The sequence below is a fragment of the Amycolatopsis endophytica genome, assembly GCF_013410405.1.
GTDB classification, from domain to species: Bacteria; Actinomycetota; Actinomycetes; order Mycobacteriales; family Pseudonocardiaceae; genus Amycolatopsis_E; species Amycolatopsis_E endophytica.
In genome coordinates, this window is record NZ_JACCFK010000001.1 from 5,028,881 (window position 1) to 5,195,615 (window position 166,735).

The following is a 166,735-nucleotide window of genomic DNA, read 5'->3' on the forward strand; positions in this document are numbered from 1 at the left end:
CCTGTCGGCTCGTGCTGTCCCTGGAGCAGACGTTCCAGACGATGCGGCGTGCCGGCTGCCGGATCACCGCGCGCACCGGCTTCACCGACGAGGGCGAGATCACCTTCCACCACGTCGGCGCCGACTTCCAGATCGGCGCCTACGCCGACGTCGCGCCCCGTGTGATGTCCAAGGGCTCGTTCGTGTCCGCCGGCCCGTACCGGATTCCCGCGCTGCGGGTGAACGGGCGCGCGGTGCTGACCAACACCACGCCCAGTACGGCCTTCCGTGGCTTCGGCAGCCCGCAGGTCACCTGGGCGACCGAGAACCAGCTCGACGCGGCGGCCCGCCGCCTCGGCCTGGATGGGCTGGAGATCCGTCGCCGGAACCTGGTCGCTCGCGGTGAGGAGTTCATCCGCGGTGACTCGCCCGCCGCGGCCGACGGTGACTGGGCGCAGAGCCTGGAGAAGGCGGCGCAGCTCATCGGCTGGGATCGTCCGCCGGCGCCCAACCGCGGGCGCGGGATCGCAGTCGGCATCAAACCCGGGGCGACGTCCGGGCTTTCGCAGAGCCTGGTGCGGCTGCTCTCCGATGGCAGTGCGATCGTCTACGCGGGAACCTCGGACATGGGCCAGGGCGCGCGGACGCTGTGGCAGCAGATCCTCAGCGACGAGCTGGGGATCCCGCTGGATCGCGTCACGGTCGTCAGCGGCGACACCAACGCGGTCCCCTTCGATCTGCAGACCTCGGCGAGCCGGTCGACGGTGTTCATGGGCTCGGCCGTGGTGGAAGCCTGTCGCGACGTTCGCGGCAAGGTGCTCGAACTGTTCGCCGAGGCGACCGGCGTGACCGAGGGGGAGCTCGGACACGCTCCGGGAGTGCTGATCACACCGGACGGCGATCTTCCGCTGGTCCGGGCGGCACGGCAAGCCCTCGGTTCCCTGCACGGGGAGTTCATCGGACAGGGAACGCGGCGCCTGCGCGGCGAACGAGGGCACCCGCTCGGCGGTGACGCCGCCTTCTACGAGTTCAACGCCACGGCCATCGAGGTCGAAGTCGATGTGGAAACCGGCGAGCTGCTGCTGACCAAGCACGTCACCGTCAGCGACGTCGGCACCGAACTCAACCCGCTGCAAGTCGTCTCCCAGGACGAAGGAGCGGCCATCATGGGTCTGGGGCACAGTCAGATGGAACAGCTGCTGCTCGACGATCACGGCCGCATCCGCAACCTCGGCGCGCTCGACTACCGGATCCCGACGTTCAACGACGTGCCGGTGGAGTTCGTCAGCGCGGCGATCGAGAACCACGACGGTCCCGGTCCCTACGGATCGAAGGGCATCAGCGAAGGCGCACTTCTGTGCACCGCTGGTGCACTCGGCGCCGCGGTCGCGCACGCGACCGGCGTCGTCATTCCGGACCTGCCCCTCACCCCGGAACGCGTGTGGACAGCACTGCAGACCCGGGGCACGAAACCCCTGACCGGAAACGCAAGAACGGCGAACGAAGGCAACGCCGAACAGTGTTGAGCGCCCCATGGCTGCCGCAGTAACAAAGGAGTTACGCCATGCCCCGGAAACCAGTTGTCTGCCTGGCCGGAACCCTGGACACGAAAGGGACCGAGTACGCCTACGTCCGCGACGCGCTCGTCGCCGCGGGGGTCGACGTGCTGGTCGTCGATTGCGGAGTGCTCGGCGACCCCTACTTCACACCGGACATCTCCGCATCGGAAGTCGCCGCCCGCGCCGGCATCGACCTCGACGACTTCACCGCGAGCATCGAAGGCGCGGGTGGCCGCGCGCTGGCGGTCGCCAAGATGAGCGAAGGACTTCGCGGCCTGCTCACCGGACTCACCGCCGAGGGACGCATCGACGCGGTCGTCGGACTGGGCGGCACAGGGGGCACCGACCTGCTCAGCGGCGCGCTCAAGAACCTCGACATCGGTGTTCCCAAGCTCATCGTGTCCACCATGGCCTCCAACAACACCCGCCCTTACATCGGCCATTCCGACATGATGATGATGAACGCGGTCACCGACATCGCCGGTCTCAACCGCATCTCCAAGCAGATACTGATCAACGCCGCCCATGCCGCGGCCGGCATGGCCAACGGCTACCAGGTCACCAAATCCCACGCCGCGGCCAGCAAACCCCTGATCGCGATCTCGATGTTCGGCGTGACCACACCGGGCGTCATGCGCATCCGGGAGCAGTTGGAGCGCACCGGTTTCGAGGTCGTCACCTTCCACGCGGTCGGGGAAGGCGCGGGCATGGAGCACCTCATCGAGAAGGGCGTCATCGACGGCCTGATCGACTTCACCCTGCCCGAGATCCTCAACCATTGGCACAAGGGCATCTTCGACCCCGGCTGCGAGCGCATGAAAGCCGCCACACGGGCCAGGATTCCGCAGGTCGTGGCCCCCGGTGCGGCCGAGTGCTTCAACTTCGGCGCGCGGGACACCGTTCCCGCCGAGTTCGACACCGAGGACCGCGACATCATCATCCACAACCCGAACGTCACCTCGCTGCTGGCCACCCCCGACGAGATGCGCCGCCTCGGTGAGTACATCGCCGACCACGTCAACCGTTCCGCGGGACCGGCCGCGGTCGGGATCCCTCTGGACGGCCTGGACAACTACTTCAAACCCGGCAGCCAGTGGCACGGCGTGGACGTCACGCCGTTGCTCGATTCGCTGCGCGCCGGGCTGGACCCCTCGATCGAGGTGATCGAGAAGAACGCCAACATCAACGATCCCGAGTTCGCCGACGCCGTGTTCGAGCTGTTCCGGAAGCAGTGGGCACGGCACCGCGAACCGGCGCCGGCCGCTCCCGCGGTGAGCGCCTGACCACGCGGCTCCGACCGCGACCCGCGACTCCCGACCGACCAGAAGGGATACCCATGCCACGCCTGCTGCTCCTGCGCCACAGCGAAGTCGAATCCCACCGGGGAGACGTCCCCATCACCGACAAGGGGGTTCGGATCGCCACCGACGTGGGCCGCCACCTCGGGGCCCGAAAGGGCGGCCGGCTGCGGGTCATCAGCGGTGAGACCCGCCGTGCGAAGGAGACGGCCGCCGCCATTGCCGCCGGGGCCGGTGAGGCCGGTGCCGACGTGGTCGACAGCGGTGTCGCGTTCGCGCTGCGCAATCCCGACCTGTACCTGGCCGGCGTGCGGGTGGACATGGTCAGCAGCGCCGAGAAGTTCGCGGCTCAAGTCCCCGGTCTCGACGCCGACGACGTCCTGCGGGTCTCGTTCTTCAAGGAGTGGCTGACCGTGCCGGACAGGGTCGGCTGGTGGGTGGCGCACCCGGATCCGCCGGGGGACACGGCCGTCGCGGTGGCCACACGCATCCGCGCCTTCGTGCGCAGCGTGATCGACCGCCCCGATGACGCGGACCTGATCGTGGCGATCACGCACTCTCCCGTGCTGCGTGCCTGTGCCCTGGATATCACCGGCACCGACCCCGGCGAGCCGAACTGGGTCTCCGGGATCGAGGCGGAGATCCATCACGACAGGTCGACGACGATGCGTGTCCTGTCCGAAGCGCCCTGATCCGGAACATCCCCGCGGACGCCTGTCCCGGGCTCAGAAAAGGAAGCATTCGATGACCGCATCTGTCGTGACGATCCGCGGTCGAACGCCCCGGGTCTGTCCGACCGCGTGGATCGCTCCCTCGGCCACGGTCGTCGGCGACGTGGCGGTCGGGCCGGGTACGGGCGTCTTCTATGGAGCGGTCCTGCGGGCGGATTGGGAAACGATCACCGTCGGCGCCGGGAGCAACATCCAGGACTGCGCCGTCGTCCACGCCGACCCCGGTTTCCCGGCGCGGGTCGGGAACCGGGTCAGCGTCGGTCACGGAGCGGTCCTGCACGGTTGCCGCATCGAGGACGGCTGCCTGATCGGTATGAACGCCACCGTGCTCAACGGCGCGGTCGTCGGCGCGCAGTCGCTGGTCGCGGCCAATGTGCTCGTCCCGCAAGGAGCAGTCATCCCGCCGCGCTCGCTGGTGGTCGGCGTCCCCGGCCGGGTACGCAGGCAGCTCACCGAAGCCGAGATCGAAGACTGCGCCACCACTGCGGCGAGGTATCAGGAACTGCTCGCCTCCTACCTCGCGTTGTGACCGCCCTGACGCGGTGACGAGCGCACCGCCCGGCGCGGGGTGTCCGGCCCACGACGGTGGTTCGGGCCGCAACCCGCAGCGAGTGTCACGACCGACAGCTGCCCGGCCGGAACCGCGGCGACCTGACGCGCGGTGGAGTCGGTCAGGTGCACCGGGACCACCGTCGTCCGCACGTTCGGCGGTGTCGGCGCTCACGCGGCCGCCAAGGGGCAACGGGGTCGTGTGGCCGACGGAAGCCGGCGAGCGATTCGCCGGATTTCGGGCGGTGGGCCGCCCCCGTTGTCCAACGCCTGCGACTCCGCCACCCGGAAGCGCGCGGTGCCCGTCGTGGTCGTCTCCGGACTGTCCACTGCACGGTCGCACGCCGTGGTCGGTGACCCCTACGACCCGGCGGCCTGCTTCGCCACGTTCGCGGGCAGCCGGTCGCGTTCGCGCAACTGGTGTTGCTCGGCGGACCCGTCGCGGGCCGCCTGCCCGATCGTGATGATCCACGGAGGAGGGCTGACGGGTCTGCGCTGGGAGTCCACCCCGGACGGATGCCCCGGCCGGGCGGACTTCTTCGCTCAGCGCGGGTTCCCCACCCATGTTCGCCAGGTTCGGCCGCCGCCGGGCAGGGGTTGCCCGGACGTGAGTTCCTCGGAAGCGCGGGAGTCGATACTGACCACATCCGGCTTGAGGAGGCCGGAGTGACGCCGTTGCCGCCCGGACCGATGACGGGATGGGACCCGAGAGCTGACCGGCCGAGGCGATTCGAGCCACCCGCGTGGTCCGGTCAGACGTCCGCGGCCCGCCGGGGGTGCGCACCCATCGGTCCGAGTCGTTTCCCGGTCGAGGGGGCGATACGGTGGCGTGGTGCGGCCGGCCCCGGAACACCCCCGACCATCCGCCCCGGAGCCGCGCAGGCGACCTCGTTACAGCGTGCCCTCCGCGGCGGCTTGGTGAACGCTGCGAATGACGGGCCGGAAGCCGAGCTCCCGCGCGAGAGTTCCGTCGACGTGCCCCTTCCACGGGTTCTGCAACGGCTCGGCGGACTCCTGGTATCCGGCGCCGACGATGCGGGCGATTTCGTAGACCGTCGTGGGGGCGTCGTCGGAGAGGTTGACGACGCGGCCGTCCATCGCGCCGGTCAGCGCGAGCAGTATCGCGGTTGCGATGTCGCGGTGGTGGATGAGACTCATCGTCGCCGCGGGGTGCCAGCCCCATGAGCCCAGCAGCTGTGGCGCGGACTGCAGGTGGCCGTCCGCGTCGCCGTAGACGAAGGCGAATCGCAGGACGCTCCACGCCAATCCGCTTTCGCGCAGGAGGCGCTCCGCGACGATCTTGCTCGCCGGGTAGGGCTGTCGGGCGTTCGCCGGATCGTCCTCGCGGGCCGGCCGTGACAGGTCCTCGTCGTAGACGAGGTTGGTGCTGGCCATGATGACGCGCGCTCGGGGAGCGTGGATCAGCGCGGCCTCGATGAGGTTCCTCGTGCCCGCGACGTTCACCTGCTCGATCAGCTCGGGTTCGGGAGTGCGCAGGACCGCGGCGAGGTGGATGATCGCGGAGACGCCCTCGACCGCTTCGGGTAGCGTCGCCGGTTCGAGCAGATCGCCCTCGACGGGCGTCACGCCCGCCGGGAGTTCCTTGCCCGCGCGGACGAGCGCGCGGCACTCGATGCCCGCGTCGACGAGGCGGCGGAGCAGGCGGGTGCCCACCAGGCCGGTTCCGCCGGTGATGAGGACCGTCATGATTCGTTTCCCTTCGGAAAGAGGCTGGTGAGCCTGCCGGTCGCCACGCGCAGTACGCGGGTGGTCGTCTCGATGTCGCGTTGCGGGACGCCGTCGAACGCCGTCTGGAGGATCAGAGCGATCGGATCGGGTAACTGACGCCAGAGGGCGGCGCCGGCAGGGGTGGCGGTCAGCACCTTCTGGCGCTGATCGGCGGCATCGGGCGTCTGCGTGACCAGGCCCTTGCGGACAAGGGCGGCCACGACGCCCGTGAGCGTCGCCCGCTCGATCCGGAGCATGCGCCCGAGGTCGCGTTGCGAGGTCGGCCCCACGGTCATGAGCTGGTGCATGACGTACCACTGCGTCGGGCCGAGGTCGAACGGGCGAAGAACCGACTCCATCACGACCCGGGTCGCGAGGTAGTACTTCTTCGCCCACGCGCCCGCGGACTGGTGCTCGGGATCCGCCTGGTTGTTAGCCACCTAGCAAATATAGCTAGGCGCCTAACGAAATGTCAAGCCCGTGCTTCTCGGTCCGGACCCGCGGGGTGAGCAGCCGGGCTGCCGCGTCGAGCGGGGAACGGGAGACGATCGGGCAACGATCGAGAACACGCGGGATGGCGTGCTCGCAGCCAGGCGCGGGTTGGAGAAGCGGTTCACGTTCCACTACCGGATCACCGACGACGAGGACGCCGTCGCCGGGACGCACGACATCCGCCTGCCGCCGGCCGGGTCGCGGGCGAGCGGTCGGCCTGGCCGTCGACGGGTGAGCGCCGTCGTCCGAGAACGACCGGCTACTGCCGGGCGGCCGGTCATCAGGCGTTCGCCGCGGTGGCGAAGCTGACCCGGACCGGGCCGAGGGGATCGCCCAGACAGTCGCGGCCGGTGCCCCGCGAGACGAGTTCGGTGCCGCGGTGGAGCTGCATCTCGACGTCGGCCGGTTCGACGTCGCCGAGTGCCTCACGGGTGTCGCCGAGGACGAACAGGCCGGAGGAGGCGTTGTCGGCGACGGTGTCGACGACGGTGATGTCCCAGCCGGCGATCCGGCTGTCGACGATCTCCAGGGCCGGGGCGAGGAAGGCGGTGGCCGCCCGGACGTCGGCGACCGAACAGGCGGGGCCGGGCAGGTCGGCCCCGAGGATCCGCGCGATTTCCGCCTCCACCTTGGGCTGCGCCCGGCCAGGCGGTGCCCGGCCGCGAGCTGCCGCTCGGTGTGCAGGCGCTGGACTTCGTAGGCGGCGTCGATGTCGCCCACGGCGAACAGGTCACGGACCGGCGGGCAGGGGATGCCGGTGCGGGCAGCGGTGGCCAGCGCCTCCGCCGCCTTGAGGAGGTGGGCAGTCAAGGGATCTACCTCCGGAGGGGGCGGACGCGGACCGGTTCGCCCGGCTACGCCGCGGTGACGGCCTCGCCGGTGCACACGGAGTGCACCGCGGTGTCGAGCGCGTGGCGATGCAGGGCGTCGAGCCGCTCCAGGACCGTCGCCGAACCGGTGGCCAAGGCGAGCTGGACCGTGCACGGGACGCGCGAGCCACGCACCTCCTGCGTGGCCTTGAGCTGACCGAGCAGCTCCGTGGTCAGCCGGTCAAGCCGCGTGCGGATCTGTCCCAGGTCGGGGCGGGTGGTGGGAGCTTCGTCCGGGCGGGCCGTCCACCGCGCGAACAGTCCGCTCTGCACCACCTTGCTCGCCGTGATCTGGTCCCGGAAGAAGGCCGCCGCCGACTCCGGGTCCAGGCCGAGCGTGCCGGCCTGCTGCCGTACCTGGTCGAGCACTTGCTGTTCACGGGCGGGGTCGTCGATCGGCGAGTTCGTGCCGAACTTGGACGCCGCCACGTCGTCGCTCACCCGAAGGCGTTCGACGACGAGGTCGGTCAACGTGCCGAGCCTGCCGAGCGCCTTGTGGGAGGTGGGAGCACCGTCGACGGGCGTGTTCGCGGCCGCGGCCGGGGCAACGGTCACCGACATCGCACCGGCCACCGTCAGGGCGGTGACCGCGACGCCACGAGCGACTCTGCCGTGCTTGCTCACTTGCTTGCCTCGCTTTTCCGGATGGGATCGGACAGGTAGGCGACCTTGGTCAGCCGCTCGGATGCTTCCCACAACCGCCGCTGCAAGTCGGCGTCGTGGGCCAGTTCGCTCGTGGTGACCGGCTCGGGATGGCCGGTGCGCCCGCGCGGGCCGTAGTAGTCGCCACCCCGCGCCCGCGGGTCCGTGGCGGCCCGCAGTGGCCCCAGCGCTCCCTTCGCCGCGCTCTGGGACAGCGTGAGCGCGAGCGGGTTCACGCTGGGTTTGAGCGCGGCCCGGACCACCCAGTGCATGTCACGCCCGCCGTCGGTCCGCGCGAGCCCGGGATGCCCGGCCACCGAGATGGTGCGCGCGCCGGCGGCTCGAAGGCGACGGTCCAGCTCGTGGCTGAAGAGCAGGTTGGCCAGCTTCGCGCGGTTGTAGGCCGGCATGAACCGGTAGGCGGCGCCGGGCTCGGGATCGAGGTCGGCGGGGTCGATCGTGCCCTGCCGGTGCCCGTTGCTGCTGACGGTCACCACCCTGGATCCGGGCGTTCCGGTCAGCAGGTCCAGGACCAGACCGGTGAACGCGAACGGGCCGAGGTGGTTGACGGCGATGGTCGACTCGAAGCCGTCCTCGCTGACCGAGTACCGCACGCGGAAGCCACCGGCGTTGTTCACGAGCAGGTCGAAGCCGTCGTACTCGTCGTGCAGCCGCCGGGCGGCGGCGCGAACCGACTTGAGCGAGGCGAGGTCCAGCGCAAGGGTGCGGACCGTGGCGCCGGGTGCGCCGGCCCTGATCCGGTCGGCCGCGGCGGCCGCCTTGCCCGGGTCGCGGCAGGCGAGCACGACGGAGGCGCCGCGCCGGGCGAGCCCGGCGGCGATCGCGAAGCCCAGCCCGGTGTTGGCGCCCGTGACCACCGCTGTCCGGCCTTGCTGCCCGGGGATGTCGTCGGCGGACCAGCGTTTCCGTGTCACGAGTACGCCTTCCGTGCGACGCGGCCGCGGTTCGTGCCCGCCCGCTCGGCGAACGGCACCCGTTGATCGAGTGGCCTGCTCCCGGTCGGATCCGGTGTCAGGCGCCTCGACCCGGCCGGCGGCGGCAGAGGCCGTGCGGAGCGAAATCCCGGTCGCGGGGGCAGGAGGCTGGCGGTCCCGATGCTGTTCACAGATCTCCCCTCGATCTCAGTGTTGTATGTAGTGATCACTCTAGCCCAGACGCGAACGGAAGGGTAGAACGTTCGGTCTTGACATGTGTCGGTGCACTGGTCATAGTGGAACTGGATAGAACGTTCGGTATCGCGGCCTCGGCCGCGCGTGAGGAAGGACCTCTGCCATGACAAAGCCCGTATACGTCGGCGCCGCCACCTCCACCGGCGACGGCCGGGCGGGGGGACGGGTGAGGACCGACGACGGTCTGCTCGAGGTCTCCCTGGCGATCCCCAAGGAGATGGGCGGCCCCGGCGGTGCGACCAACCCGGAGCAGCTGTTCGCGGCGGGATGGGCCGCGTGCTTCCACTCGGCGCTCAAGGCCGTCGCGGCGCGGCGAAAGGTCGGGATCACCGACTCCGCCGTCGTCGCGGAGGTTCAGGTGCATTCGACGCCCGAAGGCGGATTCACCCTCGGTGCGGCGCTGCACGTCGAACTGTCCGGTGTGGACCAGGCCACGGCGGACCGGCTCGTCGAAGGTGCCCACGCGATGTGCCCGTATTCGAACGCGACCCGCGGCAACATTGCCGTGACCGTCGACGCGACCGTCGGCTGAGGCGGTGACCGGGCGGGCCCGGCCGGCCACGGCGGGATCGGAACGGACGGCCGGCCCGCCGACGGGTGCGTCGAGGGAAACCCGGCCACGCGCCCGGTGGAGCAGTGACGCCCTCGCGGACCTATCATGGCCGAATGGCGAGGGATTCCAGCTCCGCTCCGACGGCTGCCGGGTTGAGCAGTCGCGCGGTCATTCTTGACGCGGCTCGTGCCCTCGTCAGGGAAAAGGGGTACGACGGCATGGCGATCTCGGACCTGAGCGCGCAGTCCGGTCTTCCGCCGAGCTCGATCTACTACCACTTCGGCAGCAAGCTTGGCGTGCTGGCGGCGTTGCTGGACCGGACCTTCGACGAGCTGCACGCCCTGTACCCCGATCCGTCTTCGTTCGACGACCTGGCGCCGTTGGAGCGCCTGGAAGCCTGGTTCTCCGCCGCGTGCGCGTCACTCGACCGGCGGCCGGATTACCTCGAGTTGCTGGTCGCCATCAGCATCGGGCCGCAGAAGAACGCCGAGGCGGTTCAGGCGACCGTCCGGCGCATCCGCGACTACGCCCACGCTTCCTGGGTTCAAGCACTCACCCCGATCTTCGCGCCCCATGGTGGCAAGAACAACCAAGCCCTGGTGCAGCAGCTGGCCGTTCTCGGGCGCGCCCTGACCGACGGCTTGTCGGTGACCAACAGTTTCGACGGCGTGAGCTACAGCTCGCAGGTCGCCCCCTTCGTCGCACTGGTCCGCGGCTTGGCCGAACGGCAGGCCGCGGCGAAGCGGAAGCGCTGACGCCGGCCGTCGCCGCGGTTTCGATCACGATCCGCTCGATCTTGATAATGCTGCCGTCCCTTGTATAGTGAGCGCTACATGCAAGGAATGGGGCGGCACAGTGACGAGTACTCTGGACGTCGGTGACGCGCACCTGGCCTACACCGAAGACGGTTCGGGCAGACCGGTCGTGTGGCTGCACGGATCGGGGCCGGGTGCCACCGGGATGAGCAACTTCGGCGGGAACCTCCCCGCCTTCCGCGACTACCGCAACGTCGTGGTCGATCTGCCGGGTTGGGGAGAATCCCCGCGGCCGGAGACGGACGAGCCGTTGATCTTCCACGCCGCCGACCGCGTATGCCGCGCGATGACGGCGCTCGGGATCGAGCGGGCTCACCTGGTCGGCAACTCCTACGGTGGCGCCGTGGCCATGCGAATCGCGATGCGCTACCCGGATCGCGTGGACCGGCTCGTCCTCATGGCGCCGGGCGGGGTCCTCCCGCCGGACGCGCCGCCCTGGCCCGCCGGGCTCGCGCGCCTTTTCGGGTACATGGCCGCGGACAAGCCGTCGCGCGAGGCCATGGCCGGGTTCGTGCGGCTCATGGTCCACGACCAGTCACTGGCGACCGAGGCGCTCATCGACGAGCGCTACGAAGCCAGCCTCCGGGCCCACCCCGAGTTGCCGATTCCCCCGAACTTCGGGGACCTGACGCCCGACCTGGGTCTGATCGCCGCGCCCACGCTGCTGGTGTGGGGGCGGGAAGACCAGACCGTGCCACTGGCCTGGGCGCGCAAGATCCTCGATGGTATCCCGGACGCGGAGCTGCGGGTGCTGCCGAACTGCCGGCACTGGGTCCAGTACGAGCGCGCACCCGAGTTCAACCACATCGTCCGCGAGTTTCTGCAGGGTGGCGCGGCCGCCGCGCGGGAGGGATGACACGCGGTGGGAATCAGGAAACTGGGCTACGTCGGTCTCGACGTGGCCGACCTCGACGGGTGGACCGACCTGCTCGGGCGCACGCTGGGCGTCGGTGTCACCCATGAGAAGTACGGCACGGACGAACTCGCCCTTGCCGAAATCGACGAGTTCAAGTACCGCCTCGCGCTCTACCGGTCCACTGAGGACCGTCCCCGAGAGCTGGGCTGGATCGTGGACTCGCCGTGGGAGCTCGACCGGCTCACCCAACGGTTGACCGGCGCCGGGTTCGCCGTCGCGGACGGGTCGTCGGAAGAGAAGGAACTGCGTGGTGCCACGCAGCTGCGCTGGTTCACCGACCCGGTCGGCTATCGGGTGGAACTGGCGGTCGGGGAAGCCAAGGTGCGCCTGGGCGTCGACCGCCCCGCACGCGGGCCCGGCGTCACGGGGCTGGGACACTTCGTGCTGGCCAGCCCCAAACTGCGCGAACTGCGCGAGCTCTACGAGTCGGTGCTCGAGTTCAAGCTGACCGACTACCGCGCGCCCGGCCTGTTCTTCTTCCGCTGCAACCGGACGCATCACAGCATCGCTCTCGCGCACGCGGACACCACCTCGATCCACCACCTCGAGTTCGAGCACGGCTCCATCGACGACGTCGGGCGGGCCTACGATCGGGCCAAGGCCAACGACGTACCGATCTCGATCAACTTGGGCAGGCACATGAACGACAAGGCAATCTCGTTCTACATCCGGAACCCGAGCGGGTTCCACCTGGAGATCGGCTGCGGTGGCATCGAAGTCGGCGACGACTGGATCCCGCACGATTTCGGCCGTTCGGACGAGTGGGGGCACCACCACGCCGCCGCGAATCCCTTCGCTTCACCGAGGTCGTGACGATGCCTGATGAATCCGGAACCGACCTGTCCGGCCGGCGCGCGGTGGTCACCGGCGCGGCGAGCGGAATCGGCGCGGCGGTGGCGACCCGGCTCGCCGGGCTCGGCGTCCACGTCGTCGTCTGCGACATCGATGGCGAAGGAGCGGCGCGGACGGCCAGGCGGATCGGTGGCGAGGCGCTGACGATCGATCTGAGCCGGACCGAGGAACTGGCCGCTGTGGAGTTCGACGCCGACATCCTGGTGAACAACGCCGGGATCCAGCACGTCGCGCCCGTCGAACAGTTCGAACCCGACCGGTTCGCGTTCATGTTACGGCTGATGCTCGAGGCTCCGTTCCTGCTGACACGTGCCGTCCTGCCGGGAATGTACGAGCGCGGCTGGGGACGGATCATCCACGTGTCGAGCATTCACGGCCTGCGGGCGAGCGCCTACAAGTCGGCTTACGTCAGCGCCAAGCACGGTTTGCTGGGCCTGTCCAAGGTCATCGCGCTGGAAGGTGCGGCGAAGGGAGTCACCAGCAACTGCGTCTGCCCTGGCTACGTGCGCACGCCGCTGGTCGAGCACCAGTTGGCGGACCAGGCGGCGGCACACGGACTGGGCACTGACGAGGTGCTGTCGGAGGTCCTGCTGGCGAAGTCGGCGGTGAAGCGGCTGATCGAGCCCGGCGAGGTCGCCGGGGCGGTCGCGTACCTGTGTTCACCCGAGGCATCGGCCGTGACCGGCACCGAACTGGTCCTCGACGGGGGCTGGAGCGCGGCCTGACCCGTCTGCGGAGGGGGTGTGGCCCGCGGGCCGCCGGGGGACGGGGTCCGCGGGCCGGCTCGGTCAGGCCGGTCCGGCCATCGGCAACGGCGTGGCGGAGAAGACGCCGTCCGGGTCCACCGCTGCCTTGATCCGCTGCAGGCGGGGCAGGTTGTCCCCGTGCACGCGGGGGATCTGGCTTGCGGCTTCCGGCCCGAGCAGGTTGGCGTAGCCACCCGGGAAGGCATGCTCGGCCAGCCCCGCGGATGCCGCGTCGGCCCAGCGAACGACGTGCTCACCGCTGTCCCGCGCCGGGTGGATGCCGATGATCTCGGCCATGAGGTGCGGCCGGCGCGGCGCGAAGGCGGTGTCTGCGTCGGCGACCCTGGCCGCGGCGCCGTGGAAGTGGTGCAAGGTCAGCCCGGACATCGGATTCGGCAGCCTGCCGCCGAATCGCTCGACGACGCCGATGACGTCGTCACTGAGCCCGGGCACGGAGCGGGTGCGGATGGTGACGTACCTGCCGTCGGGGAACATCGCGTCGCGTGCGGCGATCGCGGCCGCGTAGGGAGCGGTCTCCAGTTGGGTGAGCAGGGGATCGCCGAGCCGGGTCAGCGCCATCACCGGACCAGCGGGGTCTTCGCGCGCCGCGGCGTCCCCCGCCCAGGTCGGCAGCACCAGCAGGGCGGGCGAGCCGTCCGGTGCGGCGATCGCACCCACTTGGATCGTCAGGTCGTCGGGCGCGTCGTGATGTGCCTCGCGAACCCGCTCCAGCACGCGCGTGGCCTGGTGCCAGGGATAGAGCACCAGGCCGGTCATCACGGAGGGCACGGCGTGCAGCCGGACGGTCATCGACGTGACGACCCCGAAATTGCCGCCTCCGCCGCGCAGTGCCCACAGCAGGTCGGGATGTTGCTGGTGGTCCGTGCGCACGACCGAGCCGTCGGCCGTGACCACCTCGGCGGCCAGGAGGTTGTCCGCGGCGAGGCCGATCCGCCCGGCCAGCGGACCGTAACCCCCGCCGAGGGTCAGGCCGGCCACCCCGACCGTCCCGATCGTGCCGGTCGCGGCCACCAGGCCGTGCGCGCCGGCCGCGGCCAGCAGGTCGTTGGCCGACGCGCCGCCACCGACTTCGGCGGTCCGGGCGCCGGGGTTCACCCGGACGTCGCGCAGTGGCCGCAGATCCAGCGTCAAGCCGCCGTCGGACAGGGCACGGCCCGCCCAGTCGTGGCCGCGTCCACGGACCGTGAGCGGGAGCCCGAATTCGCGTGCGGTGCGCACACCGGTCACCACGTCGGCGGTGGAGTTGCAGGTCAGCACGATGGCGGGCCGGTGCCTCACCGCGGCGTTCCACACGGTGATGCCCTCGGTGTAGCCCTTGCCGGAAACGTGGATCTGCTGAGCGGGCAGGAGAGCGCGCAACGCACGCTGTGCCGCGGCGACGGATGGGCGGTCGTCAGTGTGACCGGGCATGGGTTTCCTTCAGTGCGAGAGAGGTGCATTATTGGCAATACCGAAGGTTCTGTCTTCCGTATGTAGTGTTCACTCTAGCACCGAAGCTGGTCCCGAGATCGGCGGATGTCGAGGAGTTGCCGTGGGTCGAGAGGTTGCGCCGGGGAGGGTGCTCATCGGGAGTGCTCCCGGCCGTTCACGTCGCGATGCCAAGCGAATCTGCTGTGGGCAGCCGAGGAGTGAGCACTGGTCAACCCCTCCTCGAGCTTGTAGAGTGAGCGCTACATACAGCGCGTCGAGTGGCTCTTGCCAGCCGCGTTCCACTGCCGCCCATGGCTCTACCGGGCCTGACCGACCGTCGCGACGAAGCGGGGTTTCCCTTGAACGTTCTCGAAGAGGTCAAGAACTCACCGATGAGCCGGGCCCAGGTCGGGGCGGTCGCCCTGTGCCTGGTGATCAACCTGATCGACGGGTTCGACCTCCTGGTCACGTCCTTCGTCGGGCCGGCGATCACCCGCGAGTGGGGTTTGTCCCCCTCGGCAGTGGGAGTACTGCTCAGCGGAGGGCTGGCCGGGATGGCCTTCGGCGGGCTCTTCCTCGCGCCCCTCGCCGACCGCATCGGGCGACGGCGTCTCACTCTCGGCTGTCTCGCCTTGGCCGCACTGGGGATGCTCGCCGCCTCCGCGTCGCAGGACCTCGGCCAGCTCCTCGTCTGCCGGCTCGTCACGGGCGCGGCGGTGGGCGCGATGGCGGCCAGTTTGCCGGTACTCACCTCCGAGTACGCGAACCACCGGCGCCGGGGGCTGGTCGTAGCGCTGATCACCACCGGGTACGGTCTGGGTTCGTTCGTCGCCGGGATCGCCTCGGGCCTGCTGCTGGGTCCGTTCGGCTGGCGGGCGGTCTTCGTGTTCGGCAGCGCCGCCACCGCCGTCCTCTTCGTGGCCGGGCTGCGGTACCTGCCCGAGTCGATGGACTACCTCGTCGCACGCCGGCCGCACCACGCCCTGGACAAGCTGAACCGGATCCTCGCTTCGATGGGCCGCGCCTCCGTCGAGGACCTGCCCGCGGCACCCCCGGCCTCGGCGTCGCGCAAAGTGGCGCTCGATTCGTTGTTCCGCGGAGGCAACGCCCTTCGGACGGCACTGGTCTGGGTGGCCTTCATCGCGGCGCAGATGACGTTCTACTTCGCGAGTTCGTGGACTCCCAGCCTGCTGTTGAAGGCCGGCATGTCCAACCAGCAGGGCATCAGCGGCGGCGTTCTGTTCAGCATCGGCGGGGTCACCGGCGCCGTCCTGCTGGGATTGCTGGTGTCCCGGGTCGGACCGCGGCGGCTCACCGCGGCCTACTTCGGCATCGGCGCCCTCTTCCTCATCCTGTTCTCCGTGTCGTTGTCGACGCTGGCCACCGCTCTGGTCGTGGCCGTGCTCGTCGGACTGTTCCTCAACGGCGCGATCTCGGGGATGAACGTCATCATCCCGAACCTCTACCCGGCCGAAGCCCGCGCGACGGCGCTCGGCCTGGCCGTCGCCGTGAGCAGGCTCGGTGCCGTCCTGGCACCCTTGATCGCCGGTTTCCTGCTGCAGGCCGGCTGGGCCCCCGGTTCGATGTTCCGGATCTTCGCGATCCCCGGCGTGATCGGGGCCTTCGCGGTGCTCCTCCTCGTCCGGTTCAGACGCACTCCCGCCAGTTCTTCCTCGTCCCGCTCCGGAACTGTCGAAAGCGCGGTGGCCGACGCATGAGCAGCCAGGTGATCGACGTGGCCCGCACCGCGGTGCTCGTCATCGACATGCAGAACGACTTCGTGGAGGAAGGTGCGCCGCTGGAGTTCCCGGAAGGGCGGCGCGTCATCCCTGCCATCCAGAAAGTGCTCGCCGCGGCGCGCGGCCGCGGGATGGCCGTCCTGCACGCCACGCACGTCCACCGTCCGGGTGGGGCGGACATGGGAATCCACCGCGACCTGTACCCGCCGGTCGCGGCCGGACAGGCGCTCGTCGACGGCGAACGCGGTGCGGAGATCCATCCCGGGCTCGCCCCGCGGCCGGGGGAGCCGGTGATCAAGAAGCACCGCTACAACTCCTTCTACGCGACCGACCTGGAGATCATCCTGCGCGGACTGGGCGTGGACACGGTGGTCCTGACCGGGATGACGACCGAATGCTGCGTCCTGGGAACGGCCCGGGGTGCCCTGGAGCGCGGGTTCCGCTCCGTGGTGGTTTCGGACGCGTGCGCGTCGTGTGACTACCCGGATCTCGGGGCAGGTCCCATGTCCGCCGGGGAGATGCACGTGGCCGCGTTGCGGGTGATGGCACTGACCTCCTCGCAGCTGACCGGCGCCGACGAGTTCCTCGCCCGGCTGCCGTGAAGCCCGGACCGACGTACGATCCACAAAGGAGGCGCTAGGTGCCGGCCACATCAGATCTCGTGCTGCTCCACGGCGGTGGACCCGGCGTCGACGCGGCGAGCAACTGGTCGAGCGTGCGGTCCCGGTTCGAGGGCGAGTTCCGCTGCCTGGCGCCCGATCTCCTCGGGTTCGGCACGCGGATCGCCGGAACGAGCGGGCTCACCGGGCCGCGGGCCTGGGCGCTGGCCCGCGCCCGGCAGGTACGAGATCTCCTCGACCAGCACGGCCTGGAGCGCGTCCACGTGGTCGGCAACTCGGCCGCGGGCGGGGCCGCGGCATTGGCGTTGCTGTCCATGGCGCCCGAGCGGGTCGACCGGGCGGTCGTCATGGGAGGAGCCGGGACGGGGCCGCTGCCGCCCGCGATTCCGTTCTACGACAACCCCACCAGGACCGCCATGCGAGCCACCCTCGCCCGGCTGGTCGCCGACGAGCGCGTCCACGAAGAACTGCTCGACGAGCTCACCGAGCTCCGGCTGAGGCAGGCACGGCGCCCCGGCGCCGAATCCGCGTTCCGGTCGATGTTCGCCGACGTCGCGGACGGCCCGCCGCCGGTCGACCTCGCGAAGATCACGACCCCGGTGCTCGCACTGCACGGGGAGTGCGACCGGGTCTCGCCGGCCGAGGTCTCCGAGCGCCTGGCGGCGTCCCTGCCCGATGCCCGCCTCGACGTGGTGGCCGGGGCGGGGCACTGGATCCACGTCGACCGGCCCGACGAGTTCTGCACGCTGGTAGGGGAGTTCCTGAGCGCATGACACAGCACAGCGAAGACCGGGCCGGTGTCCTGGTCGTGGGCGCCGGGCCCGCCGGCCTGACTCTCGCCATCGACCTCGCGCAGCGCGGCGTCCCCTGCCACGTCGTGGAAATGACCGAGGAGCGGGGGGTGAACCCCCGGTGCAACACCACCTCCGCGCGGTCGATGGAGATCTTCCGGCGGCTCGGGCTGGCCGGCGAGATCCGCCGGGCCGGCCTGCCGGTGGACCATCCGACCTCGATCCACTACCGGACGACCCTGGGCGGCGAGGAGATCTACCGGATCGATCTGCCGTCCGCGCGTGAGGTACTGGCGGGCGAAGGCAAGGACGGCTGGCCGACGCCGGAGCCGCAGCACCGGATCTCCCAGCTCTACCTCGAGCCCATCCTGGAGCGGCACGCGGGCGCGCTCACCGGGCTGACCCTCGAGCGCGGCACCAGGCTGGTCTCCCTCCGGCAGTGCGACGATCACGTCGAGGCGGTGCTGGAGACCGCGGGTGAGCGCCGCACGCTGCGGTACGCGTACGTGGTCGGCTGCGACGGCGCCCACAGCACCGTCCGCAGGCAACTGGGCATCCGGTACGAAGGCGTCGACGCGATCCAGCGGTTCGTGTCGACCTTCGTCCGCTCGCCCGAGCTGGGCCGGCTCGCCGCCCGCGACCGGGCCTGGACGTACTGGACCTACGGCCACCGGATCGCGTCGCTGATCGCGATCGATGGCGCGTCATTGTGGCTCAACCACGTGGCCTTCGCCCCTGACCACGACACCGAGGCCGAGGACCCGGCACAGCTGCTGCGGGACTCCGTGGGCAAGCCCGTGGAGCACGAAGTGCTCGGCGTGGTCCGCTGGACCGGACGGCGGCTCGTCGCCCGGCGGTACCGCGCGGACCGGGTGTTCCTGGCCGGCGACGCCGCCCACATCTGGATCCCCGTCGGGGGGTTCGGGATGAACGCGGGCATCCAGGACGCGGCGACCCTCGGGTGGATGCTGGCGGCCGTCCACCACGGATGGGCGCCACCGGAGCTGCTGGACGCCTACGAAGCGGAGCGCAAGCCGGTCGGCGAGCAGTTCGCCACCGCGGTCGGTGCCCAGGCACGCACGTCGTTCGCGGACGTCCCGCCGGAGATCCACCTGCCCGGCCCGGACGGCGAGCGGGCCCGCGCGGAGTTCGCCGAGCGGCTCGCCGTCACCGAGCCGCGCCGGTATTCACCCGACGGGTTCAGCTTCGGCTACCACTACGCGGGCTCGCCACTGGTGGTCGGCGGTGGCCACGCCGAGATCACCATGGGGGACTTCCAGGACCGGGCGCGGCCGGGGTTCCGGCTGCCGCACGCGTGGCTCGACGACGACAGGTCGGTGCTCGACGTGCTCGGCCACGGCTTCACCCTGCTGCGCGTGAACCCGCGGACCGCGACGACGTCCTGGACCAGGGCCGCCCGCGAACTCGGCATCCCCCTCGCCGTCGTGGACCTGCCCGGGCGATGGCCCGACCGCTACCCCGCCGAGTTGCTGCTCGTCCGCCCGGACCAGCACGTCGCCTGGATGGGTGGTGCGGAGGGCCGCCCCGAGAAGCTCCTGCCCACAGTCACCGGGCGCGTCCCCGCCCCCCAGCGGTAGAGAACACCAGGAGAAACGCAATGCCATACGCACTGGGCATCGACGTCGGCGGCACGTTCACCGACGCCGTCGCCTCCGACGGCGCCGGCCGGATCGTGTCGGCCAAGACACCGACGACCCCGCCCCACCGCGAGGCCGGGGTCATGCGCGTGATCGAGGACCTCGCCGCCGAGCTGGGCATCGACGTCGGCGAACTGCTCTCGCAGACCGACTACATCGCGCACGGCACGACCGCCTCGATCAACGCCCTGGTCCAGGGTCAGGTCGCCGATGTCGGGCTGATCGCCACCAAGGGCCACCGGGACGCGATCTACATCATGAACGCCGAGGGCCGCACGCTCGGCCGGTCGGCCCACGAGATCCAGGACACTCTCCGGCAGCGCAAGCCCGCGCCGCTGATCCCGAAGTACCGGGCCATGGAGGTCACCGAGCGGATCGACCACGCGGGGCGGATCCTGGTACCGCTGGACGAGGACGAGGTCCGCCGAGTGGCACAGGCCCTCGTGGACCAGGGGGTGGAGGCGATCGCGGTCTCCCTGCTGTGGTCGTTCAAGAACGGCGTCCACGAGCAGCGTGTGCGGGAGCTGGTCCACGAGATCGCCCCGGACACCTACGTCACGCTGTCCTCGGAGGTCAGCCCCCGCATCCGCGAGTTCGCGCGGACCTCCACCACGATCATGAACGCCCAGGTCGGCCCACGGTTGCGCACCTACCTGCTGCCGCTGCGGAAACGGCTCGAGGAAGGCGGGCTCAAGGGACCGCTGCTGGTCATGCAGAGCGAGGGCGGCACCATCACCGCCGACCGGGCCCCCGAGCACGCCATCACGACGGTCGGGTCCGTGCTCTCCGGCGGCGTCGTCGGCGGGATGCGCCTGGCCGGTCAGCTGGGCCACCGCAACGTGATCACCACCGACGTCGGGGGCACGACGTTCCTCGCGGGACTGATCGTCGACGGCGAGCCGGTCATGGCGCCGGGTTCCATCGTCAACCAGTTCCCGATCAACGCGGCGACCATCCGCGTGCACACCATCGGCTCCGGCGGCGGGGCCCTCGCGTCCGTGGACGAGGGCGGAAACCTGCGGCTCGGCCCGCAGAGCGCCGAAGCCGTGCCCGGCCCCGCGTGCTACGGCAACGGCGGGACGCGCCCCACGAACACCGACGCCAACCTGGTGCTCGGCATCCTGAGCGAGCGGGGCCTGCTCGGCGGCCGCAAGCCGCTGCGGATGGACCTCGCGCGGGAGGCGATCCGCGTGCACGTCGCGGAGCCGCTCGGCCTCACCGTCGAAGAAGCCGCCATCGCCATCCACGAGGTGCAGAACGCGCAGGCGGGCGACCTGCTGCGGCGGGCCGTGGTGCAGGCCGGCTACGACCCCCGCGACTTCGTCGCCTACGCCTTCGGCGGCGCCGGACCGGCTCACTGCGCCGGTTACTGCCAGGACCTGGGCGTCAGCGAGGTCGTCGTGCCGCTCGGACCGGTCGCGTCCGCCTTCTCGGCGTACGGGCTCGCGGCCTCGGACGTCGCGTTGAGCGCGGAACTGTCCGATCCGTCGTCCTTCCCGGTCGACCACACCGTGCTCGAGTCCCACTTCGCGCGGCTCGAAGCCGACCTGCAGCGCGCGCTGGACCGGCAGAAGGTGAAGTTCCACGACGTGTCGTTGCACCGCGAGATCGACCTGCGGTACTCGATGCAGGTCACCGAGCTCTCGACCGCCGTCCCGGAAGCGAAGTTCACCGAGCGCACCGGCGAGGAGATCCTCGCGCGCTTCGAGGAGCAGTACGAGCGGGTCAACGGCAGCGGCGCCGGTTACCGGGAGGCCGGGGTGCAGGCGATCACCTACCGCATGCGCGCCAAGGCCGGCCTCGGCTTCCCGGTCGCGCTGCCCGCCGTCCCCGAGGCGGACGGGCCCGACCCGCGAGAGGCCCTGATCGGGGAACGTTCGGTCTGCCTCGATTCGCGGACCGGTTACGTGATGACCCCCGTCTACGACTACGCGCGGCTGCGCGCCGGCCACGAACTCGCCGGACCGGCGATCGTCGACGTCCCGGCCACGGTGGTCGTGGTCCCCGCCGGGGTCACCGGACGAGTCGACCACCTCGGCAACCTCGTGCTGCGCTACCAGTGAGGACAGTTCCCATGACATCCAGGATCCCCGGCGCGGACCAGTTCACCAGCCGGCCCATGCCACGGGACGAGCTGCTGCGGCAGATCTCGTCCACCCTGCCCCTGCACCAGGCCGGCGACGCCGAGGTCGACGCCCTGACCTACGAGGTCGTCCGGCACCGACTCTGGGCGATCACCCAGGAGATGGGGGAGACGCTGCGCCGCATGTCGGGCTCCCACGTCGTCACCGAGTCCAACGATTTCAACTTCTCCATCTGCGATGAACTCGGTGAGCAGGTCCAGGTCGGCACCTACAACATCGGCCTGATCGGCTCGATGGACCTGGCGATCACCTGGACGCTCCGGCACCGCGGCGACAACCCCGGTATCGCCGAGGGTGACATGTTCCTGTGCAACGACCCGTGGATCGGCGGCGGCCTGCACCAGAACGACGCCGCGATCCTCGCGCCGATCTTCCACGAGGGCAAGCTGTTCGGCTGGACGACGGCCATCGCCCACCAGGTCGACCTGGGCGGGCCGCGGCCGGGTTCGTTCAGCCCCTCCGCGCGGGACGTCTTCGGCGAGGCCGTCCCCACGCCGCCGATGAAGGTGGTGCGCGGCGGCGTGCTCCAGCGTGACGTCGCCGACGCCTGGGTCCGCCGCTCGCGGCTCCCGCACCTGGTGGGCCTCGACCTGCGGGCCAAGATCGCCGCCAACAAGAACGCGGCCGAGCAGATCCTGCGGCTCATCGCCAGGTACGGCGCCGACACGGTCAAGTCGGTGATGCGCCGGATGATGGACGACGCCGAGCGCCGGCTGCGGGCCAAGCTCGAGACGCTGCCCGACGGCACCTGGTCCGCGGTCGGCTATCAGGAGCAGTCGCAGACCGGCGACCGCGGTCTGCACGCCATCAAGGTGGCCATGACCAAGGAAGCGGGCACGCTCGTCTTCGACTTCCGCGGCACCGCCGGGCAGACCGGGATCATCAACTGCCCCTACCCGGGGCTGCGGGCCGGGATCGTCTTCACGATGCTGCCGCTGCTGGCCGGGGACATCCCATGGGCGGCCGGGGGACTGATGCGCTGCTTCGAGATCATCACCGACGAGGACACCATCACCAACGCGTCCTTCCCGGCGGCGGTCGGCAAGGGACCCTTCGGTCCGGCCTGGGGATCGGGCAACCTCGTCGCCGAGGTGCTGGCCAAGATGCTGGACGCGGAACCGGACCACCGCACCGACGTGCAGTCCATCTGCAACGGCACCACCGACCTCTGCGTCGTGTCCGGTGTGGACACCCGCGACGGCGCGGGGAAGGGTTTCGTGTCACCGGTCTTCGACGTCATGGCGGGTGGCTACGGCGCCCAGGTGTACCACGACGGCGTCGACACCGGCGGCCGGTTGATCATCCCGTCGGCGCGGGCACCCGACGTCGAGATGACCGAGTACCTCTACCCGCTCGTCGCCCTGTGGCGCCGCGAGGAGACCGACTCCGGCGGGCCCGGCCGCCAGCGCGGGGGGATGAGCGGCTCGGTCTGCTACGTCCAGCATCCGGACCAGAACGGGACGATGTCACTGGTGGTTTCCGGCACCGGCAAGGTCGCGAACCAGAACGTCGGCCTGGCCGGTGGTTACCCCGGCAACTCCCAGCTCGACCTGGTCGTGCGCGGGGTGAACGATCCCCAGCTCGCCCAGGCGTCGCTCATTCCCGCCGGTCTCGACGAGTTGGGCGGGGAGATCGAGGTACTGCCCTGCGAAGGGGAGTCCCACCTGGGACCCGGCGACGCGCTCTTCCTCCATTGGCAGGCCGGTGGCGGGTACGGCGATCCGTTGCTCCGGTCGCCGGAGAGCGTCCGCGACGACGTGCGGCAGGTTCGCGTGACGGCAGACGCGGCCGGGGACGTCTACGGGGTCCTGCTCCGCGAGGACGGTGAAGTGGACGCGGCCGCGACCGAAGAACGACGCGCGCAGCTGCGGCGGCGCCGCGCTTCCGGTGCCGGACTGGCCGGTCAGGTCCGGCTCGCGCCTGCCGGCGAACCGGAGCTGACCGGCCTGCGCCGTCTCGACGACAACCTCGCCGTCCGGGAGGCGCCGGACGGCGGCACGGTGCTGTGCGTCCACTGTGGAACCAGGATCGGGCCACTGGCCGGAGGTGCGTTCGTCGCGTCGCTGGCCCGCCGGGACGCGCCACCGACCGAGGCGGGGCCCCACATCTGGCACGACCCGCTGGACTACGTCGATGCGGAGGTCGTCTTCCGGCAGTTGTTCTGCCCCGGCTGCCTGACCGCGGTGCATTCCCGGATCGTCCCGGTGGATCATCCGCTGCCCGCCGACGAGTACCGCAGCTGGGGTGAACCGGCAGGACGATCGGACGGCCGGCACGGATCGAGTCGCGCCGGGTGACCGCCCTCCGGCGGAAGGCACGGTCGGCGGCTGCCGTGCGAGGCAGCCGCCGCCGCGAACTGGCTGTGCTACGGCGAGATTCCCGGTCGACGCCGGCTGCGGGAATCCCGTTGGCTCGCGGGAGATCAGCCGCTGCGCCGAGGAGGTGTGACCAGGCTGCGGACCGAACGGTTCTCCGAAAGCTAGAACGTTCGGTCTTGACATGGGGCCGCCACCGGTTCACGCTAGGCGGAGATAGAACGTTCGGTCTTCCGAGGGCCGGGCTCTCGTGCTGAAGGGATCATGGTGACTACTGTCGACTCGCCCGCCGTAGCCGGGTTCGCACCGGCTCTTCGCCGGCTGTATTTCGTGCGCTTCGCCTTCGCCATCGTGTGGGCGGTGCTGGTGTTCCTGACGACCAAGTCGGGCCTGGGGGCGGCCGGTGTCGTCCTGGTCGTCATCTACCCGCTGTTCGACGTCGGCGCGGCCATGGTGGACGCCCGGTCGGCGAAGGGCTCCGGGTCGGTTCGCGGGCTGTATGTGAACATGGCGATCAGTGTGCTTGCCACCATCGGCGTGGGTGTGGCGGCGGCGTCGGGTGTTCCGGCGGTGCTGCGGGTGTGGGGTGCCTGGGCGATCGTGGCCGGGCTGGTCCAGCTGATCGTGGCGGTCGTGCGCCGGAGGATGGGTGGCCAGTGGCCGATGATCCTCAGTGGCGGCATCTCGGTGCTGGCCGGCGGCAACTTCGTCATCAGCGCCTCCGGTGCGGATCCGTCGCTGTCCGCGGTGGCCGGTTACGCCGTGCTGGGCGGCATCTTCTTCCTGGTGTCGGCGATCCGCCTCGGTGTCAAGGCGAACTGACATTGACCACCTACGACCTCGGCCTGGAGTCGGCGGCCGCACACCGGTCGCCTGGCTCTACGCCGTGGGCGACGACAACCGGCGGGTTCTGCTCACGCACCAGGGTAAGTACCAGGCAGGTGCGCGACCGGCGTCTCGTGCACCCACCCGGAACCAAGGTCCGCGAAATCAGGCCGGCGCCTCGGGCGCCTTTGCGGTGAGCGGGGCCCGGCCGCCGTCGGAGTTGATGACGACGCCGGTGACGACGCGTGCAGCGGCCGGGTCGGCGAGGTAGAGGAACGCGCCGACGTGGTCTTCCGGCGCAGCCGCGGTCCCGAGCAGCGTGGTGGCGGCGATACGCGCCGGGCGGCCACCATCGGCGTCCACGGAGGACTGCGCGCCGCCGAGCGCGTTCAGGCCGGAGAACCGGGTGCCCGTAGTGCCACCGGGTGCGACGCCGTTGACCCGGACGGTCGGCGCGAGGTCCACGGCGAGATGCTGGACGACGCCGCGCAGGGCCCATTTCGAGCTGCCGTAGAGCACGCCGCCACCGACGGGATGGAACGCGGATTCCGACAGCGTCAACGTCACCGATCCGTGGGCTCGGTGCAGCTCCGGCCACGCCGTGCGCACCGCTACCAGCGCACCGACCACGTTGATCCGCAAGATTTCCTGCGCCGCGGCGACCAGGTCGGCCACCGGCATCGTCCGGATCGAGGCGTAGTGGTCGAACACACCGACGCAGCACGTCAGCTGGTCGACCCGCCCGGCCACCGCGACCGCTTCGGCAAGCACCGCCGGCGAGGTCGCGTCTCCCTCGACAACCGTCAACGGCAGTGAGCCGGCGTCGGCCCGCACGGTCTCGGCGTGGGCGGCCGAGCGCTCCACGACCGTCACCCTCGCGCCTTCGCGCAGGTAGGCCAGGGTGGCGGCCCGGCCGATGCCGGAGCCGCCACCGGTGACGAGGATGCTGAGCCCGGTCAAGCTCATGGCGCGGGCCGCCGTTGGAGCAGCGCTGAGATCAGCTCCGGTTCCTGAAAGCTGAGGCAGTCGAGCGCCACCGCGTCGAGCAGCACCCTCGAGCCCCGACGCGGTGACCAGATGTCCAGGCGCATCCCGTTGCGCGTCTGCACTTTGCGGACCACGACGTCGACGAACTCGTTCGCGATCACGATCGGCCCGTCACCCGGTTCGGCGTCGAGCTCGACGACGTCACCGATCGGCGGGCGTTCGATCCCCGGCTCGTCCACGGGTACCTCCCAATCGAACTGTCAGACGAAGATGGACAGGTTGTGAGCGTTGATCAGCGACTGGTCGAACACCGCCCACCGCCGTGCGAGCCGCCAGCCGTCCGCCGTGCGGCGGACGACGTCCTTGCGCGCCACCGAGTAGAAACTCGGCGTCGGGTCGTCGCCCCGGCTGCGGTAGATGAAGCAGTTGGATGAGACCCGGAACTCGTCCGGGCCCTCGCCCGGATCGGCCAGCACGTTGGTCACGAAATGCCGGGTACGCGACGGCGGTTGCTCGGCCCACGAGAAGTCCGTCTCCAGGCGCTGGATCCGGACCTCGAGGGTGTCGCGGTCGTCGTCGAAGATCCGCGACGTCGGGGACAGCTCCCAGTCGGCGAGGCTTTCCCGCGTGACGCGCACCGGCACTTCGTACCGGATGTCGTCGGTCAGCAGCGCCAGCCAGTCACGAAACCGGCGTTCATCGAGCGCCAGCGCCTCCCGGTAGAGGAACTCCGTCACCGCGGCGACGGTGTCGCAATCCACCGCGCCCATCACGCCTCACCCGCCAGGTAGTCGCCCCACCGGCTCCACATGTTCCGGAAGTTGGTGTCGTTGACGTACGGGCGCACGACGTGCCCGGGCCCGGGGAACTCCGGGACCGGCTCGCTCTCCATCCCCATGATGTAGGGGAAGTCGAGGTCGCGCACCAGACCCGAACCGGCCGAGGCGGTGACCTTGGTCCAGTTCTCGAAGTCGTCCTGCTCGAACGTGCCCGCTTGCCCGAACGCGAGCGTGTACGCACGGTATGCCTCGGCCTTGTAGTCCTCCGGGGCGTCCTTCGGCACGAGGCACCACGAGTACATTTCCATCCGCCCCGGACCGGCCGGGTGGTAGAGCCGCATCGTCACGAACCGCACTCCTGGATCCCCCGGCACGAGGCTGAAGGGCTGCATCAGGAACGACAGGTTCGGGAACACCGTGCCCACGGCGGTCCGGATCTGCGAGAACACCGCCACCTGCTCCGGGCTCATGGCCTCCTTCATCCCCGCCACGACCTGGTCGGGGAACCCGGAGAAGGCCGGGTAGCCAGGGCCGTGACCCAGGCCGATGCCGTGGCCTTTGCCCGGGATGCTCGCGGCCCAGCCCTGGCTGTGCGTGGTGCCCGACGACGGAAAGTACCCGAGGTGGAACCCCCATTGGTGGGCCACCGGGGTGTGGTAGCCGTCGCCGGCGAAGTTCTCGGCGCAGATCTTCCAGTCCGTGTCGGCCACCCAGTGGTCGGGTGGCCCGTGCACCTCGACCCCGCCCAGCCCGTGCTTGAGGTAGAGGTCGAGGTAGAACTGGAACCCGCCGAGGTACTCCGCCAGTGACGGCCCCTCCGGGTCGAGACAGCCGAAAACGAGTCCCTCGTAGGTGTCCACGCGCACCGCGACCAGACCCCAGTCCTTCCGCTTGAGACGGCCTTCGTAACCCTCCTTCATGTAGGGCACGCCGACGAGCTCACCGGAGTTCTTGTACGTCCAGCCGTGGTACGAGCAGCGGAAGTGGCTCGCGTTGCCCATCTCCGACTTGCACATGACGTTGCCGCGGTGACGGCACATGTTGAGGTTCGCATGGATCACGCCGTGCTCGTCCCGTGCGACGATCAGGTTGTTGTTCCCTATCTTGCGTGTCACGTAGTCACCGGGCGACGGGATTTCGCTTTCGTGGGCCAGGAAACACCACGCCTTCGCGAACAGCCGTTCCTGTTCCAGCGCGTGGACGTCCACGTCGTTGAACGCCCGTGCCGGAAACCGGCCCTCGGTGAGCCCCGCGCGGGTGCGGCTCACCCAATCGGCGAGCCCGGTCGCATCGTTGAAGGCGGTCATGCGGTCACCGGCCGGTCGACTGCCGCACGCCGAAGCGTTTCTCGATCTCAGCGCCGATCTGCTTGTAGCGTGCCACGTGCTCCTCGGTCGTGGTGACGTGCTCGGCCGGCACGAGGTCCTCGGTGTAGGGCACGCGGCTCTTGCCGACGTCGAGGTAGCCCGCGCCGTTGACCCGGATCTTTTCCAGCGGCACGTTGTACTTGGCGAACTCGGTGAAGTCCTGGCCCACCAGGAACGGCTCGTGCGCCCATCGCAGGCGCTCGGTGAGCCAGCGCGCATCGTCGAAGCGGCCCTGCCGCAGAGCGTCGCGCAGCTCCAGCACCGGTCCGGGGCCCATCGCGGTCGTCGAGGACCAGGCCATCCCGACGAGCTCCTCGCCGTACATCTCCCACGCGGGGAACCAGTCGGTCTCGATCGGCATGAGCGGGAACCTCGTACCGGTGTGAGCCATGTCGTTGTGGTAGCGGAAGCCGACCGACGCGCCACCCGCGTACTTCACCGCGACGACCTGAGGCAGCTCCACCAATGTCCGGTACACGCGCCGCGGAATGATGCCGCGGAACGCCGCTGTGTTGTCGTAGACAACGATGGCCAGCTCGGGCACGGCCTCGGCGACGTCGCGGTAGAAGCGCTCCATCACCGGCGCCACCATCTCCCCCCACATCGGACGGCCGAGCAGCGTGCCCGTAACGCCCAGATCGGCGAGGAACCGCATGCGCGAGACGGTGTCGCGGGTGTTGAGGGTGGTGGCGCCGATGAAGACCGGGAAGTCCGGGTTGACGGCGCGGACCGTTTCGGCCACGCAGCCGGCGTAGGCCTGCCACTCGTCGAGGGTGAGGGTGGCCATCTCACCGAGGGTGCCGTTGAGGGCGATCGCGTCGACGCCATCGCCGATGAACGCGCGGATCATGCGCTCGGTCTCGGCGAGGTCGACCGTGTTCGCGGCGTCCACGCGCTCGGCGCCCGGCAGCGCCGGGGTCGGGGGATAGGCCATCACGCCACGCATGTCGCGTCCGGTGACCTTCGGCTGCTTGCTCATGTCAGTGTCCTTCTCTTCGGGGTGGGCGTTGCGAGGGGACAGTCAGATTCGGGCGGCGGCGACCGACGTCCCGGTCAACCAGGCGGACACCGGTTCGTAGGCGAGGACGTCGAAACCGGTCGCGGCCGCGCCGGCGGCGACGAGCCAGGTGCGGATCTCGTGCGCCCCGTTGCCGGCGGCGTCGATCTCCTCGCGGGTGAATGCGGTGAGCCTGGCCGGGTCACCGGATTCCAGGCGGGCGAGGAAATCGCGGTCGAACTTCTCGTTGATGTCGCCCGACTCCGGCAGCCCGACCCAATGCGACAGGCCGCCGGTGGCGAGCACGACCACCCGCTGCGCCGCCGTCTGCCGGGCGACGGCGCCACGCAGCATGCGACCGAAGTCGTAGCAGCGCTTGGCGGTCGGCCAGGGCGGGTTGACGCCGTTGACGATCACCGGCACCAGCGGGTAGCGCGAGTCCGGGTCGAGGTGCTTGAGCGGCACGCAGAAGTTCTCGTCGAACTCCAGTCCACCTTGGACCAGCGCGGGGTCGAACTCGGCGTCGAGCGCACTGCTGTAGAGGTGCTCGCCGAGCGCTGCGTCGCCAGGGTAGCGATGCTGGGGCACATTGAGGAACTTCGCCATCTCCGGAGTCGCCGGGCCGAGGTAGTCCTCACCGGTCGCGATGGCGAAAGCAGGCAGGTTGCCGAGGCTGAAGTTGGTGAAGTGCTCCACCGACACCGCGATCACGGCGTCGGGCTCCAGCTCGGCGATCCGCCGGCGCACTTCGGCATAGGCTCCTTCGACAGCCTTGCGGGCGTCCTCCGCCGCTCGTTCCGGCCAGCCGGTGATGCCCGGCGAATGCGAAGCGGCGAACGCCCCGACGATCTTGCCTCCGGTGCGCGGTGTGCTCATCGGGCCTTCACCCCTCGGATACGCGCGTAATAGTCGGCACGGTCGACCTCCAGCTGGATCGCGCAGAAGTACAGAAGGTAGGGGTTGACGTCGTGCTCGTAGAGGGACTTGAAGTCGAGATCCTTCATCCAGGTGCGGAAATCGCCTTCGACGCCGTACTCGTCGAGCACCGCGTCCGGGTCGGACCGGTATCGCTCGGTCACGTCGCGCACCCGGCGGACGTCCCAGAGCAGCTTGTGGACTTCGTACAGGGACATGGCCGTCACCCGAGCCTGTGGACGAACCAGTCGGCGAGCCGAGCCGTTGCGACGGAGAAGTAGTCGTAGCTGCAGTGCAGCGATCCGGCCCCGTCGTAGATGTCGGCCGTGACGTCGTTGCTGGCCAGCGCGTCGATGAAGCGCCGGGCGCCCTTGATGTCCATGATGAGGTCGTCGGTCCCGTGCATCACGTACACGGGGATGGTCAGCTTCTGCGCGACGCCGTCAAGCGTGAACTCGGCGAGTTTGTGCCGGGCCTGCGCGTCGTCGGCAGAACCGGTGAGCCACTGCAGCTGCTTCTGCAGCGGCGGGTAGAACTCGTAGAAGTCGGTGAGGATGCTCCATGTGCCGCACCACGCCGCGACCGCTTTCACCCGCGGTTCGAATGCCGCCGCGCGCGGGGCGTAGTAGCCCCCGAAGCTGACGCCGGCAAGGCCGATGCGATCGGTGTCCACATCGGGCCGCTGCGTGATGAAGTCGAGCACGGCCGCCACCGGAACTTCGTAGTCCGGGCGGCTGTAGAGCTTCTTGAACCGCAGCGAGCTACCGCGCCCGGGGGTGTCGACGAGTACGACGTTGAGGCCGCGCGAGGGGAACTCCGTGCCACCCATGAAGTACAGCTCTTCGGCCCATGAATCGGCGCCACCGAGGAACAGCACGGTCGGGCGCGGGGTGCCGCTCGCGTCGGGCTTGACGAAGTAGCCGTCCATCGTGACGCCCTCGAACGGCACTTCGATCCGCTCGATCAGTCCGCCAGACAGTTCCGCGGCCTTCTGGAAGTTCCGCGTGCCGTTGCGGTAGGCCTGCTCACGGCGGGGGTCGGCGGTGTCGAGAAAGAACTCCGAGTGGCGCCAGTAGCTGCCGGACCGCTGGAAGGCCCGTCGCGCGGTGGTGAGATTACCCTCGGCCAGAGCGGTTTCGGCCGCGGCGGTGATCTCCTCGGCCGTGCGGCTCCACTCGCGCTGCCAGACTTCGCCGTCGGTGCTCGTGTTGCCGATGCGCGCGGCCGTGCGAGCACACTCGAACAGGTCCGCACCCCCGACCGCGACCTGCGCGAGCAACCGCATGGTCTGCAGCGACCAGTCCTCGTCCTGCGGGAAGAGTTCGATGATGGACAACGCGTCACGGTTGGCGGTGACGGAAGAGTTCGTCATCTCGGTCCTTTCTTGTTGGCCGGGTGGGGGATTCACGAGCGCACGAGGCCGGCGTCGAACGAGGTCCGTTCGGCGATGGCCTGGCGCAGAGAGGCAAGCTTTCGCGGCGCGTTCACGCACACGGCGCCGCGCAGTAGTCCCTCGCGGCCGTAAACGACCACGAGCTTGGTCGCGGTGTCGACGAGCACCTCCGTCTCGTCGCCGGGCAGCGGCCGGCCGACACAGCGGAGCTTCGCCTCGAACTGGTCGCTCCAGAAATAGGGCACGGACTCGAACGGCCGCGCGTCGCCGAGGAGTGTGCCGGCGGCGTGGATGCCCTGCTCCACGGCGTTCGTCCAGTGCTCGACGCGCATGGTCTCGCCGAACAGCGCGTTGTGCCACCGCGCCACATCGCCGGCCGCGACCACGCCGGGCACGCCGGCGGCCAGTGTCGGCTCGCACACCACGCCGTCGGCCACGGGCACCTCGGAGCCGCCGAGCCAGGCGGTCGCGGGCCGCGCGCCGGTCGCGACGAGCACGACATCGACGGTCAGCACTTCCCCTGTCGAAAGCTCGGCGCGAGTCCGTGATCCGGCCGGCGACAGACCGGTGATGCCGGTGGAACACAGGACACGCACGCCGCGTTCCTCGTGGCGGGCTTGCAACCATGCGCCCACCCCGTGACCGAGGACGCGGCTCATGGGCGTTTGCGCGACATCGACCACCGTCACGTCGAGACCGAGGCCACGCGCGGTGGCGGCGGTTTCCAGGCCGACGAACCCGGCGCCGACGACCAGCAGCGAGCGCGCGCCGGAGAGCAGCCGGATCAGCCGTTGCGCGTCGTCCAGATCCCGCAGTTCGACGGAACCGGGCAGTACCGCGCGGGCCACGGCCGATCCGGTGGCGATCACGAGCCCGTCGTACTGCTCAGTGGTGCCGTCCTCGAACGCGACGAGGCGGGCGCGGGTGTCGAGCCCGGTGGCGGCGCACCCGAGCTTCAGCGTGATGTCGCGTTCGGCGTACCACCGCGGGTCGCGCAGGAACACGTCCTCGGCCAGGCCGTCGGCGAGCGCTGCTTTCGACAGCGGCGGACGCGTGTAAGGCAGGTGCCGTTCGGCACCGGCGAGCACGAGCTCACCCTCGAAACCCCGGGCGCGCAGTTCGTCGGCCGCGTTGACCCCGGCCAGCGAGCCACCCACCACGACGACCCGGTTCACCCTGCACGCTCCTCGAGCGTGATCGCCTTCGCCGGACAACACCGGGCAGCGGCTTCCGCCTTGCCGCGCAGGACATCCGGCGGGTCGGCCTGGAGCAACACGGCGGAGTTCGCGTCCTCGTCGAAGTCCCAGACCTCCGGGGCTTCGATCAGGCAGTTGGCGTAGCCCTGACACTTGCCGGGCTCGAAGACGACGTGAAGGGACATCGTTGCTCCCCTGTGGTTAGGAACGGGTAGGTCAGTGACCGGCGGCGGCCAGGTGCGGCATCGCCGGCCGCACCTCCGCCAGGCGTGCCGCGCGGGGCGTGTTGCGGCTGGTCAGCGCTCGGACTTCGCCGCTGGTGACGACGGCGGCCACGCCGGGGATGTCGCCGATGGCCAGCGCCCCGAGCGCGTCCGATGCGGTGGAGCCCCACGGCGCGTCGATCACCACGAGGTCGGCAGCCGCGCCGGGCCGGATGAAACCGGCGGGCAGCTCCCAGGTGCGGGCGTTGTTCCCCGTGGCAGCGGCCCACACCACCGCCGGATCGACCGAGGTGAGCGACGACAGTTCGGCGACGGTCTTGAGCACACCCAGGGGCATCACACCGGTGCCGGTCGGGGTGTCGGAGCCGATCACAACGCGGTCGAGGCGGCCCTCGTCGTGACATTTCTCGAGGATCCGCACGGCGGAGCGCAGGTTGCCCGCCTGTACCAGCTGCAGCGCCATGCCGGTCCGCTCGATGATCGTGTCCACGCCGTCCGCCGACAGCGAGGTGGGGCCGCCATTGATGTGGCCGCAGACATCGGGAGCGAGGTGCAACAGATGATCCGGGGTGATCGGTTTGCTGCCCGGGATGCTGGCGCCGCCGGAGTGGCACATGACCGTGATGCCGTGGCGTTGCGCCGAGCGGACCTGTTCGTAGCCGTCCGCGGGGTCCTCGTAGAGGCCGAAGCCGAACTTGGCGAGACGCACGCCGGCCTTCTGCAGGTCGGCGAAGTCCTCGTCGGTGAGCACCGGTTCGAGTACGACGGCACCCGCGTGCACGGTCATCCCGCCGGGGCGGAAGTTGGCGAAGCAGGACTTCGCGGCGATCGCCAGTGCCTTGACCCCGATCGCGTCGTGCGGGCGGCCCTGGGCGTGGATCTCTCCGGGCGACACGACGCTGGTAATGCCACCGTGCACGTAACTGGCGAGGAAGTCCACGGTCTTCTGCCGTGGCGTGTAGTCGCCGAGCACCACGTGGCAATGGGAGTCGATGAGACCGGGAGCGACGGTGGCGCCGTTCGCGTCGAGCACCGCCTCGCTCGCCCCGACCTCCGCGGCCAGGTCCGCGCGGCGGCCCACGCCGGTGATCAGCCCGTCGACACTCACGATCGTGTCGGCGTCGGCGATGATCGGCTGCCGGTGGTCGCCGGAGAGGATGGTTCCGGCGCCGGTCACTGCGAGCCGGCTCATTTCGCCGCCTCTTCGGTCGTCATTCCGCCGACACGCGCGTTGATGCGGCCCCGGTTCGCGACGGCGGCGATGATCACCAGGTCGTCGGGGCGTGGGCTGTCGGGCACCGTGACGGTGAACGCGTCGTAGTGGCTGCGGACCCAGATCTCGTCCTTGTACGCCAGTGGAACGTCGATCATCGCGTCGGGACCCGCCACTTTGGTCACCGAGGTGATCCACGCCTTGCCACCGCCGATGGCGTCGCGAAACGCGTTGCCGAACACCGAGGTGAGGGCGGCGTTCACATGCTCCTGCTCGCCGCTGGTGCCGACGAGCCCGCCTTTTCCGTAGCTTTCCGGTGGTTCACCCAGCAGCGCCAGCGCGCGCTCGCCGAGCGACGTGCCGATCTCCCGCGACGCCTCGACGATCTCAGTGAGGTCCTCGACGTAGCCGCTGCCGGCGAACGGGTTCGCGACCACCGCGCACACCGCGACCTTGCGCAGCGGGCCGCGCTCGTCCGTGCGGCCGGCCACCTCCCGCGTCTCCTCGACCTGTGCATGTGTCTTGCGCACAATCAGACGGCTCACGGGTCTTCCTCCGTAACGGTATCTCCACCACCGTCGTGGTGATGGGAATGACGCTAGGGAGAATTTTCGCCCGGCACCGTCCCCGTTCGGGTGTAATCAGACGCCGCCGGATGGCACTTTCAGTCTACTGTGGACGTTGCGCGGGTGCCGGGCGCGGCCATCTCGATGGCCTCCTCGAGGTCCGTCTCGGCCATCAGATCGGGGTAGGGCAGCACCTGGCCGCGGGCCGGGTCGTTGACGTACTCGAGTGCTTCGTCAACAGGTACCGGGTCCTGTTCGGACACGAAGGAAGTCCTCTCCGGCGGGACCGGGGCCGGCGGTGGATGCTTCCTCGGCAAAGATCCTCGGCAAGGCGGCAAAGCCGGCTTGGGCCACATGGCGGCTTCCGGCGAGCCGAGCACCTTCGGCATCGCCGGCCACGATGGCCTCGCACATCGCTTCGAGTTCCCGAATGCTCTGTTCGGTCCGGCCCGGCACTGCCAGCGAGTGCCGGCGCAGGAGCTGGATGCGGGCATGCAGCCGGCGCAGCGACGAGGTGAGTTCGGGGTTTCCGGCACCGTCGAGGAGTGCGCCGTAGAACCGGTCCTTCGCGGCGAGGGTCTCGTCGATCCCACCCGCGCGCATGGTCGCCGCGGTGAGATGAAGGCTTTCGACGAGCGCGCGCTTCTGTTCCGGTGTGCCGCGACGCGCGAACAGACTGCACGCCAACGCTTCCAGTGCGCCGCGCAATTCGAACAGCGCCTCAGCGTCCTGGTAGGTGATCCGCGCGACGAACGCGCCGCGGTTCGGTTCGACCGCCACCAGGCCCTCGCCCTCCAGCTTGCGGAGCGTCTCACGCAAAGCCGTGCGCGAGACGCCGTGGCGCTCGCACAGTTCGCGTTCGTTGAGCCGCGCGCCGGGCTGCAGCCGGCCGCCGGTGATGGCCGCACGCACCTCGTCGGTCAGCCGCTCACGGGTCGAGCGCTGTCCGGTCACCGTTTCACCGTCCTGTGGAGCATTCAGCGTGATCCTCACCGGGCACGCGGCCACGAGCCTCGCGGGAACTTCCGCCGCAAATTGTATGACGATGATGTCCATGACGGCAACACGCCGGCGCCATCGACTCCGATGATGCTGCGTAGTGCCAGTGTTACGCAGGTGAAATCGTCCGACAAAACTAGGCATTTCACGTCCGCTGGCCTGACTTCCGCGGCCTCTTCGGGTAGCCTTCACGAGGCGTGAGCCACTTCACCAGGCCACCGTCGGCCTGCCGAGAGGAGATGAGGCCGATGGCGCCGGTATCCCCGAAGAACGCGCCGTCGGCTGACGGCGGACATCGATTCGCCGTCGCCTTGCAGTCGGCGCTCACGATCGGTGATGTCGAAGACGCCTTCTTCAACGTCGCGAGCACGGTCATCGCGGCACCCGGCCTCGGCCTGTACCAGATCGACGCCACCTCCGGCGACATGATCGACTTCAAAGCCCAGGTGGACAGCGATTTTCTCGCCGACTACGAGACCTACGGCCGTCAGGATGACCCCGTGCTCGAGTTCGTGCTGCGGCAGAACCGGCCGGTCGACTCCTCACGCGTCGTCTCGCGCCAGGTATGGGAGGGCTGCGGCGCTCGGACGGCCCTCGACGTCGGCGGCTACTACCACTCGCTCGAGGCGCCGGTGATCGTGTCGGGTGCCCTCTACGGCACCATGAACTTCGCGCGGCCGCAGGGTCAGCCGGCGTTCAGTGAAGCCGACATCACAGCCGCCTGGCTGGCCGGCGAGCACCTCGGCCTCGCCCTCGAACGGGCGCTGCGTTACGAGCAAACGGACCGGCGAGCCACCCGGCTCGAGCATGTCCTCGACCACGTGCCACAGGCGCTGGTCGTGACAGACCTCGACGCGCACGTGCTGTTCCGCAACCGGACAGCCCGATCCGCCGCGCACAATGCGTCGACCACCGCGCTCATCGAGGACAGCATCGTGACCGCCATGGAACAGTTCCGCGTCACGAGCAAGCGCGTCTGCACCCGCACGGCCGTCGAGCACCAGACGAGGCGCCGGGTGGTCGTCAAGTCGTTCCGCCTGCCCGGCCGCGACGACGCGGCCCTGACCATGCTGCTCGACCAGACATCGGGGGAGGCCGCCCGGCTTCCGGCCTGGGATGTGCTGTCCAAGCGAGAGCAGGAGATCGCAGAGCTGGTGAGCCAGGGGCTGACGAACAAGCAGATCGCCGAGCGCGCCTTTGTCAGCGAGAACACCGTGAAGCAGCACTTGAAGCGCGTGTTCGCCAAGACGGACGTGCGCAATCGAGCCGAACTCATGCAGCGCATCTGGGCCGCGGGTGGATCGGGCGCCACCGGCAGTTGACCGCACGATCCGGACGGGCCGCTCCTACGTGAGCACGGAACGGCCGCCCTGCACCGTCTTGGTCACAGCACGCTGCTCAGCCAAGCATCGATGCGCTCAGCCAGCTGCGGCCACCCGGGATCCAGGGTGACACCGTGGCCCACGCCGGGGAGCAGGATGTGTTCCGCGCCGAGACCTTCAGCCAACGCGAGCACGTACTCCGCAGGCGTCAGCACGTCGTTCTCGGCGGCCACCACCAACACCGGCGCTCGCACGGTGGCGACGTTTACTTCGGCTGTCCACCTTGTCGCCTGCCACACCGCGGCCGGCGATTCCGCCTGCAGTTTCGGGTACAGCGCCGCCGCTGTCTCGTCGTCGACGCCTGAGTAGAACAGCATCCGGGCGGTTTCCGGATCCGGGGGGTTCCACGGCCGCTCCGGATCCACTTCGATCTCGATCGGATTCAGGGCGTATTGCCGAGGGACCACCGGGGCCAGGAGCACCACCGCCGCGAGGTCGCGCTGGGTCGTCGCCGCGTAGTTCAGCGAGGCCAGCCCGCCCATGCTGTGCCCCATCAGGACGGGCCTCGCGCCGGCCTCGTCACACGCGATGTCGATTTCTTCCCGCACCGAGATGATCTCGCGCCGCACCCACTCGTGGGGCGGCAGCGTCCGCGACTTCCCGTGCGAGAACCAGTCGAACGCGACCGAGTCCCAGCCCCGTCCGGCGAACCAGCCCTGCAGGTTCGCCCACTGCCATGCACCGTGGCAGCCACCGTGCACCATCACCATCGGACTCGGCTTCCGCTCGGTCCCGGGCGCCGTGAACTGCGTCAGTGCCACTCCGCGAACCACGCGTTCGGCCGGAGCGGTATCGATGCTCGTGCTCTCGATGCTCATTTCTGGACATTAGTCAGCGCGACGGCGCGATCGCGTTACCCGAGGGGGTACTTTCGGGGCCGTCACCTACCGCGTGAGCGGGCACGCAGTGCCGTCTGCGTCGTCGTCCGGCCCGAGGTGGCGACCGCCGGACAGGCCGTGCGCCTGGCAGACCTGGAGCCACCGACTTTCCCGGCGACCGGCGGATTCGGTCTGCCGCGTTGGGGCGAACCCCGATCTGGTGCGGGCATTCTCGTCGGGCAGAGCTTCGGTGTGGGCCAGGCGGCAGTAGCCGACACGCAGCCGGAGCGGTACGGCCTTCCCGTTGGACACCCGCCGAGCCCGACGATCGGTCAGGAGGGAGATTCTGTTCCGGCCACCAGACCGGTCTGGTAGGCGATGACAACGAGTTGCGCGCGATCGCGTGCGTCCAGTTTGGACATGGCGCGCTGCACGTGGGCGCGGACGGTGAACGGGCTGAGGTACATCCGGTCGGCGATCTCTACATTGGAAAGGCCGGTCGCGACGAGAGCGACCATCTCGCGTTCGCGCGGGGTGAGTGCGGCGAGTCGTTCGGGATGGCGTGGTGGCGAGTCGGCCGGGGTGGCGAGGAAACGTGCCACCAGGGACCGGGTCGCCGCCGGGGACAGGAGGGTGTCACCGTTGGCGATCGTGCGCACGGCGTCGAGCAGTCCTTGCGCCTCGATCCCCTTGCCGATGAAGCCGCTGGCCCCGGCGCGCAGGGCTTGGGCGATGTACTCGTCGGTCTCGTAGGTGGTAAGGATCAGGACACGGGTGGCACGCAGATCCGGATCGGCGCAGATTTCCGCGGTGGCGGCGAGGCCGTCGGTGCCGGGCATCCGGATGTCCGTGATCACCACGTCCGGGCGCAGCTTGCGGGCCAGGGCCACCGCCTCCCTGCCGTCGCCCGCCTCGCCGACCACGGCGATGTCCTCGGCGCTGTCGAGGAGAGTGCGGAAAGCGCCGCGCAGCAACGCCTGATCGTCGGCGAGGAGGACCCGGAGCGGCGCAGCGTCACCCCTGGCCGCTTCGCCGGTGTTCGGTCCGTCGCCTGGTGTGTCGTGGATCATCGGCCCTCGCGATCGGTCGCTCCGTCAGTTCTGCGCGCCGTCCTGCCCGCGGTGGGAACAGGCAGGCGGGCGGAGACGCGGAAACCCCCTTCGGGACGCGCACCGGCGACGAGGGTCCCGCCGGCCGCGGCCGCCCGTTCACTCATCCCGATCAGACCGTAGCCGGGCGGGCGCTCTTGAGCCTTGCGGGCGCCGCCGCCGTTGTCGGTGACCGTGATGGTCACGTGGTCGCGATCCCAGACCAGGCGTACCTCGGCGCCACCGGTGGCGGCGTGCTTGGTCACGTTGGTCAGGGCCTCTTGGATGATGCGGTAGGCGGTGAGGCCGATCCCCGGCGGCAATGGTCTGGCCGTGCCATCCTCGTGCATCGACACCGCAAGGCCGGCGCGGTGGAAGGTGCTCAGCAGCTCGGGGACCTGCGACAGCCCGGGCGCCGGCTCGGTGAGTGCGGAGGTGTCGGGGGTGTCTTCGGGCTGGCGCAGCAGGCCGACCGTGGCCCGCAGTTCGTCGAGGGCGTGGCGGGTGGTCCCGACCAGTTCGTCCAGGCTCGTGCGAGCCTGCTCCGGGCGGGTCGCGAACAGGTGGGCGGCGACGGTGGCCTGCGCGTTGGCCAGGGTGATCTGGTGTGCCACCAGGTCGTGCAGCTCCCGGGCGATGCGAAGCCGTTCCCCGGCCACTCTCCGGCGTGCCTCCTCGTCCCGGCTTTCCTCGGCCCGGCGTGCCCGCTCCTCCATGACCGTCAGGTAGGCCTGCCGGTGCCGCGTCGAGCGACCGAACACGGCAGCCACGAGTGGTGTCGCGGCCACGGTCGCCAGCCTGCTGGTGTCCGCCCACGAGAAGTCCGTTTCGAAGAACGGGGGGACGGCGACCAGCAGCGCCGCCGCTGGAAGCAGGGCCGCGAGCGCTCGTCGTTCGGCGCGAACGGCCAGCGAGTAGGCGCTGATGGCGGTGGGGGCCACCATGAGCGGGGTCGACAGCAGGCCCATCGGCGCGACGAGCATGCCGCACACGGTGGTGGCGATCACGGTGGCCACGGGCGCGCGGTGCCGCGCCGGGAGCAACCCGGACGACACCGCTGCGAGGAAGTAGGCCGTCAACGGCGGCGGTGTCACCGTGTCGTCCACCCGCAGCGCACCACCGAGTAGGCAGAGCGCGAACGCCACCGCGACGACCGTTCCGTCCCGCCACCACGACTCGATCGGCGGCGTGGGTGACCTACGTCCGTCCGTCATCGATGTCCCTCGACCGCAGCACAAGATCAGCCTAGATGGTTTGTGCAGTGGACGGCCGGCCGCGCGTGTAGTGCGTTCGCACCAGAAACGGGCCGAGCCGGTTCGTACGCACCAGGCGGAGACGGTCTCGGCACACGATGTGTGGCACCGCGGTGCGGGACAGGGTTGGTGGCGGAATCGTCCGGCACCGGCTCGGACGGCACAGCGGCAGGAAGAAGTTCGATGAACCCCGGAAACAGCAGCGACGCGATTCGGCTGACGGCCGTTCGCAAGCTCTATGGGCGGCGCGACAACCAGGTGGTGGCGCTGGAGGAGGTGACGACGCGGTTCGGCCGTGGAACGTTCACGGCGATCATGGGGCCATCGGGTTCCGGCAAGAGCACCCTGTTGCAGTGCGCGGCCGGACTCGATCAGCCGACATCCGGTTCGGTACTGCTCGAGGGGCACGAGCTCAGCGAGATGACCGAGACCGAGTTGACCACGCTGCGGCGGGACCGGATCGGGTTCGTCTTCCAGGCGTTCAACCTGCTTCCGGTCCTGACCGTGCGGCAGAACGTGACGCTGCCGCTGCGGCTCGCCGGCCGCAAACCCGACCGGGACCGGGTTGCGCGGATCCTCGACCAGGTCGGCCTCGCCCGGCGGAGCAACCACCGTCCGGCGGAGCTGTCCGGTGGGCAGCAGCAACGGGTCGCCATCGCCAGGGCCTTGATCAGCGACCCCGCCGTCATCTTCGCCGACGAGCCGACCGGCGCACTGGACACCAGAACCGCGCGGGACGTTCTCACCTTGCTGCGGCACTCGTCGCGCGCGGACGGTCAGACGATCGTGATGGTGACCCACGACCCGGTCGCGGCTTCGTACGCCGATCGTGTCCTGTTCCTCGCCGACGGGCGGCTGGCCGGTGAGCTGCACTCGCCGACCGCCGAATCCGTGGCCGACCGGATGACCCGCCTGGGCGCCTTCGCCGACGAAGGTCCCCGCCCGCAGCCGGTGGCGAACCGGGGAGGGCAGCGCTGATGCTGCAGCTCGCACTGCGCACCCTGCGGTTCCGCGCGGGTCTGTTCGCGGCGGCTTTTCTCGCCGTGTTCTTCGCGGCGGCCATCATGATGGCCTGTGGCGGCCTGATCGAGACCGGCATCCGCACGGCTGTGCCGCCGCAGCGGCTGGCCTCGGCCGACGTGGTCGTCACCGGCGACCAGGAGTACCACGACTCCGGCGGCGACCCCGACGAACCGCCGATCCTGCCCGAGCGGGTCCACATCGACGCGGGGCTGGCGGACACGATCGCGGCGCTGCCCGGGGTGCGGGAGACCGAGAGCTTCGTCTTCGAAGGAGCCCCGCCGCCGGGGACCGTCGATGCGATCGGTGTGGTGGCCGAGCCGGGAGTGGCCGTCAGCGAGCTCCGGCAGCGAATCGACGCCGAGTTGGCCGGCGGAACCGTCACCCTGGTCGGTGACGAGCGGGGACAGGCCGAACTGCGTGAGGCGAAGGCGAGCGGCGTCACCGTGATGGCCCTGGCCGGCGTCTTCACCGCTTTCGCGATCCTGGTGTCCGTCTTCGGCGTGGCCTCCATGCTCGGCCTTTCGGTCGCCCAGCGCCGCCGGGACCTGGCGTTGCTGCGAGCCGTGGGGGCGACACCTCGTCACCTGCGTCGGCTGATCTCCCGTGAGACGCTGCTCCTGGCCGTCGTCGCCACCGCACTGGCCTACTTCCCGGGGCGGTTCCTGGGCGAGTTCGTGTTCGACCGGCTGACCGAGCGCGGGATCGCCGCGGCCGGCCTGGCGTTCCGGCAAGGCTGGATCCCGGCTGTGGCCGCCATGGCGATGGCGATCCTCGCGGCCCTGGCCGGTGCCGTGGGCGCCGGCCGGAGGGCGTCACGCGTCAAGCCGGCCCAGGCGCTCGCGGAGGTCTCGGCCGAGGCCGGGCCGATCGGCCGCGGGCGCCTGCTGCCGGCGGTGCTTTCCCTGGCGGGCGGCATCGCCATGACCATCGTGACCATCGCCGTGGTGAGCGGACCGCTCACGCCGGCCACCGCCGCGCCCGCGGTGATCCTGCTCGCCATCGGGTTCGCCGTGCTCGCACCCGTGCTGACGAAGGTCACGACCTTCGCCGTGCAGTGGCCCGTGCGCGCGCTGGGTGGCGTGACCGGCCAGCTCGCCGTGCTCAACGCGCGTGGCCACGGCGGCCGGACGGCAGCCGTACTGGGACCGGTGATCCTGCTGACCGCGGTCTCGACCGGCATGCTGTACCTGCAGACGACCAACGACGCGGCCGATCGGCGGGCATTCGCCGGCAACCTCGTCGCCGACGCCGTGGTGACCACTCAGGACCGTTTCCCGCCGGGTCTGGTGGACCTGATCAACGACCTGCCGGACGTCGCCGGAGCCTCGGAGTACGTCGACAGCGTCGGCTTCATCGAGGAGCCGGCTGACCGCTCGCCGGGGAACGAGGGCTGGACCCTCCAGGGCGTCACCGCCGAGGGCGCCGACGCCACCACACCGGTCCAGGTCACCGCGGGCCGGCTGGCCGACCTGCGCGACGACACGATCGCGATCGCGGACGAGCACGCCAAGGCGCTGGGGGTCGACGTCGGCGGCACCATCACGCTGCGGATGGGCGACAACACCCCCCTCGACGTGCGGGTGGCGGCCCTGTTCGCCGCCCCGGACGGGTACGACACCCTGTTGCTTCCCGCCGACACCCTGGCCGCGCACACCACCGAGGCGCACGCGACGCGGATCCTGGTCAAAGCCGGCGAGGGCACCGACCCCGGACGGTTGGCGGCGGAGCTGACCACGGCGACCTCCGCCGAGGACGGTCTGACGGTGACCGGCCGCGACGTCCTGCTCCGGGAGTTCGACGACCAGAAGACGACCGCCAACTTCGCGATCTACCTCATGGTGGTCATGATCGCGGGGTACGCGGCGATCACCATGATCAACACGCTGGTGTCGAGCATGACGGCGAGGCGGCGGGAGTTCGGGCTGCAGCGGCTCGCGGGCTCGACTCGGGGCCAGGTGCTGCGGATGGCCGCCGTGGAGGCAGCGATCCTGGCCTTCGGCGGCATCGCGCTGGGCACCGTCGCCGTGCTCGGGATCCTGGTACCGGTCAGCCTCAAGCGCCTCGGGTCGGTGCTGCCCGCCGGGTCCCCGTGGATCTCCGTGTCGATCGCCGCGCTGACCGTTCTGCTGACGCTCGCAGCCACGCTCCTGCCCACCTGGCGGGCCACCCGCGGCCGACCGGCCGAGGCGGCGCTCGCCGTCGAGTAGCCCGGTGGATTCCCCACTCACCTTCTGCCACGGAAAGGATTCCCATGACCACAACCCTGGCTCCTCCGGTGCGGGCCGGGAAGGCTGCGGTCGGGGCTCTCGGCGTGCTGGCCCTCGCCAGCGGTGCCCTGGAGTCGGTCGTGCAGCCAACGCTCCCGCTCCTGCAGCGCGAACTGGACATGGGGCCGGCCGCGGGGGCACTGCTCAGCATTCTGCTCCCGATCACCGGCGCGCTCGTGACGCCGTTGGCGGGCCGGTTCGGCGACCGCTACGGCGGGAAACGAGTCCTGGTCCGGCTGATGATCGTGGTGTGCGTCGGCGGCATGGTGTCCGCACTGGCGCCGGGCCTGCCCGTGCTGCTGGCCGGTCAGGTACTGCAGGGCGCGATGGTGGGCGCGCTGCCCCTGTCGTTCATCGTCGTGCGCAAACAACTGCCCGCGGGAGAGGCGAAGGTGGCCATCGGGGTGGTCAGCGGACTGTTCGTGGGCGGCGGGATGGCGGGCACGCTGCTGGCCGGGCCCGTGGCGGAGCAGCTGTCCCGGCACTGGATGTTCGCGCTCCCGACGATCGCCGTCACCGTGGCCACCCTCCTCGTGAGCCGGCTGGTGCGGGCGGACCCACCGGAGGAGTCGGACGACGCCAGGGTCGACTGGCCAGGACTGGTCCTGCTGAGCGGGGTGTTGATCACGCTCATGCTCGTGCTCGACCTCGCCCCCGACCTCGCTTCGCAACCGCTCCTGCTGTGCGGCCTCGTCGTCCTTCTGGCCGTGCTCGTGGCCGGCTGGATCGCCGTCGAGCGTCGCGCGGCCTCGCCGATGATCGATCTGCGCCTGCTGGCCCGGCCCATGGTGTGGAAGTCGAGCGTGCTGACGTTCACCATCTGCGTCGGTACCTCGATGGCGATCTTCCTCGTCACCCAGCTGTGGAGCGCGTCCGGTGACGGGTACGGCTTCGGGGCCGATGCCACCGAGATCGGCCTCTTCCTGTTGCCCAGCACCGTGGTCGCGACGCTGGCCGGACCGCTGGGCGGGAACTGGGAGCGGCGATCCGGCTCACGTTCCGTGGCCACCGCCGGGGTGGTCGTCATGGCGGTCGCCCTGATCGCCATGTCGGTCGTGCACTCCGAGGCGTGGTACCTCGTCGTCGGCAAGGCACTGGTCGCACTGGCCAACGGCCTGGTCGTCACCGCGATGACGACCAGCATCGCCACCTCCTTCGCGGCGACCGAGACCGGCGTCGCCACCAGCCTGATCCTCGTGACCCGCGTGCTCGGCATGGCCTCGGGCGGGATGCTCGGTGGCGTGCTGCTCGCCGCCGGGACCCCGTCTGGGTCGGACGTCGCGGCCGAATCGTCGTACACCACCGGATTCGTCCTCGCCGGCGTCGTCACGGCGCTGGCCCTGTTCGTCACCCGCACCATGCACCAGGGAGTCAAGGCATGACCAGCACCGCGCCCAAGAGCCGGGTCCTGATTTCCGGGGCCGGCATCGCCGGTCCCACGCTCGCGTATTGGCTGACCCGCCACGGATACGCGGTCACGGTGGTGGAGCGGGCGCCCGCGGTGCGCAGCGGTGGCTATCCCATCGACGTGCGCGGCACCGCGCTGGAGGTCGTCCGGAGGATGGGAATCCTGCCACGACTGCGGGACGCGCACCTCGACCTGCGACGGCTGACCTTTCTCGACCGGAACGGCGCTGAGGTGGCCTCGGTTCACCCGCACGCGGTCACCGGCGGTGTCGAGGGACGGGACCTGGAGGTGCGGCGCGGGGATCTGACCGACGCGCTCTACTCCGCGGTCCGCGACGACGTGGAGGTCCGGTTCGACGACTCCATCGACACCCTGGTCCAGTCCGGCGACGGGGTCGACGTGACCTTTCGCGGCGGCGGCCAACGCACCTTCGACCTGGTGTTCGGCGCGGACGGTACGCACTCACGGACCAGGGAGCTCGTGTTCGGCTCCGAAACGCAGTTCCACCGGTACCTCGGCTACTGCTTCGCCGTGTTCCCCATGCGCAACACCTTCGGGCTCTCCCACGAGACCGTCATGTGGAACACGCCGGGCAGGGCCGCGGCGCTCTACGCGGTGGGGGAGGACGAGGAGGTGCACGCCTTCCTGAACTTCGACCAGCCGGAACCGCCGTTCGACGTGTTCGCGAACCGGGAGGCCCAGCGGGAACTCGTCGCCTCGGTCTTCGCCGACGCGGGATGGGAGGTCCCCGCGATGCTGACCGCCATGCACGAGGCGGACGACGTGTTCTTCGACGGTGTCAGCCAGATCCGCATGCCCCGCTGGCACAGCGGCAGGGTCGCGCTGGCGGGCGACGCCGCGTACGCGCCCTCGTTCCTCACCGGACAGGGTTCCAGCCTCGCGCTCGTCGGCGCGTACATGCTCGCCGGTTCCTTGGCGGGCCGAGACCACACCGCCGGGTTCGCCGCCTACGAAGACGGCACGCGTGAGTTCGTGGCCGTGAACCAGGGGCTGGTCGGCGAAGGCGGCGCCACGCTCTTCCCGACCACCGCCCAGGCTTTGGACCAGCGCAACGACAGGCTGCGCAAGCTCGTGGCCATGCCCGCCGCCGAGCCGCGACCGGCCCATTCGGCCCTCACCCTGCCCGACTTCATGCCCAGGAGGCCCGTGGCGGGCAGGAGGTGCTGATCGACAGCTCGTCGAGGCCCGCTCAGTAGGCCGCGAGCGCGGTCGGCGGGATCACCGTTTCGGTTGCCCGGCCGGCGCCGTCCAGCAGCCAGCCCATGCGTTTGGGCGTGCGGAGGTTGATCGCGTTGTCCCGGGTCCGCAGCCACGGCAGGTGCTCGCCCAGCTTCCGCTCGATGCGGAGCATGTCGTGCGGCGATCGCGTCCAGAAGGTCATGGCGAGGTTGGCGTCGCCGGTGGTCGACACGCACATCCGCAATTCCGGGAAGGTGGCGAGCGCTGCCACGGTCCTGCGGTGGTCGGCGGGCTCGACGTGCGCCGTCCAGGTGCTGCTCACCGTCCAGCTCGAGACTTCCGAGGCGAGTTCGCAGCGGAACGACAGCAGGTCCGAGGCGAGCAGCCGGCCGAGTTGCCTGCGCACGGTGGCGGGGTTCCGGTCCGTCGAACGGGCCAGGTCCGCCGCCGTGCTGCGCCCGTCGACGGCGAGCGCCTCGATCAACGGCCACGCGTCCCGTGGCGGTGCCGCCGGGACGCGCGCCGGTTCGCGGGCCGCAGCCCGGAAAGCGGACTCCTCTACCGGGCTGAGCGCATCGAGGCGCCAGTGGCTGCCGTGCCGGTGCACCGCCGTCGCGACGAAGGTCCGCTGGCGGGCCACTCCGGGAAGCCTCTCGAGATCGTCGAGCACGTACCGGGTGAGCGCGGCGAGGTCCTCGGTGATGACGGTCAGGAGGAGGTCCCGTCCGCGTGTCGACTCTTCGACGGTGACGGCGCGCGGGTCCGCGCACGCGGCGTCGACGACGGCCCGCCGGGCGCCGGGCAGGCAGTCCACCTCGACCAGTGCGAGCGTGACCCGCCGGTAGCTGCCGCCGGGGTGGGCGGTGATCCACGCGAGTCCGCGCTCCCGCAGCCTGGCCCACCTGGCCGCTTCGCCGGCCGCGGTGGTGCCCAGGATGCGTGCGGCCTCGGCCCACGGGATCCGCGGCGCGACCTGGAGGCCGTGGAGCAGCCGCAGCTCCTTCTCGTCAAGGATCGGATGCACGGAAATCACCGAATCAGTCTCTCTGTTGCACGAATCCATCGGAATCACGTGATCGTATCGCGGCAGATCGCATACTCGCTCCTCTCAGACGTTCGGAGGACGAAATGAGTCTGCTCGACGACGCGCACGCCATGCGTGACGAAGTCGTCCGGCTTCGGCGGTTGCTGCACTCCCAGCCGGAGCTCGGCCTGCAGCTGCCGCGAACGCGGGACGCGGTGCTCAACGCCCTCGACGGCCTGCCGCTGGAGATCTCGACGGGCCGGGCGACCACATCGGTCACGGCCGTGCTGCGCGCGAGCGGTGCGCTGTCCGGCCGGCCCCCGGTCCTGCTGCGAGGGGACATGGACGCGGTGCCGGTCCAGGAGGAGACCGGGCTGGCGTTCGCCTCCACCGTGCCGGGTGCGGCCCACGCGTGCGGGCACGACCTGCACACCGCCATGCTGGTGGGCGCGGCCCGCCTGCTGGCCACTCGCCGGGCGGAGCTGGCGAACGACGTCGTCCTGATGTTCCAGCCGGGGGAGGAGGGCTGGGAAGGCGCCAGGGCGATGATCGAGGAGGGGGTGCTCGACGCCGCGGGGGAGCGCGTCGGCGCCGCCTACGCCCTGCACGTCTTCTCGACCCTGCCCCAGGGTTTTCACCTCCGGCCGGGCGTGGTGCTGGCCTCCTCCTCGCGTCTCGACGTCACCGTGTCGGGCTGCGGCGGCCATGCCGCCACACCGCACCTGGCCCGGGACCCGGTGCCGGCCACCGCCGAGATGATCACGGCGTTGCAGGCGCTGGTGACCCGCCGGGTGGACGTGTTCGACCCGGTCGTCCTCACGGTCGGCGTCGTCGAGGCGGGAACGCGGCGCAATGTCATCCCGCCGACGGCACGGTTCGAGGCGACGCTGCGCACGTTCTCCGACGCGGCCGCGGTCCGGGTCGGCGCCGAAGCCCGGCGGCTGGTCGAGGGCATCGCCGCGGCGCACGGGCTCGAGGTCGACGTCCGATTCGAACGTGAGCGTCCGGCCACGGTCAACGACCCCGGTGAGGCCGCGTTCGCCGGGCAGACGATCTCCGAGGTCTTCGGGGGGAGCCTGCTGAGCCGGCTGAAGCATCCGTTCACCGGATCAGAGGACTTCTCGCGGGTCCTGGGCGAGGTGCCCGGTGCGTTCATCGCAGTGGGCGCGTTGCCCGCCGGGACCGATCCGGACACGGCACCGTTCAACCACAGCGGACGGGCGATGTTCGACGAAGCGGTGCTTCCCCTCGGCGCGACCCTTCTCGCGGAGCTTGCGTTGCGCCGTCCCCGTTCCGCCGCGACCACCGAGATTCCGGAGCGTTCACGATGACCACGAACCCGCACGAAGGTGGCCGGCGGCGTGCCGGCCGGACCATGCTCGGCATCTGCCTCGGCCACGCGATCGAGTGGTACGACTGGGGCATCTACACGATCTTCGTCCCCTTTTTCGCCGAGCAGTTCTTTCCCGGTGACACGGCGGGATCGGCGCTACTGGCCGGACTCGCGGTCTTCGCGGTGGGTTTCGTGGCGCGGCCGCTCGGCGGCCTGCTCGTGGGCAGGCTGTCCGACCGGGTCGGCCGGCGTCCGATGATGAGTCTCACGGTCGGCGGCATGGCCGCCGCGAGCCTGATCATCGGCTTCGCTCCCACTTACGCCACAGCCGGCGTAGGAGCGTCGCTGATTCTGCTGGCTTGCCGGGTGCTTCAGGGACTGGCGGCGGGTGGCGAACTCCCCTCGGCGCAGACGTACCTGGCGGAACAGGCTCCCACCCGTCGCCGGGGTCTGTGGTCGAGCCTCATCTACATCGCGAGCGTAGGGGGCAACTCGGTCGGCGTGCTGCTCGGGCTGGCCCTGTCGTTGACCTTGACGCATGAGGAGATGGTCGCTTACGGCTGGCGGATCCCGTTCGTCGTCGGCGGCGTGCTCGGCGTGATCGCGTTGTGGGTCCGGCGTTCCCTCGCCGAGTCCGCGGTTTTCGTCAAGGAGCAGGGAGGTGCGGCGCGGAAGCAGCCGTTCTGGCCCGACCTGCTCCGCCACCGCCGCGCGGCGCTGCAGGTGATCGGCATGTCGGTCGGACCGACCGTCGTCTACTACGCCTGGGTCATCGCGGCACCCGCCTACGCCATCACGACACGGCACCTCGACTCGAGTTCCGCCCTGCTGACGGGGGTGCTGTCCAGCCTCGTGCTCATCGCGGTGCTGCCGTTCTGGGGTGCGCTCTCGGACCGGATCGGGCGGCGGCCCGTGATGCTGATCAGTCACCTGGGTACCGCCGCGACGTTGTTCCCGCTCCAGGCGCTCGATCTCGGGGACGCCGTCCAGCTGGGGATCGCGATGTCGATCGCGATGGTCTTCATCGGAGCCGGGGTGTCGATCCTGCCGGCGGCCTACGCGGAGCTGTTCCCGACGCGCATTCGCACCGCCGGGCTGGCCGTGCCGTATTCGGTGGCGGTGGCTGTCTTCGGGGGCACGGCGCCCTACCTGCAGACGTGGGCCGGACAGACGTTCGGGCCTGCGTTCTTCACCGGTTACGTCGTCCTGCTCCTGCTGGTGTCGGCAGCGACCGTGCTGACGCTCCCCGAAGGACGCGGGGCGGACCTGGCCACCCTTCGCCGGGCGGCTCCCCAGAGCATGAGGAAAGCTGAAGATCATGACACCGCTCGACATGCTGGCTGACGGCGTCACGGTCGTCGACCTCGCTCAACCGCTCGAGGTCGGGATGCCCGCATCGCCCACCCACCCGCCCTTCGAGTTCGCGCTGCGCCACCGTCACGGTGACTTTCCCCATCCGGGCGGGTTCACTGGCTCGCACGAGATCATGGTGCTGGGCGGACACGTCGGTACCCACATGGACGCGGTGAGCCATGTGGCCGTGGACGGCAAGCTCCACGGCGGTGTGCCGGTCGCGGAAGCGATGCACGCGGGTCGCTATCGCGGTCACGGTATCGACCAAGTGCGGCCCCTCGTCTGCCGTGGGGTGCTGTACGACGTGCCGCGGAGCCGGAAAGTCACGCGGCTGGACCCGGGCACGGCCGTGGGGGTGGCCGACCTCGCGGCCGGGCCCGAGCCGAAGCCCGGTGACGTGGCGCTGATCCGGACGGGGTGGGCACAGCTCTGGCACGACTCGCGGTCCTACGTCGGTGACGATTCCGGGGTACCCGGCATCGACCTCGGTGCCGCGGAATGGCTTGCCGGACACGGCGTCGCCGCCGTCGGTGCCGACACCATCGCCCTTGAACACCGCCCACCCGGCCCTGGACCCGCTCCGCTGCCGGTCCACCGGCTTCTCCTGCACGAACACGGCATCAATCTGATCGAGGTGATGGCTTTGGAAACCCTGTCCGAGACGCTGTCGTCCGCCGGCACCGCGGAATTCCTCTTCATCGGCGCACCGCTCAACGTGGTGGGTGCCACCGGAGCGCCGATTCGCCCGCTGGCGGTGGTCGGGGCATGAGCGGCGACACGATCCGGCTGGGAGACGTGACGGTGACCCGCGTGGTGGAGTGGAGCGGGTCGATCAGGACGGTGAGCGCCTTCGTTCCCGACAGCACCCCGGAAGGCCGCGCGGCACTGACCCCGGAGTTCCGCAACCCGGACAACGACGCGTATCACTGCGCCATCCAGAGCTGGGTGTTGCGCAGCGAAGGGCGCACCATCGTCGTCGACACCGGTGCGGGAAACGACCGTGAACGTCCGCAGATCCCGCAGTTCGACCACCTCCAGACCCCGTTCCTGGAAAACCTCCGCCGTGCCGGTGTCGAGCCCGAGGACGTCGACCTGGTGGTGAACACCCATGTCCACTACGACCACGTCGGCTGGAACACCCGGTTGGACAACGACGAGTGGGCACCGACGTTCCCCAACGCCCGCTACCTCATTCCGCGCGTCGACCGCGACTACTTCGACCCCGGGAACGAACACCGCCGTCCCCCGGTGCACACCGACGCCGACCGCCTGCGCCGCCGGGGCAGTCACCTCGTCTTCGCCGACAGCGTCGCGCCGATCCTCGAGCAGGGGCTCGCCACGTTGTGGGAGGACGGTTACGCCGTCGACGGGAACCTGACGCTGGCACCGGCGCCCGGGCACACGCCCGGATCGTCGGTGCTCAAGCTGAATTCCGGCACGGACCGGGCGTTCTTCGTCGGGGATCTCCTGCACAGTCCGGTCCAGGTGGCCGAGCCGGCGGCCAACAGCTGCTTCTGTGAAAACCAGGCGGAAGCGCGGGCAACGCGTTCCCGCTTGCTCGGCGAGGCCGCCGAAACCGGTGCATTGGTCGTACCGGCGCATTTCCCCGGGCGGGGTGCCGCCGAGGTGCGCAGATCGGGGGAAGGCTATGAGCTGCACAACTGGGCCGCCTTCGAGCCGCCTCCCATGGCGGGCTAGCAGGTCGATCAGCTCCGTGTGGCTTCCTGCGCGAGTGCCGGATCCGAGGGCCTTGCTCACCGGCCCGGTCGCGTAGCGGACGCCCGCACGCCGCGACCGTACCGCGCGGACGTAGGTCTTGAGCAGGCTGGCGGTGATGAACGCGGCCAGGAACCCGGCGAAGATCGGCGTGGTGGCCGGGTTCCCGCGCCGCGGCCTGGAAGAGATGGCGGCGCGTTGGCGACCTATCGAGCCCGGACCCGGCAGAAGGAGCAGATGCTCGCGCTCGTCGCCGAACTGCGACGAAAGGGCCGCGGTCGTCACGGCCCTCGCCCTGAACGACTACCTGACCGGCCTCACCTGTGCCGCGCCTGGCCGGCCGGAGTCGAGTACGTGAGGTGTGGCGAAGCCGTCAGAGCCGCTCGAGGGCGGCGGCGCTCGAGCTGCCCGGCTCGGCCGTGTACATCACCAGGGTGTGTCCCGCGCCGGGGAACAGCAGAGTGGCCCGATCCAGTTCCAGTTCTCCCAGAACCGGGTGGTTCACCCGCTTGCGGACGGCGGGGATGGGGCGCACGTCATGGTCACGCCAGCCGGCGGCGAAATCGGCGTCGTGGGCGGCGAATTCGTTGATCAGCTCGGCCAGCGCACGGTCGGCGGGGTGTTTCACGATGGCCGTCCGCAGTTGCGCGGCGAATTGCCGCGCGAAAGTCGCGTCCGCTGCCGGCGCGGCGTTGCACAGGGTGCCGGCCAGCCGCAGAGCGAGCCGGACGGCGTTGCGCTCGCCGGGCGCCACCAGGCCGAAATCCGTGATCAGGGCCACCGCTGCGCGGTTCCAGGCGACGATGTCCTGCCTGCTGTTGACGATGTAAGCCGGAATGGTGCCGAGCCGGTCGAGGATCGCTTGTGCTTCCACGGGGATTCGCTCGTGCTCGCGGTGCGCGTCGGGCAGGATCTGGCCGGCCAGCCCGGCCAGGTGCTCGCGCTCCGCCCCGGTGAGCTGGAGGGCTTTCGCGAGCGCGTCGAGCACCTGCGGAGACGGGCGGGAGGCGCGTGCCTGCTCCAGCCGCTCGTAGTAGCTGACCGAGACCTGCGCGCGGGCCGCGACCTCCTCGCGGCGCAGGCCGGGCGTCCGCCGGGCGCGCTGTCCCGGTCCCTGCGCGCCCCCGGCAGCCTCCGGTCGCAGGCTTTCCCGGCGGCGGCGGAGGAAATCGGCGAGCTCTTGTCCGGACACACCGAGATCATCCCATGCGGCGTCCGGCTTGACCTCGCACTGGCAGTCCGGGGCTAACGCGTGGGTTCCCCGGGTGCATGGCGGCTGGGCACGCTGGTCCGGCAAGCGGAATTTCCCGAGGAGGATGACGTGCCCAGTGCACCGGAGAAAGTGTTTCGGCGGCTGCTCGACCTGATGCTGAACAAGGAGATGAACGCTGTCGCGGATCTTTGGGCCGAGGATGGCACCGCGGAATTCCCCTTCGCCGACGGTGATGCCCCACGGCGACTGACCGGGCGCGAAGAAGTCCGCGGTTACCTGGCCGGATACCCGGAACTGCTGGATGTGCGGGAAGTCGCCGCGCTCACCGTGTGGCCGACCGGGGACACGGACACCGCGGTGGTCGAGTGGACGGCCGAGGGGCGCGCGGTTCGCACCGGCGAGCGCTACCGGCTGGATTACGTCGTCGTGCTGACCGTGCGGGATGATCTGATCACGGTGTATCGCGACTATTGGAGCCCGCTGGCGACGGCTCGCGCGGCCGGGCGGTTGCCCGAGCTGATCGCTTCGCTCGACCGGGGCGATGTCTCGTGACCGGGGTGCTCGTGACCGGAGGCACCGGGAAGACCGGTGCGGCACTGGTCGAACAGCTTCGCGGTGCCGGAGTACCGGTGCGGATCGCGAGCCGGCGCCCCTCCGCCGTCGATCCCGACGCGATCCGATTCGATTGGGAGGACCCGAGTACACACGAAGCCGCGCTGCGCGGCGTGAATCGCGTCTTCCTGGTTCCCCCGGTGGACAGCGTCGACCCCTTGCCCCTGGCCGGGCCTTTCCTGCGCCGGGCGCGGCGGGCCGGCGTGCGCCGGGTCGTGCTGCTCGGTTCCGCCATCGTCCTGCCGAACGCGCCCAGCGCGCTGGAGCTGGCGGCGCAGGTGCGGGCCGAGCCGGGTTGGGTGGTGCTGCGCGCCTCGGGGTTCATGCAGAACTTCTTGCGTCCGCATCCGCTGGGGGAACGCATCAACCGGCTCGGCGAGATCCGCACCGCGGCCGGCGACGGCAAGGTGGGGTGGATCGACGTCCGGGACATCGCGGCTGCCGCGGCGGCTTTGCTGGGGGAGCCCGCGGTCCGCGTCGCACGCGACGACTACCTGCTCACCGGGCCCGAAAGTCTGAGCTACGGCGATGCCGCGGCAGCCATCACCGCCCAGGCGGGCCGCCGGATCCGGGTACGGCGGATCGAGTCGGACGAGCAGGCCGCGGCTTACCGGGCCGCCGGGCTGCCCGCCGAGTTCGCCGCTGCCCTCGCGACCGTCGAGGACGGGATCCGGCGCGGGCGGGAAGACCGCGTCAGCACGGCCGTGCTCGACTTGACCGGCCGACCGCCCCGCACCTTCGCGCGATTCGTTGCTGAGCACGCGAACGAGTGGCGCGCGAAGTGACACGGGGCCGGGTGCCCGTTGGCTCAGGCCGGCAAGGGAAGCCGCTCGGTCAGCGTCGTGACCTGGTTGCGCGGGCCCGCGACGATCACGCCGGCGAGCCCCGGGTCCCAGCGGGAGCCCCGGCCGGGTGCCGATGCCCCGGCCCCGAGGACGGCCGCCGCGTTGACCGACACGGTGATGTCGGCATACCACCCCCGCCACGAGCGGACCTGGTAGTGATCCAGTCCGGTTTCGTTCTCGGCCTGCTGGAAGCATTCCTCGATGCGGCAGCGGGTCCGGCGGTCCAGGCCACGTGCAGCAGGCTCGAGCGGAGTGGTGCGTGGCAGGCCTAGCGGCGGCGAAGCACGGCACGGTGGCCGCGGGTGCGAGCAGGAACCGGGCCGATCACCTGCGGCGGTTCGGCGAGACGTGGTGGACGGCAGCCGCGGCCCTCGCCTCGGCCACTTGCGGCAGGCGGGACCGGTGGAGGCGGACGAGCTGGCCGGGCCAGCCTGGAGCGCGTCGGCCGTCGTGCCTCCCCGGCCGGCCTGGCGCTGCACTACGGCCGCAGGACGAGCTTCCCGGCGGCGTGACCGCTCGCGCTCAGCTCCTGAGCCTTCGCGGCGTCCTCCAGCGGAAGGTTCTCGTGAGCTTGCCCTCGCCCGCGAGGCGGGTGTACTCGCCGAGGCGGGAACCGAACGGGGCGCGGTCAACTCGCTCTGCCACCTGATCGGTGACCGGCTCCGGCTGGCTGTCGGTCGCGGAGGACACAGCAGTTCCGCGGTGCTGGTGGCGTCGGCTCTGGCGTGTCTGTTCCAGGTGGTGGGGATCGGTTTCTACGCGCGCCTTTCCGATCGTTACGGGCGGCGCTCCGTCATCATCGGCGGATCCGTGCTGGGCATCATCACCGCGTACCCCGTCCCGTGGGCCCTCGTGAACGGATCCACGGCGCTCCTGTACGCGGGCATGGTGCTCGGCATGGGCGTGGTCCAGTCCGCTGTGTACGGGCCGGCGGCGGCGTTCATCGGCGAGGTGTTCGAGACCCGCTACCGCTACACGGCGTCCTCGTTGAGCTACCAGCTCGCCTCCACGGTCGGCGGGGTGTCACCGCTGATCGCGGCGAGCCTGGCCATCGGGGGCAGCTTCGTGCCGGTCGCCGGATACATCATGGCCGCGTACGTGGTGGGTGCGATCGCGGCGGCCTTCGCGCGAGAGGGACGGACCTTGAACCTGCGCCAAGGAGCTGTCGACGCGAGCGAGGACCTCCCCGAAACGAGCCTCGGCACCGGGACCGAGCCGGTCGTAGAGCCCGATGAACAGTGCGTAGGCCGAGGGACGGGCCCACTGCTCGGGAAGAAGCTCCTCCGGCAGCTCCGGGTCGCGATCGCGGAAGGCGAGCCATTCGCTCATCAGCTGCGTGCGGTAGACGAGCGGGTTGCCGGTCGGCGCGCGTGTGGCCGCCGGGCGATGCGCGCCGAGGAAGTCCCGGTACGCCTGGTCGAGGGAGTCGAGGTCGTAGATCGAACGCAGCGGCGTCTCGCCGGTGCCGCGCGGGACGTGGGTCGCCCGCAGAACGTGTCCATCAGGCGCCTCGAGTTCGTCGGGCAGCGCCGCCGCCGGCTGCGACAGATCACGCGGGGAGATCCGGATGCCGTCGTGGAGCAGGGCGAAGCCGAGCGCGCGAAGCTTGTTCCGCAGCGCGCCACGGGCCGCGTTCGGCCAGTCCGGCAGCGAAAACGTGAGGACCGTCCAGGTCGACTGTGGGCACTTCCACCTCGGTCGGGTATCACGGCCGGTCCGCTTGCTCAACACATTGAACTGCCCGTGTTCGGTGAAATGGCTGTCGAGGGGGAGGGGTCCGCGGCGATGGACCCGGGACTCGAGGACCGGATCGTGCTGGTGTCCGGCGGAGGGGCGGCATCGGCGCGGGCATCCGGCCTCCCCACCGGCCTAGGGGGTTTCCCAAGCGGGCCTCGTCCAGCTGACGGCGCTCTGTCGCCCGCACCGGCTGACCGGGCAACAGACGGTGTCGCCCGGCGTCGGTGCGTCGCCGGGCGGGGTGGCGGCCGGTCCCGCGCGGAGGCAGCCAAGGATCGCTTGACAGCCGCACCGCACCCTTGCCAATATCAGGAACCCTGATATGCAACATCGGCGTTGGAAAGGATCGGGTATGCCTGAGGACACCCGTCCGAGGCGTCGGAGGACGCTGCTCGTCACCGCTGTCACGCTGGCCCTGCTGGCCGGGGTCCTCGTCGCCGCCGTGACGACGCGCAGCGAGGAAGCGACCGCTGCCTCGTCGCTCGGCGCGTACCGGCCGGCGTCGCAGTACCACGAACGGGTCACCGAGTCGTTCTACCTGCCGATGCGCGACGGCACCCGGCTCGCGGTGGCGCTCGACCGTCCCGCTGTCGGCGGCAAGGCGGCCCCGGGGCGCTTTCCGGTGCTGTGGCAGCACAGTCTGTCGATCGACCGCAAGCCCGAGGACGGCGCGGGCCCGAAGACGGGCGGCATCCAGACGATGCCCACGCTCACCGACAACGGGTACGTCGTCGCGCAGGTCGCGCGGCGCGGGAACGGTCAGTCCTTCGGCGTCCGCCGCGGTTACAACGACCGGATCGAAGCGCTCGACGCCTATGAGGTCACCGAGTGGCTCGCGGCGCAGCCCTGGTCCGACGGCAACGTCGGCATCTACGGCTGCTCGAACACCGGCGACGCGGCCATGCACGCCCTCACCACACGCCCGCCGCACCTCAAGGCCGTCCTCGCCGGATGTTTCTCCTGGGACAAATATGACGCCTGGCGGGCCGGCGGGATCTCCGCGCAATGGGGCTTCGGTCCCTCCCGCACGATCGAGCAGGACATGGCCAACAACCCGGTCGACGGTGACGCGGACAAAACCCTGCTGCACGAGGCCGCCGTGGAGCACCAGCAGTCCACTGTGCTCGCCGACCTGTGGCGCTCGATGCCCTACCGCGACAGTTTCTCCCCGCTCGTCGCGTCCCGCTTCTGGTCCGAAGGCAGCGTCGGCACCTACGCCGACCAGATCCGCCGTTCCGGCGTCCCGGTCTACGTGATCGGCGGCTGGCGCGACGAGTTGCGCGGGCAGGGCATTGCGACGCTGCTGAACGTGCCGGGTTCCCGGCTGCTCATCGGCCCGTGGAAGCACTGCGAGAACGCGGGTTTCGCCCTCGTCGAGGAGGCACACCGGTTCTTCGACCAGCATCTCAAGGGCATCGACACCGGCATCGACGCCGAACCGCGGATCCATTACGCGACCCCGGACTCCGATGTCCCGGACGCGACCGGCCTGGCGTGGAAGTCGGCCGGTACCTGGCCACCCGCGGGCTCCGTGGCCCAGCCGGCCCAGCTCGGCGGCGACGGCGTGCTCGGCTCGGCGTCGTCGGGCACGCGCGCGTTCACCGTCGACACAACGGTCCGCTGCCCGGTCGACGTCGGCAGCGGACCGGCCGCTCAACCGTGTCCCGTCGGCGGAATCGCGTGGACCGGCCCGGCACTGGAGCGTGACACCGAGCTGACCGGGACACCCGTCGCGGACCTGAGCGTGCGGCTCGACCGCGGCGATGCGCACGTCTTCGCCTACCTCGAGGACATCGCGCCGGACGGCACCAGGACGGTGATCACCGACGGGCGTCAGCAGGTGTCACTGCGTGCCGAGCAGCCCGCGCCGTACGCCTTGCCCGCCGGCGTCCCGTGGCAGCGCGCCTATGCCCAGGACGCCGCACCGGTGAGGGCGGGCGAGGTCGTGCGCCTGCACTTCGCGATGTTGCCGACCTCGTACCAGGTGCGCGCGGGCCATCGGGTGCAGGTGACCGTGAGCGGCTACGACACCCGCGAGACCGGCGTCCTGCCCGACGCGAACGGAACCCGGATCGAGGTGCTCTCGGAGCCCGGTGCGCCGTCCTCGATATCGCTGCCCACCACCTGAGGGTCTGCGCAGGCCGTCCGCACAGCGCGGGAGCCAGCGGTGCCACCGCGCACGCGGAACGCTTGCGGATCAGCGGCGAGGACCTGGACGCACACGGGGTCCGTGCCCGCGGCGAAGTGCCCGTCGACGCGGCGCTTGAGGGACCTGATCGACGTTCTCGGGGAAAAACCTGGGCGCAGCACGTTGTTCGCGTAGCCGGGAGCGAGCTCACGTGCGCTGCTTGGCGTGGCGGGAGAGCAGGAGCACCGGGACGATCAGGACCGTCGTCCTGCCGAAGGCGGCCCGGAACGCGAAACCGGACGACTCGGCCGGGACCGGGCCCACGGTCGCCTTGGCCGACGGCGGCATCGAGGTGATCTGGTTCGCGCCGGTGCCGGGATGTCGCGGGCCGCGAGCTCTCCGGTGAGGTGCTGGGTCAACGCGGTCACGAGCAGCGCGCTGATCCGCGATGCCTCCACCGATGAGCTGAAGTGGACCGTCACCCCGGTGGACCGTCACCCCGGTGGACCCTCATCTTCGGTACCAACTCGCAGCGGCGTGCCCTGGCCTGGGCCCGCCCCTTTTCCGCCCACCGCGCGGCACGGGAGGTCGTGCTTGACAGCGCGGCCACCTCGTTGCAAGTATCAGGAAACCTGATACACAACAGCGTCGTTGGAAGGGGATCGGGTATGGGAACCGGACGGGACCGGCGGGCCGTGGTGGGTGCGGCATGACCGCTCCGGCGCCGGAGCGACTGTCCTTCCGGCTCGCCGAAACGCTCACCTCCCTCAAACCCGGCGACCTTCCGGCGGACGTCCTCGACGCCGCCGCGGTGTCCCTGGTGGACCAGGTCGGCGTCGCGCTGGGCGGGGCCGGTCTCGGTGAGGGGTGCGGCGCCTTCGCCGATCTCGCACGGTGCGAGGGCGGCACTCCGCAGTCCACGCTGCTCGGCTTCGGTGGGCGGGTTCCGGCCGCTGCCGCGGCTTCGGTGAACGGCGCGCTCGCCCACGCCCTCGACTACGAGGACTCCGTCGACGGGCTTCCGGTGCATCCGCACGCCCAGGTCGTTCCCGCCGCACTCGCCCTGGCGGAGGCGCACGACCTCGACGGCGCCGCGTTGCTGGCCTCGATCGCGGTGGGCTGCGACCTCACGTGCCGACTCGCCGCCGCGACCGGGACCGAGCTGGCCGGCCACGGCTGGTACCCGCCCCCGCTCGCCGGTGCGCTGGGCGCCACCGTCGCCAGTGCGCACCTGCTCGCCCTGGGGCCAGGGCACACCGTCGACGCGCTGTCGCTGGTACTGATGCAGATGGGCGCCCCGGGGGAGATCAAGTACAGCCCCCGGTCACTGGTCCGCGGCATCCGGGACGGCTTCGGCGCGAACGCGGCCGTACGCGCCGTCCAGCTCGCGGCCGCGGGCATCCGCGGTTTCGACGCGCCGCTGGAGGGCCGGGCGGGATTCTTCGCGACGCACGTGTCCGGGCAGTACCGGCCGGAGGCGCTCCTCGACGGACTGGGGGAGACCTTCGCCGGGCCGCGGGTCAGCTACAAGCCGTGGCCCAGCTGCCGGGGCACGCACTCCTTCCTCGAGGCCGCGCTGGACCTGCGCGACGAGGCGGTTCCGGCCGGGATCGAGGCGATCGACCTCGCGGGAGCCCCGGTGAACGTGATGCTGGCCGAGCCACCGGAAGCCAAGCGCGCCCCGGCTTCGGCGATCGATGCCAAGTTCAGCCTGCCCTTCACGGTGGCCACCGCGTTCGTCGACGGACGGGTCGACCTCGGCTCGTTCACCTCCTTGGAACGGTCCGAGGTGCTCGAACTCGCGCGGCGCGTGACCTTCACCGCCGATCCCGCCTGGGACGTGCCGGACCGCATGACCTCGGCCCGCATGACGGTGCGACTGCGCGACGGGCGCGTGCTGCACCGCCGGATCGACGTCCCCCTGGGCAATCCCAGCCGCCCGCTGAGCGACGACGCGCTGCGGGCGAAGTTCGCCGCCTGCGCTCGCCACGCTCCCCAGCCGCCGCCCGACCCCGCACAGCTGGCCGCCGACCTGCGCGGCATCGCCCGCGAACCCAGCGTCCGTGCCGTCCTGGGCCGCCACTTGCCCGAGGAGACCCGATGCCCGTCGAACTGAACTTCGTCGGTGACCTGATGCTGTCCGCGCCCGGCCCCGCCCGGTACTTCGACAGCGCCCGCACCCGGCTGCGCGAGGCCGACATCGCGATCGGTCACCTCGAATGGCCGCACACCGACCGCGGCCAGGTGTGCGTGGTGGACATCCCGGCCCCGGCGAACCCGCCCTCGGCCATCGACGTCCTCGCCGAGGCCGGGTTCGACGTGCTGACGATGGCGGGCAACCACATGTTCGACCAGGGCCCGTACGGGATCGAGGACGCGGTCACCGCGTTGCGGCGCAACGGTCTGGCGCACACCGGTGCCGGAATGACGCTCGACGAGGCGCGGACACCGGCCGTGGTCGAACGGGACGGAGTGTCGGTCGGTTTCCTGAGCTACAACGCGGTCGGCCCGCGCGAGTCCTGGGCGACGCCGGTCAAGGCCGGGGTCGCGCCGGTCCGGGTGCTGAACCACTACGAGCTGGACGTCGCCTCGCCCGGCAGCGCGCCGGCCGAGTTCACCTCGCTCGATCCCGAGACGCTCGACGCGATGCGCGAGGACATCGCGGCACTGAGGTCCGAAGTGGACGTCGTATGCGTGTCGCTGCACAAGGGGATGGGGTTCGTGCACGCGAAGCTGGCGCAGTACGAGCGCCCGCTCGCGCACGCGGCGGTCGACGCCGGGGCGGACGTCGTCATCGGGCACCACGCGCACATCCTCCGCGGTGTCGAGGTCTACCGCGGGCGGCCGGTGTTCCACGGCATCAACCACTTCGTCGCCGCCTACACGCCGGAGACGGATCCGCTGGGACGCCACGGGAACCGGCCGCGGCCACGCAACGCGCCGAGCCTGGACTTCTTCACGCCCGACCCCGGTGAGGCCCCGTTCCCGTTCCCGCGCGACTCCCGGCACACCATCATCGCGAAGGTCGTGGTGGATGCCGGGGGAGTGGCCGAGGCCGGTTTCGTTCCGTGCCACATCGGTGGCGACGCCCGCCCCGTCCTTCATGGCGACGACGACCAGGGCCGTCGGACGATCGGCTACATGCGGCAGATCACGGCGGACGCCGGCCTGTCGGCGACCATCGTCGAGCGGAACGGGGAGGCGACGTTTTTCACCCGCTCCTGACGAGCACCACGGCGTAGTTCCGCCCCGTCGAAACCGCTCAGCGGCGAGCGGTTCCTCCAGGAAGGTCGCGGGTATGGGCAAGCTCGTTCTCCGGCGCCTCGCGTTCGGGATACCACTCCTCTTCGTCGTCACCGTCGTGACGTTCCTGCTGGTGGCGATCTCACCCGGCGACGCGGCGCGGATACTGGCCGGTCCCGAGGCCGGCCCGGCCGAATACGAAGCCCTGCGGCAGCAACTGGGGCTGGACGATCCGCTGCCGGTGCAGTACTGGCACTGGTTGCAGGACGCACTGCACGGTGACCTGGGCACGTCGATCGTGAACGGCTCGCACGTCGTCCAGTCGCTCAACGACCGCCTCGGCGTCACGCTGTCGCTGGTCGTGCTGGCCACGGTGCTCTCCACGGTGATCGGCATCCTCCTGGGGTGCCTGAGCGCCCACCGGGGCGGGGTGCTCGGCCGGCTGGTCGACTTCGGTGCGGTCATCGGCTCGGCGTTGCCGCAGTTCTGGCTGGGCCTGGTCATCGTCACGATCTTCTCCACCCGCCTGCATCTGTTCCCCGCCGTCGGATACGTGGACCCCGGCGAAAGTCCGGTGCAGTGGTTGCGTTTCCTCGCCCTGCCGGTGCTCACGCTGGTCGTCGGCGGACTGGCCGGGATCGCGAAACAGACCCGGGACGCGATGCTGACCGGCCTGTCCGCCGAGTACGCCGTCGCGCACCGCGCCGACGGTGTGCCGGAACGGGTCATCGTCTACCGGCACGTGCTGCGCAACTCGGCACCGCCGGTCATCGCCGTGGTCGGTATCCACTTCGTGGGCGCGCTGAGCGGCAGCGTGCTCGTCGAGCAGATCTTCGGCTTGCCCGGGCTCGGCAGCCTCGCCGTGACCGCGACGACCCAGAGCGACATCCCGGTGATCCAGGGCATCGCGCTCTACTTCGGAATCATGGTCGTCCTGGTCAACCTCGGACTCGACCTCGTGTACCGGAAGATCAACCCGAAGGTGGACGTGTCATGACCAAGGCCCTCGTAGCCGAACCGCAGGTCCGGGCGCAGGCGCCGGTGACCCGTCGTCCCGGCCTGTTCCGCCGGTTCGCACGCAAACCCCTGCCCGTCGTCTCGGCTCTGTTCCTCCTGCTGGTGATCGTGGCGTGCGTGTGCGCGCCGCTGCTCGCGCCCTACCCGTTCGACGACACCGACTACGTCAACGCCTCCAGCGGCCCGTCCGGCGTGCACCTGCTCGGCACCGACACCCTCGGCCGCGACGTGCTGTCCCGTCTGCTCTTCGGCGGCGTGCACACCCTGTTGTCGGCGGCACTGACCGTGGCGTTCGCCTTCGTCGCCGGGTTTCCGCTGGGGATGCTGGCCGGGTACCGGGGCGGGCGCTGGGACCGGGCGATCGGCTGGTGCACCGACGGTCTCCTGGCGCTGCCGCCGACCATCTTCCTGCTCGCGGTGCTCGCCGTGTTCCCGCACGATCTCAACATCGCCATGGCCGTGTTCGGGTTGCTGATCTCGCCGGCGCTGGCGAAGGTCGTGCGGGCCGTCGCGCTGGGTGTGCGGCAGGAGCAGTACATCGACGTCGCGCGGGTGTCGGGTCTGGGTGACCTGCACATCGTGCGCGCCCACGTCGTCAGCAAGCTCGCCGGTGCCGTCGTGGTGCAGCTGTCGCTGATCGGCGGTGTCGCGATCCTCATCGGCAGCGGGCTCGACTTCCTCGGCCTCGGCCCGCAACCACCCACGCCCACCTGGGGCACCATGGTCTCCGACGCGGCCGAGAGCCTGCACCAGCATCCCTGGCTGCTCGTGCCGACCGGAGGCGTGCTGGCGCTGGTCGTCCTCGCGCTGTGGTTCGCCGGTGACGGCCTGCGGGACTCGCTGGCCGAGCGGTGGATGGGACCGCCGCCCTCGGCCGCGCGACGCCGAATGCCCGCCCCGCCCGCCGGGCCGCCCACTGTCCCGAGTGGACCGGAGGTCTTCCGGCTGGCCGGGCTCACGGTCGGTTTCGAGCGGGCGGGTGGCGTGCAGCCGGTCGTCGAGGACGTGGCGCTGGCGATCGCGGCGGGGGAGATCGTCGCGGTGCTCGGCGAGTCCGGTTGCGGCAAGAGCATCACCGCCCGCGCCGCCGCGGGAGTGCTGCCGCCCGCGGCCCACGTCCTCTCCGGTACGGTCACGCTCGACGGGACGGTGCACGACGCCCGCCGCGGCGGCAGGGGAATGCCCCGCGGCAACGGGGTATCGGTCATCTTGCAGGAACCCGTGGCAGCGCTGGATCCCTCGCTGCCGGTGGGGAAGATTCTGGCCGGCTCGATCCGGCGGCACACCGGCGCGGGCCGGGCGGAGGCGCGCGCCCTGGCGGCCGAGGTGCTCGACAAGGTCGGCATGCCCGATCCGGAGTCGGTCCTGCGCCGTTACCCGCACGAGCTGTCCGGTGGGATGGCGCAACGCGTGTGCATCGCCCGCGCACTGGCCGGACGCCCGAAGGTGCTGATCGCCGACGAACCGACCACCGCGCTCGACGTGACGGTGCAGGCGGGGATCCTCTCGCTGCTGCGGGACCGGCAGGCCGAAGACGACCTCGCCATCCTGTTCGTCACCCACGACTGGGGCGTCGTCGCCGACGTCGCCACCCGATGCGTGGTCATGTACGCGGGCCAGGTCGTCGAAACCGCGTCGGTCGACGAGCTGTTCACCTCGCCACGGCACCCCTACACCCGGGCACTGCTCGCGGCGAACCCTACCGGCGGCGCGCCCGGTGAGCGGCTCGCGACCCTGCCGGGCCGGGTGCCCCGCCCCGAGGAATGGCCCGGCGGCTGCCGGTTCAGCGCCCGCTGTCCACTCGCGACACCGGACTGCGACGCCGCGCCGGTCCCGCTCGTGGACCTGGGCGGTGACCGTGCGGTGCGCTGCATCCGAGGAGAGGCCAATGTCTGACACCACGGCCCTCGACGCGCGCGGCGTGTCGATCGACTACCTCCGGCGCCGGGTGCGGACCCGCGCGGTCGACGACGTCAGCCTCACCGTGCGCAGCGGGGAGACGGTCGGGCTCGTCGGCGAATCGGGATCGGGCAAGAGTTCGCTGGCGATGGCCGCGCTCGGACTGACGAAGCCCTCCGCCGGGACGATCTCGGTCAACGGGCACCGGATCGGCACCCTCGGCCGGCGCGGGGTCGCCGCGGCGGGCGCGCAGGCGGTGTTCCAGAGCCCGTACAGCTCGCTGGACCCGGCGATGACGGTGCGGGCGATCCTGGCCGAACCGGTGGTCCCGTTGCGGATGCGCAAGGCGGAGGTGCGCAGCCGCGTCGAGGAGACCCTCGCCTCCGTCGGCCTCGACGAATCCGTCGCCGAGCGCTACCCGCGCGAGTTCTCCGGCGGGCAGCGGCAGCGCATCGCGATCGCCCGCGCCATGATGGTGCGCCCGCGCCTGCTGATCTGCGACGAACCGACCAGCGCGCTGGACCTCTCGGTGCAGGCGCAGGTGGTGAACCTGCTGATGGACCTGCAGCGGGACAACGGCATCAGCTACCTGGTCATCGGCCACGACCTGGCGCTGATGAACCACCTCGCCGACCGCCTGTACGTGATGTATCGCGGGCGCATCGTCGAGTCCGGGCCGACGTCGGTGGTCCACGGCTCCCCGGCGCACCCGTACACGCGGGCGCTGGTGGAGGCCGCGCCGTCGCCGGACCCGCGCCGTCAGCGTGAGCGCCGCGCCCGCGTCGTCCCTCCACCCGCGGCCCTCGGCACGCCGGGATGTGCCTTCGCGCCGCGCTGCCCGTTCGTGCTGGACCGCTGCACCACCGAGGTGCCGCGGCTGCGGCAGGTGGGGGCGGTCGAGGTCGCCTGCCACAACGACGCCGCACTGGAGGTGGTGACCGCATGATCCGGCGGAGTCTGCTCGCCCTGCTCGGTGTCGTCGCACTCGCCGTGGCCGGATGCGCCGGCGGTTCCTCGGCGAACGAGCCGGGCACCCTGACCGTCCAGTTCTCCGGGCCGCCGATCTCGGGCCTGGACCCGGCGAAGTCCTCGGGCGGCCAGTCGATGATCTATTCGACGCTGGCCTACGACTCGCTGATCTTCGCCAAGCCCGACGGCACGCTGGCCCCGGACCTCGCGACATCGTGGGAGTGGCTCGACGACGCCTACCGGGTGTTCCAGCTGACGCTGCGCGAGGGTGTCGTGTTCAGCGACGGCGCGCCGATGACCGCCGAGGGCGTCGCGCGGTGGCTGCACTACTACCGCGACGCGAAGTCGACGCTGAGCTCCAACCTGCAGATGATGACCTCCGCGACGGCCGTGGACGCCCACACCGTCCGGATCGAGCTGAACGAGCCGCACCCCGATCTGCCGTGGGTGCTGAGCCAGCTCTACGGCGGCGGGATGGTGGCCAACCCCAGCGCGATGACCAGACCGGGGTCGCTGGACATGGCCACCAACGGGACCGGCCCCTACGTCCTCGATCCGGGGCAGTCGGTGTCCGGTGACCACTACACCTACGTCCGCAACGCGCGGTATTGGAACCCGTCGGTCGTGTACTACGACAAGGTGGTGATCAAGGCGATCAGCGATCCGAACACGGTGGTGTCCGCGGTGGCCTCCGGGCAGATCGACGTCGCGTCCGGGAAACCGCTCACGGCACCGACCGCGGAAGACTCGGGAGCCACGGTGACCTCGGCCCCGGGCGCGGTCTGGGCGCTCTACCTCCTCGACCGGGCCGGGACACTCGCGCCGCCGCTGGCGAAAACCGAGGTGCGGCAGGCGATCAACCTCGCGATCGACCGCGGCCCGATCACCAAGGCGCTCAACCCCAACGGCTACGCGGTGCCCACGGCGCAGATGGGCCTGCCCCAGCAGGAGGGGTTCCGGCCCGAGCTGGACACCTACTACCCCTACGACCCGGCCCGGGCGCGGGACCTGCTCGCGCGCGCCGGGTACCCGGACGGGTTCCGCTTCACCGTCCTGTGTTCCAACACGCTCAGCACCTGCCCGCTGGCGCAGGCCGTGGCGAGTTCGCTGGGCGACATCGGGATCACCGTCGACATCGACGCGGAGAACGAGATTTCGTCCTTCAACCAGAAGTTCCGGGGAGGCAAGGCACCCGCCGTGATTTTCTCCAACCAGACCACGGCCTTCATGGCCGCACGGGCGCTGTCCCACCGGGACGTGCTCGCCAACCCCTTCAACAGCTCCGATCCCCGCGTGTCGGCGGACTACGACCGGGTCGCGGCCTCCTCCGGTGACCAGCAGGGCGCGGCCTACGCCGACCTGGTGCGGGACTTCGCGGACCTGGGCTGGTTCGCGCCGGTGTACCGCACGGAGACGATCCTGTTCTCCTCCGGCGTGGACAACGTCGCGCTGAAACCCAAGGCGCCGACCTACTACACGGCGGTCGATCCGACCGGCACGGCGTCGTGGCGGCCGGCGTCATGACCGCGCGCGGGGTGGCGGCCACGACCGCCGGGACGGTCGAGGGACTGGACGTCGACGGGGTCCTGAGTTTCCTCGGAATTCCCTACGGCGACGACGTTTCCGGGACACACCGCTTCCGGGCACCACGCCCGCCGCGGCCGTGGACCGGGGTCCGGCCCGCCTTCGACCTCGGGCCGATCGCACCACAGCCGGTGCGGCCGGGAGGCGCCGCCCGCCACGGCGGGGCTCCGATGCGTGAGGACTGCCTGGTGCTCAACGTGTGGACCCGCTCCCGGCAGGGCAAGCGGCCGGTGCTGGTCTGGCTGCACGGCGGCGGGTTCTTCCAGGGCAGCGGTTTCTCGCCCTGGACCGACGGCACCGCGCTGGCCGCCGGCCGCGACGTGGTGGTCGTGTCGGTGAACCACCGGCTGTCGATGCTGGGGTTCCTGCACCTGGACGAGCTGGGCGGTGCGGAATGGGGTGCCGCACCCAACCCCGGCCTGCTCGATCTCGTCGCCGCACTGGAGTGGGTCCGCGACAACGCCGCGGCCTTCGGCGGGGATCCCGGCAACGTCACCGTCTTCGGTCATTCCGGCGGCGGGGGCAAGGTCTCGGCCCTGCTGGCCTCACCGTCGGCGCGCGGGCTGTTCCACCGGGCCGGAATCCACGGCGGGCCGCCGTTCGGGCTCAAGGACTCCGGTCGCGCGACGCTGATCGCGCAGGAGGTGCTGCACCACCTCGGCGTGCGCAAGGCGGACCCGGACGTCCTCGGGTCGGTGCCGCTCGAACGGCTGATGGAGGTGCAGAGCCTGCTCGGGGTGGGGTCGGTGCCCACCGAGCACGGGATGCGGTTCGCCCCCGTCGCCGGGACGGCGTCGCTGCCCGCGTTCCCGGAGGAGGCCTTCGCCGCCGGCGCCGTGTCGGTGCCCCTGCTGACCGGGACCGCGCTCGACGAGCTGCGCTACATCCTGCTGCTCGACCCACCGTGGGCCCGGCCGGGCCACGACCTCGACGAGGCCACGCTGACCCGGCTGGTCGCCGCGGGTGTCGACGATCCCGGTGACGCGCCGCAGCTGCTGGAACGCTACCGGGCGCTGGGCGATCCCGGCCGCAACGCCGACCTGCTCCTGACCGTGCTGAGCGACCAGTTCCGGATCCGCACGAAACGCCTGGCGCACCTCGCGACGGGGCCGGTGTTCAGTTATCTGTGCGACGCCAACCAGGATTCGCCGCTGGGCGCCTTCCACGGGATCGAGATGCCGCTGTTCTTCGGCAACGTGGGGCGCGGGGCGCACCCGCTCACGGGCGAGGGGTACGACCGGGCGGCCGACGTCGCCACGCGGGCCCTGGTGTCTTTCGCCCGTACCGGGAATCCGGGGTGGCCCGCCTCCACGCCGGAGCGGCCGGTCCAGTTCCGCTTCGGGGACACCGGGTTCGAGGCGGGGCCGGAGACACGGCCGGAACGACTCGCGGTCTGGCAGGGCATCACCACGAGCACGCGCGTGGACCCGTGGGGACGCGCGTTCGGGTCGCTCGCATGACCCTGGACGAGCTTGCCGGCTCCGGGGAGGCCTTCGGCGCGGACGATCCGTGGACCGGCGGGCTCGCCGAACACGGCTACCGCACGCGTGAGTTCCTGCTGCGCGGCGACGGCTTCGCGACCCGGCTGCTGGTGCGCGAGCCTGCTGGTGACGCGAGCGGTGTCGTTGTACTGGAGCCGATGCACTACTCGGGCGGGCGGCCGGTGTGGCGCTCGTGCCACGAGTACCTGCTGCGCTGCCGCCACACCTGGGCCGAGGTCGCCTGCCAGACGACACCCGCGCACGCCATGGTGCGGCGGTCGCCGGACCGCTACCGGGCCGTGCACCTGCCGGGCCGTCCGTCGGCGCTGACCCCGTTCGACGGTGCGGGACTCGGCCTGCGGGAACGTTCCGACCGGTTCTCGCAGGTCTGGTGGGACACCAGCCCGCGCCTGACGGACATCCTGTCCGCGGCGATCCGGGCGGTGCGTGACCTGGGTTGCGGCACCGTCGTGCTCGCCGGGAGCTCGCAGAGCGGGGGAGTGGTGCGCCGCTACGCCACCGCGCTCGGCCCGTACGACGAGGCGCCCGACGGGTTCCTGCCCCTGCACAGCGGAGGCGCGGCGCTGACCACACTGCGCCGGCCCACGGTGGAGGTCCTCGCCGAGGCCGACCTGGAGTCCGTCCGGAGCGCGGCCGGGCTCCCCGGACAGGGCCGCGACCTCGCCCACCGCGGCGGGGACCCACGCCACTACGTCGTCTACGAGGTGCCCGGGATGGCGCACGTCGACAGCCGGTACGCCCCGCCCGAGGCCGCGCCGCCGCCGGGGTCGCGCTGGAGCACCTTCCCCCACACCCACGTCACGCACGCGGCGCTGGACGCACTCGTCGCCTGGGCCCGCGACGGTGTGGCGCCGCCGCGGTCCTGCCACCTCGACGTCTCCTGCCGTGACGCGGCCGGGCACCCGGACGGTGGCTGGCGCACACCGGCGGTGGACCTGCCGAGGGCCCGCTTGGAGGTGATCTCGCCGGGGGAGCACTGGAGCCGCGGCCACGAGTACCCCCTGCCGGCGCCGCGCGGCTACCCCGCCGCGGCCGAGTCGGTGCTCACCCGGCTCGTCGACCAGCGCCGGTACCTGCCCGAGGACGCGGCGACCTGGCTGCGCGAAACCCTGAAAGGATGAGGAGAACCATGACGCAGGCCGGAGTGCACCGTGACATCCCGGAGGACTTCGATCCCTCCAGCAGCGACGATCCGGACGAGGTCCACGCCCTCTACCGTGACCTCCGCGGACGCTGCCCGGTCGCCTTCAGCTCCCGCTACGGCGGCTTCTGGGCACTGACCCGGTACGCGGACGTCAAAGCCGCGGCGCTGGACGACACCACGTTCCGGTCGTCGGTCAAGGCCGTCGTGCCGAGCGATCCGCGGGGACTGCGCCGTCCACCGCTGAACTTCGACGCGCCCGAGCACAAACCCTTCCGCCGCGCGCTGGACGCCACCCTGTCCCGGCAGCGGCTGGATGCCCTGGAACCGGTGCTGCGCCGGCACGCGGTCGAGCAGCTCGCGCCGTTGCTGGAGCGCGGTTCGGGCGACATCGCGCAGGAGTTCGGCGCCCGGTTCCCGGCGTGGGTCACCACGGAATGGCTCAACCTCGACCCCGATCTGGCTCCGGTGCTCGCCGCCACCGCCGCGCGGTGGGTGCAGGCCTGGCGGCTGCAGGACCGCGAGGTCGTCAACGAGATGAGCCAGCGCATGTACCGGATGGCGCGGGACCTGGTGGCCGACCGCAGGCGCACCCCGCGACCGGTCGAGGAGGACCCGGCCAGCTCGTTGCTGGCCGAACGCGCCGACGGCGTCCCGCTGGAGGAGGAACACGTCGTCGGGGCGTTGCGGCAGTCCCTGGTGGTGGGCATGGTCGCGCCGCCGATCGTCATCGGGTCGATCGCGCTGCACCTCGGCGAAGACCAGGCGCTGCAAGCGAAGCTGCGCAACGAGCCCTCGCTGATCCCCGCGGCGCTCGAGGAGTTCCTGCGGCTGTACGCGCCCTACCGCGGATTTGCCCGCACCGCCGCCGAGCCGGTCGAGATCGGCGGGCGCGAGATCCTGCCCGGTGAACCGATCACCCTCACCTACGCCTCCGCCAACCGCGACGCCGCGGTCTTCGACGACCCCGACGTGTTCGTCCTCGGGCGGCCCAACGTCGCCGACCACCTCGCCTTCGGCCGCGGACGGCACCGCTGCCCCGGCGCGTCGATGGCACGGCTCATGCTGCGGATCGCCCTGGAGGAACTGCTCGACCGGACCACGTCGTTCACCGCGACCGGCCGCCGTGAGGGTGCCCGGATGCCCGAGCTGGGCGCGGTGTCCGTCGAACTGGAGCTGGTGCCCGCGCGCCGGGGCTGAGCGGTGCCCGTTGACCGACCTCTCGCGGTGGCGCGACCCGGCGGCGGATCGCGCGGAGTTCCTCGCCCAGCTGCGCCGCGCGGCGCACGTCCCCGGCGGGCGGGATGCGGCCGCGATACCTGGCAACCGAAACGCACGAGGCCGCGCACTTCGTACCCGACTTGGTGCGCGACGGCGGTGGGACCGTGACGATCGACGACTCGCCGGCTCGACCGAACGCGGGCTCCTGGTGGCGCGCCTGTCCTGCATCCGCCGCGTGAATCCCCGAAGCCTGCTCCTCACCGGCCTCACCCGCGACGGCGTCTACCTGATCGAGGACGGCACGATCCCAGGTGCCGCCAACACTCTCCGGTTCAACGAATCGCCCGTCGACCTGCTCGGCCGGATCACCGAAACCGGGGCACCGTTGGATACGTTGTCTCGTGAGGACGTGGAAGACATCCTGCGAGAACGGATGCCTCGCGTTCGCGTGCCGACTTCACCATGACCTCGGTCAGTGAAGCGTCCTGGCTGGATGTCGCGGGTGCCATTCGAACCCGGTGTGGCGCGGCGGTGTAGGTGTGCCGCGACTTCATTCGAGCAGGCTCCCCACGGGCACTACCACGCCGGGGCGGGGCTGCCGGTGTCGCGGGTGTGGGTGACCGCGTCGCCGCACCTGTGGGACCTGGTGGCGGAGGTGCGCGAGACGGTGAACCTCCTGGTGCTGGCCGGCGCGGGAGCACGGTTCGTGAAACTGTCGAACGCGGCCAGGTGCTGCGTGTCGGCACTCGGGCCGGGCTGGTCCTGCCTGCGCACCCGGGCTTCCGGCGGGAAGGTCCTGCTGGCCGCCGGGTCCCCGCCGGTGGCGTCGCGCTCTCAACCGGTGATGCCCACGGCCCGCGTCGACCGCGCCCGGCCGCGGCCTGGGGGGCGGCGTTGTCGGGCGGTGGCCCGCGAGCCGGGGGAGGAGTGGACGACCGGTTCGGTGCAGGACGGCTTCCCGGCCAAACCCGGGCTCGCCTCGAGCGGGGCAGGTGCGTGCTCAGCCGGACGTGTGAACCTGTTCATGCCACCGAGACGGAGTACCCGAACGCGGATCGGGTGCGGGTGCAACCGGCCGGACAGCTGCTCGCTCCGGGTGACCCGGTGGGAGGCGCCGTGCTTGGTGACGACGTCGCTCGCGTCGGCGGGGGACCGGCTCGGCGCTACGCTGGACGCCATGGCCCGCACGCTTTCCTCGATGAGCGATGGGGAATTCGCTCGCCGGCGGATCTTGGATGCCGCACACGCCGTCTTCGCCGCGCGCGGATTTCGCGCCGCGACGGTCGACGCGATCGCGCGACGTTCGGAGCTGTCACGCGCCGGCGTGCTGCACCATTTCGCCAACAAGCAAGCGATCCTCACCGCTCTGCTGGACGAACGCGACGTCGAGTTGGCGCTGGACGAGGACGCCGCGGCCGACTCGGTGGTGTCCTTGATCGCCGGGGTGCGGGCGAGGTTGCGTCGGATCCTGCAGGACCGCGATCTGATTCTGCTCGCTCATGCTCTCCGGGCTGAGGCCGTGGATCCGGAACACCCCGCTCACGAGTGGCTGGTGCGCCGTTCGCGTCGCCTGCGGGCTGCGATGACGACGGCTCTCGAGGCGTCCTCGGCTCGTGGCGAGCTCCGGTCGCACGTCGATCCGCGGCTGCTGTCCGCGCTGCTGCTGGCGGTCATCGAGGGCCTGGAGATGCAGTGGCTCGAGGACCCCGGCGAGATCGACGTCGAGGCCGGCATCGCGTTGTTCGACGAGCTGCTTCGAGGAAGTATCCCGGCTCAGCTGTAGCTGTGATGCCGGTCCCGGAGGGCGCCCTGCGTCGCCGGTAACAGACCTACCAACCTGTCGGTCGGATCTGGTAGCGTGCCGCAACAGCTACGGTGCCGCTGGCCGGACCCGCTGGGTGGATCGGCGACTGCTGAGCTGCAGGTTGAGTCTGACTTCATTGACGAGGAGTCAGCGAAGTGTTGTCTCGTCGGCTCTGCATCCCTTGAAAACTGGAAACCACGATTCAGGGCAATGGTTTGAATCGTTTCATGACACTGGATTCAGTGACACCTGATCTCACTGCACCTTGACCGAGGAGGAGACGGCGTGAGCGCAATGCCCAACCCGACGGCACCGGCAGATCGGGGCGGTCTGAGCGCGGACTACCTCCGCGCGCTGCCGAAGGCCGAGGTCCACTGCCACCTGGAGGGGTGTGTCCCGCCGAGGACGGCGGTCCGTCTCGCCGAGCGACACGGCGTCGCACTTCCCGCCGGAGCCCGGGACGGGGGCGACCGCTACCGCTTCCGGGACTTCGACGAGGGCCTGAAGATCTACCTCGCCGTGTGCAGGTCGATGCAGACTGCCGAGGACTTCGAAGCGGTTACGTACGAGAGCCTCGTGACCGCGGCCGAGGGCGGGCTTCGCTACCGTGAGATGGCTTTCAACCCGCAGAACCATCCCGAGCTGACCTACGACGAGATGGTGGGCGGGATCCTCGCCGGGGCGCGCGCAGCCCGGGAAGAGACCGGCGTCATTTCCCGGATCGTGGTCGCGATCAACCGTCAGTTCGGCGGGGAGGCCGCGCTGAACCTCGTCCGCGAGGTACTCGCGCACCCCCACCCCGAGGTCGTCGCGATCGGGCTGGACGGCGACGAGAAGGCCGGACGGCCGGCGGAGTTCGTCGCGGCCTACGACCTCGCGCGTGCCGCGGGCCTCAAACTCACCGCGCACGCCGGCGAGCACGGCGACCCCACCGAGATGGTCGAGTGCCTGGATCTGCTCGGGGTGGATCGCATCGACCACGGGTACGCGGCCCTGCTCGACTCCGCGCTGCTCGCCCGCACCGCGGCCTCGCGGATCCCGTATTCGGCGTGCTGGTTCATCGATTACCCCGAGCTCGAGGTCGAAGGCAGGCGGCGCGATGTCGCGGCCATGGCGGCCGCCGGGCTGAACCTGTGCCTCAACTCCGACGACCCGGCCCTCATCGGCCCGGAGCTGCACGAGGACTTCATCGATGCGGCCGCGCAGCTCGGCTGGACCGTCGCGGACGCCGAACAGTACGCGCTGGCGGGTCTCGACGCCAGCTTCGCCGACGACACCACCGTTGAACACCTTCGCGCCGAGTTCACCGCCGAGCTCGAGCGTCTCCGCCCGACCGCCTACGGCGCCAACCACCAGTAGGGACCAAGGCCATGACCGTTCAGCTCGACCTTCCCCGGGGCGCGATGTCACGTCGCGGGCTGCTGTGGCTCGGCCTCGCCACGACCGCCGGAGTCGCGCTCGCCGACTGCGGCACGTCGACCAGTCCGGGTTCGGGCGGCGGCCTCGGAGAGCTTACATACGGCTTTTCCTGGCTGTACGACGTCACGCAGGCAGGTTCGTACGTCGCTGACACCAAGGGGTTACTACCAGAAGGTCGGCTTCTCTTCCGTCAGGTTCGTCCCCGGCGGCCCGTCGGCGGTCTCCGTGCTGACCCAGCGGGTCAACGGGGCCGTGCAGTTCGGGGTGTCGTCGCCGACCGAGATCGCCGGGGACAACCGGAACGGTGCCTCGTTCCGGGGCATCGGCGCGATGTACCAGAAGGACCCGCGCCGCATCGTCTCGCTGGCGGGCAAGCCGCGTCAACGACGTCCAACACCGACCACGGAAACACGAGGAGACCCGATGGCCGCGACCGTGGGGATTCAGCTCGACAACGTGACCGAGACCTTCACGCGAGGCGCCGGCGAGTCGACACGCTCGGCGGTGTCAGCTTGACGGTGGACGAGAACCAGTTCGTGAGCTTGATCGGGCGCTCCGGGTGCGGGAAGTCGACCATCCTGCGGCTGCTCGTGCGGTGGCCGATGGGCGGCCCCGCTTCGGCCGGATTCCCGGCGCCGTACCGGGAATCCTCAACGCTGCGCGGATCAGCATCCCGCTCGCGCTCTTCGGCGCGCTGGTGGCCGAATCGCTGGTCACCAGGACCGGGATCTCCCACGCAATGACGATCGCCACCACCACCTTCGACTACACCCGCCTCTGGGCCGATGTGGTCGCCGTGACCGTGACCGTGATCGTGCTCTACGAAATCGTCGCGCTGCTCCATGAACGTGCGCGACGCCGGTTCTCGGCCTGACGACCGGCGCGTACCGCCAGCCCTTCGCCGTTCCCCTCGGCACCCGTGCCGACTCATTCAAAGGAGACAGCAGAACGTGGTTCGCTTCATCGGCCCCGACAACGACGCGTATGTCGCCACCCTCGCCCGGCACGTGAACGAGTACGAAGAGCTCACGGGGGAGTCCGTGGCGCTCGAGATCATTCCCGAGACGGATTACGTCACCAACACGCTCGACGCGCTGCGCAGCCGGCTTCGCGGGGAGTCCGCGCCGGATGTGTTCATGTCGGGACCCGTCTCGATGTGGAAGCTCGCCGGCGAGGGCATCGTCGAACCGCTCGACGCATACCTCGATTCGTGCGGCGACGACTACCGGCCGGGCGACTTCCTGCCGTCCCTCGTGGCCGCCAACCGCTGGACCGGACGGCGTGGCGACGCACTCGGATCCGGTCCCTTGCTCGAAATCCCGGTCAACTGGGAGACCTACAACCTGGCCTACCTGCCGGACGTGCTGGAGCAGGCGGGTCTCGGCGAGCCGCCATCGACGTGGGCGGAGTACTTCGCCGCTGCCGCGCGGATCGCGGAAAAGTTGCCCGGCGTCCGCGGATTCGCGCAGCGCGGCACTGCGACCTGGCACACGATGTACACCGGCTACGCGACCCAGGTGTGGTCCTACGGCGGGACGGACTTCGACGACGCGGGCCGCAGCGCGCTGGCCAGTCCGGAAGTGCTCGCCGCGACCCGGGACTTCGTCGCGGCGGCCAGGGCGTCCGGCCCGGTGCGGTTCCCCGACGGGCACTGGCTCGATGTCGCCCGCGACTTCGCGGCCGGTCAGTACGGCATGATCGTCGACTCCGACCACTACGTCGCCATTGTCGAGGGAGCCGACTCGAAGGTTCGCGGGCGGGTGGCGTACACCAGGCCGCCACTGGGGCCCGGCGGTGAGCGGGCGGCGAACATGTGGACCTGGTCGCTGGTGATGAACAGCGCCTCACACGACAAAGCCCGTGCGTGGAGGTTCATCGAATGGGCCAGCTCCCCGGCCTTTCTCGCGCGGGCGGCGCTGGAGGGCAACATGAACCCGACGCGGCAGAGCACTTGGGACGATGACGCGTACCGCGCCGCCGCCGCCCGGTGGAACGGTTTCGGGGACAACAGCCTCGAGATCCTCCGCGCGACTGCCCGGGTGCTGCCCACTCCCATGCCGGAGTACCTCGACGTCGCGAGCCTGTGGTCGGCGGCCATCGTGCGGGCGTACCAGCAGCCCGATGTCCTGGAACAGATCTTCGGCGAGACCGCGAGCCGCATCGATCGGCTCCTGCACGGCGATCGGACCGGCGCGTCGTGAGGGTCGGTGTGGTGGGCGCGGGCCGGCACGCGAACAACGCCCTGTACCCGTCGATCATCGAGGCCGGGTTCGATCTCGTCGCGGTCCGCGCCCGGACGCTGGGGCGCCGGCAGACACCACACCTCGGTCGAGAAGATGCTCGCGGCGGGCGGACCCGACGGCGTGGTGGTGGCCGTCGCGCCAGCCGCCTACCAGCCGATCCTCACCCGCGAGCTCCGGGATCTGGCTCTCCTTCCCTGGCGCACTTCACTTGCTGCTCCGCAGCGCTGCCGGTGCGCGGATCGGGCGGATCACGGACCGACGACGAAAGCCAGCCAGCGGCGGAAGGCGACGACCGCCGGGGACTGCGGCCGGTCCGCCCGCCACACGAAATAGTAGGTGTAGCGCCCTCGATCGAGGACGAAGTCGAACGGGGTCACGAGCGATCCGTCGGCCAGTTCCTTCTCGACGAGGGCCTGCTGGGCGATGGCGACGCCGTGGCCTTCGAGCGCGGCTTGGTAGGCCAGCAGCGAAGTCTCGTACTTCATTCCACTGTAGGCGTTCGCGGTGTCCATCCCGGCCGCCTCGAACCACACCGCCCAGTCGTCGAGCCGCGCCAGTGAGTGGAGCAGGGTGGCGTCGCCCGCCTTGGCGGCGGTCCGCAGCCGGGGGGCGGCCACGGGCACCAGCTCGTTCCGGATGAGCCGCTGGCTGAACAGCCTGGGCCAGTCGCCGTCGCCGAGCTGGACGCCCGCGTCGATGTCCTCGCGGTCGAGATCGATCGGGGCCGGGGAGGTGGTCAGCCGGACGTCGATGTCGGGGTGGGCGCGGTGGAAACTCGCGAACCGGGGAATCAGCCAGCGCACCGCGAAGGTGGCGGGAGACCGGATCTTCAGCGTGGCGCCCGGAACGCCGGCGCGGACCGCTTCGGTCGCCTTCTCCAACGCGGTGAACAGCGGGGTGATGTCGGCCAGGTAGCGCGAACCCGCCGCGGTCAGCTCCAACCCGCCGTGCACGCGGTGGAACAGGGGCACCCCCAGGTAGTGCTCGAGCGCACGCACCTGGCGGCTGACCGCGGCGGGCGTCACCGAGAGCTCGGCCGCCGCCTTCGAGATGCTCAGCAGCCGCCCCGTCGTCGCGAACACCCGCGTGGGGTTCAACGGCGGCAGGGGATCGCGGCGGACGGTCACGCTCATCAGCGTAATACGCCACCGGAGGTTTCCGTGCTCGCCGAGGTCACCGGCGACGCACCCGGCCGGGTGGTCCGCGCCCGCTCCGAACGGACCCCCCAGAACAGCGTGACGGCCAGGCAGGGGAGCAGGGAGACGATCGAGTAGCCGACTCCCGCCAGCTGGTTCCCCGTCCACGAGACCAGGGACAGGCTGATCAACGGCAGGAAGCCGCCGAAGAGGATGTTCCCGAGCTGCTGGGCGAAGCCGAACCCGGTCGTGCGGCTCTGGGGCGGGAACTGCTCGGTGATGAACGCCGGCAGCGGGGCCATCACCATGGCGGTCAGGATCGCCAGCACGGTGATGATCGCCGTGACGGCCGTCCAGGACGAACCGTGGACCGCCGCCCGGATCCCGGCGAACGCCGGGTAGGCCGCGACCATCCACAGGACAATGCCGAGCAGCATCACCCGGGAGCGGCCGACACGGTCGGACATCGCGCCGAAGAGCGGGTAGCACGGCGCCGCGATCAGGATGGCGATCGCCAGGCAGACGTTGGTCCGGGTCTCGTCCACCTTGAGCACGGTCTGCAGGAAGTAGAGCATGTAGATGACCGAGGTGTAGAGCGTCACCGAGGTACCGCCCTGCGCGCCGAACGTGGCCAGCAGGATGGCTTTCCACGACTTCCACGTGCGCACGGTGTCCAGCAGCGGCGACTTCGCCAGCTGCCCGGAGTTCCGCAGTTCGGTGAAGACCGGCGTTTCGCTCATCCGCAACCGGACCAGGGTCGCGACGAGCACGATCGGCGCGGACAGCAGGAACGGCACCCGCCAGCCCCAGCCGAGGAAGGTCTCGGCGTCGAGGGTCACCTTGAGCAGGGAGACGAGGACCAGCGCGACGAGCAGGCCGACGGTCGCGGTGCTCTGCAGCACGCTGGTGTACCGCCCGCGCCGTCCGGCGGGAGCGTGCTCGGTGACGTAGACGACCGCTGACCCGTATTCACCGCCGAGCCCGACGCCTTGGACGACGCGCAGGAACAACAGGGCGGCCGGGGCGAAGATCCCGGCTGCCGCGTACGTGGGCAGGCAGCCGATGGCGACGGTCGCGACCCCCATCACGCCGAGGGTGACCACGAACGTCTTCTTCCGCCCGATGCGGTCGGCCATGGGGCTGAAGATGACCGTGCCCAGCGGGCGGGCCAGGTAGGACACGCCGAAGGTGGCGGAGGCGAGCAGGGTGGCCACGACCGGGTCGCTCGCCGGCAGGAACAGCTTGGTGAGCGTGCCGGTGAGGGCGACGTAGACGAAGAAGTCGTAGTACTCGAGCATCGTGCCGATGCTCGAGGCCCCGACGATCCTCGTCATCCCGGATGGGGACGTGGTGGTGCGGTTCTTCATGGCATCTCCTCGTCGAGATGGTCAGCGCCGGTTCTCCAGGAACTGCTTGACGGTGGTGCGGTGCTCGTCGCCGGACAGGAGGATGGCCTGCAGCGCGGCCGCCAGCTCCAGCGCGGCGGGCAGGGTGGTCTCCGCCGACTCCCGGACCAGCCGCTTGGCCATGCGCAGCGCGCGCGGTGGCTGGGCGGCGATCGTGCGAGCGAGGTCGGCGGCTTCGTCCCCCAGCCGGGCGTCGTCGACGACCCGCGAGACGATGCGCAGCCCGGCCGCCGCCTCGGCGGAGATGAACTCGCTGGTCAGGGTCAGTTCCATGGCCTTGGCCACGCCGACGGCCCTGGCCAGGAACCACGCACCGCCGATACCGGACACGAGGCCCAGCCGGAGGAAGCTCTCGGCGAACCGGGCGGACCGGGCCGCGACGCGCACGTCGCACATCAGGGCGAGGTCGAACCCGGCTCCGACGGCGGCGCCGTTGATCGCGGCGACCGAAGGGACTTCGAGGTCGCGCAGCGCGCGCGTGATCCGGTGCAGGCCGAGGCGCAGCCGGTCCTGGATGTCGGTGGTCGTCCCGGCCATCAGGTCGGCGCCGCGGGCCATGTCCTTGACGTTGCCGCCGGTGCAGAAGTGCGGTCCCGAGGACCGCAGCAGCACGCAGTGCGCGTCGGGTGTGTTCGGGACGTCCTCGAGCGCTCCGGCGACCGCCTCCGTCATCGCGATGTCGAGGGCGTTGCCGGTGTCCGGGGCGTCGAGGGTGATCGTGAGGACACCGTCCGCGAGGCCGGTCGTCACGAGGGGATGTTCGTCGTTCATCGGCTGTCCGTTCATTCGTCGGCGAAGGCGGGGTCTTCCGCGGCGCGGATCGGCGCGGCGGTCGGGCACATCTGCATCACCAGCGACTTGCCGGCCGCGCGGGGGAGCCGCTGCGTCCCGCCGGCCCCGGGGACGAGGCCGAGGACGACCTCCGGCTGGCCGAACCGCGCGTCTTCGGCGGCGACGACGACGTCGCACATCATCGCGAGCTCGCAGCCGCCGCCCAGGGCGCGGAACGCGGTGGCGTAGTGCAGTGGCGCCATGGCCTCGACGTCCGCGCCCGTGGCGAAGGCCTTCGAGGATCCGGTGAGGACGGTGGCCCGGATCGCGGGATCCGCGTCGATGCGGAGCAGTTCGACCACGAGGTCGTCGGCCAGCGGGTTCAGCGGGTTCGCCGAGGCCAGGGTGACCACCGCGACCCGGTCGTCGTGCGCGGTCCGGACGGGTGGGTGTCGGTCGTTCACGAAACGCTCCTCAGCTCGCGGCGGCATCGGGCCGCCGGTGGTGGTCGCCGATCACGCCGCGGTCGTCCAGGCGGGCCACCTCGGCTTCGGACAGCCCGTACTCGGCGAGGACGGCCGCCGAGTGCTGGCCCGGCCGGGGCGCTGGCCGGTCCGGCGGCCCGGCCGGCTGGGACGGACCGAGCACGAACCCCGGCATCCGGACCCCGCCCGCGGTCGTCTCGACGCCGCTCGAGCGGTATTCCTCGGATTCGACGACCTCCCGGTACCCGGCGACGGGCGCGCACAGGATGTCCCGGGCGGGCAGGATCTCCAGCCACGACGCGGTGGTGCGCCGGGAGAACAGGCGGTTCAGCTCGGTACGCAGTGCCGTCCGGTGGGCGACGCGGTCGGCGTTGGTGGCGAACCGGGGATCCGACGGCAGGCCGGGGGCGTCGAGCGCCCGGCACAGCGCGGCCCAGCGCTTGGGGTCGTAGGCGGCGACCATGATCCAGCCGTCGGCCGTGCGCAGCGCCTCGTTCGGCGCGGCGTAGGGCGCGGCGCTGCCGAGCGGCTTCGGTTCGGTCGCGGAGGTCAGGAACGAAGCGAAGCTGACCTGCTGGAGCATGATCGTCGCGTTGTACAGGCTGACGTCGAGGTGCTGGCCGCGCTTCCCGTCGCGGACTTCGCGCAGGGCCGCGAGGACCGCGATCGCCGCGAGGTAGCCGGTCACCATGTCGGCCACCGGGACCTGCACCTTCGCCGGTCCGGAATCCGGGTGGCCCAGCGTGCTCATCAGCCCGGTGACGGCCTGCATCACCCCGTCGACGCCGGGGCGGTCGCGGGCCGGGCTCTCCTGGCCGAACGCGGAGATCGAGCAGTAGACGAGCGCGGGGTTGATGGCGGAGAGGGAGGCGTGGCCGAGTCCGAGCGCGCGCATGACGCCGGGCCGGAAACTTTCGACCAGTACGTCCGCTCGTGAAATCATCCGCCGTAGGGCACGCTTTCCGTCAAGTGATTTCAGATCGATGGCGAGACTGCGTTTGTTCCGGTTGACGCTCAGGGAGATGACGCTCTGGTCGTCGAGCCACGGCGGGCCCACCCGCCGCCCGATCTCCCCGGTCAGCGGCTCGACCTTCACGACGTCCGCGCCGAGGTCGGCCAGCGTCATCGTGCAGACGGGGCCGGCCACGATGTGGGTGAAGTCGAGCACGCGAATCCCTCGCAGGCTTTCTCGGAACATGTCCCCGCATTTCTTCTTCGGCGTTCGTCCGGCTGAAACCCGAATGGGTGTGCTCAGGTTAAGGAGGTGCTCAGCCGAAGACAAACGACACTTTGTGCGGTCACCTTTGACTATTTGTTCACGCTTTGCTTCCGGTGGGGCGCGGCCGCGATGGGGGCGTCCCGGCGGGCAGGGCATGCGACAGTCGACACACTGTAGAGTTTTCTCTACGTGGTGTAGAGTCGGGGACATGACGAAGCGAACCTTTCTGATCACCGGGGCCAGCAGCGGCCTGGGCCGCGCGTTCGCGCAGGGCGCGCTGGCGGCCGGGCACACCGTTGTCGGCACTGTCCGCAAGCCCGAAGACCTGGAGAAGTTCGAGGCTTTGGGGCCCGGGCGTGCTCATGGTCGACAGCTCGACGTAACCGATGACGATGCGGTCGCCTCCGTGGTTGCCGAGGTCGAGCGCACCGTCGGCCCGATCGATGTCCTGATCGCCAACGCCGGCTACGGCCACGAGGGCGTGTTCGAGGAGTCCCCGATGGCCGAGCTGCGCGCGCAGTTCGAGGTCAACGTCTTCGGCGTCGCGGCCACCGTCCACGCCGTCCTGCCGGGCATGCGCAAGCGGCGCTCGGGGCACATCTTCGCCGTCAGCTCGATGGGCGGGTTGATGACCGTGCCCGGGCTGGCGTACTACTGCGGCAGCAAGTACGCGGTGGAGGGCATGCTGGAGACACTGTCCAAAGAGGTCGCCGGGTTCGGGGTGCGGGTGACGATCATCGAGCCCGGCTCGTTCCGGACGGACTGGGCTGGCCGCTCGATGGTCCGCAGCGACCGGTCGATCGCGGACTACGACGAACTGTTCGAGCCGATCCGCGCGGCCCGTCAGGCCGCCAGCGGCAACCAGCTGGGCAACCCCGTCAAGGCCGCCGAGGCCGTGCTCGCGGTGATCGAGGCGGAGAAGCCGCCGGTGCACCTCGTGCTCGGGTCGGACGCGCTGCGGCTCGTCGCGAGCGGCCGGGCCGCGGTGGCCGCGGACATCGAGGCGTGGGAGGAGCTGTCGCGGTCCACGGACTTCCCGGACGGGCACCAGATCGCGGCGAACTGACCCCCAGTGGCATCGTGAGCGGTACCGGCGGAAGGGGAGAGGCGATGCCCGGCAAGGCGGTCCGGCGGCGGTCCGGTGCGCCGTCCAAAGGGGACCTGCGCGAGCAGAAGATCCTCGAGGTGCTCGAAGACCTGCTGGCGGTCAAGAGCTTCGACGCGCTCACGACCAACGACATCGCCGAGCGCGCCGGGCTCTCCCGCGCGTCGATGTACTTCTACTTCAGCTCCAAGCAGGAAGCCCTGGTCGCGCTTTTCGCCAGGACGGTCGAGGCCCTGCGTGAGAAGTCCCGCGCGGCGGCCGACGACCCCGCGGCACCGCGCGACGCGATCGCGACGGCCCTGCGCCGCACCCGCGACCGCTGGCGCGAGCACGGCCTGATCATGCGCGTCGCGATCGACCAGGCTTCGACCATCCCCGAGCTCGGGGCACTGTGGACGGAGACGGCGGAGATCTTCATCGACGCGATCGCGGCGATCCTGGTCCGTGCCGGCGTGGCCGCCCACGACGCGCCCGACGGCGCCCGGGCCCTCGCGGGCGCGGTGTGCTGGATGGTCGAGCGGACGTTCTACCACGCGTCGGCGGTGTCCATCGAGGCGCTCGACCAGGCCGCCGCGACCTGCGAGGTGGTCTGGCTGCGGATCGCGGCGATCGAACCCTGACCCGCCGGGGCCGGCTTCCAGGTGGCTGCTCAACGAAGCCATGGCCAAGCGCCCGCCCACCCCCCGCGGCGTTGACCACGTACCACGGCCGTGCTCGTCACCCGCGGAGGCGGCCCGACGTGGACAGGCGCCGTCGGCCGGCTGCGCACGCGGGCCGGCCAGATCTCACTCCTCGGGCGGCAGGCCGTGGATCGACGGCGGTGTCGCCGTCAGTGCGGGATGCGCGTGGCCCGCGGCCGCACCGCAGGTCATGGTCGAGGGGCACAAGGTGCACCTGGCGATGGAGTTCAACGGGTTCGCGAGGTACGTGGCCGGCTATCGTGCGTAGCCGGGTGGATGGCGGAACCGGTCCGGGTGAGCGGGCGGGCTGACCGGTCATGACGGCGGGCGGCTGCCGGGACCGTGCGGGTCTGGCTCAGCTGGCGGCCGCCCCGACGATGGCTGGTGCTCGCGTCGGCCAGGCGCCGGGTGCAGCGCACGGCCCGGACCTCCCTATGCCGTAGACGCCGCCGGCATCAGGGCCCGGTTCGCCCGGCGCGGTTCACGCGCCGGAGGTCCTCCCGTGGGCAACCCAACACGCCGTCCACACCCTCACAAGTCACGACAGCCAGGGCAGCCAGGGGCCTGGCCCTGGCAGCCCTCCGCCGTCAGAGCTGGACGAAGCGGGCGCCGCCGTCGACCTCGACGATCGTCCCGGTTATCGAGGGGTTGGTCGCCAGCAGGGCCACCGCATCGGCGATCTCGTCCGCGGTCGACACGTGGCCGACCGGCAGGCCCGCCTCCGCGGCGGTGAACCAGTCGAGGCGGTCCTGTTCGGGCATCTCGTTCCACCAGGGCGTGTCGACCAGTCCGGGGGAGACCGCGTTCACCCGCCGCGGGGCGAGTTCGACGGCCAGCGGTCGCACCAGTGCTTCCACGGCCGCGTTGAGTGCGCCGATGCCCGGCGGTGCCGGGCATCGCGGCATGCGCGCTGATCGCGCCGACGAGTGTGATGGACGCTTGCTTGGCCAGGTGCGGCAGGGCCGCCTGCAGCACCGTCATCGTGGGCCAGAACTTCGCGTCGAAAGCCCGCCGCAGTACGGCGAGGTCGAGGTCGGCGAGCGTGCCGGCACCCTCGGAGCCGGCGAGTGTGACCACCAGAGCGTCGATGGGCGCGAGGCCGGCGGCCAGCTCGGCGACAGCCGCCGGGTCGTTGCCGTCCACGCGGTGGGCGACGAGTTCCGGCGCGGCGTCGGCCACCGCGGCGACCCTGGCGGCGTTGCGACTCGCGACGTGCACGGTGTCGCCGCCGGCCGCGAGCCGCCGCGCGGCGGCCAGGCCGATGCCCGAAGTGCCACCGACGACGAGTGTGGTCCGGGGTGTGTCCAAGGCAGATGCTCCTACGAATCGGAACGGTTCGGTTCGATTTTGAGGCTAGCAGGGCGTTGAGTTAAATCGCTACGGCCCGTCTCGAATCCGTTAGCATGTGCGGTCATGGACGCAGCCGAAGACACCGAGCCGGAGCGGCGCAGGCCGGGCCGCCGACGCAGTGAGGACAGCCGGGACGCCATCCTTCAGGCCGCCACCGAACTCGTCGTCGAACGGGGATACGCCGCGGTCTCGATCGAGAAGATCGCCCAGCGGGCCGGGACCGGCAAGCAGACGATCTACCGCTGGTGGCCGTCCAAGGGCGACGTGCTGATGGAGGCCCTCGCGCGCAAGGCCGAGTTGCACATTCCACTACCGGACGAAGGTAGCTGGACCGCCGACCTGCAGTGCATGCTGGAGGACAGCTTCGCCCTGGCCCGGGCGCCGCAGATCGGCGAGTTGCTGCGCGCCCTCATGGTCGAAGCGCAGCTCGACTCCGCCTTCGGCACACGCTTTCGCATCGAGTTCCTGGAGCGCCGCCGCGCCGCTCTCGCCACACTCGTCGAACGGGCCCGCCGACGGGGCGATCTGCCCGCCACCGTCACGGCGGGCTTCGCGGCCGACGTGGTCTTCGGGGTGCTCTGGTACCGGCTGCTGGCGGTGCCGCAGCCCTTCGACCGCCGCCTGACCGACCGGCTCGTGGTGCTCCTGGCTGACGCTGCGTAGCGCTGCCCCAAGAGGCTTCGAGAAGGACGAGCGGGATCTCACGCGCCGTGCGGACCTGGTAGCCGGCGTATGGGGAAACGCCTCGGCCGCGCGAGGCCACCACGGTTCCCGGCCTGCCCCGAAAGGAGCCTGCCGGCATGGAACTTTCCTCCGGCGCCGTCCTGGAGTTGCACCAGTGGTGAGTCCCTGATGTTGTGGTACCAACTCGGTTCGTCGGTGCGCCGCCGGGGAGGCCACCGCCGGATATCGGCCGTCGTGCTCCACTCGCATTACGGGAATTCCCTGAGCTCGCCCGGGAGCTTGCCGACCGTGGTGCGGAGGACGACGGGCAGACCTCGCACTGTGTTGCCTTCGGCCCGTTGCCGCGGCCCCAGTGGCTGAGGCACCGTGGTGCTCCCGCCGGCGCGGGATCGACCGATCGCATGGTCAGGCGGCTCGGCGAGTAGATCCGTGTAGTTGGCCCCAGCAGGTCGGCCGGGTCGATGGTGCTCTGCCGGTGTCCGTTGCTGCCGATCGTCACCACCCGCGACGCGGGGATGCCGGTCAGCAGGTCCAGCACCCGGCCGATGAACGCGAAAGGTCCGAGGTGGTTCACGGCGATGGTCGACCCGAAGCCGTCTCCGGTGACCTCGTATCGCACGCGAAAGCCGCCGACGTTGTTCACGAGTAGATCGAGGTGGTCGTACTCGTCGTGCAGCCGGCGAGCGGCGGCGCGGACCGATGCGAGCGACGCGAAGTCGACCAGCAGCGTGCGCACGACGGCGCCGGGGGAGCCGCCCCAGATGCGATCGGCCGCCGCGGCTGCCCGTCCGGCGTCGCGGCAGGCCAACACCAGGTGGGCGCCGCGGCGCGCGAGCGCGTCGGCGATCGCGAAGCCCAGCCCGGTGCTGGCACCGGTGACGAGGACGGTCCGGCCGTGCTGGGCGGGGATGTCCTCGAAGGACCAACGTTGCCGTGTCACGGATACACCTTCGACGCTGTATGTAGCGATCGCTATAGCAGGCAAAGACAGAACGTTTGGTATTGCGGTTCACTTGCGACCGAGCACCCGCACTTCACAGTGGATGGACGGTTGCCCCTCAGCGCCGTGCTGCACCTCGGCGTGTCCTGGGGCGGCCAGGTGGCAACGGAAGAGCTGGTGTTGGCGGCCCATGTCACATGCCCCTGCTCCGTTGCGACCCGCGGCGGGGTCCCGGTGTCGGTCACGGTCCGGGCCGGTCAAAGGCTTCGAGGACTACTGTCCGGTTCAAGCGGTCGCCCCGCGCGGCGGCGCCACGCCCACCAGGCGGTGAGGTGCACCTGTAGCCGCCGCCTGAGGTGCCCCGCGTCGCCCATGGAAACATCGTCCTGAAGGCGCTTCCGGTCGTGATGATCGTGGCGTCGCTGAGCTCGCCGGCCTTCTTGCTGCACCGGCCCCGCTCGGCCGGTCGATGACGCTGTCGGCGTCGGCCGGCACGACTCGTACGCAGGAGATGCTGGACTTCCGCGCGGCACGCGGCATCCTCGCCGATGACCTTCCACGGTTGTTTCGCCGAGCGGCAACTCAGGTGTACATGCGTGGTGCGGCCCACTCTGTCCAGTCGTCCGGGTCGTGGCAGATCCACACCCGGGCCGACTCGCGAGTCGCGATGCGTTTGAGAGCCCCGATCGCCTGCACGGCCGCGGTGTGGTCGGTGTCGATCGGCATCGGTAGTTCGGCTTCGTACGCGCAGCGCAGGTGCGTGGTGTCGGCCGTCAGCAGGATGGTCTGCGACGGCAACCGCACGAGGAGCGCGAAGTTTCCCGGAGTGTGGCCCGGCAGGGACACCAAGGTGACAGCGCCATCGCCGAACACATCGTGATCCCCGGCGAGCAGGTGCCAGTCGGCATCGGCCGTCGCGTCGAAGTCCGCTTTACGGACCGCGGGCCCCGGATCGGTGTGCGCGTACCGCCATTCCGCCTCGTGGATGAGAAGCTTCGCGTGCGGGAACAGCCTCAGCCCGCCGGTGTGGTCGAAATGGCAGTGGGAGACCACGACGTGGGTGACGTCCGCCGGAGACTTCCCGATCGAGGCGAGTTGCGCGTCCACTCCCCGCTCCGGGCCGAACCGGGCAAGGACCAACGGCTTGAGGTCGCCGTAGACCTCGTCCTCGCGCCCGGCCGCGGCCGGGTCGAGTCCGGTGTCGAGCAACACCAGCCCTTGCCCGTGCTCGATGAGGAATGTCGGGGCCGGGATCTCCTGCACGCCCTCGCCGCCGGTCACCAGGTCGGCGGTGGCGAGGTAAAGCCGGGCGCCGTCGAGCGCCCACATACGTCTGGCCGTCATGAATCCTCCTGGCGTCGGAACGCCATTCCCTGGTTGGTACGGGACACCGTCCTCGCGGGACTGTTCGGTCATGCACATTTGCGGTTCAGCCGGGGAGCCGTGCGCCGTCGGTGGATCGGCTCGGCTCGGTCCGTTCCCCGATGTCCCGGTCGAAGGCCGCACGGCCGTTCCGCGACGAGGTGCGTCGGAGCCGGGGAGAAGATGAGCGGGAGGGTCCGGCACCTTGATGATCTTCAGGATGGGTGCGGGGCGTCGAACGCCTCGGTGTCGGCCGGTGTGCGAACGGTGCCGACGACGGTGTGGCCGGCGTCGAGGGCCTTGACGGCGAATGCCCGGTCGAGGCCGGAGCTGACGCCGGTGATCAGAAAGGTCTTCGTCTGCGTCATGCCACGAGTCTACACTACGTCGAAAATAATCTGCACACCGTAGAGCCGAGTCGACGTCGAGTATGGCGGAGGGGACGGGTGAGGTGACGGAGGTTCGCAGGCGGCGGCCCAGGGTGTGCCGAACACGGGCGATCTGCGTGACCGCGCGACTCTCGACGCTGCCGAACAGCAGCTGGTATCACCCGAAGGGCCTTCCACATCTACCTCGGGGTCGAGCACGACATCCTCGGGCCGGACCCGCCGCGCGGCCTCGACCTCCAGCGCCCGCCGATGATGGCACGCGGATGCGCGCCGCCGTCGAATTGTCTCCGGCGGTCCCGGCCGTCGACGAGGCTTGGCGTTCCGTTGTGGTCGCGCTCGCCGACCCCGCTCGCGGCATCGCCGAGCGAGCCGGAGTTCGCGCCGATCCGGCCCGCACGACGCCGCGGCGGTGGTGACCGCGCTGGTGTGGATGACCGAGCGCGCCTTCTACCAGGCCACAGTGACCCGCAGCTCGCTGGACGATGCGGCTGCCACGGTGGTTCGCGTGTGGCCCACGACTCTCGGGATCGAGGCGTAGTGACCGTGCTCGTCCACTCGGGGCCGGACCGGGCCGGGCGCGTGGCCGCCGGCCTGGTTCGTGGCAGCCGCCTCAGCTGTCGGCGAATCGCGGGGTGCGCTGTCGAGGACTGCGGTCATTCCCTCCTGCTGGTCGTGGGTGCCGAAGCGGCTGAAGAAGAGTTCGCGTTCGTAGCGGATCCCGTCGGAGAGGGCGGTTTCGAACACGTCGTTCACCGCCTGCTTCACTGCCCGGCTCACCGGGCCGGCCCGTTTCGCTGCGTCGGCGGTCAGGTTCCGGCCGGTCGAGCACAGGTCCATGGCCTTGGCCTTCCCGATCGCCCGGGTGAGGCGCTGGGTGCCGCCGAGCCCAGGGAGGATGCCGAGCTTGATCTCCGGCTGGCCGAACACCGCGGTGTCGGAGGCGATCACGATGTCGCAGAGCATCGCGAGCTCACAGCCTCCGCCGAGCGCGTACTCGCCTCCTCGTGGGTGAGGGTGACCATTTCCGCGATGTCGGCGCCCGCCGCGAACGCCCGTTCCGAGCCGGTGACCACAATGGCGCCGATGTCGGTGTCGGCGTCGAATTCCCGCGCGGCACTGAGCACTTCGGTCTCGACCGTGTGGTTCAGGGCGTTGGGCCGGTCGAGCGGGATCACGCCGACGCCGGGCGCCGGCCGGGTCGTCTCGATCGTCGTGTAGGTGGTCATGCCGCGCCCGCGGTGAGGACCATCTTGCCGGTGGTGTCGCCGGCCTCCATCGCCTGGATCGCGGCCGCCGCGTCGCGCATCGGCAGCTCCAGCCCGATCTGGGGCCGGATGCCGGATCGGGCGACGAATGCCAGCAGATCGGCGAGTTCCTGCCGGGTGCCCATCGTGGATCCTTCCACTCGAAGCTGCAGGAAGAACACCCGCTGCAGGTCCGCGGCGGGGTTCGGCCCGCTCGTCGAACCGCAGACGATCACCGCGCCGCCGGGGCGCAGTGACCGAAGCGAATGCCCCCAGGTCGCTTCACCGACGGACTCGAACACCGCGTCGACCCGGCTGGGCAGCTTCGTGCCGGTGGGGAACACCCGGTGCGCGCCCAGGTTCTCCGCCAGCGCTCGTTTTTCCTCGGTACGGCCCGTGACGAACACCGTCATCCCGGCGGCCCGGCCGAGCTGGACGAGGGCGGTGGACACGCCGCCGGAGGCACCCTGCACGAGCATCGTCTGGCCGGGCCGGAGCCCGGATTTGGTGAACAGCATCCGGTACGCGGTCAGCCAGGCGGTGCCCATCACCGCGCCGTGCGTGGCCGGGACCCCGTCCGGCAGCGGGACCGCATTGCGCGCGGGCACGATCACGTAGTCGGCGAAGGTGCCCTGGTGCAGCTCGGTGAGCAGGGTACGTCGCGGGTCGAGCGTCTCGTCTCCGGTCCACGCCGGGTCGCCGACGACCGGGTGGACGACGACCTGAGTGCCGTCGTCGAGCGTGCCCACGCCGTCCATGCCCAGGATCATCGGGAACCGTTCGGCCTTGATCCCGACTCCGCGCAGGGTCCACAGATCGTGCATGTTCAGGCTGGCCGCGGTGACGCGCACCTTGACCCAGCCTTCGGGGGCTGCCGGTTCGGGCCGGTCACCGACCCGGAGCGCGTCCAGTGGGGCTTCCGGGTTCGGTGCGGCGGCGTATACGGCGAACATGTTCTTCCTTTACTCCTCGGGGCTGGGTTCACAAGCGGAGGAGCCGCTCGCACGACACTCGCTGGACGCGTTCGAGCAGCGTTCCGGTGGCGATGCCCCCGGCACAGCACATCGTGACGAAGCCGGGTTCGGCGTCGGAGTCTTCGAGTTCGTGGATCAGGGTGGTGATCAGCCGGGCACCGGACGCCCCCGGCGGGTGGCCGAGGGCGATCGCGCCCCCGCGGGGGTTGACGCGGTCCTCGTCGGGGCGCAGCTCGGCGAGCCACACCTTGACCATCGGGACGGCGGCCTCGTTGATCTCCACGACGTCGAGCTCCCCGATCTTCATGCCGTTGCGGTCGAGCATCCGGCGCGTCAGCGGGATCGGAGCCGTGAGCATCATCAACGGATCGTCGTCCTGCAGGAGGTGATCCCGGACGCGTCCTCGCGGCCGCAGGCCCGGTTCCGCCGCCTGCGCGGCCAGCCGATGCGACCGAACGGCCCACGCTTCGAGATCGGCACGGGAAACGTGCCAAGCCGGGGCGATCCGCTCCGCCGACGGGCCCCGTCCCACGAGGTTCCGCGCCCTGACCAGACCGAAGTCCTCGATCATCAGTGGCGTGATCGCGTCACCGTACTCCTCCTGGATGCGGACACCGGTGGCGGACGGCACCCGTCCCGCGTGCTCGACGCCGGCGGCTACGACGATGTCGCGCGCGCCGGACGCGATCAGTGCCGCCGCCAGGTTGCCCGCCCGTTGCGAGGCTCCGCACCGCGTGTCGACGGTGCCGGCCGGCACCTCGACCGGCAGACCCGCGTGCAACCACGCGTTGCGAGCGATGTTGACGCCCTGCTCGCCGATCTGCTGGACGCATCCGGTGATGACTTCGTGGACCTCGCCGGCATCGAGCCCGGCGCGGCCGAGCACGGCTTGGTGGATCGCACCCGGCAGGTCGCGCGGAGTCAGGTCCCGGAAGATGCCCTTGACCGCATGGCCGCGCCCGATCGGGGTGCGCACGGCCTCGACGTTCACGACGTCATGGGAGTTGAGCATGCACTGTCCCCTCGAGTCCGCTTCGCGTAGGTGACGATCGCGTCGAGCGCGGCCGGATCGGCCGGGCACGTGGTGTGGCGAGCAGCCGGTCCGGATCGCGGTGCGGATCCGCCGTCGCAGCTCGTCATCGAGATGACCCCCGCCGGCGAGTGCGACCAGCAGGATCAACCTGCCCGGCGCACCCGGCCGCGACAGGTCGACGGCGACGGCGTCGTCCACTTCGGACACCGCGAGCAGCGCCGGGTAGATCTCGGCCGTCCCGGTGCGAACCCCGCCGCGGTTGATCGTCGCGTCGCTGCGCCCGGTGATGACGCCGGTCCCGCGCGCGGTGAGCTCGAGCCGGTCGCCATGGGTCCACACGCCGGGGAACCGGCTGAAGTAGGAGTCACGCAGGCGCTGCCCGTCGTCGTCACCCCAGAAGCGGAGCGGCATCGATGGGATGGGCTGCCCGATGACCAGTTCGCCGACGGTTCCCGTCCACGCTCGCCCGTCGTCGGTGTAGGAACGCAGGTCGACACCCAGCGCGGCCGGGCCCAGTTCCCCCGGTACACCGGCACGGTCGGCACGGCCCCCAGGAAAGGCCCGACGACGTCGGTGCCGCCGCTGATCGACACCAGCCAGGTGCGCTCGGGAAAGGTCCGGCAGGCCCAGTCGTAGCATTCCGCCGCCAGTGGCGACCCGGTCGAACCGATCGCGCGGAGCGCCGTGAGATCGTGCTGTTCGGGCGGCTTCACCTCGTCGTGCAGGCACGAGTCGAGGAAGGCGGCGCTGGTGCCGAGGAACGTGGTGCCGGTTCGCGCTGCCAGCCGCCACAGTGCGTCGCCGCCCGGATTGCCGTCGTACGGGACGATGGCGGCGTCGGGGAGCAGGGCGCCGACCACGATGTTCCACATCACCCAACCTGTCGTGGTGAACCAGAAGAACCGGTCGTGCGGCTGGAGATCCAGTTGCAGGACAGTCGTTTTCAGCAGTTCGAGGAGCATGCCGCCGTGGCTGTGCACGATCGCCTTCGGCGGTCCCGTGGTGCCCGAGCCGTACAGCACCCACAACGGGTGATCGAAGTCCACGGCTGCCGTGCGCGGCCACGGTTTCCGGGGCGTTCGGCAGACAGGCCGCGACCCGGTCTCCCGGGACGATCCCGTGCGCGGCGAGCCCTGCTTGGATGCGCGCGGTTTCGCGGCGTAGTTCGCCCCAGGTCCAGGTACCGTCCCGGTGCGCTTCGTTCGCGAAGCAGATCGCGACCTTCTCCGGGTTCCGCCCCGCGAAGATGTGCTCGGTGAAGGACAACCGGCCGCCGGGAAACCACTCGGTACCCGGCATGGCACCGCGGCCGAGTGCGCGTTCGGGCCGGGTCGACCAGCGCACGCCGAGGAACTCGGCCGCGGCCGCCCAGAACCGTCCGATGTCCGCGATGGACCCTCGCCACAGACTCCGGTAGTCCTCGCTCTGCCCGGCGAATCGAGCGAACCGGCTGACCGCGGCGTCGCGGCACAGGTCTTCGGACGGCTGCCAGAGCGGGACAGCGTCCCTGGCCTTCATGTCATGCCTCTCTCGGACGTTCCTGGTCAGTGCTGTGGAATCGGCATGTCGCGGCACTGATCCTCATCCCGTCTCGACGTTGTGGGAAGCCGGTGAGGCCGCGCCGCGACCCCACCGGCGGAACCGGGTCAGGCGGTGATGTTGCCCTTCGCCTGCTTCTCACGCTCCTCGAACTTGCTCCCGCCCACGGGCGGCGGGAGCACGGGGAATTCCTTGTGCACCTTGCGCAGCACCTCGTCGGCGGAAGCGTTGGACCGGGCGAACAACTCCGGCAGGTCGACGCCGACCAGCTTCCCGTCCTTCTTGACGTGGCGGCCGTCGATGAAGACGTCGAGGATGTCCTGCGGAGTCGACTGGAAGATCAGGCTGCCGACCGGATTGATCGCCGGCTGGCCGGTGAACGTGTCGCTGTTGCCCACGATCACCACATCGGCTTTCTTGCCCACCGTGAGCGAGCCGGTGACCTCGCCCAGTCCGCAGGCCTCCGCGCCGTTGACGGTCACCCACTCCAGGACGTCCATCACGCTCGTCTGGAGCGACTCCGGCATCGCACCGCTCTTGTTGATCGGCTCGTTGCGCGCATGCCGCTCCGCGGCGAGCGCCAGGCGCATCTGCGGCACCAGCGAGCCCGAGTTCAGCGAAATGATGTCACAGCTCAGCGTCGGCTTGATGTCGTGGCGCCGGCAGTTCTCCATCTGCGGCCAGCCCATGCCCATGTTCATCTCGGTCTCGGCGGCGATGGACACTTTCGCGCCCGCCTCGCCCAGGTACCGCCACTCGAGGTCATCCAGCGCGACGCAGTGGATGTGCACCTGGTCCGGGCCGAGCAACCCGGCCTGGTGCAGATCCTTGATCCCGTTGGACAGTGGCGTGCCGAAGAAGCACGCGGTGTGGAAGGCGATGATGCCGCCGGTGTCCCGCGCGGCGGCGATTTCGGCTTCGGTCTGCGAAAACGGAACGAAGCCGAGTTCGTTGACCGAGACCCCGAGGCGGATCCGGGACTGCCCGGAGTGCTTCTCGACGAGCCGCTTGTAGTCCGACACCCGGTCGGGATGGCTCGCGAAACCCTTGACCGGCGGGTCCGAGTCGAAGAAGCCATAGGCGAAAACGGCGCGGATTCCGCTGTCCAGGAGCCCCCCGATCGCGCCGTCGGCGTGGCCGGGGCTGTTGTTGCAGTGCGAGAAGTCCAGAACGGTCGTGACTCCGGCGTCGATCGCTTCGAGCGCGCCGACGAGGTTGCCGAGGTAGACGTCCTCGGCCGTGTAGTTCGGCGAAATGGCCATCCGTAGCGTGTTCATGTAGCCGCTGATGGACATGTCCGCACACAGGGCGCGCATCTGCGTCTGCCAGGTGTGACGATGAGTGTCGACCATGCCGGGAATCACCAGGCGTTCGGTGGCGTCGACGACTTCGGCGTCCGCGGCCTCCAGATTCGTGCCGACCGCCTCGATCGTGTCGCCGCTGATGAGTACATCGCCGGTCTCCAGGACGCCGAGAGCGGGGTCCATCGTGACGACATGCCCACCTCGGATCAGTGTGCGTTTACTCATTGTTCACTCCATCGGTTGGGACAGCGTTGTCTTCCTTGATGGCTATTTGACGGCCAGCCCGCTCAGCGGTGAGCCGGATGCGCCGCTGAGCGGCAGGGGAGGTGCGAGGAACTGGAACTCGTACACGCGGTCGGCCGCGCAGCTCGCCGACAGCCCTTCCAGATCGAAGATTTCCCCCAACGCCAGTCCCATGTGGACCAGCGCCACGGTGTGCAGCGGCTGCACGTGGGCGATCTCGTTGGGGCGGACCTCGACGCCCCAGGTGTCGGTGACCAGGGCGGCGACCTCCTTCTCGTGCAACCAGGGCGCGGTGTGCAGGGACAGGCCGGGGGCCGGGCCGCCGGCATAGTCGCCCCACCGGCCGCGGCGAGCACCAAGGAAACCGGTCCGGACCAGGAGCGCGTCGCCCCGCCGGACCTCGACGCGTTGGGCGTCGGCCACTCGCTCGAGCTCCGCGACGGTGATCGCGTGCCCGGGAGCCAGGCTGAGCACGCCAGCCCAGCGCGCCACGTCGAGCAGCACGCCACGCATCACGTACTTGTCCACGCCGGCCTGGATGCCGTTGCGGGCGCTGCCGTTCGCGGTGGACAGGGTGGCGGGGCGGCCGTTGTACATCTTTCCCTCGAAGAAGATATGGGACAGCGAGTCCCATTGCGTGCCGGCCTGGGTCGGCAGGACGACCACGTCGTCGGAGAAACCGAAGCCTTTGGCCGGGCCCCAGGGGGTCGGCTCCTGGGCGCCGGCGACGTAGTCGGTGCCGGAGGCCCTGACCAGCAGTTGCGGGTTCTGCCGGAAACCGCCGTCCTGGCAGCCCCGCTGATCGTAAGGCAGGCTCAGGGGAATGACCTCGCCCTTCTTGACCAGCGCCGCCGCCGCCCGGACCTGCTCGGGGCCGACGTAGTTCAGCGTGCCGATCTCGTCGTCCGCGCCCCAACGGCCCCAGTTGCTGCAGCGGCTGATGTAGTCACGCAGGATGTCGCTTCCCTCGGGAACTTCGCCCGCTCGCGATCCGGGCAGCTGCCCGGTCTGCTTCTGCGGTGCTGTCACTCGTCGCTCCTTTGCGCCTCGGGACGTCCAGCTTTGGAGCGCGCGATCGCGAGCCGCGGGTGCCGTTCATCCTGGGCCACCCCCTGCCGCGCCACCGCGCGCTGGAAGCCCGTCGAAACGCAGACTCGCTCAGGAGCTGGCCGAGGGTCTATGTTTTCGCGCACAACAGAAGCTACATTTGTTGTGCGTCGCACAATGAGCTGCCGACCCGCCGGCGGAGAGGTTGACACGGTGAGCAGGTCCGCGGTCAGGAGGCTGCCGAGATCGCCCGACGAGGTGCTCTCGGTCTGGATGCGCGCAATGACCGACAGTATTCGCGCGATCAACGCCGAGCAGGATCTGAGCAAGGTGCTGGCCATGATCGCGCGGCAGGCGTGCGAGCTGCTCGATCTGCAGAAGTGTGCCGTGTACGTGCTTGATCCCGAACGAGGGACGTTCTGCCTCGAAGGCTCGTATGGCCTCACCCCCGCCTACGTCGCCGCGGCCAACAGCGCGCCGATGCGCCTCGACGAGGGCACGGCGCGTTCAGGGCCGCCCACGGCCCGCGCCGCGCTCACCGGGCTGCCGGTGTTCGTCGAGGACGCGTTCGTGGAGCCCGGCCTCGACCGGTGGCACCCGAGCATGAATTCCGAAGGGTTGCATGGCATCGTCGCCGCGCCGCTGCAGGCGGCCGACGGCCCGCCGATCGGCACGATCACCGGCTACACGACCACACGCCGCCGATTCGACGTGGATTCCATCGGGCTGCTCACCCTGCTCAGCGAGCACGCGGCCGCGGCGATCGTGGCGGCGCGGCGGCGCGATCGCGAGCGGGACGCGGTGGCGCGCCTCTCGCGCGTCAACGATGAGCTCGTCGAACACCAGCGCACGGTCTCACGCTTGCGCGACCTCCAGCACGACCTCACCAGGCTGCTCCTGCAGGACGTGGGACTGCAGGGGATCGCCGAATTCCTGGCCCGCAAGCTCAACGCCACGATCACCATCGACACCGACGACGGCACCGAACTGGCCACTGCCCCGGCCGGGTCCGGTTCCCGGCACGACATCGCGGCCGTACCGGTCGACGACAGTGTCCAAACGCAGATCGCGCGCATCATCGGCTCCGGGCGAGCCGGGAACCTCGTGTGGCACGGCGCGTCGGCGATCTGTCTGGTTCCCGTGAGTACCGGCGGGCCTTCCCGGCCCCGGCTGTGGGCGGCCCGGAGCTTCCCGGAGCGCTTCGATGACGACGAGCGCTGGGCGATGGAAGGTTGCGCCCTGCTGATCGCGCTGGAACGCAGCCGCGTCGAACGGCGGGCCGAGGCCGAGGCCCGGCTCACCCAGGATCTGCTGTCCGACCTGCTGTCCCCGGCCGCCATGGTGCGCGCGGAATCGGTGATGGCCCGCGCGGCCGCCCTGCGCCACGCTCCGCACGAACCACACACACTGGCTGTGTTCCTGGTGCCGGGAACCGGAAAATCGCCATCGGACACGGCTCGCCGTGAAGCCAGGGCCGAGCTGACCCGCTCGCTGCTCGACGTGGCCCGCGACGTGCAACCGCGGCCGGTCATCGGCTCGGTCGGGGACTACGTCGTCGCCCTGATCCCCAGCACTGCGGCGGACAGTCCCGACGAGTCCGCTTCGCAGTTGCTGATCCGCATGGTCGAGCAGGTCCGGGACCGCACGAGCGGGTCGGCACGCTGCGTCGTCGGGGCAACACTGCCGTCACTGGGCAACGTGGAGCGAGGACTGACCGTCGTGCTCCGCGCCGCCTCACTGGTCACACCCACGTCTCGCGAGGTGACGCGCATGGCCGATTTCGGCGTCCACGGGTTGCTGCTCGAATCGGGCGCGGGCGAGGCGCTTCGTGAGTTCGCCGACGCGACCCTGGCGCCGATCGATCAGCTCGACGAACACGGTAGCGGTGAGATCCTGGCGACGCTGCGCACCTGGTTCGCGTCGAAGTTGTCCAATCGGGAGGCCGGGAACAAGCTCTTCGTGCATCCGAACACCGTCGGCTACCGCATCAAGCGCGCGGCGACCGCGACGGGACTCGACCTCACGAACCCGGCCGACCTCATGACCCTCCAACTGGCCCTGATGGTGCGGGGCATCGGCGGACGCTGACCGGTGTCCGGCGGGACCGGCGTTCGCGTCGATGGTGTCGCAGGGTCCTGAGCCATTCGCGGGAGGACCGTCCACTCCCGGCTGCGAGACGACCGGCGGCCGCGTCGGGTCGAGGTGGCCGGTCGTGCTCCGGTTTATCCGCGGCCTCCTGCGCGCCACCTACGCGCCGCTTGGTGCGGCGGATGTGCTCGGCGAAGACCTCGCACTCGGGCGATGTGCTCAGGTCGACGCCGCGGTGGCGGCCCGTGAACGGCGCGATCCCCACGCGCCAGACCCCACCGTTCCTGCGTGAGTCCGAAATCCTTTTCCTCACAGTGGGATCGGTTGTCTTCCCGCCAGGGTGGCATCCGCAAGACCGGCCGAGACGCAGGGAAGCGTCCAGGATCACCGGCCCTGGTCGCTTGCCGAGCAGCCCGGCGATCGCGGCTTGCGCCAGCTCCGCGTAGGGCTGTGGCATCGAGGTGAGTGGCGGATTGCCGAATTCACCCGCCCGGGTGCCGTCGATGCTGGTGATCGCGAGCTCATCGGGTATGCGGACACCCATGGCATCGGCGGCCGAGCTGACGCCCCGCGCCTGCTCGTCCGACCCGACGAACACGGCAGCAGGGCGCTCTGGGTGAGTCGGGAGCGAGCGTTCTCGCCGTCATTGGTGACGAGAACGTAGGCGGACCCGGTGGGAGCTCCCTCGACGGCCGCACCGGCATCGACACCGGCCGCGGCGAGCCGTCGCCGGAGCTCCCGGCCGTCGACATCGTCGCCGAAGCCGCCGAGGAAGCGCACTGCCGCGCCGGCGCGTGCCGCCGCCACCGATTGGTTCGCGCCTTTCCCGCCCAGCCCGCGTGTGCTCGACCGGCCGTGGACCGTTTCGCCCGCCAGATCCTCAGGACGTGGCTGTCGGCGACGTGGCCCCGGCGCCGAGTCGCGTCAGCTTCGCGTGGTCATCCGAGCCCCGTTCGGCGTGGTAGATCATCAACCTCAGCGGCGTGGGCCCGTCGACGGCCAGGTTCTCGCGGGTCAGGGTGAGCAGCCCGGCCACGGGGTGGGCGAAGCGCACTGGCGGCCGGTCGATCCGGGCGACGACAGCGTGCCCTGCCCACAGCTCACGGAAGTGCGCGTCGCGCGCCGAGAGCTCGGTCACCAGTTGGGTGGTGCGGCGGTCGTCGACGGCGGCGGCGACGGAGGCGCGGAATGACGCGACCAGGTGTTCGGCCACGATCTCCCAGTCGGCGAACAGTGCCCGCTCGGCCGGGTCGAGGAAGACCGACAGCAACCGGTTGTGGCCCGGCTGCAGGGCCGGGGACAGCGCGTGGGCCGTCGTGTTGGCGGCGATGACGTCGAAGTGCTGGTCCTGGATGAACGCGGGTAGGTCCAGTGCCCGCAGCAGCTGCTGGGTGCTGGCCGGGACATCGACCTGGCGCGGTCCGCGGAGGTTACCCGTCGGCGGGTGGCCGAGGGCGATCAGATGGGCCGTCTCGGTGGCGTCGAGCCGCAGTGCCCGGGCGAGCGACTCCAGCACCTGGTCCGAGGGGCTGCGGTCCCGGCCCTGCTCGAGCCGCAGGTAGTAGTTCGCGCTGATCCCGGCGAGCAGCGCGACCTCCTCGCGCCGTAGGCCGGGGACGCGTCGCGGTCCGAGCCATTCGATCGCCGCTTCGGACGGCGTGACCCGTTCGCGGCAGGCGCGCAGGTACTCCCCGAGCAGGTTGTTCCGGCCCATGCCGGCCACTTTATCCGAGGGTGACCCTGGCGTTCCTAGGAAGCGCAGGGGGCAGTCCGGGCACCCGCGGTGTTTCGTAGCGTCGGTCGAAAGAACAGGACGGACCGAGGAATGGACCAGGACGCAGCGTCTGGAGGGAACGAGCGATGTCGGGCACAACGCCACACCGGGTTATCGCGGTCGAGGAGCACTTCGCGACCATCCCGTTCTGGGAGCGGACGGCGAGCCTGCCGGCATTCGCCGGCGAGGAGGCCGAGCGCGCGTATTCGCGCAGCTTCATCCCCAACGAGTTCATCAGCCGCAGGCTGACCGACCTGCAGACGCGGCTCGAGGAGATGGACGGGGCGGGCGTCGACGTGTCGGTGCTGAGCCTGAACCCGCCGGGGGTGCAGATCTGGTCCGACGCCGCGACCGCCACGTCGCTGGCGCGGGAGATGAACGACGCGCTGGCCGACATCGTCGCGGGCAACCCGGGGCGGTTCGGCGCGCTCGCCGCCGTGGCACCCCAGGACCCGGAGGCGGCGGCGGAGGAGATCCGGCGAGCGACGGGGACGCTCGGGTTCGGCGGCGTCCTGATCGGGTCGCACACGGGCGGCCACTACCTCGACGAGCCGCAGTTCGAGCCGGTGCTCGCCGCCCTCGAGGAAACCGACAGCACGCTGTATCTGCATCCGCGGATGCCGAGCCCGCAGATGCTCGAGCCGTTTCAGCCGTACGGGTTGCAGCAGGCGATCTGGGGCTTCCAAGCGGAGGCTGCGACGCACGCGATGCGACTGATCCTGAGCGGTACGTTCGACCGGCACCCGAACCTTCACGTGGTGCTCGGTCACCTCGGCGAGGGGCTCCCGTTCTGGCTGTGGCGTACCGACAACATGCACGCGAAGGCCTACGCCTGGGCGCGTGACGTGCTCGGCATGGTCGCGCTCGAACGAAAGCCCCAGCGAGTACTTCCGCCAGAACATGTGGATCACCACGAGCGGCATGTCCGACCACGACGTGCTGCAGTACTGCTTGACGAAGGTAGGCGCCGAGCACGTTCTCTTCGCGATCGACTACCCGTATGAAGACAGCTACGTCGCGGCCGAGTTCCTGGCCAAGGCCGACCTCGATGACCAGCAGCGCGCCCTGATCAGCCACCGCAACGCGGAGCAGCTCTTCCGGGTGCCGCCCTTGGTCTGACGCCTGCTCGGACGGGCGTCGCGCTCGACCACCCGTGCACGACCCAGGACGCGCACACCGGTCGAGTCGGGGCGAACTCAGTGAAGAGGACGCAATGGAAGAGACCGCCACCCCACCGCTGCGCGCGCCGGCGAGCACGCCCTCGTTCGACGGCGTGCCGCGTGGCGCACGGCGATCGCCGGCACGCTCGGCCTGACCTTCGGGCCGAGCGTGCTCACGGTCTTCGCCTTCGGGACGGCGTTCGGCTGGCGCGCTGCGTTCGTCGGCCTGGGGCCGTCGTGCTGCTGGTTTTCCCCGCGGCGTACGCCCTGATCACCGACGCCCGCGGCGGCCGGCCGCGTCCGGCGGTGACTGCCCTGACGAGGTGCCGGGCGACACGGTGCGCACCGCCGCTCGGACCGGGCGTTCTGGCTCGGCGTCGCGGTGTAGCGCGATGTCCTCCACCTCAACCGCGACCTCACCGCGAAGGAAGCACCGCATCGTCCGCAGCCCGTGGTCGAGACCGCACCCGCACCCCGCACCGTGTCCTCGACATCGCCGTCGAACCCGTCGCCTGGACCGAACGCGACCACCGGCCCACGTTCCGCACCCGACCCATGCTCGAACACGAGAAGAAGACCCTCAGCAAGTTCCCCGTCCCCACCAACCCGGTGCGCGGAAACGGCGCTCGGTCGCCTGGCTGTGGAGATTGGAACCGACCGCAGATACCGGTCGGTTCTGGCTGCATTTGTTGATCGACCGCATGATCGATGTCGATGACTCCTGACCGCATGCGGTGAGCAGTGCTGGGCTGCGCGGTGTCAGGGCAGGTCGGGACGCCAGGTCGTGATGGGTGGGTCTCGGCGCCGGCGAGCCGTCACCGTACGGCTCCCGTGCGCCCCCGATGAGCATCAGTAGCGATCAGCGGTTCAGACCTGCCCGTATCCGCCATCGGCCTGGTAGTCGGCGCCGTTGACGTGGGAAGCGGCGTCCGAGGCGACGAAAGCGATGACCGCGGCCACCTCCTCCGCGGTGCCGGCCCGGGTCATCGGCGTTCCGGCGCCCATCCTCGAGAAGAACGCCTTCCGCGCCTCGTCGCCCGGGGCGAGCTGCGCGATGCCGGGCGTGTCCGTCGGGCCCGGACTCACCACGTTCACGCGGATCCCCCGCGGGCTGAGCTCCAGAGCCCACGTACGGGCCAGCGCCCGGACCCCGGCCTTGGACGCTGCGTAGACGCTCTGCCCGCGCGACGCCTTGTGCGCCGCCATCGACCCGACGAGCACCACGGCACCCCCGTCAACCAGCAACGGCAGCGCCTTCTGGACCGTCATGATCGTCCCAGCCATGTTGACGCCGAACACCGTGTCGATGATCTCCGTGGTGATCGAGCCCAGCGGGGCGGGCACGATCGCCGCCGCGTTGGCGACGAGCACGTCCAACCGGCCACTGCGCTCCTGAACCTGCGCGAAGAGCCGGTCGAGATCGTCGACGGAGGCCGAGTCGGCCTGGACACCGACGACGTCACCGGGGATGTCCGCCGCCGCGGCCTTCACGCGATCCCCGTCCCGGCCCGTGATGTAGACGGCGCCGCCGCGTGCGGCAATCTTCCGGGCCGTGGCGTGGCCGATACCGGCGCTGCCACCCGTCACGACCGCGATCTTGCGGTGAAATGTGTCGCTCATCGAGATCTTCGTCCGTTCATGCTCGGAATCACCAGCGGTCCGAGCTTGAGCCTCCTCCGATACCAGTGCTGAGAGCCTGCTCATACCGGTACTGACACCACCCGGCTAACTGCCGGCGGCTCGGGCACGATGGTGGCGTGACAGCCACCGCACACGGCAGGGAACTCGGGTCGTTCCTGCGGTCACGACGCGAACGGATCACACCCGACCAGGTCGGCATCCCGCCCGGCACCCGGCGGCGCACCCCAGGGCTCCGCCGTGAGGAGGTCGCTCAGCTCGCCGGGGTCGGCATCACCTGGTACACCTGGCTCGAACAGGGTCGGCCGATCAACGCCAGCGCCCAGGTACTCGCCGCAGTGGCCCGGACCCTGCGCCTGACCGACGCCGAACGCGACCACCTCTACCGCCTGGCGGGGGTCCCCCAGCTCCTGGCCGGCGTGGAACCCGCGCTCGACATCCCGGATGAGCTCCACGCCATTGTGCGGGCCCTGGATCCGCTGCCTGCGGTGCTGGTCAACGCCCGCACGGACGTTCTGGGCTGGAACCGGTCGTACGGTGCTCTGCACCATCACCTGGTCAGCGCGCCGGCCGCCGAACGGAACACCATCTGGTACCTGTTCACGGCGCTGCAGGAGCACAGCCGCATCCTCAACCGCGACGAACAGGCACCAGAGGTCGTAGCCGGCTTCCGCTACAGCTACAGCCAGCACCTCAACGATCCGCAATGGCGCGATTTCGTCGCCCGCCTGCGCGACGCGAGCCCGCTGTTCGCCCGCTTGTGGGACACCGAAGACGTCGCCCCGCCCCGTCTGTGCGACAAACACTACGACTTCCCGGAGATCGGGGAAATTCGTCTCCGCTCCACCGGCATGGCCCTTGTCGACCACCCCGGTATCCGGATCGTCGTCCACACCCCCGCCGAGGATCGCAGCCGTGAGCGCATCGATCGCGCCCTCCGTCAGGCGGCGGCCCGATGAGTGCCCGTCGATCGTGAAAGGGCGGGTCAGCGCGTCACGTTCCCCGGCGGTAGCGTCCCAGGTCCGCGCAGCATCGCACGGATGAACGCTCGAACGGATCCAGTCCGCGACGATCAGGCGGTGAAGACCCCGGACCGACGACCGGTCTGCCTCTGGCCGGCGTACCGACCGCACGTTGGTGCTCGCGGAGGGCGGTGGCGAGCTCGCGCACGTGGCGGGCCACGTCCGGCTGGCCGCCCCCGCGCCGCTGCTGATCGTGCAGCGCGGTGAGGCCGCGCGCCGACGCCACGATGTCGTCGCCCACGTGCGAGAGCTACTGTGCCTCGGCGTCAACGTCCTTCGGTGCGCAGGTGGGCTGCGGTCGCCAGCTGGGGCAGAACGCCGCCCGCGCGGGATCTCGAGCACGAGGCCGGGCAGCGGCTTCGTGGTGCCGGTGCGCCGCGACGTGGCCGTCGGAGTAGCGCGAGGTCGCCGGGGCCGAGGTTCCTGCGTGAAACAGGCTCAGCCCTGCCGGTGCGAGCTGAGCGCCGATGGACGCGACGTTGATGATCAGTCCCGCCGCTCGCCCCGCCACAATTGGTGCCAGCGTTCCGGTCAGCACGAACGGTGCGTGTACGTGCACCGCGATCGACTCGCGGAGCTCGTCGCCGCTGGTCGGCTCCATTGCCCCGAAGGTTCCTCCACCGGCATCGTTCACCAGTACGGCGATGTAACCGCAGTCGATTTCCAACGCATTGTGCGCAAGCTGCCTGACGGCGGCCACGTCGCGCAGGTTGGCGACAACGGGTACTGCCGAACTCCCGAGCGAGTGCACCTCCTCGCACAATGTGTGCGCCCATCAGTTCGCAGTCCAGATGGGCACGATCGAGGCCACGAGGAGCAGGGCCAGGACGATGTTGAGCGTCGTCCATTGCCGTTCGGTCCGCAGCACCCGGGCGAGTACGAGTCCGGCGAGGCACCACAGCGTGAGTGATGCCGCAGCGGCCAGGCCGAACGCCGCGCCGAGCGCGCCGGCCAGGAGGGTGGGCTGCGAGGTGAGGGAAGCGAAGGAGGCAGCCGCGGCGACCGTCATCGCCCAGCCCTTGGGGTTGTGCCAGAGCATCCACACGCCGCTGAGGAAGCCGAAGGGGCGCGCGGCGGCCGAGCCGTTGCCCGGGGAGCCGCTGCGCGCGGTCCGGATTGCCAACCACAGCAGGTAGACGGTGCCGCCCAGTTGGAAGGTCAGCCGCAGTGCCGGAGCGGCGAGGACCAGCCCGCCGAGGCCGGCTGCCGCGGCGGCGGCCATCGTGGCGAGCCCCACCGCGATGCCGGCCATCAGCGGGATCGACCGGCGGAAGCCGAAGTGCGCACCCGAGGCGGTGGCCAGGGTGGTGGCGCCGCCCGGTGTGATCGTGGCGACCACCGCGAACACGGCGAGCGTGGTGAGTCCTGCAGCGGTCATAGTGCAGTTGTAGATCGCCAACCCACATCATGACAACGAATGTTGGTTATCCTCAGCATTACAGGTCATAATTCTGGGGTGCCGACCAACCTGGACATGACGCTGCTGCGCACGTTCGTCGCGGTGTGCGATCACGCCGGCATGACCGCGGCGGGCCACGCGCTGCACCTCACCCAGGGAGCGGTCAGCCAGCAGGTCGGCAAGCTCGAGTCGGCCCTGGGCATGCCGCTGTTCGTCCGCAGCCGCCGTGGCCTGCGCCTGACCCCGGCGGGGGAGCGGTTGATCGGACGGGCCCGCGCGATGCTCGCGCTCCACGACGAGGTCTGGGCGGACATGACCGGCTGCGCCGTGGTGGGACGGGTCACCCTCGGCGTTCCGGACGATCTGGTCGCGATGCTGGCACCGGTCGTGAAGGGTTTCGTCGAGGACCATCCCCGGGTGGAGCTGTCCCTGGTCAGTGCGTCCTCGTCGGACTTGTCCGACGACGTCGGCCGGGGCGTCGTGGACGTGGCCGTCGTCGAGGAGCCCCACGAGTCCGCGGTGGGCGAGGTCGTGGCGCTCGACCGGCTCGTCTGGGTCGGCGATCGCGACGGCAGGGCGCGCCTTGCCCGCCCGCTTCCGGTCTCCGTCGTCTCGCAGTTCTGCGCGTTCCGGCCCGTCGTGCTCGACGCACTGCGCCGCGACGGTCGCGACTGGCGCACGGTCTTCGAGAACGGCAGCCTGGCGGCCACGCTGGCCACGGTCCGGATGGGGTTGGCCGTCACCGCGCTGCTGGAGTCGACCGTCCCGGTCGACCTCACAGTCCTCGGACCGTCGGCCGGCCTTCCCGAGCTCCCGCCGTTCGCCCTCACCCTCCGGGTGGGTACCGCGTCGGCGCCCGCGGCCGAGCTCGCGGACCGGCTGCGCACCGGGCTGGCCCGGCGTGGCGCCGGCGCCGGGCCAGCCCGGTACGGAGGGTAGGAACCGTTCGTCGCGGCCACGAACTGCTGACCGTTGGGATACGCCACAGTGCAGGTGACGCTTGCGGTTTGGGTGACGCGCAGGCCAAGACTTGGCGGGATGGCTACATTCGATAGGCATCGCAGGGTTGGCGGCCGTTGAAGTGTCGGTTGCGCGGCCCGGACGTCAATAATCCGCGCGGTCGCGACGGCGGTGCCCGAGGTCCCGGTCGTCGCGTCCGGCGATATCGGTTCGGCGGCGCTCTGGGCGTGTCGACCCGGCGGGTGGAGCGGCTGGCCGAGCAACTCGGCGTCAAGAGCTTGTCTCGCTCCTAGTAACCTCTAACGGCTGCTGGCCTGTGCTTACTGAGCCCTTCCGGCGGCGGATCGTCTGTTCCGCGGATCTCCCGGCGAGGAGATGTCGCAGGTACCGGACTCGGCGGCCTCGTAGCTGTTTGCGCGGGAGGACGAGCACGCGGATTTTGACCCGGTTTGATTCTCGAACCCGGTCCGGCGTCAGCCGGCGCATGCCGGCCACAGCCGCATTCCGCTGCCGCGACCTCCGCGCGGTTTCGAACTCCAGCGGGATTCCAGCGCCGTCTGCTTGCCTGGTGGGGTGGCCGAGCAGATTCACGCGGAGATCGTCGCCAAGGTGATCGAGGTTGCCCGGGGCGAGGGCGCCGACCTCGTGGCCGGTGAGGCGGTTCTGGTGCTGGAATCGATGAAGATGGAGATCCCGGTGCTGACCGGGATCGCGGGCCGGCTGAGCCGGGTGGCGGTGCGCGTCGGGGACGTGGTCCAGGAGGGCGATCTCCTGGCCGTCGTCGAGGGGGCGTGACGGTGGAACGGGCCCGGTCGTGCGGTTGACGATCATCGGCGGTGGCGGGTTTCGCACGCCGCTCATCCACCGTGCCGTCACGGAGTGGGGTGCGGTGCGGGAAATCGCCTTGTACGACACCGATTCCCGGCGGCTCGCGGCCATCGGCGCGGTGCTCGGGGATCAGGCCGTCGTGCCGCACACCGATCTCGACGCGGCGCTGGCGGGCGCGGACTTCGTGTTCTGCGCGGTGCGCGTGGGCGGCACGCGGGGGCGGGTGCTCGACGAACGAGTCGCCCTTGACTGCGGTGTTCTGGGGCAGGAGACCACGGGCGCGGGCGGGCTCGCCTACGGGCTGCGCGGCGTTCCCGTGCTGACGGCACTCGCCCGCCGCATCGCCGAACTGGCGCCGACGGCGTGGGTCGTGAACTTCACCAACCCGGTCGGCCTGATCACCGAGGCGATGGCGGCGGTGCTGGGGGACAGGGTGATCGGGATCTGCGACTCCCCGGCGGGCCTGTTCCGGCGCGTGGCGTGGCTGCTCGGCGTGCCGGCGGAGCAGGCGTGGTTCGACTACGCCGGGCTGAACCACCTGGGCTGGTTGCGCGCGGTCCGCGTCGCCGGTGCCGACCGGCTGCCCGCGCTGCTCGCCGGGGACCGGCTCGGCGAAATCGAGGAGGGCAGGCTCTTCGGCGCTCCGCTGCTGCGTGAGCTGGGCATGATCCCGAACGAGTACCTGCGCTACTACCACGCCACGGACGCCGCGATCGAGAAGGCGCGGACGGGTCCCACCCGCGGCGCGTTCCTGCACGAACGCCAGGAAGCGTTCTACCGCGCCGCGGTGGGCGAGCCGTCCGCGGCGGCGCGGCTCTGGGCCCGGACCCTGGCCGAGCGGGAAGCGACGTACTCGGCCGCGCCGGCGACGGCGAGCGGGGAACCCGCGGGCGGCGGCTACGAAGCGATGGCCGTCGCCGTGATGCGGGCACTGGCGGGCGAAGGCGCGGCGAACCCGGTGCTGAACGTGCGCAACCGCGGCGCCCTGCCCGGCCTGCCCGCGGACGCGGTCGTCGAGGTTCCGTGCCTGGTGGACACCAACGGTGCGCACCCCATCGCCGGGGATCCGCTGCCCGGCGCGCAGCTCGCGCTGGCCCGCGCCGTGAAGACCGCCGAACGCACGACGATCACCGCGGCACTGACCGGTTCTTTAGCGGCGGCCGAGGACGCCTTCGCGGCGCACCCGCTGGTGGGCGACCGTTCGGTGGCGCGACGGCTGGTCGACGGCTACCGGGCGGCGCACCCGGAGCTGGACGCGCTGCGCTGAGGGCGGGTGTCGATCCCGTCGGCTGGCCGCGGCCAGCGAGGCGCACCGGGTGCGCCGAGGGCGGTCCTCACCCGCGTTCGCTGACCGCGGCCAGCGTGGCGCTCGCCCGGCGCACCGGGACCAGGCGGTGGCTCGGCAGCAGCGCTTCGACGAAGGCGTGGTCCCGCCGCAGCTCCTCGTCCGCCTCCCGCCACCAGGTGGCGATGTCGTGCCAGCCCGGCGCCGCCAGCGAGCCCCCGAACTGGCGCACCGACAGCGAAGCGCACAGCGTCGCGAACCGGACCCGGTGCGCCGGCGCCCATCCGGACAGCGTGCCCAGCACGAACGCCGCCGCGAACACGTCGCCCGCGCCCGTCGAGTCGATCGCCTCCACCGGCAGTGCCGGGACCGACACCACCTCGCCGCTCGCCCGGTCCGCGGCGACCACACCGTCCGCGCCGCACGTGATCGCCACCGACGGCACGTGCCGGAGCAGATCGCGCAGCGCCGAGGTGACCGTCGGCTGCCCGGTCAGCGCCAGCGCCTCGTCCCGGTTCGGCAGGAACACGTCGCAGTGCCGCAGCTGGTCCAGCGCCTCCTCGCGGCGCGCGGCCGACAGCTCCCACCCGATGTCGGCGAACACCAGCCCGCCCGAGGCGCGCGCGTGCCGCAGCCAGGTCTGCTCCTCGGTGCCCAGGTGGACGAAGTAGGCGCGCGCTCGCGGCGGACGCCCGATCGCGGTGTCCAGCGGCACCGGCCCGTCGTGGGCGTGGGTCACCATCGTCCGTTCCCCGTCCACCACCAGCGACACCGTCACCGGCGAGTGCCAGCCGGGGAACCGCCGCGACCGTGCCAGGTCCACCCCTTCGTGCGCGGACAGCACGTCCCAGCAGTAGTCGCCGTAGGCGTCGGTGCCGAACATCGCGGCCAGCGAGGTCGACAGGCCGAGCCGGGACAGGGCCACCGCGAGGTTCGCGATCCCGCCCGGGCTCGAACCCATCCCCGGCGCGCGCACTTCCGTGCCCAGCGCGGGAAATCCGCGCAGCCCGGTCAGGATCACGTCGAAGAACACCGTGCCGGCGCAGAAGACGTCCACGCTCATGGCGGGGTCAGGACGCGCGCCGGGCCGAGGGCACCAGCAGCAGGTCGTCGCGGGCGATCGAGCGGGACTTGGTGAACAGCTGCCCCTCGCGCACCACCAGAACGTCGTCGACGAGGCACGTGGGAAGCAAGGTCACCGCACCGTCGGCGTGGGTGAGGGTCACCAGCGCGTAGTACGACACCGTCACGGTGTCCTCGCCCGCCGGCTCGATGAGCAGCTTGTCGAACCAGTGTCTGGGCACCACCCCCTGGTGCTGGGCGAAGTTCGCGCGCAGCGACTCCACGATCGCGGCGCGGCCGCGCACGTCGTCGTCGCGCGACGCGTGGTGCATCCGGCCGTCCTCGGTGAACGTCGCGGCGAACCCTTCGACGTCGGCGGAGTCGAGCAGGCGGATCTGCCGGGCGAAGAAGTGCTGCACCTCCGCGTGGACGCGGGCGCGGTCGGTGACATCGATGTGCGGCATGGCTCCTCCTGGCTCGGGTGTCTCCGCCGAGCGTGGCGCCGCGGCCTGGAGGTTCGCTGGAGACGCGGTCGACGGGGCCGCCCGGCGGCTGCAGTGCGCTTCGACCGTGATTCGACCGTGCGCTGCGAACCTGCCCTGGGGTGGAAGGGATCCACCGGATCGGAGAGCGCCGTGACCGCCACGTCGGAACGTCTCGGGCAGATCGAGCAGGTCGCCGAGGGCGTGTACGCCTACGTCCAGCCCGACGGGGGCTGGTGCGTCAACAACGCCGGGGTGGTCGTGGACGGCGGGGAGTCCGCCGTCATCGACACCGCGGCGACCGAGCGGCGCGCGCTGGCGCTCAGGACCGCGGCGGCGGACGTCGGCGCCGGCCGGCCTTCGGTGCTCGTCAACACCCACCACCACAGCGACCACACTTTCGGCAACGTGTTCTTCGCACCGGAAACGCTGATCGTGGCCAACGAGCCGACCCGCGCCGGGATCATCGAGAACGGGCTCAACATGCAGCAACTGTGGCGCGACGTCGAGTGGGGCGCGGTCGGCGTGCGGCCCCCGGTCGTCACGTTCGAGGAGTCGCTGACCGTGCGGATCGGCGGCCTGCGGCTGGAGCTGATCACCGTCGGCCCGGCGCACACGATCGCCGACACCGTGGTGTGGATCCCGCGGCGGCGCGTGCTGTTCACCGGGGACGTGGTGATGAGCGAGGTCACCCCGTTCACGCTGATGGGTTCGATCAGCGGTTCGGTCGCGGCGCTGGAAGCGTTGCGGCGCCTGAATCCCGCGGTCGTCGTGCCCGGCCACGGCCCGGTCGCCGGACCGGAGGTCATCGACGCGAACCTGGCCTACTTCCACCGGATCCGCGATCTGGTCGCCGACGGCGCCGGGCGCGCGCCGCTGGAGATCGCGGCCGCCGCCGGTGCCGGCCCGTTCGCCGGGTGGCTCGACAGCGAACGCCTGGTGCCCAACATCCGCCGTGGGCTGGCCGAGGCCCAGGGGCTCCCGCCGGGGGCGCCCCTGGACATCCTCGAGGCCTTCGGTGAGATGGTCACCTTCAACGGGGCGGCGCCTGCGTGCCATGCGTGAGCGGCTCGGGCTCGCGGGCGGCCAGGGTGGCGAAGAAGTCCGGCGCCACCTCGGTCAGCTCCTTGAGCTCGGCGAACCAGCCGAGCACCTCGGGGGAGCGCCGGTCGGCGGCGACCTGGTGCGCTTCCAGGTCCCGCCACTCGGCGAGCATGTAGTACTTGTCGGAGTGCCGGTGCGACTGGAAGAACCGCAGCCGCACGAACCCGTCCTGCTCGCTCATGTAGGCCACGATCAGGTCGATGATCTCCCGGAACCGCACCGGGTCCCCGGTGACCGTGATCGGGTTGATCATCGTGGTGGTCGTGAACTCGCTCATCGGGCGTCCTCCTCCTCGTCGCGCAGCGCGGCCAGCACGGCCAGCTGACGGCGGTCGCGTGCGGCGACCCGCTGCTCGTAGCCGTCCGTGCCGTAGGCGGTCTCGGTCTGGGCGATCAGCTCGGCGATGCCCTCGTCGTCCAGATCCGGCGTGCCCAGCTGCGACCAGCCCGCCGCGAGTCCCGCGCCGATGTGGCCGAACCACTGCCGGATGCCGCCCGGCCCGCCGCCGAGGTGCAGGGCCTGGAACGGGCCGACCACCGCCCAGCGCGGCCCGAGGGAACCGGTGATGGCGTCGTCGACGTCGGCCGCGGTGGCCACGCGTTCCTGGATCAGGTGGATGCTCTCCCGCAGCAGGGCGGTCTGCAGCCGGTTCGCGATGAAGCCGGCGATGGGCCGGCGCAGCACCACCGGCGTGCGGCCGAGCGCGGTGAGGAACTCGGTGGTCCGCTCGACGAGTTTCGGCTCGGTGTCCGGGCCGCCCAGGACCTCGACCAGCGGGATGACGTGCGGCGGGTTGAACGGGTGCGCGACGAGGACCCGGCCCGGCTGGGTGAGCCGCGCGCCGATCGCGTCCGGCAGCAGCGTCGAGGTGGACGACAGCAGCAGCGCGTCCGCCGGCGCGGCCCGTTCCACCGCCGCGAAGAGCTCCTGCTTGTCGGCCAGCCGTTCGCTGATGCTTTCCAGCACCACCTCCGCCCCGGTGACCGCCCCGGCGACGTCCGTCGTCACGGTCAGCCTGTCCAGCAGCGCGTCGGCGTCGGCGGCCAGCGCGGGCGCGTGCAGGCGGACCGCCGCGGTGAGCGCCTGCCCGGTTTCCGCCCGGCGCACCGCGACCCGGACCCGGTAGCCGGCGTCGGCCAGCAGGGCGGCCCAGCCCGCGCCGATGGTGCCGCCGCCGAGCACGGCGACGGCTGGGGAATCAGTTGTGCTCATTCGGCACTCCTTCTGTCGGTCGACTCTTCGAGGAGCTGCAGCCACGCCGCCGACGCCTTGTCGAACCGCAGCGCGACGTGACTGGAAGCGGTGTGCACGTCCCGCCAGAACCGTTGCAGCGGACGGTCCCGGGACTGTCCCGCGGTCCCGGCGGCGGTCACCAGCCGGTCCACGGCGCTGACGAGCAGGGACGCGGCGAGCGCGCTGTCGCGCAGGCCGCGTGCCACCTCCGCCGGGCCGGTGCCGCCCCGGTCGGCGGTGACCGCCACGCGGTGCAGCAGCAGGTGCGCGGCGTCGATCTCCCCATCCGCGCGGGCCACCCCGACCGGGACCGGGGAGCCGGGCCGCAGGGTGCCGCGGAAGTCGTCGAAGGCGCCGCGCCCGGCGCCCAGCAGGGGTGCGGCGAACGTGAGCCCGCTGATCGCCCGCAACGGGACCTCGAACACCGGGCCCGGGTTGCCGACGCTGCGGCCCGCGGCCGAGTCGGCGCTGCGGAACACCCGGTGCGCCGGCACGAGCACGTCGTCGAGCACCAGCGTGTGGCTCGCGGTGCCGCGCATGCCGACGGTGTGCCAGCTGTCCGCGGTCGTGAAGTCGGCGCGCGGCACCGCGGCGAATACCGGGCCCCCGTCCTCGGGGCGGGTGCAGGCCAGCGCCCAGTCCGCCGCGTCGATCCCGCTGGTGTAGGGCCAGTGCCCGCTGACGCGCCAGCCCTCCGGTGTCGCCCTGGCCCGGCCGCCCGGCACGAGCGCCGCCGCGACGAGGGCGTCCGGTCCCTTGTCCCACAGCTCGGCCTGCCCGTCCTCGGGCAGGTACGCGCCGAGCCGCGCCGAGTAGGCGAACAGCGAGGCGAGCCACGCCGCGGACGTGTCCGCCCGGCCCACGTCGGCGACCGCGCGGGTCAGCTCGGCGAACCCGCCTGCCCCGCCGCCCCAGCGCGCGGGCACGAGGTGGCGCGCGAACCCGGCCGACACCACGGCTTCCACCGCCTCCGGGCCGACGGCGCGGTGGTCGTCGGCCTGGTCGGCGTGGCGCGCGGCGACGGCACGGGCGTGGCCGGCGTCGAGGACGTGCGGGTCGGCTGCCATCCGCGTCTCCCTGGTGTGATCGGGGTTCCGCGGCGGCGGAACCGGCACTCCCAGGGTGGCGGTGGTCGCTGGAGACCGGGTCGAGCGGCGCTCGCGCTCGGGGTCAGCTCAGCTCGGGGGCGTCCCGGAAGACGAGTTCGGGCCAGGCCGCCGCGGCGCCGGACAGCGCGGTGGTGCCGGGAGCGGCGAGCCCGTCCAGGATCACGTCGAGGAACCGCAGCTGTAGTTCGCCGGCCCGGGCCGCGTCGATGCTGGGCGCCGAGCGCAGTTGCGTCAGCAGCAGGTAGACGTCGGCGGAGGTGACGCCCTCGCGCAGCGCGCCCTGCCGGTGCGCGGCGTCGACCAGCGCCTCCATCTCGGCGCGCAGGCCCGCGACCGCCTCGGCGATCTCGCCGCCCGCGGCGGAATTGCCGATCAGCACGAACAACGAGCACGAGCGCGCCTCGACCATGCAGCGCATGAACCGGCGCAGCGCCGACCAGCCGTCCGGCTCTTCGGCGCGCGCCGCGCGCGCCTCCTCGGTGGCGCGCCGCATGGCGCCGAGGCACATCTCCCGCAGCAGGTCGGTCTTGCTGGGGTAGCGGCGGTAGATGCTGCCCATGCCGACCCCGGCCCTGGCGGCCACCGCGGAGACCGGGGCGTCCCACCCGTGCTCGATGAACACGTCGCGGGCCGCGGCGAGCACGGTCACGTCGTTGCGTTCCGCCTCGGCGCGCCGGCCACCGGCGGACGGTTTGCGAGCCACGGTTGCCACGGGGGAAGTCTACAGGAGCGGATCGTTCCGTTCGATCGACAGCCGCACGAACGGAACGGTATGCTCCGCTCCGGAACATTGCCGCACAAGGAGCTGTCCGTGACCCCCGAAACCAGCACGACGTCCCCACCCGCACCGGCCCGCCAGGCGACCGGCCTGATCCTCGCCGTGTGCTGCGCCGCGCAGTTCATGGTCGTGCTCGACGTGTCGATCGTGAACGTCGCACTGCCCACCATCCGCACCAGCCTGGGGTTCGACGCGCCCGGCCTGCAGTGGGTGGTCAACGCCTACACGATCGCCTTCGCCGGGTTCCTGCTCCTCGGCGGCAGGCTCGCCGACCTCTTCGGCAGGCGGCGCACGTTCCTCACCGGCGTCGCCGTGTTCACCGCCGCCAGCCTGCTGGGCGGGCTCGCGAACTCCGCGACCCTGCTCGTCGTCGCCCGCGCCATCCAGGGCCTGGGCGCCGCCGTGGTCGCGCCGGCGACCCTCACCGTGCTGGCCACGACGTTCACCACCCCGGAGAGCCGGGCGCGGGCCTTCGGCATCTGGGGCGGCGTGGTCGGCGCCGGTGGCGCGGTCGGCTCGCTGGCGGGCGGTCTGCTGACCGGTCTGCTGTCGTGGCGGTGGATCCTGTTCATCAACGTCCCGATCGGCGTGGTGCTGCTCGTGCTCGCCGCCCGCGTGGTGTCCGATGTGGACACCGGGAGGCGCGGGCGCACGCTCGACCTGTGGGGCGGGCTGTCCGCGACCGTCGGCGTGATGGCGCTGGTCTACGGCATCGTCGGCACCGAGGCCCACGGCTGGGCCTCGGTGCACACGCTCGTCGCGCTCGGCGGCGGCGTGGTGGTGCTCGCCTTCTTCCTGCTCGACCAGGCGCGCCTGGCCAAGGACCCGCTGCTGCCGCTGGACATCTTCCGGCACCGCAACGTGGTGGCCGCGAACCTCGTCGTGTTCGCCAGCGGGGCCGCCCTGTTCGCGATGTTCTACTTCCTGACGCTGTTCCTCCAGCAGGTGCTCGGGTACGGGCCGGTCGCGGCCGGACTGGCCTACCTGCCGCTGGCCGCGGCACTGACGGTGTCGGCGCGCGGATCGGCGAAGCTGCTGCCGAAGTGGGGGCCGCGAACCCTGCTGCTGGGCGGTCTCGCGCTGACCGCGATCGGGCTCGGCTGGCTGGCGCTGCTGACCGGCGCGTCGACCTTCGCCGGGGGAGTGCTCGGACCGACGATCGTCGTCGGCATCGGGCAGGGCGCGGTGATGGCTTCGGCGACGATGGCCGGGACCGCGGGCCTGCCGATGCACCAGGCCGGTCTCGCGTCCGGGCTGATCAACGCCACGCGCCAGCTCGGTGGCGCCATCGGCCTGGCCGCGCTGGCCGCCGTCGCCTCGGGCGCGCGCAGCCCGGAGTCGGGATACGTGCTGGCACTGGCCATCGCGGCGATCATCGCGGTGGCGGCGCTGGCCGCCGCGGCGGCCGCTCCGGGGAAGCCGCGGCCCGCGGCGGAGTAACCATCCCAAGCAAGGAAGGGGCGCCTCGTTCACGAAACGAGGCGCCCCTTCCCGTCGAACGGCTCAGCGGGCCCAGGCCGACGGCTGCTCCATCCACAGCGGCAGCTGCTCACCGGCCTCGATCGCGACCGGGAGCGTGTTTCCCGGCGGGGGCAGCGCGCACGTGGTGTACGGCGAAAACCCGCACGGGCCGTTGACCGTGCGGTTGAAGTCCAGCTCGAACTCGAACGCGCCCCCGTTCGCGCTCGCCGGCCGCGGCGCGAACACCAGCCGCGCCCCGGCGAACGTGGTGACTCCGCTGGTGCGGTCCCGGAACGGGATGTGCAGCTCGTGCTCCGGCCCGGCATAGACCTCCAGCGCGTGCTCCCCGTCGCCCAGCTCGAACACCACCCGCCCGAAGACCCCCAGGTCCTTGACCTTGTTCTCGACCATCGACCGCAGCACCACCGGGCGGCGGCCCTCGTAGGGCTCGTACCGCGCCGGGACGATCCACTTCGGATCGAACGGGTAGGTCGGCACCCCCAGCTCGAGCCGCCTGCTGGCCACGTACGGGTCGCGCGGCTGGATCCCCAGCTGCACCGGCTGGGAGGTCTGCGCGGGGAACAGCACCGGGCTGATCACCACGTCACCGTGGCGCACCGTCCGGACCTCACGCGGGCGCGTGGCGTCGAAGACCTCGGCGACCCCGTCGACCGGGCGGTCCTCCAGCACCAGACCGTCGTCGGCGGCGGCGCGCACCAGGAGGCGCCGCGAGTCCTCGACCCACCACGACCCGGGCACGTCGTCGAAGCTCTCGGGGCGGTCACTGAGCCAGTACAGCCCGACGGGGGAGAGCAGGCCGTAGGGCGAGCCCAGGTAGTCCAGCCAGGCACGGCGGAACTCGGTCCACTCGGCGTGCAGGCGCGCGGCGGACCGCGCTGTCCCGGCCGCGGGCTGATCAGACACGGCTCGCCTCCACGTTCTGCTTGGCCAGGTTCAGGGTGGCCAGGCTGTTGGTGCCCAGCGCCTCGCGCACCTGCCGGCGCGCCGAGAAGAGCGTGGCCTCCGAGCCCAGGATCTCGGTGACCTTCTCCGGCCGCAGGACGACGGTGTGCCGCGAGGTGGCCACGACGCCGTCACCGGTCTCGGTGAACCGCCACCGCCCGGTGTGGGCGGACATGATCGGCGGGACCGTGGTCTGCTTGTAGACGATGCTCTCGCCGGGGAAGCACACCCGCACCGACTTGGTGGTGTGCACCGAGCCGTCGGCCGAGCGGGTGTCCATGTCGATCGTCTGCACGCCGCCGTCGTCCTCGGTGAACGCCAGCCGGGCGACGTGGGGCAGCCGCTCCTCCCACAGGTCCGCCCGGTACACGAAGTCGTAGACCTCGGCCAGAGATCCGCGCACGGTCACCGAATCCTCGAACGAGAACACCAGCTCCGCGCGCCGCTGCCCGAGTTCGGCCGCCGCGCGCAGGGCGTCCAGCTCGGCGCCGGTGTTGCGGTCGATGGCCGCGGTGACCCACTCCACGTGAGCGGGTTCGTCGTTCTCGACGGAGAAGTCGTGCCGGAACTCGACCAGTGTCGTGCCGTCGCCCGCGTCGCCGATGAGCCACTCGCCGCCCATGCCGAGCACCGGTGGTGAACTCACCTCCTGGCGGAAGGCGACGCGCAGCGCGACCGGGTCCAGCTCCCGCCGCGAGGTCCAGTCGCGCACCTCGCCGTGGGCGAAGGCCCAGATCCGCAGCACCTCGGAGCGGTCGCCGCCGCCGGCCTTCTCGACGTGCACGGTGGGGGAGAAGGTGTGCGGCCAGCCGGAGGTGTCGGCGACCAGGTCGTAGACCACCCGTGGTGGCGCGGCGATCGCCACCGTGTGGTGCGTGTGGTGCAGTGCCGGTGTCGGCATCGGTGCTCCCTTGGGGTGTCGTGGATCAGTAGTTGCCCAGCCCGCCGCACACGTTGAGCGCCTGCGCGGTGATGGAGGCGGCCACGTCGGAGATGAGGTAGCCGACCAGGCCGGCGACCTCGTCGGCCGTGGAGTAGCGGCCGAGTGGGATCTTGGCCTGGAACTTGTCGAGCACGTCGTCTTCGGTGACCTCCCAGTGCGCGGCGTAACCCTGACGGACCCGTTGCGCCAGCGGGGTTTCCACGTAGCCGGGGCACACCGCGTTGACCGTGACACCGGTCTTGGCCAGCTCCAGCCCGACCGCCTTGGTGAACCCCACGACACCGTGCTTGGACGCGGAGTACGGCGCGCCCAGCACCACACCCTGCTTGCCGCCGGTGGAGGCGATGTTGACGATGCGGCCGGCCGGGCCCGCCAGCAGCCGCCCGGTGGTCAGCACCTCCTTGGTCACGCGGAAGACGCTGGTGAGGTTGGTGTCGATGACGTCGAGCCACAGCTCGTCGGCGATCTTCGCGGTCTCACCACCGCCGTTGCGGCCGGCGTTGTTGATCAGCACGTCGATCCGGCCGTACTGCTCGGTGGCGGCGGTGACCGCGTGGTGGATGTCCTCGGCCGAGGTGACGTCCGCGGCGGTGCCGGAGACCTCCAGTCCCTCGCCGCGCAACTTCTCCACGACCGTCGCGACGTTGCCCGCGTCGCGCGCCACTCCGAAGACGGAGATGCCGCGCTCCGCCAGGGTCCGGGTGACGGCGAGGCCGATGCCGCTCGTCGCGCCGGTCACGAACGCCACCTTCGGGGAATAGCTCACTGTTCTCCAGCTCCTTCGGTGAGACGACGGTTTCGCCCTCAGCGTGTGCCCGCCGGGTACAGGCTGTCTGGAGCCGCTCTCGAAGCGGTGGCCTTCGGGATGGCGTCCAGCAGCTCGCGGGTGTAGTCGTGGCCGGGTTTCGCGAACAGGGCTTCGGTGGCGCCGGCCTCGACGATCCGGCCCCGCCGCATCACGGCGACGGAGTCGCACAGCCGGCGCACCACGGCGAGGTCGTGGGAGATGAACACGTAGGCCAGGCCGAACTCGGCACGCAGCTCGGCCAGCAGGTCGAGGATCGCGCTCTGCACGGTGACGTCGAGCGCGGACACCGGCTCGTCGCACACCAGCAGCCGCGGCCCGGGAGCCAGCGCCCTGGCGATCGCCACCCGCTGCCGCTGCCCACCGGACAACTCGCCGGGCCTGCGGGTGAGCAGGTCGCGCGGCAACCGGACCAGGTCGAACAGCTCGGCCACCCGGGCGCGCCGGGACCGGCGGTCGCCGATTCCCAAAGCGCGCAACGGTTCCGCGACACTGCGCCCGGCGCTGAACCGCGGATCCAGCGCCGTGTACGGGCTCTGCTGGATCAGCTGCACCGTCCGGCGCAGCGCCCGCAAACGGCTCCCGGTCGCCGTCGCCGTGTCCGTTCCGTCGAGCACCACCCGGCCCGCCGACGGGCGGTCGAGGCACGCGATGAGGCGCGCCACCGTGGATTTCCCGGATCCGGACTCGCCGACCAGGCCGAGCGCCTGCCCCGGGGCGACCGCCAGGGTCACCTCGTCCACCGCGGGCGCTTCCTGGCCGGGGAAGGTGCGGCGCAGGCGCGCCACCTCGACGAGCGCGTGTGTGCGGTCCGCGGCGGGCGGTTCGGGCGCCCGCCCGGTGGGGACGCTCGCGACCAGCGCGCGCGTGTAGTCGTGCGCGGGGCGGCCGAGGATCGCCCCCGCCGGGCCGGACTCCACGATTTCGCCCGCGCGCATCACCAGCACCCGGTCCGCCCGCTCCGCGGCGACCGCCAGGTCGTGGGTGATGAGCAGCACCGCGATGCCCAGCTGGCGGCTCAGGCTGCCCAGGTGATCGAGGATCACCCGTTGCACCGTCACGTCCAGCGCGCTGGTCGGCTCGTCGGCCACGATCAGCGCGGGCTCGGCGGCCAGGGCGATCGCGATCAGCACCCGCTGCCGCATCCCGCCGGAGAGCTCGTGCGGGTAGCGCCGGGCCAGTGCCACCGCGTCCGGCAGGCCGGCGGTGGTCAGCAGTTTCACCGCGTCCGCCGCGGCCCGCTGCCCGGTCGCCAGCCGGTGGATCCGGCGCACCTCGGCGACCTGGTCGCCGATCCGCTTGACCGGGTTGAGGTAGGCCAGCGGGTCCTGCGGGACGAGGGCCACCCGGGAACCACGCAGCTGACGCAGGCGCGACTCGGGCGCCCGCGTCAGCTCCTCGTCCCCGAGGGAGATCGTCCCGCCGGTGATCCGGCCACCCGCGGGCAGCAACCGCAGCACGGCGTGCGCCACGGTGCTCTTGCCGGAGCCGGATTCGCCCACCAGCGCGACGGTTTCGCCGCGGGCGACGGTGAAGTCCACGCCCCGCACCGCCTCGGCGCCGCCGTAGGCGACCCGCAGACCGTCCACACGCAACAGTGTCACCAGGACTCCCGGCGCCGTCGTTCCAGTGCCCTGGCCACGCGGTTGGTGGACAGCACCACCACCGCGATCACCAGACCGGGGAAGGTCGTGAGCCACCACGCCGCCCGCAGGTAGTCCCGCCCGCCCGCCACCAGCGCGCCCCACTCCGGCGTCGGCGGCGCGGCACCGAAACCGAGGAAGCTCAGCGCCGACACGGTCAGCAGGATCGAACCGATGTCCAGCGCCGCCAGCGACAGCACCGGACCGGCCGAGTTCGGCAGCACGTGCGTCACCAGCACGGCCGGGCCGCGCACCCCGCCGCCGCGGGCCGCGGTGACGAAGTCGGCGTGGCGCACCGTGAGCACCTCGGCGCGGGTCACCCGCGCGAAGTTCGCGACGCTCACCACACCGACCGCCACCGCGACCTGCAGCACACCGAACCCCAGCGCGGTCACCATCGCGAGTGCCAAGAGCAGGCCGGGGATCGCGAGCAGCACGTCCATCAACCGCATCAGCGCGCCGTCCACCCAGCCGCCGGTATAGCCGGCGAGCGCACCGATCACCGCGCCCGCGACCAGCGCGACCCCGACCGCCACCACGGTCGCGCTGAGCGAGAGCGCCGCACCGTGCACGACCCGCGCGTAGAGGTCGCGGCCGAGGTAGTCGGTGCCGAACCAGTGCTCGGCGCTGGGCGGCCGCAGCCGCTGCGCGACCACGCCCTGGATCGGGTCCCGCGCGGTGAACACCCCCGGCGCCAGTGCCCACGCGATGACCACCAGCAGCACGAGCACCGACAGGACCAGACCGGGTTGCCGCGCCAGCGCGCGCAGCCGGGACCGGGACGGGGTTGCGGCCAGCGCGGTCACCGGGCACTCACCACCGGACGGACCCGCGGGTCCAGCAGCGGGTAGACCGCCTCCACCACGAGGCTGACCACGACGTAGACCACCGCCGCGAGCACCACCAGGCCCAGCACGACGGGCAGGTCCTGATTGGACACCGCGTCCACGGTGACCGAGCCCAGCGCGTGCCGCCCGAACACGGTCTCCACCACCACGGCGCCGCCGAGCAGGTTGCCGACCAGGATCCCGGTGATCGTCACCGCGGGCAGGCTCGCGTTGCGCAGGGCGTGGCGGAACAGGATCCACGTCCGGCTCGCGCCCTTGGCCCGCGCCAGCTGGACGTAGGGCTCGCCCAGGGTTTCCCGCAGGCTCCGGCCCAGCACCTGCGCGACGATCGCCGCGGTCGGCACGGCGAGCGTGATCGCGGGCAGCACCAGGCTCGCGAACCCGTCCCCGCCGGTGGCCGGGAACAGCGGCCAGTGGAAAGCCAGCAGCTGCAACAACAGCAGGCCCAGCCAGAACGACGGAATCGAGACCCCCGCCGCGGGCACCGACTCCAGGATCTGGCGGAGCACCCCGCCCCGCGCCAGGCCCGCGAGCAGGGCGAGCGCGACCCCGGCGGCCAGCGCCAGCAGCAACGCGAACGCGGCCAGTGCCGCGGTCTGCGGCAGGGCACCCAGGATGAGGCCCCGCACCGGTTCCCCGGTCTGCACCGAGGCGCCGAGATCGCCCGTGACCGCCCGGCCCAGCAGCGTCAGGTACTGCTCCCACAGCGGCCGGTCGAAACCGTAGGCGGTGCGCAGCTGCGCCGCCTGCGCCGGGTCGATCACCGCCGTGTCGCCGCCCGCCTTCTGCGCGAGCATCAACGTGACCGGGTCACTGGGCAGCAGGTACAGCGCGACGAACGCGCCGGTGAACGCCGCCCACACGACGAACACCGCCTGACCGGCGCGGCGCAGCGCTTTCGCAAGACCGCCGGGCATGTCAGGACAGCCAGGCGTCGTAGAAGGAGATGCCGGAGGTCGCGGTGAACCCGATGCCGTGCACCGTGTCGCTCACCCCGATCACCTGCGCCTGCTCGTTGACCGGGATGACGTGCGCGTCCTCCACCAGGCTCCGCTGGGCCTCGGCCGCGGCCCGCCACCGCACCTGCGGATCCAGCGAACCGGCCTGCGTGGTCAGCGCGGCTTTCAGCGGGTCGGCGCCGCTCAGCTGCGCGCGGCCGAACAGGGTGCGCAGCACGTCCGGATCGGCGCGGGTCGAGTCGAGCAGGAAGAAGTCGAAGTTGTCCGCGGCGTACTGGGACTGCAACTCGGAGATCTGCAGCTGCCGCAGCGTCAGCTCGATGCCGACGCCCCTGAGCTGCTGCTGGATCAGCTCCAGGCTCTGCGGCCTGCCGAAGATCACGTCCAGGCTCAGCCGGGCCCCGTCGCGCACGCGGATGCCGTCCGGTCCGGGACGCCAGCCGGCCGCGTCCAGCAGCGCCTTCGCGCCGTCGGGGTCGTAGGCCAGTGCCGCGCCGAGGTCGGTGTAGCCGGGGGTGGTGGAGGACAGCACGCTGGTGGCCGGCCGGTACCGCGGGCTGAGGAACGTCGACACCACCTCGGGGCGGTTGACGGCTTTCTGCAGTGCCTGCCGCACGGCCTTGTCCTGCAGCACGGGGCGCCGCTCGTTGGGGCAGAGGCTCAGCACGACGCCCGGATTGTCGTGGCTGAGCAAGGTGAATCCGTTGCCGTCGAACTGCGGCTCGTCCTGCGGGGCGATGTTGCTGCTCACGTCGAGCTGGCCCGAGGAGAGGCTGCCGGTACGGGTGGCGGCTTCGGGCAGCACCTTGATCTCGACGCGGTCCAGGTAGGCGTCGCCGGTGTGCTGCCGCGACGGCGGGCCCCACGCGTAGCCCTGCCGCTTGGACAGCACGATCTCCTGCTTGGCGGTGTAGGAGGTCAGCACGAACGGGCCGGTGCCCACGATCTTGCCCGCGCAGCGCTCGGAAGCGGGCACGGCGAGCGAGGCGCGCGACAGGACGGCCAGCGCCGGGGTCGAGGTGGCCTGGAGGAACTGCGCGTTGGGGGCGCCGAACGTGACGGTGACGGTGCGCGGGTCGGGGGCGGTGACCGCGGTGACACCGGCGAGGCCGGCGCCGGAGTTGCTCGCGGTGGCCCCCAGTTTCGTGATCCCGTCCAGATTGTCCTTCACCACGCTCGCGTCCAGTGCGGAGCCGTCGCTGAAGGTCACGCCCTCGCGCAGGTGGAAGGTGAAGCTCGTCGCGTCGGGCGCGATCTCCCACGACGAGGCCAGCGCCGGCCCGATGTCACCGGAGCGCGGGTCCTGGAAGGTGAGGGATTCCAGGACCTCGAGGTCGGGGCCTTCACCGGCCTGCTGGGGGTCGAGGCAGGAGGGCGTGTAGTCCAGGCCGAGGCGGAGCGTGCCGCCCGGATGCGGGGTGCCCGCCGCACCCGTGCTGCCCGCCGTGCCCGTCGAGCACCCGGCCACGGCCGAGGCGGCGACGACCGCCAGGGCCAGCGCGCTGGTGCGCCTGCGCGCGATGTTTCCCATGTGTCCTGTCCTTCGCTGAGCGCGGCTGTCACGCGCCGGCCGGGTGGTCCTCGCTGCCGAGCGTCGGTTCGGCCGGTCGAAATCCGCTGGAGTCTGGCTGGTGACGCGGTGGGGGTTCCCATCCTTCGGGCACGGCGGTCAGCTCGGCGACGGCGCACGACCAGCTGAACCCCGCGCCGACCCCGGCGAACAGCAGCCGCTGTCCGGGCCGGGCACGCCCGGACAGCACGAGCTGCTCGAGCCCGGCGAACTGGTCGCCCGCCCCGAGGTGCCCGATCGTGCGGCCCCACTGCCAGGTGGTGGCGTCGAGGTCGATGTCCCAGGCCTTGAGGTAGCCGGCCCGCAGGCGGCGCAGGCCGAAGTGCGGCAGCACGAACCAGTCGATGTCCGCCAGGCTGGTTTCGGCGTCCTTCAGCGCGGTGGTCAGTGCCTCCCGCTGGCCCTCGACGACCTTGCGCACCGCCGCGCCGACGCCGGCGGATGCCAGGTAGTCGCGTTTGAGAACCTCCAGGTCCATCGGGGCGCGCACGCTGAAGGGCATGCGCCCGAATGGGTCGGCGCCGCGGTGCATCCGTTCCAGGGTCGGGTCGGACACCGTCGCGACGCCGCGCACCGCGGCGAAACCGCCGTGGTTGGTCAGCACCGCCGCGGTGCCGCCGTCGCCGTAGACGGTGCCCGGATCGCTGCGCCACCGGTCGAATCCGGGCAGGCCGAAGGTGTCGCCGGTGGTCACCAGCGCGGCGGCCGGGCAGTCCTGCCCGCGCAGCACGTGCGCCGCCAGTTCGAGACCGGCCATCCCGCCGTTGGACAGCTGCCGGATCTCCACCGCGGGGCACCGGCTCCCGCCGACGGTGTCCTGCACGTGCGAAGCCGGCGCCCACAGGTCGTGGCCCTGGTAGTGCACGTCGGCGTGCAGCACGATGCGCAGGTCCTCCGGTGGCACACCGGAGCGGCGCATCGCCCGCGCCGCGGCCTCGGCGGCCAGTTCGGCGGCCGAGGCCGTGCCGGACACCGACACCGACACGATCCCGGTCTGCTCGGCCACTCGCCGGTCGCACTGCCCGGCCGCGAGTGCTTCGGCGGTGGGGACCCGATCCGGCAGCGCGCTCGCCACCGCGGCGATGTGGAGTTCGTCGGTGCGCACTGGTTCTTCCCCGTTTCTCGTGGCGGCAGCCGCCGGCCGCACTCGTTCGTGGCGGACACGGCCGGCGGCTCGTGGCGGACCGGGTCGGCCGCCCTGCCGGGCGATGGCGGATCCCGCGGTATCGCCGGCCCGGCCATGGTCGGGCCGTCCGCTGGAGTCGGGGTGGAACGCGCGCTGATCCGCTTCCTGCCCGGACTCCAGCGATTCGCCAGCGGCGCCGGGCAGCATCCGTGCACCGGGAAGGAAAAACGGAGGTGGCCATGACGCGATCGGTCGTCCTGCTGGTACCGGGCCAGGGCGCGCAACACCCGGGAATGGCGGTGGAGCTCTACCACGCGCACGACGGTTTCCGCGCGGCCGTGGACGAGGTCTTCGCGCTGTGGGGTGGAGAAGGCGCGCGCATCCGGGCGGACTGGCTCGGCCCGGACCCGGAGATCGACCTGGACGACCTGCGCCGCTCGCAGCCGCTGCTGTTCGCGATCGGCTACGCGCTGGCCACGGCCCTGCGCGGCGAGGGCATCGAGCCCGTGGCACTGGCCGGGCACAGCGTCGGCGAAGTCGTCGCCGCGGTGATCGCGGGGGTGTTCCGGCTGCGCGACGCCGCCGAGGTGCTGGCCGAGCGGGTGGCGCAGCTGGCCGAGGGGCCGCCGGGCGGGATGCTCGCCGTCGCCGCCTCGGTCGCCGAGGTCATCCCGTACCTGGACGCGGAAGTGCACGTGGGTGCGGTCAACGCGGCCCGGCAGATCATGCTCGCCGGCCCGTCCGGGCCGCTGGCGAACACCGCGCGGCGGCTGCGGGCGGCCGAGCTCACCGTCCGGCCGGTGCGCACCCGCAATCCCTTCCACAGTCCCGTTCTCGCGCCGTACGCCGACCGCGCGCTGCCCACGTTGCGGCGGCTCCCGCTCGCCCCGCCGGCGCTGCCGGTCTACTCCGGGTACACCGGGAAACTGCTGACCGCGCCCGAAGCGACCGACCCGGCGTTCTGGGCCGCCCAGCCGGCGCGGCCGGTGCACTTCGCCGACGCGCTCACCGCGGCGGCGGAGTCCGGCGGGCACCTGTTCGTGGAAACCGGTCCCGGCCAGAGCCTGACGGCACTGGCCCGCCGCCACCCCGCGATCACCGCCGCCGGTTCCCGCGCGCTGGCCCTGCTCCCGGCGCGCGCCGGGGGCGACGCCGCGAAGTTCACCAGCACGGTCGCGGAGATCTTCGCGGCCACCACTCCGACCAGTGAGGCACTCCTGCCATGACCAGACGAGCAGTCATCACCGGGATCGGAGCCGTCGCACCCGGCGGCATCGGCGTCCCGGCCTACTGGAAACAGCTGACCGACGGCGTGTCCGCGACGGCACCGATCTCGTTGTTCGACGCCTCGCCCTACCGGTCGCGGATCGCGGCCGAGGTCGACTTCGACCCGGCCGCCGCGGGGCTCGGGCCGCAGGAGATCCGCCGGCTCGACCGCGCCGCCCAGTTCGCCGTCGTCGCCGCGCGAGAGGCGGTCGAGGACAGCGGGCTGGAGTTCGGCTCGCTGCCCGGCGAGCGCACCGGCGTCGCGCTGGGCACCGCGGTCGGCTGCACGACGGCGATGGAACGCGAATACGTGGTGCTCTCCGACGGGGGCCGCGACTGGCTGGTCGACCCGGACTACGCCGTGCGCGAGCTCTACGACCACTTCGTGCCCAGCTCGATGGCCGTCGAGCTGGCCCGGCTGACCGGCGCGCGCGGGCCGGTGTCGGTGATCTCCGACGGCTGCACCTCGGGCCTGGACGCGGTCGGGCACGCGCTCGACCTGATCCGCGAAGGCAGCGCCGACGTCGTGATCACCGGTGGCACCGACGCGCCGATCTCGCCGATCACCCTGGCCTGCTTCGACGCGATCAAGGCGACCTCGCCGCGCAACGACGACGCCGAGCACGCCTCCCGGCCCTTCGACCGCACCCGCAACGGGCTGGTGCTCGGGGAGGGCGCGGCGGTCCTGGTCGTGGAGGAGGCCGGGCACGCCCGTCGCCGCGGCGCCCGGATCTACGCGGAGGTCTCCGGTTTCGCCAGCCGCTGCAACGCCTATCACATGACCGGCCTGCGCACCGACGGTGTGGAGATGGCCGAGGCGATCCGGCTCGCGCTCGACGAGGCCCGGCTCGCGCCGGCCGACGTGCACTACGTCAACGCGCACGGTTCCAGCACCAAGCAGAACGACCGCCACGAGACGGCCGCGTTCAAGCGCAGCCTGGGCGAGCACGCGCACCACGTGCCGGTCAGTTCGATCAAGTCGATGATCGGGCACTCGCTGGGCGCCATCGGCGCGCTGGAACTCGCCGCGTGCGCGCTGGCGATCGAGCACGACGTCGTGCCGCCCACCGCGAACCTGCACGAGCCCGACCCCGACTGCGACCTGGACTACGTGCCACTCCTCGCGCGCGAACAGACCGTCGACACCGTCCTGAGCGTCGGCAGCGGCTTCGGCGGCTTCCAGAGCGCCGTGGTGCTCACCGCGCCGGAATGGACGGCGGCATGACCGGCGCGGTCGTCACCGGCATCGGCGTCGTCGCACCGACCGGCATCGGGACCGAGGAGTACTGGCGCGCCACGACCGCGGGCGCATCGGCGATCGGCCCGATCACGCGGTTCGATCCGGCGCCCTACCCGGTGCGCCTGGCGGGGGAGGTGCCCGGGTTCGTCCCGGAGGAGCACGTGCCGTCCCGGCTGCTCCCGCAGACCGACCACGGCACCCGCCTGTCCCTGGCCGCGGCGGCGGAAGCGTTGTCCCGCAGCGGTCTCACCGCCGCCGAGGCGCCCGACTTCGGCATCGGCATCGCCACCGCCTCCACGATGGGCGGGTTCGAGTTCGGGCAGCGCGAGCTGGAGCACCTGTGGCAGCTGGGCGGGCAGCACGTCAGCGCCTACCAGTCCTTCGCCTGGTTCTACGCCGTCAACACCGGTCAGATCTCCATCCGCCACGGTCTGCGCGGGCCCGGCGCCACCGTCGTCGCCGACCAGGCAGGCGGCCTCGACGCGCTCGGCGTGGCCCGGCGGCAGATCCGCAAGGGCACGCCTGCCGTCGTCACCGGGGGAGTGGACAGCGCCCTGTGCCCGCTCGGCCTGGCCGGGCAGCTCAGCACCGGCGACCTCAGCGGCGCGCACGACCCGGAGCGGGCCTACCTGCCGTTCACCCGCGAGGCGCGCGGGCACGTGCCCGCCGAGGGCGGCGCGATCCTCGTGGTGGAGGACGCGGAGTTCGCGCGCGACCGGGGCGCACCGGTGCTCGGCGAGATCGCCGGGTACGCGGCCACCTTCGACCCGGACCCGCGCGATCCGGCCGCGGACGGGCTGCCGCGCGCGGCCCGGCAGGCCATCGCCGACGCCGGGCTCGAACCCGGCGACGTCGACGTGGTGTTCGCCGACGCCGCCGGCCGCGCCGGAGCCGACCGGCGCGAGGCCGCGGCGATCACCGCGCTCTTCGGCGCGGGCGGGATCCCGGTCACCGCACCGAAAACCGGCACCGGACGGCTGTACGCGGGAGCCGGCGGGCTGGACACCGCCGCCGCCCTGCTGAGCCTGCGCGACCAGTCGATCCCGCCCACCGTGCACGTCGATGCCACCGACCCGGCCCAGGAGATCGACCTCGTCGTCGGCCGGGCCAGACCCGCCGCGTTGTCCACGGCGCTCGTCCTGGCCCGCGGGCGCGGCGGCTTCAACGCCGCACTCGTCGTGCGCGCACCCCTGCCCGGAAAACCCGTCCACACCAAGGAGTAGCACCATGAGCACACTGACCATCACCGCGCTGAAGGACATCCTGCGCTCGGCCGCGGGCGAGGACGACGGCGTCGACCTCGACGCCGAAATCCTCGACACCCCGTTCACCGAGCTGGGCTACGACTCGCTCGCGCTGCTGGAGACCGCCGCCCGTATCGCCCGCGAATACGGCGTGACCCTCAGCGACGACGACGTCGACCAGATCGACACCCCGCGCGAGCTGCTCGACCGCGTCAACGCGGCGGCGCGCGCGTGAGGCCGCGGCGATGACGGCCGTCGCGGGAACGGACCAGGACGCCCGCGCCCCGCTGGCGCGGATCGGGGCCCTCGCCGACGCGGGCACCGTCGTGCCCCGGGGCGACCGGGACGGCGGGGTGTGGGCCATCGCCCAACTGCGCGGCGTGGTGTGCGCGGTGTTCGCGCTCGATCCGCGAGTCAGCGCGGGCGCGATGTCGGCGGGCAACTGCGACGTCATCGTCGCCGCCTACGAGCACGCGCTGGAGGCCGGACTGCCCGTGGTCGGGCTGTGGCACTCCGGGGGCGCCCGGCTGCAGGACGGGATCGGCAGCCTGCACGCGGTGTCGCGCGTGTTCGCGGTGATGACCCGGGCCTCGGGCCGCATCCCGCAGATCTCCGTCGTGCTCGGCGCCGCCGCGGGCGGAGCCGCCTACGGGCCCGCGCTCACCGACGTCGTGATCATGGCGCCGGAGGCACGCGTGTTCATCACCGGGCCCGGGATCATCCGCGAGGTCACCGGCGAGGAGATCGACGCGGAAAGTCTCGGCGGGCCGGGACAGCACGGGCGGACCAGCGGCGTCACTCACGTCGTCGCGCGGTCCGAACCCGACGCGCTGGCGCGGGCCGCGGCGATCGTGGAACTGCTGGCCGCGCCGGGCCGGATCGACCCCGCTCAGGTGCCCGACCGGCCCTTCGCGCACCTGCTGCCGGAACGGGCCAGGCGGGCCTACGACATCCATCCGGTGGTCGAAGCACTGCTCGACGGGCCACCGGAGGAGCTGCACGCCGGCTGGGCGCGCAACATCGTCACCGCGCTGGGCAGGCTCGGCGGCGCGACGGTGGGTGTGGTGGCCAGCAACCCGATCCGCAAGGGCGGGTGCCTGGACGCGCGGTCGGCGGAGAAGGCGGCCCGGTTCGTGCGCATGTGCGACGCGTTCGGCATCCCGCTCGTCGTGCTCGTGGACGTGCCCGGCTACCTGCCCGGCGTCAAGGAGGAGTGGGATGGCGTGGTGCGGCGCGGGGCGAAGCTGCTGCACGCCTTCGCCGAGGCGACCGTGCCGCGGGTGAGCGTGATCCTGCGCAAGGCCTACGGCGGCGCCTACATCGCCATGAACTGCCGCGGCCTCGGCGCCGACCATGTGCTCGCCTGGCCGGGCGCGGAGGTGGCCGTGATGGGCGCGACCGCCGCGGTCCGGTTGCTGCGGCGGCGCGAGCTGGCCGCGGCGCAGGACCGGGCGGCGCTCGAAGAGCGGCTGGTGGCCGAGCACGAGCGGGACACCGGCGGGGTGCGCGCCGCGGTCGAGCTGGGCGTGGTCGACGAGGTCGTGGAGCCGGACCGGACCCGCGGCGCGGTCGCCAGGGCGCTGCACGAGCGGGGCCCGGCGCGCGGCGTCCACGGCAACATCCCGCTGTGAGCGGTGTGCCGCCCCGGCTGCCCGGGGCGGCACGACCGCGATCAGGCCGACGATCCTTCGAGGCACTGGGCGAAGCCGGGCGCCAGGTCGGCCAGTTCACCCCGCCGTTCGGCGAGCAGATCCAGCGACAGCACCGATTCCGGCCATTCCACCGACGCGTCGAGCCGGGCGTCGCACGTCAGCACGGCCTGGTGCAGCTGCTGCATGCGGGACGACGGTTCCAGGCCCAGCTCCGTGTTCAGGACCGAGCGCAGCCGCGCGATGACCTGCAGGGCCTGCGCCTGGCGGCCGCACCGGTAGAGCGCCAGCACCAGCTGCGCGTGGAAGTTCTCGTGCGTGGGATGCGCCGCGACGAGCGCGGTCAGCTCCGCGAGCACCTCGTGGTGGGTGCCCAGCCGCAGGTCCGCCTCGATGCGTTGTTCGAGCGCGCCCAGCCGGCGCTCCTCCAGGCCCGCGACCCACGCCCGCAGCCGGGGCCCGAGGCCGACGTCGGCGAGCGGTTCACCGTGCCAGACCGACAGCGCGCGGCGGAAGAACAGGGCGGCGCACCCGTCGTCGCGCCGGGCGAGCGCCGCGCGGCCCTGGCCGGCGAAGGAGTTGAACTCGTCGACGTCGAGCTGGCTGGGACCCACCCGCAGCAGGTACCCGCGCGACCGCGTCTTCAGGACGTCCTTGGCGCACGGTGCCGAGCCGACCGACGGCAACGACGCGAGCAGCCGCCGCAGCTGCAGGACGTAGGTCTGCAACGTGGACGCCGCGCTGGAGGGCGGGTTGTCCTCCCACAGTTCGGCGATGCACGATTCGATCGACACCACCGTGTTCGCGTTGAGCAGCAGGAACGCCAGCAGCTGCCGCTGCTTGGGCGCGGTGGGTGTGAACGCCTCGCCGTGGTCGTTGACCGCCAGCGGGCCGAGTACCTCGTAGCTCATCATTTCTCAGATCCCCCATTTCCGAGAACCGTTCCGGGTGTGGTCCGCGATCTTTTTCTCCACATCTTTTCGTACAAGGAAACCTCTCCGCGTGTCGTGGATTCAGCTCGCGGGGCTCCGCCGACGATCTACCCCTGGATCAACCGTCGTCGGGTGAGCCCGTGATCGAGTGGACCGGATCGTCGAGTGGTGATCGCCTCCCTCGGGTTGGCACAGGAAAACGCTTCAGAGTTTACTGTTCGGGCGTCTCCGGCCGAGTGGACCGGAGGACTCCGTTCACGAACTGGGCTGTGAACTAGGTCACAGTGACAGTAGGCTGTTGATCAGCTACCCGCGCTTCCGCGCCATTTCGAACACAGGTGCCGGAAAGTCAGTGGAACTCCAGCCGGTCTCCAGTGCGCCCGGGCATTGTGCCGGGGACGTCAGCCGGAGGGGGAGTAGATCGATGGGCACAGTGACGCGACGCGGTTTCGTGGCGGGAACGACCGCGGCCGGTCTGGGAGTTATCACCGGCGCGGGTGGCGCGGCCGCCGCGACCGGTGGCGGGACAGGCTTCGGCCCGGTCACCGTCCGGCCGTCCGATCCCCGCTACGCCAGCCTGACCGGCGGGTACAACTACCGGTTCCTCGGCAGCCCGGACTACTACCGGCTGGCGGGTTCGGCCGCCCAGGTCGAGCAGGCCGTGGGGGAGGCGCTGCGGGCAGGCCGACGTCTCGCGGTGCGCTCGGGCGGGCACTGCCTGGAGGGATTCGTCAACAACCCGGGCGTCGACGCGGTGATCGATCTGGGCGAGTACAGCGGCGTGTACTTCGACGCCACCCGCAGCGCCTTCGCCGTCGAAGCGGGCGCGACGCTCGGGCAGGTGTACGACACGCTCTACCGCGGGTGGGGCGTCACAGTGCCGGGCGGGGTGTGCCCGCAGGTCGGCGTGGGCGGGCACGTCGCCGGTGGCGGTTACGGCGCCCTGTCCCGGTTGTTCGGCCTCGTGGTGGACCACCTCGCGGCGGTCGAGGTGGTGGTCGTCGGCGCCGACGGCACGCCCCGCACCGTGGTCGCCACCGCCGATCCCGCCGACCCGCGGCACGACCTGTGGTGGGCCCACACCGGAGGCGGCGGCGGCAACTTCGGCATCGTCACCCGCTACTGGCTGCGCTCGCCCGGCGCGAGCGGCACCGATCCGGCCGCGCTGCTGCCCGCGCCGCCGGCCACGATCCTGTTCAGCCAGATCAGTTGGCCGTGGAGCGCGCTGACCGAGACGTCCTTCACCAGGCTCGTCGACAACTTCAACCGCTGGCACGAAGCCAACAGCGCGCCCGGGTCACCGTACGCGTCGTTGTTCGCGACCCTGTGGCTCAACCACGTCAGGACCGGCAACCCCGCCCTGACCGTCCAGCTGGACGGCGCCCGCCCCGACGCGCGGACCCTGCTGGCCGACTTCGTCGCGGCGATCACCGACGGCGTCGGAGTCGCGGCCGTGCCGGTCACCGGCGAGCTGCCGTGGCTGCCGGCGAAGAACCGGCTGGGTTTCGCCGACTTCGGTGCCGGGGTGGGCAAGCGGGTCAAGAACAAGTCGTCGTACCTGCGCACGGGTTACGACCCTGAGCAGCTCGCGGCGATCCACCACCACCTGACCAGAACCGACTACCCCGGCACCTCCGCGTCGATCCTGCTGGCGAGCTACGGCGGCGCCATCAACGCCGTCACACCCGCCGCGACCGCGATCCCGCAACGGGACTCGATCATCAAGGCGCAGTACTCGGTGTCCTGGACCGATCCGGCGGAGGACACCGTCCACATCGGATGGGCGCGCGACCTCTACGAGGACCTCTTCGCGGCCACCGGCGGAGCCCCCGTGAGCGGCCCCGTGAGCGACGGCGCGTACATCAACTACCCCGACACCGACCTCGCCGACCCGGCTCGCAACACCTCCGGCGTGCCCTGGTACACGCTCTACTACAAGGACAACTACGCCCGGCTTCAGGCGGTGAAGCGAACCTGGGACCCGCTGGACGTGTTCCGGCACGACCTGTCGGTGCGGCCGTCCTGAGCGATGCGCGCGGTAGCGCAGGTGGAGCACCTGGTCGCCCCGCAGCAGCCGTCGCTGTCCCGCGCGAACGGCGAGGTGGTCGTGCACGCCCCACCGGCATCGCACCCCGGGAATGCCGGATTCTCCGCGCTACCCTCCGGCCCCATCGGCGAAGACCGTCCCCATGAGGTCGAGCGCCGCGAAGCCGGGGAGTTGCCGCGGAGTGGTGGTCTGTCCGATGGCGGGAATGGCCTCGGCGACGAGGTCCGCGATGTGCGCGACGAGTGCGGGGCGCGTGCGGGCGGATGAGGTCCGGACTGGTCAGCATGGTCCGCCGGAACCGGGCCAGTCGGGATTCGGATCCGAGCGAATCGGGCTCAATCGCGTGCGTAACCCTGTCGGAGGGTGGGCGACACTACGGGACGCGATTCGCCGGTGCCCATACGCTTCTCTGCGCTGGGGTGGTGGCGTCACCGGCAAGCGGTCGACGTACAGATTCTGATTCTGGCGTCCCGAGCCCTCTCGCGCTTACGCTTCGTAGTTGAGGTGTGTTAGAGGGGAGACTGGAATGGAAGCGCTCATCAGGGGCCCGGTCGAACGTCACGCGACTGACCTCCCGCCCGCGGAACCGACGTTCCCGGCGCGTGTGGCGGCGCTGCTCCGGTCACGGCCGATCATCGAGGCCGTCGTATCCGCGGGCAGGCAGGACTGGCCGGACGACACCTACGACGTCGCGACTCTGGCGCTCGCCACGATCGACCTGGTGATCGCGCGACAAGGGTTCGAGGAGGAGGCGACCTATGGGGACCTCGTCGATGGGCTCACCACCCTGGCCGCACGAGCGGCCCCGGCGCGGCCCAGCGCGGAACACGTGCGTGTCGCCGAGTTCACGGTGAACGCGCTGCTCAACAGGCCCGCGCGCGATGCTCCGTTCACCTACCGGATCAGCGACCACACCGCCGAGGGTGCTCATCGGCAGCGCCAAGTGCAGTTCCGACTGCTGGTGGAGCGTGAAGAGCCCCTCCGCGGGGATGTAGTGATCAACGCCAGCCGGGACGCGATCAATGCCCTCGTGGGTGGGCTCGAATTCGATGTCGAAGACGAGCAGGTCGCCAACGAGATCATGCTCGAAAGGCAACTGGCCAAAGGCGCTTTCGACGCCGCCGAGAAGGCGGCTGTGCGGGCGCGGCTGCTGTCCGTGTCCCTCGCCGAGGACCTCGCCCGGTTGCTCAAGGACACCCGCCGCGATCTCCGGTCGGTGCTCGACGAGTGGGCCGAGCACGTGCCCGAGCGGCTCGACCTGGCGCGGCAGCACATCGCGGGCAGGCTCGAATCCGAGCACCGTCTGCTGGCAAAGGTCCGCGAGTCACTCGAGGCCGAGGACCCGCAGGTGACAGCGGCCGCGGCGCGCATCGCCGGACTGCTCACCGAGTCGGCGCGCCGGCACGAATCTCTTCATGCGCAGGTGATCACCGCCCGTAGTGTGTTCCTCGACGAACAGGACCGGCAGGCGTTCCGGCCACCCGCGCTCAGCTACCTGCCCGACCTGAACGGGGAGGTGCTGGAACCGCTCCTGAGGCTCCGCGCCATGACCGCGTTGGAAGTCACCGACCGATGGCTTTCCGACGTCACCGGCCCTCGCCCGCCGAAGCTGCCGAGGCTCTACCGGCTGATCGATGACCTGTGGTCAGCTCGCGAACCGGCCGCACCGGACCCGGGAGCCGGCCTGGAGGAGCTCGGTGATGCCGACCCCCCGACCATCGCCTTTGAGGTGGTCTCCGCCGCAAGGGTCGTCGTCGAGCGCACCGGTCTTCCCGCCCGGCTCTCCGCGCTGCTGGCCGAAGCTCTCACCTCCCCGGATGAAACCGCGGACCAGCAGGCGACGGCCGGAATCCTTGCGCTGGCGGCGTTGTGGTGCTTCGCGCCCGAGCAGTCCGACTCCGAAGAGCCCGCTTCGGCCGATCTCGCTGCGCGTGTCTTCGGTCCCCGAGCAGTCGCCGACACCGACGGAACACGCCTGGACCTGCCCGGCTGGGACGGCGACGACCTCATCGTCGTCGCGCACCCGGACGCTCTGCGGACCGCCGATCCTGTTCCCGTAACGAATCACGGAGTTCGGACGAGGACCGGGCAATGACACTCACTCAAGCCGATCACACCGATCTCGGTCTCTTGCTGGCTTTTGCTCTTCAGCCGAACCAGCGGCCCGGTCGAAGCCCCGAGTACCGCCGGGTGCTCGGGCGGTACCGGACCGAGCCCGACTTCCGGCTCGCGACCGACGCCGTCCTTCACGGCCTGGACACCCGTGTGCTCTCCGACGGCGACTTCGGGCTGGTCTTGGGCGTCAACCCCGAATCGCCGTTCGCCTTCCGTGTCGCTGACCTGCCGAACGCCAACACCAGAAATGGGCGCCTGCTCGCCGGCTTGGTGCTGGTCGGCATCGCGGCGTACGTCTATCCGAGCCCGGCCGACCTTGACGAGCAACGCGTGCGGCGGGTAGCCGAGACCGAGTTCGAGCAGTGGCTGCGTGCGGCGTGCGAACGTCTCCGGGACAGGGATGCCGCAGGGGAGCCGATCCCGGAGGAGGGGCTGGACGAGGCCTGGCGCGCGTACCACGAGAAACCCGCGATCCTGGTCGGTGATCGCGGCAGGGGTGTCGGCCGCCTGTCGTCGAAGTGCACGCTGTACTGGGTGCGAAACACACTCGCCTGGCTCGCGGAGCAGGGCATGGCGCGCCCGGAGAGCACGGGAGGTACGTGGCTGCTGACGGAACGCTTCCGCATCCAGGTAAAGGACATGGCCACTGAACCCGCGTTCACGATGCTCGCCGCGATCGGCCGAGGTGAACACGTGCCGCGGACGACCGTGACGCCGATTTCGCTCGACGAGGAGGCAGGCGCGTGACGTACCACCTCGCGGGTTTCCGGCTGTACTCGGTCGGTGAGCGATCCGCTCGATTCACCGACCTCGACCTCGATCTCACCGCCCCGGAAGGCGGCTCGCGAGCACCGGCCGACACGGTCGTGTGGCTACGCAATGGTGGCGGCAAGTCCTCCCTGTTGTCGTTGTTCTACGCTCTGGTCCTGCCGAACGCGAACGACTTCCTGGGCCGCGTCGCCAAACGCAGCCTCACCGACTACGTGGATACCGGGGATACCGCGCACACGATCGCGATCTGGTACCCGGCCGCCGCCGACACTCTGGACGGCGCGCCGGAGCATGTGCTTGTCACCGGCGCCGTGTACGAATGGGCCGACCTCCGTCGCCCTGTGGAGGCAGACCGGGCTCGGGACAAGCTGCACAGCTCGTACTACGCGTTTTACGCGTTGCCCGGTGTGCTTGACGCCGACCTCATGCCGTTGTCAGACGAGGCGGGATCTCCGCTTCGGCTGAACGCCTTCGTCACCGCGGTGCGCGAAGCCGCGGCCTCGCGTCCGCAGGCCGCGGACCTGGTGGTTACGAGCAAACAGCACGAGTGGACGACCGCCCTGACGAATCGCGGGCTTGACCCGGAACTGTTCCGAACGCAGAAACAGATGAACCACGTCGAAGGCGGCGTGGAGGACATGTTCAAGTTCGCCTCCGCCCGTGAGTTCATCAACTTGCTCATCGACCTCACGGCGACGCCCGAGGACGCCGAGAACGTGGCCAAACGGCTTTCGGCCATCTCCTCGCTGCTGGAGATGAAACCCGCGAAGACCGCGGAACGAGAGTTCTGCCTCGAGTCTCTCGCGGCGCTGGCCCGGCTCGAAGCGGTGCACACCGAGGTCACCGAGGCGCGGCAAGCCCATGACGTCGCCTTCGGCGACGCCGCCGGGCTTGCCGCCGCGTTCACCGCGTCCGAGGCCGAAGCGCGTGCACAGATCGACTCGACCGGTGAAGGCATCGACGAAACGGAGCGCAGCAGGAGTGTGGCCGATCAGCAGCAAGGCATTGCCTACGACCTGCTGTACCTGTACCAGCTGCGTGCCGCGCGCTTCCGCGTCGAAAATGCCGAACGTGTGGAGAGCGGCGCGGGCGAGACGGTGGACGACGCCGCGGAGTTGGTTCTCGCGTGGGAGGTGGCCGGACACCTTGCGGCCAAGCGCCGGCTGGAGGCCGGCCTCGAGGCCAACGCCCGCGAGGCCGGCCTCGAGCGGGCACGTACCGCGCCACAACGACGGGAGCACGACGAGCATGCCGCTCGGTTGCGCGTCCGCCTACTCGCCGTCGCCGTCGAGCACGAGGAGGCGGCCGAGCAGGCCGGAGTGGACAAGGGCGAGGCCGAACGAGCCGTACGGGAGCATCGAACCGAAGCCGAGCGCTTTCGCGGATTGGTACGGAAAGCCGACCAGGCGGCGGCCGAGGCCCAGGCAAAGCTGAAAGACCTCGAAGCTGACATCGAGGTAGCCGTCCGGGCCGGCGCCCTGCCCTCGGCGACGACCGATCCACGAGAGCACGACAACGCGCTGGGACAGAAGCGCCAAGGCTTGGAGGCGACCTTGAAGGCGGTACGGGGGAGGCGGGCGGCGCGGCCCGCTGCTCGTCGGAAGCTGACCGACCGTCACTCGGAGCTCATCACGGAGATCAACAAGCTGGACGGCGAACGAGGCCGGATCGCCGCCGAACAAGCGTCGTTGAAGGACCGGGCCCGGGAACTTTCGAGCGATCAACGGGTTCTCGATCTGACCGAAGCGGGCGAGGACTCACCGGTCGATCTGTGGGGCGAAGCAGACACACTGACCCGGCGCCTCACCGACGAAATCGTGGGCGCGGACGTAGCGCTGGTCCGGCACGAGGCGGAGCGGATGGAGGACCGCCGCGCTGCCGAGACCCACTCGCGCACCGGCCTTCTGCCCACGACGTTGGACGCGGAACGCGTGCGATCGATCTTGCTTGACCGAGGCATCGTTTCGGAAACCGGATGGACACATCTCCTGTCCGTGCTGCCCGATTCCCGGGTTCAGGAGCTGCTGGACGATCCAGACCTGGTTCGAGTCGGCATGGGCGTGGTCGTCGCGACCGGCGACGCCGAGGACGCCGCGCTCATCCTGATGGACGCCGATGCTTCCACGACCGCGCTTGTCGGCCTGTACACCGCCGCCGACGTGGCCGTGCTGGCTCGTGCGGACGTGACGGAGGAGCCTCGGCCGACGGTCGCTCCGGTGTGGACGGGGATGCACCGGGGGCTCGTCGACTCAGCCGTCGCCGACGCGGCGATCCGCCGGATCAACTTGCGCATCACCGACCACGATCGCGATCGATTGGCGCTGCTCGAGGCGCGCGACCGGGACCGTCGGCTGCTCGAGAACCTTGCGCGTTTCCTGGCGGACTCTCCGACCGGTCATTTGGCCGGCCTTGAGCGGCGCCTCGATGATCTCGACGAGACACTCGCCGAGCTGGGGAAAACAGCCGAAGCCGTGCACCAGACCCTCGAAGAAATCGAAGAAGCCGAGGGCCTGGATGCCCAGCAGGAAACTGACACGAGCGCGGAAATCGCGGATATCGGGCAGTTTCGTGTGCTGCTGGCCGCGTTGATTCGCAAGGTGGACGCCAAGGAGGGATGGCGGCTTGCCTGGGAACAGGCCACCGCCGAGTCCGGTCTGGCGGCGGAAAGCGTCGTTCATCACGAGGCCGAGCGCGAGCGGTCGAGCACCGAGGTCACGGTGTACGCCACCGCAGTGAACCGGGAGAACACGGCAGCCGGGGAGCGCCGGAATGAGGTCGGCAGGCTCCGGTTCTTGGACGTCGCACCGGAAATCGATGACGATGAGGCCGCTCAGCTGGAGACGTTGCGCCTCAACTATGACCAGGCGGACCGCGCCTGGGAAGCGCAGGCCGCACAGTCGGTCCTGGCTGAACGGGAACGGATGCTCAACGCCCGGCTCGCCGAAGAGAACGCGGCGCTCCGGGAGACCCATGACCACGTGCGGAAGCGGGCCGCCGCACTGTTGGAGACCAGGTACGGCCAGACGTCGAGTGACCGTACCGCGGCGCTGGCCGAGGCCCGCCGGATGGAGAGTGAGGCACGAACCGCCCTCGGCCGGGCGGAAGGCGAGACGAAGAACCGGCGCAACCAACTGGCGGCCATCAGTCAACGGCGGGCTGAGCCGCCCCGGCGGACGCTGCCGGTGGAGCCGGTCGACGCTGAACACGCCGACGCTCTCGCCATCGAACAAGAGGGGATCGGACAAGCCGCGATCGAGCGCCGTGGTGTAGCGGAGCGGAAGACCGAGGAGCTCAAGGGACAGCGGGTTCGTCTCGAAGGCCGCGCCGGCGCGTTCGCACTGTTGGTTGACGGGCTGCCGGAGGCGGCTGCGATCACAGCGGCTCCTTTTCCCGGCAACGAGAGCGAGGCTCGAGAGCGCAAGCTCGTGATCGCCGGGCGATTGGAGGCGGCGCAGGAGAGGGCGAGGACAGCGGCCGGAGCGCGAACCAGTGCGGTCGGTGAGCTCCGGGCCATCGGCAACCGGTTCCCATCCGTGACCACACCGGCCAAGGACCGGCTCGTGCACGACCCGGAGGAAGTCGTCGCCGATCAGGCGGGAGCCTTGGTCCGGCAGTTGAAGCTGCGCGCCGAGATGATTGAAGGCGAACTGGCAGACATCGCCAAGGACCAAGCGATCGTCGTCAACTCCTTGACGCACCTGGTGTCGGGCACCCTGGACACACTGCGCAAGGCCGAACGCTACTCGCGGGTCACCACTCAGCTCGGCGGCTGGTCCGGTAAGCAGGTGCTGCGGATCGGCTTCACCGCACCAGCGAGCGAAGCCGATCTGCGTGCCTACGTCGACCGGGTGATCGAACGCCGGATCGAAGCAGGGGTCAAGGCCGAGGGCCTGCCGTTGCTGAAAGATGCGGTGCACGAAGTGGCAGGGCCGAGCGGATTCCGGGTGAAGGTGCTGAAGCCCACGCTGGACGTAGTGTCCACCACCGAGGACATCACGCGGCTCGGCAAATGGTCCGGCGGCGAGAAACTCACCGTGTGCGTCGCTTTGTACTGCACCATCGCCGCGCTCCGCGCGGCCAATTCCGGACGCCGAGATCGCTCCGGCGGTGTTCTGTTGCTGGATAACCCGATCGGCAGGGCGTCACATGGAAGCCTTGTGCGACTCCAACGTGCGGTCGCGACGGCGCACCACGTGCAGCTGGTGTACACCACCGGAGTGAAGGACCCTGACGCCGTCTCTCGCTTTCCCACGATCATCAGGCTGGAGAACCGGCCGGGCCGGACGCAACACAGGCGGTACATCGTCGAAGAAGAGAACGGGCAGGCCGGGACCCGGACAGTCGGGGGCGTGCGGGTAGCGCACGCGGAGTCTCCCGAGGCTGTCGAATGACCGGTGACCTGGCCGAGGTGATCGCCGTCTGGATCGCCGGCCAGTCGCGGCGGCACTTCGAGGTGGTTGATCTCGTGCGCTGTGCGACCACCAACGATCCGTCTTTGGTCGGCGATCCCCTCAGTCGCGACAAGATTGCCCGAGCCTTACGGGCGCTGGCCGACGACGAACGGATCGTCCTGCCCAAGTCGCCGTCCGCCTGGGATGACCGAACGCACCCGCCGCTACCGCGGTGGGTGCGTAAGCGCGCCGCGCCGGAAAAGCCGAAACCGACCCGCGCGCTGCGCGTCTGGCCGGAAGTACTGTCAGCCGCGGCAGCCATCGCCACGCGTCCGGACGAACTCGACCTGCTGGAGCGGGTCGCCTCCTGGCTACGCGAAAATCCTGATCCCGAACCGGTTCCTCTTGAAGAACGGGCGTTGGAGTTGTTCGGCGACGAGAAGGTGCTGAATGTTCTGCTCACCAAGCGCCTGTTCACTTCCGGTGCGCTCACCCTCGAACTGCTGGCGTGCTATCAGCCCCCGTTGCTGTTTCCGTCTCAGTATGTCCATGGTGTCGGGCATCCAAGGCTGCTGGTCGCCGAAAACAACGCGACCTTCCAGTCACTGCTCGTCCTTGCGCGGAGCCTCGAACCGGCCGGCCGTCCCGCGGTGCACCTCGGATGGGGAATCGGCAACCAGTTTCCGGTCGGTGTCGGCGCGGTCAGGCTCCTGGAACCGCCACCGCAGGCGCTGTTCTACTTCGGTGACCTCGACGTCGCTGGACTCCGTACCGCTGCTCAAGCTGCCGAAACCGCGATCGAACTCGAGCTACCGCCCCTCCGTCCAGCGACCACGCTGTACCGATGGTTGCTCGACCACGGCGAGCGCCGCCCGGATCGCTCCAGCCGGGGGGCGGTGGACGTAACCGCGTTGACCGACTGGCTGCCGGAAGAGCTTCGTGGCGAGGTGGAACGAATGCTTCGTGGCCGCACACGGATCGCGCAGGAGACCCTTGGCCTCAAGGCGCTCCGCGCGGCCCCGGACCTCATCAGTGATGCCGTGCGCGTCACTCCTTCGTCGAAGGCGAACTGAAGGCTCGGCTCGCTTGACAGGTCAGCTGACTCAGGCGTGGGTCATGCGGTCCTCGTCACCGAGCAGCCCCATGTTGTGAATCAAGGTGGAAACCTGCGTCTGCGCCAAAGCGATCGCGGCGGGACCATGGAGATCGCCGTGTGCGTGCGGGTGCAGGCCGAGCACGGTGCCTTCGACCAGTTCGTCCTGCCGCGGCAGCTCGTCAATCGATCCGCGAAGTAGATCCCGTGCGGCGGTCAGCAGATCGCTGCCCCACCGCTCGACTGCGTCCGCACTCATGTCAACCTGCTCCGCAGAGGCTTCACCGGTCAGCACGCCGTCCTCGGCGAGCATATCGAGGGTGAGTCGCAATTCGGGTTTGCCGTCGGTCAATCGGAGCCGACGGGTAATCGGGTCGTACATCACCGTGAGGCAGTGCTGGGCCCTGCGCAGGAGCACCTCCTCCAGGCCACCCTCCCAGGTCGATCGATCCAGCTCGATCCAGCCCGCATGGGAAAGTACCGTGTCGACGGCGTCGAGCACAGTGTCCGTTGGTTCCGCGGAGTTTGCGGCTCCATACAAATGGAGGTAGTCCTCCCGGATCTCGTCCGCGTCCGCCGCATGCCCTGCCGCGACGAGGGGCAGGAGCAACGAGTCAATGTCGGGCGCATCATATGCGGTGCAGCCACCACGGTGGCACCAGAACTCACCGGGGCATGAAAGCGTCACTCGGTGCACGGTGGCGATCTTGTCGCTCCCGGTACTGGATCTGGTGACGTAGAGCAGATAGGCGTGGAGCGGGTCTGGCACGCCATACGAGCCATCGTGAGCGTGAAATCCCCCGCCTCCCACATGGAGGATCAAACCGCTGGCGCCCGCGTGTGCCCATCCTGCCAGCGCGGCGCGAGCCGTGACCAGAATGCGGGCATCGTCGGACGGATCCCCGCTCTCGAGCTGTCCCGCACCGGGTTTGATGGAGACATCGAAGACCCGGAGGATTTATTGTCATGGCGGCACCACGGAAGTATCCGGATGAGTTGTGTCAGGCGATCCGACAGCTTGAACAAGCTCTACACGATCGAGTGGCCGTCGACGCTTTCGGCTCGGATGGGCCGGTGGCTGCGCGGCAGGGCGCTGGACGCACCTCTGAGCACTACGTCAGCGGCTTGGCGACTGCGCGATCGCTTATGGGGAGCTCGAAGTACACGGGTCACGAGCTCTTTGGTCGTGAACCGCCAGGTCGAGGGATGGTCGATCGGTGCGGGCTGTGCGGTCGGCAGGCGCAGGGGCGCTGATCAGGAAGGCGGATGTTCACAACCGGTGCTTGGCCCGCGCACTGGTGCCAGATTCGAAGGCGTCCCGGGCACTCTCGGACCGTCGATTTGAGATACGCCATGATCGACTCGCTCGGAGACGTGGGGGGAAGCTGAAGGAAGGCGACCCAGGAGCGCTCAACCAGTTGTACGGCGAGCTCGGCGTAGGGCTCCTCTACGAACCAAAGGGGCGCACCGTGATTGCTACGGTGTCGCCCCGTGTGGTTAGCGCGTGTGTCCGAGGGGGGAATCGAACACAAGTTCGCGGCATTCACGTGCGGGATGCGTGTTCATGCGACAGACCATAGCTTAAATCAGCTACGAACTGCCACTGTGTTGCATTCACGCTTGAGTCCCTGGCGCACTACGCGCAGATCTGCACAAGAGTGCGCCCGTCGTGACATCGCATGCGAGCGTTCTTTTTTCCATCTGAAAGGCGACCGACATGTCGGCTGATCCCCATCCGTGGCTTGGCGGGGTCGAGTAACTGTTCGCTCGCGGGTAATTGCCGTAGCGAGAAGGAATTGCCCGTGATCGCTGCCGATAAAACGACGCGCGTCGGCGCCGGTGCGAGAGTCTGTTGAAGGAGGCGGGTGCGGCTGCTGAGGGAGAGACACACACTGCCGCCACGTAAGTTGCAATTCCCACTTTGCGAATGCCATCGATCATTCTAAATGGTCACGATCGCATAATGTCTTAGATTTTGCCCGATCGGCGCGTGGAAAATTGTCCACGCAAGGTTCTCATAATTTGCCAGAAACTACCGGCCAGCGTGGCTGAACATCGGTGTGTCGCGCCGAACTTGCGTCGTGGATGGCTGTCATGATCAGGAGCGGAGAGGGGGCCGGGTCTGTCCCGGTCAACGAGGATCATGGAGGCGCCGTGACGACCAGTCTGAACCCGGCAAAGATGGCCCTGTGGGACGACAATCCGTCGGTCGACGACTTGCTGGGGTTCGATACGGTGGTCACAGCCGTCGAAGGCGCTTTGGCGGTCAAAGATCTAGATCCGCTCACCATTGGCATCCACGCGCCGTGGGGCGGCGGGAAAACGTCGGTACTCGGGATGGTCGAGAAACGTCTCGAGGTTCATTCAGACTATGTGATCGCTCGTACGGATCCGTGGGAGTACGACGATCACGACGATGTGCGCGGCACTCTCATTGCAGAAGTTCTGCATGAACTTGAGGAGAAATTCAAGGACGACGGTGAGGTTGGCGCGAAAGTAAAAGACCTAGTGAGACGGATCAGTTGGTCGCGCGTCACCAAGGCTGTAGCCAAGGGTTCCATTACCATGCAATGGAACCCTCTCGAAATCGTCGAAGCTTTCAAACCCAAAGCTCGTGAAACGCCTGAGTCAATGTCTGGCTTTCGGCCAGCATTCGCAAAATTCCTCAAGGATAATCTACCGAATGTTAAACGCGTCATCGTCCTGGTCGATGATCTCGACCGATGTCTGCCGGATGCCGCCATGGCGACGCTCGAAGCAATTAAGCTGTTCCTGTCGGTGCCCAAGATGGCGTTCGTCCTGGCGGCCGACCAGGAGATGGTGCGGGACGCCATCGCCGCTAGCCTTGATGCCAGCGGGCGAAGCGAGATCTTCGCCAACCGCTACCTCGAGAAGATCGTCCAACTGCCAGTCTCCCTGCCGCGGCTGACAGCGGACGAAACCTCGAACTACGTCGCCTTGCTCCTGTCAGCAAGTTCCAGCCCTGACAAAGTGTCCTACACCACCCTGGTGGAGCACTGCCGCATGCGCCGGCGGGCCGGTCAGACGCCGCTTCTGGCGGACCTCGACCAGTTGCCCTGGCGACCCGATGAATCCGTGCTCCAGCTGGCTGACCAAATCGCGTCCGGACTGTCTTCGGACAGGGCTCGCAACCCTCGTCAGGTCAAACGGTTTCTCAACGCTTTCGGAGTTCGGATGGAGATCGCCAAGACACACGGCCTGACGATTGCACCAGGCGTTCTGGCCAAGCTCTTCCTACTGGAAGACCGCTTCCTTGCCGACTTCGAACATCTGGTGAGCTTGCCAGAGGCGCAGCGCCGGGAGCTGCTCGAGCAGTGGGAAAAGTGGGGCCGCAAGGAAACTGAGAACACGCCGGACAACGTCAGTGAGGAGACGCGGGATTGGGCCGCGGTCGAACCATGGTTGGCCGAGGTGTCGCTCGCGCAGTACCTGACCCTCGCAGCCTCGTTAACCAGTCTGGTCGCTGGCGCCAACCTTACTGACGAGCAGGCGCAGCTGGTGGCCGATCTGTCTTCTCCGACGGAGACCATTCGGACCGATGCTCTGGCGCGCATCAAAGGGAAAGCGCTCACCGAGCAGCGGTCCGTCGTCACCGGCCTGTTCGGCCGCGTGCGTAAGCTCGACTCCATTGTCGACCTCGTCAGCTCGTTGGTCGAGCTGGCCAAGGCCCGGCCCGAGTTGGTCGACGAGATCGCTGAGGGTATCCGGCAGAGCTGTTGGCAACTGCTCGAACCTGCAAGTGCCTTTGAACTGGCTGATAGCGACGTGCCCGCCCTGAGTGCCCTCGCCGACCAGCTCATCGCAGACGAGAACGTTGACCCGGTCACTCGTGAAGCGGCTCGAGCCGCGCGGGGCCAGTAATGGGCACGTCGGGCTCCTATGGTGGCAGCGGGTCCGTTAACTGGCAGAATGCCCGCCAAGGATTTGATGGTCTGGGTGGAGGTGGCGCACAGGACGGTTCAGGAGTTGATGTGTCTCCATCGCTTCCTGACGGGCAACAGCAAGACCAAGATGCCGCAGCGGCAGCTGTGGCGGCTGCGATTGCTGCGGCACTGCTTGCTGAAGACCCGCACGCGCGACGACCTGCCAGCTCGGTTCCCCTTTCGACGCTCCTGTCGCGTAGTCGTGGCGGCGGAGGTGGTGGCGGGGGTACCACTGGCCGGAGCGGCACTTCTGGTCGCGCCGGTGGCGCCTCGCGCCGGCAAGCGCTGTCCGGCGCTCGTCGCGGTGGTGCTGCCCTCGGCGGCGCGTACGCGCTTCGCAATGGGGACGCCGCTGGCCTCCGAGAGTTGGGGCTTGATCTGGGCGAGCTGTCCCGACTCTCGCCTCGTGTTCAGCTGGCCAAGATCATCGACGCCACGATTGGCGAAGCCGGTCACCCTGACGACTATGCACTCAAGCGGGCGACCGTCGAGCACCTCAAGACCGTTCTGCTTGCCGACACGCCACCGCCGCCCGAGGTCAGCATCCGCAACTTCGTCGCTGAGTGGATCTTTCAGCAGAGCCTGGTTGAGCTCCAGGCCGCCCGAGCCACGCGCGGCCGTACCCAGCAGCAGGTCGACAGGGCCGAACGGCAACTGCGCGATTGGCTGAAGCGGCGCGTGCAGCGCATCGAGGTAACTACGCAGGGCCGACCCTCGGTGCAGAACCTGGCCGACATGACGGCCAAGATCACTGGTGAAGCACTGCGACTGATCAAGGCAGGTACGTCATGAGCCAATTTGAACTCCTGCCCTTAGGCGCCAGCCAATTCGATACAGGCGCACGGCCCCTGCACTGGAGCCGTACGGGCGCGTCGACGGGATTCATCAGTGGCAACCTCGACTGGACACTCACCCGGCTGGGGGCGTCGCATGCCGTCGCGGCCGACCTTCTGCGCATCTGCGCAGGTGCCTACCTCGCTGACCGGCTGACCAGCCGCGGCCAGATCTTCACTCGTACGATTGAGCTGACCGTGCACGTGACCGAGATGGCAGCCTGGACCGCGGACGCGGTTGGGCAGGTCGCACACCTTCTGTGGTGGCTGACAGGCGACGACTGGACCGTCAGGGTCGTGTTGGCGGAGCGGGGAGAAGCTTTCGAACCTCCCGCGCAACCGCCAGTCAGTGAGGTGGTTCTGCTCAGCGGCGGTCTCGATTCGCTGTGTGGTGCCGTGGATCGGCTCAACGACGGGACCAGTCGCCTCTTCCTCAGCCACGCAGACGGCACGACAGCCGTTCAGTACGCCCAGCGTCGGATCCGCGACTGGCTTACTGAGCGCGCGGCCACGCCGCCAGAGTTCCTGGCGGTGACGTTCGCGCAGGCCGGCGCGAAGTCGGAGTCGTCGAGCCGAAGCCGGAGTCTGTTGTTCGCAGCCCTGGCGGCCGCTACGGCGACCGCCCACGGAGCGAGCCGTGTAGTAGTGCCAGAGAACGGCTACACCAGCATTAATCCTCCACTGACGACCGCCCGCGGTGGCGCATTGTCAACGCGCTCAACCCACCCGACCACTTTCGCCTACATCAACCAACTTCTGGCCACGCTTGGCATCGGCGTCGCCCTCGACGACCCCTACCTTGGCCTCACCAAGGGTGAGCTCGTGGCCCAAGCAGCGGCCAAGGCGGACGCGACGGCGTTTGCCCAGGTCGTCGCTACGTCGCTGTCCTGCGGAAAGCTCGACGGAACGTACTATAAGGGCGGCAACCCGAACTACAGCTGCGGACTGTGCGTTCCCTGCATCGTCCGAAGGGCGTCGATTACCGCGGCCGGCCTCGACGACCTAACGCCCTACCTAATTGACACGCTGCCAGCAGTGTCCCGCCCTCGGTTGATCGCCAATCGCTCCGACGACGTGCAGGCGGTCCAGGAGGCGCTTTTCCGTGGCATCTCGGAAGATGAGCTGCTGGCCTGCGGTCCTTGGCCGAGTAGCTTTGACCTCGATGCCGCCGTAGCCCTCTGTGCGCGCGCTTTACAGGAGATTGCTCTTGTCCCTCTGCCCTGACCTGCCCCGCCTCGACTGCCACGCCCACATTGCGCCCGACGTCACGGCTGAGCAGATCCGACGGCTCGGCGAATGCGTGGTCTTCGCCGTCTCTCGAACTCTGGACGAGGGCTACGCCGCCCTGCGGCGCCACGACGAACGCCTAATTTGGGGCTGGGGGGCCCACCCAGCGGCGCCGGAGGCGCTCGAGACCTTCACCGCAGAACGGGCAGCCACACTAACCCGCCGACTCTCATTAGTTGGAGAGATTGGCCTGGACCGCCGCGGCTCGAAAGAATGGCAGGCGGAGGTGTTCGCTGCCGCGCTGGAGGTAGCGCAGGGCCGACCGGTCCTAATCTCGGTCCATAGCACCGGTCGCACGGCCGCGGTGATCGACGCGGTTCGTGCCCACCCGCATCCGGGACTGATCCTGCACTGGTTCCTTGGCACTCCCGCCGAAGTTGCTTCAGCTGTCGCCGTCGGGTGCTACTTCTCGATCAACGCAGCCATGCCCACTGACGTTCTGCTGCACATCCCGCCGGACCGGATGCTGCCAGAGACAGACTTCCCGGCCGGTCGGCGCAGAGGTGGTGGTCGGATGCCAGGCGATACTGAGCCGGTTGAGGCCAAGGTCGGTGAACTGCTCGACATGACGCCCTCGCAGGTGCGCCAGCTGTTCTGGAGAAATTTGCGTGACATTTCAGTCGCGAGCGGAGCTTTGGAGCGCTATCCCGATTTCGTCGCCGACATACTCCTGACGCTTTAGGACTGTGCTGAATCACCGGCAGGTCTTCCGGGACCAGTGACCTTCACGACATACCCTGCTGTTGAGACCAGTGGCAGGCATGGCGGTCGCCGAACGGGAAGACGAGCGCTGAATCGCGACTCTGGCTGCTTACGGGCATGGTGGAAACTGGCGCGCCTGACCTCTCGAGCAAAGTGACCATGTACTACGTCGGTGCGAGGGCTAGCGGATGCGGTTCGCCCGTGAGAGCCGCGAGCGCCGTTGCGACCTCTTGGAGGTCGGCTCGGACGTAGGTGGTCGTGGTGCCGGCGTCGTTCTTGCCGGTGTGTCCTGCGTAGGCCCGTGCGACCGCGTAGCCGAAGTTGCGCTCGACCCAGGTGAGCGTGGTGTGCCGTAGCCAGTGCGTGGTGACCTGCTGTGTTGCGACCCAGGGCAGGTGCTTGCCGAGGCGTTGCCACAGGTAGTCGTAGCGACGAGCGGTGAGTGGCCGGCCGTTGCGGTAACGGAGCAGCTGTTCGCGCCTGGTCGATCCTCGCTGCTCGCCGAGGGTGACAAGCTGTTGCATGAGTGTGGGCGACACCGGCTGCCACCTTACTGTTTCACCTTTCTCGTGAAGGAGGACCAGGCACTGCTCGATGTCGAGGTCATCGGGTGCGAGAGCCAAGGCGCCGCCGCGGCGGCATGCGGTCTCGGTGTGGAGGCGCAGCAGCGTCGTGTCGAGTTCGGGGTCGTTGCCGGTTGACCCGGCCACGTGGTTGATCTCGGCGAGCCGCGCGTCGGGAAGGGCCCGCCGCGTGCTCGCGAGTCGCCGGGGTTTCGGGACCCGGATCGCGGGGTTGTCGGACTCGCTCATGAGGCCATCGATCACCGCGTGTCGATAGAGGCAGCGGAGCGACGCGATCAGGTGCTCGGACGCCGTTCGCCCGCTGCGTGCGTTCCTGCGAACGACAGCCTGCGCTTTGATGCGTTCCGCGAGGTGCTGGATTTCGAGTGGCGTGGGCTCGTCGATCCGGCGGTGGCCCCAGACCTCGGCAACCCGGCGCCAGTACGTCTCGTAGACCCGTCGGGTTCCATCCGGGACCGAGGCGGCAACGCGGGTGATGTACTCGCCGATGGTGGGCATCGGGAGCTGGGGCGCAGGTGCGCCGAGAAGCTCCTCGGGGGTGATGCCGAGGCGGCTGAGCAGCAGGCGTGCAGCTTCGAGGTGAGCGTCGTTCATGGTCGGGTCTCTGGCTGCACTCGTGGGAGGACCAACGCTTCGAGAGCGGGAGCCGTATACATAGCAAGGTGGTCAGAACCGGGGAGCACGACGACGAGAACTCGCACGCCGGGCGACAGCCGGAGGGCGTGTCGCATGGCCGCCGGCAGGCGGAGGTGGCCCTGCTGCGTCACGGTGTAGGGGCTTGGTGATCGCGCGGCAACCAGGACTCCGTCGGTCCGCACTGTGAACGTGACCTGGGTCTTCGGGGCCCAACCAAGAACGCGGAGGGGCGATCGGTCAGCCAGGCGCCCCCGGTTGTCCACGGGGGTAGCGGTGAAGTAGATCCCGCTGGTTTTCGGCTGGGCCCGAACTGGCGCGACAGGGAGCGGTCGCGGGGACCGGCTGGACGGGAAGTCGTCCGCCGTCGGGTCCGCGGCGCGACGGGAAGTGGAGCCGAAGGACGCGCGGTCGAGGGTGCTCATGCAGCCCTGCTTTCGCCGGTAGCCTGCTCACCCTTCAGGTCAGTGTGCTGCATCGGCAGCGCAGACCGGGATGCAGGGGACCGCACCCGGCTGGCCTGAGCAAAGGTGTGCACCATCGCCGTGCGGAACACCACGACGTCCTCGTGGGCGATGAGGTGCAGGGGGAGTCCGGCTTCGCGCTGTTTGCGGATGAAGTCGCGTTGGAAGAAGCTGCCGCGGGCGACCAGGTCGGTCTCCGCGGCGCGGGCGAGTAGCGCAACGTTGCGCTCGGTGGGGGTGAGTCCGGCTGCGCGGCCGCAGGCGAGGATCTGGGCGGGCAGGTCGATGAGTTCGGAGTGCTCGCGCCAGGGGCGGATGGTGATGACGACGTGCCCGCCGGGCCGGAGGAAGGTGCGCAGGCCGGCGAGGATCCGGGTGAACCCGGCGAGCAGCCGGTGGTGCCCGATGTTGGCGAGGTTGCCACGGTCGAGGGCGCTGCCGTAGCGGTGCCAGTACTTCTGGATGCCTTCGCTGGGTGCGACGGCCACGCGCCCGTGGGTCGACGGCCCGTAGGGCGGGGAGGTCACGACGAGCGCGGCCTGGCCGACGTACTCCTGCGGCAGCAGCGTGACGAGCTGGCGGGCGTCGCCCTGGATGACGTGCGCGTCGTGGTCGATGCCCTGTTCGCGTGCCAGCTCGAGATTCGATCGGCTGACTGCGACCCAGTGGGGTTCGTACTCCACTCCGACCGCGCGGCGGCCGAGGTGCACGGCTTCGACGAGCGTGGTGCCGATGCCGCACATCGGGTCGAGCACCAGCTCGCCCGGACGGGTGTAGTGCTCGATGGCGTGGCGGGCGATGTCGGGCAGCATCTTGGCCGGATGTGCGGTCGACTCGGGCGTGTACTTGCCCTTGCGTTGGGTTGCGGGCGACACCTGCGCGGTGGTCCACACCGAGAGGTCGCGTGAATCCGGTTGGGCACCCGTCTGGTGGTCGAGCGCGTCGATGAGTGCGCGGGAGATGGGCTGCGTCGGCTCGTCGGCAGGGCCGGGCGAGGACGGAGCGCGGCGGTCGTCTGTCATGGGGTGCCTTCCTGACGATGACGGGTGAAGTCGGGGCTCGGCGCAGGTGCGTCAGGTGCCGTCGACCTGTGACTGGTGGTCGTGTGCGACAACCCGCGAGTTCGGTCGTCCGGTGTGGACGTGCGTGGGCGATGTGCTCGCCTGGGCCTGGGCGTGTTTTCCCGTTTGGGTGGTCGTGAGGCGCGATGACTCAACTTCAGGATTCATGAGCCGATCTCCATCTGGTCGAGGTTGTTGCTGCAGGGGTGAAGGTGAGGGCGGTGGGTTTGGCGCTGGCGGTGGTACGCGATGTCCGCGAGGTGCGGGCGCCGACGAGTCCGGAGGAGCTCGTCGATTTCGAGACCGACGTGCTGGCCGGGTTCGTGCTTGCCCGTGCCTCCGCGGGTCTGGCCGACAGCACTATCCGTGGTGATGTCGGGCATCTGGATCAAGTGCGGGCGTGGCTGGGCAAGCCGTTGTGGGACATGGAGCCCACGGATGGCGACGCGTACTTCGGGCGGGTGCTGCGCGGAGTTCCCAGCGGCACTCGACTGGCGCGGGCGCAGGCGATCACGACCTACTTCTCCTACCTGGAGCTGCGGCATCAGGTGGAGATCCACGCCATGACCGGCCGGGTGGTGGCTTGCCCGCTGGATGAGATGAACCGGCCGCGCGGCGCCAAGCAGGCGAAGCTGCGGATTCCGCCCACCGCGGCCGAGACGATGACACTGTTCGCCGGCTGGTCGGCCGAGTTGGCGACCTGCCGCAAGTACGCGCCGACCGCCCGCAACTACGCCGCGGCACGGCTGATGGCCGAGGTCGGGCTGCGCGTGAACGAGGTCTGCGGGCTGGACCTGAGCGACGTCAAGTGGCACCTCGGGCGGTTCGGGAAGATCCACGTCCGCCATGGCAAGGGGTCGCGCGGTTCCGGGCCGAAGGAGCGGATGGTGCCGCTGATCAACGGTGCCGATCGGACGCTGCGCTGGTACGTCGAGGACGTGTGGGGACACTTCGACGACGACCACACCCGGCCGGGAGCACCGCTGTTTCCCTCCGAGCGGTGCAACGGCGACGGGTCGTGCTCGCGGGTCGGCGATGACGCGCTGCGGCGCGGACTCGCCGCCGCGGCGAGGGACCACCTGCCGAGCTGGCCGGGCGCACTCACCCCGCACGTGCTGCGGCACTACTGCGCCTCGCAGCTCTACCACGACGGCATGGACCTCATCGCGATCCAGGAACTGCTGGGGCATTCCTGGATCGCCACGACGATGCGCTACGTCCATGTCCACCGGACCCGGATCGAAGACGCCTGGACTGCTGGGCAGCTGCGGGCGGCGCGACGGCTGGAAGGGCTGATCTGAATGCGCTGGAACCTGCGACTCGCCGCGGCCAACCGCGGCATCTGGAAGGCCTCGGAGCTGCAACGCAGCCTCGCCGAGCGTGGCTTGGTGATCTCGGCCGGGAAGATGTCCGGCTTGTGGTCGGGGCAGCCGGCCTCGATCAAACTCGACGACCTCGACGTCATCTGCGCGGTTCTGGGCTGCGAGGTCGGCGAACTCCTGCTGCCCGAACCCCACAAGGTCGCAGCACCAGGCGAGACGGAAAGCGCACCGGCCGCGGCGGCGCCGGGGGCCGCGCGGGTGGTCCCCCGGCGGCGGGACGGTCGCTCGCTTCCCCCGGCGTGATCGCTGGTGCCTCAACATCGCGACGCGGCCAGTTGCAGTACCTGCTTCGCCTGGGGCGTGCTCTGGCACGACACGGCGTGCAGGCCATGCTCGGAGTTCGCCGCCCGCCACCCGCAGGCCTCCAACTGCAGTGCCTGCCGACGCCGGCTGCCACTGTTGAAGGGCCATTGCCGGCCCTGCTGGGCACAGGCGCAGCTGGACCGGCCCACCGGCCCCAACACGATGCTGCTGCCGTACGTCCGGCAGGTGCGGCACCACCAGCTGTGCTTCGCCGGGATGCCGCTGCAGCGCACCGCCAGCCCTCGCACGAAGGCACCCGAGGCCATGCCGGTGACCAGGACCCGGCCCGCACTGCCGCAGCCGCAGTTGCTGCTGTTGCCCGACCTGCGCCGCACCTACCGCTACGGCATGGTCGACCGACGGGACCGGCAGCCCCCGACCAACGAGTGGCTGCGCTGGGCGCTGCACCTCGCCACCACGATGGCCGAGGCCCGAGGGTTCACCCCGCAACTGACGCGGACTCTGACCCGCAACCTCACCATGCTGCTGACGCGCTACGTCGACGGCGAACTGATCCGCTACTCCAGCTATCACCCCATGCTGACCGGTCGTGGTTCCAGCCTCGCCCAGACCACCGAGATCCTGCAGACCATGGGGATCCTGCTCGACGATCGCCAGCCCACCTTTGCCCGCTGGCTTGAGGCGAAACTCACCGACATCGCCCCGGGAATCCGTGACGAGACCCGCCGACGGGTGCAGCTGATGCACACCGGCGGGCCGCGCACCCGCGCCCGCAACCACCGGACCCTGCGCGGCTACATCGACCTGCTGCGACCGGTGCTGCTGGCGTGGTCGGAACACCACGACCACCTGCGTGAGATCACCCGCAACGAAGCCGTGGCCGCGATCGCCCCGTCGCACGGCATCCGGCGCCAGATCACACTCGTGGCATTGCGGTCGCTGTTCTCCTGGGCCAAACGCCACGGTGTCGTGTTCGCCAACCCCACCAACCGCATCCGGGTCGGCCAAGTCGAACCCGGTGTCCTGCAACCGCTCACCGCCGACGAGATCACCCGCACGGTTCGCGCCGCGACCACACCCCAGGCACGTGTCTTCGTCGTCCTGGCCGCCGTGCACGCCGCCCGGCCAAGCGCGATCCGCGCCCTGCACCTGACCGACCTCGACCTGGGAAACCGGCGCATCACCATCGCGGGGAGGAACCAGCCGCTCAGCGAGCTGAGCCACCAGACGTTGCTCGCCTGGTCGGACCACCGTCAACTGAACTGGCCGAACACGGCCAACCCCCATCTCATGATCAACGCGATGACCGCCATCGGCACGGGACCTGTGAGTCACGTCTGGGCCAACACGACGCTGCGCGGCTTGCCCGCGTCCCTGGAGCGGCTGCGCATCGACAGGCAACTCGACGAGGCCCTCGTCAGCGGCGCTGACCCGCTGCACCTTTCCGAGGTGTTCGACCTCGACGCCAAGACCGCGGTCCGCTACACAGCCTCCGCCCGCAAACTCCTCGAACAACCTCACGAGGACTGAGCTTGTCCCCGTTCGCCGGACACGTTGGGTGTGGCGTCAGCGATCGTGGTGTGGCGAAGGCCGCTGGGGGTTGCGGGCTTCAAACTCGGCGGGACTGAGCATTCCGTTGCCGGAGTGTCGCCGTTCCGGATTGTACCAGCATTCTATCCATTCGAAGATCGCGGAGGCAAGCTCGTCGCGGGTCGCCCATGCTTTTGTGTCGAGCACTTCGAGTTGGAGAGTTCCCCAGAAGGATTCCATCATGGAATTGTCGTAACAATCGCCCACGCTGCCCATGGAGGGTAGGATTCCGGCGGCACGGAGCCGTTGCCCGAACGCCCAGGCTGTGAATTGCGATCCGTGGTCGGAGTGCAGGACGGTGTTGCCGGATTCGGGTTTGCGGCGGAGGGTGGCCATGCCCAGTGCGTCGATCACCAGCTCGGTGCGCATGTGATTGTCGATGGACCATCCGATGATGCGCCGGGAATAGGCGTCCATGACAGCGGCGCAATATACTTTTCCTTCCTTCGTGGGATGTTCAGTGATGTCTGTCAGCCACAGGAGGTTCGGGCTCTCGACGGTGAACTTGCGGTTGACCAGGTCTTCGGCGGGTTCTTCGGCTGAGTTGCGGACGGTGCAGCCTCGGCGTCGACGTCGGTAGAGGCCCTGGATGCCGGCCTCGCGCATGAGCCGGGCCACCCGCTTGTGGTTGACGTTCACGCCCATTCCGAGCACAAGTTCAGCGTGCACGCGGGGCCACCCATAAGTGCCGCGGGATTCGGCGTGGATTGCCTCGATGTGTTTGAGTAACAATTTATTGTCCTGCTCCCTGGACGAGGGCGGGCGGTCGCGCCAGTCGTAATAGCCCGACCGCGACACCTTCAGTACCCGACAGGCCACCGCGACGTCGAAACCGTCGGCGGCGAGTTCGCGGACCAGCGGGTAGGTTACTTTGGGAGGACGTTCTCCCGTGCGAAGTACGCAGCAGCGCGCTTGAGAATCTCATTTTCCATCTCGAGCTGGCGGGTTTTCTTTCGCAGCTCGGCCAGTTCTTTCTTCTCCGCGCTCGTCAAACGACTCGCTGAGCCGTTCTCATCGGCATCGGCCTGGGCCATCCAGTTCCTCAGGCACGACTCGCTGATCCCCAGTTCTTTGGCCAGCTCGGCCACCGGTTTGGAGCCCTGACGGGCCAACTCGACGGCACGACGACGAAACTCAGGTGGGTGTGGTGCAGGCACCGAGACATCCTTCCTGGTGACCCAAGGCCACCTCAGGGCAGGTGTCCGAGCTGCGGGGACAAGTTCAGACGCCTCGTCCAGTTCCTCACGAACCGGACGGCCCGCACCCGAAGATCGGGGCAACCCACCCGTGGGTTCGTCCTGAAGACCCTTCAATTCGCCTGAACCCACGGGACTCTGGGCCTGGGTGAAGACGAGGACGTCGGAGTGGATGCGGTGATGCGGAAGCGGCAGCCCGCGCACTCGGGCCCGGTGCCGCGCGCGGGTGTTGTCGCCGACGCGGTCCGGGTGCTCGTCGGGGAGGCGGAATCGGCCGTCCCGGACGGGCGTGTGGACGGCGACAATGTGTTGGAGGTAGAGCAAGTCGGCGTTCTGTCCGGCCGCGACGACGGCTCCGGTCGGGTCGGTGAGCTGGCCGGTTGTCCAGTCACAGTGCGTGAGCACCACGAGGATGCCGCCGAGCCGGAGCCGACGGGCTGCGAACAGTGCGATGAGGTCGGCGGAGTGGTCGCCGGAGAGCCCAGGCCGCAAGCTCGAAATGATCAGATCATCACCACTGCTGTGCTTCGTCTCGTCCCCCGTCACGTCGTCGTCTGCGGTGACTGCCGAGGTGGTAGGGACCAGCTCCGGAGTCGGATCGGTGCCTCCGATCAGGTCCGCCCAAAAGGGTGCTGAGTTCGACGTGCCGGTGGTCGCCGGGTGTGACACGCGTTCGATGCGAGCGGTGCGGCCGAGGCGTTCGACGGCGTGCAGGGCATCGGTGAGTTCGGCATCCGGATCGGCGTCGGGAGTGCGGTCGATGACGCCGCCCGGACCCACGGGTGTGAGCTTCGGACGCGGCCCCCGTGGTGACGGCCAGGGGAGTAGGACGACCTGCGCGCCGGGCGTGCTGAACGCGGTGACGACCCGATCGATGAGGGCTGCGGGCCATGTCGCATCGAGGTCGATGGCGGACGAACCGGCAGGCCACACGGTCGCGGGAGTTGGGGTCGGAGCGACGCCGTGTGAACGCGAGCGGCGAGTGGTGTTCGCGGGCTTACCGGGGCTGGGCCGAGTGGTGGTCGGGGCGGTTGGCCAGGGCCTGCGGTCGCTGGTGCGGCGTCGGCCGGCGCGGGTCGAAGACGGGTGCGTCGAGTCGGATCGCTTGCGGGGTGTGCGGCGGCCGGGACGGTCGGGCGTGGTCACGGGTATCCCCTCGGAGAAGGCGAGCGCGTCCGTTTGTGCGTGGCGCTGATGACACCCCTGAACTCCGAAAGAACCGCTTGGCGGGGACACGTCCTGGGGAACCTTTATCCGCGGGCCGGCAAATAGTGCGCTCGGTGCGTAATCAGGGGGATTTATCCCGGGGCATCGAGATGCGGCGGCACCGTGGCCGTGGCGGATTCGAGCGCTGACCAAACTGGTACCGATCTAGTGCCTCGCCAAGGAAGGTTGGCGTTGTAATCGTGTCGCGTGGACATCTGGGCTGCTGATCGCGAGGCTTGCCGGTGGAGGTGAGCCATGGCGCGTCAGCCGGAGGTGTTCGCGCGGTCGTTGGAGCCCGAAGAAGCGCAGCGGCTGGTCAAGATCACGAGGTCGACGCGCGATCGGGTGCGGCTGCGACGGTCCGGGATCGTGCTGGCCTCGTCGCAGGGCCGGTCCGCGGGGGAGATCGCGGTGATGTTCGCGGCGACGGAGGGGTATGTGCGGGAGGTGATCCACGCGTTCAACGACTCCGGGTTCGCGGCGTTGTCCCCAGAATGGAGGGGCGGCCGACCTCGTAAGTTCGGGCCGGCCGCCCGCGATCAGATCTGCCGCATCGCCGCCTGCAAACCGACTGAGCTGGGCTTGCCGTTCACGACCTGGAGCCTGGCCAAGCTGGTCGACTACCTCGCCGAGTACGCGTGGATAAGGGCGAGCACCGAGACCGTCCGCCAGATCCTCCGTGCGGCGGGTGTGTCCTGGCAGGCAACGAAGACCTGGAAAGCCAGCAAAGACCCGGACTTCATACCGAAGAAGACCCGCATCCTCGACCTCTACGATCACCCGCCCGCCGACGGACGGGTGATCTGCGTCGACGAGTTCGGGCCGTTGAACCTGCAGCCCCGTCCCGGCCGCGGTTGGTTCCCTCGCGGCCGACCGGCCCGGCTGCGCGCGACCTACACCCGCACCAAGGGCATCCGGCACATGTTCGCCGCGCTCGACCTCGCGTCCGGGCAGATGTTCTACCGGTTCCGTGACCGCAAACGCTGGCCGCAGTTCCTCGACTTCTGCAAGCAACTCCGACGCCGCTTCCCGGCCGGGAAGCTGTATCTGGTCTGTGACAACTACGGACCGCACGGCAAGGCCGAGGTCGTCACGTGGTGCGCGGCCAACGACATCGAGCTGGTCTACACGCCCACCAACGCGTCCTGGTTGAACTGGATCGAGTGCGAGTTCACCGCGGTCCGCTACTTCACCCTCGACGGCAGCGACTACCCCAGCCACGCCGCCCAGGAAGCCGCCATCGCCGGCTACCTGCGCTGGCGCAACCGCCACTGCCACCCGAAGCGTCACTTCGCCGTCAACTCCAAGATCCGCCGACCGGATTACCTACCCAACGTTGCTTGACCCGGCACTAGTACCGGTGGGGAAAAGGTGCAGGTAGAAGGCAATTACAGGGCGGCGCATCTGATCTTGAGGGAGTACAGGGGTCGGTCGAAGACGATCTTCGATGTGACGGGTTGAAGATCGTCGGTTTGCCGTCGGTACTTGTCCGGTGCCACTTCGGTCAGCGGTTGGTAACACCTCTTGTGGCGTCCTGGGTGGGTCGTTGTTCCGGCCCGTTTGGGAGTCACTTGATGAATTCACGTGATGCCGTTCCGCGCTCGGGTTTCGAGCGTTCTGCGATGCCGTTGGACGCCGCCCGCGCGGCGTTCGAGTGGCTGGTCACCGGGGACCATCCGGTGGCGGTCGATGGCCGGTTGTTCGCCGGGTTGCCGCGGCGGCGTGTGCCGCTCAACGAGCTGCGTGACCGGCTGCTCCGGCGTCGTTGTCCGCAGACGTTGCGGGACGCGGTGTGGGCGCACCTGGTGTTGCTGGCGCGCACCGAAGGCGGCACTTGGACGGTCGGCGCGGTGGGCGTCGCGCTGCCCGCGCTGACCTCGATCGCCGCCACCCTGTCGGCGAGGTTCGCCGGCGATCCCAGTGACATCCATGCGGCGGTGCTCGCCGGATTCGTCGCCGAGCTCGAGACGATCGACCTGCGCAGGCCGCGTATCATGCTCCGGCTTCGGTGGGCTGCCTACCGCGCCGGGCACGCGTGCGTCCGCGAGGCGCTGGACGCCCCCGTGCCATCCGGTCACGGCTTCCGTTCGACGTTGCCGCCACCGCCGTGGGGGCACCCCGATTTCGTTCTCGCCCGCGCGGTGGCCGAGGGCGCGATTACCGCGGCGGAGGCCGAGCTGATCGGCGCCACCCGCTTGGAAGGAGTGCCGCTGGCCGATGCCGCGGCGGAGCGCGACGTGTCGTATCAAGCCGCGAAGAAGGCCAGGCAACGGGCCGAGCGGCGTCTCGTCGCATACCTCCGCGAGGACCTTCGCCGTGACGCGGACACCGCCGATCGCGAGTGCGACGTCGCGGCTCGGGTGGCCGACACGGTGGCCATCACCGACGTCCAACCATCACCGGGCGTAACCACTCTGCGCGCGCGGGCGGGCAAGAAACCCAGCGCGCACGTGTCCCCACGGGGCGCGTCTTCCGGAGTTCAGGGGTGCGGGACGAGACCAGCCTCCCGTGCGAACACCACCCCTTCGCCCGAGCAGCCGCAGCGGCGGCCGGGCTCGACTCCGGGAGAGCCGCGATGCGCCTGACCCGAACCTCTCGCCTGCCGCGCACGCACCACTGGCGCCGCCGGGCGCTGCTGCTGGCCGAACTCGTCGTGCTCGCCCTGCTGACCTCTGGTGCGAGCGCCCGCGGGGACACCGTGGTGCTCGCGCTCGCGGGCAGCGTCGAGGAAGTCCTCAACAACATCCGCAACTGGCTGATGGGCATCCTCGCCGGGCTGGCGACGGTGTTTCTCACCATCGGCGGTGTCCGGCGCGTGTTCGGCGGCGGCGACCCGGGGGAGCAGGAGAAGGCGAAGGAGGCGTTCAAGGCCGCCGGCATCGGCTACGTTCTGGCCGCGCTCGCCCCGCTGGTCGTCGAGGTGCTCAAAGGCATCGTGGGGGCTTGACGCGATGCGCCCCTCGAACACGCCGGACGGTCGAGCACTCACCGCTCCGCCATCACGCCGGAAGGTGCGGTTACCCAAGCTGACTCGTGGCCGGGCGCTGGTGGGGCTGGCGGTGAGCCTCGTCGTTCTGTTCGGTGGCACGCTTGCCGTCGCTGCGCTCAACCCCGGCTCGTCGATGGCGCCGCCGGCTGCCGCGCAACCACTGCCGCTTCCGACTGTCGAGCCATGTGAGCCCGGATTGCCGCTGTGCTCGCGGCCTGCGCCGACCACAGCACCGTCGCTGCCCGAGGTGCCCCTGCCACTGCCGACGGGGGCGCCGACCTCGGTCACCTGTTTCCCCGGTTCACTGCAGGACGGGTGCCTTCCGTCGCCGACTTCGACCGCTCCGCCGTGCACGGGTGAGGGCTGCATCCCGCAGCCCGGCACCAGCACACCGCCCACGGCGCCCGGTGCCGAACAGCCCGTTCCGGGCGAGGAGACCGGCGACGACTGCGGCCTCACGAACATCGGCGCCTGCATCACCGACGTGATCGACCGGTTCTTCCGCGGCATCGTCGAGAGCGCGCTCAACCCGCTGCTCGAACTGCTGTCGAAGACGCTGCTGACCACGCCGACGCCGGACTCGCTGCCGCGGGTGGGTGAGCTGTGGGACAACTCCTGGCAGATCCTGCTCGTCTCCTACGCCCTGCTGATTCTCATCGCGGGTGTCATCGTGATGGGCTACCAGACCGTCCAGACCCGGCACTCGGCCAAGGAGATCGCGCCGCGCCTCGTGGTGGGGTTTCTGGCCGGTGCGTTGAGCCTGTGGGTGGCCACCAAGGGCGTCCAGATCGCCAACGCCCTCGTCGCCGCCATCATGGGCGGCGGGCTCGACGCGAGTGCCGCCGGCGTGGCTCTGCGCGACCTCGTCATGGGCTCACTCAAGGGCGGCATGTGGATCGTCTTCATCGGACTCGTCCTGGCCGGTTTGCTCGTCGCGCTGCTGGTGACCTACGTCGTGCGAGTCGCGTTGACGATCATCCTCATCGTCGCCGCGCCGCTGGCGCTGATGTTCCACGCCCTGCCGCAGACCGAGGGCATCGCCTACTGGTGGTGGAAAGCCTACGGCGGCTGCCTCGCGATCCAGCTCGGCCAGAGCCTGACCCTGATCACCGCGTTGAAGGTGTTCTTCACCCCCGGCGGATTCACCGTGTTCGGGCCGACCGCCTCCGGGCTCATCAACCTGCTCGTCGCTCTCGCGCTGATGTACATCCTGCTCAAAATCCCGTTCTGGATCCTGGGCTCGATCCGCGGTGGAGGCGGCCGCAGCCTGATCGGATCGCTCGTCCGGGGCTTCCTCGCCTACAAGACGTTCGGGCTTCTGGGCGGGGGCGGCGGAAAGCCCCGGAGGCCCCGAGCTACCGGCGGTGGCAACAGCCTTGGCAGCTCGTCCACGCGCTCAGCGGAGCCGAGGACCACCGCGGGCGGGCAGTACGTGTTGCCGCTGCCGGGCCTGCGCCGGACCCGGCCCAAGCCCACACCGAAGAACACTCCGGAGCCGAAACCACCACCGCGCAATCCCGGTCGTCAACTGGCGCTGCCGCTGGGCGATGACTGGCCCGAAAACAAGCCGGTGCTCGGCCGCGACGGGCAGTACCGCCTGCCCTTCGACGTTCCGCGCGCAGCGCCACCTTCAGCGGCCACGGGAGCTGCGGGAACGAGCGGTCGACGGGCGCCTCGCGGGCGCACCGGGAAACAACTCGAGCTGCCGTTCGACCCCTACCAGGGCAACCGGCCGCTCCGGTCCGGCCAGTACCCACTGCCGCTGGACGGACTGCGCAAGGTGCCTCGGCCGGCGAGCCCGCCACCGCCTCCCGCTCGTCGCGGAACCGGCCGGCGCGTGATCCAGCCGCCGCTGCCCTTTGACCCCTACGAGGGCAACCGACCGACCCGGTCCGGTCAGTACCCGCTGCCCCTGGACGGCCTGAAACACGTGCCGCCCAAGCCCGCGCCGCCACCACCGCCCAAGCCACGTGCACCGAAGGCCGGACGGCAGTTGCGACTCCCGCTCGACCTGCCCAAGCCCGCCAAGACGCCGCCCCCGCGCGTGACCCCGCCACCGCCGACGAACGTGCGACGGCGCAAGCCAGGAGGTAGCACGTCATGACCGAACCCGTTCGCATTCCCGCCGACGTCGACATGCACGACCGCGTGCTCGGCCCGCTCACCGCGCGCCAGCTGGGCATCCTCGCCGCGGCCGGAGCGGCGCTGTACCTGGTGTGGCTCGTCACGCGCGCGTTCCTGCCGATCCCGCTCTTCGCCGCCTTCGCGGTTCCGGTCGGCGCGGCGTCGGTGATGCTCGCCCTGGGCAAGCGCGACGGTGTCCCGCTGGACAAGCTCCTGATCGCCGCGATCCGCCAGCGGATCGCTCCGCGACACCGCGTCGCCGCGCCGGAAGGCGTCCGTCCGGCGCCCGCGTGGCTCACCGCGAACGCGGACCAGGGAGCCGGCCGCCGCGGGCCAGCGTCCGAGGCTGAACCCGTCTCCCCGACCGCGCTGCGCCTGCCGGCTGAGGCAGTCACGGAGACCGGCGTGGTGGACCTGGGCCCGGACGGGTTGACGGTCGTCGCCGTCGCGAGCACGGTGAACTTCGCGCTCCGGACACCGGCCGAGCAGGAGGCACTGGTCGCCTCGTTCGGGCGCTACCTGCACTCACTGACCGCCCCGGTCCAGGTGCTGGTGCGCACCGAGCGTCTCGACCTCTCCGCTCAGATCGCCGAGCTGCGCGAGCGCGCGGGTGGCCTGCCGCACCCGGCGTTGGAAGCGGCCGCGGTCGAGCACGCCGACTACCTGGTCCAGCTCGGGCAGGAGTCCGATCTGCTGCGACGGCAGGTGCTGCTCGTGCTGCGGGAACCGCTCGCCGCAGCCGACCCTCCTGACGGACTCGGCGGCCCTGGGGCGCTGGCCGCTCTGCAGGGCCGCCGCAACCGGACGCCCGGCCAGGCCGACGCCGCCGCACGACGAGCGGCCGAGTCACGCCTGGTGCGCCGCCTCACCGAAGCCGTGGAGCTGCTGTCCCCAGCCGGGATCACGGTGACCCCGCTCGACGCGGGGCAGGCCACCGCGGTCCTGGCCTCGGCGTGCAACCCCGACAGCCTCTTGCCCCCATCAGCCGGGCTCGCCGGCGCGGATGAGGTCATCACTACCGCTTCGGACCCGGCGGATGACGACGCCGCCCGGTGGCGTGCGGATGCACGTGCAGAGGACGAGCCCGCGTGGGGCGAGGACGACTGGGACTACGAGGACGAGCGAGAGGAGCAGTTCTGATGCGCCATCGCAGCCACCACCGTCGGCCTGGCCAACCGGCCTCCCCGGCCGCAGCCGCATTCACGCCGGACGCCCTGTCGGTGGGGGCGCGGCACCTGGAGGTCGGCGGCGAATGGGTCGCCAGCTTCGCGGTCATCGGCTACCCGCGCGAGGTGCACCCCGGCTGGCTGGCTCCGCTGCTGACCTACCCCGGCCGCTTGGACGTCTCCGTGCACGTCGAGCCGATCGACCCTGCCACCGCCGCCGCCCGGTTGAAGAAGCAGCTCGCCAAGCTCGAGGCCGGCCGACGCCACACCGCCGAGCACGGCCGGCTGTTCGACCCCCACGTCGAGGCCGCCACCGAAGACGCCTACGACCTGTCCTCCCGCGTCGCCCGAGGCGAGGGCAAGCTGTTCCGCGTCGGGCTGTACCTGACCATCCACGCCACCACCCAACGCGCTCTCGCCGAGGAAGTCGCGGCACTGCGGTCACTGTGCGCCAGCCTGCTGCTGGACGCCAAGCACACCACCTACCGCAGCCTCCAGGGGTGGGTGTCGACCTTGCCGCTGAGCCTGGACCTGATCGGCATGCGCCGCACCTTCGACACCGCAGCGTTGTCGGCCGCGTTCCCGTTCACCAGCCCGGACCTGCCCGCGCCTGATCCGACCTCGGTCGCGGCACCGGCCGGGGTGCTCTACGGGTACAACATCGGCTCCCAGGGGCTGGTCCACTGGGACCGCTTCGGCGAGGGCATGCACAACCACAACTCGGTCATCCTTGGCCGCTCGGGCGCGGGGAAGTCATACCTGGTCAAGTTGGAGCTGCTGCGTTCGCTGTACCGCGGGATCGAGGTCGCCGTTGTCGATCCGGAGGACGAGTATGCCCGGCTCGCGGCCGCCGTCGGGGGAACCAACGTCCACCTCGGCGTGCCCGGAGTTCGGCTCAACCCGTTCGATTTGCCCATCCACACGCGGCCGGACGGACGACGCACCGCACCGAAGGACGCGCTCGTTCGGCGCAGCCTGTTCCTGCACACCGCGATCGAAGTTCTTCTCGGCGGTGAACCGTCGGCAGCCGAGCGGGCCGCGCTGGACCGCGCGATCGCCGCGACCTACCAGAGCGTGGGCATCACCACCGATCCCCGCACCTGGACCCGACCCTCACCCGAGCTGCGCACACTGCGAGAAAAGCTCGCTAGCTCCGGTGACGGTGCCGGCCGCGAGCTCGCCGCGCGGTTGCATCCGTTCGTCGAGGGCGCGTTCAAGCAGCTCTTCGACGGGCCCAGCACCGTTCAACCCGAGGGACAGCTCGTGGTGTTCAGCCTCCGCGACCTGCCCGACGAGCTGAAAGCGATCGGCACGCTGCTCACGCTCGACGTCATCTGGCGGCGAGTGTCGAACCCCGCGATCCGCCGGCCGCGGATGGTGGCGGTGGACGAGGCATGGCTTTTGCTGCAAGACAAGGCCGGTGCCGAGTTCTTGTTCCGTTCGGCGAAAGCCTTCCGCAAGTACTGGGCCGGTCTGACAGTGGCGACCCAGGACGTCGACGACGTCCTCGGCACCGACCTCGGCAAAGCCGTCGTGGCCAACGCGGCCACCCAGATCCTGCTCCGGCAGGCCCCGCAAGCCATCGACGAGATCGCCCGCACCTTCACCCTCTCCGCCGGAGAACGCCAGTTCCTGCTCGCAGCCGACCGCGGCCAGGGACTGCTGTCGACCGGAACCCAGCGCGTGGCCTTCCAGAGCATGGCGTCGCCGACCGAGCACTACCTGATCACCAGCGATCCGGCCGAACTCGCCGAGCAAGACGACGACCAGGCTGCCGCGTTCGTCGACCTCGGTCCTCAGCCCGTCGAGGGCGAGGAAATCAGCCTCGATGCCCCTTGATCACTGGGAGACGCGTCCTATGTGGATACGTTCCGCTTCCGCCGATTGGCTAGAGAACTACCTGCGTGACCCTGCTGGTGCGTTGGTCGCGTTGCTGAGCCGACTCCGCGATCTCGCCGTGGATGAAGGCCCGATCGCCGTGCCGGTGCTCGCCGTGCTTATCGCGACGCTCTTCGCCGGGCGAAGGTGGTGGGCGCGACGGTGCCACGAGCGACTCGTCGCCGACGCACGTCAAGTCACCGTGCTCGCCCCTCCCACCGTCGATCCAGCCGGCGGCGCCGCGCTGTGGTCCAACCTCGTGGGCCTTCTGCGGCCCGGCTGGCGACGGGCGCTCACCGGACAACCGCACGTGGCCTGCGAGTACGTGTTCTCCGAGGCAGGGGTTGCGATCCGGTTGTGGGTGCCCGGCGCCATCCCACCCGGCCTCGTCGAGCGCGCCCTCGAGGCCACGTGGCCCGGCGCCCACACCCAGGTGCGGCCTGCTGAGCCGCCACTGCCAGCTCCCCGCGACGGCGAGCGGCGGCTCGTAGTCGGCGGCGAGCTGCGGCTCGCGCGGTCGGAGGCACTGCCTATTCGCACGGCCTTCGAGGCCGACCCGATCCGCGCGCTGATCGGCGCGCCGGTCGGACTGGGTCGCAACGAGCACGCCTGCGTGCAGGTCCTGGCCCGCCCGGTCACCGGCCGCCGCGTCCAACGAGCCCGCCGCGCCGCCCGGCAGGTCCACACCGGCAGTTCGGTGCGGCTGGTCGGCCGCCTGCTGGACGCGGTCACCCCTGGGATGTCACGAACCCGCCGCACGACGCTGCACCGCACGAAGACCGGTGCTCTGCATAGCGACCCGCAAACCTCGCTCGAGTACGCGGCACAAAACCGGGCCATCGTCGCCAAGCAGCGCGGCAGCCAGTTCGAGACCGTCGTCCGCTACGCCGTCGCCACCATCCTCCCTCAAGTGCCGACGCCGACGCTGTCAGCGCAGCCCGAGAGGTCGCCCGCGGGCGCGCACACGCCCTCGCCGCATCGTTCGCCTCCTACACCGAGCACAACCACTACACGCGACACCGCCTTCGCCGCCCCGAGCAGGTGATCGGCTCCCGGCTTCTGGCGCGGGGCGACCTGCTGTCGGTGCCTGAGCTGGCCGCGATAGCCCACCTCCCGACCGACGAGGCCATCCCGGGGCTGCAGCGCGCCGGGGCCCGCGCCATTGCGCCTCCACCTGGCATCGCCGTCCCAGGGCCCGAAGCCAAACCGCTCGGCGTCACCGACACCGGCCACGAACGGCCCGTCGCCCTGCGAGTCCCCGACGCCCGACACCATCTGCACGTGCTAGGCGCGACCGGCTCCGGCAAATCGACCTTGCTGGGCACGATCGTCCTGGCCGACGCCGAGGCCGGCCGCGGAACCGTCCTGATCGATCCCAAAGGCGATCTCGTCACCGACGTCCTGTCCCGGCTACCCCGCTCCGCGGCCGACCGGGTCGTGCTCTTCGACGCCGACAGCAAGGTCCGCCCACCATGCCTCAACCCGCTGGACGGCGGCGAAACCGACCTGATGGTGGACAACCTCGTCTCCGTGTTCCGCCGGGTCTACTCAGCGTTCTGGGGCCCGCGCACCGACGACGTGATGCGCGCGGCCTGCCTGACCCTCCGGTCCCAGGAAGGCGTCGCCACCCTCGCGGACCTGCCGAAACTGCTGGCCGACGAAGCCTTCCGCAGCCGCGTCACCGCCGGCATCACCGATCCGGTCCTACGTGGCTTCTGGTCCTGGTATGAGGAGCTCACCGACTCGGCCCGCTCGCAGGTCATCAGCCCGTTGATGAACAAGCTCCGCGCCTTCCTGCTGCGCCCCTTCGTCCGCGCCGCCATCGCGGGAGGACACTCCACAGTCGACCTCGACCAAGTGCTCGATGGTGGCATCTGTTTGGTGCGAATCCCGAAGGGCTCATTGGGGGAGGAGACCACCCGGTTGGTCGGGTCGCTGGTCGTGGCGCGCACCTGGCAGGCGATCACCGGCCGCGCGCGCATCCCTCAGCGTCGTCGCAGGGACGCGAGCCTGGTGATCGACGAGTGCCACAACTTCCTCAACCTGCCCTATCCGATCGAGGACATGCTCGCCGAGGCCCGCGGGTTCCGAACCTCGATGACGCTGGCGCACCAGCACCTCGGCCAGCTTCCCCGCGAACTCCGCGAAGGTATCTCGACCAACGCACGCAGCAAGATCTTCTTCAACGCCTCGCCCGAAGACGCACGTGAGCTGGCCCGCCACACCGCGCCACGGCTATCTGACCACGACCTGGCCCACCTCGGCGCCTACCACGCCGCCGCCCGACTCGTCCTGAACGGCGAAGAGGCACAGCCGTTCACCCTTCGCACCCTGCCGCTCCCGCCACCGGTTCCCGGTCGCGCACGCGCAATCCGCGCCGCCGCTCGTCGCGCCACGCCCGTCACCAGGCTCGGCACCACGAGGCTGAGCGGTAGGTCGCCGGGCAGCGCGGCACCCGCCAACCGCACCGAGCGAGTCACCGGCGCACACAGCGCTGATCCCCGGCGGCGCAGCTGAACCCATCCAACTTGACCTCGTTGGAGGCGACCTTGATCACCAACCCGACTCCCCAGCGAGCGCTGCGTGGACACAGGCCCGCTCGCCCGAGCCCGCGCGTCGCGAATTCGGCCGAGCACCAGGCTGCGCTGGCGGTGCGGCTGACGCCGCGGGACAAATGGATCGCCCGGATGCTGTGGGAGCACCGGGTCCTGACCTCGCACCAGGTCACCGCCCTCGCGTTTCCCAGCTTCAGGTCAGGACGCCAGCGGCTGCGCGAGCTCTACCTGTGGGGCGTGGTGGACCGCTTCCAGCCGTTCGTCACCGTCGGGACAGCGCCGATGCATTACGTGCTCGCCCCGGCCGGCGCCACGGTGCTCGCCGCTGAGGACGGCCGGGACGTCAAGGAGATGGGCTACCGGCACGACCGCGCCTTCGCCGTCGCACACAGCCTGCGGCTCGCACACACCGTCGGGGTGAACGAGTGGTTCACCACCCTCGTCGCCCGCGCACGCCACGAGCCGGGCGCCTTGACGGCCTGGTGGTCCGAGACACGGTGCAGCCGTCACTTCGGCGACCTCGTCCGGCCCGACGCCTACGGCCGGTGGCAGCAGGGGGACCGGCAGATCGAGTGGTTCCTGGAGTACGACTTCGGCACCGAGCCCCTGGCCAAGCTTGCCCGGGAAACTGTCCGGCTACGCCGCCCTGGCGGAAGCCACCGGCATCACCACCCCAGTGCTGGTGTGGCTGCCGACCTCGCGCCGGGAGGTCAACGCCCGCCGGGTACTCGCCCGAGCTCAGGCTCAGCTGACCGAGCCGCACACCGTGCCCGTCGCGACCGCGGCGGCCGCCCTGCTCGACCCCGACGCCGCACACCCGAGCCCCGCCGACGAGGTCTGGCTTCCCCTCGACCCCGAGGGCCGTTGCGCCGACGGACACTCGCCGGCCTCGCCGACGCCTGGCCCGGCCTCCCGCCACCGGTCGCCGCGGACGACACCGCGCCCGGCCCGGTGCCGCCTCCGCCTCGCCGATGCCGCCCCCGCCACAGCGGTAGGCGCGCAGGTGTCCGCTTCAGTCAAGACGGCGGCGGTCGCGGCGGCCGTGGTGCTGCTCATTCCGGTTCTGATCGGCGCGGCCGCCGCCGGTGTGGTCGCCTCCCTGTTCACCAGCGGTGGCGGTGCTGACTGTGCTCCCGCCGGTGCCAGCCCGCGACCGGAAGTCGCGGGATATGACCCCGAACAGCTTGCCAACGCCGCCACCATCGTCGCCGTCGGCAAGCAGATGCGAGTGCCCGAGTACGGGTGGGTGATCGCCATCGCCGCGGCCATGCAGGAGTCCCGGCTGCACAACCTCGACTATGGGACCGGGACAGCCTCGGCCTCTTCCAGCAACGGCCCTCGCAAGGCTGGGGCACCCCGGCGCAGATCCTCAACCCCAGCTACGCCGCCACCCAGTTCTACGAGCACCTGCTCGCCGTGCCGAACTGGCAACAGATGAGCGTCACCGGCGCCGCGCAG

At 70.4% G+C, this 166,735-nt stretch carries 146 protein-coding genes and 10 pseudogenes (1 of these 156 only partly in view); 84 read left to right on the forward strand and 72 right to left on the reverse strand.

All coding sequences use genetic code 11. From position 1 onward, the window contains the following. The 4 genes in view from HNR02_RS24750 to HNR02_RS24765 are tightly spaced (at most 53 nt apart) and all read left to right on the forward strand, a layout consistent with a single transcriptional unit that may run on beyond the window. On the forward strand, positions 1-1,505 hold the 3' portion of the coding sequence (locus HNR02_RS24750) for a xanthine dehydrogenase family protein molybdopterin-binding subunit (protein WP_179775504.1). 862 nt of this gene lie to the left of the window's left edge; 1,505 of the gene's 2,367 nt are visible here — the last part of the coding sequence; its start codon lies off the left edge, out of view; its stop codon occupies positions 1,503-1,505. A 38-nt stretch (positions 1,506-1,543) separates the two neighbouring features. After that, positions 1,544-2,821 carry a Tm-1-like ATP-binding domain-containing protein gene (locus tag HNR02_RS24755; protein ID WP_179775505.1) on the forward strand — a complete coding sequence of 426 codons (1,278 nt, stop codon included), beginning with the start codon at positions 1,544-1,546 and terminating at the stop codon, positions 2,819-2,821. A 53-nt stretch (positions 2,822-2,874) separates the two neighbouring features. Next, on the forward strand, positions 2,875-3,528 hold the full coding sequence (locus HNR02_RS24760) for a histidine phosphatase family protein (RefSeq protein ID WP_179775506.1): 654 nt from the start codon (positions 2,875-2,877) through the stop codon (positions 3,526-3,528). 52 nt (positions 3,529-3,580) lie between these two features. Next, complete coding sequence (locus tag HNR02_RS24765) at positions 3,581-4,096, forward strand: gamma carbonic anhydrase family protein (RefSeq protein WP_179775507.1); 516 nt, start codon at positions 3,581-3,583, stop codon at positions 4,094-4,096. A 380-nt stretch (positions 4,097-4,476) separates the two neighbouring features. On the opposite strand, the gene HNR02_RS24770 is transcribed toward HNR02_RS24765, so the two are convergent. The 6 genes from HNR02_RS24770 to HNR02_RS24795 form a co-directional block, all read right to left on the reverse strand. Then, positions 4,477-4,623: a hypothetical protein gene (locus HNR02_RS24770; RefSeq protein ID WP_179775508.1), complete on the reverse strand. Its 147-nt coding sequence runs from the start codon at positions 4,621-4,623 to the stop codon at positions 4,477-4,479. Positions 4,624-5,007: 384 nt separating this feature from the next. Then, positions 5,008-5,823 carry an NAD-dependent epimerase/dehydratase family protein gene (locus HNR02_RS24775; protein WP_179775509.1) on the reverse strand — a complete coding sequence of 272 codons (816 nt, stop codon included), beginning with the start codon at positions 5,821-5,823 and terminating at the stop codon, positions 5,008-5,010. Continuing rightward, positions 5,820-6,284 (reverse strand): MarR family winged helix-turn-helix transcriptional regulator, encoded by a 465-nt coding sequence (locus HNR02_RS24780; protein WP_179775510.1) that lies wholly within the window; start codon positions 6,282-6,284, stop codon positions 5,820-5,822. The genes HNR02_RS24775 and HNR02_RS24780 overlap by 4 nt, the downstream gene beginning before the upstream one ends. Before the next feature lie 332 nt (positions 6,285-6,616). Then, positions 6,617-6,964 (reverse strand): 2-keto-4-pentenoate hydratase, encoded by a 348-nt coding sequence (locus HNR02_RS24785; protein ID WP_179775511.1) that lies wholly within the window; start codon positions 6,962-6,964, stop codon positions 6,617-6,619. A 226-nt stretch (positions 6,965-7,190) separates the two neighbouring features. Continuing rightward, the gene (locus HNR02_RS24790) at positions 7,191-7,829 is read right to left on the reverse strand and encodes a chorismate mutase (protein ID WP_179775512.1); all 639 of its coding nucleotides are present in this window, start codon (positions 7,827-7,829) and stop codon (positions 7,191-7,193) included. Further along, on the reverse strand, positions 7,826-8,782 hold the full coding sequence (locus HNR02_RS24795; RefSeq protein WP_179775513.1) for an oxidoreductase: 957 nt from the start codon (positions 8,780-8,782) through the stop codon (positions 7,826-7,828). Before HNR02_RS24795 ends, HNR02_RS24790 begins: the two co-directional genes overlap by 4 nt. Positions 8,783-9,140: 358 nt before the next feature. Here HNR02_RS24795 and HNR02_RS24800 point away from each other — a divergent pair, with 358 nt between their 5' ends. From HNR02_RS24800 to HNR02_RS24820, 5 genes are all read left to right on the forward strand, one after another. Then, the gene (locus tag HNR02_RS24800; RefSeq protein WP_179775514.1) at positions 9,141-9,569 is read left to right on the forward strand and encodes an organic hydroperoxide resistance protein; all 429 of its coding nucleotides are present in this window, start codon (positions 9,141-9,143) and stop codon (positions 9,567-9,569) included. A gap of 134 nt (positions 9,570-9,703) precedes the next feature. Further along, the gene (locus HNR02_RS24805) at positions 9,704-10,345 is read left to right on the forward strand and encodes a TetR/AcrR family transcriptional regulator (RefSeq protein ID WP_179775515.1); all 642 of its coding nucleotides are present in this window, start codon (positions 9,704-9,706) and stop codon (positions 10,343-10,345) included. 100 nt (positions 10,346-10,445) lie between these two features. Then, the gene (locus tag HNR02_RS24810) at positions 10,446-11,261 is read left to right on the forward strand and encodes an alpha/beta fold hydrolase (RefSeq protein ID WP_179775516.1); all 816 of its coding nucleotides are present in this window, start codon (positions 10,446-10,448) and stop codon (positions 11,259-11,261) included. A gap of 6 nt (positions 11,262-11,267) precedes the next feature. After that, a complete protein-coding gene (locus HNR02_RS24815) occupies positions 11,268-12,134 on the forward strand; it encodes a VOC family protein (RefSeq protein ID WP_179775517.1) in 867 nt (288 codons plus the stop codon). Positions 12,135-12,136: 2 nt separating this feature from the next. Beyond that, the gene (locus tag HNR02_RS24820) at positions 12,137-12,898 is read left to right on the forward strand and encodes a 3-hydroxybutyrate dehydrogenase (RefSeq protein WP_179775518.1); all 762 of its coding nucleotides are present in this window, start codon (positions 12,137-12,139) and stop codon (positions 12,896-12,898) included. A 63-nt stretch (positions 12,899-12,961) separates the two neighbouring features. Here the strand turns inward: HNR02_RS24820 and HNR02_RS24825 are convergent, their stop codons facing one another. Further along, complete coding sequence (locus HNR02_RS24825) at positions 12,962-14,350, reverse strand: FAD-binding oxidoreductase (protein ID WP_179775519.1); 1,389 nt, start codon at positions 14,348-14,350, stop codon at positions 12,962-12,964. Positions 14,351-14,661: 311 nt separating this feature from the next. On the opposite strand from HNR02_RS24825, the gene HNR02_RS24830 reads away from it, so the two are divergent. From HNR02_RS24830 to HNR02_RS24860, 7 genes are all read left to right on the forward strand, one after another. Continuing rightward, positions 14,662-16,068 carry an MFS transporter gene (locus tag HNR02_RS24830; RefSeq protein WP_246338631.1) on the forward strand — a complete coding sequence of 469 codons (1,407 nt, stop codon included), beginning with the start codon at positions 14,662-14,664 and terminating at the stop codon, positions 16,066-16,068. Next, on the forward strand, positions 16,065-16,691 hold the full coding sequence (locus HNR02_RS24835; RefSeq protein WP_179775520.1) for a cysteine hydrolase family protein: 627 nt from the start codon (positions 16,065-16,067) through the stop codon (positions 16,689-16,691). The genes HNR02_RS24830 and HNR02_RS24835 overlap by 4 nt, the downstream gene beginning before the upstream one ends. A gap of 38 nt (positions 16,692-16,729) precedes the next feature. Continuing rightward, positions 16,730-17,482 carry an alpha/beta fold hydrolase gene (locus HNR02_RS24840; RefSeq protein WP_312861125.1) on the forward strand — a complete coding sequence of 251 codons (753 nt, stop codon included), beginning with the start codon at positions 16,730-16,732 and terminating at the stop codon, positions 17,480-17,482. Beyond that, entirely contained in the window at positions 17,479-19,098 is a 1,620-nt protein-coding gene (locus tag HNR02_RS24845) for an FAD-dependent monooxygenase (RefSeq protein WP_179775521.1), read from the forward strand. Before HNR02_RS24840 ends, HNR02_RS24845 begins: the two co-directional genes overlap by 4 nt. 20 nt (positions 19,099-19,118) lie before the next feature. After that, positions 19,119-21,221: a hydantoinase/oxoprolinase family protein gene (locus HNR02_RS24850; RefSeq protein WP_179775522.1), complete on the forward strand. Its 2,103-nt coding sequence runs from the start codon at positions 19,119-19,121 to the stop codon at positions 21,219-21,221. An 11-nt stretch (positions 21,222-21,232) separates the two neighbouring features. Further along, complete coding sequence (locus HNR02_RS24855) at positions 21,233-23,599, forward strand: hydantoinase B/oxoprolinase family protein (RefSeq protein WP_179775523.1); 2,367 nt, start codon at positions 21,233-21,235, stop codon at positions 23,597-23,599. A 282-nt stretch (positions 23,600-23,881) separates the two neighbouring features. After that, positions 23,882-24,439, forward strand: a complete 558-nt coding sequence (locus HNR02_RS24860) for a hypothetical protein (RefSeq protein ID WP_179774718.1) — start codon at positions 23,882-23,884, stop codon at positions 24,437-24,439. Between the two features lie 168 nt (positions 24,440-24,607). Here the strand turns inward: HNR02_RS24860 and HNR02_RS24865 are convergent, their stop codons facing one another. The 14 genes from HNR02_RS24865 to HNR02_RS24930 form a co-directional block, all read right to left on the reverse strand. Then, a complete protein-coding gene (locus HNR02_RS24865) occupies positions 24,608-25,408 on the reverse strand; it encodes an SDR family NAD(P)-dependent oxidoreductase (RefSeq protein ID WP_179775524.1) in 801 nt (266 codons plus the stop codon). Beyond that, a complete protein-coding gene (locus HNR02_RS24870) occupies positions 25,405-25,668 on the reverse strand; it encodes a hypothetical protein (protein WP_218903079.1) in 264 nt (87 codons plus the stop codon). The genes HNR02_RS24865 and HNR02_RS24870 overlap by 4 nt, the downstream gene beginning before the upstream one ends. Before the next feature lie 21 nt (positions 25,669-25,689). Next, entirely contained in the window at positions 25,690-26,199 is a 510-nt protein-coding gene (locus HNR02_RS24875) for an aromatic-ring-hydroxylating dioxygenase subunit beta (protein ID WP_179775525.1), read from the reverse strand. Then, on the reverse strand, positions 26,199-27,515 hold the full coding sequence (locus tag HNR02_RS24880; protein WP_179775526.1) for an aromatic ring-hydroxylating oxygenase subunit alpha: 1,317 nt from the start codon (positions 27,513-27,515) through the stop codon (positions 26,199-26,201). The genes HNR02_RS24875 and HNR02_RS24880 overlap by 1 nt, the downstream gene beginning before the upstream one ends. 4 nt (positions 27,516-27,519) lie before the next feature. Continuing rightward, on the reverse strand, positions 27,520-28,554 hold the full coding sequence (locus tag HNR02_RS24885; RefSeq protein ID WP_179775527.1) for a dihydrodipicolinate synthase family protein: 1,035 nt from the start codon (positions 28,552-28,554) through the stop codon (positions 27,520-27,522). Between the two features lie 42 nt (positions 28,555-28,596). After that, entirely contained in the window at positions 28,597-29,448 is an 852-nt protein-coding gene (locus HNR02_RS24890; RefSeq protein ID WP_179775528.1) for a DODA-type extradiol aromatic ring-opening family dioxygenase, read from the reverse strand. Beyond that, complete coding sequence (locus HNR02_RS24895) at positions 29,445-29,705, reverse strand: hypothetical protein (protein ID WP_179775529.1); 261 nt, start codon at positions 29,703-29,705, stop codon at positions 29,445-29,447. The genes HNR02_RS24890 and HNR02_RS24895 overlap by 4 nt, the downstream gene beginning before the upstream one ends. Positions 29,706-29,710: 5 nt before the next feature. After that, a complete protein-coding gene (locus HNR02_RS24900) occupies positions 29,711-30,859 on the reverse strand; it encodes an alpha/beta hydrolase family protein (RefSeq protein ID WP_179775530.1) in 1,149 nt (382 codons plus the stop codon). Positions 30,860-30,891: 32 nt separating this feature from the next. Then, positions 30,892-32,055 carry an NAD(P)/FAD-dependent oxidoreductase gene (locus HNR02_RS24905; RefSeq protein WP_179775531.1) on the reverse strand — a complete coding sequence of 388 codons (1,164 nt, stop codon included), beginning with the start codon at positions 32,053-32,055 and terminating at the stop codon, positions 30,892-30,894. Then, entirely contained in the window at positions 32,052-32,261 is a 210-nt protein-coding gene (locus tag HNR02_RS24910; protein WP_179775532.1) for a ferredoxin, read from the reverse strand. The genes HNR02_RS24905 and HNR02_RS24910 overlap by 4 nt, the downstream gene beginning before the upstream one ends. Before the next feature lie 31 nt (positions 32,262-32,292). Then, positions 32,293-33,492 carry an amidohydrolase family protein gene (locus HNR02_RS24915; protein ID WP_179775533.1) on the reverse strand — a complete coding sequence of 400 codons (1,200 nt, stop codon included), beginning with the start codon at positions 33,490-33,492 and terminating at the stop codon, positions 32,293-32,295. Beyond that, positions 33,489-34,058, reverse strand: coding sequence for an amino acid synthesis family protein (locus tag HNR02_RS24920; protein ID WP_179775534.1), 570 nt, complete (start codon positions 34,056-34,058; stop codon positions 33,489-33,491). Before HNR02_RS24920 ends, HNR02_RS24915 begins: the two co-directional genes overlap by 4 nt. Positions 34,059-34,177: 119 nt before the next feature. Further along, positions 34,178-34,342, reverse strand: coding sequence for a hypothetical protein (locus tag HNR02_RS24925; protein ID WP_179775535.1), 165 nt, complete (start codon positions 34,340-34,342; stop codon positions 34,178-34,180). Beyond that, entirely contained in the window at positions 34,314-35,135 is an 822-nt protein-coding gene (locus HNR02_RS24930) for a GntR family transcriptional regulator (protein WP_179775536.1), read from the reverse strand. The genes HNR02_RS24925 and HNR02_RS24930 overlap by 29 nt, the downstream gene beginning before the upstream one ends. Before the next feature lie 191 nt (positions 35,136-35,326). Between HNR02_RS24930 and HNR02_RS24935 the strand changes: the two genes are divergently transcribed. Next, positions 35,327-36,400 carry a LuxR C-terminal-related transcriptional regulator gene (locus HNR02_RS24935; RefSeq protein WP_179775537.1) on the forward strand — a complete coding sequence of 358 codons (1,074 nt, stop codon included), beginning with the start codon at positions 35,327-35,329 and terminating at the stop codon, positions 36,398-36,400. A gap of 62 nt (positions 36,401-36,462) precedes the next feature. On the opposite strand, the gene HNR02_RS24940 is transcribed toward HNR02_RS24935, so the two are convergent. From HNR02_RS24940 to HNR02_RS24950, 3 genes are all read right to left on the reverse strand, one after another. Next, positions 36,463-37,170, reverse strand: coding sequence for an alpha/beta hydrolase (locus HNR02_RS24940; RefSeq protein WP_179775538.1), 708 nt, complete (start codon positions 37,168-37,170; stop codon positions 36,463-36,465). A gap of 440 nt (positions 37,171-37,610) precedes the next feature. Next, positions 37,611-38,348, reverse strand: a complete 738-nt coding sequence (locus HNR02_RS24945; RefSeq protein ID WP_246338632.1) for a response regulator transcription factor — start codon at positions 38,346-38,348, stop codon at positions 37,611-37,613. Continuing rightward, on the reverse strand, positions 38,345-39,580 hold the full coding sequence (locus HNR02_RS24950) for a sensor histidine kinase (RefSeq protein ID WP_179775539.1): 1,236 nt from the start codon (positions 39,578-39,580) through the stop codon (positions 38,345-38,347). The genes HNR02_RS24945 and HNR02_RS24950 overlap by 4 nt, the downstream gene beginning before the upstream one ends. A 222-nt stretch (positions 39,581-39,802) precedes the next feature. Here HNR02_RS24950 and HNR02_RS24955 point away from each other — a divergent pair, with 222 nt between their 5' ends. From HNR02_RS24955 to HNR02_RS24970, 4 genes are read left to right on the forward strand one after another with little or no spacing between them, the layout of a single operon-like run. Then, positions 39,803-40,597: an ABC transporter ATP-binding protein gene (locus tag HNR02_RS24955; RefSeq protein ID WP_179775540.1), complete on the forward strand. Its 795-nt coding sequence runs from the start codon at positions 39,803-39,805 to the stop codon at positions 40,595-40,597. Next, entirely contained in the window at positions 40,597-42,849 is a 2,253-nt protein-coding gene (locus HNR02_RS24960) for an FtsX-like permease family protein (RefSeq protein ID WP_179775541.1), read from the forward strand. Before HNR02_RS24955 ends, HNR02_RS24960 begins: the two co-directional genes overlap by 1 nt. 44 nt (positions 42,850-42,893) lie before the next feature. Next, positions 42,894-44,291, forward strand: coding sequence for an MFS transporter (locus HNR02_RS24965; RefSeq protein ID WP_179775542.1), 1,398 nt, complete (start codon positions 42,894-42,896; stop codon positions 44,289-44,291). Then, positions 44,288-45,505 carry an FAD-dependent monooxygenase gene (locus tag HNR02_RS24970; RefSeq protein WP_179775543.1) on the forward strand — a complete coding sequence of 406 codons (1,218 nt, stop codon included), beginning with the start codon at positions 44,288-44,290 and terminating at the stop codon, positions 45,503-45,505. The genes HNR02_RS24965 and HNR02_RS24970 overlap by 4 nt, the downstream gene beginning before the upstream one ends. 22 nt (positions 45,506-45,527) lie before the next feature. Here HNR02_RS24970 and HNR02_RS24975 read toward each other — a convergent pair whose 3' ends face one another. Next, positions 45,528-46,541 (reverse strand): Lrp/AsnC family transcriptional regulator, encoded by a 1,014-nt coding sequence (locus tag HNR02_RS24975; RefSeq protein ID WP_179775544.1) that lies wholly within the window; start codon positions 46,539-46,541, stop codon positions 45,528-45,530. Between the two features lie 104 nt (positions 46,542-46,645). Here HNR02_RS24975 and HNR02_RS24980 point away from each other — a divergent pair, with 104 nt between their 5' ends. Genes HNR02_RS24980 through HNR02_RS24995 form a run of 4 tightly spaced genes read left to right on the forward strand, consistent with a single transcriptional unit; the run spans position 46,646 to position 50,925 of the window. Next, positions 46,646-47,872, forward strand: coding sequence for a M20 metallopeptidase family protein (locus tag HNR02_RS24980; RefSeq protein ID WP_179775545.1), 1,227 nt, complete (start codon positions 46,646-46,648; stop codon positions 47,870-47,872). After that, complete coding sequence (locus tag HNR02_RS24985) at positions 47,869-49,218, forward strand: MFS transporter (RefSeq protein ID WP_179775546.1); 1,350 nt, start codon at positions 47,869-47,871, stop codon at positions 49,216-49,218. The genes HNR02_RS24980 and HNR02_RS24985 overlap by 4 nt, the downstream gene beginning before the upstream one ends. Beyond that, a complete protein-coding gene (locus tag HNR02_RS24990; RefSeq protein ID WP_218903083.1) occupies positions 49,193-49,996 on the forward strand; it encodes a cyclase family protein in 804 nt (267 codons plus the stop codon). Before HNR02_RS24985 ends, HNR02_RS24990 begins: the two co-directional genes overlap by 26 nt. Then, positions 49,993-50,925 carry an MBL fold metallo-hydrolase gene (locus tag HNR02_RS24995; protein ID WP_179775547.1) on the forward strand — a complete coding sequence of 311 codons (933 nt, stop codon included), beginning with the start codon at positions 49,993-49,995 and terminating at the stop codon, positions 50,923-50,925. The genes HNR02_RS24990 and HNR02_RS24995 overlap by 4 nt, the downstream gene beginning before the upstream one ends. A 391-nt stretch (positions 50,926-51,316) precedes the next feature. On the opposite strand, the gene HNR02_RS25000 is transcribed toward HNR02_RS24995, so the two are convergent. Beyond that, complete coding sequence (locus HNR02_RS25000; protein ID WP_218903085.1) at positions 51,317-52,240, reverse strand: helix-turn-helix transcriptional regulator; 924 nt, start codon at positions 52,238-52,240, stop codon at positions 51,317-51,319. A gap of 24 nt (positions 52,241-52,264) precedes the next feature. Between HNR02_RS25000 and HNR02_RS25005 the strand changes: the two genes are divergently transcribed. Both HNR02_RS25005 and HNR02_RS25010 read left to right on the forward strand, forming a co-directional pair. After that, positions 52,265-52,708, forward strand: a complete 444-nt coding sequence (locus tag HNR02_RS25005) for a nuclear transport factor 2 family protein (RefSeq protein WP_179775548.1) — start codon at positions 52,265-52,267, stop codon at positions 52,706-52,708. Further along, entirely contained in the window at positions 52,705-53,553 is an 849-nt protein-coding gene (locus HNR02_RS25010; protein WP_179775549.1) for an NAD(P)H-binding protein, read from the forward strand. Before HNR02_RS25005 ends, HNR02_RS25010 begins: the two co-directional genes overlap by 4 nt. 23 nt (positions 53,554-53,576) lie before the next feature. Here the strand turns inward: HNR02_RS25010 and HNR02_RS36970 are convergent. Then, a pseudogene (locus tag HNR02_RS36970) lies at positions 53,577-53,825 on the reverse strand (hypothetical protein); the annotation flags it as partial. On the opposite strand from HNR02_RS36970, the pseudogene HNR02_RS36830 reads away from it, so the two are divergent. Beyond that, a pseudogene (locus HNR02_RS36830) lies at positions 53,815-54,693 on the forward strand (MFS transporter); the annotation flags it as partial. The pseudogenes HNR02_RS36970 and HNR02_RS36830 overlap by 11 nt on opposite strands. Here HNR02_RS36830 and HNR02_RS35640 read toward each other — a convergent pair. After that, positions 54,637-55,344: a PaaX family transcriptional regulator C-terminal domain-containing protein gene (locus HNR02_RS35640; protein WP_376772916.1), complete on the reverse strand. Its 708-nt coding sequence runs from the start codon at positions 55,342-55,344 to the stop codon at positions 54,637-54,639. The pseudogene HNR02_RS36830 and the gene HNR02_RS35640 overlap by 57 nt on opposite strands. Positions 55,345-55,702: 358 nt before the next feature. Here HNR02_RS35640 and HNR02_RS25025 point away from each other — a divergent pair, with 358 nt between their 5' ends. Next, complete coding sequence (locus HNR02_RS25025; RefSeq protein ID WP_179775552.1) at positions 55,703-57,478, forward strand: CocE/NonD family hydrolase; 1,776 nt, start codon at positions 55,703-55,705, stop codon at positions 57,476-57,478. A gap of 207 nt (positions 57,479-57,685) precedes the next feature. On the opposite strand, the gene HNR02_RS25030 is transcribed toward HNR02_RS25025, so the two are convergent. After that, on the reverse strand, positions 57,686-57,826 hold the full coding sequence (locus HNR02_RS25030) for a hypothetical protein (RefSeq protein WP_179775553.1): 141 nt from the start codon (positions 57,824-57,826) through the stop codon (positions 57,686-57,688). A gap of 361 nt (positions 57,827-58,187) precedes the next feature. On the opposite strand from HNR02_RS25030, the gene HNR02_RS25035 reads away from it, so the two are divergent. From HNR02_RS25035 to HNR02_RS25105, 15 genes are all read left to right on the forward strand, one after another. Continuing rightward, complete coding sequence (locus HNR02_RS25035; RefSeq protein WP_179775554.1) at positions 58,188-59,594, forward strand: MmgE/PrpD family protein; 1,407 nt, start codon at positions 58,188-58,190, stop codon at positions 59,592-59,594. Next, positions 59,579-60,703, forward strand: a complete 1,125-nt coding sequence (locus HNR02_RS25040) for a CapA family protein (RefSeq protein ID WP_179775555.1) — start codon at positions 59,579-59,581, stop codon at positions 60,701-60,703. The genes HNR02_RS25035 and HNR02_RS25040 overlap by 16 nt, the downstream gene beginning before the upstream one ends. A gap of 73 nt (positions 60,704-60,776) precedes the next feature. Then, positions 60,777-61,718 (forward strand): ABC transporter permease, encoded by a 942-nt coding sequence (locus HNR02_RS25045; protein ID WP_179775556.1) that lies wholly within the window; start codon positions 60,777-60,779, stop codon positions 61,716-61,718. Next, positions 61,715-63,634, forward strand: a complete 1,920-nt coding sequence (locus tag HNR02_RS25050) for a dipeptide/oligopeptide/nickel ABC transporter permease/ATP-binding protein (protein ID WP_179775557.1) — start codon at positions 61,715-61,717, stop codon at positions 63,632-63,634. Before HNR02_RS25045 ends, HNR02_RS25050 begins: the two co-directional genes overlap by 4 nt. Next, on the forward strand, positions 63,627-64,583 hold the full coding sequence (locus HNR02_RS25055; protein WP_179775558.1) for an oligopeptide/dipeptide ABC transporter ATP-binding protein: 957 nt from the start codon (positions 63,627-63,629) through the stop codon (positions 64,581-64,583). The genes HNR02_RS25050 and HNR02_RS25055 overlap by 8 nt, the downstream gene beginning before the upstream one ends. Then, positions 64,580-66,130 (forward strand): ABC transporter substrate-binding protein, encoded by a 1,551-nt coding sequence (locus HNR02_RS25060; RefSeq protein ID WP_179775559.1) that lies wholly within the window; start codon positions 64,580-64,582, stop codon positions 66,128-66,130. The genes HNR02_RS25055 and HNR02_RS25060 overlap by 4 nt, the downstream gene beginning before the upstream one ends. Next, positions 66,112-67,650 carry a carboxylesterase/lipase family protein gene (locus HNR02_RS25065; RefSeq protein WP_179775560.1) on the forward strand — a complete coding sequence of 513 codons (1,539 nt, stop codon included), beginning with the start codon at positions 66,112-66,114 and terminating at the stop codon, positions 67,648-67,650. Before HNR02_RS25060 ends, HNR02_RS25065 begins: the two co-directional genes overlap by 19 nt. Continuing rightward, on the forward strand, positions 67,647-68,813 hold the full coding sequence (locus HNR02_RS25070) for an alpha/beta hydrolase domain-containing protein (RefSeq protein ID WP_179775561.1): 1,167 nt from the start codon (positions 67,647-67,649) through the stop codon (positions 68,811-68,813). Before HNR02_RS25065 ends, HNR02_RS25070 begins: the two co-directional genes overlap by 4 nt. Positions 68,814-68,821: 8 nt before the next feature. Further along, positions 68,822-70,033, forward strand: coding sequence for a cytochrome P450 (locus tag HNR02_RS25075; RefSeq protein WP_179775562.1), 1,212 nt, complete (start codon positions 68,822-68,824; stop codon positions 70,031-70,033). A gap of 10 nt (positions 70,034-70,043) precedes the next feature. Next, the gene (locus HNR02_RS25080) at positions 70,044-70,520 is read left to right on the forward strand and encodes a metallopeptidase TldD-related protein (protein ID WP_179775563.1); all 477 of its coding nucleotides are present in this window, start codon (positions 70,044-70,046) and stop codon (positions 70,518-70,520) included. A 36-nt stretch (positions 70,521-70,556) separates the two neighbouring features. Continuing rightward, complete coding sequence (locus HNR02_RS36565) at positions 70,557-71,837, forward strand: TetR/AcrR family transcriptional regulator (protein WP_179775564.1); 1,281 nt, start codon at positions 70,557-70,559, stop codon at positions 71,835-71,837. A 315-nt stretch (positions 71,838-72,152) separates the two neighbouring features. Beyond that, on the forward strand, positions 72,153-73,217 hold the full coding sequence (gene add, locus HNR02_RS25090) for an adenosine deaminase (RefSeq protein ID WP_179776113.1): 1,065 nt from the start codon (positions 72,153-72,155) through the stop codon (positions 73,215-73,217). Between the two features lie 207 nt (positions 73,218-73,424). After that, the gene (locus HNR02_RS36835) at positions 73,425-73,793 is read left to right on the forward strand and encodes an ABC transporter substrate-binding protein (protein WP_179776114.1); all 369 of its coding nucleotides are present in this window, start codon (positions 73,425-73,427) and stop codon (positions 73,791-73,793) included. A gap of 43 nt (positions 73,794-73,836) precedes the next feature. Next, positions 73,837-74,151, forward strand: coding sequence for an ABC transporter permease subunit (locus HNR02_RS35660; RefSeq protein WP_312861126.1), 315 nt, complete (start codon positions 73,837-73,839; stop codon positions 74,149-74,151). Between the two features lie 76 nt (positions 74,152-74,227). After that, positions 74,228-75,478, forward strand: coding sequence for an ABC transporter substrate-binding protein (locus tag HNR02_RS25105; RefSeq protein WP_179775566.1), 1,251 nt, complete (start codon positions 74,228-74,230; stop codon positions 75,476-75,478). Between the two features lie 290 nt (positions 75,479-75,768). On the opposite strand, the gene HNR02_RS25110 is transcribed toward HNR02_RS25105, so the two are convergent. Genes HNR02_RS25110 through HNR02_RS25130 form a run of 5 tightly spaced genes read right to left on the reverse strand, consistent with a single transcriptional unit; the run spans position 75,769 to position 80,516 of the window. Beyond that, entirely contained in the window at positions 75,769-76,647 is an 879-nt protein-coding gene (locus HNR02_RS25110; RefSeq protein ID WP_218903091.1) for a LysR substrate-binding domain-containing protein, read from the reverse strand. Between the two features lie 5 nt (positions 76,648-76,652). Then, entirely contained in the window at positions 76,653-78,023 is a 1,371-nt protein-coding gene (locus HNR02_RS25115; protein ID WP_179775568.1) for an MFS transporter, read from the reverse strand. Between the two features lie 21 nt (positions 78,024-78,044). Continuing rightward, positions 78,045-78,833: an enoyl-CoA hydratase-related protein gene (locus HNR02_RS25120; protein WP_179775569.1), complete on the reverse strand. Its 789-nt coding sequence runs from the start codon at positions 78,831-78,833 to the stop codon at positions 78,045-78,047. An 11-nt stretch (positions 78,834-78,844) separates the two neighbouring features. Then, positions 78,845-79,297, reverse strand: coding sequence for an enoyl-CoA hydratase-related protein (locus HNR02_RS25125; RefSeq protein ID WP_312861127.1), 453 nt, complete (start codon positions 79,295-79,297; stop codon positions 78,845-78,847). 10 nt (positions 79,298-79,307) lie between these two features. Continuing rightward, positions 79,308-80,516, reverse strand: a complete 1,209-nt coding sequence (locus HNR02_RS25130; protein ID WP_179775571.1) for a CaiB/BaiF CoA transferase family protein — start codon at positions 80,514-80,516, stop codon at positions 79,308-79,310. A gap of 229 nt (positions 80,517-80,745) precedes the next feature. Between HNR02_RS25130 and HNR02_RS25135 the strand changes: the two genes are divergently transcribed. Then, positions 80,746-81,603, forward strand: coding sequence for an oxidoreductase (locus HNR02_RS25135; protein WP_179775572.1), 858 nt, complete (start codon positions 80,746-80,748; stop codon positions 81,601-81,603). Between the two features lie 44 nt (positions 81,604-81,647). After that, positions 81,648-82,262: a TetR/AcrR family transcriptional regulator gene (locus tag HNR02_RS25140; RefSeq protein WP_179775573.1), complete on the forward strand. Its 615-nt coding sequence runs from the start codon at positions 81,648-81,650 to the stop codon at positions 82,260-82,262. A 647-nt stretch (positions 82,263-82,909) separates the two neighbouring features. Here the strand turns inward: HNR02_RS25140 and HNR02_RS36210 are convergent. Both HNR02_RS36210 and HNR02_RS36215 read right to left on the reverse strand, forming a co-directional pair. Beyond that, positions 82,910-83,227, reverse strand: coding sequence for an SDR family oxidoreductase (locus HNR02_RS36210; RefSeq protein ID WP_281377278.1), 318 nt, complete (start codon positions 83,225-83,227; stop codon positions 82,910-82,912). Positions 83,228-83,261: 34 nt separating this feature from the next. After that, a pseudogene (locus HNR02_RS36215) lies at positions 83,262-83,630 on the reverse strand (SDR family NAD(P)-dependent oxidoreductase); the annotation flags it as partial. 105 nt (positions 83,631-83,735) lie between these two features. Here HNR02_RS36215 and HNR02_RS25150 point away from each other — a divergent pair. Continuing rightward, on the forward strand, positions 83,736-84,335 hold the full coding sequence (locus tag HNR02_RS25150; protein WP_179775574.1) for a TetR/AcrR family transcriptional regulator: 600 nt from the start codon (positions 83,736-83,738) through the stop codon (positions 84,333-84,335). A gap of 499 nt (positions 84,336-84,834) precedes the next feature. Here HNR02_RS25150 and HNR02_RS25155 read toward each other — a convergent pair. The 3 genes and pseudogenes from HNR02_RS25155 to HNR02_RS25165 all read right to left on the reverse strand — a co-directional run. Next, positions 84,835-85,296: pseudogene (locus HNR02_RS25155) on the reverse strand (SDR family NAD(P)-dependent oxidoreductase); the annotation flags it as partial. A gap of 582 nt (positions 85,297-85,878) precedes the next feature. After that, on the reverse strand, positions 85,879-86,640 hold the full coding sequence (locus tag HNR02_RS25160) for an N-acyl homoserine lactonase family protein (protein ID WP_179775575.1): 762 nt from the start codon (positions 86,638-86,640) through the stop codon (positions 85,879-85,881). A gap of 233 nt (positions 86,641-86,873) precedes the next feature. Next, the gene (locus tag HNR02_RS25165; RefSeq protein ID WP_376772917.1) at positions 86,874-87,026 is read right to left on the reverse strand and encodes a hypothetical protein; all 153 of its coding nucleotides are present in this window, start codon (positions 87,024-87,026) and stop codon (positions 86,874-86,876) included. 284 nt (positions 87,027-87,310) lie between these two features. On the opposite strand from HNR02_RS25165, the gene HNR02_RS25170 reads away from it, so the two are divergent. Beyond that, positions 87,311-87,463: a hypothetical protein gene (locus tag HNR02_RS25170; RefSeq protein WP_179775576.1), complete on the forward strand. Its 153-nt coding sequence runs from the start codon at positions 87,311-87,313 to the stop codon at positions 87,461-87,463. A 31-nt stretch (positions 87,464-87,494) separates the two neighbouring features. Here HNR02_RS25170 and HNR02_RS25175 read toward each other — a convergent pair. The 7 genes and pseudogenes from HNR02_RS25175 to HNR02_RS25195 all read right to left on the reverse strand — a co-directional run bounded on the left by HNR02_RS25175 (position 87,495) and on the right by HNR02_RS25195 (position 94,413). Next, positions 87,495-88,273 (reverse strand): annotated as a pseudogene (locus HNR02_RS25175) (enoyl-CoA hydratase-related protein). Continuing rightward, a complete protein-coding gene (locus tag HNR02_RS25180) occupies positions 88,270-89,244 on the reverse strand; it encodes a zinc-binding dehydrogenase (protein WP_179775577.1) in 975 nt (324 codons plus the stop codon). Before HNR02_RS25180 ends, HNR02_RS25175 begins: the two are co-directional and overlap by 4 nt. 28 nt (positions 89,245-89,272) lie before the next feature. Further along, the gene (locus tag HNR02_RS36840) at positions 89,273-90,277 is read right to left on the reverse strand and encodes a thiolase family protein (protein WP_376772934.1); all 1,005 of its coding nucleotides are present in this window, start codon (positions 90,275-90,277) and stop codon (positions 89,273-89,275) included. A 164-nt stretch (positions 90,278-90,441) separates the two neighbouring features. Beyond that, a complete protein-coding gene (locus tag HNR02_RS36845) occupies positions 90,442-91,344 on the reverse strand; it encodes an AMP-binding protein (protein ID WP_376772935.1) in 903 nt (300 codons plus the stop codon). 22 nt (positions 91,345-91,366) lie between these two features. Further along, positions 91,367-91,816 (reverse strand): annotated as a pseudogene (locus HNR02_RS36850) (acetyl-coenzyme A synthetase N-terminal domain-containing protein); the annotation flags it as partial. Positions 91,817-91,944: 128 nt separating this feature from the next. Further along, positions 91,945-93,366, reverse strand: coding sequence for an amidohydrolase family protein (locus HNR02_RS25190; RefSeq protein WP_179775579.1), 1,422 nt, complete (start codon positions 93,364-93,366; stop codon positions 91,945-91,947). Between the two features lie 42 nt (positions 93,367-93,408). Continuing rightward, positions 93,409-94,413 carry a cyclase family protein gene (locus HNR02_RS25195; RefSeq protein ID WP_312861128.1) on the reverse strand — a complete coding sequence of 335 codons (1,005 nt, stop codon included), beginning with the start codon at positions 94,411-94,413 and terminating at the stop codon, positions 93,409-93,411. A gap of 150 nt (positions 94,414-94,563) precedes the next feature. On the opposite strand from HNR02_RS25195, the gene HNR02_RS25200 reads away from it, so the two are divergent. Then, positions 94,564-96,519: a helix-turn-helix domain-containing protein gene (locus HNR02_RS25200; protein WP_179775580.1), complete on the forward strand. Its 1,956-nt coding sequence runs from the start codon at positions 94,564-94,566 to the stop codon at positions 96,517-96,519. Here the strand turns inward: HNR02_RS25200 and HNR02_RS36855 are convergent. The 3 genes and pseudogenes from HNR02_RS36855 to HNR02_RS25215 form a co-directional block, all read right to left on the reverse strand. Further along, positions 96,470-97,123: pseudogene (locus HNR02_RS36855) on the reverse strand (substrate-binding domain-containing protein); the annotation flags it as partial. The gene HNR02_RS25200 and the pseudogene HNR02_RS36855 overlap by 50 nt on opposite strands. Before the next feature lie 89 nt (positions 97,124-97,212). Continuing rightward, positions 97,213-97,395, reverse strand: a pseudogene (locus HNR02_RS36860) (PfkB family carbohydrate kinase); the annotation flags it as partial. Positions 97,396-97,399: 4 nt separating this feature from the next. After that, positions 97,400-98,233, reverse strand: a complete 834-nt coding sequence (locus HNR02_RS25215) for a helix-turn-helix transcriptional regulator (RefSeq protein WP_179775582.1) — start codon at positions 98,231-98,233, stop codon at positions 97,400-97,402. Between the two features lie 146 nt (positions 98,234-98,379). On the opposite strand from HNR02_RS25215, the gene HNR02_RS25220 reads away from it, so the two are divergent. Together HNR02_RS25220 and HNR02_RS36220 are read left to right on the forward strand one after the other, a co-directional pair. Continuing rightward, positions 98,380-99,297, forward strand: coding sequence for an amidohydrolase family protein (locus HNR02_RS25220; RefSeq protein ID WP_281377279.1), 918 nt, complete (start codon positions 98,380-98,382; stop codon positions 99,295-99,297). Continuing rightward, a complete protein-coding gene (locus HNR02_RS36220) occupies positions 99,215-99,412 on the forward strand; it encodes an amidohydrolase family protein (protein WP_281377280.1) in 198 nt (65 codons plus the stop codon). The genes HNR02_RS25220 and HNR02_RS36220 overlap by 83 nt, the downstream gene beginning before the upstream one ends. 908 nt (positions 99,413-100,320) lie before the next feature. Here HNR02_RS36220 and HNR02_RS25225 read toward each other — a convergent pair. After that, complete coding sequence (locus HNR02_RS25225) at positions 100,321-101,073, reverse strand: SDR family NAD(P)-dependent oxidoreductase (protein WP_179775583.1); 753 nt, start codon at positions 101,071-101,073, stop codon at positions 100,321-100,323. Positions 101,074-101,210: 137 nt separating this feature from the next. Between HNR02_RS25225 and HNR02_RS25230 the strand changes: the two genes are divergently transcribed. Continuing rightward, on the forward strand, positions 101,211-102,050 hold the full coding sequence (locus tag HNR02_RS25230; RefSeq protein WP_179775584.1) for a helix-turn-helix transcriptional regulator: 840 nt from the start codon (positions 101,211-101,213) through the stop codon (positions 102,048-102,050). Between the two features lie 313 nt (positions 102,051-102,363). Here the strand turns inward: HNR02_RS25230 and HNR02_RS25235 are convergent, their stop codons facing one another. Further along, on the reverse strand, positions 102,364-102,876 hold the full coding sequence (locus HNR02_RS25235; RefSeq protein WP_246338639.1) for an SDR family NAD(P)-dependent oxidoreductase: 513 nt from the start codon (positions 102,874-102,876) through the stop codon (positions 102,364-102,366). Positions 102,877-102,888: 12 nt separating this feature from the next. Beyond that, positions 102,889-103,491 (reverse strand): LysE family translocator, encoded by a 603-nt coding sequence (locus tag HNR02_RS25240; protein ID WP_179775586.1) that lies wholly within the window; start codon positions 103,489-103,491, stop codon positions 102,889-102,891. A gap of 78 nt (positions 103,492-103,569) precedes the next feature. Between HNR02_RS25240 and HNR02_RS35675 the strand changes: the two genes are divergently transcribed. From HNR02_RS35675 to HNR02_RS25255, 3 genes are all read left to right on the forward strand, one after another. Next, positions 103,570-104,451 (forward strand): LysR family transcriptional regulator, encoded by an 882-nt coding sequence (locus HNR02_RS35675; RefSeq protein WP_218903093.1) that lies wholly within the window; start codon positions 103,570-103,572, stop codon positions 104,449-104,451. A 594-nt stretch (positions 104,452-105,045) separates the two neighbouring features. Continuing rightward, positions 105,046-105,267, forward strand: a complete 222-nt coding sequence (locus HNR02_RS25250; protein WP_179775588.1) for a biotin/lipoyl-binding carrier protein — start codon at positions 105,046-105,048, stop codon at positions 105,265-105,267. A 19-nt stretch (positions 105,268-105,286) separates the two neighbouring features. After that, on the forward strand, positions 105,287-106,567 hold the full coding sequence (locus HNR02_RS25255; RefSeq protein WP_179775589.1) for a family 4 glycosyl hydrolase: 1,281 nt from the start codon (positions 105,287-105,289) through the stop codon (positions 106,565-106,567). 67 nt (positions 106,568-106,634) lie between these two features. Here HNR02_RS25255 and HNR02_RS25260 read toward each other — a convergent pair whose 3' ends face one another. Next, positions 106,635-107,648 (reverse strand): carbohydrate kinase family protein, encoded by a 1,014-nt coding sequence (locus tag HNR02_RS25260; RefSeq protein WP_179775590.1) that lies wholly within the window; start codon positions 107,646-107,648, stop codon positions 106,635-106,637. Between the two features lie 7 nt (positions 107,649-107,655). Then, on the reverse strand, positions 107,656-108,111 hold the full coding sequence (locus tag HNR02_RS25265) for a nuclear transport factor 2 family protein (RefSeq protein ID WP_179775591.1): 456 nt from the start codon (positions 108,109-108,111) through the stop codon (positions 107,656-107,658). Positions 108,112-108,282: 171 nt separating this feature from the next. On the opposite strand from HNR02_RS25265, the gene HNR02_RS25270 reads away from it, so the two are divergent. Then, positions 108,283-109,194: an MBL fold metallo-hydrolase gene (locus tag HNR02_RS25270; RefSeq protein ID WP_312861129.1), complete on the forward strand. Its 912-nt coding sequence runs from the start codon at positions 108,283-108,285 to the stop codon at positions 109,192-109,194. Here HNR02_RS25270 and HNR02_RS25275 read toward each other — a convergent pair. The 4 genes from HNR02_RS25275 to HNR02_RS25290 all read right to left on the reverse strand — a co-directional run bounded on the left by HNR02_RS25275 (position 109,163) and on the right by HNR02_RS25290 (position 112,287). Further along, the gene (locus HNR02_RS25275) at positions 109,163-109,510 is read right to left on the reverse strand and encodes an antibiotic biosynthesis monooxygenase family protein (protein WP_179775592.1); all 348 of its coding nucleotides are present in this window, start codon (positions 109,508-109,510) and stop codon (positions 109,163-109,165) included. The two genes, HNR02_RS25270 and HNR02_RS25275, sit on opposite strands and share 32 nt — an antisense overlap. Continuing rightward, entirely contained in the window at positions 109,507-110,445 is a 939-nt protein-coding gene (locus HNR02_RS25280; protein WP_179775593.1) for a 3-hydroxyacyl-CoA dehydrogenase NAD-binding domain-containing protein, read from the reverse strand. Before HNR02_RS25280 ends, HNR02_RS25275 begins: the two co-directional genes overlap by 4 nt. Then, complete coding sequence (locus HNR02_RS25285) at positions 110,442-111,533, reverse strand: acyl-CoA dehydrogenase family protein (RefSeq protein ID WP_179775594.1); 1,092 nt, start codon at positions 111,531-111,533, stop codon at positions 110,442-110,444. Before HNR02_RS25285 ends, HNR02_RS25280 begins: the two co-directional genes overlap by 4 nt. A 103-nt stretch (positions 111,534-111,636) precedes the next feature. Continuing rightward, complete coding sequence (locus HNR02_RS25290; protein ID WP_179775595.1) at positions 111,637-112,287, reverse strand: TetR/AcrR family transcriptional regulator; 651 nt, start codon at positions 112,285-112,287, stop codon at positions 111,637-111,639. Between the two features lie 99 nt (positions 112,288-112,386). Between HNR02_RS25290 and HNR02_RS25295 the strand changes: the two genes are divergently transcribed. Next, the gene (locus tag HNR02_RS25295; protein ID WP_218903097.1) at positions 112,387-113,793 is read left to right on the forward strand and encodes an MFS transporter; all 1,407 of its coding nucleotides are present in this window, start codon (positions 112,387-112,389) and stop codon (positions 113,791-113,793) included. A gap of 63 nt (positions 113,794-113,856) precedes the next feature. Here the strand turns inward: HNR02_RS25295 and HNR02_RS36570 are convergent, their stop codons facing one another. Genes HNR02_RS36570 through HNR02_RS36575 form a run of 8 tightly spaced genes read right to left on the reverse strand, consistent with a single transcriptional unit; the run spans position 113,857 to position 122,650 of the window. Then, the gene (locus HNR02_RS36570; RefSeq protein ID WP_179775597.1) at positions 113,857-114,738 is read right to left on the reverse strand and encodes a DUF1684 domain-containing protein; all 882 of its coding nucleotides are present in this window, start codon (positions 114,736-114,738) and stop codon (positions 113,857-113,859) included. Then, the gene (locus HNR02_RS25305; protein ID WP_179775598.1) at positions 114,731-115,678 is read right to left on the reverse strand and encodes an aromatase/cyclase; all 948 of its coding nucleotides are present in this window, start codon (positions 115,676-115,678) and stop codon (positions 114,731-114,733) included. Before HNR02_RS25305 ends, HNR02_RS36570 begins: the two co-directional genes overlap by 8 nt. Before the next feature lie 25 nt (positions 115,679-115,703). Beyond that, complete coding sequence (locus HNR02_RS25310) at positions 115,704-116,486, reverse strand: SDR family NAD(P)-dependent oxidoreductase (protein ID WP_179775599.1); 783 nt, start codon at positions 116,484-116,486, stop codon at positions 115,704-115,706. A gap of 38 nt (positions 116,487-116,524) precedes the next feature. Further along, positions 116,525-118,129, reverse strand: coding sequence for a dipeptide ABC transporter ATP-binding protein (locus tag HNR02_RS25315; protein ID WP_312861130.1), 1,605 nt, complete (start codon positions 118,127-118,129; stop codon positions 116,525-116,527). Continuing rightward, complete coding sequence (locus HNR02_RS25320) at positions 118,126-118,965, reverse strand: ABC transporter permease (RefSeq protein ID WP_218914261.1); 840 nt, start codon at positions 118,963-118,965, stop codon at positions 118,126-118,128. The genes HNR02_RS25315 and HNR02_RS25320 overlap by 4 nt, the downstream gene beginning before the upstream one ends. A gap of 5 nt (positions 118,966-118,970) precedes the next feature. Further along, a complete protein-coding gene (locus HNR02_RS25325) occupies positions 118,971-119,933 on the reverse strand; it encodes an ABC transporter permease (protein WP_179775600.1) in 963 nt (320 codons plus the stop codon). A gap of 1 nt (position 119,934) precedes the next feature. Continuing rightward, positions 119,935-121,506, reverse strand: a complete 1,572-nt coding sequence (locus HNR02_RS25330) for an ABC transporter substrate-binding protein (protein WP_179775601.1) — start codon at positions 121,504-121,506, stop codon at positions 119,935-119,937. 28 nt (positions 121,507-121,534) lie between these two features. Continuing rightward, positions 121,535-122,650 carry a ketoacyl-ACP synthase III family protein gene (locus HNR02_RS36575; RefSeq protein ID WP_218903099.1) on the reverse strand — a complete coding sequence of 372 codons (1,116 nt, stop codon included), beginning with the start codon at positions 122,648-122,650 and terminating at the stop codon, positions 121,535-121,537. Between the two features lie 260 nt (positions 122,651-122,910). Here HNR02_RS36575 and HNR02_RS25340 point away from each other — a divergent pair, with 260 nt between their 5' ends. Genes HNR02_RS25340 through HNR02_RS25360 form a run of 5 tightly spaced genes read left to right on the forward strand, consistent with a single transcriptional unit; the run spans position 122,911 to position 128,052 of the window. Further along, positions 122,911-123,897, forward strand: coding sequence for an acyltransferase domain-containing protein (locus HNR02_RS25340; RefSeq protein WP_179775603.1), 987 nt, complete (start codon positions 122,911-122,913; stop codon positions 123,895-123,897). Then, positions 123,894-125,162 (forward strand): beta-ketoacyl-[acyl-carrier-protein] synthase family protein, encoded by a 1,269-nt coding sequence (locus HNR02_RS25345; protein WP_179775604.1) that lies wholly within the window; start codon positions 123,894-123,896, stop codon positions 125,160-125,162. Before HNR02_RS25340 ends, HNR02_RS25345 begins: the two co-directional genes overlap by 4 nt. Next, positions 125,159-126,400, forward strand: coding sequence for a ketosynthase chain-length factor (locus HNR02_RS25350; RefSeq protein ID WP_179775605.1), 1,242 nt, complete (start codon positions 125,159-125,161; stop codon positions 126,398-126,400). The genes HNR02_RS25345 and HNR02_RS25350 overlap by 4 nt, the downstream gene beginning before the upstream one ends. Positions 126,401-126,404: 4 nt before the next feature. Continuing rightward, entirely contained in the window at positions 126,405-126,656 is a 252-nt protein-coding gene (locus HNR02_RS25355; protein ID WP_179775606.1) for an acyl carrier protein, read from the forward strand. Positions 126,657-126,666: 10 nt separating this feature from the next. Then, on the forward strand, positions 126,667-128,052 hold the full coding sequence (locus tag HNR02_RS25360) for an acyl-CoA carboxylase subunit beta (RefSeq protein WP_179775607.1): 1,386 nt from the start codon (positions 126,667-126,669) through the stop codon (positions 128,050-128,052). Positions 128,053-128,093: 41 nt separating this feature from the next. Here HNR02_RS25360 and HNR02_RS25365 read toward each other — a convergent pair whose 3' ends face one another. Then, a complete protein-coding gene (locus tag HNR02_RS25365; protein ID WP_218903101.1) occupies positions 128,094-128,984 on the reverse strand; it encodes an AfsR/SARP family transcriptional regulator in 891 nt (296 codons plus the stop codon). A 442-nt stretch (positions 128,985-129,426) separates the two neighbouring features. On the opposite strand from HNR02_RS25365, the gene HNR02_RS25370 reads away from it, so the two are divergent. From HNR02_RS25370 to HNR02_RS25395, 6 genes are all read left to right on the forward strand, one after another. Beyond that, the gene (locus tag HNR02_RS25370) at positions 129,427-131,028 is read left to right on the forward strand and encodes an FAD-binding oxidoreductase (protein ID WP_179775608.1); all 1,602 of its coding nucleotides are present in this window, start codon (positions 129,427-129,429) and stop codon (positions 131,026-131,028) included. 3 nt (positions 131,029-131,031) lie between these two features. After that, the gene (locus tag HNR02_RS25375; protein WP_179775609.1) at positions 131,032-131,316 is read left to right on the forward strand and encodes a hypothetical protein; all 285 of its coding nucleotides are present in this window, start codon (positions 131,032-131,034) and stop codon (positions 131,314-131,316) included. A 259-nt stretch (positions 131,317-131,575) separates the two neighbouring features. Next, a complete protein-coding gene (locus tag HNR02_RS25380) occupies positions 131,576-133,144 on the forward strand; it encodes a hypothetical protein (protein ID WP_179775610.1) in 1,569 nt (522 codons plus the stop codon). 170 nt (positions 133,145-133,314) lie between these two features. Further along, positions 133,315-133,911: a hypothetical protein gene (locus tag HNR02_RS25385; protein WP_179775611.1), complete on the forward strand. Its 597-nt coding sequence runs from the start codon at positions 133,315-133,317 to the stop codon at positions 133,909-133,911. Beyond that, positions 133,908-138,326 (forward strand): coiled-coil domain-containing protein, encoded by a 4,419-nt coding sequence (locus HNR02_RS25390; protein WP_179775612.1) that lies wholly within the window; start codon positions 133,908-133,910, stop codon positions 138,324-138,326. The genes HNR02_RS25385 and HNR02_RS25390 overlap by 4 nt, the downstream gene beginning before the upstream one ends. Beyond that, positions 138,323-139,399, forward strand: a complete 1,077-nt coding sequence (locus tag HNR02_RS25395) for a hypothetical protein (RefSeq protein WP_179775613.1) — start codon at positions 138,323-138,325, stop codon at positions 139,397-139,399. Before HNR02_RS25390 ends, HNR02_RS25395 begins: the two co-directional genes overlap by 4 nt. A gap of 30 nt (positions 139,400-139,429) precedes the next feature. Here the strand turns inward: HNR02_RS25395 and HNR02_RS25400 are convergent, their stop codons facing one another. Continuing rightward, positions 139,430-140,188 carry a hypothetical protein gene (locus HNR02_RS25400; protein ID WP_179775614.1) on the reverse strand — a complete coding sequence of 253 codons (759 nt, stop codon included), beginning with the start codon at positions 140,186-140,188 and terminating at the stop codon, positions 139,430-139,432. Positions 140,189-141,573: 1,385 nt separating this feature from the next. On the opposite strand from HNR02_RS25400, the gene HNR02_RS25405 reads away from it, so the two are divergent. The 4 genes from HNR02_RS25405 to HNR02_RS25420 all read left to right on the forward strand — a co-directional run bounded on the left by HNR02_RS25405 (position 141,574) and on the right by HNR02_RS25420 (position 146,165). After that, a complete protein-coding gene (locus HNR02_RS25405; RefSeq protein WP_179775615.1) occupies positions 141,574-143,301 on the forward strand; it encodes a KAP family P-loop NTPase fold protein in 1,728 nt (575 codons plus the stop codon). 428 nt (positions 143,302-143,729) lie between these two features. Further along, complete coding sequence (locus tag HNR02_RS25410) at positions 143,730-144,155, forward strand: hypothetical protein (RefSeq protein ID WP_179775616.1); 426 nt, start codon at positions 143,730-143,732, stop codon at positions 144,153-144,155. After that, complete coding sequence (locus HNR02_RS25415; protein WP_179775617.1) at positions 144,152-145,420, forward strand: queuosine biosynthesis protein queC; 1,269 nt, start codon at positions 144,152-144,154, stop codon at positions 145,418-145,420. Before HNR02_RS25410 ends, HNR02_RS25415 begins: the two co-directional genes overlap by 4 nt. After that, positions 145,404-146,165, forward strand: coding sequence for a TatD family hydrolase (locus HNR02_RS25420; RefSeq protein ID WP_179775618.1), 762 nt, complete (start codon positions 145,404-145,406; stop codon positions 146,163-146,165). Before HNR02_RS25415 ends, HNR02_RS25420 begins: the two co-directional genes overlap by 17 nt. A gap of 184 nt (positions 146,166-146,349) precedes the next feature. Here the strand turns inward: HNR02_RS25420 and HNR02_RS25425 are convergent, their stop codons facing one another. After that, on the reverse strand, positions 146,350-147,363 hold the full coding sequence (locus tag HNR02_RS25425) for a tyrosine-type recombinase/integrase (RefSeq protein ID WP_179775619.1): 1,014 nt from the start codon (positions 147,361-147,363) through the stop codon (positions 146,350-146,352). A gap of 460 nt (positions 147,364-147,823) precedes the next feature. Then, entirely contained in the window at positions 147,824-148,888 is a 1,065-nt protein-coding gene (locus tag HNR02_RS25430; protein WP_179775620.1) for a TRM11 family SAM-dependent methyltransferase, read from the reverse strand. 260 nt (positions 148,889-149,148) lie between these two features. Here HNR02_RS25430 and HNR02_RS25435 point away from each other — a divergent pair, with 260 nt between their 5' ends. From HNR02_RS25435 to HNR02_RS25445, 3 genes are all read left to right on the forward strand, one after another. Beyond that, positions 149,149-150,228: a tyrosine-type recombinase/integrase gene (locus HNR02_RS25435; RefSeq protein WP_312861131.1), complete on the forward strand. Its 1,080-nt coding sequence runs from the start codon at positions 149,149-149,151 to the stop codon at positions 150,226-150,228. After that, positions 150,229-150,552, forward strand: a complete 324-nt coding sequence (locus tag HNR02_RS25440) for a helix-turn-helix domain-containing protein (protein WP_179775621.1) — start codon at positions 150,229-150,231, stop codon at positions 150,550-150,552. A 156-nt stretch (positions 150,553-150,708) separates the two neighbouring features. Beyond that, the gene (locus HNR02_RS25445) at positions 150,709-152,103 is read left to right on the forward strand and encodes an integrase (RefSeq protein WP_218903103.1); all 1,395 of its coding nucleotides are present in this window, start codon (positions 150,709-150,711) and stop codon (positions 152,101-152,103) included. A 36-nt stretch (positions 152,104-152,139) separates the two neighbouring features. Here the strand turns inward: HNR02_RS25445 and HNR02_RS25450 are convergent, their stop codons facing one another. Both HNR02_RS25450 and HNR02_RS36580 read right to left on the reverse strand, forming a co-directional pair. Next, entirely contained in the window at positions 152,140-153,021 is an 882-nt protein-coding gene (locus HNR02_RS25450; protein ID WP_179776025.1) for an IS3 family transposase, read from the reverse strand. Positions 153,022-153,029: 8 nt separating this feature from the next. Next, positions 153,030-154,139: a transposase gene (locus HNR02_RS36580; protein WP_179775622.1), complete on the reverse strand. Its 1,110-nt coding sequence runs from the start codon at positions 154,137-154,139 to the stop codon at positions 153,030-153,032. Between the two features lie 681 nt (positions 154,140-154,820). Between HNR02_RS36580 and HNR02_RS25460 the strand changes: the two genes are divergently transcribed. The 9 genes and pseudogenes from HNR02_RS25460 to HNR02_RS36980 form a co-directional block, all read left to right on the forward strand. After that, positions 154,821-155,909, forward strand: a complete 1,089-nt coding sequence (locus HNR02_RS25460; RefSeq protein WP_179775623.1) for an IS630 family transposase — start codon at positions 154,821-154,823, stop codon at positions 155,907-155,909. Between the two features lie 278 nt (positions 155,910-156,187). Continuing rightward, complete coding sequence (locus tag HNR02_RS25465; RefSeq protein ID WP_246338640.1) at positions 156,188-157,150, forward strand: hypothetical protein; 963 nt, start codon at positions 156,188-156,190, stop codon at positions 157,148-157,150. Continuing rightward, the gene (locus HNR02_RS25470; protein ID WP_246338641.1) at positions 157,141-157,512 is read left to right on the forward strand and encodes a pilin; all 372 of its coding nucleotides are present in this window, start codon (positions 157,141-157,143) and stop codon (positions 157,510-157,512) included. The genes HNR02_RS25465 and HNR02_RS25470 overlap by 10 nt, the downstream gene beginning before the upstream one ends. A 64-nt stretch (positions 157,513-157,576) precedes the next feature. Next, positions 157,577-159,658 carry a TrbL/VirB6 family protein gene (locus tag HNR02_RS25475; protein ID WP_312861132.1) on the forward strand — a complete coding sequence of 694 codons (2,082 nt, stop codon included), beginning with the start codon at positions 157,577-157,579 and terminating at the stop codon, positions 159,656-159,658. Next, positions 159,655-160,818, forward strand: a complete 1,164-nt coding sequence (locus HNR02_RS25480) for a PrgI family protein (protein ID WP_179771176.1) — start codon at positions 159,655-159,657, stop codon at positions 160,816-160,818. Before HNR02_RS25475 ends, HNR02_RS25480 begins: the two co-directional genes overlap by 4 nt. Further along, on the forward strand, positions 160,818-162,683 hold the full coding sequence (locus HNR02_RS25485; RefSeq protein ID WP_179775624.1) for a VirB4 family type IV secretion system protein: 1,866 nt from the start codon (positions 160,818-160,820) through the stop codon (positions 162,681-162,683). The genes HNR02_RS25480 and HNR02_RS25485 overlap by 1 nt, the downstream gene beginning before the upstream one ends. Before the next feature lie 19 nt (positions 162,684-162,702). Then, positions 162,703-165,239, forward strand: a pseudogene (locus tag HNR02_RS25490) (DUF8128 domain-containing protein). A gap of 170 nt (positions 165,240-165,409) precedes the next feature. Further along, positions 165,410-166,402 (forward strand): replication-relaxation family protein, encoded by a 993-nt coding sequence (locus HNR02_RS36975; RefSeq protein WP_446680334.1) that lies wholly within the window; start codon positions 165,410-165,412, stop codon positions 166,400-166,402. Further along, positions 166,341-166,735, forward strand: a pseudogene (locus tag HNR02_RS36980) (M23 family metallopeptidase); the annotation flags it as partial. The gene HNR02_RS36975 and the pseudogene HNR02_RS36980, both read left to right, overlap by 62 nt.

Bases quoted from the DNA above. Each gene is read 5' to 3' on its own strand.
- HNR02_RS24755 (WP_179775505.1), top strand. From the start codon at position 1,544: ATGCCCCGGAAACCAGTTGTCTGCCTGGCCGGAACCCTGGACACGAAA.
- HNR02_RS24760 (WP_179775506.1), top strand. From the start codon at position 2,875: ATGCCACGCCTGCTGCTCCTGCGCCACAGCGAAGTCGAATCCCACCGG.
- HNR02_RS24765 (WP_179775507.1), top strand. From the start codon at position 3,581: ATGACCGCATCTGTCGTGACGATCCGCGGTCGAACGCCCCGGGTCTGT.
- HNR02_RS24775 (WP_179775509.1), bottom strand. From the start codon at position 5,823: ATGACGGTCCTCATCACCGGCGGAACCGGCCTGGTGGGCACCCGCCTG.
- HNR02_RS24800 (WP_179775514.1), top strand. From the start codon at position 9,141: ATGACAAAGCCCGTATACGTCGGCGCCGCCACCTCCACCGGCGACGGC.
- HNR02_RS24805 (WP_179775515.1), top strand. From the start codon at position 9,704: ATGGCGAGGGATTCCAGCTCCGCTCCGACGGCTGCCGGGTTGAGCAGT.
- HNR02_RS24820 (WP_179775518.1), top strand. From the start codon at position 12,137: ATGCCTGATGAATCCGGAACCGACCTGTCCGGCCGGCGCGCGGTGGTC.
- HNR02_RS24825 (WP_179775519.1), bottom strand. From the start codon at position 14,350: ATGCCCGGTCACACTGACGACCGCCCATCCGTCGCCGCGGCACAGCGT.
- HNR02_RS24830 (WP_246338631.1), top strand. From the start codon at position 14,662: ATGGCTCTACCGGGCCTGACCGACCGTCGCGACGAAGCGGGGTTTCCC.
- HNR02_RS24835 (WP_179775520.1), top strand. From the start codon at position 16,065: ATGAGCAGCCAGGTGATCGACGTGGCCCGCACCGCGGTGCTCGTCATC.
- HNR02_RS24845 (WP_179775521.1), top strand. From the start codon at position 17,479: ATGACACAGCACAGCGAAGACCGGGCCGGTGTCCTGGTCGTGGGCGCC.
- HNR02_RS24850 (WP_179775522.1), top strand. From the start codon at position 19,119: ATGCCATACGCACTGGGCATCGACGTCGGCGGCACGTTCACCGACGCC.
- HNR02_RS24855 (WP_179775523.1), top strand. From the start codon at position 21,233: ATGACATCCAGGATCCCCGGCGCGGACCAGTTCACCAGCCGGCCCATG.
- HNR02_RS24860 (WP_179774718.1), top strand. From the start codon at position 23,882: ATGGTGACTACTGTCGACTCGCCCGCCGTAGCCGGGTTCGCACCGGCT.
- HNR02_RS24865 (WP_179775524.1), bottom strand. From the start codon at position 25,408: ATGAGCTTGACCGGGCTCAGCATCCTCGTCACCGGTGGCGGCTCCGGC.
- HNR02_RS24875 (WP_179775525.1), bottom strand. From the start codon at position 26,199: ATGGGCGCGGTGGATTGCGACACCGTCGCCGCGGTGACGGAGTTCCTC.
- HNR02_RS24880 (WP_179775526.1), bottom strand. From the start codon at position 27,515: ATGACCGCCTTCAACGATGCGACCGGGCTCGCCGATTGGGTGAGCCGC.
- HNR02_RS24885 (WP_179775527.1), bottom strand. From the start codon at position 28,554: ATGAGCAAGCAGCCGAAGGTCACCGGACGCGACATGCGTGGCGTGATG.
- HNR02_RS24890 (WP_179775528.1), bottom strand. From the start codon at position 29,448: ATGAGCACACCGCGCACCGGAGGCAAGATCGTCGGGGCGTTCGCCGCT.
- HNR02_RS24895 (WP_179775529.1), bottom strand. From the start codon at position 29,705: ATGTCCCTGTACGAAGTCCACAAGCTGCTCTGGGACGTCCGCCGGGTG.
- HNR02_RS24900 (WP_179775530.1), bottom strand. From the start codon at position 30,859: ATGACGAACTCTTCCGTCACCGCCAACCGTGACGCGTTGTCCATCATC.
- HNR02_RS24910 (WP_179775532.1), bottom strand. From the start codon at position 32,261: ATGTCCCTTCACGTCGTCTTCGAGCCCGGCAAGTGTCAGGGCTACGCC.
- HNR02_RS24915 (WP_179775533.1), bottom strand. From the start codon at position 33,492: ATGAGCCGGCTCGCAGTGACCGGCGCCGGAACCATCCTCTCCGGCGAC.
- HNR02_RS24930 (WP_179775536.1), bottom strand. From the start codon at position 35,135: ATGGACATCATCGTCATACAATTTGCGGCGGAAGTTCCCGCGAGGCTC.
- HNR02_RS24935 (WP_179775537.1), top strand. From the start codon at position 35,327: ATGGCGCCGGTATCCCCGAAGAACGCGCCGTCGGCTGACGGCGGACAT.
- HNR02_RS24940 (WP_179775538.1), bottom strand. From the start codon at position 37,170: ATGGTGATGGTGCACGGTGGCTGCCACGGTGCATGGCAGTGGGCGAAC.
- HNR02_RS24945 (WP_246338632.1), bottom strand. From the start codon at position 38,348: ATGATCCACGACACACCAGGCGACGGACCGAACACCGGCGAAGCGGCC.
- HNR02_RS24950 (WP_179775539.1), bottom strand. From the start codon at position 39,580: ATGACGGACGGACGTAGGTCACCCACGCCGCCGATCGAGTCGTGGTGG.
- HNR02_RS24955 (WP_179775540.1), top strand. From the start codon at position 39,803: ATGAACCCCGGAAACAGCAGCGACGCGATTCGGCTGACGGCCGTTCGC.
- HNR02_RS24960 (WP_179775541.1), top strand. From the start codon at position 40,597: ATGCTGCAGCTCGCACTGCGCACCCTGCGGTTCCGCGCGGGTCTGTTC.
- HNR02_RS24965 (WP_179775542.1), top strand. From the start codon at position 42,894: ATGACCACAACCCTGGCTCCTCCGGTGCGGGCCGGGAAGGCTGCGGTC.
- HNR02_RS24970 (WP_179775543.1), top strand. From the start codon at position 44,288: ATGACCAGCACCGCGCCCAAGAGCCGGGTCCTGATTTCCGGGGCCGGC.
- HNR02_RS24980 (WP_179775545.1), top strand. From the start codon at position 46,646: ATGAGTCTGCTCGACGACGCGCACGCCATGCGTGACGAAGTCGTCCGG.
- HNR02_RS24985 (WP_179775546.1), top strand. From the start codon at position 47,869: ATGACCACGAACCCGCACGAAGGTGGCCGGCGGCGTGCCGGCCGGACC.
- HNR02_RS24990 (WP_218903083.1), top strand. From the start codon at position 49,193: ATGACACCGCTCGACATGCTGGCTGACGGCGTCACGGTCGTCGACCTC.
- HNR02_RS24995 (WP_179775547.1), top strand. From the start codon at position 49,993: ATGAGCGGCGACACGATCCGGCTGGGAGACGTGACGGTGACCCGCGTG.
- HNR02_RS25025 (WP_179775552.1), top strand. From the start codon at position 55,703: ATGCCTGAGGACACCCGTCCGAGGCGTCGGAGGACGCTGCTCGTCACC.
- HNR02_RS25030 (WP_179775553.1), bottom strand. From the start codon at position 57,826: ATGCCGCCGTCGGCCAAGGCGACCGTGGGCCCGGTCCCGGCCGAGTCG.
- HNR02_RS25035 (WP_179775554.1), top strand. From the start codon at position 58,188: ATGACCGCTCCGGCGCCGGAGCGACTGTCCTTCCGGCTCGCCGAAACG.
- HNR02_RS25040 (WP_179775555.1), top strand. From the start codon at position 59,579: ATGCCCGTCGAACTGAACTTCGTCGGTGACCTGATGCTGTCCGCGCCC.
- HNR02_RS25045 (WP_179775556.1), top strand. From the start codon at position 60,777: ATGGGCAAGCTCGTTCTCCGGCGCCTCGCGTTCGGGATACCACTCCTC.
- HNR02_RS25050 (WP_179775557.1), top strand. From the start codon at position 61,715: ATGACCAAGGCCCTCGTAGCCGAACCGCAGGTCCGGGCGCAGGCGCCG.
- HNR02_RS25055 (WP_179775558.1), top strand. From the start codon at position 63,627: ATGTCTGACACCACGGCCCTCGACGCGCGCGGCGTGTCGATCGACTAC.
- HNR02_RS25060 (WP_179775559.1), top strand. From the start codon at position 64,580: ATGATCCGGCGGAGTCTGCTCGCCCTGCTCGGTGTCGTCGCACTCGCC.
- HNR02_RS25070 (WP_179775561.1), top strand. From the start codon at position 67,647: ATGACCCTGGACGAGCTTGCCGGCTCCGGGGAGGCCTTCGGCGCGGAC.
- HNR02_RS25075 (WP_179775562.1), top strand. From the start codon at position 68,822: ATGACGCAGGCCGGAGTGCACCGTGACATCCCGGAGGACTTCGATCCC.
- add (WP_179776113.1), top strand. From the start codon at position 72,153: ATGCCCAACCCGACGGCACCGGCAGATCGGGGCGGTCTGAGCGCGGAC.
- HNR02_RS25115 (WP_179775568.1), bottom strand. From the start codon at position 78,023: ATGAAGAACCGCACCACCACGTCCCCATCCGGGATGACGAGGATCGTC.
- HNR02_RS25120 (WP_179775569.1), bottom strand. From the start codon at position 78,833: ATGAACGACGAACATCCCCTCGTGACGACCGGCCTCGCGGACGGTGTC.
- HNR02_RS25130 (WP_179775571.1), bottom strand. From the start codon at position 80,516: ATGTTCCGAGAAAGCCTGCGAGGGATTCGCGTGCTCGACTTCACCCAC.
- HNR02_RS25135 (WP_179775572.1), top strand. From the start codon at position 80,746: ATGACGAAGCGAACCTTTCTGATCACCGGGGCCAGCAGCGGCCTGGGC.
- HNR02_RS25140 (WP_179775573.1), top strand. From the start codon at position 81,648: ATGCCCGGCAAGGCGGTCCGGCGGCGGTCCGGTGCGCCGTCCAAAGGG.
- HNR02_RS36210 (WP_281377278.1), bottom strand. From the start codon at position 83,227: ATGCCGCGATGCCCGGCACCGCCGGGCATCGGCGCACTCAACGCGGCC.
- HNR02_RS25150 (WP_179775574.1), top strand. From the start codon at position 83,736: ATGGACGCAGCCGAAGACACCGAGCCGGAGCGGCGCAGGCCGGGCCGC.
- HNR02_RS25160 (WP_179775575.1), bottom strand. From the start codon at position 86,640: ATGACGGCCAGACGTATGTGGGCGCTCGACGGCGCCCGGCTTTACCTC.
- HNR02_RS25165 (WP_376772917.1), bottom strand. From the start codon at position 87,026: ATGACGCAGACGAAGACCTTTCTGATCACCGGCGTCAGCTCCGGCCTC.
- HNR02_RS25170 (WP_179775576.1), top strand. From the start codon at position 87,311: ATGCGCGCCGCCGTCGAATTGTCTCCGGCGGTCCCGGCCGTCGACGAG.
- HNR02_RS25180 (WP_179775577.1), bottom strand. From the start codon at position 89,244: ATGTTCGCCGTATACGCCGCCGCACCGAACCCGGAAGCCCCACTGGAC.
- HNR02_RS36840 (WP_376772934.1), bottom strand. From the start codon at position 90,277: ATGCTCAACTCCCATGACGTCGTGAACGTCGAGGCCGTGCGCACCCCG.
- HNR02_RS25190 (WP_179775579.1), bottom strand. From the start codon at position 93,366: ATGAGTAAACGCACACTGATCCGAGGTGGGCATGTCGTCACGATGGAC.
- HNR02_RS25200 (WP_179775580.1), top strand. From the start codon at position 94,564: ATGTTTTCGCGCACAACAGAAGCTACATTTGTTGTGCGTCGCACAATG.
- HNR02_RS25215 (WP_179775582.1), bottom strand. From the start codon at position 98,233: ATGGGCCGGAACAACCTGCTCGGGGAGTACCTGCGCGCCTGCCGCGAA.
- HNR02_RS25220 (WP_281377279.1), top strand. From the start codon at position 98,380: ATGTCGGGCACAACGCCACACCGGGTTATCGCGGTCGAGGAGCACTTC.
- HNR02_RS36220 (WP_281377280.1), top strand. From the start codon at position 99,215: ATGTCCGACCACGACGTGCTGCAGTACTGCTTGACGAAGGTAGGCGCC.
- HNR02_RS25225 (WP_179775583.1), bottom strand. From the start codon at position 101,073: ATGAGCGACACATTTCACCGCAAGATCGCGGTCGTGACGGGTGGCAGC.
- HNR02_RS25240 (WP_179775586.1), bottom strand. From the start codon at position 103,491: ATGACCGCTGCAGGACTCACCACGCTCGCCGTGTTCGCGGTGGTCGCC.
- HNR02_RS25260 (WP_179775590.1), bottom strand. From the start codon at position 107,648: ATGAGCGTGGACGTCTTCTGCGCCGGCACGGTGTTCTTCGACGTGATC.
- HNR02_RS25265 (WP_179775591.1), bottom strand. From the start codon at position 108,111: ATGCCGCACATCGATGTCACCGACCGCGCCCGCGTCCACGCGGAGGTG.
- HNR02_RS25275 (WP_179775592.1), bottom strand. From the start codon at position 109,510: ATGAGCGAGTTCACGACCACCACGATGATCAACCCGATCACGGTCACC.
- HNR02_RS25280 (WP_179775593.1), bottom strand. From the start codon at position 110,445: ATGAGCACAACTGATTCCCCAGCCGTCGCCGTGCTCGGCGGCGGCACC.
- HNR02_RS25285 (WP_179775594.1), bottom strand. From the start codon at position 111,533: ATGGCAGCCGACCCGCACGTCCTCGACGCCGGCCACGCCCGTGCCGTC.
- HNR02_RS25305 (WP_179775598.1), bottom strand. From the start codon at position 115,678: ATGCCGACACCGGCACTGCACCACACGCACCACACGGTGGCGATCGCC.
- HNR02_RS25325 (WP_179775600.1), bottom strand. From the start codon at position 119,933: ATGCCCGGCGGTCTTGCGAAAGCGCTGCGCCGCGCCGGTCAGGCGGTG.
- HNR02_RS25330 (WP_179775601.1), bottom strand. From the start codon at position 121,506: ATGGGAAACATCGCGCGCAGGCGCACCAGCGCGCTGGCCCTGGCGGTC.
- HNR02_RS25340 (WP_179775603.1), top strand. From the start codon at position 122,911: ATGACGCGATCGGTCGTCCTGCTGGTACCGGGCCAGGGCGCGCAACAC.
- HNR02_RS25345 (WP_179775604.1), top strand. From the start codon at position 123,894: ATGACCAGACGAGCAGTCATCACCGGGATCGGAGCCGTCGCACCCGGC.
- HNR02_RS25350 (WP_179775605.1), top strand. From the start codon at position 125,159: ATGACCGGCGCGGTCGTCACCGGCATCGGCGTCGTCGCACCGACCGGC.
- HNR02_RS25355 (WP_179775606.1), top strand. From the start codon at position 126,405: ATGAGCACACTGACCATCACCGCGCTGAAGGACATCCTGCGCTCGGCC.
- HNR02_RS25360 (WP_179775607.1), top strand. From the start codon at position 126,667: ATGACGGCCGTCGCGGGAACGGACCAGGACGCCCGCGCCCCGCTGGCG.
- HNR02_RS25365 (WP_218903101.1), bottom strand. From the start codon at position 128,984: ATGATGAGCTACGAGGTACTCGGCCCGCTGGCGGTCAACGACCACGGC.
- HNR02_RS25370 (WP_179775608.1), top strand. From the start codon at position 129,427: ATGGGCACAGTGACGCGACGCGGTTTCGTGGCGGGAACGACCGCGGCC.
- HNR02_RS25375 (WP_179775609.1), top strand. From the start codon at position 131,032: ATGCGCGCGGTAGCGCAGGTGGAGCACCTGGTCGCCCCGCAGCAGCCG.
- HNR02_RS25380 (WP_179775610.1), top strand. From the start codon at position 131,576: ATGGAAGCGCTCATCAGGGGCCCGGTCGAACGTCACGCGACTGACCTC.
- HNR02_RS25395 (WP_179775613.1), top strand. From the start codon at position 138,323: ATGACCGGTGACCTGGCCGAGGTGATCGCCGTCTGGATCGCCGGCCAG.
- HNR02_RS25415 (WP_179775617.1), top strand. From the start codon at position 144,152: ATGAGCCAATTTGAACTCCTGCCCTTAGGCGCCAGCCAATTCGATACA.
- HNR02_RS25425 (WP_179775619.1), bottom strand. From the start codon at position 147,363: ATGAACGACGCTCACCTCGAAGCTGCACGCCTGCTGCTCAGCCGCCTC.
- HNR02_RS25430 (WP_179775620.1), bottom strand. From the start codon at position 148,888: ATGACAGACGACCGCCGCGCTCCGTCCTCGCCCGGCCCTGCCGACGAG.
- HNR02_RS25440 (WP_179775621.1), top strand. From the start codon at position 150,229: ATGCGCTGGAACCTGCGACTCGCCGCGGCCAACCGCGGCATCTGGAAG.
- HNR02_RS25460 (WP_179775623.1), top strand. From the start codon at position 154,821: ATGGCGCGTCAGCCGGAGGTGTTCGCGCGGTCGTTGGAGCCCGAAGAA.
- HNR02_RS25465 (WP_246338640.1), top strand. From the start codon at position 156,188: ATGCCGTTGGACGCCGCCCGCGCGGCGTTCGAGTGGCTGGTCACCGGG.
- HNR02_RS25470 (WP_246338641.1), top strand. From the start codon at position 157,141: ATGCGCCTGACCCGAACCTCTCGCCTGCCGCGCACGCACCACTGGCGC.
- HNR02_RS25480 (WP_179771176.1), top strand. From the start codon at position 159,655: ATGACCGAACCCGTTCGCATTCCCGCCGACGTCGACATGCACGACCGC.
- HNR02_RS25485 (WP_179775624.1), top strand. From the start codon at position 160,818: ATGCGCCATCGCAGCCACCACCGTCGGCCTGGCCAACCGGCCTCCCCG.
- HNR02_RS36975 (WP_446680334.1), top strand. From the start codon at position 165,410: ATGCTGTGGGAGCACCGGGTCCTGACCTCGCACCAGGTCACCGCCCTC.